The 210,616-nt window shown below is 43.6% G+C and carries 185 protein-coding genes, 1 tRNA gene and 3 other annotated features; of the genes, 44 read left to right on the forward strand and 142 right to left on the reverse strand.

Annotated elements, in window-relative coordinates; genetic code table 11:
- The 5 genes from A5882_RS15125 to A5882_RS15145 form a co-directional block, all read right to left on the reverse strand.
- Positions 1–1,180, reverse strand: a 1,180-nt coding sequence (locus A5882_RS15125) for an Ig-like domain-containing protein (RefSeq protein ID WP_254908522.1), incomplete at its 3' end; no start/stop codon positions are given.
- A gap of 265 nt (positions 1,181–1,445) precedes the next feature.
- On the reverse strand, positions 1,446–3,536 hold the full coding sequence (locus A5882_RS15130) for an ABC transporter permease (RefSeq protein ID WP_086373048.1): 2,091 nt from the start codon (positions 3,534–3,536) through the stop codon (positions 1,446–1,448).
- Positions 3,508–4,284 (reverse strand): ABC transporter ATP-binding protein, encoded by a 777-nt coding sequence (locus A5882_RS15135; protein ID WP_008378452.1) that lies wholly within the window; start codon positions 4,282–4,284, stop codon positions 3,508–3,510. Before A5882_RS15135 ends, A5882_RS15130 begins: the two co-directional genes overlap by 29 nt.
- Positions 4,285–4,373: 89 nt before the next feature.
- Positions 4,374–5,321 carry a HAMP domain-containing sensor histidine kinase gene (locus A5882_RS15140; protein WP_086332453.1) on the reverse strand — a complete coding sequence of 316 codons (948 nt, stop codon included), beginning with the start codon at positions 5,319–5,321 and terminating at the stop codon, positions 4,374–4,376.
- Positions 5,318–6,013: a response regulator transcription factor gene (locus tag A5882_RS15145; RefSeq protein WP_008378457.1), complete on the reverse strand. Its 696-nt coding sequence runs from the start codon at positions 6,011–6,013 to the stop codon at positions 5,318–5,320. Before A5882_RS15145 ends, A5882_RS15140 begins: the two co-directional genes overlap by 4 nt.
- A gap of 162 nt (positions 6,014–6,175) precedes the next feature.
- On the opposite strand from A5882_RS15145, the gene A5882_RS15150 reads away from it, so the two are divergent.
- Positions 6,176–6,793 (forward strand): FMN-dependent NADH-azoreductase, encoded by a 618-nt coding sequence (locus A5882_RS15150; RefSeq protein WP_005225804.1) that lies wholly within the window; start codon positions 6,176–6,178, stop codon positions 6,791–6,793.
- A 140-nt stretch (positions 6,794–6,933) separates the two neighbouring features.
- Here A5882_RS15150 and A5882_RS15155 read toward each other — a convergent pair whose 3' ends face one another.
- The 4 genes from A5882_RS15155 to tyrS all read right to left on the reverse strand — a co-directional run bounded on the left by A5882_RS15155 (position 6,934) and on the right by tyrS (position 10,592).
- Complete coding sequence (locus A5882_RS15155; RefSeq protein ID WP_086332454.1) at positions 6,934–7,320, reverse strand: cytidine deaminase; 387 nt, start codon at positions 7,318–7,320, stop codon at positions 6,934–6,936.
- 45 nt (positions 7,321–7,365) lie between these two features.
- Positions 7,366–8,259, reverse strand: coding sequence for a deoxyribonuclease IV (locus A5882_RS15160; RefSeq protein ID WP_005225802.1), 894 nt, complete (start codon positions 8,257–8,259; stop codon positions 7,366–7,368).
- Positions 8,260–8,347: 88 nt separating this feature from the next.
- Positions 8,348–9,259: an AEC family transporter gene (locus A5882_RS15165; RefSeq protein ID WP_005235411.1), complete on the reverse strand. Its 912-nt coding sequence runs from the start codon at positions 9,257–9,259 to the stop codon at positions 8,348–8,350.
- Between the two features lie 70 nt (positions 9,260–9,329).
- Positions 9,330–10,592: a tyrosine--tRNA ligase gene (gene tyrS / locus A5882_RS15170; RefSeq protein WP_008378466.1), complete on the reverse strand. Its 1,263-nt coding sequence runs from the start codon at positions 10,590–10,592 to the stop codon at positions 9,330–9,332.
- A gap of 262 nt (positions 10,593–10,854) precedes the next feature.
- Here tyrS and A5882_RS15175 point away from each other — a divergent pair, with 262 nt between their 5' ends.
- Positions 10,855–13,293, forward strand: a complete 2,439-nt coding sequence (locus tag A5882_RS15175) for a transglycosylase domain-containing protein (protein ID WP_016612234.1) — start codon at positions 10,855–10,857, stop codon at positions 13,291–13,293.
- Positions 13,294–13,435: 142 nt separating this feature from the next.
- Here A5882_RS15175 and ccpA read toward each other — a convergent pair whose 3' ends face one another.
- Positions 13,436–14,434: a catabolite control protein A gene (gene ccpA, locus A5882_RS15180; RefSeq protein WP_008378470.1), complete on the reverse strand. Its 999-nt coding sequence runs from the start codon at positions 14,432–14,434 to the stop codon at positions 13,436–13,438.
- Between the two features lie 194 nt (positions 14,435–14,628).
- On the opposite strand from ccpA, the gene A5882_RS15185 reads away from it, so the two are divergent.
- A complete protein-coding gene (locus tag A5882_RS15185) occupies positions 14,629–15,729 on the forward strand; it encodes a Xaa-Pro peptidase family protein (RefSeq protein WP_086373049.1) in 1,101 nt (366 codons plus the stop codon).
- Between the two features lie 54 nt (positions 15,730–15,783).
- A complete protein-coding gene (locus A5882_RS15190; RefSeq protein ID WP_008378472.1) occupies positions 15,784–16,662 on the forward strand; it encodes an NAD-dependent epimerase/dehydratase family protein in 879 nt (292 codons plus the stop codon).
- An 82-nt stretch (positions 16,663–16,744) separates the two neighbouring features.
- On the opposite strand, the gene A5882_RS15195 is transcribed toward A5882_RS15190, so the two are convergent.
- The 6 genes from A5882_RS15195 to hprK all read right to left on the reverse strand — a co-directional run bounded on the left by A5882_RS15195 (position 16,745) and on the right by hprK (position 21,845).
- Positions 16,745–17,425: a YtxH domain-containing protein gene (locus A5882_RS15195; protein WP_005235400.1), complete on the reverse strand. Its 681-nt coding sequence runs from the start codon at positions 17,423–17,425 to the stop codon at positions 16,745–16,747.
- A gap of 14 nt (positions 17,426–17,439) precedes the next feature.
- Positions 17,440–17,865, reverse strand: coding sequence for a DUF948 domain-containing protein (locus A5882_RS15200; RefSeq protein WP_005235398.1), 426 nt, complete (start codon positions 17,863–17,865; stop codon positions 17,440–17,442).
- Positions 17,866–18,025: 160 nt separating this feature from the next.
- Positions 18,026–18,943, reverse strand: a complete 918-nt coding sequence (galU, locus tag A5882_RS15205) for a UTP--glucose-1-phosphate uridylyltransferase GalU (protein ID WP_008378473.1) — start codon at positions 18,941–18,943, stop codon at positions 18,026–18,028.
- A 17-nt stretch (positions 18,944–18,960) separates the two neighbouring features.
- On the reverse strand, positions 18,961–19,989 hold the full coding sequence (locus tag A5882_RS15210; protein ID WP_008378474.1) for an NAD(P)H-dependent glycerol-3-phosphate dehydrogenase: 1,029 nt from the start codon (positions 19,987–19,989) through the stop codon (positions 18,961–18,963).
- Positions 19,990–20,064: 75 nt separating this feature from the next.
- Entirely contained in the window at positions 20,065–20,895 is an 831-nt protein-coding gene (lgt, locus tag A5882_RS15215; RefSeq protein WP_005235390.1) for a prolipoprotein diacylglyceryl transferase, read from the reverse strand.
- A gap of 14 nt (positions 20,896–20,909) precedes the next feature.
- The gene (hprK, locus tag A5882_RS15220; protein WP_005235388.1) at positions 20,910–21,845 is read right to left on the reverse strand and encodes an HPr(Ser) kinase/phosphatase; all 936 of its coding nucleotides are present in this window, start codon (positions 21,843–21,845) and stop codon (positions 20,910–20,912) included.
- Between the two features lie 157 nt (positions 21,846–22,002).
- Between hprK and A5882_RS15225 the strand changes: the two genes are divergently transcribed.
- On the forward strand, positions 22,003–23,703 hold the full coding sequence (locus tag A5882_RS15225; protein ID WP_086373050.1) for a M3 family oligoendopeptidase: 1,701 nt from the start codon (positions 22,003–22,005) through the stop codon (positions 23,701–23,703).
- A gap of 63 nt (positions 23,704–23,766) precedes the next feature.
- On the opposite strand, the gene A5882_RS15230 is transcribed toward A5882_RS15225, so the two are convergent.
- The 37 genes from A5882_RS15230 to rplU form a co-directional block, all read right to left on the reverse strand.
- Positions 23,767–24,126 (reverse strand): phage holin family protein, encoded by a 360-nt coding sequence (locus A5882_RS15230; RefSeq protein WP_005225788.1) that lies wholly within the window; start codon positions 24,124–24,126, stop codon positions 23,767–23,769.
- A complete protein-coding gene (locus tag A5882_RS15235) occupies positions 24,126–24,434 on the reverse strand; it encodes a PspC domain-containing protein (protein WP_005235384.1) in 309 nt (102 codons plus the stop codon). The genes A5882_RS15230 and A5882_RS15235 overlap by 1 nt, the downstream gene beginning before the upstream one ends.
- A 49-nt stretch (positions 24,435–24,483) precedes the next feature.
- Positions 24,484–26,046 carry a daptomycin-sensing surface protein LiaX gene (liaX, locus tag A5882_RS15240; RefSeq protein WP_016612240.1) on the reverse strand — a complete coding sequence of 521 codons (1,563 nt, stop codon included), beginning with the start codon at positions 26,044–26,046 and terminating at the stop codon, positions 24,484–24,486.
- 523 nt (positions 26,047–26,569) lie between these two features.
- Positions 26,570–27,247: a phosphate signaling complex protein PhoU gene (phoU, locus tag A5882_RS15245; RefSeq protein ID WP_008378477.1), complete on the reverse strand. Its 678-nt coding sequence runs from the start codon at positions 27,245–27,247 to the stop codon at positions 26,570–26,572.
- A gap of 11 nt (positions 27,248–27,258) precedes the next feature.
- Positions 27,259–28,017, reverse strand: coding sequence for a phosphate ABC transporter ATP-binding protein PstB (gene pstB / locus A5882_RS15250; protein WP_005235379.1), 759 nt, complete (start codon positions 28,015–28,017; stop codon positions 27,259–27,261).
- Between the two features lie 31 nt (positions 28,018–28,048).
- Positions 28,049–28,855: a phosphate ABC transporter ATP-binding protein PstB gene (gene pstB, locus A5882_RS15255; RefSeq protein WP_005225783.1), complete on the reverse strand. Its 807-nt coding sequence runs from the start codon at positions 28,853–28,855 to the stop codon at positions 28,049–28,051.
- Positions 28,856–28,868: 13 nt separating this feature from the next.
- A complete protein-coding gene (gene pstA / locus A5882_RS15260) occupies positions 28,869–29,753 on the reverse strand; it encodes a phosphate ABC transporter permease PstA (protein WP_008378478.1) in 885 nt (294 codons plus the stop codon).
- A complete protein-coding gene (gene pstC / locus A5882_RS15265) occupies positions 29,753–30,673 on the reverse strand; it encodes a phosphate ABC transporter permease subunit PstC (protein ID WP_005235375.1) in 921 nt (306 codons plus the stop codon). Before pstC ends, pstA begins: the two co-directional genes overlap by 1 nt.
- A gap of 97 nt (positions 30,674–30,770) precedes the next feature.
- Positions 30,771–31,625 carry a phosphate ABC transporter substrate-binding protein PstS gene (locus A5882_RS15270; RefSeq protein ID WP_008378479.1) on the reverse strand — a complete coding sequence of 285 codons (855 nt, stop codon included), beginning with the start codon at positions 31,623–31,625 and terminating at the stop codon, positions 30,771–30,773.
- Between the two features lie 399 nt (positions 31,626–32,024).
- Positions 32,025–32,756, reverse strand: a complete 732-nt coding sequence (locus A5882_RS15275) for an alpha/beta hydrolase (RefSeq protein ID WP_172634716.1) — start codon at positions 32,754–32,756, stop codon at positions 32,025–32,027.
- A 96-nt stretch (positions 32,757–32,852) separates the two neighbouring features.
- Entirely contained in the window at positions 32,853–34,526 is a 1,674-nt protein-coding gene (gene recN, locus A5882_RS15280) for a DNA repair protein RecN (RefSeq protein WP_086373051.1), read from the reverse strand.
- 15 nt (positions 34,527–34,541) lie between these two features.
- Positions 34,542–34,991 carry an arginine repressor gene (gene argR, locus A5882_RS15285; RefSeq protein ID WP_005235362.1) on the reverse strand — a complete coding sequence of 150 codons (450 nt, stop codon included), beginning with the start codon at positions 34,989–34,991 and terminating at the stop codon, positions 34,542–34,544.
- Between the two features lie 97 nt (positions 34,992–35,088).
- The gene (locus tag A5882_RS15290; RefSeq protein WP_086373052.1) at positions 35,089–35,910 is read right to left on the reverse strand and encodes a TlyA family RNA methyltransferase; all 822 of its coding nucleotides are present in this window, start codon (positions 35,908–35,910) and stop codon (positions 35,089–35,091) included.
- Positions 35,907–36,803, reverse strand: a complete 897-nt coding sequence (locus A5882_RS15295; protein ID WP_005235358.1) for a polyprenyl synthetase family protein — start codon at positions 36,801–36,803, stop codon at positions 35,907–35,909. Before A5882_RS15295 ends, A5882_RS15290 begins: the two co-directional genes overlap by 4 nt.
- Entirely contained in the window at positions 36,800–37,021 is a 222-nt protein-coding gene (locus A5882_RS15300; protein ID WP_005235356.1) for an exodeoxyribonuclease VII small subunit, read from the reverse strand. Before A5882_RS15300 ends, A5882_RS15295 begins: the two co-directional genes overlap by 4 nt.
- Positions 37,002–38,354 (reverse strand): exodeoxyribonuclease VII large subunit, encoded by a 1,353-nt coding sequence (xseA, locus tag A5882_RS15305; RefSeq protein WP_008378484.1) that lies wholly within the window; start codon positions 38,352–38,354, stop codon positions 37,002–37,004. Before xseA ends, A5882_RS15300 begins: the two co-directional genes overlap by 20 nt.
- Positions 38,355–39,206, reverse strand: coding sequence for a bifunctional methylenetetrahydrofolate dehydrogenase/methenyltetrahydrofolate cyclohydrolase (locus A5882_RS15310; RefSeq protein WP_005235351.1), 852 nt, complete (start codon positions 39,204–39,206; stop codon positions 38,355–38,357).
- Positions 39,207–39,499: 293 nt separating this feature from the next.
- A complete protein-coding gene (gene nusB / locus A5882_RS15315; RefSeq protein ID WP_005235350.1) occupies positions 39,500–39,964 on the reverse strand; it encodes a transcription antitermination factor NusB in 465 nt (154 codons plus the stop codon).
- On the reverse strand, positions 39,957–40,382 hold the full coding sequence (locus tag A5882_RS15320) for an Asp23/Gls24 family envelope stress response protein (protein WP_005225770.1): 426 nt from the start codon (positions 40,380–40,382) through the stop codon (positions 39,957–39,959). The genes nusB and A5882_RS15320 overlap by 8 nt, the downstream gene beginning before the upstream one ends.
- A gap of 209 nt (positions 40,383–40,591) precedes the next feature.
- Positions 40,592–41,656 carry a Xaa-Pro peptidase family protein gene (locus A5882_RS15325; protein ID WP_005235349.1) on the reverse strand — a complete coding sequence of 355 codons (1,065 nt, stop codon included), beginning with the start codon at positions 41,654–41,656 and terminating at the stop codon, positions 40,592–40,594.
- Between the two features lie 214 nt (positions 41,657–41,870).
- Positions 41,871–42,110: a GlsB/YeaQ/YmgE family stress response membrane protein gene (locus A5882_RS15330; protein ID WP_005225767.1), complete on the reverse strand. Its 240-nt coding sequence runs from the start codon at positions 42,108–42,110 to the stop codon at positions 41,871–41,873.
- A 74-nt stretch (positions 42,111–42,184) separates the two neighbouring features.
- A complete protein-coding gene (locus A5882_RS15335; protein WP_005235348.1) occupies positions 42,185–42,550 on the reverse strand; it encodes a DUF956 family protein in 366 nt (121 codons plus the stop codon).
- A gap of 116 nt (positions 42,551–42,666) precedes the next feature.
- Complete coding sequence (locus A5882_RS15340) at positions 42,667–43,578, reverse strand: PTS system mannose/fructose/sorbose family transporter subunit IID (protein ID WP_005235347.1); 912 nt, start codon at positions 43,576–43,578, stop codon at positions 42,667–42,669.
- A gap of 20 nt (positions 43,579–43,598) precedes the next feature.
- Positions 43,599–44,402: a PTS mannose/fructose/sorbose transporter subunit IIC gene (locus A5882_RS15345; protein ID WP_008378492.1), complete on the reverse strand. Its 804-nt coding sequence runs from the start codon at positions 44,400–44,402 to the stop codon at positions 43,599–43,601.
- A gap of 30 nt (positions 44,403–44,432) precedes the next feature.
- Entirely contained in the window at positions 44,433–45,425 is a 993-nt protein-coding gene (locus A5882_RS15350) for a mannose/fructose/sorbose PTS transporter subunit IIA (RefSeq protein WP_008378493.1), read from the reverse strand.
- Positions 45,426–45,493: 68 nt separating this feature from the next.
- Entirely contained in the window at positions 45,494–45,988 is a 495-nt protein-coding gene (locus tag A5882_RS15355) for a mannose/fructose/sorbose PTS transporter subunit IIB (protein ID WP_026008065.1), read from the reverse strand.
- Positions 45,989–46,217: 229 nt separating this feature from the next.
- Positions 46,218–48,992 carry a sigma-54-dependent transcriptional regulator gene (locus A5882_RS15365; RefSeq protein ID WP_016620450.1) on the reverse strand — a complete coding sequence of 925 codons (2,775 nt, stop codon included), beginning with the start codon at positions 48,990–48,992 and terminating at the stop codon, positions 46,218–46,220.
- Positions 48,993–49,222: 230 nt separating this feature from the next.
- Positions 49,223–49,756 carry a GNAT family N-acetyltransferase gene (locus tag A5882_RS15370; RefSeq protein WP_086373053.1) on the reverse strand — a complete coding sequence of 178 codons (534 nt, stop codon included), beginning with the start codon at positions 49,754–49,756 and terminating at the stop codon, positions 49,223–49,225.
- Between the two features lie 96 nt (positions 49,757–49,852).
- Positions 49,853–50,761, reverse strand: a complete 909-nt coding sequence (locus A5882_RS15375; protein ID WP_086373054.1) for a diacylglycerol kinase family protein — start codon at positions 50,759–50,761, stop codon at positions 49,853–49,855.
- Between the two features lie 145 nt (positions 50,762–50,906).
- A complete protein-coding gene (gene phnE / locus A5882_RS15380; protein ID WP_008378503.1) occupies positions 50,907–51,698 on the reverse strand; it encodes a phosphonate ABC transporter, permease protein PhnE in 792 nt (263 codons plus the stop codon).
- Complete coding sequence (phnE, locus tag A5882_RS15385) at positions 51,695–52,477, reverse strand: phosphonate ABC transporter, permease protein PhnE (protein WP_005235330.1); 783 nt, start codon at positions 52,475–52,477, stop codon at positions 51,695–51,697. Before phnE (A5882_RS15385) ends, phnE (A5882_RS15380) begins: the two co-directional genes overlap by 4 nt.
- Positions 52,474–53,262, reverse strand: a complete 789-nt coding sequence (phnC, locus tag A5882_RS15390) for a phosphonate ABC transporter ATP-binding protein (RefSeq protein WP_005235328.1) — start codon at positions 53,260–53,262, stop codon at positions 52,474–52,476. The genes phnE (A5882_RS15385) and phnC overlap by 4 nt, the downstream gene beginning before the upstream one ends.
- A 95-nt stretch (positions 53,263–53,357) precedes the next feature.
- The gene (gene phnD, locus A5882_RS15395; protein ID WP_005235326.1) at positions 53,358–54,293 is read right to left on the reverse strand and encodes a phosphate/phosphite/phosphonate ABC transporter substrate-binding protein; all 936 of its coding nucleotides are present in this window, start codon (positions 54,291–54,293) and stop codon (positions 53,358–53,360) included.
- A gap of 463 nt (positions 54,294–54,756) precedes the next feature.
- On the reverse strand, positions 54,757–55,221 hold the full coding sequence (locus tag A5882_RS15400; protein WP_005235322.1) for a GNAT family N-acetyltransferase: 465 nt from the start codon (positions 55,219–55,221) through the stop codon (positions 54,757–54,759).
- Positions 55,222–55,330: 109 nt separating this feature from the next.
- On the reverse strand, positions 55,331–55,624 hold the full coding sequence (gene rpmA, locus A5882_RS15405; RefSeq protein ID WP_003126181.1) for a 50S ribosomal protein L27: 294 nt from the start codon (positions 55,622–55,624) through the stop codon (positions 55,331–55,333).
- A gap of 12 nt (positions 55,625–55,636) precedes the next feature.
- On the reverse strand, positions 55,637–55,981 hold the full coding sequence (locus A5882_RS15410; protein ID WP_005225752.1) for a ribosomal-processing cysteine protease Prp: 345 nt from the start codon (positions 55,979–55,981) through the stop codon (positions 55,637–55,639).
- 26 nt (positions 55,982–56,007) lie between these two features.
- A complete protein-coding gene (gene rplU, locus A5882_RS15415) occupies positions 56,008–56,316 on the reverse strand; it encodes a 50S ribosomal protein L21 (RefSeq protein ID WP_005225751.1) in 309 nt (102 codons plus the stop codon).
- Positions 56,317–56,335: 19 nt separating this feature from the next.
- Positions 56,336–56,406: a sequence feature (ribosomal protein L21 leader region), on the reverse strand.
- Between the two features lie 169 nt (positions 56,407–56,575).
- Between rplU and A5882_RS15420 the strand changes: the two genes are divergently transcribed.
- The gene (locus A5882_RS15420; protein WP_034872574.1) at positions 56,576–57,229 is read left to right on the forward strand and encodes a uracil-DNA glycosylase; all 654 of its coding nucleotides are present in this window, start codon (positions 56,576–56,578) and stop codon (positions 57,227–57,229) included.
- Positions 57,230–57,246: 17 nt separating this feature from the next.
- Here A5882_RS15420 and leuD read toward each other — a convergent pair whose 3' ends face one another.
- The 4 genes from leuD to A5882_RS15440 are packed head-to-tail and all read right to left on the reverse strand — an operon-like array spanning position 57,247 to position 61,778.
- On the reverse strand, positions 57,247–57,834 hold the full coding sequence (leuD, locus tag A5882_RS15425) for a 3-isopropylmalate dehydratase small subunit (RefSeq protein ID WP_086373055.1): 588 nt from the start codon (positions 57,832–57,834) through the stop codon (positions 57,247–57,249).
- A complete protein-coding gene (leuC, locus tag A5882_RS15430) occupies positions 57,834–59,216 on the reverse strand; it encodes a 3-isopropylmalate dehydratase large subunit (RefSeq protein ID WP_086373056.1) in 1,383 nt (460 codons plus the stop codon). Before leuC ends, leuD begins: the two co-directional genes overlap by 1 nt.
- Entirely contained in the window at positions 59,197–60,261 is a 1,065-nt protein-coding gene (gene leuB, locus A5882_RS15435) for a 3-isopropylmalate dehydrogenase (protein ID WP_086373057.1), read from the reverse strand. Before leuB ends, leuC begins: the two co-directional genes overlap by 20 nt.
- A complete protein-coding gene (locus A5882_RS15440) occupies positions 60,258–61,778 on the reverse strand; it encodes a 2-isopropylmalate synthase (protein WP_016612263.1) in 1,521 nt (506 codons plus the stop codon). The genes leuB and A5882_RS15440 overlap by 4 nt, the downstream gene beginning before the upstream one ends.
- A gap of 576 nt (positions 61,779–62,354) precedes the next feature.
- Here A5882_RS15440 and A5882_RS15445 point away from each other — a divergent pair.
- From A5882_RS15445 to A5882_RS15465, 4 genes are all read left to right on the forward strand, one after another.
- Positions 62,355–63,053, forward strand: a complete 699-nt coding sequence (locus A5882_RS15445; RefSeq protein WP_086332465.1) for an O-methyltransferase — start codon at positions 62,355–62,357, stop codon at positions 63,051–63,053.
- 145 nt (positions 63,054–63,198) lie between these two features.
- Positions 63,199–63,272: transfer RNA gene (locus A5882_RS15450), tRNA-Arg, on the forward strand.
- Positions 63,273–63,743: 471 nt separating this feature from the next.
- Complete coding sequence (locus A5882_RS15455; RefSeq protein WP_010747977.1) at positions 63,744–63,992, forward strand: hypothetical protein; 249 nt, start codon at positions 63,744–63,746, stop codon at positions 63,990–63,992.
- Between the two features lie 363 nt (positions 63,993–64,355).
- Positions 64,356–65,213, forward strand: coding sequence for a PhzF family phenazine biosynthesis protein (locus A5882_RS15465; protein ID WP_086373058.1), 858 nt, complete (start codon positions 64,356–64,358; stop codon positions 65,211–65,213).
- Between the two features lie 153 nt (positions 65,214–65,366).
- Here the strand turns inward: A5882_RS15465 and trpA are convergent, their stop codons facing one another.
- Genes trpA through trpE form a run of 7 tightly spaced genes read right to left on the reverse strand, consistent with a single transcriptional unit; the run spans position 65,367 to position 71,776 of the window.
- On the reverse strand, positions 65,367–66,143 hold the full coding sequence (gene trpA / locus A5882_RS15470; RefSeq protein WP_086373059.1) for a tryptophan synthase subunit alpha: 777 nt from the start codon (positions 66,141–66,143) through the stop codon (positions 65,367–65,369).
- On the reverse strand, positions 66,140–67,333 hold the full coding sequence (trpB, locus tag A5882_RS15475; protein ID WP_086373060.1) for a tryptophan synthase subunit beta: 1,194 nt from the start codon (positions 67,331–67,333) through the stop codon (positions 66,140–66,142). Before trpB ends, trpA begins: the two co-directional genes overlap by 4 nt.
- Entirely contained in the window at positions 67,330–67,977 is a 648-nt protein-coding gene (locus A5882_RS15480; RefSeq protein WP_086373061.1) for a phosphoribosylanthranilate isomerase, read from the reverse strand. The genes trpB and A5882_RS15480 overlap by 4 nt, the downstream gene beginning before the upstream one ends.
- Positions 67,974–68,732, reverse strand: a complete 759-nt coding sequence (gene trpC / locus A5882_RS15485; RefSeq protein ID WP_086373062.1) for an indole-3-glycerol phosphate synthase TrpC — start codon at positions 68,730–68,732, stop codon at positions 67,974–67,976. Before trpC ends, A5882_RS15480 begins: the two co-directional genes overlap by 4 nt.
- 26 nt (positions 68,733–68,758) lie before the next feature.
- The gene (gene trpD, locus A5882_RS15490; protein ID WP_086373063.1) at positions 68,759–69,793 is read right to left on the reverse strand and encodes an anthranilate phosphoribosyltransferase; all 1,035 of its coding nucleotides are present in this window, start codon (positions 69,791–69,793) and stop codon (positions 68,759–68,761) included.
- Positions 69,793–70,389 carry an aminodeoxychorismate/anthranilate synthase component II gene (locus A5882_RS15495; RefSeq protein ID WP_005235288.1) on the reverse strand — a complete coding sequence of 199 codons (597 nt, stop codon included), beginning with the start codon at positions 70,387–70,389 and terminating at the stop codon, positions 69,793–69,795. Before A5882_RS15495 ends, trpD begins: the two co-directional genes overlap by 1 nt.
- Positions 70,370–71,776, reverse strand: coding sequence for an anthranilate synthase component I (gene trpE, locus A5882_RS15500; protein ID WP_034872251.1), 1,407 nt, complete (start codon positions 71,774–71,776; stop codon positions 70,370–70,372). Before trpE ends, A5882_RS15495 begins: the two co-directional genes overlap by 20 nt.
- 58 nt (positions 71,777–71,834) lie before the next feature.
- Positions 71,835–72,080 (reverse strand) — a binding site (T-box leader).
- A 66-nt stretch (positions 72,081–72,146) separates the two neighbouring features.
- Positions 72,147–72,359, reverse strand: a binding site (T-box leader).
- An 812-nt stretch (positions 72,360–73,171) separates the two neighbouring features.
- Here trpE and A5882_RS15510 point away from each other — a divergent pair.
- Entirely contained in the window at positions 73,172–74,623 is a 1,452-nt protein-coding gene (locus tag A5882_RS15510) for a helix-turn-helix domain-containing protein (RefSeq protein ID WP_005235280.1), read from the forward strand.
- 16 nt (positions 74,624–74,639) lie between these two features.
- Here A5882_RS15510 and A5882_RS15515 read toward each other — a convergent pair whose 3' ends face one another.
- Entirely contained in the window at positions 74,640–77,204 is a 2,565-nt protein-coding gene (locus tag A5882_RS15515) for an HAD-IC family P-type ATPase (RefSeq protein WP_008378529.1), read from the reverse strand.
- A gap of 269 nt (positions 77,205–77,473) precedes the next feature.
- Between A5882_RS15515 and A5882_RS15520 the strand changes: the two genes are divergently transcribed.
- Positions 77,474–77,812 (forward strand): RidA family protein, encoded by a 339-nt coding sequence (locus A5882_RS15520; RefSeq protein WP_008378531.1) that lies wholly within the window; start codon positions 77,474–77,476, stop codon positions 77,810–77,812.
- A gap of 69 nt (positions 77,813–77,881) precedes the next feature.
- Here the strand turns inward: A5882_RS15520 and A5882_RS15525 are convergent, their stop codons facing one another.
- Complete coding sequence (locus tag A5882_RS15525; protein ID WP_086373064.1) at positions 77,882–79,048, reverse strand: glycerate kinase; 1,167 nt, start codon at positions 79,046–79,048, stop codon at positions 77,882–77,884.
- A 167-nt stretch (positions 79,049–79,215) separates the two neighbouring features.
- On the opposite strand from A5882_RS15525, the gene A5882_RS15530 reads away from it, so the two are divergent.
- Genes A5882_RS15530 through A5882_RS15545 form a run of 4 tightly spaced genes read left to right on the forward strand, consistent with a single transcriptional unit; the run spans position 79,216 to position 82,295 of the window.
- A complete protein-coding gene (locus A5882_RS15530) occupies positions 79,216–80,406 on the forward strand; it encodes a helix-turn-helix domain-containing protein (protein ID WP_086373065.1) in 1,191 nt (396 codons plus the stop codon).
- Entirely contained in the window at positions 80,399–80,626 is a 228-nt protein-coding gene (locus A5882_RS15535) for a PLD nuclease N-terminal domain-containing protein (RefSeq protein ID WP_005235274.1), read from the forward strand. The genes A5882_RS15530 and A5882_RS15535 overlap by 8 nt, the downstream gene beginning before the upstream one ends.
- On the forward strand, positions 80,623–81,534 hold the full coding sequence (locus A5882_RS15540) for an ABC transporter ATP-binding protein (protein WP_008378547.1): 912 nt from the start codon (positions 80,623–80,625) through the stop codon (positions 81,532–81,534). Before A5882_RS15535 ends, A5882_RS15540 begins: the two co-directional genes overlap by 4 nt.
- Positions 81,531–82,295, forward strand: a complete 765-nt coding sequence (locus A5882_RS15545) for an ABC transporter permease (RefSeq protein ID WP_086332476.1) — start codon at positions 81,531–81,533, stop codon at positions 82,293–82,295. Before A5882_RS15540 ends, A5882_RS15545 begins: the two co-directional genes overlap by 4 nt.
- Positions 82,296–82,347: 52 nt before the next feature.
- Here the strand turns inward: A5882_RS15545 and A5882_RS15550 are convergent, their stop codons facing one another.
- The 4 genes from A5882_RS15550 to A5882_RS15565 form a co-directional block, all read right to left on the reverse strand.
- Positions 82,348–82,965, reverse strand: a complete 618-nt coding sequence (locus A5882_RS15550; protein ID WP_008378566.1) for a YitT family protein — start codon at positions 82,963–82,965, stop codon at positions 82,348–82,350.
- Positions 82,966–83,133: 168 nt separating this feature from the next.
- A complete protein-coding gene (locus A5882_RS15555; protein WP_086373066.1) occupies positions 83,134–83,694 on the reverse strand; it encodes an NAD(P)H-binding protein in 561 nt (186 codons plus the stop codon).
- 66 nt (positions 83,695–83,760) lie between these two features.
- Positions 83,761–84,165 (reverse strand): MerR family transcriptional regulator, encoded by a 405-nt coding sequence (locus A5882_RS15560; RefSeq protein ID WP_008378568.1) that lies wholly within the window; start codon positions 84,163–84,165, stop codon positions 83,761–83,763.
- 75 nt (positions 84,166–84,240) lie between these two features.
- Positions 84,241–85,221 (reverse strand): aldo/keto reductase, encoded by a 981-nt coding sequence (locus A5882_RS15565; protein ID WP_005235260.1) that lies wholly within the window; start codon positions 85,219–85,221, stop codon positions 84,241–84,243.
- A 173-nt stretch (positions 85,222–85,394) separates the two neighbouring features.
- Here A5882_RS15565 and A5882_RS15570 point away from each other — a divergent pair, with 173 nt between their 5' ends.
- On the forward strand, positions 85,395–85,796 hold the full coding sequence (locus A5882_RS15570; RefSeq protein WP_254905026.1) for an HIT family protein: 402 nt from the start codon (positions 85,395–85,397) through the stop codon (positions 85,794–85,796).
- Between the two features lie 67 nt (positions 85,797–85,863).
- Here the strand turns inward: A5882_RS15570 and A5882_RS15575 are convergent, their stop codons facing one another.
- Genes A5882_RS15575 through A5882_RS15585 form a run of 3 tightly spaced genes read right to left on the reverse strand, consistent with a single transcriptional unit; the run spans position 85,864 to position 90,075 of the window.
- On the reverse strand, positions 85,864–86,712 hold the full coding sequence (locus A5882_RS15575; protein ID WP_005235258.1) for a PRD domain-containing protein: 849 nt from the start codon (positions 86,710–86,712) through the stop codon (positions 85,864–85,866).
- A gap of 20 nt (positions 86,713–86,732) precedes the next feature.
- Positions 86,733–88,196 carry a glycoside hydrolase family 1 protein gene (locus A5882_RS15580; RefSeq protein ID WP_005235257.1) on the reverse strand — a complete coding sequence of 488 codons (1,464 nt, stop codon included), beginning with the start codon at positions 88,194–88,196 and terminating at the stop codon, positions 86,733–86,735.
- Positions 88,197–88,242: 46 nt separating this feature from the next.
- Positions 88,243–90,075, reverse strand: a complete 1,833-nt coding sequence (locus A5882_RS15585) for a beta-glucoside-specific PTS transporter subunit IIABC (protein ID WP_086373067.1) — start codon at positions 90,073–90,075, stop codon at positions 88,243–88,245.
- A gap of 336 nt (positions 90,076–90,411) precedes the next feature.
- On the opposite strand from A5882_RS15585, the gene A5882_RS15590 reads away from it, so the two are divergent.
- The 8 genes from A5882_RS15590 (at position 90,412) to A5882_RS15625 (ending at position 97,719) form a co-directional block, all read left to right on the forward strand.
- On the forward strand, positions 90,412–91,302 hold the full coding sequence (locus A5882_RS15590) for a dihydrodipicolinate synthase family protein (protein ID WP_008378574.1): 891 nt from the start codon (positions 90,412–90,414) through the stop codon (positions 91,300–91,302).
- Positions 91,303–91,324: 22 nt separating this feature from the next.
- The gene (locus A5882_RS15595) at positions 91,325–91,972 is read left to right on the forward strand and encodes an HD domain-containing protein (protein WP_086373068.1); all 648 of its coding nucleotides are present in this window, start codon (positions 91,325–91,327) and stop codon (positions 91,970–91,972) included.
- Between the two features lie 316 nt (positions 91,973–92,288).
- Positions 92,289–93,353 carry an ABC transporter permease gene (locus A5882_RS15600; protein WP_016613416.1) on the forward strand — a complete coding sequence of 355 codons (1,065 nt, stop codon included), beginning with the start codon at positions 92,289–92,291 and terminating at the stop codon, positions 93,351–93,353.
- 11 nt (positions 93,354–93,364) lie between these two features.
- The gene (locus A5882_RS15605; protein WP_005235241.1) at positions 93,365–94,081 is read left to right on the forward strand and encodes an ABC transporter ATP-binding protein; all 717 of its coding nucleotides are present in this window, start codon (positions 93,365–93,367) and stop codon (positions 94,079–94,081) included.
- The gene (locus A5882_RS15610) at positions 94,078–95,565 is read left to right on the forward strand and encodes an NAD(P)/FAD-dependent oxidoreductase (RefSeq protein WP_086373069.1); all 1,488 of its coding nucleotides are present in this window, start codon (positions 94,078–94,080) and stop codon (positions 95,563–95,565) included. The genes A5882_RS15605 and A5882_RS15610 overlap by 4 nt, the downstream gene beginning before the upstream one ends.
- Entirely contained in the window at positions 95,555–96,478 is a 924-nt protein-coding gene (locus A5882_RS15615; RefSeq protein WP_086373070.1) for a phytoene/squalene synthase family protein, read from the forward strand. Before A5882_RS15610 ends, A5882_RS15615 begins: the two co-directional genes overlap by 11 nt.
- Before the next feature lie 2 nt (positions 96,479–96,480).
- Entirely contained in the window at positions 96,481–97,041 is a 561-nt protein-coding gene (locus A5882_RS15620; protein ID WP_008378578.1) for a TetR/AcrR family transcriptional regulator, read from the forward strand.
- A gap of 99 nt (positions 97,042–97,140) precedes the next feature.
- A complete protein-coding gene (locus tag A5882_RS15625; RefSeq protein ID WP_042890962.1) occupies positions 97,141–97,719 on the forward strand; it encodes a TMEM175 family protein in 579 nt (192 codons plus the stop codon).
- 106 nt (positions 97,720–97,825) lie between these two features.
- Here the strand turns inward: A5882_RS15625 and A5882_RS15630 are convergent, their stop codons facing one another.
- From A5882_RS15630 to A5882_RS15675, 9 genes are all read right to left on the reverse strand, one after another.
- On the reverse strand, positions 97,826–98,830 hold the full coding sequence (locus A5882_RS15630) for a sugar kinase (RefSeq protein WP_016613417.1): 1,005 nt from the start codon (positions 98,828–98,830) through the stop codon (positions 97,826–97,828).
- A 9-nt stretch (positions 98,831–98,839) separates the two neighbouring features.
- Positions 98,840–99,589, reverse strand: a complete 750-nt coding sequence (locus tag A5882_RS15635; protein ID WP_016613418.1) for a KDGP aldolase family protein — start codon at positions 99,587–99,589, stop codon at positions 98,840–98,842.
- Positions 99,586–100,692 (reverse strand): DgaE family pyridoxal phosphate-dependent ammonia lyase, encoded by a 1,107-nt coding sequence (locus tag A5882_RS15640; RefSeq protein ID WP_086373071.1) that lies wholly within the window; start codon positions 100,690–100,692, stop codon positions 99,586–99,588. Before A5882_RS15640 ends, A5882_RS15635 begins: the two co-directional genes overlap by 4 nt.
- The gene (locus A5882_RS15645) at positions 100,676–101,788 is read right to left on the reverse strand and encodes an amidohydrolase/deacetylase family metallohydrolase (protein WP_086373072.1); all 1,113 of its coding nucleotides are present in this window, start codon (positions 101,786–101,788) and stop codon (positions 100,676–100,678) included. Before A5882_RS15645 ends, A5882_RS15640 begins: the two co-directional genes overlap by 17 nt.
- Positions 101,789–101,792: 4 nt before the next feature.
- Positions 101,793–102,887 carry a DUF871 domain-containing protein gene (locus A5882_RS15650; protein WP_086373073.1) on the reverse strand — a complete coding sequence of 365 codons (1,095 nt, stop codon included), beginning with the start codon at positions 102,885–102,887 and terminating at the stop codon, positions 101,793–101,795.
- Position 102,888: 1 nt separating this feature from the next.
- Positions 102,889–103,140 carry a hypothetical protein gene (locus A5882_RS15655; RefSeq protein ID WP_005235223.1) on the reverse strand — a complete coding sequence of 84 codons (252 nt, stop codon included), beginning with the start codon at positions 103,138–103,140 and terminating at the stop codon, positions 102,889–102,891.
- Positions 103,141–103,167: 27 nt separating this feature from the next.
- On the reverse strand, positions 103,168–104,466 hold the full coding sequence (locus tag A5882_RS15660) for a PTS sugar transporter subunit IIC (protein WP_005225702.1): 1,299 nt from the start codon (positions 104,464–104,466) through the stop codon (positions 103,168–103,170).
- A gap of 387 nt (positions 104,467–104,853) precedes the next feature.
- Positions 104,854–106,158 carry a PTS sugar transporter subunit IIC gene (locus tag A5882_RS15670; RefSeq protein ID WP_008378600.1) on the reverse strand — a complete coding sequence of 435 codons (1,305 nt, stop codon included), beginning with the start codon at positions 106,156–106,158 and terminating at the stop codon, positions 104,854–104,856.
- Between the two features lie 12 nt (positions 106,159–106,170).
- The gene (locus A5882_RS15675) at positions 106,171–107,562 is read right to left on the reverse strand and encodes a glycoside hydrolase family 1 protein (protein ID WP_086373074.1); all 1,392 of its coding nucleotides are present in this window, start codon (positions 107,560–107,562) and stop codon (positions 106,171–106,173) included.
- A gap of 171 nt (positions 107,563–107,733) precedes the next feature.
- Between A5882_RS15675 and A5882_RS15680 the strand changes: the two genes are divergently transcribed.
- Positions 107,734–108,504, forward strand: a complete 771-nt coding sequence (locus A5882_RS15680; RefSeq protein WP_086373075.1) for a MurR/RpiR family transcriptional regulator — start codon at positions 107,734–107,736, stop codon at positions 108,502–108,504.
- Positions 108,505–108,527: 23 nt separating this feature from the next.
- On the opposite strand, the gene A5882_RS15685 is transcribed toward A5882_RS15680, so the two are convergent.
- Together A5882_RS15685 and A5882_RS15690 are read right to left on the reverse strand one after the other, a co-directional pair.
- Entirely contained in the window at positions 108,528–109,265 is a 738-nt protein-coding gene (locus A5882_RS15685; protein WP_086373076.1) for a MurR/RpiR family transcriptional regulator, read from the reverse strand.
- 14 nt (positions 109,266–109,279) lie between these two features.
- Entirely contained in the window at positions 109,280–109,783 is a 504-nt protein-coding gene (locus tag A5882_RS15690; RefSeq protein ID WP_086373077.1) for a GNAT family N-acetyltransferase, read from the reverse strand.
- Positions 109,784–109,954: 171 nt separating this feature from the next.
- On the opposite strand from A5882_RS15690, the gene A5882_RS15700 reads away from it, so the two are divergent.
- A complete protein-coding gene (locus A5882_RS15700; RefSeq protein WP_254908524.1) occupies positions 109,955–110,194 on the forward strand; it encodes a hypothetical protein in 240 nt (79 codons plus the stop codon).
- A gap of 137 nt (positions 110,195–110,331) precedes the next feature.
- Here A5882_RS15700 and A5882_RS19880 read toward each other — a convergent pair whose 3' ends face one another.
- The 4 genes from A5882_RS19880 to A5882_RS15710 form a co-directional block, all read right to left on the reverse strand.
- A complete protein-coding gene (locus A5882_RS19880; RefSeq protein WP_005235207.1) occupies positions 110,332–110,502 on the reverse strand; it encodes a hypothetical protein in 171 nt (56 codons plus the stop codon).
- 131 nt (positions 110,503–110,633) lie between these two features.
- Positions 110,634–111,509: a cation diffusion facilitator family transporter gene (locus A5882_RS15705; protein ID WP_086373079.1), complete on the reverse strand. Its 876-nt coding sequence runs from the start codon at positions 111,507–111,509 to the stop codon at positions 110,634–110,636.
- A gap of 14 nt (positions 111,510–111,523) precedes the next feature.
- Complete coding sequence (locus A5882_RS20015) at positions 111,524–111,697, reverse strand: hypothetical protein (RefSeq protein ID WP_217808280.1); 174 nt, start codon at positions 111,695–111,697, stop codon at positions 111,524–111,526.
- A gap of 12 nt (positions 111,698–111,709) precedes the next feature.
- Positions 111,710–112,735, reverse strand: a complete 1,026-nt coding sequence (locus A5882_RS15710; protein ID WP_086373080.1) for an NAD(P)/FAD-dependent oxidoreductase — start codon at positions 112,733–112,735, stop codon at positions 111,710–111,712.
- Between the two features lie 266 nt (positions 112,736–113,001).
- Between A5882_RS15710 and A5882_RS15715 the strand changes: the two genes are divergently transcribed.
- Complete coding sequence (locus tag A5882_RS15715; protein WP_008378615.1) at positions 113,002–113,727, forward strand: alpha/beta fold hydrolase; 726 nt, start codon at positions 113,002–113,004, stop codon at positions 113,725–113,727.
- 2 nt (positions 113,728–113,729) lie between these two features.
- Entirely contained in the window at positions 113,730–116,276 is a 2,547-nt protein-coding gene (mprF, locus tag A5882_RS15720; protein ID WP_086373081.1) for a bifunctional lysylphosphatidylglycerol flippase/synthetase MprF, read from the forward strand.
- A gap of 65 nt (positions 116,277–116,341) precedes the next feature.
- Here the strand turns inward: mprF and A5882_RS15725 are convergent, their stop codons facing one another.
- Positions 116,342–117,301: an SPFH domain-containing protein gene (locus A5882_RS15725; protein WP_005235198.1), complete on the reverse strand. Its 960-nt coding sequence runs from the start codon at positions 117,299–117,301 to the stop codon at positions 116,342–116,344.
- Positions 117,298–117,573 (reverse strand): hypothetical protein, encoded by a 276-nt coding sequence (locus A5882_RS15730; RefSeq protein WP_016620494.1) that lies wholly within the window; start codon positions 117,571–117,573, stop codon positions 117,298–117,300. The genes A5882_RS15725 and A5882_RS15730 overlap by 4 nt, the downstream gene beginning before the upstream one ends.
- Before the next feature lie 185 nt (positions 117,574–117,758).
- Here A5882_RS15730 and A5882_RS15735 point away from each other — a divergent pair, with 185 nt between their 5' ends.
- Positions 117,759–118,169 carry an Ohr family peroxiredoxin gene (locus A5882_RS15735; protein ID WP_086373212.1) on the forward strand — a complete coding sequence of 137 codons (411 nt, stop codon included), beginning with the start codon at positions 117,759–117,761 and terminating at the stop codon, positions 118,167–118,169.
- A 58-nt stretch (positions 118,170–118,227) separates the two neighbouring features.
- Positions 118,228–118,662 (forward strand): MarR family winged helix-turn-helix transcriptional regulator, encoded by a 435-nt coding sequence (locus A5882_RS15740; protein ID WP_086373082.1) that lies wholly within the window; start codon positions 118,228–118,230, stop codon positions 118,660–118,662.
- A 50-nt stretch (positions 118,663–118,712) separates the two neighbouring features.
- Here A5882_RS15740 and A5882_RS15745 read toward each other — a convergent pair whose 3' ends face one another.
- A complete protein-coding gene (locus tag A5882_RS15745) occupies positions 118,713–119,075 on the reverse strand; it encodes a hypothetical protein (RefSeq protein ID WP_008378626.1) in 363 nt (120 codons plus the stop codon).
- Between the two features lie 278 nt (positions 119,076–119,353).
- Positions 119,354–119,722 carry a hypothetical protein gene (locus A5882_RS15750; RefSeq protein WP_005235188.1) on the reverse strand — a complete coding sequence of 123 codons (369 nt, stop codon included), beginning with the start codon at positions 119,720–119,722 and terminating at the stop codon, positions 119,354–119,356.
- 454 nt (positions 119,723–120,176) lie between these two features.
- Between A5882_RS15750 and A5882_RS15755 the strand changes: the two genes are divergently transcribed.
- Entirely contained in the window at positions 120,177–120,353 is a 177-nt protein-coding gene (locus A5882_RS15755; RefSeq protein ID WP_086373083.1) for an acetyl-CoA carboxylase, read from the forward strand.
- A gap of 55 nt (positions 120,354–120,408) precedes the next feature.
- Here A5882_RS15755 and A5882_RS15760 read toward each other — a convergent pair whose 3' ends face one another.
- Genes A5882_RS15760 through A5882_RS15770 form a run of 3 tightly spaced genes read right to left on the reverse strand, consistent with a single transcriptional unit; the run spans position 120,409 to position 124,231 of the window.
- On the reverse strand, positions 120,409–122,571 hold the full coding sequence (locus tag A5882_RS15760) for a legume lectins beta domain protein (protein ID WP_061054298.1): 2,163 nt from the start codon (positions 122,569–122,571) through the stop codon (positions 120,409–120,411).
- A gap of 18 nt (positions 122,572–122,589) precedes the next feature.
- Complete coding sequence (locus tag A5882_RS15765; protein ID WP_086373084.1) at positions 122,590–123,639, reverse strand: DUF916 and DUF3324 domain-containing protein; 1,050 nt, start codon at positions 123,637–123,639, stop codon at positions 122,590–122,592.
- A gap of 16 nt (positions 123,640–123,655) precedes the next feature.
- Positions 123,656–124,231, reverse strand: a complete 576-nt coding sequence (locus tag A5882_RS15770; RefSeq protein WP_008378634.1) for a WxL domain-containing protein — start codon at positions 124,229–124,231, stop codon at positions 123,656–123,658.
- Positions 124,232–124,396: 165 nt separating this feature from the next.
- Here A5882_RS15770 and A5882_RS15775 point away from each other — a divergent pair, with 165 nt between their 5' ends.
- Complete coding sequence (locus tag A5882_RS15775) at positions 124,397–125,902, forward strand: helix-turn-helix domain-containing protein (protein ID WP_086373085.1); 1,506 nt, start codon at positions 124,397–124,399, stop codon at positions 125,900–125,902.
- An 83-nt stretch (positions 125,903–125,985) separates the two neighbouring features.
- On the opposite strand, the gene A5882_RS15780 is transcribed toward A5882_RS15775, so the two are convergent.
- The 7 genes from A5882_RS15780 to A5882_RS15810 form a co-directional block, all read right to left on the reverse strand.
- Positions 125,986–126,873 carry an SDR family oxidoreductase gene (locus A5882_RS15780; protein WP_005235175.1) on the reverse strand — a complete coding sequence of 296 codons (888 nt, stop codon included), beginning with the start codon at positions 126,871–126,873 and terminating at the stop codon, positions 125,986–125,988.
- Positions 126,874–127,118: 245 nt separating this feature from the next.
- On the reverse strand, positions 127,119–128,819 hold the full coding sequence (locus tag A5882_RS15785) for a DUF4091 domain-containing protein (protein WP_061054301.1): 1,701 nt from the start codon (positions 128,817–128,819) through the stop codon (positions 127,119–127,121).
- A 2-nt stretch (positions 128,820–128,821) separates the two neighbouring features.
- Complete coding sequence (locus tag A5882_RS15790; protein ID WP_061054302.1) at positions 128,822–129,793, reverse strand: alpha/beta hydrolase; 972 nt, start codon at positions 129,791–129,793, stop codon at positions 128,822–128,824.
- A 3-nt stretch (positions 129,794–129,796) separates the two neighbouring features.
- A complete protein-coding gene (locus tag A5882_RS15795) occupies positions 129,797–131,161 on the reverse strand; it encodes a glycoside hydrolase family 1 protein (RefSeq protein WP_086373086.1) in 1,365 nt (454 codons plus the stop codon).
- Positions 131,154–132,059, reverse strand: coding sequence for an ROK family protein (locus A5882_RS15800; protein WP_086373087.1), 906 nt, complete (start codon positions 132,057–132,059; stop codon positions 131,154–131,156). The genes A5882_RS15795 and A5882_RS15800 overlap by 8 nt, the downstream gene beginning before the upstream one ends.
- 9 nt (positions 132,060–132,068) lie before the next feature.
- Complete coding sequence (locus A5882_RS15805; protein ID WP_086373088.1) at positions 132,069–133,421, reverse strand: PTS sugar transporter subunit IIC; 1,353 nt, start codon at positions 133,419–133,421, stop codon at positions 132,069–132,071.
- A 19-nt stretch (positions 133,422–133,440) separates the two neighbouring features.
- Entirely contained in the window at positions 133,441–135,642 is a 2,202-nt protein-coding gene (locus A5882_RS15810; RefSeq protein ID WP_086373089.1) for a glycoside hydrolase family 3 N-terminal domain-containing protein, read from the reverse strand.
- Between the two features lie 160 nt (positions 135,643–135,802).
- On the opposite strand from A5882_RS15810, the gene A5882_RS15815 reads away from it, so the two are divergent.
- The 3 genes from A5882_RS15815 (at position 135,803) to A5882_RS15825 (ending at position 137,874) form a co-directional block, all read left to right on the forward strand.
- Positions 135,803–136,978: an AraC family transcriptional regulator gene (locus A5882_RS15815; RefSeq protein ID WP_254908525.1), complete on the forward strand. Its 1,176-nt coding sequence runs from the start codon at positions 135,803–135,805 to the stop codon at positions 136,976–136,978.
- Positions 136,979–137,084: 106 nt separating this feature from the next.
- Positions 137,085–137,342: a hypothetical protein gene (locus A5882_RS15820; protein WP_086373091.1), complete on the forward strand. Its 258-nt coding sequence runs from the start codon at positions 137,085–137,087 to the stop codon at positions 137,340–137,342.
- 346 nt (positions 137,343–137,688) lie between these two features.
- The gene (locus tag A5882_RS15825) at positions 137,689–137,874 is read left to right on the forward strand and encodes a hypothetical protein (protein WP_008378656.1); all 186 of its coding nucleotides are present in this window, start codon (positions 137,689–137,691) and stop codon (positions 137,872–137,874) included.
- A gap of 50 nt (positions 137,875–137,924) precedes the next feature.
- Here the strand turns inward: A5882_RS15825 and A5882_RS15830 are convergent, their stop codons facing one another.
- From A5882_RS15830 to A5882_RS15840, 3 genes are all read right to left on the reverse strand, one after another.
- A complete protein-coding gene (locus tag A5882_RS15830) occupies positions 137,925–139,394 on the reverse strand; it encodes a glycoside hydrolase family 1 protein (RefSeq protein ID WP_008378658.1) in 1,470 nt (489 codons plus the stop codon).
- A 91-nt stretch (positions 139,395–139,485) separates the two neighbouring features.
- Positions 139,486–141,387 carry a beta-glucoside-specific PTS transporter subunit IIABC gene (locus A5882_RS15835; protein WP_016613444.1) on the reverse strand — a complete coding sequence of 634 codons (1,902 nt, stop codon included), beginning with the start codon at positions 141,385–141,387 and terminating at the stop codon, positions 139,486–139,488.
- Between the two features lie 169 nt (positions 141,388–141,556).
- Positions 141,557–142,399 (reverse strand): PRD domain-containing protein, encoded by an 843-nt coding sequence (locus A5882_RS15840; RefSeq protein WP_008378663.1) that lies wholly within the window; start codon positions 142,397–142,399, stop codon positions 141,557–141,559.
- Positions 142,400–143,446: 1,047 nt separating this feature from the next.
- Between A5882_RS15840 and A5882_RS15855 the strand changes: the two genes are divergently transcribed.
- A complete protein-coding gene (locus A5882_RS15855; RefSeq protein ID WP_086373092.1) occupies positions 143,447–144,310 on the forward strand; it encodes an Rgg/GadR/MutR family transcriptional regulator in 864 nt (287 codons plus the stop codon).
- Between the two features lie 311 nt (positions 144,311–144,621).
- Here A5882_RS15855 and A5882_RS15860 read toward each other — a convergent pair whose 3' ends face one another.
- The gene (locus tag A5882_RS15860) at positions 144,622–146,415 is read right to left on the reverse strand and encodes an oligopeptide ABC transporter substrate-binding protein (RefSeq protein WP_086373093.1); all 1,794 of its coding nucleotides are present in this window, start codon (positions 146,413–146,415) and stop codon (positions 144,622–144,624) included.
- 360 nt (positions 146,416–146,775) lie between these two features.
- Between A5882_RS15860 and A5882_RS15865 the strand changes: the two genes are divergently transcribed.
- The 5 genes from A5882_RS15865 to A5882_RS15885 all read left to right on the forward strand — a co-directional run bounded on the left by A5882_RS15865 (position 146,776) and on the right by A5882_RS15885 (position 151,534).
- The gene (locus tag A5882_RS15865) at positions 146,776–148,077 is read left to right on the forward strand and encodes a DUF1576 domain-containing protein (RefSeq protein ID WP_005235137.1); all 1,302 of its coding nucleotides are present in this window, start codon (positions 146,776–146,778) and stop codon (positions 148,075–148,077) included.
- A complete protein-coding gene (locus tag A5882_RS15870; RefSeq protein ID WP_008378669.1) occupies positions 148,074–148,424 on the forward strand; it encodes a hypothetical protein in 351 nt (116 codons plus the stop codon). The genes A5882_RS15865 and A5882_RS15870 overlap by 4 nt, the downstream gene beginning before the upstream one ends.
- Before the next feature lie 168 nt (positions 148,425–148,592).
- The gene (locus A5882_RS15875) at positions 148,593–148,955 is read left to right on the forward strand and encodes a YxeA family protein (RefSeq protein ID WP_005235132.1); all 363 of its coding nucleotides are present in this window, start codon (positions 148,593–148,595) and stop codon (positions 148,953–148,955) included.
- A 7-nt stretch (positions 148,956–148,962) separates the two neighbouring features.
- The gene (locus tag A5882_RS15880; protein WP_005235131.1) at positions 148,963–149,715 is read left to right on the forward strand and encodes an ABC transporter ATP-binding protein; all 753 of its coding nucleotides are present in this window, start codon (positions 148,963–148,965) and stop codon (positions 149,713–149,715) included.
- 13 nt (positions 149,716–149,728) lie between these two features.
- Complete coding sequence (locus tag A5882_RS15885; RefSeq protein ID WP_086373094.1) at positions 149,729–151,534, forward strand: ABC transporter permease; 1,806 nt, start codon at positions 149,729–149,731, stop codon at positions 151,532–151,534.
- Positions 151,535–151,631: 97 nt separating this feature from the next.
- Here A5882_RS15885 and A5882_RS15890 read toward each other — a convergent pair whose 3' ends face one another.
- The 23 genes from A5882_RS15890 to A5882_RS16000 all read right to left on the reverse strand — a co-directional run bounded on the left by A5882_RS15890 (position 151,632) and on the right by A5882_RS16000 (position 178,696).
- Positions 151,632–152,345, reverse strand: a complete 714-nt coding sequence (locus A5882_RS15890; RefSeq protein ID WP_086373095.1) for a demethylmenaquinone methyltransferase — start codon at positions 152,343–152,345, stop codon at positions 151,632–151,634.
- A 252-nt stretch (positions 152,346–152,597) separates the two neighbouring features.
- Positions 152,598–156,641 (reverse strand): pectate lyase-like adhesive domain-containing protein, encoded by a 4,044-nt coding sequence (locus A5882_RS15895; protein ID WP_086373096.1) that lies wholly within the window; start codon positions 156,639–156,641, stop codon positions 152,598–152,600.
- Between the two features lie 21 nt (positions 156,642–156,662).
- The gene (locus A5882_RS15900) at positions 156,663–157,289 is read right to left on the reverse strand and encodes a hypothetical protein (RefSeq protein WP_086316318.1); all 627 of its coding nucleotides are present in this window, start codon (positions 157,287–157,289) and stop codon (positions 156,663–156,665) included.
- A complete protein-coding gene (locus tag A5882_RS15905; RefSeq protein WP_016620510.1) occupies positions 157,282–157,905 on the reverse strand; it encodes a hypothetical protein in 624 nt (207 codons plus the stop codon). Before A5882_RS15905 ends, A5882_RS15900 begins: the two co-directional genes overlap by 8 nt.
- Positions 157,906–157,907: 2 nt before the next feature.
- Complete coding sequence (pilM, locus tag A5882_RS15910; RefSeq protein WP_086316320.1) at positions 157,908–158,954, reverse strand: type IV pilus biogenesis protein PilM; 1,047 nt, start codon at positions 158,952–158,954, stop codon at positions 157,908–157,910.
- Between the two features lie 108 nt (positions 158,955–159,062).
- Positions 159,063–159,815 carry an A24 family peptidase gene (locus A5882_RS15915; RefSeq protein ID WP_086373097.1) on the reverse strand — a complete coding sequence of 251 codons (753 nt, stop codon included), beginning with the start codon at positions 159,813–159,815 and terminating at the stop codon, positions 159,063–159,065.
- 67 nt (positions 159,816–159,882) lie between these two features.
- Positions 159,883–160,374 carry a Tfp pilus assembly protein FimT/FimU gene (locus tag A5882_RS15920; RefSeq protein ID WP_016613456.1) on the reverse strand — a complete coding sequence of 164 codons (492 nt, stop codon included), beginning with the start codon at positions 160,372–160,374 and terminating at the stop codon, positions 159,883–159,885.
- Positions 160,375–160,452: 78 nt separating this feature from the next.
- Positions 160,453–161,664 (reverse strand): type II secretion system F family protein, encoded by a 1,212-nt coding sequence (locus A5882_RS15925; RefSeq protein ID WP_016613457.1) that lies wholly within the window; start codon positions 161,662–161,664, stop codon positions 160,453–160,455.
- 3 nt (positions 161,665–161,667) lie between these two features.
- Entirely contained in the window at positions 161,668–162,978 is a 1,311-nt protein-coding gene (locus tag A5882_RS15930) for a type IV pilus twitching motility protein PilT (protein WP_086373098.1), read from the reverse strand.
- A 91-nt stretch (positions 162,979–163,069) separates the two neighbouring features.
- Positions 163,070–164,644, reverse strand: a complete 1,575-nt coding sequence (locus A5882_RS15935) for a GspE/PulE family protein (protein WP_254908528.1) — start codon at positions 164,642–164,644, stop codon at positions 163,070–163,072.
- Between the two features lie 14 nt (positions 164,645–164,658).
- Entirely contained in the window at positions 164,659–166,707 is a 2,049-nt protein-coding gene (locus tag A5882_RS15940) for a phage head-tail adapter protein (protein ID WP_086373100.1), read from the reverse strand.
- Entirely contained in the window at positions 166,694–167,380 is a 687-nt protein-coding gene (locus A5882_RS15945) for a type II secretion system protein J (protein WP_086373101.1), read from the reverse strand. Before A5882_RS15945 ends, A5882_RS15940 begins: the two co-directional genes overlap by 14 nt.
- A gap of 43 nt (positions 167,381–167,423) precedes the next feature.
- The gene (locus A5882_RS15950; protein ID WP_254908531.1) at positions 167,424–168,122 is read right to left on the reverse strand and encodes a prepilin-type cleavage/methylation protein; all 699 of its coding nucleotides are present in this window, start codon (positions 168,120–168,122) and stop codon (positions 167,424–167,426) included.
- Positions 168,123–168,144: 22 nt separating this feature from the next.
- The gene (locus A5882_RS15955; protein ID WP_086373214.1) at positions 168,145–168,468 is read right to left on the reverse strand and encodes a hypothetical protein; all 324 of its coding nucleotides are present in this window, start codon (positions 168,466–168,468) and stop codon (positions 168,145–168,147) included.
- Between the two features lie 38 nt (positions 168,469–168,506).
- Complete coding sequence (locus A5882_RS15960) at positions 168,507–169,940, reverse strand: hypothetical protein (protein ID WP_254908532.1); 1,434 nt, start codon at positions 169,938–169,940, stop codon at positions 168,507–168,509.
- A gap of 34 nt (positions 169,941–169,974) precedes the next feature.
- A complete protein-coding gene (locus A5882_RS15965) occupies positions 169,975–171,018 on the reverse strand; it encodes a hypothetical protein (protein ID WP_086373103.1) in 1,044 nt (347 codons plus the stop codon).
- Positions 171,011–172,390, reverse strand: coding sequence for a glucosaminidase domain-containing protein (locus A5882_RS15970; RefSeq protein WP_086373104.1), 1,380 nt, complete (start codon positions 172,388–172,390; stop codon positions 171,011–171,013). Before A5882_RS15970 ends, A5882_RS15965 begins: the two co-directional genes overlap by 8 nt.
- Positions 172,323–172,697: a hypothetical protein gene (locus A5882_RS15975; RefSeq protein ID WP_005235091.1), complete on the reverse strand. Its 375-nt coding sequence runs from the start codon at positions 172,695–172,697 to the stop codon at positions 172,323–172,325. The genes A5882_RS15970 and A5882_RS15975 overlap by 68 nt, the downstream gene beginning before the upstream one ends.
- The gene (locus tag A5882_RS15980; protein ID WP_086373105.1) at positions 172,694–174,001 is read right to left on the reverse strand and encodes a hypothetical protein; all 1,308 of its coding nucleotides are present in this window, start codon (positions 173,999–174,001) and stop codon (positions 172,694–172,696) included. The genes A5882_RS15975 and A5882_RS15980 overlap by 4 nt, the downstream gene beginning before the upstream one ends.
- Before the next feature lie 137 nt (positions 174,002–174,138).
- Entirely contained in the window at positions 174,139–175,224 is a 1,086-nt protein-coding gene (locus A5882_RS15985; protein WP_086373106.1) for a DivIVA domain-containing protein, read from the reverse strand.
- 790 nt (positions 175,225–176,014) lie between these two features.
- Positions 176,015–176,743 (reverse strand): GntR family transcriptional regulator, encoded by a 729-nt coding sequence (locus A5882_RS15990; RefSeq protein WP_008378710.1) that lies wholly within the window; start codon positions 176,741–176,743, stop codon positions 176,015–176,017.
- A gap of 101 nt (positions 176,744–176,844) precedes the next feature.
- Complete coding sequence (gene celB / locus A5882_RS15995; protein WP_086373107.1) at positions 176,845–178,200, reverse strand: PTS cellobiose transporter subunit IIC; 1,356 nt, start codon at positions 178,198–178,200, stop codon at positions 176,845–176,847.
- Positions 178,184–178,696 carry a hypothetical protein gene (locus A5882_RS16000; RefSeq protein WP_086316331.1) on the reverse strand — a complete coding sequence of 171 codons (513 nt, stop codon included), beginning with the start codon at positions 178,694–178,696 and terminating at the stop codon, positions 178,184–178,186. Before A5882_RS16000 ends, celB begins: the two co-directional genes overlap by 17 nt.
- A 418-nt stretch (positions 178,697–179,114) precedes the next feature.
- On the opposite strand from A5882_RS16000, the gene A5882_RS16005 reads away from it, so the two are divergent.
- The gene (locus A5882_RS16005) at positions 179,115–179,483 is read left to right on the forward strand and encodes an iron chaperone (protein WP_086373108.1); all 369 of its coding nucleotides are present in this window, start codon (positions 179,115–179,117) and stop codon (positions 179,481–179,483) included.
- Positions 179,484–179,560: 77 nt separating this feature from the next.
- On the opposite strand, the gene A5882_RS16010 is transcribed toward A5882_RS16005, so the two are convergent.
- Complete coding sequence (locus A5882_RS16010; protein ID WP_086373109.1) at positions 179,561–180,901, reverse strand: peptidoglycan DD-metalloendopeptidase family protein; 1,341 nt, start codon at positions 180,899–180,901, stop codon at positions 179,561–179,563.
- A gap of 282 nt (positions 180,902–181,183) precedes the next feature.
- Here A5882_RS16010 and A5882_RS16015 point away from each other — a divergent pair, with 282 nt between their 5' ends.
- Positions 181,184–181,615: a GNAT family N-acetyltransferase gene (locus A5882_RS16015; protein ID WP_086373110.1), complete on the forward strand. Its 432-nt coding sequence runs from the start codon at positions 181,184–181,186 to the stop codon at positions 181,613–181,615.
- 286 nt (positions 181,616–181,901) lie between these two features.
- Here the strand turns inward: A5882_RS16015 and A5882_RS16020 are convergent, their stop codons facing one another.
- From A5882_RS16020 to A5882_RS16075, 12 genes are all read right to left on the reverse strand, one after another.
- On the reverse strand, positions 181,902–182,603 hold the full coding sequence (locus A5882_RS16020; protein WP_016613477.1) for a response regulator transcription factor: 702 nt from the start codon (positions 182,601–182,603) through the stop codon (positions 181,902–181,904).
- A gap of 11 nt (positions 182,604–182,614) precedes the next feature.
- Positions 182,615–185,215: a sensor histidine kinase KdpD gene (locus tag A5882_RS16025; RefSeq protein WP_008378731.1), complete on the reverse strand. Its 2,601-nt coding sequence runs from the start codon at positions 185,213–185,215 to the stop codon at positions 182,615–182,617.
- Positions 185,216–185,227: 12 nt separating this feature from the next.
- Positions 185,228–185,764, reverse strand: coding sequence for a potassium-transporting ATPase subunit C (locus tag A5882_RS16030; RefSeq protein ID WP_086373111.1), 537 nt, complete (start codon positions 185,762–185,764; stop codon positions 185,228–185,230).
- Between the two features lie 41 nt (positions 185,765–185,805).
- Positions 185,806–187,836, reverse strand: coding sequence for a potassium-transporting ATPase subunit KdpB (gene kdpB / locus A5882_RS16035; RefSeq protein WP_086373112.1), 2,031 nt, complete (start codon positions 187,834–187,836; stop codon positions 185,806–185,808).
- A gap of 12 nt (positions 187,837–187,848) precedes the next feature.
- Positions 187,849–189,525, reverse strand: a complete 1,677-nt coding sequence (kdpA, locus tag A5882_RS16040; protein ID WP_086373113.1) for a potassium-transporting ATPase subunit KdpA — start codon at positions 189,523–189,525, stop codon at positions 187,849–187,851.
- A 257-nt stretch (positions 189,526–189,782) separates the two neighbouring features.
- On the reverse strand, positions 189,783–195,713 hold the full coding sequence (locus A5882_RS16045; RefSeq protein WP_086373114.1) for a bacterial Ig-like domain-containing protein: 5,931 nt from the start codon (positions 195,711–195,713) through the stop codon (positions 189,783–189,785).
- Positions 195,714–195,741: 28 nt separating this feature from the next.
- The gene (locus A5882_RS16050; protein WP_086373115.1) at positions 195,742–196,470 is read right to left on the reverse strand and encodes a LytTR family DNA-binding domain-containing protein; all 729 of its coding nucleotides are present in this window, start codon (positions 196,468–196,470) and stop codon (positions 195,742–195,744) included.
- Positions 196,471–197,128: 658 nt separating this feature from the next.
- On the reverse strand, positions 197,129–198,172 hold the full coding sequence (locus tag A5882_RS16055; protein WP_005235023.1) for a DUF916 and DUF3324 domain-containing protein: 1,044 nt from the start codon (positions 198,170–198,172) through the stop codon (positions 197,129–197,131).
- A gap of 111 nt (positions 198,173–198,283) precedes the next feature.
- Positions 198,284–198,931: a WxL domain-containing protein gene (locus tag A5882_RS16060; protein WP_005235021.1), complete on the reverse strand. Its 648-nt coding sequence runs from the start codon at positions 198,929–198,931 to the stop codon at positions 198,284–198,286.
- Entirely contained in the window at positions 198,928–199,236 is a 309-nt protein-coding gene (locus tag A5882_RS16065; protein WP_016620539.1) for a hypothetical protein, read from the reverse strand. The genes A5882_RS16060 and A5882_RS16065 overlap by 4 nt, the downstream gene beginning before the upstream one ends.
- Positions 199,237–199,250: 14 nt before the next feature.
- On the reverse strand, positions 199,251–200,720 hold the full coding sequence (locus tag A5882_RS16070) for an adhesive domain-containing protein (RefSeq protein WP_086373116.1): 1,470 nt from the start codon (positions 200,718–200,720) through the stop codon (positions 199,251–199,253).
- 102 nt (positions 200,721–200,822) lie between these two features.
- The gene (locus A5882_RS16075; RefSeq protein WP_086373117.1) at positions 200,823–210,197 is read right to left on the reverse strand and encodes an Ig-like domain-containing protein; all 9,375 of its coding nucleotides are present in this window, start codon (positions 210,195–210,197) and stop codon (positions 200,823–200,825) included.
- Positions 210,198–210,616: the final 419 nt, after the last annotated feature.

Consider the following 210,616-nt stretch of genomic DNA (forward strand, 5'->3'; position numbering starts at 1 on the left):
TACTACTTGTACTACTTTCACTACTTGGTTCGGTAGTACTACTAGTGCTGCTTTCACTACTTGGTTCTGTGCTACTGCTGGTGCTGCTTTCACTACTTGGTTCCGTGCTATTACTGGTGCTGCTTTCACTACTTGGTTCTGTGCTACTGCTGGTACTGCTTCCACTACTTGGTTCGGTAGTACTACTGGTGCTGCTTTCACTACTTGGTTCCGTGCTGCTGGACTCCCCTGGTTCACCGGTTCCGCCACCACCGCCACCATAGCGTGGCGTATAGCCAGTAATACTGCTTGTTCTTGGCACATCATTGACCACGGCATCAAGGATGCCCCGATTGGTATATTGTTCCAATGAACCATCCGTTTCTGTTTTGTAGGTAATGTAGATCCGTTCCTCCGTATCCCGCAAAGGAATTTCAAAGGAGCCATCACTATTTAAAACGATCGGTACTTGCTCAACATACGTTGGGTTGGAAACGCTGGGGCCGTAAACCACTCGGGCAGTCGTACTGATGAGTGTCTGATGGGGACCTAAAATATCAATAAACGTTCCATCTTTGATCGTCACTTGATTTGTATCAAACGAGTTGATGTACACACGCCAATCAATAATCCGTTTGGGTTCTTGCGTACCTAAATACAGTCCTTGTTTGGTGAGTAAGGCTCCCTCCCCTGTATCATCCACTGCTTGAATAAAAATAGGCACCGATTGCGTTCCATTTACTGTTTCGAAGTTGATGTTGTTGATTTGGTTCTCTGTCACTTCATCGCTGAACTTTGTCCAAAAATAAAAGTCCCCGTGTACATTGGTATTTTGTTCGACAAATTCCGTGAAAACAAAGGTCAGCTGATTGCCAACTTGGGTAACATTGACCACTAAGTTGTTATTTTCATCGTATAAAGCATACGTATTATTGACGCCTTCAATCTCAACTGGCAAGGTGACAGTCGCTTTGTCACCGGCTTTTAAATCTCCTAAATCCTCCAAACTCCAGGTCATATCTATTTTGAAGGAATCATCCTTTTCAATACTTGTGATGACCTCGTTGCGGCTATTAACGATCGATACATTTGTGATCAGGTTGGCACCCACATCGGTTTCCCCATAAACAATCCGGATACCAGCAAATAAAGGAATCAGCAACAGTAAGACTGCAAATGCTTTTCCAAGTCGTGTGATCATTGGTCTCCTCCCTCAAATAAGTGCTTCCCTAAATCCATCGACCGCAGCCTTCACTGTACTCGAAATGAATTTTGCATCTGACAGTTGTCGTGTTCTAACAGTGTCTCTTCGTTTGTTTGACAAAATGAGCGTTACTTAATTTTATCTGCTTTTCAATGATTTGCACAATTAAAAGGCTTCATGGATAGAAATTTAGACAAACTAGCTAATAAAAAGCCAAATCCCAATCAGTACAAACTGAAAGAGATTTGGCTTGAAGAATAAATTACTCTGTAGGATCGGCGATCCTATCAATTTGCTGGAAGTATCGATATTGACAAATCAAGTAAAAAACGATTTGAAAAATCAAAAAGAGACTAGCGATCACACCGTAGTATTGCCAAACAGGCAATTCTACTAAGATACGCAAAGCGGTCATCGCTACCGCGAAATGGATCATTGCAACGACTGTTGGCAAGAAGTACATTACTTGCAGCTGGCGTCTCAGAACTTTGTGCCGCTCCTTCGGCGACACACCTAAAATATGCAAGGAACGATGGTACGCCCCATCTTTATCTAAATCTGCAAATAAACGGAAATAGATAATCGAAGCGGAGAAAATAAAGAAAACCGAACCCAGTAATACCGTGATCATTAAAATGATGCCATTTCCCTGACGATTTTCTTGGAAAACTTGGTATTTCGAGGTATAAGACGTACGCATCGGAATGTCTTTTGCCGCTTCTGACCACTCTTCATCCGTATAGTCACCTTTGGCTTCAAACTCCTGACTGAGCTCTTCGTATTGCTGATCGATCAAGGCATTTTCTTTATCTAAATCCCCATTGAAATCAGATACCAATTCAGGTGTTTCAGCCCATTCTGGATAGTCTAACCAAATAAAACCAGATTCCATATCGTCGGTGGATTTTTGCAAGAGGGCTTGCCACTCCTCAAAGGTTTTATCTGTCACAACTGACAGTCCAAAGTAATCCAGAGAAAGCATTGAGGGACTGTGGACAATCGTAACATTTTTTTTTATACCGGTCTCTGATCCCAATTCGATTGGATAGATACTTGTACGTTCGTTCTCAGGGACTTCTAGAAGCTGTTTTCGACGTGAATAATTAGCACTAAGTGTCATTATTTGATTATCTGCAACAGAATCAGCTTCCTCACCAATTTGTTTCATCATTTTCTGATAGTCGCTTTCTCGCATAATTGAAAAGCCATTCGTCGTATAGAATGAATCATTCGTAACTGCAGATTCATCAAGATTCGCATATGCCCATAGTAAGGAAACACTATCCGTTACAGGCGCATACCCTTTTTCTTCTATAGCAGTTTTAATTTCGTTTACTTTTCCCTCGGTATGATCGAGGTCTTCTGGCCCAGACCACGGAAATACATAGGCTACACTAATTCCTTGGATCGAAGAAAAAGAAGAACTGCCAATCGCCAGCATCACGGAAATCCCAACGAATGCCACGGAGGTACTAATAGCAATCAGACTATACATCGCCGCATTGTCTCGCATGCGAAAAATCCATTCGCTGATAGTCAGCATCCGAGTCCCTCGTAAGAAGGTCGGGCGTTTCTTTAATCGTTTCAATAGAAATACGCTGAACTGATGGAATGACAAAATCGTGCCCGCAACAGTCAACAAGACTCCTAGCATAAGCGGCAGCATCGAGTACGTTTGGTAGCTAAAATAAAAGACCGATCCATAGCCAATTAGTAACAGCACAATTCCTGAAAAAGCCAATGCCCAATGGCTTTTTGGTTCAGGACGTGGCTTTTCATTTTCCTTGATCAATGAGATGATCTGTTCTCCTTGCAAGGCGCGGGTACTGAAAAAGGAGATCAAGAGAAAAATAAAGACATAGATCCCAAAGGTCAATCCTAAACCTTCCATAGGAACCATAAATTTCAGTCCTTCTGTTAGATACATGACATTTTGCGCAATCAGCAGCAATAATTTCGTCAATAAAATCCCTAACCCAATACCGGTCACTGTGGCACAGGTTCCTAAAAGGGCATTTTCGACAAACAAAATCTTTCGCAGATCTTTTTCTTCGATCCCCAAAATCAAGTAGATTGCCAGATCACGTTTGCGTCGTTTTAAAAAGACCACAAATGTATACCATAAAAACAACAGCGACAGTAAAGCGATCACCACAAGTGCGACGGATAGACCGACCTTCGCCAATTCTGAAAGTGTACCGCTATTGGACAAATTTTCTTCCAATTGCGGATGAAAGAGCAAAAGACTAAAGATATAAAACACCATCGCCGCAAAGGCGCTACTGACGAAGTAGGCCGCATAGGTTCGAAAATTCCCCCGCAGATTACGAATGATCAACTGTCTGAAATTCATGACGGCGACCTCCTAAATGTGCTAGGACTTCAAGAATTTTTTGATAAAATTGCTGTTGATCAGCCCCGCGATAGACTTCGTTATACAGCTTTCCATCTTTGATGAAAACGACCCGATCAGAAAAGCTGGCAGAATAAGGATCATGGGTGACCATCATGGTGGTGACCTTAAGTTGCTTGTTCATCTGACTTAGTATTTCCATGACATCTCGTGCTGCCTTTGAATCAAGATTGCCCGTCGGTTCATCTGCTAAAAGCAATTCCGGTTGATGGATCAAAGCTCTAGCAATCGCAACTCTCTGCTGCTCTCCACCGGAAAGCTGATAGATGCGTTTGTCTTTTTTCTCATAGATCCCAAGCTCACGTAATAGCTGTTCCGAACGTTCTTTCATCTCAAGAACCGGCACCCGATCCAATGTCAGTGGTAAAATCACATTCTCAAGCACGCTCAATGGCGAAAGTAAATTGTAGTTTTGAAAAACAAAACCTAGTTGCCGACGACGAAACTCCGCGAGTTTTTGCTTAGATAATTCTAGGGGCTGCTCGCCCTTGATGATCACCGAACCTGAAGTCGGTTTATCCAATGTTGCCACCAAATTCAGCATGGTGGTCTTGCCACTGCCAGATGGACCCATAATGCTGATAAATTCTCCTTCTGGCACTTTGAGATCGATTTGCTGTAAAACCTCAACAGACACTTCCCCTGTATAGGTTTTCGATACATTTTTCAATTCTAGTAAAGCCATCATCTTCACTCCTTTGCTACCAGTTTAGCAGGCGGCACCGCAATCAGTTATCGATTTCATGATAGAAAGCTTACAAAATTGTAAGAAAGTCTTTACGTCCGAAACGTTAATGTAACCGTCGTGCCTAGATTCTCCTTAGAGACCAAAGCGATATCGATATCCAATTGCTTGCTGATCGTTTCGACTAAGTAAAGTCCGATTCCAGTTGCCTCGCCTGTTTGCCGACCATTCTGACCTGTATAAAAGGGGCGAAAAACCCTTGGCAGATCCGCTTCTGCAATTCCGCACCCTTCATCTGAGATCGTCAATTTTCTAGAAAAAGGATCGATCTCAAAATAGACCTTACTGTCTGGCTTTGAGTACTTGACGGCGTTGCTGATGAGCTGAAAGAGCAAAATACCTAGCCATTTTTTATCTGTTGTCACCGTGATATCTGCTTCACTCATCAGCTTCGGATAGACTTCACTGCGAATGAAATTCCGCTTCTGGTCACCGATACTGTGTTTTAACAATTCCAACAGTGAGGCTGACTCGATAACGAAGTCCTCCGTGAAATCTTCCAAGCGCACAAAATTCAGCGCAGTCGCCAAGCCACTTTTTAAGCGATCTGTTTCAGCCAAAAGATCATAGCTATCGACTTCTTCACTTTCAGCCATTAGCGCCAAAACTGAGACAGGTGTTTTCATTTGATGAACCCAGATATTCATGAAACGAATATGATTTTGATGGTGCTGATCTAATTCTGTCAGCCGCTCTTGCTCATGCTGCTCTTGTCCATCGAACTGCTTGCGCCATTGCCTGGAAAGGTAGCCATTGCTTCGGTGTGTCGCTCTTCCATGCTTGATATAATGATAAAACGTAGTATTGGAAAGGTAATCTGCCAAATAAACAAGAACAATGAACAGCCCGAATAGAAGCAGACCATAACCAATCACGAGGTAATTTCGATAGCCATCCAACCAAATCACTAAAACGAACAATGAAATGGCTAGGAAGGTAACGAGTAGTTTAGGTAAATGAACACTTACATATGCTCTCATTCTTCTGTACCTACTACCGATAAGGCGTAACCCTTTCCGCGAATCGTTTGGATCGGATCATTGATGCCCATTGCCGCCAATTTTTTTCGCAAACGGCCAACATTGACAGAAAGCGTATTGTCATCAACAAAACGCTCATCATCCCATAATAGATTTAAAATCCGTTCCCGTTTGACCATTTCTGGGTGCGCTGACATTAAAAGGGTCAATAATTCTCCTTCTCGAACAGTCAGCCATTCACTGGCTTCACGATAGACCATCTTCAACGCTTCCGGATAATAGGTCAATTCGCCAGCTTTCAAGCTTCTCGCCCGATCAGACTGTGCATAATCCCCATAGACTCTGCGAATATGGCTCTTCACTTTAGCCAGCAGCAAGTCATAAGAAAAAGGTTTGACCAGATAATCATCAGCACCGTATTCTAATGCCATCACTTGGTCCATATTGCCGTCACGTGCGGAGATGAAGAGAATTGGAACCAATGAATGTTCCCTGATTTTTTGGCACCAATAAAACCCATCATAATAAGGCAGATTGACATCTAACAAAACCAAATCAGGTTGGATCAGCAAAAATTCAGCTAAAACCGCAGCGAAATTTTCTGGAACAAAGGTTTGATACGCATAGCGGGATAATTGATTTTCCATCATTTTGACTAACGATTTGTCATCTTCGACCACGAATATTTTCATAGAACCCCTCCTGTTTTCTCTAAAGTTTACCAAAACTACGTGAAAAATACTGCAAAATTCCAGCTTTTTTAAAAAAAGTACACTTATTTATTGTAAGCAAAATTATTTTATAGTATACTACGTTTTGTGATTAAAACTTACTTAAAGTAAAGGTGGAAAAAAATGAAAAATATTTTAGTTGTTAAAGCCAATAACCGTCCTGATGGAGTATCTGCAAAAATGTTTGATACGTTCGTTGAAAATCTTGATACGAACAATGTGGACGTTGTAACCTTTGATGTGTACGCACAACCAATGCCTTATATCGGTCAAACGTTATTTGAAGCATTTGGCAAACTTTCACAAGAACAAGAATTAAACCAAGAAGAACAAGAATTGATGACTGTCCGTCAAGACGTGATGAACAAATTCGCAGCAGCAGATACCATCGTTTTCGCTTTCCCAATGTGGAACCTAACGATCCCAGCAGCTTTGCACACATTCATCGACTATATCTTCCAAGCTGGCTTTACTTTCTCTTATAACGAAGATGGTTCAATGAACCAATTGTTGAAAGACAAAGAAATCGTTCTATTGAATGCCCGTGGTGGTGTTTACTCAGGCGAAATGAGCGCAATGGAAAACGCTGTAACCTTTATGGAAAAAGTTTTCGGTGGTATGTTCGGCATGAACATCACAGAAGAAGTAATCATCGAAGGTCACAATGCAGATCCTTCTAAAACAGCAGAAATCATTGCTGAAGGTTTAGAACGCGTAGCAGCAGCTGCGAAAAAATTCTAATCATTGCTATCGATCAACTCCTCAACAAAGCACTATTGCTGGTTGAGGAGTTTTTTTATCTAAACATGTTGATCGTCCATTGGATCGATAAAACAAAGATGCCCCTTAGAACAGAGCGGTCTAAGGGGCTAAATCTCTTTTTATTTTGATGCTTTCCAATCAAAAGGCAACAGCTCTTCTATCGTCATGATTTTTCCTGCTGCGATCATGACCTGCGTGTTGTGGTTGGCAGGATCCAGCTGGCTGATGAATTCACGGCAACGACCACAAGGTGGGATCGGCTCACCTGCCGAATTGATTGCAACCATCTGTAACACCCGCTGCTGCCCATCGGTGATCATTTGCGCAGCCGCAGCCTGTTCGGCGCAAAAACCCATGGAACAGCTGGTATCGATACAGATCCCTGTATAAATCTGTCCATCTGCAGTAGTCAGAGCTGCCGCAACACTCCCTGCTTCTGCAAATTGAGAGAGCTGTCTGAATCCCAGTTTTTGTTTCGCGGCATCGATCAGCAACTGAAAGTCCATTTTTCTTCCTCCAATAATAAGCTGGCTCATGGTTAAATGAACCGTTTAAGCACCCGCCATGATTTTCGTCAATAGCTCAGGATCAAAGGTCTTTTCCCGCAGCATCGCGATTTCATAGCCATAAGGGGCTTTTTTATTCTTTTTGTCTTCGCCAACATAGGGTGTTTCCAAAATTTTCGGTAACGCTGATAATTGCTCATGATGAACGATCTTATTCAAGGCTTCAAAGCCGATCGTGCCAAAACCAATATTCGCATGTCGGTCTTTGTGGCTGCCCTGTGGATTTTTTGAATCATTGACATGGATGACCTTCAAGCGATCCAATCCGATGATTTTGTCAAACTCGTTTAACACGCCGTCAAAGTCTTCTTTGACATTGTAGCCAGCATCATTCGTGTGACAAGTATCTAGTGTAACGGATAATTTTTCATTTAAGGTAACGCCATCGATAATTGCTGCCAATTCTTCAAAGCTGCGACCAATCTCGGTGCCTTTACCTGCCATTGTTTCTAATGCGATCTGGGCGGTTTGATTTTTTTCAAGGACCTCGTTCAAGCCTTTAATGATCTGCTTGATCCCAGCTTCGGGTCCTGCACCGACATGGGCACCAGGGTGCAACGTGATTTGAGTTGCACCTAAAGCTTGGGCTCGTTGGATTTCTTCTTGTAAGAACGAAACGGCAAAGCCAAAGTTTTCTGGTTTGATGGTATTACCTAAATTAATGATGTAAGGGGCATGGACAACGATATTCGAAATTCCCTTTTCCGTCATAAAATCTTGTCCAGCTGCGATCTGCATCTCTTCGATCGGTTTGCGCCGCGTGTTTTGCGGAGCTCCGGTATAGATCATAAACGTAGTAGCTTGATAGCTAGCCGCCTCTTCTGCTGCTCCTAAAAGCATTTTTTTGCCGCTCATTGAAACGTGTGAACCAATCAACATTTTTCTTTTCCTCCTAAATCTAGTCTTCTCTATTATCGATAAAAGCACCTTGTAAAGCGATTATTTTGCTCATTGCCGTATTTTTTTATCAAGCGAGTCCAAATAACATCAGGACACCCGTCATTAGCGGCATACTTATCAAAAAGCTAATGGAAGAAACAAATCCCACCGCCTCTTCCTCCATCCCAGCAATCACGGAATTAATGACCCCAAATAAAGGGATCGGAGCAAACACTAACAAACAAAGTACTGGTTTTAATAAAACTGGGATCGGTAAAACATAGAAAGCCGCGAACAGCACGAAAGCCAGTCCGTAGCGTAAGCTTAAAATTTTGATTACCGTTGGCGTAGTGTGCTTCGGTAAGCGGAAATCCAAAAATAAGCCAATCATAAACATGGACAGAAACGTATTTGCGATCCCGATTGGCTGAACGAGCGCCAAGGCTGACTCGGGAATCCTCCAATCCGCACTGCGGATAATCAGCATCACTAGATAAATGGTAAATGTTGGCGAGCGCAGGAGATTCAAAAAGATTTTTCCTGGTTCAAACGTCGTCCGCTTTCCAATCAAGAACTCGATGAAAATCGTCGTTCCCCCTGCCAACATGATACTGTTCCCCATATCAAACAGCGAAATCAGTGGAATCCCTAAAGGATAAAAACTTTGGGCAAAAGGAATTGCAAAATTGCCGATATTAAAGCCTGACCCGCAGTACATAGCAAACTGTTGCAGCGTGTTCGATTCTTTTTTGGTCAAGAAAAATGCGAAGAGGATCTGGACGACCGTAATGATCAAAGCGATCACAATCAAACTAAGCGCACTGACTTGTACTTGCATTGAAGCTAAATTCAAAATGATTGCTGCCGGTAACGTCACATTCAAAATAATTTTGGATAAGATCGAGCCATCCGCTTTTGAAAGGACATTTAGCCGTTTAAGAAAATACCCTAAGAAGATCATGGCAAATAAACCGGCGGCATTCAACACTATATTTCCCATTCCAACAAAGACCCTTCCTCTACAAAAATTTGAAAAAAAGCGAACCAACAGGTCGGTTCGCTTTTTGCGATTAAAATGTTAATAAGAAATATTTTTTCTTGCCACGACGAATCACGACGTATTTTCCACCGATCCGATCACTTGCTTGGATCTCGTACGTTAGGTCTTGGACGCGTTCCCCATTGATGTAGATGGCCCCATTTTGTACGTCTTCTCTTGCTTGACGTTTTGATGGTTCGATTTTAGCAGTCGTCAACACTTCAACGATGTTCAAAGAATCATCCGCTGTTACCTGATGACTAGGAACCCCTTTAAAGCCTTGTTCGATCTCTTCAGCGTTCAATTCTTTGATATTGCCGCTGAATAAACTTGCTGAGATGCGTACGGCTTGTTCATAAGCCTCTGCCCCATGAACCAAAGTAGTGACTTCTTTTGCCAAAGCTTTTTGTGCTGCTCGAGATTCTGGTGCAGCGTTAAATTCAGCTTCGATCGCAGCGATTTCTTCTAATGATAAGAAGGTGAAATATTTCAAGAATTTGACTGCATCACGATCATCCGTATTGATCCAGAATTGGTAGAACTCGTAAGGCGTTGTTTTCTTGGCATCTAGCCAAACCGCATTGCCTTCTGTTTTCCCAAATTTCGTTCCATCTGCTTTTGTGATCAATGGCATAGTCAAACCGAACCCTTGGACTTCACGCTCACGACGCAATAATTCGATTCCAGAGGTGATATTCCCCCATTGATCGCTACCACCTAATTGCAACAAGCAACCGTGGTTGTCGTAAAGGTTCAAAAAGTCATAGGCTTGTAAAAGCTGGTATGCAAATTCGGTGTAGGAAATTCCTGTTTCGATCCGACGTTTGACACTTTCTTTGCTCATCATGTAGTTGATGGTAAAGTTTTTCCCCGTGTCCCGTAAGAAATCGATCAGTTTCAATTCCCCTAACCATTCATAGTTATTGGCAATGATGGCAGGATTTTCTTGGTCATCAAAATCAATAAAGCGAGATAATTGGCTTTTGATACTTTGTGACCATTCCAAAACGGTATCCAATGTGTTTAATTGACGTTCTTGATCTTTAAAGGATGGGTCACCGATCATTCCTGTACCGCCACCAACTAATGCGATTGGCACATGTCCGTTTTGTTGGAAACGGCGCAACATCAAAATAGGCAATAAATGACCAATATGCAGGCTATCTGCGGTAGGATCAAAGCCGATATATAGTTTCACAGACTCTTCATTTAATTGTTTGGTCAAGGCTGCTTCGTCTGTGGTCTGATGAACTAATCCGCGTTGCTTTAGTTCTTCAAAAAAGTCTGTACTCATTCTTTCTCCTCCTAATAATTGCTTCATTGTTCATCTTAACTGAAAAAGAGGGCAATGAAAAGTCTTTCTCTCAAAGTCCTTTACCAAAAAAGAAACTTTTAGGCAAATCAGTTCGTTTTCCCTTATTATCGCTGGTTCAATACAAATACCAACTGGCATTTTCTCGCACACTTCTTTCGATAACAGATAGGGTGCTACCCAAGCGCCTTGTTTTTTGCTATAATTACACGGAATCTATTCTAATTTATTGAGGTGACTCTTTTTGTCCCAGAAAACGAAAAATCAAAAGAATACAGAAAACAAAAATAGAGGCTGGTTCTATTTCAATATCAGTCTTAGGGTTTTACATGCCTTGTTCTTAGTGGCTATTTCTTTACTGGTGCTAGGCGGTTCTTTAGCTTTAGGGATCGGTGCCGGCTACTTTGCTTTTCTTGTGGAAGATACCGCAGCTCCTTCTAAAGATGAGTTGCAGAAAGAACTGACCGACATCACAGAGACTTCTCAACTCGCATACGCTGATGGCAGTAAAATCGCAACGATTCGCTCAGATCTGATGCGAACGTCGGTTAATTCCGATCAAATTTCAGACTACTTGAAAAAAGCGATCATCGCAACAGAGGACGAATATTTTAATATTCATAATGGCGTCGTACCAAAAGCAGTCGTGCGGGCATTATTATCCGAAGCGACAGGCTTTGGCGGCAGCGGGGGTTCCACTTTGACCCAGCAGCTGGTGAAACAACAAATCCTTTCCAGTGAAACGACCTTCAAACGCAAAGCCAATGAGATTTTATTAGCCATGGAAGTGGAGAAATTTTTCGATAAAGATGAGATCGTCACCATGTATCTAAACATCTCCCCTTTCGGCCGGAACAATAAAGGGCAAAATATCGCAGGTGTGCAAGAAGCGGCGCAAGGAATTTTTGGCGTTAACGCAGCTGACCTGTCTTTACCGCAAGCAGCCTTTATTGCGGGTCTGCCACAAAGCCCGATCGTCTACAGCCCTTATACAAATACGGGCGAGATCAAGGAAAACTTGACTGCTGGCTTAGAGCGGAAAGACTTCGTGCTCTTCAGTATGTATCGTAACCACGATATTACGAAAGAAGAATACGAAGAGGCGCTTAATTATGACTTGAAGCAAGACTTCAAAAAACAAGAAGCCATTGAACAAACGGATCAAAGCTTCCTTTATTACACAGTGTTAAATGAAGCAAAAGACATTATTGCCAAACAGCTGGCAGATGAAGATGATGTCAGTGACGAAGAATATGCCAAAGACGAAACCTACCAAAAATACTTCGAATTGGCGCAGCAAAAACTAGTTAATGGTGGCTATACCGTCACATCAACGATCGATAAAGATATTTATAATGCGATGCAAGATGCCGTCGATAAATACGGCTATATGTTAGACAACTGGGGCGACTCCACCATCGAAGTCGGCAATGTCATGATGGACAATGCCACCGGGAAAGTATTAGGCTTTATTGGCGGTCGTAACTATGCTGACAATCAATTCAACCATGCCTTTGATGCCAAACGCCAAGCAGGTTCAAGTATCAAACCAATGCTGGTTTACGGACCGGCGATCGAAAGTGGCTTGATGGGCTCTGAATCAATGGTTTCTGATTATGCCGCAAAGTGGCGGACAGGAGAAAACGCCGGTGAGCCGATCGTCAATGCCACAAACCGTGGAACCAATACCTTCATGTCGATTCGTGAATCTTTGGAGGTTTCCAGTAATATCGCAGCGACAAATATTTTCCAAGATCTGTGGGAAAAAGAAGGCGATCATTTTTATGCCTATTCAAATTATTTGAGCAAAATGGGCTATCCTGAAGATAACAGCTGGGCATATGAATCAGCGCCATTAGGGGTTACCGATGTCACAGTGTTGAATCAAACAAATGGCTTCCAAACATTTGCCAATAACGGTGTCTATCAGCAAGGCTACATCATCGAATCAATCAAGGATAATGAAGGCGAAGTGCTTTATCAGCATGAAGCCAAACCGGTCCAAGTCTTTTCTGAAGCGACAGCGTCCATCATGACCGACATGATGCGTAGTGTTATCGATGAGCAAAAAACCAGTTCCTTTAAATCGGTTATCAGCGGATTAGATTGGAACCTCGGGAATGCCGATTGGGTCGGTAAAACTGGGTCTACCAATAATTGGTCTGACTCTTGGCTAGTCGTTTCCACCCCATCGATCACCATCAGCAGCTGGTCAGGGCGGGATGACAATAAAGCTACCGATAGTGCAGCAGGAACTCGGACAGCCAATTACATGGCTTACTTGATCAATCGTATCTATCAAACAAACCAAGAAGTCTTTGGTGTAAATCAGAAGTTTGAACTTTCTAGTGATGTCAAAAAAGCTCAAGTTTCCAAGTTTACTGGTACCCAACCAGGCGGAACCGTGCGAGTCGATAATCGAACCTATACGAATCCAAGTAGTACCGTTACTTCTTATTGGGCAACTGGCGGACCAGATACGGTCGATTTCAAATTTGGACTCGGTGGTTCAGATGCAAACTATGCTGACTATTGGAAAAAAGCATCTTCTAGCCGTTCAACAAATCGTTCGTCGAATACATCATCGAATAACGCATCCAACAATGTTACACCTACTGCAAATGATGACGACGAGGACGAGCAAGAAAATAACCAACCTAATACAAATGATGATGATGACTGATCAGCCTTGTGCTGATCAGTTTTTTTATACAAAAAAAGTGTGGGTAGAAAATCCATAGATTTTCTACCCACACGAACGATCGTTGAAGCAAAAAGTGGAACAGCAAAGCGTTGCTCCACTAGTCTTTTTATTAAATCGCTGCTTATTTCGTAGAGCTTTTTTCTGAAATACCGTAAGGCAAGACGATCGTTTTTTGTTCTACATCTTCTTTGTTCATCATTTTAGTTAATAGACGCATCGCAACGGCACCCATATCATACAATGGTTGCGTCACACTTGATAAGCGTGGACGAGCTGCTTCAGCCAATAATGAGTTGTTGCTGGTGATGATCTCGAAATCCTCAGGAACTTTAACGCCTTTGTCTAACAAACCATCTAAGACGCCGATCGCTAACTCATCGTCTGTAACATAAGCTGCTGTTGCACCACTGTTGATGATGCGATCAACTAATGCTAAGCCTTCTTTAAAGCTGTATGGTGATTCAAAGATCAACCCTTCAGAATAGTCAAGGTTGTTTTCTTTCAAGGCTTCTTTATAGCCTTTCAAGCGGTTTTGGCCATTGATTGGATCGATCAAAGCACCGCTGACAAAAGCGATTTTTTGATTGTTTTTCGCCAATAACGAAACAGCATCTTTGGCAGCTGCTGTGTAATCGATATTGACACTTCCTACTTGTTCATCAGGATCGATCGAACCAGCTAAAACGACTGGAGTTTTTGAGCGAGAGAATTCCCCGCGAATTTCATCCGTGATGCGATGACCCATGAAGATAACGCCGTCTACTTGTTTTGCTAACAAGTTGTTCAATACGTTGACTTCTTTCATCGTATCGCCATCAGAGTTGGCTAAGATGATATTGTATTTATACATGGTCGCTACATCATCGATCCCACGAGCAAGTGATGAGAAGAACATATTGCTGACATCAGGAATGATAACACCAACAGTTGTGGTCTTTTTACTTGCCAACCCTCGAGCAACTGCGTTTGGACGATAATCCAAGCGGTCGATCACTTCCAGCACTTTCTTACGAGTTGCTGGTTTTACATTTGGATTTCCGTTGACTACCCGTGAAACAGTTGCCATCGATACATTCGCTTCCCGTGCAACATCATAAATCGTAATTGTTTGTTTTTCCATGATATATCTCCCTTATTCTATTTTCAGAAAATCTTATTTACATTTCTTTGTTAGGATAGCAAATTTTTTCTGGATTTGCAACCGTTTTAATTTTGTTTTCATGAAAACTTAGCAATTTCCTACTTTCCCCTCCCCTATTCTCTTCGAAAGCATGATAAAATAGAAAAAGAATACTTGAAAGAAGGTTTTATCAAATGAATGATAAAAAAATCAATGAGTTAAATGCCTGGTTGAAAACCAATGGCGCCGATGTTGCCTATATTTCTAATCCAGCAACGATCGCTTATTTTTCCGGTTTTAAAAGTGAACCTCATGAACGGGTCCTTGCTTTGTTCGTCGCACCTGGAAAAGATCCCTTTCTTTTCACACCAGCTCTGGAAGTAGAAGAAGCAAAAAATAGCGGCTGGCCCTTTGACATTATCGGTTATCTCGATAGTGAAGACCCTTGGGCGAAAATCTGCCAAGAATTGACCTCTCGTTACGAGGTTTCTTCCTTGGCATTAGAAAAAAATGACCTTTCCGTCGAGCGCTATGAAGCATTGAAACGGTTCTTGCCAAAAACCGATTTTTCTTTAGATGTGACCCCGGTGATTCAAAAAATGCAATTAACAAAAACCGCGTCTGAGATTGACACCTTACTAGAAGCTGGCAACTGGGCAGATGTTGCTTTTGAGGTTGGGTTTGCTGCCATCAAAGAAGGCGTTAGCGAAATGGAAATCGTGGCAGAAATTGAGTACGAGTTGAAAAAACGTGGGGTTTCCCATATGTCCTTCGATACGACCGTATTAGCTGGTGCCAATGCAGCAAGTCCTCATGGCGTACCTGGGGATCGCAAAGTGACTGCCAATGAACTCGTCTTATTTGATTTAGGAGTCATCTGGAAAGGGTATTGCAGCGATGCAACCAGAACGGTTGCCTATAAAGAACCGACTGCATTACAAAGAAAAATTTATGACATCGTCTTAGAGGCGGAATTGGCCGCTCAAGCAGCAGTTAAACCTGGGATCACTGCAGGAGAATTAGATAAGATCGCTCGTGATGTGATTACGGGTTATGGCTATGGCGACTACTTCAACCATCGTTTAGGTCATGGCATCGGGACCACGGTTCATGAGTTCCCCTCTTTGATCACTGGCAATGATTTAGTGATTGAAGAAGGCATGTGCTTCTCTATCGAACCGGGGATTTATTTGCCAGATCAAGTCGGTGTTCGTATTGAAGATTGCATCTATGTCACTGCAGATGGCTGTGTACCATTTACCAAAACAAAAAAAGAATTGTTGATTTTATCTTGATTCTTTTAATGAAACGGCGCAATATGTTGTAATTACATGAAAAGGAGTGTTCTTATGAGTAAAAAAGTGTTAGTTTTAGGCGGCACGCGTTTTTTCGGTAAATATTTGGTCCAATCTTTAGTGGATCAAGGCTGTGATGTCACGATCGCTACCAGAGGGAAGACGACTGATTCTTTTGGCGATCAAGTCAACCGACTTGTCTTTGATCGCACGGATGAAGAAAGTATCAAAACGACGTTGACACAAGAAACCTATGATGTTATTTACGACAATATTGCTTATACTTCCAACGACATTGAGATTCTACTGCGTCATGTCACACCCAAACGCTACATTGTCACTAGTTCGATGTCTGCCTATCATGAACTGCACTTCGATTTGAAAGAAACGGATTTTGACCCTGCCAAAGAAGCGGTCAAAATTGTCTGCTCTGAGGAAGTCAATTATGCTGAAGGCAAACGAACCGTTGAAGAGATTCTTACCCAAAACTACAGTCAGATTCCGTCCGTTTTTGTCCGCTTTCCTTACGTGATCGGTGCAGATGATTATACAAAACGTTTTGCCTTTTACATCGACCATCTGATAAAGCAAAAGCCAATGGCTGTCGATAATCTAACGCATCAAATGGGCTTTGTCGATGCTGAAGAAGCTGGCCAATTTTTAGCGTTTTTAGGTACCAGCTCTTTCACAGGACCCATCAACGGTGCGTCAAAAGGCACGATTTCTTTAGAAGAAGTGCTGCAATACGTAACGGAAAAAACCGGTCTTTCCCCTCTCTTTTCAGAAACAGGTGATCAAGGCCCTTACAATGGTACACCTGTTTATTCGATCAACGTTGCTCTCGCTGAGGGAATTGGGTTTCCATTCAGTCAACTGCGGGATTGGATCTATCAACTTTGCGATTGGGAAATCACCCAAGCATCAAACGAATAGCTACTGAAGTCACAAAAAACGTTCGCCGATTTAACTGGCGAACGTTTTTATCTTTTAAAGTAATAAAATTTTGTATCCTTGCTTATGCTTCAGGATTGTTTTTTTCTAATGTATCTTTTAATTCTTCTTTTGCATCTTCCAAGTCAGCTTTAGCTTCTTTTGTTTCTGCTTTCGCTGTTTTTTTGGCATCATCCGCTGCTTTTCCAGCTTCTTTTTTCAAATCAGCTGCGGCTGCTTGACCGTCTTTTTTGGCTTCTTCAACTACAGGTTTTGCTTCTTGTGCCCCTTCTTTGACAGTTTGTTTCATATCCGCTGCAGAAGATTTTGCATCAATGATGATATCTTGGACTGTATCATCTGCATCTTCTTTGGCATCTTTCGCTGTTTCTTTCACATCGCTTGCTGATTTTTTGAAGCGTTCTGATAGATCACCTGCTTGTTTCTTTAACTCTTCAACGGTTTCTTCTGATGAACCAGCTGCTGTTTCTTTTAAGTCATCGACTTTCGCTGTTAAAGAACCGGTAAAGTCAGATGCTTGCTCGCTTAATTTTGCTGCTTTATCTTTAGCGATATCGACAAGATCCGTACTTCTTTCTTTGGCTAAATCACCATAATCAGATGCTTTATCTAATAAATCGTCTGCTTGTTTTGCTAATTTATTTCTTAATGTTTTACCAGATTCTGGCGCCAACAAAAGTGCTGCTGCTGCTGCCGCTGTTCCTCCGATGATTGCTCCTAATAAAAATCCGCCTTTTTTACTCATTGAAAGTCCTCCTTTTATTTTTGGTTATTTTTGTCTTTGAAAAATTTCATGGCTGTTTGACCGACTTTTCCAGCTACCGTTGCTTTGGCAGTGGTCCGGCCAAGACTACCCACGCGCGTAATTAAATTTTTTCCAGAAACATTTAGTTCTGAAACACTGGTACTTAGATCTGCAACTGCTGTGAACAAAGGATCGATGGTTGCGACTTTTCCGTTCACATCTTGTAAAAGCTCATTCGTTTTTACCAAAAGACCTTCAACCTCTTTTGAAAGAATATCAACGTCTTTGGTAATGACACGGATGGTTGTGTTTGCTTCTTCGACCGTTTTGTCTACTTTGGTCATTGTCTTGCTGACTTGCATCAACAAACGAACGACGAAAATGACCAATACGACAAATGCGATCGCAGCAATCAATGCAGCTAGTTCTCCTCCTGACATAGAATGGCTCCTTTCCCCATTTACTTATATTAAGAATAGCATTTCACTGCACTTTCTACAAATAAAAGACTGCATTTTTAAGAAAATTATCCGCTTTCAACAGGAAATAATAAAAAAACAAAGCAATTTCATCAGAAATTGCCTTGTTTAGGAGTTTTTGTTATTTTTTTGACTCTTTCGGTGCTTCTTTGACTTCTTTTTGAGCCGGAGCTAGTTCTTTTCCTAACTCGATCAAATACTCTTTCAAGTTGTCCTTGACTTCAGGGTGTACTAAACCATACTCAATACTTGTTTTTAAGAAACCAAATTTGTCTCCTACATCGTAACGCTTGCCGGTAAATTGATGAGCAAACACGCGTTGGGTTTTGTTTAATGTGTCGATGGCATCCGTCAATTGGATCTCGCCGCCAGCACCAGGTTCCTGATTGGCTAAAATATCAAAAATTTCAGGGGTCAGCAAGTAGCGGCCAATAATTGCTAAATCACTTGGCGCATTTTCTGGCGCTGGTTTTTCAACAAAGTTTTTGACATTGAACAAACCTTTTTCAACTTCCATACCAGGATCAATGATTCCGTATTTTGATGTATCTTCATGAGGAACATCCATGACAGCGATCGTTGATGCATGCGTTTTTTCATAATTATCGATCAGCTGTTTCGTCAATGGCACTTGATCTTCCATCAAGTCATCACCTAGCATGACTACAAACGGTTCATTTCCGACAAATGCCCGCGCCTGTAATACGGCATGGCCTAATCCTTTCGGATGAGATTGGCGAATGAAATGCAGATTTACGTCAGTTGTTTCTTCCACTAATTTCAAAAGCTCTGTCTTGCCTTTTTCTTTTAGATTCATCTCTAATTCTAAATTGGCATCGAAATGGTCTTCGATCGGACGCTTTGCTTTTCCTGTTACGATCAAAATATCTTCGATCCCTGATTGTAAAGCTTCTTCCACGATAAATTGGATCGTTGGTTTGTCAACGATCGGCAACATTTCCTTTGCCATTGCTTTTGTAGCTGGTAAAAATCGGGTACCTAGACCGGCTGCTGGGATAACTGCTTTTTTGACATTCATGTGACTCGCTCCTTTAATCATAATGATTGATCTACCGTAAATTCGTTTTCTTCTTTGCCGTCTCGCAGCATAATATCTTTAGCTGCTTGCTTGATGTCTTTGCCTTCATACAAGACCGAATAAATCGTTTCTGTGATTGGCATTTCCACTGACAAAGCTTCTGCTAATTCGCGGGCAGCTTTGGTGGTTGAAACTCCTTCAACGATCATGCCCATATTGTCTAACACTTCGTCTAAGCTATGGCCTTTTCCTAATAGGTTTCCGGCACGCCAATTCCGCGAATGGACACTGGTACACGTGACGATCAAATCGCCAACACCACTCAATCCGATAAAGGTTAATGGATTTGCACCCATTGCCACACCGAGACGACTGATTTCTGCTAACCCACGGGTCATGATCGCAGCCTTCGCATCATCCCCAAAGCCCAGTCCAGCAATCGCTCCGGCACCAATAGCGATGATGTTTTTCAGCGCGGCGCCAGTTTCGACACCGATCACATCGTTATTGGTGTAGATTCTAAAGTAATCATTCATAAATAGCTCTTGTACATATTTAGCAGCCGATTCATTTTCTGAAGCTGCCGTGATCGTGGTAATATCATGGACAGCGACTTCTTCGGCATGTGATGGTCCTGACAGGACAACGATTTCTTGCCGTTTATCGGCTGGGATCTCTTCGGCAAGTACTTCTGAGATTCGTTTATGACTGCCTTGTTCTAATCCTTTTGAGGCATGGATGATAACTGGTTTACCGGTTGTCTTCTTAGTGAATTCTTGTGCCACGGCACGAATCGCTTTGGTTGGTACTACAAACAAGACAGCATCTGCCCCTTGGATCGCCTCTTCTAGATTTTTGCAGCCTAAAATATTTTCAGGTAATTTCAAATCAGGCAAATAATGCCGATTGGTATGATACGTATTGATTTCATCGATTTGGGCGGGATTGTTGCCCCAAATAGTCACTTCATGTCCGTTTTCAGACAAGACTTGTGCCAAAGCAGTCCCCCATGATCCGGGACCTAAAACGGCGATTTTCTGTTTCACTATGGAAACCTCCTCTATCCTTTTCGCAAATTCATGCACTTTATCATTTTACCATAATTTCGATAAAATAACTGTTTAGATAATCGTTTGGTTTTTGCCAAAGCTGCGATTGTAGTCTTTTAAAGTTTGGTTTTTCCGACGCCAGATCAATAGCCCAATCGCTCCAAAGAATAATAAAGCGGAAAGTGCTTGTGACACACGGATATCCCCAAATAAGTATAAACTATCGGTGCGCATTCCTTCAATAAAGAAGCGTCCGAACCCATACCAAATTAAGTAGCTCAAGAAAACTTCGCCTTCTTTTAATAACCCAGTTTTCTTGCGCAAGAAAATCAAAACGATAAATCCGATCACATTCCAAACCGATTCATAAAGAAACGTCGGCTGCCGATACGCTTCGTCGATATACATATTATCGATAATAAATTTCGGTATATACAAACTTTCTAAGAAGGAGCGGCTGACTTCGGCTCCAAATGCTTCATGATTCATGAAGTTGCCCCAACGCCCGATGCCTTGTGCCAATAGGACACTTGGTGCAGCGATATCTAAAAAGGTCCAGGGAGAAATAAAATTTCGTTGGCAGAAAAAGTACAGCCAAATCCCCCCGGCAATCAATGCACCGTAGATAGCGATCCCACCAGACCGAATATTGAAAATTTGACTCGGGTCATCAATGTAGTATTGCAAGTCAAATAGAATATAATAAAGCCGCGCACCAATGATCGATACTGGCAATCCAATCAACATAAAATCAGTCACATCATCTGGCTTGAGCCCGACACGAACCGCCTCTCTCGTACTTAACCACATAGCAATGATCACGCCTGATACGATAATGATCGCATACCAATAAATCGGCAAACCAAATAGTTCAAATGCGACTCGATTTACTAAACCTAACATCTATCTTATCCTCTCTAGTTTCCAGAATTTTCTTCGATCAATTGCGTCAATCGATTTTCAAAGGTCTTCGTTGCATCATAACCCATCGTTTTCGCCCGGAAATTCATGGCAGCAACTTCGATAATAATCGCAACATTTCGACCAGTTTTCACGGGGATTTTGATTTGTGGTACATCAACGCCACCAATTTCAACCGTCGTATCATCGGTTCCTAGTCGATCATACTTTTTGTCTTTCGCCCAAGCTTCTAAATACACCGCTACTTGAACCTGCATATACCCTCGTACGGCACTGGCACCAAAAAGATTCATGACATCGATGATCCCGATTCCCCGGATCTCGATCAAGTGTTGCAAGATTTTCGGCGGTTCCCCCACCAAAGTCAACTCATCTTGCTTATACACATCCACACGGTCATCAGCGATCAACCGATGCCCACGTTTGATCAACTCTAATGCTGTTTCGCTTTTACCAATTCCGCTATCGCCTTGGATCAAAACGCCCAAGCCATAGACATCCACTAATACCCCATGGACACTGGTTCTTGTTGCTAAACGCCCATCGAGAAAACTAGAAAGCTCTCCTTGCAGACGTGACGTTGAGATGGGCGAACGTAGAATCGTAATCTCATGTTCTTTGCAGGCTTGAATCATTTCTGCTGGTACTTCCAAGCCGCGAGAAACAATAAATCCCGGTGTATCATCGGCACACATTTTGCGCATCACCATCAAGCGTTCTTCTGGCATCATTCGTTCCGCAAAGGTGATCTCTTTGCTGCCGAATAATTGCAGACGATCATGGGAATAGTAATTAAAATAACCCGTCAATTCCAAACCAGGTCGGGAAATATCACCGGTAATGATTTCTCTTTCTAAACTGTTTTCAGTTCCTTCAACTATCTCTAAATTTAAAGCCTCCGCCAGCTCGCTGACTTTGACGGTTTCTGCCATAGGATTTCCCTCTTTTCTCAATGATTCTTGCCGCTGCTTCTTGTAAACGACACTCTGGTTCTATTTTATCATTCTATCAGTAAAGTTACTACCTTCGCCAATAGAAGTCCTCATTCTTTTTCGTTTGTGTTATTATTTTACTAAGGAGGGATTTTTAATGAAATTTTCAGCATACAAGTATCAACGCCCTGATTTTCCAGTTTATCAAGAAACATTCAAAAAAGCATTAGCAAACCTTCAGTCAGCCGATACCTTCTCGGAGGCGAAGCAAGCCCTTGATGCTTGGAACGAACTAAGAGGAACGATCGATACCGCAATGAACTTGGCTTCGATCCGCTATTCGATCGATACCAACGATGCCTTTTATGAAGCAGAAGACACCTTTTGGAATGAATACCAGCCTCATTTTGAAGCTCTGGATTTTCAATTCTATCAAGCACTCCTGGCTTCACCTGTCTTAGATGAATTAAAAGCCGAATATCCAGAAACACTTTTTTTATATGCCGAAAGCCGTGTGAAGCTTTTTGATGAGGCCTTGATCGAATTGTTTCAAAAAGAAAACCAATTGGCTTCTGATTACAGCAAATTGGTCGCTTCTGCCCAAATCGACTTCCAAGGAGAAACCTATACCCTCGCACAACTGCGACCATTTACCGAAAATAAAGATCGCAGCGTTCGTAAAGAAGCATTTGAAAAACAAACGGCTTTCTTCACGGAAAATGAAGACCGTTTTGATCAAATTTATGACGAGATGGTCAAGGTTCGTACCGAGATCGCCCACAAGCTCGGCTTTGAAAATTATGTTGCCTTTGCGGATACCCAAATGAATCGTTGGGACTATGATCGTTCAATGATCGAGACCTATCGTCGGGAAATTTTAGAAAAAGTCGTCCCAATTACCCAAAAGCTGTACCAAAGACAGGCGCAGCGTAATCAATTGACTCAGGCAACCTTTACCGACTTGCCACTTGTTTATCCTAGTGGTAACGCAGAGCCTAAAGGAACTCCTGAAGAACTAGTAGAAAAAGCCCGTGTGATGTATCAGGAACTATCCCCTGAAACTGGCGAATTTTTTGATTTTATGGTCGAGCATGACCTACTTGATCTACTAAGCAAAAAAGGCAAACAATCTGGCGGCTACTGTACGTTTATCCAAGACTATCAATCGCCATTTATCTTTGCCAACTTTAACGGTACTTCGGGCGATGTCGATGTTTTGACCCACGAAGCTGGCCACGCCTTTCAAGCCTTTCGCTCTCGTTGGATCAAAGAACCGGAAATTCTCTTTCCCAATTATGAATCTTGCGAGATCCATTCAATGTCGATGGAGTTTATCGCCTGGCCATGGATGGATGCCTTTTTCGAAGAAGAAACAGAAAAATACAAATTTGCGCATCTTGCTAGCAGCCTGCAATTTCTGCCTTATGGCGTTTTAGTGGATCACTTCCAACAAGAGGTTTATGAGCATCCTGAGTGGTCAGCAGCACAGCGCAAAGCCCGTTGGCGGGAATTAGAGCGCCAGTATTGCCCAGAACGGGATTATTCAGAATATCCTGACCTTGATCGTGGCTTGTATTGGTTCAGACAGGGGCATATTTTTGAATCACCTTTCTACTATATCGATTACACATTGGCACAAGTGTGTGCGTTCCAATTTTGGTATCGATTCATCGTGGCAAAAGACGAAACCGCTTGGCAAGATTATTTGGCCATTTGCGAAGTCGGCGGCACGAAAACATTTCTTGAGATCCTGGCTCTGGCTCATCTACGTTCACCTTTTGAAAAAGGAGCGCTTGATGAAACGTTACAGGCAGTAGATACGTATCTGTCAGCCATCAAAGAAGAACAGTTAAACTAAAAAAAGACGTTTCCGTTTCTCCACTAGCTTCGTAGCTAGTAGGAGAAAACGTGAAACGTCTTTTTAACGTGAATATTTTTCGATATGGTGTTCGGTCACGATCATATTGATCACTGACATGATCAGTGCCACTAATAAAGCAGCCCCAAACGAGGAAAAGCCGAAGTTGGCTGACCCAACAAAATACGAAGTCAAATTCAGCATGAGCGCATTGATCACAAAGGTGAAAAACCCAAGCGTCAGTAAAGTCAATGGAAATGAAATGACGATCAGAATTGGTTTAATCAAAGCATTCAGGATCGACAGTACAAAACTGGCGATCACTGCAGTCATAATGCTTTGAACGTGGATCATATTTGGTAATAGAACCGCCAATGTGACAAACGTCAGTGTATTCATGATAAGCCGTTGAAAATAAGACACTAGAAGTCACTCCAGTCCTCATCCTCTACCTTTTCCGCTTCTTTGCGGGGACGATTTGCTTCATTGTATTTGTTTTGTTTGTAATATCGATTGTCATGACCATATCCTGAGGTGCTCTTGCGTCCTGAAGGAATCAAGACCGCCATGATGATATATAAAGTGATTCCAGGGAACCCAGCAGTCACTAAAGATAGAAAGACATAGATCACGCGAACGATAGTTGGATCGATTCGCAAGTATTCTGCCAGACCCCCTAGAGTCCCTGTAATGACGACGTTATTGGCTGATTTTGTTAATTTTTTGTTCATTTATCTACACCTTCCTTCTTTTCTTTAATGAGTGTATACTCAACTATTCTTATTTATCTGTATCTTTGATAAAGACATTTCCTGTTGTTGTGGATAGATCGATTTGTGCGACTTTATCGGCAACCCGACGGAATTGCAATAGTTGGTTTAGGCGTTCTTTTTTCTCCCGTACAACTTCCATCTCACTTAAGCGATTGTTAATGCTACCTAAACTTGTTTTGGCGATCCCTTCAAAACCGATCCCTGCAGGTAATGCTACTTTAACATTGCCATTTACAGAGCTGGCGTTTAATTTTTGGACCGTTTCTTCTTTGTAGGTCACACGGATATTGCCGTTTACTAAAGAAATACCGGTGTTTTGTGGTGTGGCTGTCAACGTCACGTCGCCATTCACTGTTTCGATGATGGCATCTAAAATCTCACCCTCTTGAACAGTGATCGTTCCATTCACGCCTTCAATCTCTAACATCGATGCGTTTACTTTGCGGAAATCGATATTGCCATTTGTTGATTTTGTATAAACATCTTTTGCATCCAATTCATTGAATGTAACATTTCCGTTCAATAGTTTTACTGCCACATGATCATAGGTACGTTTTGGTAAATAGAAAACCAGATCGGCACGAATGCGTTTGTTTGGAATTTGGAAGGAGATGCGTTCATCATCAACATTGATTTGGCTTCTTGCTTCAAAAGCATCGAAAGGCTCCGCCGCATCCATTTTACCATATAGTTTGATTTTGGCATCTACTTTGACACCTGGTTCATCCCATAATTGGAAGGAAACATTGCCGTTGGCTAACTTCACATCGATCAATGTCGCTGCCGTTTCGTCATAGCTGAATGTGTGTTCAAATTTCGTCGCTGCAACACCGGGAACTTTCAAGTTGATATCTTTCCATTCCATGTTGTCGTTAACAGAATCCGTTACTGCTCGAACCGTTTTCTTCAAGAAGTGTCCGAAGTGGGTGCTGGCATCGACCATTTTTTCACTTACTTGATTGATAGTATCGGTCGCTTGCTCTTTCCAATCTTCTGGAATATCTAATTTTTGAGAGATTTTCTCTTTCGTTTGAGACCATTGGTCTTTGCGAATATTTTTTAGTTTTGCTTCCAATTCTGCTTTTTCTTCGGTTAAGCCATCTAACGTTTCTTCTAAGCCAGTAATGGTCGCTTCTGTTTCATGACGTGTTGCCAATTCCTCTTCTGACAATTGATCCAATTCTTCTTTGGTATTCAATTGCATCAGAGTTTCTTGCGCTTCTTTTAATTCTTCTTTGACGCCAAGAATTTCAGCATTGATTTCGTCCAACTCAGCAGATGCTTGGTTGGCTTCCGTTGCTAAGCCATCAAGAATCTTTTCAAGATTTTCTTTGTCTTGCGCTTCGTTTTGACGAAGTTTTTCTTCGCCGTCAAACGTGAACATCTCATCGTCATTTTCAGTATCATCAAATGGGCTTGTCGCATTCTTATCCGCGGTTACCTCAGCAGCAGCTTTGTTAATTTGTTTTTCGTCTTTGGCTTTTGCCATACCTTCTAGTAAATCTAAGGCTTCTTCTGTAGAAAGCACACCTTTTTTTACTAGATCCAATATACGTTCTCTTTCGTTCATGGAAATTGCCTCCTTCAGCAAATGTGTGATTGCAAGTTTAGCTTACGAACCTATTATGCCTTGTTTTTGCAAAAGTGTCATAGGTCTTAAGTACCAAGTTTTTCTCAATCTGCAGATTGGCAAGCAGAACCGGCACTTTTCTTCATTACTTTAGGCACAAAACGATCTTCCTTATCTTAACAGTACCACGAAAAACCATTGGAAACAAAAGTTTCAGCTAATAGCAGCCTTGAGGAATAGGCCTGCTAGAGTAAATGATCTATTGTTCATTTCACTGCGTCGGGGATGAAAAGAGCAGAAGGTTCAACTTGAAAAATTCGGGTACGATAGAATCGATTTCCATTGTCCATCTTTAGGGAAGCCATTTTATAATTTGTCTATCTTGTTCACGTCATCTATTTCAGTGATTCTTCCAAATCAAAAAGACCGCCGAGAGAAGTTACTCCTTAAAGGTCAACTTCTTTCGGCGGTCTGTCCCATCTCTTTTAAAAGAGATAAGTGATCAAGAACCTAAGCTGGTTTCTTAAATCATTTCCGTACGGTTTGTATTCAATTCACTGATTTTCCCAGTAGCAAGATACACGATCCATTCACAAATATTCGTTACGTAGTCACCGATACGTTCTAAGTACTGTGCAACAGATAAATAATCGGTTCCACTAACAACGGTTTCCGGATTTTCTTTCATACTCTCGATCGTTTTGTAATAGATGTCTTTGTAATACTCATTGACCCGATCATCCATTTGGGCAATCATACGGGCATCTTCTTGGTCAGTTTTTACATAGGCAACTAAAACATTATCGACCATTTTCTTCACATAATCCGACATATCAGAAATTTCTTTTTCGATTTCGGCGATCCGTGTTTCACCTTTGACCCGAATCGTTGACTTCGCGATCGATACTGCATGGTCTCCCATTCGTTCCAAGTCAGAGCTGGCTTTCATTACAGTAATGATCATTCGTAGATCGGTGGTTACTGGTTGCTGCAAAGCAATCATTTCAAAGCTCTTTTTCTCCAAACGAACTTCCATATTGTTGATCGCCAAATCATTTTCAATCACTTCTTGAGCAATTGCTTTATCATGTCTGACATATGCTCGTACGGATTTGTGGATCGCGCTGCTGACTAGCATCCCCATCTCATAAAATTGATTGTGTAGATTTAATAATTCTTCTTCAAACTGTGTACGCAACATCCCTTTTCCTCCTAACCAAATCTTCCTGAGATATAATCTTCTGTTTCTTTTTTGCTTGGACTTAGGAACACTTTTTTCGTGTCATTAAACTCGATCAAGTTGCCGTCCAAAAAGAACGCGGTTTTATCTGAGATTCTTGAAGCTTGTGACATGTTGTGAGTCACGATGATCATGGTATAGCGTTCTTTCAGTGCCAAAAGGGTATTCTCGATTTTCCCAGATGAAATTGGGTCTAACGCACTGGTTGGTTCATCCAGCAAAATGATTTCTGGATCGACAGCCAATACCCGAGCGATGCATACCCGCTGCTGTTGTCCACCGGATAAAGATAGCGCACTTTGGTGAAGCTTATCTTTGACATCTTCCCAGACAGACGCTGCTTTCAAGCTTTCCTCTACCGTCTTATCAAGAATCGCCTTGTCCGTGACTCCTTTTAATTTTAACCCATAAATCACATTTTCGTAAATTGAAAAGGGAAATGGATTCGGTTGCTGAAAAACCATTCCGATTTCTTTACGCAAATCAACGATGTCTTGCTTCGGACTATAAATGTCTTTCCCTTTATAGACAACACTTCCTGTAATTGTCACACCAGGGATCAAATCATTCATTCGATTAAGAGAACGCAAGTAGGTCGATTTCCCACAACCTGAAGGACCGATCATCGCAGTGATCTCGCCTTTTTTGATGGAAAGGTCGATTCCTTTTAATGCTTCTTTTTTTCCGTAGTATAAATGCAGATCTTTCGATGTAATAATTTCTTCTGCCATTGTTTTGCCTCCGTTTACTGATCGAATCGGCTCAGCCAAAATGACCGGATACGTAATCTTCTGTTGCTTTAATTTTTGGACGAGTAAATATCTTACGGGTCTCATCGTACTCGATCGCATTTCCTAAGTAGAAAAAGGCGGTATAATCGCTGATCCGAGCAGCTTGCTGCATGTTGTGGGTCACGATGATGATTGAATAGTCGTTTTTCAAGTTGATAAGAGTTTCTTCCACTGTCCCGGTTGAGATGGGGTCAAGGGCACTAGCTGGTTCATCTAGAAGCAAAATATCTGGTTTCATCGCAATTGCTCGAGCGATACACAGACGTTGCTGCTGTCCACCGGACAATGCCAAAGCACTTTTGTCTAAGCTGTCCTTTACTTGATCCCAAAGTGCGGCTTGTTTCAAGCTGGTTTCGACTGCTTCATCCAATTTCTTTTTGTTTCTTTCTCCATGACGTCGCAAAGCAAAGGCGATGTTGTCATAGATCGATTTACTGAAAGGGTTTGGTCGTTGGAAAACCATGCCGATCCGCTTACGCATTTCGAAGACATCGACTTCTTTCGTGTTCACGTCGACCCCTTTGTACATGATGTTTCCTGTGACTCTCGTATTTGCGATTCCGTCATTCATTCGATTCAAGGAACGCAGATACGTTGATTTTCCGCAACCAGAGGGACCGATCAATGCGGTGATTTTATTCTTTTCAAATTGTAGATCAATGCCTTTGATGGCTTCATTTGATCCATACCATACATGCAAGTCAGTGGTATAAAGCGCCACATCTTCTGGTTTATCGAAGGTAATGATATTTCGATCATCCCAATTGTAATCGTTCATACTGTCATTCTCCTTATGCTGACGTCATTTTCTTGTACAACCGTTTGCCAGCTGCACGGGCGCCAAAGTTAAATAGCAAGACGGCAATGATCAATACTGCCGAAGCTCCAGCTGAAACTTGTGCGCCATCAGGCATCGTGCCCTCTGTATTGATTTTCCAAATATGGACTGCCAGCGTCTCCGCTTGTCGGAAAAGACCGATCGGGCTGGAAACACTCAATGGATTCCAGTTTGTAAAATCAAGGGCCGGTGCACTTTGTCCTGCAGTATAGATCAGCGCTGCCGCTTCACCAAAAATCCGACCAGAACTTAGAATGACCCCAGTCAAAATCCCTGGTGTTGCTTCTGGAACAATGATGCGTGTGACCGTTTCCCAACGTGACAACCCAAGAGACAAGCCTGCTTCACGTTGCGTGTAATGAATCGCTTGAAGTGATTCTTCTACATTTCTCGTCAATAGTGGCAAATTGAAGAAGGTCAATGCCAAGGCACCAGAAATAATTGAAAAGCCATAACCAAACTGAATAACAAAGACTAAGAAACCAAAGAGACCGACAACCACTGAAGGCAGTGAGCTCAAAATCTCGATCGATGTCCGAATGATATCCGTTAACCAGTTTTTCTTTGCATACTCTGATAAGTAGATCCCCGCTCCTAAAGAAATCGGGAAGCTAATGATCATTGTTACTAAAAGCAAGTAAAGGGAATTGAACAATTGGATGCCGATCCCGCCGCCTTCTTGATACGCTTTTGAAGAAGAGGTCAGAAATTCCCAGCTAATGTGAGGAACCCCCCGAACCAAAATGTACAGTAATAAGGAAGCCAAAATCAAAACAATGATTCCAGCAACGGCATACAAGACGCCGGTAGCAATTTTATCTGAACGTTTTGCATTCATTATTTCAAGGCTCCTTTCTTCCCAATAAAGCGAATAACAATGTTAAATAGTAAGGACATCAATAACAAGATCAAGGCTAATGACCATAAAACATTATTTTGGACTGTCCCCATGATCGTATTTCCGATACCCATCGTTAGGATAGAAGTCAATGTTGAAGCTGGTGTCACTAAGCTAGTTGGCATCAATGCCGCATTACCAATAACCATTTGAATCGCCAATGCTTCACCAAACGCCCGCGCCATTCCAAAAACAACCGCTGTTAAAATACCAGGAACAGCTGCTCGTAAAACAACTTTGTAAATCGTTTGCCAGCGAGTCGCACCTAAAGCTAACGAAGCTTCACGATAATGCCGTGGAACTGCCCGCAAAGCGTCGACAGTCATCGTAGTCACTGTCGGTAAGATCATGATAAACAGGACAAACGTCCCTGCCAAGATCCCAAAACCAGTACCGCCAAAAACGGAGCGGACTGCTGGTACAACGACAGACAAACCGATGAATCCATAAACAACTGAAGGGATACCGACTAAAAGTTCGATGACCGGCTGCAAGATCTTCTCTCCATTACGAGGTGAGATTTCTACCATAAAGACGGCTGCACCGATGGCAAAAGGTGTTGCCACGATCGCTGATAAGAACGTTACGAAGAACGATCCTAGAATCATCGGCAAGGCACCAACTAACGGTTGTCCATCAGGTCCCACAGCACTCGGATTCCATTGGGTACCAAACAAAAAGTCAAACACATTGACTTTGTCTACAAAGAATGTCGCTAATCCTCGGCTAGCAACGAAATAAAAAATGGAGATCACAACCAAAACAATCAACGCGATACAAAGAAAACTGATTAGTTTTCCTCTTTGTTCCATTCTTGCGCGCTTAGATTTTTTTGTTAACACTTCTTTTACATTTTCCACGAGGGTTCCTCCTCAAAAATCAAACTAAACTCATAACCATTAGTTTATCGGTTCAACATCAATTTCTGTTAAAGCTTGTGTAAATTTTGTGTAAAGATTATTCAACAATGTTGCCTTCCCAGTCTCTTTCCACCTGCATGATGGAAATTGGAATATAGCCTAGATCCCCAACGATATGCTCTTGGACTTCGTCAGAAAGCATATATTCTAAAAACTCAGCAGTTAATCCGGTTGGTTCTCCTTTTGTATACATATGCTCATACGCCCAAACTTTCCAATCATTCGTCGTCACATTTTCAATCGTAGGTTCAACGCCATCAATTGAAAGGACATTGACTTCATCAGTCACATAAGAAAATGCAACGTAGCTAATAGCCCCTGGTGTATCAGAAACGATCGAGCGTACCATCCCACTAGAATCTTGCTCTTGAGAAGGAATAGCGGTTTCGCCATCCATGATCCATTTTTCAAACGTGCTTCTCGTACCACTACCTGTCGCCCGGTTCAATAAAACGATCGGCAGATCATTTCCACCGACTTCGCTCCAATTGGTGATCTTTCCTAAGAAGATATTTTTTAGATCTTCTGTGGAAATGTCTGTGATACCAACTCCTTTGTTAACGATTGGTGTGATTCCCACCGTTGCCACCCGATGATCAACAAGGGCATCAGCATCGATTCCTGGCTTTTCTTCCGCAAACAAATCAGAATTTCCGATATCGACTGCACCGGCTTGGACTTGACTTAGTCCGGTTCCGCTTCCGCCTCCTTGGACATTGATGAACCGTCCTGGATTTGAGTTTTGAAATTCTTCTGCAACTGTTTCTACTAGCGGCTGCAAAGCAGAGGAACCGACTGCGGTGATCGATTCTCCTCTATCTGCCCAGCTTGCACATCCTGAGAGTAAAATAACCAATCCGATAATAGGACTTAGAAGTTTAAATTTTTTCATCATAACGCTCCTTGTACTTTCGTAAGTCATTGATCTTAAAAATCAATTATTTTCATTTTACCATTAGTTGAATTTAATGAAAATTATTATTTGCTTTTTTTTCTGGAACAGCGTCCGTTCGTTTATTTAAAACGCTTTTTTTCTTTTTCAAAATAACTGTTTCGTAAAAAAAATGACAGAATTTCTTAATTAAATTACGTGCATCCAGAAGGTATGCTATGCTATACTGTGAGAGGAAACGTATTTTAAAAGAACATAATTATTAATCTTGCTTCCCCAATCAAGTACAATATGTTGTTATGTTCAGCGTTTTCACGATTTCATCAACATTTCCCCAAAATGTCTGTTGAATCGAAACGGCAGAAAGAAGCATTTCTATGCATCTTCTGCCGTCTTTTTTTACTCTAATTCACTTAGCCACGCAGCCATCTGCACAACGATGGCTTTTTGCTGCGCTTCATTTGATAAATCAGCGGCGGCTTCTCCTTTTTGTAACCCATAGGTACCAAAGCCAGCATGATTGCCGCCTTCGATCGTTTGGAACGTGGTAGATTCTGGAAGGAAGCTGCGGGCAGCTTGCCAATTTTCTTGATTGACCACCTGATCTTGACTCCCTGTCAACGATAGCACAGAAATCGACTGATCAGCCAAAGACCCTTTTTCATCGGGATAGCTTGCGAAGAAAAAGACCCCTTTTAAATCCTTGTCGTTTGCAGCCAATTGATTCGCTGCAAAACGGCTCGCCATTACCCCACCTAATGAATGACCACCAATGACATAGGAGTTATGGGGAATTTCTTTCAAGACCTCTTCTGCACGATTGCCTGATAAAACAGCCATGTTAAAGGGCATTTTAACGATCGCGACAGGATAGCCTTTTTCCGCTAAACCTGCTGCCCATACACTATAGCTTTCCGCATCGACAAGGGCGCCGGGATAGAAAATAACCAATGGCTTTTCTTCATCTCCAACAAAATAAAGGGCATTCCCCTCATCTTCTGCCTCTTTCGCAGCTGTGACTGCAGCATCAACTGCTGGGTAGTGTAGTTGTTGCCAACCGATCCAACCGGCAATAGTTAAAATAACAACGGTGACCAATACACCAATCAAAACTTTTGTTCTTTTTCTCATCATATCCTCCTGCAAAAAAGAAGATCAGGAAAGGATGGCAGACGAAACTTGCTGGTCCATCATCTCCTGAATCTTTCTACGAATGTTTCCCAATTTTTATCGGTGTGCAAGTGCCAATAGTTCTCGTGCATGTTCGATCGTTAAATCGGTGATTTCTGCACCTGAGAGCATACGGGCGATCTCTGCCACCCGTTCTTCTTTAGATAGTTTACGGACGTGGGTTTCTGTCCGTCCTTCTTGGATTGCTTTTTCAATAAAATATTGATTATCCGCTACAGCAGCTACTTGCGGCAAGTGAGTGACACACAAAACTTGCGAATTGGCTGCGATCTTGGCGATTTTTTCAGCAATTGCTTGGGCTACTCGGCCACTAACCCCAGTATCAACTTCGTCAAAAACAATACTGGTGATTCCTTGTTTCCGAGAGAAAATTGATTTGAGGGCCAGTAAGATCCGTGAAAGTTCTCCCCCAGAAGCAACCCGCACCAACGGCTTCATGCCTTCACCAGGATTTGTGGTCAAATAAAATTCTACGGTGTCAAATCCGCTGCTACTCAATTGTTTTGAGCCAGGTGCAAACCGTACTTCAAATTGTGCGTGCTCCATATACAGCTCTTTTAACTCTTGAACGATTTCTTTTTCTAAACGATGAGCCAGTTCACGTCGTTTGACGTGCAAGGCTTCCGCCAGCTGCCAAACTGCTTCAGCTTTTTGGGCAAGCTCTTCTTCTAATTGCTCCAACTGACCTTCTGTATAGGCAGACTCGCTGATTTCTTTACTGATCTCATCATAGTAAGCAAGAATCACAGGAATCGACTCCCCGTATTTGCGCTTCAATTGACGAATCGTTTCCAGCCGCGAAATGACTTCTTCCAGTCGGCCTTCATCTAATTCAAGATTGTCGACTTGCCGCGAAATATCAGTAGCTGCATCTTGCAACAAGTAATACGCACTTTGGATCACTTCACTGATTTTTTCGTAAGCCGGATCAAGATGGGCGATTGACTGGATCTCGGATAAAGCTACACTGACCCCATCTAGGCTATTGACTTCTTCGGCAGATAAGGCACCATAGCTTTGCCCTAGAGCATCCACGATTTTTTGATAATTGGTCAGTTTTTCTCGTTCATCGATCAGCAGTTCTTCTTCATTTTCCATCAATTCTGCTTGGGCGATTTCTTCTTGTTGAAAACGCAACATGTCCATTCGCTGGACATATAGCTGTTCATTTTCTTGAATGGTCCTGACGTGTTTTTCTAAAGAGCGATAGCTTTGATAGGCTTGACGGTAATCCGCAAGCTCCGCTTTAAAGCTATCATCCCCAAACCCATCCATCAAGGTCAAATGTTTTTCTGGCTGCAGCAGCTCTTGATGCTCATTTTGTCCTTGGATATCGACCAAGAATAAACCGATTTGGCGCAAAACCGACAAGGTAACGGTTCGACCATTGACACGACAAATATTTTTCCCCGATTGAGAGATATCTCGTTGTACGATCAAAACTTCTTCTTCATCAATACCTAAATCTGCGGTCAAGTCTTTGAACTCCTGCTGATTCGGCCATTCGAAGATCCCTTCTAAACGGCATTTCTCTGCTCCTTGACGCAAATAGTCGCTGGAACCTCTACCGCCTGCTAGCAAACCCATCGCATCGATAATAATTGATTTCCCGGCACCTGTCTCACCTGTCAGTGCCGTCATTCCCTCATGGAAAGATAAGTGCAAGTTGGAAATAATCGCAAAATTTTGGATCGACAATTCTAAAAGCATCCCTTGCCTCCTCTTCTAAACGTAACGTTGGAAATCCCTGAATAGGTTCTCGGTATCTGCTTCTGTTCTAGTGATCATCAAGACGTTGTCATCATCGTTTAACGTGCCAAATAATTCCTTGGCATAACGTTTATCGATTAAATTCGCCAAAGCCGAGGCATTACCTGGCAGTGTGCGCAGGATCACAAATTTGTCCATTCGATCGACAGAAACAAAAGCCGTTTTTAGGATTTTATCTAGTTTACCACTCACGTCTTCCGTTGTCTCTTGTGGGATACTGTAGCGATAGCCACCTTTTTGGGAAGGAACTTTTACTAACTTCAATTCCTTGATATCTCTTGATATTGTTGCTTGTGTGACTGAGACGCCGCGATCTTTTAACAACTCGACAAAATCTTCTTGTTTCTGAATATCTTGTTCACTTAACAATCGTGTAATCAAGCGATGCCGTTCTTTTTTTCTCATCTCTTGTTCCTCCTGAATGAATTCCTACTAATTTTATCCTATTTTGCGCAAGAAAGAAAGAGAGCCGACAAGTAAAATGTCCACTCTCTTCCATTCTTTATTTTGGTTGATGAAAGGTCTCATGTGCTGATGCAACAACTTTCGGGATATCGATCCCTCCTGCGGTACCTTCTTGCAGGCTTTTCTTTAAATGTACGATAAACTCGATATTCCCTTCGCCACCAGTGATTGGTGAAAAACTTAGGTTTAAGACATCGAAATTTGTTTTCTTAGCAAATGCTAGTACTTCCTCCAAAACTCGTTCATGGGTTCTGGGATCACGAACGATCCCATTTTTCCCGACTGCTTCTTTGCCCGCTTCAAATTGCGGTTTAATCAGCGCCATCACTTCGCCATCCGCTACCAAAATATCATACAGCGGGGGTAAAATCAGTTTAAGTGAAATAAAAGAAACATCGATCGTAGCGGCATCTGGAAGACCGTCTAAAAAATCAGTTGGTTTTGCATAACGGAAGTTGACCCGCTCCATTACGATCACTCGCTCATCTTGCCGCAGCTTCCAGGCTAACTGATTGTAACCGACATCCAATGCATAGCTTTTTTTGGCACCATTTTGCAATGCCGCATCAGTAAAACCACCGGTGGATGCGCCGATGTCTAACATGATTTTATCGGTTACGTCAAAATCAAAGACTTTGAGTGCTTTTTCTAACTTGAGACCACCACGAGAAACATAAGGCAGCTTTTTGCCTTTGATCTGCAGCAGTGTATCTGCGGCAATTTTTTCTCCCGGCTTATCTAGGCGCTCATTATTTTTTTCTTTGTACACCAATCCAGCCATCACTCCCCGTTTGGCTTGCTCTCGGGTCTCAAACAGGCCTTGCTGGACAGCTAAAACATCTACTCGTTCTTTCTTCATGCGTTCCCTCGAATCTCAAATCGTTCCACAAATGCCAATAAAACATCCGGCGTAAATTGACCGTATTGACTTAATTGCGCCAGAATTTCTTTGGCCTTGCCTAATTCTTCTGTCAAGGCTTGCTGCGCGCCTGCTAAGCCAAGTAAAGCAGGATAGGTACTTTTCGCCAATTCGTCATCTCGACGGACAACTTTGCCTAGCTCTTCGGTCGTACTAGTGGCATCCAGCAGATCGTCGCGAATTTGAAAGGCTAACCCAATATGCTGGGCAAAGCGATCCAATTCATGCAGAACTTCTTCCGTCTGGTCGGCTAAGACACCTCCAGCAATCACCGCAAAGCGGATCAATTCTCCAGTTTTCCGTTCATGAATGGACATCAGTTCCTCAAGACTAAGGGCTTGGTTTTCTCCTTGAATATCAGCTGCTTGGCCGGCGACCATGCCTTGTGTTCCCGCCGCTTTACTCAATTGCTGCAGCAGCAAGACTTTTTGATTGGCTTCGATCTCCGCCATAGCGACTAATTGAAATGCAGCCGTCAAAAGACCATCTCCAGCTAAAATCGCTAAAGCTTCACCAAAAACCTTATGGTTGGTAGGTTTGCCTCGACGCAGATCATCGTTGTCCATTGCTGGAAGATCATCATGGATCAGCGAATACGTATGCACCATTTCTAGGGCTGCCGCACACTGGTACACCGCGGTATTGACGGGTTTGTGAAAAGCGGCGACTGTTGCTGCCAATAAAAGCGGGCGAATACGTTTGCCGCCAGCTTGGATCGAATACTGCATGCTTTTAAACAATCGTTGATCAGAGGTGTGTTCTTTGACAAAGCGCTCCATGACTTCTTCAATCAATGGGGCGTGTTCTTTTGTGAATTCTGTTAAAGCACTCATTGGTTTTCCTCTTCAAAAGGCACTTCTTCGTTAGATTCTGTCATCATTTTTGTTAAGGACTTTTCCGCTTTACTCAAAGTGTCCTTGCATTGCTTACTCAAAACCATCCCTTTTTGAAAAGCATCTAGTGCCTCTTCTAAGGGAACATCCCCTTGTTCCAAACGGGTTACAATTTGTTCTAATTCTTGTAATGATTCTTCAAATGTTGGATTTGCCATGATTAACTCCTTCTGTACTAATAACTTCGACAAGTGCTTGGCCATCTTGGTAATGGATCGTCAGCTGGTCTTCTGGCTCGATCGTATCAATCGATTTGATTACCTGCTCATTTTTCGTGGTATAGCTGTAGCCCCGACCCATGATTTTCAGTGGGCTTAGCAAATCAAGAGATTGGACTGCATTTGCAAATTGATTTTCTTTTGCTGCATAAATATCTTTCATGGCTTTCATTAAGCGTTGGGAAAGATAACTGACCTCTTGGTTACTAGCTTGCAATCGCGCTTTTGGTTGTTGTTGTGCTAACCGTGAAATCAATTGCTGTGCCTGGCGATCCTTGTCATAAAGCAAGGTTTGCAGACCTTGCTGCATCCGCTGCTGCAACTGATCGAGTTTGATGGACTGTGCCTCATACAAGCGCTCTGGTTGTCGAAAAACATATGATCCAATCACTCGCTGATAGCGTTCTTGTTTGTACTGGATCTGGTGCATAAAAGCTTGCTCTAATCGGGCTTGTCTTTCTTCGATCCGCAAAATCTCTTCTGATAGGACGGGCACTGCTAATTCGGCAGCTGCGGTCGGAGTTGCCGCCCGCACATCCGCCACTAAATCGGCAATCGTCGTATCGGTTTCATGCCCCACTGAAGAAATAACGGGGGTTTTTGCGTCAAAAATGGCTCTTGCCACTCGTTCTTCATTGAAAGGCCAGAGGTCCTCAATCGACCCACCCCCACGTCCGATGATCATAGTATCAAAGGTACCATCGGCTTCGACTCGTTGGATATTTTTCACCACATCATCCGCGGCTTTGTTGCCTTGTACCACGGTTGGATACAAAACGATCTGAGCAATGGGATAACGCCGCTGGGTCGTCGTGATGATATCTCTGATCACCGCCCCACTAGGACTGGTCAAGACTGCGATGCGTTTCGGGTATTTCGGCAACGACTGCTTCGGTGCAGAAAATAATCCTTCCGCTGCCAATTTCTGCTTTAATTGTTCATAGGCTTGATAAAGGGCACCGACACCGTCTGGTTCCATGTGATCGATCACCATCTGGTAATTTCCGCTTGCCTCATACAAGGTGATACGTCCAACCGCCATGACTTTCATGCCCTCTTCTGGTTGAAAGCGCAGCTTGTCAAAAGCGCCCTTGAACATGACGGTCGAAATTTTTGCACCATCATCCTTTAAACTAAAGTATTGGTGATTGGGGCGACGACGAAAATTAGAGATCTCCCCCGTCAAATAAACCCGCTCTAAATACGGATCGACGTCAAACTTACGCTTGATATATTTTGTTAATGCGGTCACCGTTAAATATTCTTGCGCCATTTAGTTTTTCATTGTCTCCTTTGCTGCCTCGATCGTTTGGGCCATCAACATCGTGATCGTCATTGGTCCTACACCTCTAGGTACCGGGGTGATATAGCTAGCGATCGGTTCGACTTCATCAAATTTCACATCGCCGATCAACTTGCCATTGGCATCCCGATTCATTCCTACATCGATCACCACGGCCCCTTCTTTTACGAAGTCTTTTGTGACAAAATGACCGCGGCCGATCGCCACGACTAAAATGTCCGCTTGCTTCGCTAACTCAGGCAGATTTTTGGTTTTTGAATGAGCAATAGTCACGGTGGCATTTGCCCCTAAGAGCAAGTGCGCCATCGGTTTTCCGACAATGTTGCTGCGGCCGATAACTAAAGCATTTTTCCCTTCCAATTCGATCCCATACGCAGCAAACATTTTCATGATGCCATAAGGGGTACAAGGAATTCGGTCAGGTACACCGGCAAATAATTTTCCTAAATTGATTGGATGAAAACCGTCGACATCTTTTTCCGGTTTGATGGCTAACAGCACTTTTTCTTCATTGATATGTTTTGGCAAAGGAAGTTGAACCAAAATGCCGTGAAAGGCATCATCGTTATTGAACTGTTCGATTTCTGCTAATAATTCTGCCTCAGTAATGGATTCAGGATAGCGGGCAACACGGGAATTGATGCCGATTTTCGCCGCAGCTAGTTCTTTATTTTTCACATAAGTCTGGCTTGCTTTGTCTTCTCCAACAAGTAAAACAACTAATCCCGGTGTCACACCCTGCTCTTTTAGTGTTGCTGTCTCTGAAAGAAACGCCGCTTGCATTTTTTCAGCCAATTCTTTTCCATTGATCAATGTACCCATTCTGACAACTCCTCCAACCTGATTATACTGACTTATTTTGTAAAAAGAAACGCACCAATCGTTTGTCGATCTGCTTCTTCATGTTTTCTATCATAGCATTTTCTGAAAAGAAAAACACCGTCTAAGGCTCCCTTTTTTCGGAAAAAACGAGGTCAAACCGACAAAGTGTATGCAAAAAAACCGAACGATCAAGCAGGACCGTCAAAACAAGGCGGTTGCTCATAAATCGTTCGGTTTCTGCCTCGATCAAATAAAGGCTGTTTTCTTTTGTTCGATAGTGTTAAGGCTGAAAACTACTCACTTACTTGGTTGTTTTTTGTTTCTAGCTCTTGATTGACTGTCGATAAAATACCGTTGACAAACTTTCTTGACTGATCGTCACTAAAGGTTTTCGCTAATTCGATCGCTTCATTCAAAGCCACACGATTCGGCACATTATCCACATAGATCATTTCATACAAAGCGATTCGTAAAATCGTCACGTCCATTTTTGATAAACGCTGGATTTTCCAACCGGCTTTTAGATGACTTTGAATGACTTCATCCAAGGCTTCTTTGTAATGACAGACACCTGCCACTAATTGATCTAAATAAACAGGGACAAAATGCTCTTGTTCTTCATCAATCAATTCATGGTGTTCCAACTCGATGGCATGCATGATGGCATCTTGTTTCGTTAAATCTTTGTTAAAGTCTAGTGGAAATAAAGCTTGTAACGCCATTTTCCGTATTTCATGCCGTGATAATTCTTTACTCATTTTCTTCCTCGTCGTTTCCAAATAATTCTTCGATGTCTGGTAAATCTACTTTTTCTGGCACGACTGCCACAACATGAACATTTACTTCAGCCAGTTGCACATCTGTCATAAATAAGACTTGCTGTTTGACCCGTTCTTGGATCTCCATTGCCACTTTAGGCACTGACATCCCATAAGTGATATAGCAGTAGATATCCACTTTGATCCCTGTTTCATCGATCGTTAAGTAGACTCCTTTGCCATGAGCTGCGCGGCCTAGTAATTCAGTGACACTGTTTGCCAGTGTTCCTCGCATCCCATAGACACCTTCCACTTTAGAAGCAGCGATCCCAATAATGATCTCGATCACTTCTGGCGCGATGACGATTTCGCCTAATTCAGGACTTGCATTTAATACAAGGTTTTTATCTTCATTCATACGTTTTTGCCTCCATTCTAAACAGCTGTACCGTATTGTTTGTAAAAAAATCGCTCGTTTTTTCCGTTTGAAGCAAGCCAGCGCTTGATTCAATCAATAACATCCATGGCACAGTGTTTCTTCTCGCTCTAAGTTTATCATTTTCTGCACTGAGAATCTATAATAACCCACTATTCTCAATGAATTTTCTGAAAAACAAGGTCGATGAATCAGAGAATGATCAATTCTTTCGGTGAATGTGTCAACACTTTATTACCAGTTTCAGTGATCAAAAGATCATCCTCGATACGAACGCCGCCAATTCCTGGAAGATAGATGCCTGGTTCATCTGTAATGACGTTTCCGACAACAAATGCTTTATCAGCACGGAAGGAGACATTTGGTCCTTCGTGGATTTCTAAACCAATCCCATGGCCTGTTGAATGACCAAAAGCATCCCCGTAGCCAAAGGAAGCTATGTGATCCCGGGCGATCGCATCTAGCTCAATTCCGGTCATTCCAGGTTTTGCTGCTGCCAAGACTTTTTCTTGTGCTTCTAGCACGATTTGATAGATTTCTTTCAATTTATCGCCAGGATCCCCCACAGCAAAAGTTCTGGTCATATCAGACACATAGCCTTGATAGTAACAGCCAAAGTCTAACGTGATCAGATCGCCTTGTTCAATCACTTTTTCACTGGCAACCCCATGGGGCATTGCTGAACGAAGACCACTGGCCACAATCGTTTCAAAAGATACGCTTGTGGCACCTAATGAACGCATAAAGAAATCTAACTGATTCGCCACTTCGATTTCGGTCATCCCTGGGCGGATCATTTTCAAAATATGTTCGAACCCTTGATCGGCGATATGGCAGGCTTGTTGGATCAATGCGATCTCTTCCTCATCTTTGACTTCCCGCAATGCCTCGATCATACCAGATACAGGAGCTAATGAGGATTCCTCAATCAAGTCTTCTAAGACGGAGTATTCAGCAAAGCTGACGAAACTTTCTTCAAATGCTAAGACATTGATTTCTTCCTTTTGGCAGATAGTTGCAACTTCTTCAAAAATCGGTCCACTATTTTTTACGATCTCAAATCCTTGGGCTTGGGCAGCTGCTTGCTCTGTATATCGGAAATCAGTTACAAAAAAAGCTTTGTCCAACGTAATGACTGCTAAACCAGTTGTACCAGTAAAGTTTGTCAAGTAACGCAAATTGTATGGGCTGGTGATCAAGAACCCATCAATCGAATCTTTTCTCATTGCTTCACGTAATTTTTCAACTCTTAACATGTATCGTTCCCTACTTTCTTGTTCTATACGATAGTATTATAACAAACTTCCAGAAAAAGCGGAAAGTAAGCGAAAAGTTTTCTAAAAAATCAAACAATACGAACCTAAAGAATGGTGTTTTAAAAAGACTCTAGTTGGCTCTCTCGTTGTTCTTTTCTAGATAACTTTAATCCACAAAAAAAGCAACCCAATCAACGGATTGCTTCTTTGATAATTATCTTTTACGTCCCAAAAAGAATGATACGACAGCCACGAAAATGACTGCCCCAATGATTGCTGGCACGATTGCCATTCCTGCCACTTGCGGTCCCCAAGTGCCGAATAAGCCTTGTCCGATTGATGCGCCCACAAGTCCTGCCACGATATCAAAAATGCAACCGCGTTTTTCTCCTGCGATGGCGCCACCGATTGAACCGATGACCGCTCCCACGATCAATGTCCATAAAAAGTGCATAATAACCCCTCCTAAACTTTCTTATAAAAAGGGTAACATATTGAGAATCAATTGGAAAAACATATGCTCTCTTGTTATTTTCTACGGGTAATTGCCCGTTTCAAGATATCGAAAAATCCAAGAGAATGGACCATATGATCTGGGTCAACGTATTCGCGAATTGCCCGCAGAACTTTTTTTGGTTCTTTTGATGAGAAGGTATATGTCCCATTCTTTTTGGTCCGAATCGCATACCGTGGGATCCAGCGTCCTTTGAACAAGACCGAAGCGATCACATAGTCGACATCTTCCCAAGGAATTTGAATAAACTTGCGTTTGTCACGATCATTATAAAACTCAAAGGCATTATCGCCGATCATTATTTTGCCGTATTCATTGATACCTAAAAAAGACGTAGCATCGATCGTCAAATCAACTTTTGTATTAAGGGATTGTACCATTTGCACTTACTCCATTCTATATCGTCTTATCGTTACCTATTATACGTGTTTGCGGCATGTTTGGCGAATAAATAAAAAGATGCTTGGGTCTCCCCAAGCACCTATCATTGAAAAGATTATAACAATCCGATCAAGTGTCCACCGATACCGACTAAGAATAGACCGATAATAATGACGATTGGAGAAACTTTTTTCTTCAATAACCACATACATAATAAAGTAAGCAATAGTGCAGCTAAACCAGGAATCAATTGATCCAAGTTGTTTTGCAATGTTGTTACTTTTGTATCAGTCAATGCACGGCCTTCAGCTACTTGTTGGAAGGCTTGTTGCAAACCAGCTGAACCAGAAGGCAAGTTCGCCCAGTCGACATAAGCACCTTCATCAAGCGGTACGCTTGAGACAACTGGTGCAAAGGAAATCGATACCCAACGTTGAACAAGTGACCCTAATACGAACATCCCTAAAATAGAAGCACCTTTTGTTACATCTTGTAGCAAACCACCTGAAAGGTCATCTGTGATTTTAGAACCAGCACGGTAGCCGAATTCTTGTGTGTACCACATAAATGCCCAACGGATGATGTTCCAAGCAACGAAGAAGATGATTGGGCCTAAGATGTTTCCGCCTAAAGCAAGAGAAGCACCTAATGCACCTAACATCGGACGTACAGTAAACCAGAACACAGGGTCACCGACACCGGCTAAAGGACCCATCATCCCAACTTTTACCCCTTGGATCGCTACGTCATCGACAGGCGCGCCATTGGCACGTTCTTCTTCTAACGCTAAAGTTACACCTAAGATTGGTGATGCGATATATGGGTGAGTATTAAAGAATTCTAAGTGACGCTTCAAAGCAGCGGCACGGTCTTCTTTTGTTTTGTATAATTTTTTGATTGCTGGAATCATTGAGAATGCCCAACCACCATTTTGCATACGTTCATAGTTCCATGAACCTTGAATGAAGGTAGAGCGCCATGCTACGGCTAAACGATCTTTTTTATTTAATTGAATTTTTTCTGCCATTTTTTTCTCCTCCTTCGATTCTAATAGTCATTCAAGATATCGCCTAGAGGGTCGCCAGTGTTGCTGCCGCCGCCTCCATTTGATGATCCGCCCATTTTAGTTAGGTTCAAGTAGATCAATGCGATTGCTACTGCCAAGGCACCGATAGCGATCAATGTCAATTGAGAGATAGCTGCGATTACGAAACCGATAATAAAGAATGGCCATACTTCGCGAGTTGCCATCATGTTGATAACCATTGCGTAACCAACGGCAACAACCATACCACCACCGATAGCCATACCATCAGTTAACCATGCAGGCATTGATTCTAAGAAGTTTTGAACAGTTGCAGCAGGGATAGCCAACAATGCAGCTGCAGGAATCGCAATACGAACCCCTTGCATACATACAGCGATCACGTGCCACATTTCGATTTTACGAATGTTGCCTTCTTCAGCAGCAGCATCCATAAAGTGAACGATTGGCACAGCCAATGTACGAACGATCATTGTCAAGAACAACCCAGCAACAGCTAGAGGGATCGCAACGGCAATCGCTGTATCAACACCAGCAGTTCCTTGTCCACCTAAAACTAAAATAATTGCAGATGCGACAGACGCCAATGCAGCATCAGGTGCAACAGCGGCACCGATATTTGCCCATCCAAGTGCGATCATTTGTAATGATCCGCCCAAAATGATACATGCTTCCAAATTACCGGTCACTAAACCGATCAAAGTACACGCGATTAGCGGTTGATGGAATTGGAATTCATCCAAGATCCCTTCCATACCAGCTAAAAAGGCAACGAGTACTACTAATACCATAGATATAATAGTCATGATAGACCTCCTATTTAGTTGAATACGTTTCTATTTATTTGCCAATTCATTTTTGGCTTTGCGTAAGATTTCATCCATGTTGTCTCGAGAGTCATTTGGTACTTTACGCACATCGAATTTGATGCCGCGTTCTTTCAAATCTTCAAATGTATTCACATCATCTGTACCCATCGACAATACTTTACTTACAACAACTTTCCCAACAGAGTGAGCCATTGAACCAACGTTCACTTCAGTTATATCAACGCCACCTTCAACAGCACGTAATACATCTTGTGGGTTTTCAAATAATAGTAAAGCTTTCGTATTCCCGAAACGAGGGTCTTTAGAAACTTCAATCATTTTGTCCACTGGAATGACGTTCGCTTTTACTCCTGGAGGAGCTGCTTGTTCGATCAGTTTTTTACGCAAGTCATCTTTTGCCACCGCGTCAGAAACAACGATGATCCGAGATGGATTCACTGATTTTGTCCAAGCTGTAGCAACTTGACCATGCAACAAACGTGAATCGACACGAGCAAGTACGATTTTGATTTTGCCATCGCCTAGAACAGTTCCCGGAGGAAGTGATCCTTTAGGTTGATCGTCTTGCACTGCTTTTGGTGCTGAAGCTTCTTCTGGTTCAAGTTCTTCTGGTTTGACCTTGACCCCTTCTTTAGCTGTTTCAACGATATGCGCAGCAATTTCATGCGCTGTATTCATTGAAAAACGTGAAGCATAGGCTTCGATCACCATTGGTAAATTCATACCAGCAACGATTGCCCATTTGTCTTTGTGATCTTCAAACAAGCTGTTCGCTTGGTTGAAAGGAGTACCACCCCAAAGATCAACTAAGAATAATACTTCTTCTTGATCGTCAAATGTAGCAATTGCTTCTTGCATTTTTGCCTTGATGTCATCTGGACCTTCACTTGGCATCAATGTAACAGCTTTAACATTTTCTTGTTCGCCGAAGATCATTGAACCAGATTGCAAAATGCCGTTAGCAAATTCTCCATGACTTGCTAGGATAATTCCTACCATCTTTTTACCTCCTATATCAAAATTGAAAAATGTGACACGAATACGAAAGAAAAAACAACATCGAAAAACTAAGGGTGACTACCTTCTTTTTCCAAAATATCCTTCAAAAAGATTTTACGATCAGCTGGAACTTTGCGTATCTCCACTTCAATGCCTTGGTTTTGCAAGTAAAGCAATGAAGCAAGATCTTGATCATTGACTGACACGAAATTAGTGATCATTCGTTTTCCCATTGAAAAACTCATACCGCCGATATTGACGGAACGAATGTCAATGCCTCCTTTAACCAGAGTCACGACATCTTGAGGGTTGGTAAATAATAACATGACTTTTTGCGTATTAAATAATGTGTTATGCGCCACCTCAAGCATTTTCGCTACTGTCACCACATTGGATTTGATCCCTGGTGGAGCAGCTTCTTTCAAGAGAAACTTTCGTAATTGGTCATTTGCGACTTCATCACTGACCACGATGATTCGATTGATACCAGTCATTTTCGACCAAGCTGTGGCGACCTGACCATGAATCAACCGATCGTCGATTCGGGCAAGACGTATATCCATTCCCATTGTGCAAGCCTCCTACATCCATCGATCCGCTTTTCATATTGAGGATCTGTTCTTTTTTCAATCACCTCCTGTATCCACTTATATAGAAGCAAGAAGCGTGCCAAGTTTTTCCGATACACTATTCTTGAAAAAACCTTAAGAATCAGCATTCAGACAATACACTAAAAAAGATACACTAAAAAATACTGTATCTTTTTTAGTGTATCTGTATTATTTGTAAGAATTAAAAATACATTTCTTTTTCGTGATGGTTTTTGATCAGCTCTAGCAGATAGTACTCTTCAGTCTTAGGCACTTCGATATTCATCAAGCGTGAAAACGATTGGACATGCACATGCAATTGGCCATAAAGCGGATTCTCCTCCATCGCTGCTAAATCAATTTCAGAAACAGTCAATGGCTGCCGCAGTAAGATCCGCTCCAGCATACCTGCGCCATGCATCACAAAATTGATCTGAAAGCCTTGCTGCGCCCCTACCAAATCCAAATCGTGAATGATCTCTTCGCCAAATTTCCACAACGGCTCTACTACTTTTTTCGCATTGACATAGGTAAAGTTTTCCTCTAAATACCGGACACAGATTTCTTTCGCCTGCCGATCATCTAGCTGTACTTCATCTTCAAAACTCAAATCATTCTCTAATAGGATATCATCCAACAATAGATCAACATCTTGATCAATAAAACGTTCTAATGAAATAAACGGTGCGTCGATATGGGGATCGATGATCCCTGTTGCGGCAATCAGACGGTAGCGCTGTTGAATCTGATCCAAGTCCGTCCTCAGATCCGCCACCGATAACGTCACCACTTCGACATTTTGGTTTTGACGTTTTGACAATGAGCTTTGGATCAATTCTTTAATGCGCTGCGCCGTTCCCTTTCCCGAAGCACAGACCGCTAGAATCGCTTTAGGATGGTGGTTTTGTGTCACTGGTTCTTCCACAGTGACCGCTCCATACCCGCGGAACTTCCGTAATGAATCATAGAGCTGATCGAGGTCCGTGCCGATCACTGACGCTTTACGGACCGTCTCTAGGACGATGGAGGTGGTCACCATATCGACTGTTCGAACAGCCACACCCGTTTCTCGTTGGATTTCATTATTAAAGGTCGCTAAGGACCCCATATCGACTAAGAGGATCACCCCACTGCCATCATTGACTGCCCGTACACTATCCACGATTTTTTTCAACGCCACAGCCGGGGGCATATCTAATGGCATGTCCACCGCTGTCACTTGATCGACTTCCAGCAATTGTTTGACCACTTGTACCATGCTACTGGCTGTGCTGTTGCCGTGGGCTGCAACGACGACGCCGATTTTCCCAGAGGAATGAGAGGTTCTAAGAGAAACCAGAAGAACCGCTAAATAATAAGATTCGCTCTCAGGAATCGCCACTTGGAAACTATCACCAATAAAATCGCGGACTTCTTTGGCGACTTCAAACTCTTGAGGATAATCAGCTACCATCTGACGAATATTGTCATTGGTTTGTCGTTCTTCTCCCAAATGGATTTTTTTCAAAAACGAGCTGATGTGTAAGCTCATGGCATAGATGAAATTTTGCTGAAAATCATAATTTAAGCGTTGTCGAACCAGCTCGTAGATTTGATTTGTTACACTGATCACTTTCTGATCGACAAATTCACTTAGTTTATTGACCGAGTTAAAGGAAAACCCATGATCTTTATAAAAAGACTTTAAGTGAACATTGATATCTGTTGAGATAAAATGATTGATCGCTTCTTGATCTAACCCATCTGCTTTTAGCAGAGCAGCCTTGTCGCCGATAATATCGTAAAGATTATAAGGCAATTCATAGGAATCTGATTGAATATTGTTTAAGTTTTGATTCGGTTGAATGCTGATCTTCGGTTCAAGGATCTTAGAGAGCTCTGCCAGCTCATTGCGGCGATTCCCCAAAACGATCAATCCTGAACGAATCCCTTCTGGCAAATCGATCAAATCGATTTCAATCTCATCTTGTTGCATATGATTCAAAAAGCCCCGTGCACAGACTAGCTGGACATTGGATTTCAATTGACCGATATTCCCAAAACTGACACTGCCGATCAACGCTTTGACCACATCTTCTGTCAAGGAGATCGTCCGCTGAATACGGGTCGCCTCTTGCCCGACTAATACCCGAACGAGATCGACTTTTTCTGATGCGGGTCGTTTCTCAAAAAAGGGCAGTTGAATATTGATGGGAATGCGTCGGGTAAAGGTATCTAATAGCGTTGAGTTGGGGTCTTCGGTAGTAGCACCAACGATTCGGACATTCGCTTGATGATTTTTGCCCGTCTCTCCTAGACGGCTAAAGGTACCATGATCCATAAAGTAAAAAATCATTTCTTGCCCTTCTGGCGGCAATCGATGGATCTCATCGAGAAACAACATACTCTCATCCGCTTGATCAATAATACCAATCTTCTCTTGATCGGCACCCGTAAATGCCCCTCGTACATAACCAAACAAATGGCTCATCAAAAGCTCTGGGTTATTTGCATAGTCCGCACAGTTAAAGACGATCAGTTCTTTGTCATCGGCAATTACTTGATTGCTTTTGGCAAACTGGAACATCGCATGGGCAAAGTACGTTTTCCCAGAACCAGTAGGCCCTGTGATCAAGCAGTTTAGCCCTTTCGGCGGATACAAGATCGCTGCTTTCGCCTGCTCAACAGCGTTTTTCATACTTCCGTTGGCACCGATGATCGTCGCAAAAATATCTCGGTCAGAGGGTTTTCCTTGTACTCGTTGAGGGAAGGCTTTTTCTCTTTGCGGGCGACTTTCTTTGTAGCTTGGGACATACTTTTCCTTACTGCTGGGATCGACCCCTGCCGCCCAATAACGAACAGGCCGCGAGTCGCTTTTTTCGACGCGCCCTTCTTTGACAAGCTTATTTAAATCCTTACTGGCATTACTGCGCTGAATGGCTAAATGATCGGCAACTTCTGAAGTAGACAACCCCTTCTTTTCCCCTAAGCCGCTCATCGTATTTTCGACGATATATTGATAAATCCGTTCGATTCGCTTGCCCAACAGCTTCGCCTCCTTGTTTTTTCCACTTGAATACTTTACTCATTTTTCTATAAAAAAGCAACTTTTTTTCCACACAGAAAAAGCAAAATACTTTGTTCGAAAGAACAATAGAACGTCCTTTCACATGCTACTCTCAGCATAAAGCATTTTGCAAAAAAAAGATATTCAAAAGTCAGGATGTGTTAGGCTTTTTCATTGGGAATGAACGTTGGCACCTGATCAGGAAACCATTGCAGTTCTTTTTGCATCCAAATCACATCGTGCCATTGATTGAACTTATAGCCGACATGCGAAAAATCAGCAACTTTCCGATACCCAAGCTTCTCATGAAAAGCCTCGCTTTGTTGATTGCCTCCTGTAATACACGCAGTCAGATTGACCACGTTTTGCGCTTTTAGTTTTTCTTCAAGCCCTTGATAAAGAGCGGTGCCGAGCCCTTTTGCTTTGGCATCCGGCGCTAAATAAACGGTTACTTCAACGGTCCAATCATACGCCGCCCGTTCTTTATAGGCTGACGCATAGGCATAACCGACAATTTCACCAGCCTCTTCTGCAACGAGATACGGGTAGCGTTTCAAGGTCTTGGCGATGCGTTCCGCGAATTCTTGAACCGATGGCACCTCCGTTTCAAAGGTAATCGGTGTATTTTCTACATAACAAGCATAGATTGCTGTCAAGGCTTGGGCATCTGCAATCGTGGCAGAACGTATCGTCATAGAACCCCTTCTTTCAGTAAATTTTTTCCCAGTATACTCTTTCTGAATAAAAAAAACAATCCGCTTTTGACGGATCGTTTCCTAGTTATGAATGATTTAACGGACTTTTTCAACTCCGCAATACACGGTGAGATGCTGGGGCAGTACTGTTACTGTGATTGGCAATTCCGGCCCTGGATCACCATCGACATTCGTTTCGATCGTTGCCCCATCCGTCAAACGAATCGTTGCTTTATCAAAAGTTTGATAACCAAGAACATCATTTGATTCCGTAACTCCTTTGAGAAGCTCAGGCACGCTTTTGACAGTTTCCCAAAGATTCGTATCCTTTAAGTAGATCAGATGTAATTTGCCGTCATCGGTACTCGCTTTAGGCAAAAGAGATTCGAAACCGCCGATCGTATTGGATGAACCAACGATCATCGTACTGCTTTCCACAACGATCGTCGTTTTTTCGCCATTATTTTCGGCGGTCACTTCAAACGGATGACTTTCATTTTTCCGCACTTCCCGTAGACCAGAAACAAAATAGGCCATTTTTCCCAGCTTGGTTTTTTCTTCAACTTCCACATTGTTGATCGCCGCTGGAATCATACCAATCGCCACTACATTGGTAAAATAGTCTTGATTAACCTGCCCAATATCGATTTTGCGGGTGTGATCCACTGCAAATGATTCGATGGCTTCCTTGGGATCTAGTGGAATCGCTAATGCTCTGGCTAAATCATTTACTGTGCCCAGCGGGAAGAAACCGAAATTTGGTCGTTTGTCATGAGGAGCTAAGCCATTGACTGCTTCATTGACGGTACCATCACCGCCCATTGCGAAGACACTGTCAAATTCTGCTGCTGCCTCAGAGGCAAAACGTGTAGCATCTCCTTCTTTTTCGGTATGTTTGACAACGACCTCTGAAAAAGCTTCCCGCAGCTTTTCTTCTGCCATCTCCTCAAATTCTTTCGCTTGTTCCCCACCAGAACTTGGATTGACGATCAATAATGCTTTCATAAAACAGCCTCCTTGTTTGGGTTCATTTTCTATGAATCCAGTATAACAAGTTTCACGAAACCTGTCTTAAACGACATCCGCCTATCCGCTGCAAAAAAACACAGCCTATGCTGACTGTGTTTTTTCGAGTACGCACCTCATTTTATTAAACCAATCGTTTACGCAAGCGCCCAGAAATAAAATCAATGATCGTGACCGTCACAACGATCCCTAATAAAATGATTCCTACACGGCTCCATGATCGCGCATTGATGGCAAAGATCATCGGCGTACCGATCCCACCTGCTCCTACGATCCCTAAGATCGAAGCTGAACGGACAGCCAGTTCAAAACGATACAAGGTAAAAGAAAGAAATTCTGGAATCAATTGTGGCAATGTCGCAAAGCCTAACACATCCCAACGATTTCCTCCCGCACTAACGACCGATTCTGAAGGACCGTGATCCATGTTCTCGATCGCTTCGCTATAGAGTTTCGCCAACATCCCAATGGAATGGACACTAACTGCCAAAACACCAGCAAAGGATCCGGGACCCACTGTTTTGATGAACATGATCGCTAAGACGATTTCTGGAAACGTTCGAATCGCCGTCAGCACGATTTTACCGAAACCTGATAGCCAGCGAGGGCTGTTTTTGCTGCGCGCCGCCCAAAAGGCAAAAGGAATACTTAATATTGAGGATAAAAACGTACCCACAAAGGCGATCGCAACGGTTTCGATCATCAAACTGATCAAATCTTCGCCATCACCGGTATAAACATAGCCCCAATCAGGATGGATCAAGCCATAAAAGATTGAGCCGACAATTTGACCGACATTTTCTTTAACACCCGCAAAAGGCACGCCAGCAAAAGCCCAAATATAAAGGAGGATAACGACTACTGCGATCAGCCAATTCCGTATTTTTTTCTTTTTCGGTTCTGCTGGCAACATCATAACAATCGCTCCCTTAATCTATTACTGATGGTATCAATCACCAAAACAACTGCAAAAATCACTAAGACGATAATCGACGTCTGGTCATATCGAAATTGGCTTAAAGATCGTTGTAAGAAAACACCGATTCCGCCTGCGCCGATATACCCAAGAATCGTCGATGCCCGCACATTGATCTCAAAGGCATAAAGCAAGTAACTAAGAAAATGGCTCATGACTTGCGGTACGACTGCATAGCGGATGATGTCAAACTTCGATCCTCCAGAAGCCGTGATTGCTTCGATCGGACCTTCATCAATCGTTTCAATCGATTCATAAAACAATTTGGTGATCATCCCAAAAGAAAACACAGAGATGGAGATCACCCCGGCAACGGGACCGATTCCGACAATGGCAACAAATAAAGCCGCCAGCATCAAATCAGGTACTGTCCGAATGATATTTAAAACAAAACGGAAACAACCGCTGATCCAATGATTCGTCATGATATTTCGTGCTGCTAAAAGTGAAAACGGAAAAGCCGCCAGTGCACCAAAGGTCGTGCCGATGATCGCCATTTGGATCGTTTGTAAAATCGGCTCTACAATGATTTTGGCATATGCCCAATCAGGATGAGCCATCTTTTGTAAAATGACATTCATTTGACTGCTATTGCTAAAGAACCGTGCCAAATCAACGCCTGAAATAGAGCCGCTAACGAACAATACCACTAAAAAAATGACGAGCCAAAGAACATTTTTCCATAGTCCGCTGCGTTTCGGCAACGTATTTGTCGTCATTGTCCTGCCCCTTCCTGCTCTTCTATGATCTCGCTGCCATAAATCTGTTTCAATCGCTGATCGGTCGCTTCACTGACAGGGCCATCAAAAACCAAGCCTCCGTCTCGCAACCCGATGATCCGCGTGCCGTACTCTCTTGCCAATTGGACAGAATGCAAATTGACTACGATGGTAATCCCCAGATCTTGATTGATCCGTTTTAAGTCATTCATGACTTTTTCAGTGGTTAAAGGATCTAAGGAAGCAACCGGTTCATCCGCTAAAATAATCTTCGGCTCTTGCGTCAAAGCACGGGCAATCGAAACCCGCTGCTGCTGACCGCCAGACAATTCATCGGCTCGAGTATAGACTTTTTCTGCTAAATTGACCCGCTGCAGCGATTGATAAGCCAGCTCTTTATCCGCTTGCGGGAACAAACCAAGCAACATTTTGATCGTTGGGTGATAAGCTACTCGCCCAGTTAAGACATTTCGCAAGACACTCGAACGTTTCACCAAATTAAAGCTTTGGAAAATCATGCCAATGTCTCGACGAATCAAGCGTAGCTCTCTTCCTTTTGCTTTTGTGATCGACTTGCTATCGATTAAAATCTCGCCACTCGTGATCTCGTGCAGTCGATTGATGGAGCGCAGCATCGTTGATTTTCCTGCTCCTGATAAACCCACTACGATGACAAATTCCCCTTTTTTGATATCGATGTTTAAGTCCTTCAAACCTAATACCCCATTTGGGTATTGCTTGGTCACATTCTGAAATGAAATAATCGTTTCGTTCTCTAGAGCCATGATTCTCCTACTTTCTTTCCATTAGGTAAAAATTGCTTTCCATTCGAAAAGGGTACCTCAACTACCGGTACCCTCCCGATCTATTCATCTATTAGTTATTGTCCGACTTGTTCCGCATACTCTCTTACGATGTCGAAATTGCTGTCTTGTGAAACAACGTATCCTTCATGAGAGTAAATATCAGAGATGATTTGTTTTCCTTCTTCATCTTTACCGATCGCGATAAAGGCATCTTGGATTTTTTTGTCCCACTCTTCACTCATGTCGCTGCGGACACTGATCGTATCGTTCGGGATCGGTTCGGTAAAGTACATTGGTTCTACCTCATCCATGATTTCTGGGTAATCATTTTTGACCGTGTTGCGGGCATCTTCAAAAACGAACGCTGCGTCAACGTCGCCATTCAAGACAGATAAGACCGCTTGGTCATGGCCTTTGACTTGAACAGTCGTCACATCCGTATTGATATCGATGCCTGCTTTTTTCATTTCTGCTACTGGCCAAACATAACCGGCAGAAGAAGTAACATCTTGCGTGGCAATCGTTTTGCCTTTTAAATCTTCCAACTCTTTGATATCGCTGCCGCTTTTTACGACGATCATTGAGCGATAGCTATCAACCAATTCATCCGTTGATTCCCCACCAGGCTGCTTGATGCCATAACGCTGTGCTTGTAATAGCACCTTAACATTGCTTTGTTCATTTGCTAAAACATAGGCATTCGGCGGTAAAAAGCCTACATCTACTTGTTTCGAAGCCATTGCTTCGACGATTGTATTGTAGTCAGTGGAAACACTCACAGTGACTGGAATCCCCAATTCATCACTTAATAATTGCTCAAGTGGTTTTGCTTTTGCTTCTAATGTTTCTGCTGCTTGTGATGGAACAAATTGAACGGTCAACTTTTCTGGTACATATCCTGCTTCTTCAGCCGCCGAGTCAGTACTTGCTCCACCTGAGCCACATGCCGCCAGCGTAACTGCTGCCACCAAACCTAAACCAAACATTGCCGTTTTCTTCCAAACTTTCATCACTTTTTCTCCTTTTCATTAAAAAAATCGAACTCACGGAATTCCGAACTTTCCTTTTTGATTATAAAAAACCAACGAATCAAAAACAATCTTTTTCGAATTACGAACGTTTTCTTTTTTGATAATGTTCGTGTTTCGACCAAAATCATTCGTGAGCACATTCTCAATAATCAACGTTTTTCGAAAGTTTCTTTCCATTTGTTCTACTTCCTCAGAGTATCAAATGAATATAAGGTTTGTGTTGTCAACGTGTAAAGATTTCGTTAATAGCAAAAGGAACTTTGTGAACAACAAAGCATGGATATACTCGTAATTCTTACCCTAAGTGCACAAAATTTCTTGAAAAATCTAGCCAGAAAATGACGGCACACTTTTTTGACCGGAAAAACACCAATAAAAAAAGCAGAGAATCCTCTTAAGAACCTCTGCTTTTGACCTCATTTTTTACTGTAGAAAGAGTCATTTACCCTTGATCCGTTGGCAGCTGCAACAAGAGTACATGCTCGTTATCAATCATTTCACCTGTCAAGACAAAGCCGTTTCGTTCGTAAAGCTTTGTTGCGATCTCGTTGCCATCTACAGCGGAGATCCTTAATTCTTGCGCTTGGATATGGGTTTTGAACCAATCTAACCCAGCAAGAAACGCCTGACTGCCTAACCCTTGATTTTGGAATTTTTCTGCGATCATAAACCGCTCGATCCACCACGAAGCTTTTGGATAATCCTCATCCGCTTCGTAAAAACTAAATAAGAGAAAGCCGACCATATCCTCACCATTGTAGAGGGCAAATGCCTGACGTGGTTCCTCATAGATCGCCTCTAACATTGAGTACCAATTGGGCGCAACAAAATCTTCTTGCTCCTTCGTTGTCTTCAAATTCATGCACGCACGATAGTTTTCCTTCGTGATTTCTTTTAATTGAATCATTGCTTCACTCCTTATCTAAGCTATTATAAATAACTATTTCGTTAAAACGGTTTCATTGGTGTATAAAAAAACACCCAGGTTACTTTTACGTAATCTGGATGTCATTTTCTTATGCTTCTTGCGCTACTGGATAAACAGATACTTGTTTTTTGTCGCGGCCTTTACGTTCGAAACGAACAACGCCGTCAACTTTTGCAAACAATGTATCATCTCCACCGATACCTACGTTTACCCCTGGGTAAATTTTAGTACCGCGTTGGCGATAAAGGATTGATCCGCCTGAAACGGTTTGACCGTCAGCACGTTTCGCACCTAAACGTTTTGATTGAGAGTCACGTCCGTTAGAAGTAGAACCCCCACCTTTTTTGTGAGCGAAGAATTGCAAATTCATTTTCATCAACATGAGATGCACCTCCTAGTTTTCTTTAGTAGTTTTGATTTGGATATAATCGTTGTACTCTTCTTGAACTGATTGCAAGCCGATCAACAAATTTTCTAAAAGAATTTGTGCGATATTCGACTGCTCTTGGGTCAAACGAGAAGGCAGCGTGACTAATAAGTACCCACCATTTTCGTTATCTGCTTCAACTTTTGGCGCAACGCCAGCCAAAGCATCGATCCCATTGACTGCACTGATCGCTAAAGCGGATGCTGCAGCACAGACGATGTCTTTGCCGTATTCTCCTGCTTGTGCGTGTCCAGCTAGTTCAAAAGAAACAATCCGACCAGAGTCATTTCGTTTGAATGTCCCTTTGATCATATTCGTTACCCTGCTTTTCGTAAGAATTAAGCGTTGATCGCGTCAATAACAACTTTTGTGTAAGGTTGACGGTGACCTTGTTTACGGTGTGAATGTTTTTTAGGTTTGTATTTGAAAGTTACGACTTTCTTTTGTTTGCCGTGTTTTTCAACAGTTCCTTCAACAGTTGCTCCTGCAACGATTGGGGCACCCACTTTTGTTGATTCGCCACCTACTAAGATAACTTCATCAAAAGTAACCTTTTGTCCAGCTTCAACGTCTAATTTTTCAACGTAGATTGCTTGACCCACTTCAACTTTTACTTGTTTCCCACCAGTTTTGATAATTGCGTACATGCTCTACAGCACCTCCTTATAATATACTTAGACTCGCCATCCCAAGTGACTTTCGTACTTACTACTTGTTCTGTGCGGTTGTAGCTGTGGAGTCCACAATTACAACAGATTAACTTTATCAAAATGTTTTCCTAAAGTCAATCACTAATTAAGGAAAAGACAGAATTCTTTTGCTACTAGTCATTTCCTTTTGTGCATTTTTTATTTTCTATTACTATAGAAGAAAGAGCACAAGCGAAACAGAATGGGAGGAGTTTTCATGCAATACCCCAAAGAATTAGCCACTGCCGTTCAACAGGCATCCCGCAGTTATCCGTTGGAAGGATTTGTTCCAGGTCAAGGACCGCTGCAGCCCAAATTGATGATCGTTGGTGAAGCCCCTGGTCGAACCGAAATCGAGAATTTTATTCCTTTTAGCGGACAAGCAGGAAAAGAATTGATGAAATCGTTGGCTTTAGCCGGTTTGACCCGTGAGGATGTCTACATCACCAGCGCTGTCCGCAGCCGTCCATATTCCGTCAAAGAACGAATCAACAAGCGCAGCGGTGCCCATGAGATCGTCCATCCCAATCGGACACCTACCAAAAAGGAAGTCTTGCTACACGCACCACTGCTTGACTACGAGTTGTCCATCGTGGATCCGCCCGTCATTGCAACTGTTGGCAATATCGGACTACAGCGATTATTAGGCAACGCCTATTATATCAAAGACCACCATGGCGAAGTGATCCGTTCCAAAATTCAAGAAAGCAATCCGACAAAGGATGGCTATCAATGGTCGGAAAAAGAATATCTGATCGTGCCGATGTATCATCCCGCTGCGATCTTTTATAATCGGACGTTGACTCCGCAAATCGAAGCTGATTGGCGAGGGTTAAGAAACATTCTTTCACAAATACCAGCCGACGAATAACGACCAGTCCCCTAGCCCTACTGCCAATACGCTGGAATCGTCTGCTCATAGGCGGTGATTTTCGCCTCTTCCTGCAAGGTGATACTGATCTCATCGAGACCGTGTATCAATTTGTGTTTCCAGGTAGCATCGATTGCAAAGAAATGCTCCTCCCCGGCAACGATCACACATTGCCTCGGCAAGTCGATGCTGATTTTTTCAGAAGCAGGCAGCGAGGCGATCCTTTGGCGAACAGTCAAAGGCAGCTCGATGGGTAGCAGCCCGTTTTTGGTGGCATTCATATAGAAAATATCACCGAAGCTGCCAGCAATCACGGCTTTAAAGCCGTAATCCAACAGCGCCCATGCCGCATGCTCTCGAGAAGAGCCAGAACCAAAATTATCACCAGTGACGAGGAGTTGAGCGGTCTGATATGCTGGATCATTCAAGATAAATGCTGGATTAGGCTTGCGTTGCGGCAAATAGCGCCAATCGTCAAATAAAAATTCGCCAAACCCCGTTTTTTCAACGCGCTTCAAATAATTTTTCGGTAGGATTTGATCGGTATCGATATTGTCATTCATCAAAGGCAGCGTCGTACCTTCAAATTGCGTAAAAGCTTCCATTAACCAACACCTCCAACCACTTCTCGTACATCGACAAAACGCCCATGGATCGCAGCTGCTGCCGCCATTGCTGGACTACACAGGTGCGTCCGAGCGTTTTTCCCTTGCCGTCCAACAAAATTGCGGTTTGACGTGGAGGCACAGTGGACGCCTTCTGGTACTTTATCAGGATTCATTCCTAGGCACATGGAACAGCCAGGCTCCCGCCATTCAAAACCAGCCTCAATAAAGACTTTGTCTAAACCGATCGCTTCCGCTGCTTTACGAACAGGGCGTGAACCAGGAACGATAATGCCAGTGACCCCTTCTTTGATGGTCTGACCTTTCAAAATCGCCGCTGCTTCTTGCAGATCAGACAAACGACCATTGGTACACGATCCGATAAAGATGTATTCGATGGGGATATCGGCAGCCGTCTGTCCGGGGTGCAGTGCCATATATTCATAGGCTTGCTGATCATTGTGATCTCGCACTTCAGGAAACGTTTCGCTGACCGGTACTCCCATTTCTGGATTGGTGCCCCAAGTGATGTAAGGTTCTAAGGTTGCTGCGTCTAAGGTGATCAGGGCATCATAGTTGGCACCTTCATCGGTATACAGGGTTTCCCAATCCGTCACCGCACTGGCAAACGCTTGTGGCGCAAAGCGTCGATCCTTCACATAAGCAAAGGTCGTTTCATCAGGTGCGATCAAGCCCATTTTCGCCCCACCTTCGATCGACATATTGCAAATGGTCATGCGCTCTTCCATCGTCAGGTTGCGGATCGTTTCGCCAAAGAATTCTACGGCATAGCCACCACCAAAATCTGTGCCATGCGTCGCGATCAATGCCAAAATAATATCTTTGGCGTACACCCCCGGCTGCAGATGACCGGTGATCTCAACTCCCATGCGTTTCGGTTTTGTCTGCCAAATCGTCTGTGTCGCAAAGACATGCTCCACTTCACTCGTACCGATCCCAAATGCGATCGCGCCGAAAGCACCATGGGTGGCAGTATGGGAATCACCGCAAACGATCGTTTTTCCTGGTTGGGTCAAGCCTACTTCTGGGCCAACCATATGGACAATTCCTTGGTTGGCAGAGCCATTGTCACACAATTCGATCCCAAAATCATGACAGTTTTTACGTAACGTATCCATTTGCTTTTTTGCAACCAGATCGGTGATGGTAAAAATATCTTTGGTAGGCACATTATGATCCATTGTTGCGAAGGTTTTTTCGGGACAGCGAACTGTCCGTCCCGCTTGCCGCAAGCCTTCGAAGGCTTGCGGCGTCGTCACTTCATGGATCATATGCAGATCGACATAAAGCAGCTGCGCCTGCCCTTCTTCTCCTGTGATCACATGCCGATCCCATAGTTTATCAAACAGCGTTTTCCCCATAATTGCTCACTCCTAACTGTGCAATAACCGCTTCTGTAAAGGCAGTTGTCGTTGCCGTCCCACCTAAATCACGCGTCAAGATCCCCGCATTCATTACCTCATAACACGCACTTTCGATGGTATCTGCCAGCTGTTCCTCTTGAAAGGACTCTCTTAGCATCATCACGACAGACAAAATCATGGAAACCGGATTGGCACAATTTTGCCTAGCAATATCCGGTGCCGAGCCATGGATCGGTTCATATAAAGAAACCCCTTCTGCGCCATGGCTTGCGCTTGGTAGCACCCCTAATGACCCCGGCAAAACCGAGGCTTCATCACTTAAAATGTCGCCAAAGAGATTTTCGGTCACGATTACATCAAAGTCTTTGGGATTTTGGATGATTTTCATAGCGGCGGAATCAACATATTGATGAGTCAACTGACAATCCGGGAATTCCTGTGCCGTTTCTTCCGCTAATCGGCGCCAAAGCCGGCTAGTCGCCAACACATTTGCTTTATCGACAGAGAGAACCCGCTTCTTCCGCGTACGGGCGATCTCAAAGGCTTTACGCAAAATCCGTCGAATCTCTGCTTGGTGATAATGATTGATGTCGTAGGCTTCTTCAGGTTTTTCTGCTTTTTCGCCAAAATAGATACCGCCAGTCAACTCACGAACGATGACAAAATCTGTCCCTCGAAGGATCGTTTCTTTGATGGGAGACAAAGCAATCACCGCATCAACTACTTTGATGGGTCGAATATTGGCGTATAGACCTAACGCTTGACGCAGATTCAAAAGTCCTTTCTCGGGTGTTGTCGGTGCGTTTTCCCAAGCTGGATCACCAATGGCTCCTAAAAGGACCGCATCCGCCTGCTGGCAAGCTTGTAGTGTTTCTTGCGGCAATGGCTCTCCAGTAAGTGCCAGCGCCGCTCCACCAAATGGCCGCTGGTCAAAATGAAAGTGCTGGAGATGGTCAGGATAAGCCGCTTTCAATACCGCAAGGGCACTGTCCATAATTTCTGGTCCGATGCCATCTCCTGCTAAAACCACGATCTTTTTCAAACAAGGACACCTCGATTCTTTAGAGCTGCGCTAGCCTGTACATATGCTTTGGCTGACGCCTGCAAGACATCAAAGTCTAAGCCGATCCCGCTGATTTTTTCATTGGTTTCCTGGCATTCAATGACCACGTGCACTTCCGCTTGCGCATCTTCCCCACTGGTCAAGGCAGTGATCTCATAATTCAACAACTTCGGCTGCTGCTGGAAAATCTGATCGATCGAGTTGTAGATAGCTTGGATACTGCCGGCACCGATGGCTGATGCCACTTGTTTTTCCTCGTCTTTGATGATAGAAACCACTGCTCCTTGATGGCCATTGGACACGTATTGTAGCTGAACGGCGTCCAACTCGCAGCCGCCTTCTTGGCTGCGGCCTTGATCGGCCACCAAAGCCAGCAAATCTTGTTCGGTCACTTGCTTCTTTTTATCTGCCAATTCTTTGAAGCGTTTAAACAATTCGTTGGTTTCTTCTTGGTCAAACTGGTAGCCCAGTTGCTGCATTTTATCGACAAACGCATGGCGGCCAGAAAGTTTGCCTAAAGGCAACGAGTTGGTTTCTACCCCCACCAACTGTGGGGTAATAATTTCGTAGGTCTCAGGATTTTTCAAGACGCCATCTTGATGAATCCCTGATTCATGGGCATAAGCATTGCCTCCGACGATCGCTTTGTTTTTCGGTACCGTGATTCCTGACAAACGTGCCACCAGATCGCTGGTTCGTTTTGTTTCGTTTAATTTGATGTTGGAGGTAGCCTGATAGAAATCATTGCGAATATGCAACGCCAAGGCCACTTCTTCTAATGCAGTATTGCCAGCTCGTTCGCCGATCCCGTTGATCGTTCCTTCCACCCGATCAGCACCATTTTCAATAGCCGCCAGCGCATTGGCTGTCGCCATTCCCAAGTCATCATGACAATGGGAAGAAAAAGTAATCTGCTGCTCGCTTTTGATATTGGCGATCAAATAGGCAAAAAGCGCTCCATATTCCGTAGGATTGGTAAACCCTACTGTATCGGGCACATTGATGATCGTCGCGCCGGCATCAATCGCTGTTTGAACCGCCTCAAGCAAGAAGGCTTTATCGGTGCGGGTGGCATCTTCTGGCGAGAATTGAACTTTTTCAAAGCGTTCACGCGCATAAGCCACATGTTCTTTGATGGAAGCGAGTACTTCTGCTTTCGTCATATTCAGCTTGTACTGGCGATGCACCTTACTCGTTGCTAGAAAGACATGGATCTGTGGATCGACGGCTTGATAAAGAGCTTCATAGGCACGATCAATGTCTTTTTTCTGACAACGGGCAAGTCCTGCAACGGTCATTTTCGTCACCGCCCCAGCAATCGCTTTGACTGCTTGAAAATCTCCTTCTGATGCAATCGGAAAACCTGCTTCGATCGTATCGATGCCCCATTTTTCTAATTGCAGCGCCAGTTGAACCTTCTCTTTCGTATTAAAGTTGACTCCCGGGGTCTGTTCACCGTCTCGCAATGTCGTATCAAAAAACTGGATTTTTCTCATCACTATTTCCTCCTTAGCAGTGGTAGGAGCACGCTTGGCGCGACCTCATTCAAACACAATTGAAAAAATGGTATAAAAAAAGCACTCCATAAAGGGTTTCCTTCATGCAATGCGAATAGGACTCTTCAAATGATGCCTTAAAAAAGGCGGGTCATAGAAAAAGAGTCCTTACGATAATAATAATAAAAATGCAGCTGTTTGTTTCAATCGTTTATCCATCGTCGTCACCTATCACTTTTTTTATCTTGTTATGAAGATACCAAACAGCAGGTTCCTCTGTCAACACTTTTCCCTGAATTTTCTGAATATTTCGATAAAAAGTTCGTTTTTGTCCTGTTGATGGGTTGCTTTTCTTCCTTGATGAAAATTTAAGCAGAACCTGACGAGATCTTCACAGGATTTTAACCAAACCTCCACATAACACCGTTATGATAGAAATATCCCAAAAATATTTTTCACCCCTTTATCCTGCCAGTCTTATGACTGGTTTTTTTGTTGTTCCAAAGACTCGAAAAGATTGAACTTAAGGTGAGTTATTCGTATAATAGGGGACAGCGATAAATTAGGAGGATGAAGATGCGCAACGAAATGATGCATCGTCCAGTAGTCAAACCAGAACTAGTGGCGTTTATGCGTGAAAAACAAAAACAATTACCCGGCGAACTTGGTGAAATCGAGCAAGCCGCTCATAAAAAAGAAGTGCCAATCATCCCACATGAAACAGTGGTCTTTTTGCAGTTTTTATTAGGACAACTCCAGCCAAAAGAAATCCTTGAGATCGGCACAGCGATCGGTTTTTCTTCAAGCTTGATGGCGCAATGTGTGAAAGATGGTCATGTCACAACGATCGATCGCTTTGACGTCATGATCCGCAAAGCCAAAGAAACTTACGCTCGCTTAGGAAATGAAGAAAAAATCACGCTATTAGAAGGACAAGCGGCAGACGTTCTACCTACATTGAGTGGCCCTTATGATTTTATCTTCATGGACAGCGCCAAATCAAAATACATTGAATTTTTACCAGAATGTCTGCGTCTATTACGCAAAGGCGGTGTGCTGATGGTGGATGACGTATTTCAAGCTGGAACGATTCTACACCCCATCGAAGAAATCCCTCGTAACCAGCGAGCGATCCATCGCAAATTGAATCTTTTCTTGGATACCGTGATGAACCATCCTCAGCTGACCTCCACGCTTGTCCCTTTAGGAGATGGTGTGATTCTCATTACGAAAGAAGCAGATAGCGTAATTCTTGAGGAACCTGAGAAAGGTTGAGGGCAGCTGCGCTTCCTTTTTTCAAAGAAAAAATAAGAAAAGGGCGAAAAGCGATTGACATTGCTGCGCCCTTTTTCTATAATGTTATTTGTTGCTGATTGATTTCAACAGCTTAGGCGAAGTGAGCATTCGCTGAAATTTATTTGTTCCAGTAGCTCAGCCGGATAGAGCATTCGCCTTCTAAGCGAACGGTCGGGGGTTCGAATCCCTCCTGGAACGTTATTTAACCGTCGAGAACCCTTGTTCTTGGCGGTTTTTGTTTGTTCTTGTGCCAAATGTGTGCCAAATTGATCTAATTTTTTTGCCATAGCAATTTGGTGACTAATCAACAGCCTGTTCCCTTCCTCATCACAAAGCAATCAAACGATCGCTTCCCATCCGCTTCAATCTTCAGCAAATTTCTTTCATTGGCATCATCGTTTCCGTATTTATTCTAATTGTCAGCAATTTCTCTCCGTAAAATACTCATTCTCTAGTTAAATGATACCTCGCCGTTTTATTTAGTAGACACTGTTCTAACAAACGAAGACTTGGCTTTGCCTGTATGATCGATGAGATCTATAAATCGTTCCATTTAAACAGCTTAGTTTCTTCAATTTCACAATTCCAAGAAATATCTGATTTACTTAACTCGATGCCGTCATGCTATACTTATTAGCTAATAATCTAATTTATTAAAGGAGACGAACTATGAAAAAAACGAATTTCGTTGTTGTTTTTTGGCTGATTCTTACACTTATTTCTTTCATTGTCTTTCTGTTCAACTTCAATTCCTTCTGGCAATACCTCTCTTCCTTGATTTTTCCCATTGATGGCAGCTACTTAGATAAAAATCGTTATTATCGTCAACTGTTTTCTGTGACCCCTATGTTGATAGTTACAGTCGGATTTTTTTACGCTGGTCTCAAACAAGCATTGAAAGTTTACAATCAAAGTTAAACTATTTCCGCCTCGCAGTAAGGTTATCATTTTTTTATGCAGCAATGATTTTAGCATAACCTCAACGCTTTTTACCAAACGATTTAAGTAAATGAGAAAGCAACAGGGATGCTGCGTTCTCATTTGCTTTTTTGATAGCTAAAATATTTACTGGTACCTATAAGATAATAGTTGACGAGAAAGGTTGGCATGCTCAAAGGAACGTTTTTGCTATAGTATGATTAAATACCGCACTCTTTGAGTACCCATGTTTTTTTCATTTCATCGGCTCTTCATGATTAATCGCTTACCCAATCCGTTTTCATATCCTCCTCCTGCAAAAATTATGCTATGCTTAACAAGAACAAAGAAAGCAGGTGTCCTATGGAGATAACGGTACATATCGCAAGTGGGTTTAGTAAAAATCAAACGGGTGGCAACAAGGCTGGAGTCGTCTTGTTGGAACAGCCTCTTACGCCACAACAAAAGTTAGCCGTCGCAAAAGAGTTAGGCTTTTCAGAAACAGCTTTTTTATCGAAATCCCCGCAGGCCGATTTCCGATTTGACTATTTTACGCCAAAAGAAGAAGTTGACTTATGCGGACATGCAACAATTGCCTCCTTTGCACTATTATCGTATCTAAACAAACTTTCCAAGCAACAGTATCGCATCGACACCAACGCCGGACATTTGTCGATCACCATCAAAGACGGTGTCATTTTCATGGAACAGAACAAACCACTGTTTTCAGATGTACTTTCACTAGAACAATTAACTGACTGTTTTGATACCAATGCTATCAATGATCAAATTCCTATTCAAATCGTTTCTACTGGATTAAAGGATATCCTTATTCCAATCAAAACAACGGCCCAGTTGCAGCAAGTTACACCTAATTTTGAGGAAATAAAAAAAGTAAGTGCGCTTCAACAAGTAGTTGGCATGCACTTATATGCAATGGAAAAAGAACGAATCGTTTGCCGTAACTTTGCCCCATTGTTTGACATCAATGAAGAATCTGCCACAGGCACTTCCAATGCCGCTTTGGCTTGCTTCTTGTATCAAAAGTGTGCCTTCGAAAAAGAAGTGTATCGCTTTGAACAAGGCAGCAATTTAGGTGAACCTTCTGAAATCTTTGTCAAACTCGTTACGACTTCGCGAAAGGAAATCCAACATGTTTACGTTGGGGGCAGAGGGCATTTTTGCGAGACAGTAACCATCGACACCGATACACTGGCATAATCACGACAATTTGGGGCTGATCTTCAATCAGCCTTTTTTCTTTTCCTCTTCACACATCACGTTCTTTTTTCCATAGCAGCCCATCAGTACCTCGAATACTAGTTTTCTCATAAAAAAAGAACCCAATTCGGGTTCTTTCCTTCACATTGTTTTCTATGGCTTACCAACAAGTTCTGCTAACAGCTCACTTACTTTAGGCAGTGGCTCGTTTTGTAGCGCTGCTACGATTTTTGAACCGATCACTACCCCCTCACACACATTGGCAAAGCGCTGCACATCTGCGTGGGTCGAGACCCCGAAACCAGCTAATACTGGAATCGGACTTTTTTCCGAAATGGCTTGCAAATGCTGATCCAGCTGTTCGTTGTATTGGCGATCTTCTCCAGTGACACCGTTCACTGTCACAGCATAAACGAATCCTTCCGCGTCTTCGATCAGCGTCTGAATTCTGTCTGGAGGACTGGTCAAAGAGACCAGTGTGATCAGCGCGAGATCCGCCGCATCAAAAGTAGGGGTTACTAGTGATCGATGTTCAAAAGGTAAATCTGGAATAATCAACCCTTTCACATTTGTCGCTTTTAACTCATTTGCTAACTGTTCAATCCCATAATGAAAGAATGAATTGGCATACCCCATCAATACCAGTGGAACCTCGGAATGGATGGTTTGCAGCAAAGCAATGATCTTTTTTAAAGTGGTCCCATTGGCTAATGCCTGCATTCCAGCTGCTTGGATGACCGCTCCATCTGCGACTGGGTCTGAAAAGGGCACGCCGATTTCAATGGCGGCTGCGCCATGTGTCGTCAACAGTTCGATTTCTGCTGGCAGGCGTTCCAGTCCGTTGGCACCCGCCATAATATAAGGAACAAATAGTGGCTTGCCTTGTTTTTGGCGCTCCTTTAGTTTCATCGTCAATGTTTTGCTGGTCATTTCGCTGCTCCTTTCCGGTCTTTGATTTGTTGAACATCTTTGTCCCCTCGCCCAGACAAGCAGATCACTAAGCGTTCTTCGGGTGTCATGATTGGGGCTAGCTTTAGGGCATAGGCAACGGCATGAGCACTTTCCAAAGCAGGAATAATGCCTTCGATTTGAGACAAGAGATAAAAGGCGTCAACGGCTTCTTCATCAGTGACAGCGAAATACTCCGCTCGCTCAATCTCCTTCAAGTAAGAATGCTCGGGACCGACCCCTGGATAATCCAAACCAGCTGAAATCGAATAAGGTTCGATCACTTGCCCATCATCGTCTTGCAGCAGATGCATTTTGGTACCATGTAAAATACCGATACTGCCTTTCGTCAAGGTCGCCGCATGCTCAGTAGTATCCACACCTTTCCCAGCTGCTTCAACGCCAATCAAACGAACGGTCTGATCATCGATAAAAGGGTAAAACATTCCCATCGCATTGCTGCCGCCGCCAACACAAGCAACGACTGTCGTCGGTAGTCGTCCTTCTTTTTCTAATAGTTGCCGTCGTGTCTCACTGCCAATCACACTTTGAAAATCTCGAACGATCTCTGGAAAAGGATGCGGACCGAGTACGGAACCCATCACGTAATGGGTGTCCTCGACGGTTGCGACCCAGTAACGCAGCGCTTCATTGACAGCATCTTTCAATGTCTGATTGCCTGAAGTGACTGAAACCACTTTTGCTCCCAACAATTCCATTCGAAAGACGTTTAGTGCTTGCCGCTGAACATCTACCGCACCCATAAAAATCGTGCATTCCATACCGAACAACGCGGCCGCAGTCGCTGTGGCGACGCCATGCTGTCCAGCACCGGTCTCCGCTACCACTTTCTTTTTCCCCATCCGCTTTGCTAATAACACTTGCCCTAGCGCATTATTGATTTTATGGGCGCCCGTATGATTCAAATCTTCTCGCTTCAGATAAATTTTGGCACCGCCTAAGTGTTGTGACAAGCGCTGTGCATGATAAAGGGGGGTCTCTCTTCCTACATACTCTTGCAAATATTCCTGTAATTCTGCTTGAAAAATTGCGTCCGCTTGTGCTTCACGATAGACAGTTTCCAATTGCTTGACTGCATACATCAATGTCTCTGGCACAAACTGCCCGCCAAAAGAACCATAAAAACCTGCTTCTGTGGGGTATTGGGTCATTTTATCTTCTCCTTTACTAAGTAAATAAATTGTTCGATTTTCCGACTGTCTTTCTTTCCCTGGGTTTCAACGCCTGAAGAAACATCGACAGCATAAGGCCTAAAAAGTTGGATCGCCTCTTCTACATTTTCCGCGTGCAAACCGCCAGCAATAAAAAATCGCTCAGACAACGGTAACGGTTTTCTCGCCGCTTTTTGCCAATCAAAGGATTGGCCGTTGCCGCCAGCATAAGGGTGATCTCTTACTGGAGCGTCCAATAACCCAAAATCTGCATCGCAGCTTAGGAAATCTTGTTCTAAAGTCTCTGCTTCTCCATCAAAGGCTTGGATCACTGCGATCTTTTGATGCACAAAAATGCCTGTCTGGATGGCTGTTTGCAAAGATGGCAGAACCTTTCCATGGAGCTGAATCGCTGTCAGCTGGGCGGCTTGAATTGCCGCTTGCACTTCTTCAAAACTTGGAGAAACGAAAACCCCGACTTTCCCTACATTTTGGGGTACTTGCTCCGTTATCTTGCGGACTTGTGTCGGATCGATTCTCCGACGGCTTTCGGCAAAAACAAAGCCAAGGTAATCTGCTCCTGCACTGATGGCAGTTTCGACATGCAGCCGTTCGGTGAGTCCACAAATTTTCACTTTGGTCATCGGCGGCTCACCTGCAAATCTGCAGCTGTTTCAGCAATTCGATTGCTTCTCATCAACGTTTCTCCAACGAGGACTCCATGATAAAACGGTGCAAGCTGCAGCACATCGGCGGCAGTTCGAATACCAGATTCACTGATGTAAACCGCCTCTGACGGCTGAGGTGCTAAAGCAACACTGACATCCAAGGAAACGTCAAAGGTTTTTAGGTCACGATTGTTGACGCCGATGATTTTGGCCCCTAAGGCTTGGGCTTGTTGAAATTCAGCCGCATTATGAGTCTCAACGAGTACTTCCAACCCTAGTGCTATTGCCTCTTGATGAAGTATGGCTAAGCGTTCTGGTTTTAAAGCGGCCACGATCAATAAAACAATACTGGCACCCGCATTCTTGGCGCGAATCAATTGTTTTCTGTCGATAATAAAGTCTTTGCATAGTATAGGCACCGAAACGGCATTACTGACTGCTTCAAGATCTGCCAGCGAGCCTTTAAAAAACTGCTGGTCGGTCAAAACGGAAATCCCGCTGACACCCGCGGCTTCATAAGTTTCCGCTTGTGTGACTGGGTCGATTCCTTGGTTGATGTCTCCTTTTGAGGGTGAAGCACGCTTGATTTCAGCAATGAGGTGCATCTTTTGTGGTTGGTCCTTGACTTGCTGATAAAATGATGGACGTTTCGCTACGACCTTTTCGATTTCTTGTGGCATCGCGGCAACTTCTTCAACTTTTTTCTGGATGATCGTTTCTAAAAAATCCATGATTCTCCTCCTTACAGCTCTCGTAGTTAATGGCTATTTGACTGACGAATCAGCATCTGCAGTTTGTCGTAGGCCGCGCCCGAAGCGATACACGCTCGTGCCATCGCAAAGCCTTCCGCTAGGGTGGCGGCTTTGCCGTTGGTATAAAAGCCTAACCCTGCATTTAAGACCACTGTCTCTAGATAAACGGAAGGGTGATTTTTCAAAACTGCTGTTAAAATCGCGGCGTTTTGAGCCGCATCTCCGCCGACGATCGCCTCGATCGGTGCTGGCGTAAAGCCATACGCTTGCGGATCCAAAGAAAAATTCGTCACCTTTCCTTCGTGATAAAAACTGATCGCCGTTTCACCAGCCAAATTGGCTTCATCCATCCCATTACATCCATGGATCACCATTGCTCGTTGCCGACCAAGACTGCCTAACGCCTGAGCGGTGTCTACCAAGCTCTCGCCAGCGTAAGTACCGATCAGTTGCGTAGTCAATGGCACAGGATTGATCAAAGGGCCTAATAGATTAAAAATCGTTGGTGTCGCTAATTCTTGCCGTATTTTCATCACTGCTTTCATGCCCGGATGCAACGACGGGGCGAAGAGAAAAGCGATGCCGACTGTCGCTAATAGATCGGCGATTTTTTCTGGTGATGCTTGAATTGCCACCCCCAAGCATGCTAAGACATCAGCACTGCCTGAACGACTAGAGATACTGCGATTGCCGTGTTTTGCCATCGTGATTCCCCCAGCTGCTAAAACGAAGGCAGCCGTAGTGGAGACATTAAAACTATTGGCGTGGTCGCCACCAGTGCCGCAATTGTCCATGGTGTCTCCTCCTTCATAAGGAATGGTCACGGCATGCTCTAACATAATTTCTGCTAAAGCAGTCAATTCGGCAGCTGTGATGCCGTTGATCTTCATCGCAACTAATGCTGCGCCCAATTGACTTTCTGAAAACACCCCGCTTAAAATTCCTTGAGCAAAGTGACGCATCTCCTGATAACTTAAATGACGGCCATTAAATAATTGCTGAGTGATTTGTTGCGGCGGCTGCTTTTTTAGTGCTTGCATTAAAGATTCCTCCTTTTTTCATCTTGTGTTTTTTCTGTATTATCCGAGACGAGTTTAAGAAACTGTTCTATGAAAAATGCCCCCTCGTTTGTTCCCATTGATTCTGGATGGAATTGGAGTCCTACGATTGGTTTTTCGCGATGCTGAATCGCCATGATGATCCCTTCTGTTTCAGCCAACACCTCAAATTCCGCTGAAAGTGTCGCTGGCTCAATGACAAGCGAGTGATAGCGCATGACAGTCATATCTCCTAGGTAGGTTTCGAATACGCCTTTTTTCTGATACGTAAGGGTCGATTGCTTGCCATGCATAATAGCTGGTGCTTGGACCACTTTGGCACCAAACGCTTCACCAATGGCTTGATGACCTAAGCAGATGCCTAAAAGCGGCTTGCTATCATGGTATGTTTTGATCAAAGAAATCATGAATCCTGCCTCTTCGGGACGGCCTGGTCCCGGGGAAAAAATGATGCCATCTGCTTCTTTTGCAACAATAAAAAGCTCTGGATCGTCATTTCGCAAGACGATCGTATCCGCTGGACATTGCTGGACTAAGTTATACGTAAAGGAATCATAATTATCGACGAGTAAAATCATTGGCTGACACCTCCAATAGTGCTTTGGCTTTGTGTAATGTTTCTTGGTATTCAGATGAAGGATCAGAATCATAAACGATCCCCGCCCCTGCTTGGACATAAGCGATCTCGTCTTTCAATACCAATGTCCGAATCCCGATGGCAAAATCCGCTTGATCATTTCGTGAAAAATAACCAACTGCACCAGCATAGACCCCTCTTCGAACAGCTTCCCACTGATAGATGCGAGTCATGGCACGAATCTTTGGTGCCCCGCTGACCGTGCCTGCTGGCAGGGTTGCTTTCAAGGCATCCATTGCCGTCACACCTGCTCTGCGCTTGGCAGCCACTACCGAAACGATATGCATGACATAGCGGTATTTCTCGATCACCATGTATAAAGGAACATGAACCGTCCCATGTTCAGCGATCCGCCCTAAATCATTGCGCCCAAGATCGATCAGCATCTGATGCTCTGCACGTTCTTTTTCATCTGCCAATAGTTCATTTGCCAAAGCTTCGTCTTCTGCTTTGGTTGCACCTCGTTTGCGGGTACCAGCGATCGGATTCGTGGTGATTTCGTCGCCTTGAACGCGAATCAGGCTTTCAGGTGAGCTACCAATCACTTTAAATCCGTGATCGAAATCAAGATAATAGAGATACGCGGAAGGATTTGTCACTCGTAGTTTGCGGTAATAGTCAAAGGGCTCTTGTTTAAATGACGCTTTCAGACGTTGCGAAGGAACGACTTGGAACATGTCTCCCGCCGTAATTCGGGCTTTCGCCTCTTGAACGATCGCTTCAAAGGCTTGCTGTGTGACATTGCTAGTAAAATGCAGTTTTTCGTTTGACAATACACGGGTCTCAGCGGCGACTGGTGTCCTTAACTGCTGCTTCACTGCTTGCATTACCTGCTCCATCTCGACGGTTCCTCTTTGGCTATAGCAATTTTCAAGAATGATCGTTAAAGTTTCCGTCTGATGGTCAAAAACGAGAAAAGTTTCGAAAAGCCAAAAGGCCATATCAGGCACTTGCAATTCATCTGCGGGCAGTTGTCCGATGTCTTCATAGCAAGCGGCGATATCATAGCCCGCATACCCGATAGCCCCACTTTGCAGCGGTAGATTCGGTAAAGCGCTAATTTCCTTTTTGACTACATACCCTTCCATTTCTTTTAAAGGGTCCTGACACGGGTACTTGTTGACCGTTTTTTTCAAAAGATCCTCCACTTGAAAAACACCATCCTTAAAGGTCATTTTCTGAACGGGATCAAAGGTAAGGATCGAATAGCGTCCGGTATCTTCTTCTCTGGGAATACTTTCCAATAAACATTTATGCGCCCCTTGAATCCGTAAAAAAACTGAGACAGGTGTCAAACAATCGCTGTTGATTCGTTCCATTCGATACATAAGCTGCTCCTTTCTTTGTAAACAAAAAGCCCTCAAGCAAACGCCATAAAAACGTCTGCTTGAGGGCGAATGATCGCGGTACCACCTCAATTGAAGTTGCCCAAATAAACAACTTCTTCTCTATCAACCGTCTAACAACGGTCTTCCTCTATAACGGGAGTTCCCGCATTTTCCTACTGCCAAAAAAGGGTTCAAAAAATGATCGGCTAAGGCCATTTCCTTGATTTCTTGGTGCCGGACTCTCATCACCGCCGACTTTCTGTAACCAAAAAAGACTCAAGTACTTATCTTAGTTTGATTTTACGTTTATTTTTTTATTGGTTGAAGGGCAAGAAAAACAAAAAAGCCCTCAGGCAAACAAACTTGTCTGCCTGAGGGCGATTACTCACGGTGCCACCTCAATTGGTTCTCTAGATCGTCTATCAACGATCGTTCTCTGTAACGGGAGTTCCCGGAAAAAGCCTACTGATTTCAGCCTTTCGACACAAAAGTCCATTTCTGAAGCGTCAATCTGCTGATTTGCACCACCATCAGCTCTCTGCAAGACGAACGTCCTCATACTTCTCTTTTGTTTAGTCTTAATGAGTTATTGGTAGCTATATTACGCGGCTTTTGTTGATCTGTCAACAGGAAAAAGCGAATTTTATTTTTTTGACTCCTTTTGACAAAACAAGAAAACATCCTGCAACGGTTTGTCTTAACCAAAATGACGACACATTCTTTAGGCCAAAAATGCCCTTCACTTCTTTCAGATTACTTAATTATAGTTGCTGATCCATTTAAATAATATTTGTTTTTTTATAACCCTTTCGTGAAGATCAAGCTACGATATATTCGCTATCTTTTACCAAAAAATCGACATTTACCCAAAATTTTCATGACATCATGAAAAAACAGAATTGTTATTCAAAATATTATTCTATATGATTGAACCGGATATAAGAAAGGGTGATTAAATGCACATAGACAAATTATATTTCTCCACCTTTATTTATAAAATGAGCTGCTTAGAATTTACTTACTCTCTCATTCAATCCAATGAGAAAAATGCCGATTTATCAGAGGAAGAACAAGCAGAAATTGAATGGATCATCGACTCTGCTCTCCATCGAAAACTCTACGCCTCTCGCAAAAAGAGTCTTTTTTCCTCAAAAATAAAATTATCGAAAGAAAGTTATTCTTTGTATTTGCGAATGAAGAAATACGAACATATGATAGACCTCTAACCGTTAAAACACATAAAAAACCTCATTCCTTTAGACAGTTACTCAGAAGGATACCCATTCCATCTTTTTTAATAGAAAAACATCATTCGGTGAATTGGAAATAGCAAAACTTGCCTTTTTCGTATAAAATCAAAAAGAACACGAAAGACTCAGAAAGGAAGTTTTTGTCATGGATGGGATGATGAAAAAAATCATTACCGAGAAGGATTTATTACGTCAGATCCTTCTCTTGGAACAACTGGCGAATCACAAAATGATCACTGCCAAGCAACTAGCAAAATTGATCGATACGACGGAACGAACGGTTTTTTCTGATATAACCTATATTCGTCAACAATTACCCGAAGGTTGGCAGATTGAAGCCGCCAGTAATGGCTTTGCTTTGACCCATGATGGGCCATTGTTGATGAGTCAGCTATGGGAAACGTTTTTCCCTCAATCGATCGGTGTTTCTTTAATGAAAGCATTGCTTTTTTCCAGCGAACTTAGCACGCAAGAAATTCTTGGCCAAGCAGGAACTTCCTATGAAACTTTGCGGCGGCATATTACAAAATTAAATAAAAGTTTGACGGATTTTTCCTTACGGATTCGCATCACAAATCGCGTGATCCGCTTTGAAGGAAGTGAGATCAATATTCGGGTCTTTTTCCATCGACTTTTACTGCCTTATACCCATAACAATTACTTTTTTGAGGAATATACAATTCATGAGTCCCACTATCAACATTTTTTACAGCGTCTGGGCAAAGATAAACTCCAAATCGACGTAGAACAAATCTTCGGTACTTGCTGGTTTTTTATCAATACAATCCGTATCAAGGCCAATTGCCGCATGGATTCCTTCGAATTTAATGGGGATGATCCCCTCTACGGTCTTTTCCAACAGCCATTAAGTTATCTCTACCAAAAAGAAGGCGTATATTTAGAATGCAGCGAACACTTCTTTAGCTTCTACTGTTTTTTAGAAAGCTGGAACTACAATAACGATTGGTCCCAAACGATTCAAGCGACTCTTGAAACGTATCAAACCATTCACGATAAAACGACCCATTTTGTCGAACAATTAGCCCGCTCGTTGCAGCTACCTCTCGCTAGCGGGACGCAGCTGATTGAGAATCTGTTGCTGCTCTTGATCAAAACGCAAGAGTCTGCCAAACTCTCAGAATGGTTTGGGTTAGAATTTCACGAGATCCAGCGCTTGAATCAGCCCTATTCGCTACCGATAGAAGCAACGATCCATGACTTTTTAGAAGAACAGACAAACAGTCAAAGGGAAACGAGTTTTCCTTTATGGTCAACCACCACCTTGTTGATCCAACAGGCTATTTTACAAATCAACCCTATCCGGGCAAAGGGATACTTTATCTTTCAAGGGGAGCCAGCATGGAAAGCTTACCTTATGCAAGAATTGAATGACTTTCTCGGAGCACGTATTCTACTATCGGCGATCGAACCAGGTCAACTAGAAGGGCTATCGGCAACCGACGTTGATTTTGTTTTGTCAAACTTCCCATTAGATGATGCCCCTGTCCCAGTCTTTTATTTATCGATGGTACCGACCAAAAATGAGCTCAATCAAGTGACTGAGCTCATTCAAACCTATTATTTAAGTTATCACTAGAATCATCAAGCTGCCTTTATTGTTTCACTGGGGCAGCTTTTTGACGTCCTTGCAGCTTGTTTGTAATAAATTTCTCACCTTCGACGACTGTGAAAAGAAGTGCCCCGTTGGCTGCAATGCTCAACTGCTGCATCAGCGTCAAAGAACCAATCCCTAAAAGCTGGTGTCCGATAGGTGTTAGGAAAATCGCTGCCTGCAATACAATCAGTAGTGCCAGGGAGACTAAGAGTGCTTTATTGGCAAAGAGTTGGCGATTCAACGCCGGCTTTACCAGCTCACGACAGTTCAGTAAGTAGACTGCTTGAGCAAAGACGATACTTTGCAGTAGCATGCTTTGTTGAAGGACCGTTCCTTCAAACTGAATCGCTAAGACGTAGGAAGGAATCATGATTAACAGCGAGACATAGAAGATGCGGAACAGACTGTACCAAGATAAGATACCTTCTTTGATTGGCCGTGGTGGTCGATTCATGACATCCGCACTTGCCTTCTCAAAACCGAGTGCGTAAGAAAGCGTGATGGTTGTCACCATATTTACCCATAAAATTTGTACAGGTGTCAGTGGCAGTGGTCGGTTCAACAAGAGTGCCGCAATAACGATCAATCCTTGTGCAACAGCCGTTGGTAAGAAGAAGTTGATGGTTTTCTTCAAATTATCGTAGATCCGTCGACCCACTCGGACGGCATTGGCGATCGTATGAAAATTATCGTCTGCCAAAACCATATCGGCTGCTTGCTTGGTTACTTCACTGCCTTTGATCCCCATAGCGATCCCAATGTCGGCTTTTTTCAGCGCTGGTGCATCGTTTACACCATCGCCGGTCATTCCGACAATCTCTTCATTCGCCTGCAAAGCACTAACGATCCGTAATTTATGCTCTGGGGTCGTTCGAGCAAAGATATCTGTCTTTTGGACTGCTTGCTGCAACTCCTCCTCAGACAGCAGATCGATTTCCAGCCCTTCCAACACGTGATTCGTGTGCTTCAATCCAATTTGCTTGCCGATAGCTTGAGCGGTCTTGCCATGATCTCCTGTGATCATTTTGACTTGGATGCCCGCTTGCAAGCACTCTTTTACCGCTTTGATGGCACTGTCTTTCGGAGGATCAATGATGCCAGCGATCCCAACAAAGGTTAAATTGATGAGTGCTTCGTGGGACAAGGACTCCTGTGCCGACAGCGTCAGATGCGCAAAGCCGATCAGTCGCTGCCCTTTCGCTGCTAATTTTGCACTTTCATCTAACCACCATTGCTTTTGATCTGAAGTCAGTTGGCTTTTCTCAAGCAACACTTCGGGCGCACCCTTGACAAACACTACCGAGTCATTCGGCTCTTCTTGATTTTGATGGCGTGTTGCCATGTACTTGTAAGAGGAACTAAAAGGAATTTTATCGACTGTTTTACGCAATGGTTGCTGCGCTAATTCTGCGTATTGTAACAAGGCTTTTTCGGTTGGGTTTCCAACGAGTTCAGCCGCCTTTTGTCCTTCGTCTTGCTTCAAATCTTGACAATTTGCCATGATATCAAGCGCCGTTGCTTTATCCACGTTTGACTCAACTAAGACATCGACGACCGTCATTTCATTTTTGGTCAAGGTTCCTGTTTTGTCTGAACAAATCACCGTCATGGCACCTAGTGTCTCCACTGATGGCATCGTTTTGATGATTGCTTGCTCCTCAGACATTTCCTTGACACCCATCGATAAAATCATGGTCAGCACGGCTGGCAAGCCCTCAGGAATCATTGCTACAACTAATGCGATACCTGATGAGAACAAGAGATCAAGATCAAAGCCGTAGCGGAAGGTAGTAAAGAAGATCAAGAAAATCACTAATCCGATAATGCCTTTAAAGATTTGGTGATTCAATTGCTTCATTTTTTTGATCAACGGGGTTTCTTGCGCTTTCACAGACTGAATTGCTTGATTGATCTGGCCGATTTGTGTATCGTCTCCTGTTTCAACGACGATCCCGCTGGCAGTTCCGCTTTCTACATGGGTACCAGAAAACGCCATGTTCCGCTGGTCACCAATCGTACTTTCTTGAGTAATGGGTTCGGTCATTTTTTGAACTGGCTCAGATTCGCCGGTTAAGATAGACTCTTCAATCACAAGATCATGGGTTTCGATCAAGCGCATATCTGCTGGTACGACATCTCCTGGTCCTAAAACGACTAAATCTCCGTTTACTAAGGAAGAAACAGCAATTTTCTTCTTGCGGCCATGAACATAAATTGTTGCTTCTTGCCCCATGAATTGCTTCAACCCATCCAGTGACTCTTGGGCTTTACGCTCTTGCCAGTAGCCGACTAATCCATTGATGACGACGACCGCCATAATAATGCCGCTTTCGATATAATCACCCGAAACCCCTTTTAAAACGGCTGCGACGATTAAGACCAACATCAGTAAGTCTGTAAAATGCTTGCCGACTTTCTTCCATGTAGGGATCTGCGCAGCCTCAGTAATTTTATTTTCACCTTGCTTTGCTAAACGCTGGTTGCGTTCTTCGGAGGAAAGGCCCTGCCGTGTTGTTTGCAACGTATGTAATAGTTCTTCTGTTGTGTTTTTGTACCAATTCATATTTTTTTCCTCCTTGTTTATTTATTTGATCTGAACATAGTATAAGACATTAAAACCATAAAATTCTGGCGATAATTTCAGTGGAGCCTGAAAAAAATGAGTGTTTTTATTAAAGGGGAAGGGCGGCTTCGTCCCGTGGTTTCACAAAACCAACAGAAAACGTTTGTTGATTGTTTTTGCAGGTGTAATCAAGTAAACTAAGACACACCCAATCAATTGCTATCTGTCCCTATCATCCAAAGGTAAGATAGAAGAAAGGAGCCAAATTAATGGCAATCTATACCGATACAAAAATCACGCAGGGACCTTTTCTTTTCATTTCTGGTCAAACGCCGTCACAAGACGGAGCCACACCTGAGGACCCGCAAGAGCAAACAGCCATCGTTTTGAAGAAAATCGAAGAGCATTTATCAGCCAATCAACTGTCTTGGTCATCAGTGGTCAAAATGACCGTCTTTTTAACGGATGCTGCTTACTTAGCTGCTGTCCGTACGGCATTCACAACCATTTTGGCAGAAAACAAACCGGCCATGAGTCTCGTCATCGTTGCCGGCTTGGTTGCCCCTGAATTTAAAGTGGAGATTGAAGCACAAGCCACCTTGGCTTAAAAAGGCGCAACACCAAAAAACTTCGTACTGGCGATTGCCTTCCCTACGAAGTTTTTTGGTGTTTGCTTCTTATTTGGTTGGAAAATCAGTGACTTCTGAAGGAGCTGATCCGGTCTTTTTTTGCCACTGCTCCACAAAGCCGGCGATGGCTTGAGCAATCTGTTGAGCATTAATCAAGGTTCGCTTTTTTTCCATCGCTTCTGCCAAGGAAACTGGTCCTTGTTGGATACTGAAGACTGTTGGAAGCAATTGCGACAGTTCACCGAGACGTTCGGTTCGGGAGCCACAGATTGCAACAATTGGGAGTTGGCGTTTTTGAGCGATCAAAGCGACACCATAGGGTACTTTCCCCCTAGCTGTTTGGCCATCGATACGACCTTCACCGGTGATCAATAAGTCTGCTCCTTTGATTTTTTCCTCAAATCCAATCAAGGAAGCAATCGTCGAAAATCCCGGAACCAACTGACCACCTGCCAAATAAACCGCACCACCAAGGCCCCCAGCTGCACCAGCACCAGGGACTTCCAAATCGATCCCCGTGGTCCGCTTGATGTGTTCAGCCAAACGCTTTGCTTGTTGATCCAACTGCTGGATCGTTTCTTTGGTTGCCCCTTTCTGTGAACCAAAAACTGACGCAAATCCTTGTTCACCTGAATAAGGATTTGTTACATCGGCTAAAGCAAACAGGTCAATTTGTGCAAGCAGAGGGTTCAACTGGCTGAGCTCCAGAGATTCTGCCTGTAGCAAAGGATTGTTTTCCATTCGCACGTTTCTTTGAATGGTTGCTCCTAACGCAAGTAAAAAGCCTACGCCCCCATCAGAAGTGCCGCTACCGCCAAGGGTCAGGTAAATTTTTTTCACTCCTTGTCTGCAAGCTGCTAAGACCATTTGGCCTAAACCAAAAGAAGAGCTATTGCGGGTGGTCTCGTCACTAGGTTCCACGAGTTGCAATCCGATCACTTCCGCAGATTCAATCAAAGCGATTTTTTCTTCATTGATTTTTGTGACCAACATACGGGCTTGCAACTTACCACCTAATGGGTCGGTCACTGGAACCGTTTCGTAATTGCCTCCAAACGCAGCAAAAACTGCTGCCATCGAGCCTTCTCCCCCATCAGCGATGGGAATACTACATTTTTCCCACTGGTCTGAAAACCCGCTTAAGACCGCTTGATTTAATTCTGCGGAAGTGGCGCTTCCTTTGAAGGAATCAATCGCTGCTATAATTTTCATCATTCTGCCTCTCCTTCTAGATCATCTCTTTGTCAGAGATGGGGGCACCTACGTTAATAATCAACCTATGGTTAATCAAATCAACCAAAAGTTAACTAGTAATCCATTGTAAGTTATCCCTTCTCCTCTTATGATAGAAGTATATCAAACAAACCTATCGGAGGTGTACTATGGACTTACCAATTGGCGAGGAAATCGCCCGGAGAAGAAAACACAGAGGCGTTACGCAGCAAGAATTAGCAGCATTTATGAACGTGTCAAAAGCATCCGTTTCAAAATGGGAAACGGGACAGACGTATCCAGATATCACTTCACTGCCCTTATTAGCGGCGTATTTTGATTGCAGCGTCGATGAATTGTTGATTTTAGATTCGCAGCTATCGCCTAAAGAGATCCAGCGAATCTACCAATTATTAAAAGACGCCTTCCAAACAAAAACACCAACGGAAGTTCTCGCTCTTGCTCAAAGTTTTACCAAACGTTATTACTCTTGTTATCCATTCTTATTACAAATGGGGTCCTTTTACTTGAATCATTGGGATCTGTTGCCGGATGTCCCCGTAGAAGGCGTCCCGAAAGGGCAAACTTACGAAGACGCTTTGATGGAAGCAAAGAAAAATACCTATTTGAAGGAAGCAGAAACCCTGTACCAACGGATCATGGACCAAGGAGACAGTGAGCTGGCACAACAAGCGAAACAGATCGATGCTTATTGTCTTCTGATGAGAAACAAGCCAGAAGAAGTCTTGGCGATCCTTGGCACGAAAACTCTCTCTTTTTTACCTAGCGAACCGTTGATTGCCGCAGCATTTCAGCAAAAAAATCAGTTGCAACAAGCTGAGATCGTTACGCAAAGTGCGATTTACCAGTACTTAATTATTTTTATGAGTTTGCTAACGAATTATTTAGCAATGCTCACACAAGACGAGGAGCAACTGGAAAAAAACTATGCACGTGGACTGGCACTCAGCGAGAGCTTCCAACTGGCCGAATTGCATCCCCTCTCTTTACTGAATTTTCTAGCCGCTGGGATGGTTTCGTTTGCTGCTTTAGGAAAAGAAAGCTTATTGTTACAAGCATTAACGCTGTATGTCAAAACATTAGAAGCTACTCCAGAGGAAATCGTTTTGAAAGGAGATGATTATTTCAACAGCATCGATGAGTGGATCAGTGAATTAGAATTAGGGAGTCAGATCCCGCGTAACTCAGGTAGTGTCAAAAAACAATTTCTTGCAATAGCACAGCTGACACCCTTGTTTGAACCGTATCAAGAAAAACCCCCATTTAAAGAGTTGTTTCAGCGCTTGAGCAATCTGGCTGAACAAGTATCTAATTCGCAAAGGAGTGACTCACATGAATAGTTTTTCACTAAACGTACCAGAAAATATATCTGATTATTTGCCCATACTGATCCCTCTGATTCTTTTGCAATTGATCTTGATCGTTTTGGCAGTTCGAGATATTTTAAAACAAGAACAATTTAAGTTTGGCTCTCGTATTCTTTGGCTCTTCATCGCCTGTTTTGTTAGCCTGATCGGTCCTATCCTTTATTTTGCTTTTGGAAAAGGGGATCAACAATGAAGATGATCGAGATCAATCACTTATCCAAACGTTTTGGGCACAAACAAGTGCTACAAGACCTATCCTTTTCGGTCCCCAAAGGGAGTGTCGTGGGATTTGTAGGGGAAAACGGCGCCGGCAAAACAACCACCATGAAAGCGATTTTAGGGTTACTCCCTATTGATGAAGGCGAAATCACTGTCTGTGGCGAACCAGTACAATTTGGCTCAACCAAGACCAATCGCTGGATCGGCTATTTGCCAGATGTGCCGCAGTTTTACTCTTTTATGACAGCTGTAGAATATTTGACTTTCTGCGGAAAAATTCAGCCAAATAAAGAATCTTTTCAGCCTCAGCGAGTGATGGAAGTCTTAGAGTTGGTAGGCCTGGAAGCTTCGAAACAAAAAATCGCTGGCTTTTCTCGCGGCATGAAGCAACGTCTAGGGTTAGCCCAAGCTCTGATCAACCGCCCCGCCATCTTGATTTGTGATGAACCAACATCCGCACTAGACCCTCTAGGACGCAAAGCATTTCTTGATGTATTGGAAAAAATCAAAGAAGAAACGACAGTGCTTTTTTCCTCTCATATTCTCGCAGATGTCGAACAGCTGTCAGATTATATTGCGATTTTGCACAAAGGTCAGATCCGTGCGTTCGAAACGATGGATTCCTTGAAAAACCGTTATCGAAAAACCGTCTTTGGGATTGTCTTTACCGACGAAGGTGACCATTTAAAATTTGCCAAAGTGTTAGCAATCCACGGTATTTCGGCGAAAAGAAAGAACAATCAATTACTGATCGATGAACAAACTGGAACCAATATCGGTTCACAGCTGCTACAATTGCTGAACGAACAACACATTGTCCCAGAATCCTTTCAAAGAATCGAACCATCGTTAGAGTCGATTTATTTGGAGGTGATCAAATGAATGCGTTTCTTGTTTTCTTAAAGAAAGAGTTTCTCGGCGGTCTTCGCAGCAAAAAACTACTGATTTGCTTGATCCTGTTTGCCCTGATTGGTATGCTTTCTCCCTTTACTGCCAAAATCATGCCAGATCTGATGGCCAGTATGATGCCGGAATCGATTGAAATCACAATTGCTGATCCGACATCGATCGATGCGTGGCTTCAGTTTTACAGCAACATCGGCACGATTGGCCTGCTAGTATTCGTGATTCTTTTTACCGATACGCTCTCAGCCGAAATAAATCAGGGTACCTTTATTCAGCTGATCACCAGAGGCTTACCAAAAACCACGATCGTCATAGCAAAAGCTTGCTATTTAATGATTCTTTGGTCTTTGAGTTACCTCCTAAGTGCCAGTGTCAGTGCTTTTTATACGATGATTTATTTCGATGATTCCAGCGCTGCTCAAGTCCCTAGCGCTTTGGTCAGCTATTGGCTTTTCGGTTTACTAGCAATCAGCATCCTGCTGCTAGGTTCCAGCTTTGCTAAAAGTATCTATCAAGGTTTGTTGTTTATTGGCGTCTGTTATCTGATGGGCATGTTAGGCAACCTATGGAGTCAAGTAACAAACTGGAATCCATATTCCCTTTCCAGCCAATTTCCTAACTACTTAACCGACCAAATCAAACTAGGGGAACTGCTGCCAGCACTGTTGTTAACTTGCTTTTTGATCATCGCTTGTTTGACTGGTTCCATAGCTGTTCTAAGAAAAAGAAAATATTAAAAAACATCGGTGCAGATTTTTTGCACCGATGTTTTGCTTCTGAAATGTTACTCTATTTTGCTGTTCCTTGGACTTTCACAGATTTCTTGGCCTGCATTTTTTGTTCGATTCTCATGAAGAGCCGCATGAAGAAGGCAATCAAGTAGATTGAAAAGGCAGAAATAAGTGCTTCTTGCCAAGAAAAGATCAGAAGGTTCAATAAGATGATGATCAAATTGGTCAAGAAAACCCCACTAGATCTGCGAATGCCATAGTATTTTTCCAAAATTAGTGGCGGAATCGTCACACCGCCATTAGACGCACCAATTTTGTAGAGCGAAAAGATGCCGAAGCTAAAGAAGAAACTACCTAAAATCAATGAGATGGAATAAAAGCGCAGCAGCATAATTTCTGGTAAAAGTGCTAGAAGAACGGGAAATGCCAAACTACCGATAACCGTATTGACAAAGACCTCTCGTTTCAAAAGTAAAAACGCAAGGGCCAGCATCAATAAATTTATACCCCAGACAACGATATGGCGATTGATCGACCAGCCAGTTTCGATGAGGTAGCCAATCGACCCGACGCCGGCAGAAGCAATGCTGTGAGGTAAAAGGAAGAAGTTTAATGCGATGCAGATCCATAGCACCCCAAGCAATAAAGCAAGATTTTTTTTGATAAGTGTTTCCATCAACGTTCTCCTTTCGATCTGGCAACTATTTTTATGTATAAAAGCTTCTGTCTATTCTATCAAAAAAATCGTAAAAGAAAGAACCAATTTTTTCATGAAAACATGAAAAAATTGATTCTGACCTTCAAGAAAGTATTCTGCTATTTTTTCATTCCTTTAAGATTGCTGTTAAGCTGCACAGCAATCACAAGCGGAAAGGATTTCTTCTACAACAGATTCCCGCCATGCTCTTCTATTCGCCATACGTTTCTTCTCTGACGGCAAATGAACAAAGTAAACCGACAATTCTGATCCTTTAATCAATTGATAGGACATCAAGCGATTTTTTTGCTGCAATAACAGCTGATGCTTTTTCGGGGAAAGGGAAAGATCAGTTGCGGACACCAATTGCTTTAATGCCTCTGGATGACAAAGGTTTCTTTCTGGTGCGACACTGATCAATTGGCTGACCTCTGCTAATTTCATCGCCTCGATCACCCGCAGCGTTGCCCGCGAGTCATGGATATCCGTCAAAAAAACCGACTGGCAACCTTGCAATGCCCGAACGAGTCGTCCTAAATCGAGAAAGTCACCATCAATGATCGTCTCACGCGCAGCATCAATCTGTTGCAAACGCTCCGTTACCTGGCAGGCATAGAGTACTAGGGAGAAATTGGTTCTTTCTAAAAGTGTTTGGCGTGTCAGCTGCCCAATCGTTCCAGCAGCACCTAAAATCGCAAGTCGTTTCATAAGCTTCCTTTCTATTGGATTCCATTGAGCAGAACGTTTCAATTTCCATAGTAGCGAATTCAGTCATTAAGACTTAGTGACCAAATTGGCTTTTCGTTGACGCAATCGTTCTTCTGTCGGCAGAACATGCTCGTCGTAATGTTCTAGTTTGTATTCTAAACGTTCAACAGCTTCCGTCATATCTGAGATTTTCTCCCTGAGTACCGCAATTTGTTTTGCTAAGAGCTGCTTGCGCTCAGGAACCGTCCCTCGCCCTTCTTCAAATAAAGCCAGGTAATGACTCAACCCATCAATCGATAGTCCAGCATTACGCATTTGCCTAGTAAAGGTGATCCATTTTAAGTCGTCATCATCAAATTCACGAACACCGTTTTTATTGCGTTTGACCGGCGGAATCAGCCCAATTTTTTCATAGTAACGGATGGTATCAGCTGAGACACCGCTCAGTTCACTGACTTTTTTGATATTCATGGCTTCACTTCCTTGTTTTGCATTTTTTCCTAGATCGTTTTACATGCTACGAGCCAGAAGCCCTTTTGTTACTCGTTATTCCGCTCCTACCACTGCATGAGGCAAGTAAGGCTCTTCCAAATAAGCAATCTCTTCGGCAGTCAGCTTTAGATCAAGGGCAGGTAAAGCATCCAATAAGTGGCTTTCTTTTGTTGCGCCAATAATTGGTGCGACCACTTGTTCTTTTTGCAATAACCAAGCCAAGGCGATTTGCGACCGTTTGCTTTGGTGATTGTCAGCGATCTTTGCGACTCGTGCCACGATCTCCCGGTCTTGTTCCATCGTTTTGTCGTACTTTTGATTGGCGGTTTTATCCGTTAAGTACCGTTTGGTCTCTGCACCCCAATCTCTTGTTAAACGTCCAGCAGCCAAAGGACTATATGGCGTCACGGCAATTTTTTGATCGGCACACAAGGGCATCATTTCTCGCTCTTCTTCTCGATAAAGCAAGTTTAAGTGATTTTGCATCGAGACAAATTTGGTCCAGCCATTTTTCTCTGCAACTGCTTGTGCTTTGGCAAATTGCCAAGCGTACATCGCGGATGCACCAATATAGCGCACTTTTCCAGAAACCACCAAATCATGTAAGGCCTTCATGGTTTCTTCAATTGGCGTGTGGTAATCCCAACGATGGATGATATACAAATCAATGTAGTCCATTTGTAGGCGTTTTAAGCTTTGTTCGACTTGATAAAAGATCGCTTTTCGAGACAGCCCCCCACTGTTTGGCCGTTGCTTCATTTTTGAATACAGTTTTGTGGCAACCACGATCTCATCCCGCGGAGCAAAATCATTCAATGCTCGACCGACGATTTCTTCGCTCGCTCCATAAGAATAGACATTTGCCGTATCAAAAAAGTTGATGCCTAGATCTAAGGCTTTTTTGATGACTTCGCGACTATCTGCTTCTTCTAACACCCACTCATGAAAGCCACTATTGGGATCGCCAAATCCCATTGTCCCTAAACATAATGGTGACACATCAAGTCCCGTATTGCCAAATTTTACATAGTTCATTTGCTCGTCCTCCTGTTTTTTAAGTTACACTAAGCATACAGGTTGAAGTGCACTCTAAGTCAAGCGAATCAGCAAACTTTTTTTCATTTTACTCGCAAATGACTCATAATGACATGCTTTTTGTCGTGCGTTTCATTTCGAATCAGCTTTTGGTACACTAAAGATAAGTATCGATACGCTATCTAGCTGAGAAAAAGGAGCGGAAGATTTTGACTTGTATTTTTTGTACTGCCTCAAAACATGCGATCATTGAAAACGAACGCTTTTATGCGATCTTTGATAAGTTTCCCGTCACCCCTGGACACCTGCTATTGATCCCCAAAGAACATCGAAGGGATTATTTTGCCCTCACCCAAGAGGAATTACAAGACTTGCAGGCTTTGTTGCAGGAAGGCAAAGCCTATTTGTTGGAAACCTATCGACCAGACGGCTTCAACATCGGCTTCAATTGCGGGGAGGCTGCCGGACAGACGGTCTTTCATTGCCATTGTCATTTGATCCCACGCTACCAAGGCGATGTGGAGGAACCAAAAGGCGGCGTTCGAGGCGTGATTCCTGACAAGCAAGCCTACTAAATACAAACAAGCCGTTTCTTCCAGCAAAGGGAAACGGCTTGTTTGTGTTTGTTAAAAATGAGGACGCTTAGGAATTGATCGCTGAATGGTTCATCAACCGATTGATATGAACGCCTAGATAGACGATTTCATTGACAGGGATCTTCGTTTGATATTCTTTATCGATATAGGCTTTGACTTTTGTCGCGATCTCCATAGCATTTGGATAAAGAGCCCACATTTGACGGTATAGTCCTTCGTCTTCTTCTTGCAGCAGACCATCCAAAAAGAACCGGTCAACGAAGAAACGCACGTGGGTGATAAAGCGATTATAATGGATCGAATTGGTGTTGACGTCTTGCTGGATCGAGTAGCGTACCATATTGACGATCAACCCGATCAATTTGGCTTTTTTCAACCCATCTTGATTTTCCTCGGTGTTCGACTGGGCATTGATCAAATGAAACGCGATATTGGAGGCTTCTTCTTCCGGCAGATCAATTTGATACTTCTCTTTCAACAAGCGTAGTGCCTGTTCGGCGGCTCGAAATTCCTCCGTATAGTAATTCTTGATTTCCCAATAGAGTCGATTCGTCACACTCAAGCCTTTTTGCTGACGTTCCACAGCAAAGTGCAAGTGATCCGATAAGGTAAGGTAAATCGTTGAATTTAGCGGATACGGCAGCATTTTTTGCGCCAGCTGAACGATTTCTTTGGTCATTTCAAAATAGTACAACGGAATCTCATCCACCAAATCGGCAAACTGACCCGATTTTTTTTCATCGATTGGCAGAAAAACTTGATCGATCTGGGTATCGGCTATGCTGTCGCCGACTTTCTTTCCATAGCCGATCCCCTTCCCAAGTGCAATCATTTCCTGACCTTCCTTATCAACAAGTACGACACTTGAATTTAAGACTTTCTTGATGTAAATCATGCACTCTCGCTCCTCACTGTTTATTCTGCCAAACTTGCGCCATTGGTAGCGATCACTTCTTTGTACCAATCGAAGGAATCTTTTTTCAAACGGTCATAACTGCCGTTTCCTTCATCATCGGCATCCACATAAATGAAGCCGTAGCGTTTCGTCACTTGTGACGTCCCCGCACTGACCAGATCGATCGGTGCCCATGAAGTATAACCAATCAAATCGACTCCTTCATCGATGGCTTCCTTCATTTGTTTGAAGTGTGCCTTGAAATAATCGACCCGATACGGATCATGCACTTGACCGTCTTCAAGGACATCCACGGCACCCATACCATTTTCAACGATCATCAATGGCACTTGATACCGATCATACAATGAAAGCAAGGAGATTTTCAAGCCTTTAGGATCGATCTGCCAGCCCCATTCAGTTGACGGCAGCTTGGGATTTTTTACCCCTAAAACCGTATTGCCCGGTGTCCGTTCCGCATGTGGGTCGCCTGATTCAGCCATAGACATATAATAACTGAAAGAAAGAAAATCAACGGTGTGATCTTTTAAGATTTGGCGGTCTTCTGGTGCCATTTCAATCTTGATGCCCCGTTTTTCGAGATCTTTTTCAATCATTCGCGGATAAGCACCTTTGACTTGAACGTCCGCATAAAAATCATTTTCCAAGTTTTTCTTTAAAGTTAATTCAACATCCAATGGGTCACAAGTCAATGGATACGTCATCAACTTCGTGATCATACAGCCGACTTTGTTGTCGGGATTTATTTCATGGGCGATTTTTGTCACTAATGAGCTGGCCACAAATTGGTGATGGAGGGCTTGATATACGTCTTGCTCTTCCTTACCAGCTTCTGATTGCTCAGGAATGAGACCTGCTGTTGTAAAGGGATGACGATGGATACTGTCGATTTCGTTAAAGGTCAGCCAATACTCCACATACTCCCCAAATTCTTCAAAGCAGACGGTCGCAAAACGGACAAAGTCATCGATCACTTTACGTTCCACCCAGCCATTGTACTTCAAGCTCAGCGCTAACGGCATCTCATAGTGAGACAACGTTACGATCGGTTTGATTCCCAAACGCTGCATTTCTTGGAAGACATTGCGGTAAAAAGCGATCCCTTCTGGATTGGGTGTCGTTTCTTCCCCAGTTGGGAACAAGCGGGTCCATGCAATCGATAAACGCAATACTTTAAAACCTATCTCCGCAAATAAAGCCAAATCTTCTGGATAGCGATGATAGAAGTCGATCCCTCGGCGTTTTGGATAGATGGTATCCGTTGAATCCGCCATTGCTTCTTTGACGGCTTCAACAGTCACGCTCATATGTGCTGCAAAGTTTTTCACGTCGACATGAGGTTTGTAAGTAGCCACATCCGCTACCGACAAGCCTTTGCCGCCAAGATTCCATCCCCCTTCTACTTGATTTGCGGCGATAGCGCCACCCCATAAGAAGTCCTTTGGAAAAGTTGTTTCAGTCATTTTTTCAATCCCCTTTTACATTGTTTTTGTTGCATTGCTCATTGGTTTAGACGATCGGTGCAATCGATAAAACACCTTGTTCGTTGCGCTCATCGGTTGATTCGATCGGTTTGACCGTAAAGTTCTCTTGATTGGTGACCACACAGATCACGATTGGATCCAACCCAGCTGCTTTGATGGCATCTAGATCAAATTGAATCAGTGGTTGCCCTTGTTTCACTTGATACCCCGCTTTCACGTAAGGGGTAAAGTGTTTGCCTTCTAATTGAACGGTATCCAAGCCGATATGAAAGAGCAATTCTGCGCCATTACGAGTTTTTAACCCGATCGCATGGTTGGTTTCAAACAACATCGTGATTTCGCCATCTTCCGGTGCGATCAATTCGCCAGACGTCGGGATGATCCCGAAACCTTCTCCGATCATACCGCTTGAAAAGACTTCATCGTTGACTTCAGATAGGGCTACCACTTGGCCTTCTACTGGTTTACTCAATACTTCGGCTTTCGGATCGGCAACTGTCGTCTTATTTTCCACTGTTTTGTCTTTGAATAAGAAAAGGACAAGGACGAAGGAAACAGCAAAGGATACCCCTAACGTGACTAATGCCCACACAAGATTCATCGGGTTGGCTTCATCGACGAACATAGTGATACTTGCTAGACCGGGACCAACTAATGCGAAGGCCTTGATGGCAAATAACCCAGCCACTGCACCACCAACTAGGCTGGAAGCCATCACGCCGTAAAGCACTCGTTTGTGCAGGATCGTCACCCCATACAAAGCAGGCTCGGTTATGCCAAAAAGGGCGGAGATGCCTGCAGAAACAGCGGTTGAACGAAGTTTTTGGTCTTTGGTCCGAACACTCACCGCAAAACAAGCACCGGCTTCTGCGATGTTATGTGCCAATGAGGCAGGTAAGTATAACAGCTCTGCCCCCATCTCACTCATAGACGAAACAGCATAAGGAATCATAGCTTTGTGCATGCCGGTAACCACCATCAATGGTAAAACAGCGGCTAAGATCCCCGTTGCCACCCAACCTAAATGGGCATACAGCCAAATAATCGCTGCTGAGAAAATCGTTCCGACTTCAAAGCCTAATGGGCCTAAAATCAATAAAGCAACTGGAACCGTAATAACTAAGCTCATCATTGGAACAAAGAAGATACGGATCGGTTTTGGTGAGATTCGGGTAAACAGTTTTTCAATTTGAGCGTAAAATAAAACCGTTAAAATGGCTGGAAATACTTGTGACGCATAAGCGATATTTTGTAAACCGAAGCCCATGAACGCTGCGCCATCTGTCAATAGTGTTGTTAGTTCAGGCAAAATCAAGGCACCGACAGCGGAAACCGCCACCAATTGGTTGACCTTTAATTTATTTGCCGTGGTGATCGCCACTAAAATCGGTAAGAAATACAATGGTGCGCCACCGATCAGATTCAAAATTTGATACGTTTGGCTCGTATTGTCCATCAATCCAGTGACAGAAGCAAGTAACAGTAAGGATTTCAAGACGCCCCCACCAGCGACTGCTGGAATCAACGGTTGAAAAATCGAGATAATAAAATCAAGCAGGACCGCACCCCACGATTGTTTTTGTTTGCCTTCACTTCCTCCATCCGCTGTTAGCTCATGACCTAACACGTTCATAACCTCATCATACACTTCGACGACATCATTGCCGATGATGACTTGGCATTGGACATTTTGTCGCACCCCAATCACGCCATCGACTTTTTCCAAGGCATCTTTTTGTACGAGGCTATTGTCTTTTAAGGTAAAGCGCAAGCGTGTGGAGCAATGTTCCAAATGTGCGATATTTTCTTTTCCGCCAATCAACTCAACGATGGCAGTTGCCGTTTCTTTTACATTCATAATTTTCTTCTCCTTTAATTAGTTTTCCTTTGTTGGCCAAACAAAGAAAAAAGCAGGCAGCACCTACAAAAACATTGAACGGAATCCAACGATCCCTTCCATGTTTTTTATAGGTCCTGCCTGCATTACCAGTCACATGCCTGTTTTATTACTTGCATAATACCATGCTTTATTTGAAAACGCAACCACCGTTTTAAAAATATTTTGCTAAGCCTTTTGCTGAAACGAGAAGTTTGCTACACTTAGTGGATAATCAGTTATTTCGTCTTCCTTGGCTTGCACCAGAAGCAAGAAGAACATCGCTGGCTAAACGTATCACAAGAAAGGATGAATCGGATGACTTCATTGAATCACTCACTGCATGTTGCCGTCCCAACAGCATTTGATCATGCAGAAAGACTTGACACGAAAAGGACGATCGCTCATATCTTGCAACTGCAAAAGCAAGGGATCAAATCGGTTTTGGTGTGCGGCTCCACCGGTGAACAGCACTCATTGACCTTAACAGAAAAAAAACAGCTTCTACATGCCTTAGCGCAAGAAACCAGCTGGGCAGCCGATTTCGAAGTCCTCTTCGGTTTAGCTGGCATCGTATTTCATGAAACGCTCGCGTTGGCAGAAGCAATCAGCAAAAATCCCCGAATCGATGGTGTGGTTTTAGGCTTTCCCCCTTATCTTTGCCTGACCCAAAAGGAAGCCGTCCTCTATGCTCAGGGATTGATCCATACTTGCGAAAAACCAGTTATTTTATACAACAATCCCCGCCGCACGGGCTTTGATTTATCTGCAGAAAGTCTCTTGACCTTGATCGCTGACCCTCGGGTGATCGGCTCAAAAGAAGCTGGCAGTAAGGAGCGAGTGCCTCAACTAAAAACAAAGACGGCTGCCGATTTTCGTTTTTATGCTGGTGGTGAAGCGGACTTGGCGGAAAAGGTCGCACTAGGGTTTAACGGGCTGTCATCAATGGCAGGAAACCTTTGTCCCGAGGAGATCCAGGTGATTTGGCAAGGGTTACTCAAAGGTGCTGCAACGATTTCTACGTCGGATGAATGGCAGAAAATGGAACAAGCAGCTGCCGGCGATCCAACAGATACCATCAGTTACCTTCCGTGGCTCAAGCAGCAAATCACCATTGATGGACAGCCCTTTGGCTTTTGTCGTCAGCCGCTAGGTCTAGAAACGAGTGATCGGTTTGGCACTGGCTCAATTCCCCCTCATCTAGCATAAGAAAGGCAGGTGAACCAGACAAATGAAGATTGATCCACAACTAAAGCACTATATTGAAAGCTCCATCATCCCACAATACAACCAATTGGATAGCAGTCACTCCCCAGCGCACGTCCACCAAGTGATCCAAAATAGTTTTGAGATTGCTGAAACATTGCCTGTTGACCTGAATATCGTCTATACGGTAGCTGCCTACCATGATATCGGCTTGCTCTATGGCCGCAAAAACCACGAAAGCAATTCCCGCAAGATCGTTGAACAAGATGCTGTGTTGCCACGCTTTTTCTCTCCTCCAGTCATTTCAATGATCGGCGAAGCAGTAGAAGACCATCGTGCTTCGCTGCCCTATGAGCCTCGCTCGCTTTATGGCAAAATTATTTCCGAAGCCGATCGTGACTTAGATTTTGAGCGAATCCTCAAGCGAACCTTGCTTTTTGCTTATGAGAAAAAGCAGCTCACAGATCTAGAACAATTGCACAAAGAAGCGTATCAGTACATTTCAAAGAAATATGGTCCTCAAAGTGAGCTGAAGGTTTGGTTGGATTATCGCAAAAACCAAGACGGTTTGGCGATCATCTATCAAAAATTAGCACAACCTGAAAGCTTCCGCCACTCCTTTGAAAAAATCGTGCCATTAGTTATCCCTACAAGCAAAGAAATTGACGATTGACACTTTGATCCAACACCAGACTTTAAATAGAAACCCTCTGATTTCAAAATACGCCAAGTGTTTGCGTGCGCTGAATCAGAGGGCTTTTACTGTTATCCTAGTTCTTTTTTCACGGAAGTCGCCCCTCTCCTTCATTGCTCAAACGATTCTATCAAAATAAAAGAGCAGTAATTGGTTTTCTTCAATCGACAGACGCCCTTCTAAATAACCTTCCTTTTTTCACCGAATTTACTCTTTGTAAGCAAGATAGTTTGCTGAAAATAAAAAAAATGGTATTTTTATTTTATCAATTGATAAAATAATAGGAGGAATCGTTATGTTTTTGGCAATCAATGAAATACGCCATTCCAAATTGCGTTACGCCCTAGTCACAGGGGTCATGTTTTTAATCGCCTATCTGGTCTTTTTTTTAACTGGCTTAGCGTATGGGTTGGCTCAAGATAATCGGATGGCGGTCGACAAATGGGAGGCAGATCAAATTTTGTTGACTGAAGAAGCAAATGATAATTTAAACATGTCGATGCTTCCTCGCAGTCTTTATGACGAAGTCGATGCACCAGAAAAAGCTGTTTTGGCGCAAACCGCTGGGGTAGTGACCAAAGAAGACAACGGTGAAAAAGTCGATGTCACCTTTTTCGGCATTGATCCAGATCAATTTCTAGCACCAAATATTATCGATGGCGAGATGTTTGCGTCAGATGATGAAGCGGTCGCAGACAGCAGCATTGAGGAAGAATACGGGATTTCCATTGGTGACACCATCAAATTAGCCGGCAGTGACAAAAAATTGAAAATCGTCGGTTTTACAGATAACGCCCGCTTCAGTGTTGCTCCGGTCCTCTACACCTCGATCGGTGCCTATCAAGAAATTCGTTTTGAAAAAGAAGATGATTCAGAAAATGCCCGTATCAACGCGATCGTAACTCGTGGCAAAATCAAAGAAGTGCCAGATGATCTAGTCGCTACGGATATCAGCAAATTTATTAATGAATTGCCTGGTTACAACGCACAAGTGCTGACCTTTGGCTTTATGATCGGGTTCTTGATCGTGATAGCTGCCATCGTTATCGGTATTTTTATCTATGTGCTAACGATGCAAAAATCAGAAATTTTCGGTGTCATGAAAGCCCAAGGGATCTCTAGCCGCTACATTGCTTTTTCGGTGATCGCCCAAACGTTCTTGTTGGCCACCTCGGGTGTTTTGATCGGTGGGTTGGCAACGATCGGTACCGCCCTCGTGTTACCTGCGGCAGTGCCATTCCAAATCAATCTATTATTCTTTGCTAGTATCAGTGTAATGATGATTCTGATCGCGATGCTAGGTGCTTTCTTCTCGGTGCGAACGATTGTAAAAATCGACCCATTGAAAGCAATCGGATAGGAGGAAAAAACATGAGTGCCATTGAATTCAAACAAGTCAAAAAATCATTTAAAGATGGGGACGCGACGATTGAAGCCTTGAAAGAAACCAACTTTTCGGTAGAAAAAGGCGAATTTGTCGCCATCATCGGTCCTTCCGGCTCTGGGAAAAGTACCTTTCTGACGATTGCCGGTGGTCTACAAGCTCCCTCTGAAGGCGAAGTATTTATCAATGACGAACCTTTTAGTAAACAAAAAGAAAAGCAACGGGCAAAAACTCGTTTCAAAAAGATCGGCTTTATTTTACAAGCTTCCAACCTTGTCCCTTTTTTGACGGTCAAAAAGCAACTTCAATTGGTGGATAAGGTCAGCAAAGAACCCCAAGAGCAATCAGCTACTGAATTGTTTGAACAACTAGGGATTGAAAAGCTGCAGAACAAATACCCCGATGAACTATCTGGTGGTGAAAGGCAGCGTGTGGCTATTGCCCGAGCGCTCTATCATGATCCCACCATCATTTTGGCAGATGAACCAACGGCGAGTCTTGATTCAAAAAAAGCCGTCGAAGTCGTCAAAATCTTAGCGAAAGAAACCAAAGAAAAACAAAAAGCCACCATTATGGTGACCCATGATACCCGTTTGACAGATTATTGCGACCGGGTCCTCGTCATGAAGGATGGCGTTTTAGAGGAAAAAGAACACACGAAAAAAGAAGCCGAATCAAGTGATTCGCAGAAGGAGCAAGCATGAAAAAAATTATTGTTGTCGGTGCGGGAGTGTCAGGATTAGCTGCTGCTGTCCGTTTGCAAAAACTTGGCTATGACGTCACCCTCTACGAAAAAGAAGGTCAACCTGGGGGCAAAATGAATCAGATCAAGGAAAACGGCTTTACCTTTGATGTGGGACCCACCATCGTGATGATGCCTGAAATTTATCGTGAAGTGTTTGAATTTGCTGGCGTTGATCCGAATGACTATATTCCTATGGAGAAAGTCGATCCGATGCTGCAGCTGTATTTTGCTCAAGACGAACCGCTGACCTTCTCAAACGACTTAGTAGAATTGACCAAAACGCTAGAAGCGATCTCGGAAGAAGATGCACAAGGCTATTTTGCCTTTTTAGCAGATATTTACAAACGCTATGTGATCGCCAAAGAGTCCTTCATCACCAAGTCGTTTCGGACATGGCGAGACTTTTACAATCCCAAATCATTATGGGCAGGGTTAAAGCTGCGAACGTTTAGTGACGCCTACTCTTCCATTTCTAAATTTGTCAAAGATGATCGCCTGCGAAAATCATTGGCGTTTCAAACCTTGTATATCGGTGTCTCCCCTTACCAAGGGCCGTCCCTTTATACCATCATCCCTATGATCGAGTTGATGTATGGGGTCTATTTCATCAAAGGCGGCATGTATACATTAGCCACTGGTATGGCACGTTTGTTCCAAGAATTAGGCGGAACGATCCATTACAATACCCCAATCGATGAATTATTGATCGAAAACAAGCAAACCAAAGGCGTTCGTGTCAATGGAGAAACGATCACCGCAGATGCCGTGATTTGTGCGGCTGATTTTCCTTATGCTATGGAAAGCTTGATTCCTGATGAATCAAAACGCGGCAAATACACCAATCAAAAAATCGCTTCGATGGATTACTCTTGTTCTTGTTTCTTGCTTTATTTAGGACTGGACAAAAAATATGAAGATAGCGCACTCCATAGCATTTATTTTGCCAATGATTTCAAACGCAATGTAGACGATCTTTTCGAGGCTGGCAAGCTGCCAGAAGATCCTTCCTTCTACTTGTATCGTCCAACCCTGAAAGATGCTTCCTTAGCACCTGATGGTCAAGAAGGTCTTTATGTATTAGTCCCAGTACCTGAATTATCTAAATTTGATCAATGGACGGATGAAACGATCCAAAGCTACCGCCAGCAGATCATTGGATTATTAAAAGAAAAAACGATCTTTACGGATATCGATGAACACATCGTGTATGAAAAAATGTATACGCCAGATACGTTCAATGATCGGTTCAATGCCTACAACGGTGCGACATTTGGCTTGAAACCAACCTTGTCGCAAAGCAATTACTATCGTCCCCATAATAAATTTGATTATGCAGAAGGCCTATACTTCTGCGGCAGCAGTACGCATCCGGGAGCGGGTGTGCCAATCGTGATGCAAAGTGCCAAGTTAGCTGTGGAGGAGTTGTTAAAAGATGACCGTTAAATCATTAAGCGTCTTTGATGAATACGACAACGATTTTTTATACTGTGAGGCCATCATAAAAAAGCATTCGAAAAACTTTCATACCGCCTTTTCTCAATTGCCAAAAGACAAAGCACGCGCCGTCTATGCCGTCTACGCCTTTTGTCGACGTGCCGATGATGCCGTCGATGAAAAGCAAGACCCATTGTTGATCGAAGCCATGAAAAAACGCTTGGAAAAAATACAAGAACTATTAACCGGCGATGCGATCGACTTGCCGCAAGCCATCAAGGAAGAAGATCCTGATGAAGCCATTTGGCGGGCATTGACCCTTTCTTTCCAACAGTTTGACCTACAGTTTCAGCCCTTTTTCGATCTATTGGTGGGACAAAAACAAGACCTTGACTTCCAGCAGCCCACCTCTGAAAAAGAGCTTTCCGACTATAGTTACTACGTTGCCGGCAGTGTGGGTCTGATGCTCTTGCCGATTCTCTCACAAACAGCCGCTGCGATTCAAGAGCCCGCCATAAAATTGGGTGAAGCGATGCAACGCACCAATATTTTACGTGATATTGGCGAGGATCTGCGGATGAGCCGCATCTATTTGCCACAAACGGTCTTGGCGCAATTCAACCTTTCGCGAGAGGCATTAGCAGCTGGCAATCAAAACCAGCAGTTTATCGAGATGTGGGAACACGAAGCGCAACTTGCTGAGACGCTTTATCAGGAATCTTTTGTAATGATGCCGCAAATCGATGAAGATTGCCGTGAAGCTCTATTAGCAGCTGCTTTGATCTATCGGGAAATCTTGACTGTGATCCGCAAAAACAACTATCAAGTATTTGCTGAAAAAACAGCGGTACCGAAACAACGGAAAATCCAACTTTTGTTTACCGCGAAAAAAATGCTTCGTCAGGAACGTTGGGAGGGCTGACTTTGAACTTGCGAGAAAAAATATTACGAGTCGCAGAAAACCTGTTTATGCAGCAGGGGTATCAAGCAACTTCTACTAGACAGATCGCAGAAGCCGTCGGCATCACCCAACCCAATCTTTATTATCACTTCAAAGGCAAAGAAGCCATCTATTATGAAGTGATGGTCTCTTTGGCACAAGAGGTTTCTGGAAAACTAAATCAGACTGTTGAAGATACTTCCTTGACGATCTCTGAAAAAATCTTAAACATGTTTCTTTTTTTAAGAAGTCGGCATCGCATCAATTTTTATATGATGATGCACGACATTCAGCATACCGTTTCTGAGGACACTTCAAAAAAACTGTACTTGCTTTGGCGGAAAAATTACAAAGAACCGTTTCTTGACTTGTTCCGTCGCAGTGATTCCAATCTTCGTTCGGATGTCGATCCAGAATTTGTTACCAGCCAGTTGTTAGTGCTGATGGCGGCTCACTTGGACTCACCGGGAAAAGAAGACAAAATGCCAGAAGCGATCGATTTGTTTTTATTCGGTGCACTAGGCAGTGGGCCAATTGCGAAATAGCGAGTCCAATTGGGTAATGCGCGAGAAAAATTATTAGACGAATTTCTGACAATCGCGTACACTGATCCTGTAAACTGGAACATAAAAGGATGGATGTACATGTCAAAAAATCGAATCGAAGCCTTTACGGATGCGGTCATTGCGATCGTAATGACCTTATTAGTACTGGAATTGCACCAGCCCGAAGGCGATACATTTGCTTCTTTTTTAGGAGTGGAACAGCAATTTATTATTTATTTGATCAGCTTTGTGATGTTAGCGATCTACTGGAACAATCACCATCATCTATTTCAAGTAGTATCTAAAATTGACGGTTGGACCTTGTGGGCGAATCATTTATTGATCCTGGCACTAACCCTCTTTCCTTTTGTAACGTCATGGGTCAGTCGTTATCCAGTCGCTCTTGCCCCTCAGCTGCTATACGGGTCTGTCATTTTATTGACGGATTTCAGCTATTTCCTTGTAGGAAAGTCCTTGGTGCGTGCCAACCCTGACAATCAAGCCATCGTAGAACTGTTTCGCGGATACAAGAAACTCTACTTTACGTTGTTTATCAACGTGCTGGCATTGCTCCTCGGCTGGCTGGTCCATCCACTACTTATCATCACGCTGGATAGTCTCGTGCTATTGTTGTGGGTGATCCCTGAGAAAAAAGTAGAAACCTTTTTAAAACAATAAAAACACTTGCGTCCTTCTCCTAAAAGCGATGGATGAATGCGCAAAAGCAGCCGATTGGTCTACTTTTGCACAGTCATCCATCAAGAGAAGGACGCAAGTGTTTTTTCTAGCGAATCAAGTCTTTCCCAGGTGCCCGTAAGACTTGTTCAACTTGTTCTTTGGTGGTTAAGGGGACATCTCCCAGCATCGTATGAGCCAATACAGCATTCGTGATTGCAAAATCAGCGGTGCGTTGGAGCGACCATTTTTCGGCATAGCCTAATAATACACCAGCGGCATAGGCATCCCCTGCCCCGATCCGATCCAATACTTGCAGCAGCTGCGGTGCCGTTTCATAGGCATCCTGCGCCGTAATGATTCTTCCACTGATAAACTGCTTGTCTTCCACGGCTAGACGGCGTGTCCCGCAGAACCATTCTAGTTGATACTGGTCAATAAAGGATTGGATCAACGCAAGCTCGGCACCTTCTGTTTCCTCTAAGGGATACGCCAGCAGCTCCTCCAAGTCACGGACAGAGCCGAAAACTAGGTCACAATAAGGCAGGATCGTTTCATACCGTTGTTTTAGTACCTCACGATTTAATTCTTCATTCAAGCTTGGGCGGAAGTTAAAATCAAAGCAGACGCGAATCTGCTTTACATGGGCCTGTTTCGCCAAAGCCAATGCAGTTTTCCAGGTTTTCTCAGTCAAACTAAGAGAGATCCCGCAAATATGAATGAGATCGACTGTTTCTAGAAATCCATCGATGGCATATTCTTCTGGACCTGAAACGCCAAAGGAACTATGATGGCGATTTTGATAAGTCACGTAAGTCGGACGAGCGCCGTAGCCGATCTCGGCGAAATAACTGCCGATATGGCTGTATTTTTTTCCAACAAATGCTGTTTGAATCCCATAGGAACGCAAGCTGGCTTTCGCCGTATCCCCTAAACGGTTGGCTGGCACTTGTGTCAGCATCGAGGTGGTCAAGCCGAAATGCGCCAAATTGCCTAACAGATTGACCCCTGTTCCTGTAAAATCCATCCGCAAAGAGTGGGTCTGTTCCAGTGTTCGATATTCTGGTGGTGTCAACCGCATCATTACCTCACCGTAAGCGCCGATCCGCATCATTGATCCCCCCTATTTGGCTGCTGCCAGTACCTTTTTCGTCATTTCTGCTAATGTCTGTACATCTTCAGGGCGTGTGTCCCCTGTTTCGCCATCGATGATCGAGCTGTAAATATGTGGAATGACTTTTTTCACTCCTGCATCAACAGCGATCTGCAAGATTTCTTCAAAGTTTTCTAAATCGATGCCGCCGGTCGGTTCCAAATAAAAATCATTCGCAGCACAAGCCTCTGCTACTGCTTGATACTCTGCTTTATGAGCCAACCCTTTCATTGGAAAATACTTGATAGAACTAGCCCCCATATCTTTTAATAAAGCGATCGCTGTTTCGACGGGGACTTCTGCAGCTGGAGTTTGTGAACTCAATGGTCCAGTAGCAATATTGACATAGCCGACTTTTCCCGTTGGTGAAACAAGGGCATTGACGATCGTTTCAGATTGTCCTAGCAAAGCTCGTGAGGTCCCCGCTCCCGTGAACACTTGGTTAACATGCTGTGGCTGTAGAACAGCGGAAATTCGGGAGACCATTTCACTTTGGTTGGGGTCGCCAGCACCAAGCCCTACAGAAAGGGCATTATTTGTTGCCGCTTGATAGGTTTTCATGTCAACGATGGCTGCCTCATCGCTAGCATAATTTTTTGATAAAACACCTAGGACGATGTTGCCCTCTGCTGCTTCATAACAAGCTTTCGCATTTTCAATAGAGTTTGCTAACACATTCAGACAGACACGGTCAGCGAAATAATTGGGTGAAGTTTTCATTTTTGGGTTGCTCCTAACATAATTTCTTGTAAGCGATCGGTGATCACTGCCATTTCTTGTTCATTGACTGCTCGGATATCAAATTCAATAATGCCGTTATTGGCTTGGTATTCACGGGTATAAATCGCTGGTTCTCCCGCTTTTAGCGCGTCGATCACTGCTTTGGCACTTGGTTCTTTCACTTTGACACTCGCTCGATAAATGTCTCTGCCAGCGCTATCTTGAACGATTTTTGCTTCGAAACCAGTGATTTCATTGATTGCCGCAATAAATGGTTGTAGGCGCTCTTGCATCGAAGCGCCAGATTCTGTTCCCTCCGCTAGATAATCCGTCACGGCTTGGGTAAATCCGAGAATATTGTCTTTACCGATTTTCATTGCTCGACCAATACCTTTGGATTGCAGGCGCACCCAAGAGACATAGGGCTGCTTGCCGATCACTAAGCCAGCACTTGGTCCTGACAGTGCTTTCGCACCTGAATAGATCACTAAATCAGCACCTGCTTGGGCATAGGCAAACAAATCTTCCTCAGCAGCCGCATCAACGATCAATGGAAGATCGTGTGCCTTGGCAACTTGGGCCGTTTCTGCTACCGTCAGCATACTTTTTTGAACGGTGTGATGACTCTTTATGTAGAGGATTGCCGCTGTTTCGGGCGTAATCATCTGTTCAATGTGCTCGGGTGTGCACATATTGGCATAGCCTGCTTCCACGACTTTTCCGCCCCCTTGCGCCACCATCACTTCCACCGGTGTGCCATAATCTACGTTGTGGCCTTTGGGCAAAATGATCTCCCGCTTGCTGATTTTCTCACTGTATGGGTGGTACAAATGATAGCTGTCGCCTTGACCGATGAGTGCCGCCACTGATTGGGCGATTCCCGCCGAAGCGGAAGAAACGATTTGCGCATCTTCCGTTTTCAACAATTTTGCTAAATAGGCACCGGTTTTTTCTGCTAGATCTGCCATTTCAAAGAAATGCTCCCCGCCATAGCGCTGGGCTGCAAGCACGCTTTCGCTGACTTTCGAGACACCTAGAATCGTCATTTTGCCGGAAGCATTGATGACTTCTTTCAAGCCTAGTTCTTCAATATTCAGTGTCAAAAAGTTCCCCTCCTATCACCGCTTTTTGCGGCACGATCTGTTGTGTCGTGATTCGGCGATTGCCGTTAGAATCCGTCAATTCCTTTTCGCCCTCTTCAAAGCGGAAAATCGTAAAATCAGCATCATATCCCAATGCGATCTCGCCTTTGTTCTGTAAATGAAATTGCTTCGCAGGGGCACTGGTCACCTTCTCGATGATCTCACGCCAATCATACCCTACGACCGCTAATTTTTCCATAGTCGTCGCTAAATCAAAAACAGGTCCATTGGTACGATTGCGGATGTAGATATCCGTACTAATGGAAGAAGCCTTTAGCTGATTGGCAAAGGCCGTCTCCGCCACGTCAAAATTGAAACTGTCTGTCCCATGACCAATATCGAAGACCAAGCCTTTTTCATAGGCAGCAAAGACGAAAGGCTTGATGGTTTGGTTCGTCTGATCCAAAATCCCATTGGCTTTGCCGTTAAAGCAATGGGTCACCACATCACCTGCTTCCAATTCAGCGAGAATCTCTGCTAAATTCGGTGGTGCTGAACCAATATGGACCATCAGAGGCAACGGTTGATTTTCAGCTTGGATCGCTTTGGCTAATTTCAACGGCGTGATGCCATTTTCGCCGATCACCGTTTTACTCATTCGGGCTTTGATCCCGACGATAAAGTCAGGAAACTTCTGCAACGCTTCTTTGACCAATTCTTTTTTGACTTTTGACAGATCCGCAAGTTCATCCTGCTCTACGATCCCCCATTTGGAAATATTGACTAAAGCAAAGACATTGGTTTTGGCTTCTTTGGCTAAATCATAAAACCGATGGATATTTTCGGCGCCAGTCGTCCCCGCATCGATAACGGTCGTGACGCCTTGTTTAACACCGATCTCGTCTGGATAATCATAATAGAGCGTCATTTCCTCGAAACAATGGACATGGTCATCGATCCAACCAGCTGACAAGAACTCCCCTTCTTCTAAGGTCAGCTCTTGTTTCGCCTGCTCCTTCAACATGGGTGCCAGAGCAGTGATTTTGCCGTCTTGAATCCCAATATCAAATACTTTTTCATCGATCGTGCGGGCTTGACGAATAATCAAATCAAACATTTCGTTACACCTTCCTCTCTGTGAAAGTGAATTTCGACCAAGGATGGATAAAGGGCAGCAGAACTAACTCTTGTTCGACGATCGAACCGATTTTATTTTTTCGTGGGTCTGAGTGAGGCTCTAGCACGACTTGCAGCTCGTTTTTGTACTTGCCAAAACGATCATTGCCGATCACAACATCCCCTCGTTGAAAGACTCCTTCGTGGTCATGGGCAGGATTGTCATGGTTCTTATACTTTTTACGAACTTCTGTGGAACGGATCATCCGGTCAGTGATGTCGCCTCGGCGGTAATGCTGCTCGTCAAGGGCGATTCGGCGTTCAACTTCATTGATTTCAGGCACAAATTCAATCGCAAATGCCGTCTGGTAGCGATCAATCGCTCCTAGTGCCGCCAATTCTGCTTCCGAAGCATAAGCATTGCCGATAATGACATCATCAATCAAGCCTGTGGCAAAAAAATGCTTTGCGGCAGTTTCTACAGGCATTCTTCGGTGCATTTCTAAGGTCGGTAAGCCATCATTGATATCCCAAGGTCCGATCCTTCCCGTTTGAGAAGAGATAAATGTGGCGGTTCGAATGCCTTTTTCCTTGAAACGACGACTGCATTTTTCAAAGAAATCATAGGGTAAGGCAGTCCCTTCTTGTGGATAGAAATTGTGGCAGCCGTATAAGTAAGGAATGTTGGCTTGATAGGTCAAAATATTGTCTAAATACGCCACATCATTGCTCATATTCAATTCAACAGCTAAACCAAAGGGATTGTAGGTCAACATCGCTTCTTTGTTGCCGTCAAAACCTAAATCTAAACGAATCCCATCGGCACCTAGTTCATGGAAAAAGGTCAAGTCATCATAGGAGATGCCTAGTTCAGAAAAGATGGCTGGTGCCACGTCTAAAATCGTTTCATAGCCTAATCCTTTGGCAAAATCAATCAACGCTTTAAATTTTTTCTGCACGTTTTCTTTGCCGTCGCTCACTTCCAACATACTCATAAAAATGCGGCTAAAGCCATAATCATGGGCTAATTGCAGATAGGCTTTATCTGTTTCAAAATCACTGTGATCGGGATACACCGATACTCCTAGTTTTCTTTTCAACTTATCTCATCCTCATTTCTTCATAAAAAGCAGTAAAACGTGTCAGTAAAAGCGAACTGCAAACAATCGTCGCCGTCATCGTCAAAAATGGTCCCCACGGAAACTGACGGCTCAGTAGGATCGCTGCAGCAACGCCAAGAATCCCGAACAAAAGCATCCGCCAAAACGGCACTTCTTGAATTTTTTTCCCTTGTGCTGATTTTGTTAACCAAATTTGACAACCAAAAAATAAACAAATGGCATAAATCCCCATGTTTGCACCTCACTCTTTTTGTTTTGCTTAAGCGGCTGTTTCTTCTTCTTGCTCTCGGGCAATCTGTTGTTTCTCAAAGACTTTAAAGAATGGGTAATAGATTGCGAGTGTGATAAAGAAGTTGACGATTACTAAAATCGCTGCTGCGATACTCCAGTCTGTACTCATCCAGGCGGCGATTGGTGCTGGAATGGCAAACCCAAGTCTGGCAGCCATCATCGGTACGACGCCCGTAATGGTCGCGAAGTAAGAAATCGTTGTCGTAATCAACGGTGCCACCAAGAAAGGAATGCCTAAGATCGGGTTCATTACGATCGGTGCACCGAAAATCACAGGTTCATTGATATTGAATAGGCCTGGCAAGATGGACAAACGGCCCAATTGTTTCAAGTATTTTGATTTGGAGAAGAAGAACAAAACGACCAACGCTAAGGTCGTACCGGCTCCACCGATCCATACGAACCATTGTAAAAATTGTTCTGTAAAAATATTAGGCAATTCATGCGCATTGCCAGATGCTTGGAAGGCTTCCATATTTTCAGCAATGGAAATATCCCAAAATGGACGAATGACAGGACCCATGATGGCTGGTCCATGAATCCCCAGTACCCAGAAGAAACAGATCAAGAAGACAGTCAATAAACCACCAAACAAGCTGTTACCCGCTAGCACGTCTTTTAACGGCATCAACAAATTACTTAAAAAGCCATTGATATCAAAACCAAGCATATGACGGATCACCCAGAATAAAATCAGGATCGCTCCACCGGGAATCAACGCCATGAATGAATTCGTCACTTCTGGCGGCACACCATCTGGCATTTTGATGGTGATGTTTTTTACGATAAAGAAACGATAGATTTCAACGGACAAGATTGCCGTAACGATCGCGCCAAACAAAGAGCCGGAGCCTAGGTTGGCCACATTGATATAACGTCCGGCATCAATGATACCTTCCACAGAATCAAAGACTCGCAACGGTGGTGCAGCGGTTACAAGAAAGGACATTGTTGCTAAAATACCCGCAGTCAATGAATCCAGCTTGTAGCTTTTGGCTAGCGATGAAGCAATCCCATACGTTGCATATAATGCCAATAATCCGACTGTATAACGAAAGGGAATATCCAAAACTTCCCGATACGGTTCGATCACCGCAGCGACTGATTCAATGGGGAAATTCAGCAAAATCGTAAAGAACGACCCAACGATCGTTAATGGTAAAGTAGCGATGATCCCCTTTCGAATCGCTACCATGTGCCGTTGCATCCCCACTTTATTTGCAATCGGCATCAATTTCTGTTCAATAAATTCTACAAACCCTTTCATAATTGCCTCCTTAGTTTATAACATTATAATGTTTATACAAGGATAATAGCACAGAGGATCAAGGTTCGTAAATAGTTTTTTAAACAGTAGATAGAATAATCTTTTCGCAATAACATTTCTTACAGTAACCATCAAGCGTCCTATCGTTGTCCTTTCGGTCGATACTGATACATAAATCGATTTTGGATGACGGTACAATTGATGATAAGTAACAAAATGAAAACTGGCGCCAAAGGAGTGCGGATCAACAGGAAAAACAAACTGAGTAAGAAAAGTAAGGAAACAAGTAATAGTTTCCAAAAAGACAGCGTGATTCTAGCATTATTTTTTTCTAAAAGAAGATGGGTCAGAAAAATCAAGAGCAAACAACTCACTACTAGAACCATTCTACTCACCTTCTTTAACTGTTTCTAGCTCTTGCGCCACTTGAAGTTTCTCAAATGCTTTGAAGAATGGATAATAAATCGCTAACGAAACGAAGAAACAGACGAAGACCATCAAACAAGCAACCCAATTCCAATTTGAGGTAATCAATGCGCCAAGAGGTGCGGGAATTGAAAATGGTGGTTTGACCATCATCTTAGGCATCCAATTTAAAGCGGTAACGATATAAACTATAATGGTATTAGCAATTGGCACTAGAATAAAGGGAATCGCCAATAGCGGATTCATTACAATCGGTGTCCCAAAGATCATTGGTTCATTAATATTAAAAATTCCCGGTAAAATGGAAAGACGCCCCAATTGTTTTAAATAGTTTGAACGGGAGAACATAAACAAAACAACCAATGCAAGCGTTGATCCTGTTCCACCCATTTGGGCATACCATTGATAAAATTGCTCGGTAAAAAGATTTGGTAGATCAAAGGCAGACATCCCATTTTGGAACAATTCTGCATTTTCTAAAATTGCCTGATCCCAAAACGGGCGAATGATGGGACCTAAAACGGCATGGCCATGAATACCCAATACCCAGAATACACAGATTACAAATTGTGTGATGATCCCACCAATCAAATTATTTCCCGTTAAGAACCCTTTTAAAGGAGAGATGGCGATCGTCAACAATCCATTTAAATCAAAACCAAAAAAGTGTCGCGGAATCCAAAAGACTAAGATAACTAGCAAGGTTGGTAGGAGTGCCGCAAAGGATTCTCCTACCACAGGAGGTACGCCTTCTGGCATCTTGATTTCCAAGTTTTTTGCTTTCGTAAAATGATAAATCTCTACTGAAACTAGCGCCGCAATGATCGCACCGAATAGTCCTTGTGATCCAAGTGAAGCGATGGGTAAATACCTTCCTGCAAGTACGGCATCTCCTGTCGTGCTGATGCCTTCCGCCAAATTGATTGGAACGACCATTAAAATCGTCGCTAACATGGATAAAAACCCACTTGTTATCCGATCGAGTTTGTAACTTGCACCTAAGTTGGAGCCGATCGTAAATGAGGCATAGAGAGACATTAGCCCCACCGTAAATCGAAAAGGAATGTCAAGTGCCGGTAAATAAGGAGCGACCCATTCGGTATAACCAGGAATCGGCAAATTTAAAATAATGGTGAAAAAAGAGCCAACGATCGTGAGCGGCAAAATAGAAATCAACCCATTTCGAATTGCCTGCAAGTGCCGCTGCTGTCCAATAGCATTGGCAATCGGTAATAACTTCATTGCAACCGAGTCTAAAACTTTCATTATAAAAACCTCCTAAAATTCGTTTGAAAAACCATTTCTTTGAATCACTTCTTTAAACCATAGACCAGACTTTTTCACCGTTTTTTCTCCTGTTTCTAAATCTAAGCGATAAAAGCCATAGCGATTTTTGAACGCATTTTGCCAACTCCAACAGTCCACAAATGTCCACATGTGATACCCCAGACAGTTACTACCCTCCGTCATTGCTTGGTGAAGCTCAATTAAATGCTCTTTTAAAAAAGCAATCCGATAGTTGTCTTGTACTTGCCCCCCTTCGATAAATGTTTCTTCTCCCTGAATCCCGATGCCATTTTCTGAAACAAACCAATCAATATTCCCGTATTCTAACTGGATTTTTTTGGCGATATCATACAAGCCATGAGGATAAATTTCAATCCCCCTTGAAGTATTCATCCTTCTGCCGGGCATCTCGTAATCATCGTAAAACCATTCTGGCGAAAAAACTCCCTCGGGATTAGGCAATGATTCTTTGGCTCTCACTCGCCGTGGACGGTAATAATTGATCCCTAACAGATCAATCGTTGTTTCAGCAATCAAGGCAAGATCCTGTTCTTCCACTCGTGGCATTTGGTCGTAGCACGTTAAAATAGCCTTTAACTCTTGAGGGTAACGACCTTTTAATATCGCTTCATTAAGGGAGCGAGTATAGAAGAGGTCTGCCATTTCCGCTGCCTTTAAGTCGGCAGGATGCTGGCTTCTTGGGTAAACTGGGATCACATCCATGATGATACCGATTTTTCCTTGATAAGTTCCTTGTCGAAAGACCTTAACTGCCTCACAGTGAGCAAGGATGATATGGTGAAGTACTTGTGCCGCTCGTTTAAAATCAACTACATAAGGATAGTGCCGGTCATGCAAATAGCCGGCTTCTGCTGGAATCATCGGCTCATTAAAGGTAAACCAGTACGCAACTTTCTCATGAAATAAATCAAAACAAATTTTCGCATACGCCCGATACGCTTCGACGACCTCACGATTTTCAAATCCGCCGATTTCTTGTAATTTCATTGGCATGTCAAAGTGATAAAGATTGATAAACGGTTTGATGCCTCTTTGATTTAACCCATCAAGCATTCTGGTATAAAAGTCAACTGCTTCTGGATTGACTTCCCCTGTACCTTCGGGAATAAGACGTGACCAAGAGATCGAAGTCCGAAAAGAATTAAAAGAAAGTGCCGCCATTCGATCCAGATCCGCTTCCATTTCCTGATAAAACCTTGATGTATGTTCTGTTGTAACTCCTTCAAAAAACCGATGGTTATAGTTTTTTGATGCATAATCCCAAATGTTTTCTCCTTTCTTGTCTCCAGCTATCGTTCCTTCTGATTGTGTCGCACTCGTTGCTGCACCCCAGAAAAAATTCTTTGAAAAATTATACTCCATGTCGCCCTCCTACAATTCCTTTTTTACTAAGCGAAGCATCCGCTTACATCGTTGAACAACGAAAGTATAGCATGAAGTAAAATCAATATAATGTTATAATCCAAAATAGAGAACGTTTTCATCCCTTGTCATTTGTTCCACAAAAAAAACACTTTGTTACGGAGGTGCATCATGCTTTTTCTTGACTACAATCCTGAACTTACTGCACTAGAATACGAGGTTTACCTATTTGTATCAAAAAACTTGGCTTCAGTATCTAAAATGAAGATGAAAGTACTTGCCAAAGAGACCCATACCAGTACTGCTAGTATTAGCCGCTTTTGCAAAAAATTTGAATGTGATACGTTTACCGAATTTAAGATCAATTTGCGCTTTTACTTAGATTCTCTCGTAAAATCCAAAATATCCGATAGTGATGAGTCCCAAACAATTGATTTCTTAAAGCGAGTAAACCAACCCTTTTTATCTGAAAGAATCGATCGAGCAACAGAGATTCTTAAGAACAAAAGCTTTGTGCTATTTATTGGATCAGGCTTATCTGAAACGATTGCGGAATATGGTGCACTCTATTTTACTGACTTAGGAAAAACGGCATTAAAAGTTGATGATCCCTCAAATTATCCTATCGACTGGTTTCCAGAAGACATATTGTGCAAAACCGGTATCATTGTTTTGTCGATTTCCGGGGAAACACAAGAAATGATTCGATACTTACAAAAGTTAAATCAAAAAGAGTGTCAGATAATTGCCATCACGAATACGGAAGATTCAACCATCAGCCAGTTATCCGACTTAACGGTGCCCTATTACATCGAAAGAGAGACCATTTTTAAAGCTAGTCAAAAAAAAGAGAAAACCATTGAACTGACTTCTCAGCTACCAGCAATCTATTTAATTGAAAAAATTGCCAAAAGAATACGCCTATCAGAAGAACTTCTCTGATAGGCGTAGGTAGTTTTAATTATTCAGCGGCCTTCACAATCAGTAACTAAATCAAATAAAAGTTCCACCAAATAAATGGCTGGAATTTGTGAGGACAATGAATCAGCTTCTTGATTATCGGAATAATAATAAGCAAAATTTCGCTCAGATAGTTTAGCAATTGACGTTGTTGAACGATTTGTCAGTGAAATGGTTGAAATTCCAGCGAGGCTACATTCAGTGATCAAAGATTCAAGGAATGGATCGGCGCCTTTATTAGAAAAGACTAGCAACGTGGTTTCGCTACTTAAGGTTCGCCAAACGGATTTAATCGATGTTGCTTCTTCCTCTACGCTCACGATCTTATCTAAACGTGCAAACTTTTGTTGGGCATAGCTCAAAGCAAGTGTCGATTCCCTATCACTGGCTAAGATCAAAAGTTTTGCTTTACTTATTCGTTTGGCGATCGTTAATAATGTTTCTCGATAGAAGGATTCATCCATACGTTCAAAAAAATAGTGCAGGGCTTTTTTATCTTGTTTGAATAATCGATCAGTCTTTCCTTGTTTCTGTAACGTCTTTTTCAATTTGATTTTAAATTCTGAAAAACCTTCGCAATCAAATTTTCGACAAAACCGCAGAACAGTCGTTGAGCTAGTTTTTGTTGTATCAGCCAGTTCACGAATAGACATCGAACAGACTTCTGCTTGCTGATTTAAAACGTATTGAAATAGTTGCCATTCTTTCTTACTGAACGACTTATTCTTGGCAGTGAGTTCCATTCGTTTTCTCCTTGTTACGCCCCTTCGTCTCCAGCAATCTTCTTCTCATAAATAAAATCATCCATAACAAATCCCGAACCAATCGTAACGGTGCGTTCAGAAACGCGTTCAAAGCCGCGATGTTCATAAACAGCGATCGCCTGCTGATTTTGTTTGTTGACGTTTAAATGCAACGTTTTGCCTGAGGCGATTTCCTCATACCAATCAAAGACTTGGCTGGCATAGCCTTTGCCTCTTGTGGATAGGTGGAGATACAATTTACTTAAATAAATCTGCTGCGGCGTTTCTTCATACGCTGTATACCCCACTGCTTGGTCACCTTCCATTAGTAAAAGATAGACGGCTCCTTGCTGGACTTCGTTTTGAATCGCTGCTGGTGATTGATAATGAGCCAGCATATACGCGACTTGATCCGAACCAATGATTGGTGTAAACACTTCTGGCCAGATTTCATTGATCAAACGATCCAACGTTTGGAAGTCTTCTGGTGATTGAATGATTTTTTGTGTAATTGCCATAAGATTCCCTTCTCTCTGTTGCTGTGCGAAACAGAAACTCGCTTATAAATATCTCTATTATAAGGGAAGAACCAAAAAAAGAAAGGGCACGTTGAATAAAGATCCCTAAAAGTTTCAAAAGATGGTAAACTAGAAGTGAAAAAATGGCTACTAAAAGGAGGTAGTAATACGATGCAACTCTTACAACTACTTTTACTGGCAATCATTTTTGTTTCTTTCTTCATGGTGTTGATTACACGGGTTTTATCGATGACCAATGGCTTGATCTTTTCTCGTTCTCCTCAGCAATTTAAAGCACACGCTCATGATTCTAACTATGAAAAAGAACGACAAGCAGGCAAGCGCTTGAAAGAGATTATATTTCGACGCATTATTCCTTTAGGAATAGCCTCTTTGCTCATTATGGATTAACCGCACTATTAAACGTCCTTTAAAAGTTTTTAAAAAGACTTGAACAAATCGAAAAATAACCGGCATCTTTTCCTGTTGATCAATGCTCCTTTCGCTTTCGCTGTGGGGAACATCAATGCATAAGATGCCGGTTTTTTTTATTTGCTTACTGCTGCTTTAGAGGCTTGAACTTTTTTCAGTAAAGCGAAGAGGACTTGGCTATCATCGATAGCCGCAATATATTGTTGGCAAATTGCCATCATTTCTGTTTCATCCATTTTATCTAAAGAAATAACTAATTCATTTTCTACTACCTGCTTATTATTCATAGGGCTCCCTACTTTCTTCCTTTGTTACCTCTAGTTTGCCATGAATGAGCAGGTTCCGTAAGAACTTTTCAGTTTACAAACAGGAAACGGGTGGTTTACATCCTTGTCCTACCAAGGTTTTGCCAGAAAATTTATTCGGTAGCTGGCTCAATGTGGATGTCAGTATCAAACACCTGAAAACGATCAGCTAAGAGATCTTCAATAGCATCTGCCACGTTATGACTCTTTTCAACCGTCAAAGATTTGTCCATCGTCACGACGACATCGAGAAAAACATTGGCACCATACATTCTTCCTCGAATCGATTTAACAGATTTCACTTCAGAAAAACCAGCGATTGCCGCTTCATACTCCACGACTAACGATTCATCAAACCCATCAGAAAGTGAAAAGGCACTCTCGCGAAAAATATCAACGGCGGTTTTGATAATCAAAAGAGCTACCACGATCGCAGTCAAACTGTCTAACCAACCGATACCAAATGAGGCGGCAAAAATAGCGATCGCCGTTCCAATACTTGTCCACGCATCGCTGCGGTTGTCTTTAGCAGCTGCTAGCAAGGCGGAGCTTTTTACGCGAGCGGATAATCGCTTATTGTAGTAATACATGCCATACATCAAAATAGCTGAAATGATACCGACGAGTGCCGCAATCATATCGGGACTTTGCGTTTCACCGAGTAGAATCGTTTGAATGGAGGACCATAAAACCTGCAGACCGACCGCCAGCATAATCAAGGATGTTACGAGACTCGCCACATTTTCTGCTTTCCAATGACCATATTTATGGTCTTCATCTGCTGGCTTTTGAGCCAAACGCAAACCGATCAAAACAGCGATAGACGCTACGATATCCGTCGCATTGTTTAATCCATCCGCCCATAATCCTTCAGAGTTTGCCAAACGACCAATAACTAGTTTGGCGATGGAAACAAAAATGTAGGCAACGATACTTAAGATAGCGCCTCTTTCTGCTTGTTTTAATTCTGCATATCTTGTTTGATTCATGTCATCCCCTCCAATTAGTCAACTTGAAAATAATAGCTGAAATTTTCATCAATTGCATCATTTATTTGAGAGATTTTATTTTTTAGGAGTGGCAAACATTCACTTCTAGTGAAACGAATTTCTGTTCTGAGGCTACCAAAAAAACAGGACTCCCAAGGGAATCCTGTTTTTTGCTTTTTTTCTTTCACAAAGAATCGCTGCTACTCGTTCACCAGCAGCTGTCGATTTCTTTCACTAAATTTCTCGTTATGGGAAGAAACCATCGCTTGTGGGACACTAGCGGGCTCTAAATACTGTTTGATCTGGATAACTGCTTGCGCAGCATCTTGAAAGGCGCCTGCCAAAAGATTCACTTTGCCTTTGAAGTAATGGATGTCACCAGCTGCAAACACACCGGGATGGCTGGTTTTTGTTGGAATCTCACAGTTCAAATAAAAATCTTCATGACGTGCGAGATCAAAGGAAACTTTATCTAACAAGGCACTGTCCCGGTCATAGCCATGTTGGATCAACAAATGATCGCATAAAAAATCGATCGTTTCTTGGTTAGCACTGTTTTTTAATCTTAGAACCATATTGAAGGTTTCGGCTTGATTCACCCCGTCAATCGTGTGATTCATCAGCACTTGAATCCCTTCTGCTTTCATCTTCTTTACTTGTGCTTCATGGGCCTTCAATTTCTCGCCCCGATAACAAAGCGAAACTTTTGCCCCATAAGACGCCGCTTCAATCGCATAATCAACTGCTGCATCCCCGCCGCCAGAGATCACAAGATGTTTGCCTTGGATCGCTTGCTGGTCAGGAAACTGATAGTGGATATAGTTGTCGACATTATTATGGATGAAACAAGGCAATTTTTGCGGAGAAACGACACCGCCGCCAATACAAACTAAAACGGTGCGTCCAACATGGGTCCTCCCTTGGTCATCCACTGCATAAAAAAGATCGTCTTCCTTGGTCAATTCGATGATTTTCGTTTTCAGATAGATCGTTGGATCAAACAACTTAGCCTGTTCAATCAAGTGTTCTTTGACTTTCTTCCCCTTGGTTGGCGGCAATGCACCCACATCCCAGACCATTTTTTCAGGATAAAAATTGATCTTCCCGCCTAATTCGGCTTGTGCTTCAAACAATACGACCGATAGATCACGTAATCCAGCATAAAAACTCGCATAGAGCCCCGTGGGCCCTCCTCCGATAATCAGAACATCTGCTATAGTGGTCATTGGCTAGCCTCCCTCTCATAAATGAAAATCATTCTCAATTAGTTAGTTCGATTATAGTCAACGAATACGTGTTTGTAAAGAATTTTCTGAAAACAAATTAATTAACTTAGCCGATTATTTTTATTTACATTGTAAAGAAAAAAGCCTTTTCCTAAATATCTGCTAAAGAAAAAATGAGTAGAATGTTATTTTTTCTCATTTTATCTAGTGATATGTTTGTGATAGCTACTGACTTCAAGGTATACTCTTAGAAAGTAGGTGAAAAAATGGAAGTTGAAAAATGTTACGCACCCTTACCGGATGGGTCTGTCCTCTATTATGAAAAAACCGGTTCAGGATGCCCTCTTTTTTTATTGCACGGAAACGGCGGTAGCAGTGCCTATTTCTCAAAGCAGGTCGACGCATTGCGACAAAAACATCAATTGTACTTAATCGATAGCCGTGGGCATGGCAAGTCCACTAACACACAGAAAAAGATCGATTTTTTTAAAATGGCCACGGATCTTTTAGCAATCATTCAGCAAGAAAATTTGTCTAAAATCGCCCTATTAGGATTTAGTGATGGGGCTAATCTAGCAATGGTCTTTTGTCATCTTTACCCTGAGTATGTTAGTTGTATGATTTTAAACTCGGGCAATACTGAGCCACGGGGAGTTAGACTCTTTTCTCGAATGGGGAGTGTCTTGCAATATCTGATCGTTTGGCTTTGTTCCCCATTCTCAAAAGGAATGCGGGGCTTTCTCCCTATTTTGGGATTGTTGTTTCGTCCAATCGGTTTATCTACAGCCGATTTGAATCACCTCAGTGTGCCGACATTGATTTTGGTCGGCAAACGTGATTCGATCAAACTTTCCCATTCTTTTTATATTGCAAACAGTATCCCTCAGTCCAATTTTATCGTCGTCAAAGGACAAGGACATAGTTTTGCACGAAAGAATCCAGAGGTATTTAACACGAAAGTATTATCTTTTTTAGAAAAGGTCGGTGAATAACTATGAGAATCTTTACTTGGCTCCGCGACCACCGCTCACTGTTTAAAACACTCTTCTTGATTGCAGTAGCCGTGATCGTGTTGGGCGAACTGCTTTCATTAAGCAAGACGATCTCCATTGATCAATTAAAAGAGTTGTTTGCGCAACTGGCACTTTGGCGAGTGGCATTAATGGCTGTCATTGGGTTATTATGTGTCTTGCCAATGGTCTTATATGACATTGTCTTGAACCGCCTATTAGGGGACAAACCTGATCGCCGTTATTTGCTGGAAACCAGCTGGATCATCAACACTATGAACAACTTAATCGGCTTCGGCGGCTTCATCAGCATCGGATTACGCTCGGAATTTTACGGCAAAGGAAAAAAAGGCAAAGAAGTTGCCCAAGCAATTTCGAAGATTTTTATTTACCTGATGTCTGGTCTTTCGATTTTATCCCTTGCTGCACTAGCCTTCGTCTTATTTGGTCCAACGACAGATTATCTGCAACAGTATTGGATCTGGCTTTTAGGCGGTAGTCTTTATTTTCCAGTTGTCTATGCCCTTAGTTTTTCCAAAAAAAATGCTTACTTAGGTGGACTGCAACGGCGTGATCGTCTGCAGTTGATCGCCGCTTCCTTATTAGAATGGCTAGGTGTTTTTGCAGCCTTCTTTACGACTGGTCTCTTGATGGGCATCTCGGTGGATGTGTTTCAATTGTTGCCACTTTTCATCGCTGCCTCCGTGATTGGGATCGTTTCGATGATTCCCGGAGAACTTGGAACCTTTGATGTAATGATGATCATGGGAATGGGCTCACTGCAGATTCCCCGTGAAAGTGTCATTGCTTGGCTGTTGCTTTTCCGCCTGTTTTATTACATCATTCCCTTTTTGATCGGTTTGCTTTTTTTCTCAAAAAATGTCGGCGTCTCCCTCAACCAGCGCTTTTCTGGTATCCCCAAAAGCTTATTGTTGGAGGTATTCCATAAGATCGAAGTGTTGCTGCTTTATTTGACGGGAACGATGTTGGTGCTCTCCGCCACGATTCCAGAAGCCTTTGATCAAATCAAATGGTTAGCCCACCTCAATCCGATTCGCTTGAATTTTGTGATGCAGTACCCGAGTATTTTTCTCGGTTACCTCTTTTTAATTGCCGGTCGAGGGATATCTGCCCGTGTCAGTCGCGCGTACGTGCCGACGCTTTTGTTGATTGTAGCAACAATCAGTTATGCTATTTTTGCTGGCTTCCGTTTTTCGACCATGCTGTTTCTTCTATTATTATTAGCAATCATGATTTTTTCAAAAAGCGAGTTGTTCCGTAAACAACTCGTCTTCTCGTGGGAATGGCTGACGATCGATGGTTTGTTAATTGGTTCGTTGACGATCCTCTATGTCATTATCGGGGTCTACAATATGCCTCATATCAATCGGCATCCAACGCATCACCATTCGATGGATTTTTTGCTTTTCCCTTCTGAAAAATTATGGCTGCAAGGGTTCGTTGCGATTTTATTCGTCGCCATTGCGATGTTGCTGTTTGCCCGGTACTTGATGGGACCAAAACACCAATTAGGCGTCAGTGCTGCCACTGACAAAGTGAAACATGTTTTAAATACTTACGGTGGCAACAGCGACAGCCATCTGGTGTATCTAAAAGACAAGAAAGTATACGTGTATCCAGAAATTGGCGAGCCGACGGTCTTTTTTCAATTTACGACCTTTAATAACAAATGTTTAGTCATGGGGGATCCTTCTGGGAAGCAAGCAGACTTTCCACAGGCACTGGAAACTTTCTTAACAGAAATGGATCAATGGAATTATCTGCCGGTCTTTTATGAAAGTAGTGAAGAAATGGTGATGCTGCTGCATGAATTTGGGTATGACTTTATCAAATTCGGTGAGAAAGCTTATGTGGATCTACCTAGCTTCACCCTCTCAGGAAAGAAAATGAAGGGACAGCGGGCATTGAACAATAAGATCACTAAAGAAGGCTTTACTTTTGATGTGCTCACCCCTCCCTTTTCAGCCGAAACATTTGCAACGCTTAAGGAAATTTCTGACAACTGGCTAGATGGACGGAAAGAAAAAGGGTTCTCCCTTGGGTTCTTTTCAGAATCCTATCTAAGCACCGCACCAATTGCTGTCGTCCGTAATCAGCAACAGGAGATCGTCGCATTCGCTTCCTTTATGCCCACCTATCAAACAGGCCTAGCATCCATTGATTTGATGCGCCACGATCCTGAAAAAGCGCCGAATGGAACGATGGATTTCTTGTTTATTCAGCTATTCGACTATTTTAAAGAACAAGGCTACCAACAATTTGATTTAGGCATGGCACCATTAGCCAACGTTGGTACTTTCCGCAGCAGTTTCTTGCAAGAGCGGATCGCCTATCTCGTTTACACCTTTGGTTCTCGTTTCTATTCTTTTGAAGGGTTACGCGAATACAAACAGAAATATGCCGCTTCTTGGTCCCCTCGCTACATTTTATACTCTCGGGATAGTTGGATCGGGTATGTCATGATGGCCCTCTTGATCGTCGATAATCAATCGGCGGAAAAAACGAAGTAAAAAAGGTTCCCATACTCCTCTTTCTTCTCGGAGTATGGGAACCTTTTTCAATTGTTGTGCTTAACTTATTCAGCCGATTTAGATGGTGCATTTTCCCAAAGTTGTTTGACGACTGGAATATTTCCCAGTTCCGTCATATTTGATGGCAGAATGACCGTATTGGTATTGCTATTCACCACATCTCTGAAGGCTTCGATCCCTAGATATGATAGTGAGCGCTCGTCGAGCTGGCTTTCTTTGATTGCTTCATTGATGGCTAAAATCCGTTTGCGTTCAGCTTCAGTGATTTTCGCGATTCGTTCTGCTTCCGCCTCGGCATCAATCCGTACACGCTTTGCCCGCGCCTCGGCATCGATTTGAGTTTGTTCCGCTCGGGCTTCGGCGTCGATCGTCATTTGAGAAGCTTTGGCTTCTGCACTCAAGACTGAAGAAGATTTCTCACCTTGGGCTCTTGTGATCATCGATTCTTTGTCTCTAGAGGCAGTGATCAATTTGTTCATTGATTCAATGATTTCTTGCGAAACTTTGATTTCCCCAATGTTGATTCGGTCGATCGCTAACCCATAGCCTGCCGTGATATCTTTGATTGAAGTAAACAATGCTACGTTGATTTCTTCAGTCCCATTTAAAACTTCATTTAAATCCATTTTCCCGATGATTCCCCGCAAGTTCGATTGGGCATCTTGGATCATTGAAACAACGGAGTTTTCATTTTCGTAGACAAAGGCACGCACATCTGTGACATGGTATTTGATTGCTTCATCAATTTGAACGATTACATTATCTTTTGTGATTGCACTTTGGGGTTCGATCTCCAAAGGAATCTGTTTCAAGGACACTCTTTCTCTAACTGTATACAAAATCGGAACAAGAAAATGAAGCCCTGGTTCCAACGTTCGAACGTACTTCCCAAAACTTTCGACAACTTTGACTTCCCCTTGACGAACGATCACAGCAGTGCTTGCAATCAGCCAAATCAGAATCACTAATACTAAAATAACTAAAATAATTTGGATAATGATCATTGTAAAAACCCTCTTCCATTTTCAAATAATGTATTGTTTACACGGGTCAATAAGACACCGTTTTCAACCCCGATAATCTCTAACATGACATTTTCAGCAGGAATCCCTGCAATCACCCGATATTCTGTATAGGTGCCATAAAGCCGTATATAGCCTGAATAATGATCCGTCAACGATCGAAAATAGCGCCCTACCGCTCGTTTTTCCATATAATCTACGATGATTTTCACCCTCTTTGCCTTCATGCAGTAAATTTGAAGCTTCAAACTCATTTGTTAATCTATTACAAGTGTTACTAACTATGATAGCACGTTTCACCCAAGAGAACAGTAAACTTATGCTGATTCCGGTTTTTTTTAGAAAAAAAACATAGAACGAAAACCAATTCCTTGCATTTTTCAATTAAATTGCATACAATTTAATTGTACAAAATATAAAAATCAGGAGTGAAGAAATGATGAAAAAAATGTATTCGACTAAAATTATCAACACTGGTGGCCGTTCAGGAGAAGTACACAGTCCCGATCATTCATTTGAGCTAAACATCACTGCACCTGGCAAACGTGTCGAAAATGCTACCAATCCAGAACAACTTTTTGCGGCTGGTTTTAGTGCTTGCTTCAACAGTGCCCTTGAATTGGTGAAAAGCAGCAAAGGAATCGATGGTGCTTCTACGGTGAGCGCACAAGTGACCTTATACGCAGAAAGCGAATCCAGTTTTGTCTTGGGTGTTGAGATCGAAGGTCAAATCGAAGGATTGTCAACAGAAGAAACACAAGAATTGCTTGAGATCGCTCATACCGTATGTCCTTATTCAAAAGCCACAGCTGGCAACATTGAAGTGACTGTCAAAGCCGTTAGCGAGTAGACTTTCGTTGAAAAAACAGCTATGATAAGAGGCGGATATTAGAAAAAGGGGTGAAAACATGAATGTCTTAGCGTTAGAAAACCAATTGTGTTTTCCTCTATACGCCGCTTCAAAAGAAATTATCAAACAGTACAAAGACTTACTGGACCCGTTGAATTTGACCTATACCCAATATTTAGTGATGTTAGTGTTATGGGAAGATGAAGCGATCAGTGTCAAAGCATTGGGGAAGCAATTATGTCTCGATTCTGGCACACTGACACCGGTTTTAAAAAAGCTTGAAGCAAAAGGCTACCTAGTAAGAAATCGAAATCAAGACGATGAACGTTCTTTGAGGGTCACATTGACTGACTCAGGCAAAGCGCTTCATGAACAAGCGTTAGAGATCCCCTACAAAGTGACCGAATTCTTGCCTCTTGAACCGGAAGAACTGTCCGTGCTCCATCAATTGACGACAAAAATGGTACAAAGATTTCAAGAACAAGAAAAATGATCCGCTGTTTTCACAGCGGATCATTTTTTTATCATGCAAACGAGTATTCTTTAAGAAGCTTTAGTTTTCAATTCACCAATCACATTTAGCAACTGGGTTAATTGTTCAGGATCTTCGATTTTTCTGATGGCGATTTTCACTAATTCAAAAATCTGGTCATCGGTTAGGCCTGTCTGTAATATCTCCAATTCACTTACAGCTGGCTGAAAGCGACGAGCCAAGACTGATCCGCTCATTTTGATACTTGCAATCTCCAGAACTCCTTTGTTTACTAACTTGCGAATCACGGACAGTGATGTGTTACGGTTTAAGCCGAAACGTTCACTAAATTCTGTACAGCACAGAGGTTCATCCACAGCCCAAAAACAAACTAAGACTTCCCACTCTTTTTTTGAAAAACTCAAGTAATCCATAATTGCTCCTTTCCATGCCGATGAGGCTGGTTCTTATTTTCTAAATTAAAACAATCGCAGCTATTTCAGTCAGCTGGCTTTCCTCTTCCTTTTTTCGATTGTTTTTTCTTTCACTAAAAGGATTATATACCAATAATAATCTATTTTATTCATAATTTCAAAATAATTTTTATTTTAATGATAAATAACATGTTTAATTATTCTTTTTCTTGATAAAAAAAAACGACTAGATCAGCTAGTCGTTTTCTTACTCTACTTGATATTCCTACGAGAAGTGTTTATTGAACACTGAAGATCAAACTCTCATGCTCTTGTTCTTTTAAGGAATAGCCACAAAATTCTTTATTCAAATTCGGAAAATCACGTTCGATCATCTGAATAATCTCGATTTCCGTCAACAGTTTGTCTTCTGACAATTGCAGCGAGTTCAACAAAACAAAACGAGAATCATAGCCTAAAATTTCCGGCATCAACCGCCAAAAATTTGTGCTGTCAATTTGTTGGATCGTTTGTTCCATAGCAACAATCAAGTTTTGCACGTGTTCATATACTTTAGGATAATCAGATTTTAGTAGATCCAACAGTGCTTGGTCTAGCACTTTATCTAAATAAGCCTTTGTATCGGTATAAATTATTGAAGAAATCACTTATTTCATCAATCCTTTCATTCAAATGCCATATTCGACATTGTCAAGGATGGCTCCTTGTTCTTATATATAGCATACTATCGGTGATTTTCGTTCTCAGATTAAGGATAGAATATAGAAAAAAAAGAGAAGCGTCTTTTCTTGTCCCCTAATCTTACTCCACAATAGCAAAATTTTGCTAAACTGATAAGCAAAGCGATTCAGCACCTATCGAAAATGAGAAAATTGTCAGATTTCCTTCCTTTTTTATCTATAGCGATTCCTACCCATCGGGCTCTGTAACTGCCAATATCCTCGCAATTACACACTTCTACGCCTCCCCCAATAAACGTAGGTTTTTTCTCATTTTAACAAACGTCTTACACAGCATAATTTCAGACAGAACCTTATACAACATGTATAATTAAATTATAGAAAGTCATCAAAATAAAACGAAACGAGGAGTGGATCACAGATGAAGAGTCATTGTAAATGTGGAAAAAAAATGAATGCCCATGAAAAAAACTGTCCAGACTGCAAACACAAAAAACAGCAAACCTTAGAATCCTTGGAAAAATTCGTTAAATACGGCAGTTTTGCTTTAGCAGGCCTATCATTAGTTTTAAAAATTGCGAAAAGTCGCCAAAGTTAAAGGGACCGACTTAAACTTTTAGACGAAAAAAACGCCTTCTAGGCGTTTTTTTTTGCTATTCATTAATGATTGTACTCTCCAACAGCCAGTCGACTGTGCCTGTATAGGTACCTGGTAAAATCAAATCTAACTTGGGGACAAAGCGAAAGTAGCAATCATATTCCTGAAGATCCAAGGTTAAGTCCGTTGCTCCTGTTGGCTCCTGCTGGAAAATCACTTGCTCTTCAGAAGTGACAGAAGCCACCAGCTGATTGGTCACCGGATCATAGAGTACCAACTGAATTTCCTCTGCCAATAGTTGCTGCTCTTGCATAAAATCCTTTATCTGTCCACTTAACTGCCAGGTCCCTTCGCTGGTATTGCTGACAGACAAAAGAGCTTCTTGATCAAAAGAAATCGTTAAATAAGCAAAGCCATCGTCTCTGATGGATCGTGCGAGTTCATTCAAGGTCACTGCCGCTGCGTTGATTGAAGCAGGCGCACGCTCAAATACCACGATCCCTCGAAAGTCAATGCCATAATAACGTGTCGCCGATCGATTGCCTTCTGTATCGATCACATAGGAAGCCAGATAATAGGTTGTGCCTGGTTCTAGTTCTTCGGTGTCTAACACCAATGTATCCGTTAGCGGCTCCGACAATGTTCCCCGTTCAACCAACGCTGCTTCAGAGAAATCGGTTTCGGTGATTGTCACATCCTCCGTAAAGAACTCCGTGACATATATTTTGGCTTGGGTCGAGTTTTGGTCATCAATCGTGATCGGTATATAGGAATTGCGCTTTTGCCGCACGATCTGCAGGTCTGCTTTTGCTTCTGCCAATGACGCCGAACCTGTTGTAAGCGTTGGTGGAAAGATTCCAGTCATTTGATAATAATGAATTTCTGGATCACCTGACGTCATACTGGAAACAAAAGCATTTCCATTAAAAACAGTTTGGACAGGGATGGCTATATCTAAATTCTGATTGAGCGGCGCTTCTGTGTAATTGACGGAAAAGTGAACGATGTATTCATTCCCTTTGACCATGTCAGGCAGTGTCGCAACCAATTGCCCATTTTCAATGACAAAAGGTAAGGCAGTTCCGCCTTCCGGCATGCCATTAACCATGATTTCACTGGCTTTTCCAAAATAAACCGCCTCGGGAACTAATGATAGTCCTTCTGGAAAAAGCGATGAGAGCAAGATTCCCGATTCCAAGTCAGCTAGATCACTGGTGCTTTTATAGGAGAGATAGGTCGCATAAGTAATGGTTTTGCTATTGTCGACAGTGGCTGGCTGGGAAAGTGTCGTACCAGTATCCAACAATAGTTTGACTGGGTCTTTTTCAAAAACACCGGTTCGCATCTCAAGTTCTACTAATCCTTCAACATCGACAAACGCCACTGCTTTTTCTTGAACATAGCCCCCGTTTGCACCAGTAAAACCAAAATAGACCGGTGCACTATTAGTCAGGTTCAAATTTGATTTGAAGGTGTCATCAACAGGTACCGTCACATCAACACCGAAATCTGGTACGGTGTAACGCAACGTTTGCGTTGGCTGATCAAAAACTACTGTAAAACTATGCCACACGCCATCGGAAATATCACTCACTGATACCGTATCACGATGATTTAAGACTTTATCGATAATCAGCCAGCCATCGGTGGTATATGCGTCATTTGAGCCGGGAAAATTCCATGCGATATGATGGCCGGAAGGAACATCGCGATCCATCATACCGTCCCCAGTCAAACCGGCATTATTATAGAACGTATCGAATTCAATCGCAAAACTTTGCGGGATTGCCCCCGTATTTAAAGGAGTCGTTCCTCCTGTATTTGACCAGACGCCAATCGTCGGTCCTGCTTGTTCTGCCAGCGCATTTAAGCCATTGCTTTGCATCACAAAAGCGAGCCCATCGCTGTCCGTTGCTGTATTATCGATACAAAATGCCATTTCTAACCGAAAAGAGCGAGTAAAAGAAACCGGCTTATTGAACCAGACACCACCACTGGAGTTGGTAGTAGCTCCATCATTAATCTGAACATAATTAACGCCCGGTTCCCCTTGTGGCGACCCCGCTTGTCCCACAGGAGTGATCAGAGAATGGTCAATCGCTAACGTAGGAAAATCTGGCGCAGATACCGCAGCATGGACGATTTCTTGTTTCCCACATAGCAGCAAAATGCTAAAAAAGAACACATAGCCCCATCGGATAATGCCAAACTTTTTCATCACTGTCCTCCGCTTTCTTCATTCTGATTCTTCTTGCACTGACAGCCTAACATCTGCTTCTGCTTTTTTACGTCTCCTATATAAAATGAACAAGAGAAGTAGGACAAACAGGAAGAGAAGTAGCCCTCCTGCATAGAGCCAGTACTGTTTTTGAAGATACGCTGCACCTAACGTTGTCTGACGGTTGATAAGGTTGGCTTGCTTGCGATCAACCACCACCGAATCCTCAAACACCCATGTTCCTTTAGGCGCATTCAACTCAATCCGTAATAGATAGGTCCCCGGTTCGAGAATGTTCTGATCAAAGGCACTAAACAGCTCCAAAACCGAATTCGGAGCTATTTGAAAATTCTCTGCAGAAAACCCACCGACCTTGTTGCCGCTATCTTGCTCACGTATCACTGTTTTGACAGTGATGTTGCCAAAGGCTGTGGGCTGATCATTGCGGATCCTACTTTTGAGAGCTGTAGAACCATATCTTTCCACCGCCTCAGAATTGACCAAAGACAACTGGGGGTCAGGCATGGTTGCTACATTCTGACGCAAGCGGACCCCTTGTTGAATTTTATAGTTGGCTTGCAGATTTGTTTGCTGACTTTCAGTTGTTTCCGCCGGTTCTTCTTCAAAGTCAAACACACCAAGTATTTCTCCTGCAAATTCTTTTGCCTTCATTGAAAGGGTAAAATGGACCTGACGACTTTCTCCAGGGTCAAGCTGGATCGTCTGTCTCGGATTTTCAATCAATTGACTAAACGAGATTCCTTGGTTCTCTTCGGCGGTCTGTTCTGCTTGGTACGCGATGATCCCAGTAGAGGCCGTATAACTATTTAGTGCTGCTGCTTTAATGGTCAACGGCTCTGAACTTGTATTATGAAGGGCAACGGTCAAATTCTGTTCGGTCTCATGATTTACCAGTAAGTCGAAATAACTGACGTCACTGACTTGATTTTGGGGAAGTTCTGGGGTTACAGTGAACCGTGTGGTCTGTGCATGACCGGTGACTTTCGTAAAGCAACACAAACTGATAAAGAAACTAATGAGTACGAAGCACTTGATTTGTTTTTTCATTGTCGCCCTTTCCTTGCTATTCTGCTTGATAGGTGTTTGATAATGTCCAAGTGATCGTTCCACTATAAGTGCCGCTGTTCACATTTTGTTTTGGTACGGTTAATGAAGCATTGGAAAAGTTAAAGTCATTGGTTGCTAAGCCGGTCGTCCCATTAGCAGAAGCGATCAATGTAGGTTCTGTTGCCCCTACCATCAATTCGGTGCCCGATACTAGCGTTGCATCGCCCGAAGCCGTTGAACCATTTAAAGTGACTTTGGCATTTGCTAGCTCGTTATCGCTGGCATTCGTCATTTTCGATAATTGCGCAGTCAACTGCCAGCCAGCTTGATTTGGTCCACGGTAATCCGTGATCGATGTCACTTCATCCGACGTTGTTTGAATTACTTGTTCATCGGTAGCGATATCTTGGATACTGCTTGTACCGAAGTTAAAATTGGTCACCTGATCCAGTGACAAGATTCCTTGTTCGATCGTTAGTGTTGCTTGACTCGTCATTGAAGCCGTTGGATTCGCTTCTGCTGCAGCTGCCGCAGTGGGCGCCATTCCTAAACCCATTCCGACCAAACCTAACATTCGTACCTTTTTGTTCATTTTCATCTCTTCCTTCACTTTTTTTTATGAGAAACCGAGGGTCATCAAAAAAACAGCCTTAAAAAATAATAATTCTATTCTCATCTATCATAAGTATAATCCATCATGGTTATCATACGGTTCACAGATTTAGCGTAAAAAAAACGCCAAAAAGGAGAATCCCTTATGTATCGAGAATTCATTTCTCCCGCAGAAGAAAAGAAATTAGAGATTTTCAAAGTTGTCTGCAATTCCAACGGAGTGACATTGGTCCAACTGTCAGAAGTTTTGAATATCCCGCAAAAAAGCCTGCAAAAATATATCTATTTTTTAAATGAAGATTTGCAGCTGCTCTCACCTCACCTGCTTCTATCAAAAAATCATTACAATCAGTATTTTCTTGATCGAACAGAGGATGATGAACCTTTCTATGCACAATTGATGTATCATTACTTGCTCAACTCCACACAATACAACCTGATTCATTACTTGATTGGGCGCCCGCAAATGACCTTGACTCAATTATGTTTGGATTTGCATGTCAGCCAATCGCATATGTATCGGTTGATCAAGAAAATCAACCAACTATTGGAAAAATTTCAAATCCGAATTCGAACAGACCTGAATAATCGCATCGTTCTTGCTGGAAAAGAGCTTGATATCCGTATTTTCACCTACAGTTTCTTGACCCAAAGTGCGCCTGCTGATTTGTGGCTTTTGCCGAGTGTTTCCCATAAAAATGTCGAAGAATTTACGGCATTCTTTGCTGTTTCTCACTTTGATCCGTTGACGAAAAATAAACTCGCTGCATTTTGGCAAGCAGTGGTCAGCCGAACGATCCAGAAAAAATATTTACCGCCGATTCCTGAAAAATACATGGGATTGATGAATTTCTATTGTTTTTTACCAGAAGAAATTCTCGAATCACTTTTTTTGAGTGCCGATTATGCCTCAGAAAAGATGCTTCAGTCAGAGTATCTTTACTTGAATTTCTTTTTGCATGTCTTTTTGCCAGGGGTTGTTCCCCAAGAAAAGAATCAAACGATCATCCAAGAGATCAAACATTCTGATACTGATCTTGTGCGCTTTTTCACTGCAATGATCAAAGATTGGCACGATACCTTTGCTCCAAGTCAGGAAGCCGCCGAATTCGAAAAATTATTAAGTAGCTGTATGCTGGTCTTCAATCTATCGATCATTATCGGCATCGATCTTCTGGAAGTGTGGCAGCTAGAACACCAACTGTTGACTGAAAATGCTCCTTCCAAAGACAGAACCTATGAAGCAATCTGCACACTTTTACTGACCCATGTTGAAAAGTATCCATTTGCTGACTTGGATAAAGAGTATTTTGAACAGACACAGTTGCCTTATCTGGCTCATCTCTTGTATTTGGAAACACAGATGAATACGCCCCCGACCGTGTCGATCTATATTCAAACGACGATTCAATACCGCACAAAGCAAATGATTGAGACGAGGATTCGTTCGATTTATTCTAAAGCTTCTGTGACTTTCGTCAAACAAATGGAAGCCGCAGATTTATTGATCACGGATAATTATGAAGAAGTGATGTTTTCCGAAAAATTAGTCTTACTGTCTAACCTGCAAGCCGAGCAAGAGTGGGCAGCCGTTTTTGCAAAGATCAATCAACTGATGATGACCAAGATGTTTGCCGAACAAGGAAAATAAGTTGCCGATTCCATTTTCATCCGCAAAAAAAGCCCGAGCCTCTTTGCTCGAGCTTTTTTTCTACTATTTTAGTCCTAGGAATTTTAAGCGAAGAAGCTACCGCCAGTTACACTGTAAACTTGACCAGTTACATAACTTGCTTCATCAGAGGCTAAGAAAACATAGACTGGTGCTAATTCGACTGGTTGTCCAGCACGTTTCATCAGTTCTTTTTGACCAAATTCTGGGATCGCAGATTGTGGCTGTCCACCCGAAATTTGAAGTGGTGTCCAGATTGGACCCGGAGCCACCGTATTGACCCGAATGCCTTTTTCACTTAATTGAGCAGCTAGCCCTTTACTAAAGGAAGTAATAGCACCTTTCGTGGCTGCATAGTCTAAAAGATGGGCACTAGGCTCCGCACTTTGGATCGAAGTGGTCGTGATGATGCTCCCACCAGCTGGCAGATAATCCAACGCTTCTTGGACTGTCCAATACATCGAGATGATATTCGTTGTAAAGGTATCTTGAATTTGTTGTGTAGTCAACTCTTTGATGTCCTTCACCGCTTGTTGCATCCCAGCATTTAGAACCAACGTATCTAACCCGCCTAATTCTTTGGCTGCTTCATGAACCAATTGACGAGCGAAAGTTTCATCTTTCAAGTCTCCTGGGATCAAAACTGCTTTGCGTCCGGCTTTTTCAATGACTGCCTTGACTTCTTGCGCGTCTTCTTCTTCAAAAGGAAGATAGTTGATTGCAACATCGGCGCCTTCTTTGGCAAAAGCAATCGCTGCTGCTCGACCAATACCAGAATCACCACCGGTCACTAATGCTTTGCGTCCAGCTAATTTGCCTGAACCTGCGTAGCTTTCTTCCCCGCAATCAGGTACTGGCTGCATCTTTCCTTGAATTGCCGGTGCTTCTTGCACCTGTTTTTCAAATTTGCCATCATAATACTTCGTTAACGGATTGTTGATTTTTTCTGACATGCTCGTTTCCTCCTTGATTATTTCTACTTCTATTTGTCATAGTTTGTTATGACCTTACTTAAAAGTGTAAAGGAAGATGGAGGGAATGAAAAACGAAACGCTCACCAGAAAAAAAGCATCTGTAAGAAAACAGATGCCTAGTAAAACGAAAAAGCTGCGTGAATCAGTAGTGAAAACGCCCACAGGTATCTCACTATTCTTCTGGAAAATCGTAGTGAAATTTCTGGGTGCAGTGTTTGATTTTGCTACTTTTCTAGCAGTTCGAGGAGGGCCCGATGAAAGGCCTCAATCTCCTCCGCGGTCTGTAGAAAAACATCGGGATGACTGTGATGGCTGTCGATCATCCAGTGTTTCGTGTCTGTAACTTTAAGAAAATCTGCTACTACGGCGTCGGTTTGATGCGGTTGTGCAGCTTGAGCGGTCTTCAAGAGATAGAAATCTTCAATCCCCCGCTGTAGTTGTTTATACCTTAGGGACAACAATAAATGTCCGTGATTGCCAGGATAGACGAAACAAAGATCACCGATCGGTAGTGAGCTCGTATTGTACCGAATATCGGACCGAGCATGTTCTGGCCAGCAATTGTAGGCCCAACGCAGAAAGCCGTCTGTTTTGAACTGATACGATAAGATTCCTTGCATTCGCGTCTCTAACAGGGGACTATGCAAAAAGGTATTTGGTTTGTCCGGATAATTGCAGACATAGTACTGCATCTTGCCCGGATGGCTTTGTGCTAGTGTTTCGTAATGGTTGCAAGTACAGTAATAGGAAGTCACAGGATGATCGATCACTGGCAGCAGCTCAAATAACACGTCTTCTTTATCAAAAGCAGCTTTGATCTGGATCGACGGATCAATTTCTTTTAAAACAGCTAACGAGGCTCGGAAACTGTCGATTTGATGTTTCTTCGGTTCGTCAGAAACGATGCGAACCTTCTCCCACAGATTCTTTCCTTTAAAATAATCAAATACTTGGCGTAGATACTCCTGCAACTCAGCTTTTTGATTAATAAAGCCAAAGGCGCCTTTCCCTTCATCATAAAAGCGAATCACCAATTTTTCTGGATGGTCCAAGTTGACTAACGGAAAAAATGGCGGTTCCCAGACCCCTAATAAACCAAACACGTCAATTTCTTCTTTGATACCCGCAGCAAAAAAACAATCAAGGTAACGTGTCAGCACAGAAAAATCGCAGGAAAGTTCTCCGTCTGGCGTCTTTTTGACCTTTACCATCGAATACTCATATAAATTGGCGGGATAATCTTTGACGATGTAATTGAACCAGCCCTTCCAAGGAATCTCTCCGGCGATCACTGTGATCGCTTTTTGTCCGATCACAGCGAGACTCTCAGCCATTTCCTTGATCAAGTCAAAGTGGGCATCGCTCCATAACGGAACGTCAAAGGTGCGAGCCAAATTGCTGGGCTGCTGCCACATATTTAAGTGGAACGTCTCTAAATAATCTTTTGGAAAAGTAAAAGCGTCCACTTCAATCGTTAGGTTCTTTTCTAACAAGCACTCCTCTTGGCTAGTCAGATGTGCCCGATAGACCTTGATTTTCACAGGATAAGCTTGCGGTTTGATCGTCTCATCGATCTGCCACTCCAAATAAAGAGGCGCAAAGCGATCGCCAGGATAGGTTTTGGCAGTTCGTTCAAGTAATTTATCGGCGTACGCCAATTCCTGCTGACCGACATAATAGTCGACGAATTGCGCTTTGACCGGCAATTCGCTAAAAATCTCAACGCGTATCATGGGAATCTCGATTTCATCGGGGATCGAAAACTCGTCGCCAATAATATAATGATTGCGGTTGCCATCGTGCAGCAGCAACTGACAAGCAGCAGTACTGTTACGAACAGCTGATAACTGTTCAATCGCTTGTGGCTCTTGGGTGATCAATTCTGTTGAAGCCTTATAGCTTTCATGGACCAGGATTGCTTTCATTTTTACTCTTCCTTTCTAGGATCAATCAGCTGCAAAACAAGCGCTTGATAAGAAACATTCTCAAAAGCTTCTGGCATGATCGTTAGTAGTTGCTGCAAGCTGATGTTTTTTACGATTTTTAAGCGGCTTTTGTCTGCCCATGATGGAAAAGCCTGCAAAAGCAAGCGTTTGTTTTCACCTGACTCGAGTAATGCCCGAATTGGCCACTGCCCTAAATCAGGAAACAAAGCTGGCTGGGCAACTTTATCTGCCCAGTTCAACTCTAGCCATTCGACGCATTCATCAAACCAACGGGCAAAACGTGGATCAACCATTTCTTTACGATTACCGAAGCGTTCGGTCGCCAAAGAAAGACCGTGACGTCCTTTTTGGAAAATATGACTTTCAAAGGGAACCTCGTGATCTTCTAGGGCCTGCAGATACGCCAATGAATTTTCGATAGGAACGACATTGTCTTCAAAGGTTGAAAACAAAAAGGTGGGCGGCGTATCTTTTGTGACACATTCCTCTAATGAAGGGGCATCGATCTTCATCACAGTAGCAAATGAAGACAATATCGCTGGGTAGCCTAAAATACATAAGCTCGGTTTCATTGAGGAGAGTGTTGATAACGCCGCTGCCAAATGGCCGCCGGCAGAAAAGCCGATCACAGCGATTTTTTCGGCATCGATTCCCCATTCACTTGCAAGTTCTCGGATTTTAGTAATCGCTTTTTCTGCATCTGCTAAGGAATGGCTGAAACTGCGATGTGTCCCTACATGATAGCGTAAGACCCCGGCGTGAAAGCCTTGGGCAGCAAAATTTAAGGCAATTGGCTCAGCTTCCCGCTCACTGCAAAAGGAGTAGCCGCCACCGGGAATCACCAAGACAAACGGACGATCGCCCACCCGTTCATACTCGGCTTTTTCCTCATGCAGGTACACTGTCAAACCGGCTTGCGCTTCTGGATCAAATAGATATTCCTGAAAAAACATCGCTTACTCTCCTAACCCGTTTTTATCGATAACGTTTTGATACCAATAAAAACTATCTTTCTTGTATCGCGCCAAGTCCAACAGCTGATCGTCCGTACGATTGACATAGATAAACCCGTACCGTTTAGCGATGCCTTCGTGAGTACTGACGAGATCAATGGTACTCCACGGGCAATAGCCGATCACATCGACACCGTCTTCGATCGCCAATGCCATCTGTTTTATGTGCTGCTGCAAGTAGTCGATGCGATAATCATCGTGGATTTTACCATCAGTTGTCAAAACATCCTTGGCACCGATTCCGTTTTCCGTGATCAAAAGAGGCAGACGATAACGGGAATAGATTTCGTTCAACGTAAAGCGAAAGCCTTCTGGATCAATAGGCCAACCGAATTCAGTCATGGGCAAATGGGTGTTTTCTACTACTTGGAAAAAGCCAGGAATCCCGAAACCAGACTGTTGATCGAGTTTTGTCTCTTTTTGAAAATAGCTGCTGACGGTCATCGTATTATAATAATTCAATGCGATGTAATCACATGTTCCAGCTGCCAAAATCTTTCGATCTGCTTCAGTGACTGTCGGTGCTGCACCAATCGTCTCTAACAAATGCCATGCGTTATGGTTGTATGTGCCGAAAACAGCCGCATCTAGGAATAACCAATTTCTCAGCGCACTCATAGAAAGAGCTGCCAGCTGATCGGCTGGTTTTTCAGAAGCTGGATAGACACTGGCGATATTCGGTGCTGGGCCAATCTTGCCGCTAAAATTACCGGCATGAAACTGTTGGGTCACCAATGCTTGGGCCACTAGCATATGGTGATTTTCTTGAAATTTTTCTTTCATGGATTTTTGACTCGTACCAATGACCGAACCAGCAAGTGCCATCACATTTTGCTCGTTGATGGTTTGCCATAGCGGGACTTGATGACCAAAGTTTTCGAACAGTACTTGGCAGTAATCAGCAAATGCTTGGATCGTCTCTCGGTTTTCCCACCCACCTTGCTTCGCGATCGCAACGGGCAGGTCAAAATGGAAAACGGTGACGATCGGTTGAATCTCGTTTTCTAGTAGCAGATCGATCAGTTTTTGATAAAACGCCAATCCTGCTGGGTTGACCTGACCATCGGGCATGACTCGACTCCATGATATGGAAAAACGATAGGCTTTTAACCCTAATTCTTTAAACAATTTCACATCTTCTTCATATCGGTGATAGTGATCTGATGCTACTTTAAAATTAGTGGTCCCTTGCGGAATCTCTTTGATATCTTGCACTGAGGGACCTTTGCCGTCTTCTGCCCATGCGCCCTCTACTTGATAAGCACTAGTGGATGCTCCCCACAAAAATGCTTCCGGAAATTTACTCATCCCACGGTTCCTCCTTGGCTGCGCCGATCAAATTGGCGTCCGCTTGAAAATAAGCGGCTTGGATCGCAACTGGCTGCAGCGTTTTCTCAATGATTGGTGCGGTTTTAAAAATAGTTTGATAGCTGCTAGCTATGGCTTCGATCAAGCGTGGCTGACGGCTGATCCCGCCACCGATAACGATTTTATCCAGAGCTAAAAGACACTGAAGATCGAAACACAAGACAGCGACTTCTTTGGTATAAGTTAAAAATAAGGCCTCTGCCTCAGGATCAGCAGTTTTCGTAAGGGTATCAAAGACCAAAGGACCATCAGGCGCGATAGCCATACTAGCAGCCAAACGCTCAATTAATCCGACAGCCGAAAGACCGATCCCCACAAAAGAGTCCGCGCCTCTCATTTGTCGGTCACGAATCATAAAACTGACTTCACCAGCTTGTCCATGATGCCCACGATAGAGTTTTCCATTGAGACAAAGACCAACTCCCACGCCGGTTCCTAAAATGATCGCCGCACCATTTTGGATCCCTTGCAGATTGCCGGCTTTCATTTCCCCTAGCGCGGCGGCTTTTGCGTCGTTTTCGACAGTAACCTCTGTCACCATGCCATCGCTTAACTGGCAGATCAATTCTGGCAAATTTACCCCATCAAGGTATGGCAAGGCACCACCAAAGAAGACCGTCCCTGTTTCATTAACTGAACCAGGGACTGCGATAGCCACTTTCGTGAAAGAAACTTGACGGGCATAGCTTTGGAGGATCGTTTTGATAGTTTCACTAAATGCCGCCAGCGTTGCCGGGGTGGGAAAACTTCGTCCGTCGGTGACTTCATTGTTTTCAACCCATCCCGTTTTGATGTGCGTCCCACCGATATCAATTCCTAAATAAACCAAATGTGCCACTTCCTTTGTTTACGCTTGAATTTCTTCCACGACTTTTTCTGTCATTTTTGCTGCTTCACTTGCTTGCTTTTTTTCAGCAGCCATTTCTAATTCGTACTCTTTTTTATCCGCAATTTTTAGAAACGGATACCACATAACAATACCGATCAGCATACAGATGATCATTAAGATCGTGTAGTTAAGCCCTCCTGAAAAGGGCATTTTGATAAAAGTCGGTGTGGTCCATGGCAATAGACTCATGGTTGGATTCAAGCTGATTGGGAGGATCGTTGTTGCCAATCCCCAGGTCACAAAGCCAGCGATCAATTGTTTAAAGACTTGCGGAATAAAGAACAACGGATTCAAAATAATCGGCATCCCGAACATGATTGGCTCTGTGATGTTAAAGATCGACGGGATAAACGACAATTTTCCTAATTGTTTCATTTTTGCCGATTTGCTGCGGATCATAAAGAAGGTCACAAAGCCCATGAAGCCAGCAGCATACATGCCCATATAAATCACTGAAGGAATCAGATAAGGCAGCGCTTGTCCTTGTTGGTAAGCGGCAATATTTGAAACGACCATGGTCATACTAATCGCCCCGAGCGGTCCTTGTAAAACTGCATTATGAATTCCGAAAAACCATAAAACAGCTAATAATTCCATAATGATGATGATCGATAGCGGGCTAGCAACTAAGGAGTTCAACGGCGCATTGATCACATCGATAAAGAATTGGAAAATCGAGCCGGATGAAGTAAACCCAAACAAGACGCGTATGACAAAGACGACGACAAAAATAATCGTGACCACAAACACTGGTGCTAAGGATTGGGTTACCATTGGGGGAACACTATCCGGTAGCTTGATCATAATATTTTTTCTTGATAAGAAAGCATAGAAACGTGTCACCAATAAAGCGGTCAGCATGCCGATAAACAGTCCTTGTCCGCCTAAGAAATCAAGCTTCAAAGCTCCAATCGTTTGTTCCACTGCTTGACCATCTTGCATGACAGTCGTTGCAACGGTTTGAGGCATCAACATAATGAAACTAGCTAAAGAAATAATCGCTGAATTGCGTTCATTGCTTCCTAATTGTTTTGCGTAAGAATACGCCAAACTGTATACAACATACAAGGCAAAAACGCCAGTTGCTCCGTTGGTGATCGCTTCAACATGCTGGAAGATGCCAATTTTCGTCAAATAGTCCGTCCAACCAGGAATCGGAAAATTTCCAATGATCGTGATAAACGCAATTCCTAAAGTGATGGGACTTGTTCGAATAAACCCCTCCATCAAAGCGGCCAATACTTTGTTTTGTTGTAATTTTTGTGACATTGGTAATAGTTTGCTACTTAAAAATGCTTCTAATTTTTCCATTCTTTCTCACTCCTTTAGTTTAGATCGTTACACTAAGCATCGTTTCTTTTTGATCGATCCGCATTAGGAATCGATAAGTACCTTTGGTTATGTGTTTCTTCCCTTGATTGTCATAGAAAACAAGTTCTGACAACGGCAGTGACAATCTGCGCTCTTTTTCTTCTTGGGGCGCGAATGAGATGAGGTCACTCGCAATTAATTGGCGACTTGGACGAACCATTGCCGCTGGACGCTGCATGAGATAAAGTTGGATGACGGTTTCTGCAGCTATTGCCGATTGGTTTTTCACTCGATAAGCCAAATGGATTGTCTCGCTAGATACTTCACTACCAAGCCATTCACCAGTAAACGAACTGTAACTAAGACCTGTTCCGAATGCGAATAAGGGTTCATTTGATTCATCTCGGTATTTTGACAAAAAGCGATCAGAATGCTCACTATCTGTCAAAGGTCTGCCCGTTGGCAGTTGGGCACTGTATAGTGGGATCTGTCCTTCACTCCGAGGAAAGGTCATCGCCAGTTTTGCTGTCGGAGAAGCCTGCCCACTCAGCAGATTGCCGATTCCGATCCCGCCCATCGTTCCCGGATACCAAACCAGCAACAGACTATCAAATAATGCTTCCACTTGCGTTAAGACTAACGGTCTGCCAGTGTAAAGCACGCCAATCAAAGGCTTGCCAGTCTTTTTCAACGCTTGGATCAAACGAATTTGTTTCAATGGCAGCTGCAAATGAGCTTTTGATGCCCCTTCGCCGCTCTCCAAAAACTGCTCTCCAAAAGTCAAGACGATAACTTCGGCGGCTTCGGCGGCTTCCATGGCTTCCAAAAGCAACTGATCTTCTGGTTCGATCGGTCCATTCAGCTGTTCGATCCCGGCTTTTAAAGGACCAAATTGCTCATACGAGTCGAATAGATTGTATCCACGAGCAAAGATCAAGTTTTCGGGTGCGAAATGCTGCAGCAAACCGGTTTTTAAAGGAATCGTGTCTTGTGGCTTGCCGCTGACTGACGCCCAAAAACCTAAGGTCAACCGGCTTTCTCCATAAGGACCGATCACAGCGACGGTTTGGTCCTTTTTCAAAGGTAAGCTGCCCTCATTTTTTAACAGCACACAGCTTTTTTCTACTAGCTTAACGGCTAGCTCTTTGGCTTCATCCGACAAAACTTCTCCCGTCTGTTGCGTTTTCAACCCTCGATAAGGGTCTTCAAACAGTCCTAGTTGATTTTTTAATACCAGAATACGCCAAACTGCTTCGTCTAATAAAGCCGCGAGTTCAGGTTGCTTGATCAGTTCTGGTAAGTAAGTTGCATAGACCGATGTCATCATATCAAAATCAACGCCCGCTTCCAAACCTTTCTGAGCGGCCTCCCGTTCATCTTTGACAAAACCGTGGGGGACCAATTCTTTGATGGCGGCATGATCGGAGACCAGTACCCCATCAAAACCGAAACGTTCGCGCAAAATCTCTCGGTTCAACCAGCGGCTACCCGTTGCAGGTTCACCATTCAATATGTTGAAGGCCGTCATCACTAGCAGTGCTTGGGCTTCGATCGCCGCTTGATAGGGTTGCAAATATTCATTGAATAAGCGCTGATTGGACATATCGACCGTATTGTATTCTCTGCCCGCTTCGGGTGCACCATAACCAGCAAAATGTTTGATGCAAGCAGCAACGTGATTTTCTGCCACTCCTTGATCAAGATTGCCTTGGTAGCCGGTCACGACGCTTTTAGCAAAACGTTTTGCCGTATACACATCCTCTCCTGGCGACTCCATCACTCTGCCCCAGCGAGGATCGCGAACAAGATCCAGCATGGGTGAAAAGATCACATGAAGGCAATTTTGGTAACATTCTTTGGCGGTCATCTCAGCGGCTTGCCCGATCAAATTAAAATCGTAGGAACCTGCTTGGGCAAGGGGAATCGGAAAAATCGTTCGAAACCCGTAGATGACGTCCGACATAAACAGCATAGGAATCTTTAGTCGGCTGTGTGCTAACGTTTCCCTCTGTAACTGAATCAATTTTTGGTAATCGTTCACATTATAAATCGAACCAATCTCGTGAATCTTCAAATTTGGTGGAAGCCCTAAATCTTGCATCGGGCCAGTAGTCATCACCTCATTTTCAATGACTAAACTGCCATTCAATTGAATCGTCTGAGCGATTTTTTCTTCTGGCGTCAATTGCTGAAACAATTCTTTCAATTTTTTACTATCCATGTTTACTCCTTCCTGTAACCGTTTTATTTATCTGAATTATAGAAAGAATCCTTCCTTAGATATACTAAAAAACTAGTGTTTATAATAAATTGTTTATTGAATGCTAAAAAATTTACGTTATACTAAAAGAAAAAACAATGTTTGGACTTTGAGGTGTCTCATGAACAAAACAACACTTACGACCGCCATGGATCTGCTTTATCGCAAATATTTGATCCCGATGATTCTCTTGGATCAAGAAGGGACTCCGCTGTATCCCCCACTCACCTTAACAGCCAAGAATCCTCTGAAACACTATTTGGAAGAAACGAACGGCCCAGTTGCAAATCTCTATCATTTCGGCAAATATATGCTTGGTTGTTTTGCGTTTCAGTTAGCTGGAAAAACCTGTTATATGGTCATCGGACCCTGTGGAGTGATTGGTACACCAGATACGTCTTACCTATTTCTTGAACATGAATACCACTACAATGTGCACTATTCCAAAGAAGACAAATACTCCTTTGAAGAATACATCCAGCTGCTTTATACGCTGTTTGCGGAGCAGCCGTTGGCAAAAGAACAAATCCATTGGCATTACCAAACTGAATCCCACGACCGATCCATGCAAACAGATCTTAGCTTGGAAACCAATCTTTATGAACGCCGTGTGCATGAAGCTACCTTTGATTCCTATCATTTTGAATTGCGCTATCTTGACTACATCAAACGAAACGAGCCGGAAAAAGTAGTCTGGGTATTTAACAAAATGAAAGAGACCTACAGTGTTTCCCTTTCCCCTCATGAACTGGAAGGCTTAAAACTAAAGTTTTCGGCCTTTGTCGCTGTCGTGACCCGCATGAGCATTGATGAAGGAGTACCAGTCAACCAAGCATTCGGCTTATCTGATTCATTGATCCAAGGTCTGGTTTATATTCATTCTGCCGAGGAGTGCCTCCGCTATATCAAAGAAGCCACCTACCGCTTTATGGAGCTTCTGCATAGCTATCCGCTGGCGCAAAAATCACTGTTGGTCAAGACGATTGTGAATTATGTCGACAGCCATCTCTATGAAAAAGTGACCATTGATGATCTCGCAGCCATCACTCAAAAACATAAGACCCATCTATGTAATCAGTTCAAAAAAGAAATGAACAAAACGATCCACAGCTACATTCAGGGACGAAAGATCAGCGAAGCCAAGCATCTATTGCTGTTCACAGATTTTTCCTACGAAAAAATCAGCACCCAGTTGGCATTCGCCAATCAAAGCCATTTTATCCGCAATTTCAAAGCCGTTACCGGGCAAACACCAAAAGAATTTAAAGAGAAACATTACGCTCATGCTTTAAGTTAAAGACACAATTTCCGAAAAAATGCTCAGAAACAATGGTTATTATTTTTAATAACAAACGTTGTAAGCTATCCTTTTACTCAAATCAATTTGAATGAGGAGAGACAAAATGATCCATCTTGCTCGCTTGATCTTTTGGGTACCAGTCATCTTTTTTTCGTTAGGATTGATCATCGTAACGAAACGATTGCCGCGTTTCACATGGGTTTCCTTATCCATCACGGTTTCTTTAGTGATCTTTGTTTGTAAGATTTTAGAGTATTCCTATACGATGCCTGACATGCAGCTAACTTTCTATTTTATGGGTTTCTTGATTTCGGCTAGTCTTCTTTGTTTTATTTTCTACTTGAGGATCAGAAATCGGTGAATGACAGTGGCGGGTTTTCCACGTAAATTAGTCAGGTCCCCAGCAACTAGGGACCAATAGCTCCATCAAATACACGGGTTTCTTCCTATCTTTTTAAAGAGCTCCCCTCCCCTGAAAAGGGGCTTTTTTATTGCTAGTTCTGATTCTAACCTCAAGCTTACTGTGTTACTCTAGAAAGATTCGAATCAAAATACAAGGATGTGCCACTCGTTTTTCTCCCCCCTTCCTGCACACGATCGTTATTCCATGAGCTCCTTGCCTTTTTAACGAACTAAATATATAATGAATTTGCAAAATAATAACACAAAAGAACAAATCATCTATCCTCATAAAAGGAGCTTACCCTATGAACTGGCTGACCTTTGTCGTCCAACCACTGACCCTGCTGTTTTTTCTTACAGTATTCTCTCTCGTCTATTTGATGCCCGAATCCCTTGTGCCTAAGCCCAAAATGAAAAAATGGGCGTTGACTGTTTCATTGATCTTTCTAGCATGGCAGCTGCTAACCCCCTTTCTCTTCTTTTTTTACTGAGCACAACAAAAAAGCGGCTCTCTTTTTTTGAGAGCCGCTTTGGTTTATTTTTAATCCTGTAACAAACTACCGCCATTGGTGGCAATGACTTCTTTGTACCAGTAGAAACTATCTTTGCGAGAACGATCAAAGCTGCCATTTCCTTCATCATCCGCGTCTACATAGACAAAGCCATAACGTTTCGACATTTCTGACGTTGAAGCCGAAACTAAGTCGGTACAACCCCAAGGCGTATAGCCCATCAATTCCACACCATCTTCGATCGCTTCATACATTTGTTCGATATGCGCCTTCAAATAATCGATTCGATAGCTGTCATGGATCGAACCATCCTCTTCCACCGTATCCAAGGCACCTAAGCCGTTTTCAACGATAAACAATGGTACTTGGTAGCGGTCGTACAAGTTATTCAAAGTCACACGCAAGCCGATTGGATCGATTTGCCACCCCCAGTCAGAGGCTTCCAAGTAAGGGTTTGATTCGCCTAAAGAAAAGTTGCCGGCCGTTGCTTCGCCGCCTTCTTCAGGATTGTGGCGGGCAATAGAACTCATGTAGTAAGAAAAGGACATGAAGTCGACAGGGTATTGCGCAAGAATGTCTAAATCGCCATCTTCGAAGGTCACTTCGATGCCGTTTTCTTTAAAGAAGCGCTTCGTATACGCTGGATACTTCCCACGAACTTGGACATCAGAGAAGAAGAGATTCTCGTGGTCACGCTTGATTTCTTCCATCACATCTGCTGGATTTGGTGTAGCTGGGTAGGCTTGCATCCGTGCCAACATCATCCCTACTTTGATATCAGGATTGATTTCGTGGGCAAATTTTGTTGCTAAACTAGAAGCCACAAATTGATGATGCACAGCTTGATACATGTCAGAAAGGTTTTGCGTGCCATCTTCGGATAACAAGGCACCGCCAACATAGCCAGAGATCCCCATGATATTGATTTCATTGAAGGTCAACCAATATTTGACTTTGTCTTTGTAGCGGGTCAACACAGTTTCTGCGTATTTGACGAACAAATCGATCACTTGGCGATTTTTCCAGCCGCCATAGTTTAACGCGATCCCGATAGGTGTTTCGTAGTGAGAGAGGGTCACTAAGGGTTCGATCCCGTATTTTGCACACTCATCAAACACGTTGTCATAAAATTGCAAGCCTTCTTCATTTGGCTGAACATCGTCACCATTTGGAAAAATTCTTGACCAAGCGATGGACAGACGGAACGTTTTAAAGCCCATCTCTGCGTACAAGGCGATATCTTCTTTGTAACGATGGTAGAAATCTGATCCCCAACGTTTTGGATACAAGCCTTCTTTGTCATTTAAGGCAAACAAGACTTTTTCCCGAGTCATTGGTGCAGCAAATTCTGCCATGTTTTTACGGTCTTCTGGTTTGACAGCGATCGCCGTATCGGATGTCGCTGGGCCACGTCCGCCTTCGTTCCATGCTCCTTCAAATTGGTTGGCTGCAGTGGCGCCGCCCCATAAAAAGCCTTTTGGAAATTGTTTTTCTGTCATGATTAGCCTACTTTCTTTTTCTTTATTGATCGACACAGCGGATCAGTAAGAAAGCATTCTTACTGATCCTACGACGTGCCGATAAACGCATTTATTTTACGACTTCGATCAAATTGTCGTTCGCTGTTACTTCTTTTGACTGTGTCGTTTGGATGTCACTGTAGTCGTTAGAGTTTGTGACGATGACTGGTGTCAGTAAGGAATAGCCTTCCGCACGAATCGCTTCAGTATCAAAAGAGATCAATTTTTGACCGGCTTTGACTTTGTCTCCTTGGTTGATGTAGGCAGTAAAGTGATTGCCTTCAAGTTCCACCGTATTCATGCCGATGTGGATCAATAATTCTGTCCCATCCTCAGTGACTAAGCCGATGGCATGTTTTGTTGGAAACAAGATTTTGACTTCTGCATCTGCTGGAGCAGTGATTTCACCGATCGCTGGTTCAACGGCGATCCCTTTTCCCATAGCACCTGAAGAAAAGACTTTGTCTTCCACATCTGCTAAAGCAACCACTTGACCGGTTACTGGACTTTTGACTGTTTCATCTTTGACGCTGGCAGAAACGGTTTTTACTTCTGGTGCTGGTGCTGCTGGTGTTGCTTGACCGTCGACTGGTGAATCAACAGTTGTATACAAAGTTGGTACTTTCAATAACATCATGATGATAAATGACGCTACGATTGCAATAACTGTACCGATGGCTAAGTGGATCACGCTATGGAAGCTGCCTGTTGCTGGATCGATATATGCAGGATACAAGAAGATGCCCATACCGCCCATTGCGTAACCAGTAACGTTAAAGATTGACAAGTAGATACCAACGAAACCTGAAACTAAACAAGAAACGATAAATGGTGTTTTCATTGGCAAAGTGTAACCGTAGATCGCAGGTTCAGTCACACCGAAGATCGATGAGATCAATGCTGGCATTGCGCCTTGTTTGACTTTTGGTTCTTTCGTTTTCAACCAAATCGCTGCTAGCACACCCGTTTGCGTGAAACATGGTAGCACAGCGGCGGTCAAAATAATCGAAGAGCCGTTTTGCGCCATATCCATGATCGCCAATGGCACAAGACCCCAGTGAAGACCAAACATTACCAATACTTGCCATAATGCCCCTAAAGCAAATCCATAAATGATTGGGCTGAAATCATAAACCGCTTGGAAAGCAATACCGATCCAGCTAGATGCTGTATTTGCGACTGGACCTACCACAAAGAAGGTCAACGGCACAGTGATCAAAATCGTTACAAAAGGAACCACAAACATTTTGACTACATCAGGTGTAACTTTGCGCATAAACTGTTCAATTTTCGAAGCGACAAAAATCGCTAAAATAATCGGCAGTACGCTATTAAAGTAGCCACCTGCTGGTAAGGTCAAGGTTAGACCAAAGACTTTGCTCGCTTCAGCAACGCTTTCTGCTAAACCAGGATAGACCATCGCACCTGCAATCGCTAATGCTGTATAGGTATTCATCTTGAATTTCTTTGCAGCAGTTACGGCTAAGATCATAGGTAAGTATTGGAACAAACCATCGCCTAGGGTATTCATTACTACATAGATTCCATTGGTCGCTTCCATCCCAGTTGCTGCAAGTAGCGCCGTGATCCCTTTTAAAATACCGGCTGCCGCTAATGGACCTAAGAACGGTTGAAACAAGCTTGAGATGACATCGATAAAGCGGTCAAACAAACTGCCTTTCTTTTCGTCGCCTTCGTCGATATCAAGACTGCCGCCATCGGCTAATCCGCCGACTTTCAGCACTTCATCGTAAACATCTGGCACATGATTACCGATAACCACTTGGTATTGTCCGCCTGCTTTGACAACGGTCACGACACCGTCACGTTTTTGCAAATAATCTGTGTCTGCTTTGCTTTCGTCTTTTAAGTGGAAACGTAAGCGAGTCACACAGTGTTTTACGGAAGAGACATTTTCTTTGCCGCCAACGTGGGCCAAAATGTCTTGTGCTAATTCAGTATATTTTGCCATTTTGATTTCTCCTTTTTAATAGATCATTTAATAAAAATAAAAAGACCGGCCATTTCTACAATAAACAAGCAGGAGTATCACCCATAAAAAACGAGACGGGTCTCCTCAACGAGTATTGTAAGAAAGTGCAGGTCTTGCCAGCCGAACTGTAACGAATCCATTTCCATTCTTAGGTTAATTTTGAGTGAGCGGCTAAGTTACCGATATGCAGAATCAAATACATCAATTCCATATCGTTGACATGCCAGCCCTTTTGTTCAAATAAGTATTCTTTGATCGAATCTGCGGTTTCTTTTTCTTTCGGATAGCTGCTGAAAGCCAAGGCAATCATCGGATTAGCCAATACTGGCTCTTCTTTTTCTTGACTTTGTCGAATTAAATAATAGCGAATGTGGGTCACAAACCGTTGGAAGTAGGAAGAATTCTCATCGTACTCGATGTTCATACTATACTTAACGATCCGTAAAATATTGTTGGTCAACTCGGTGTGCTCATAGGCACTTTGATTGGCGCTTTTTTCAATTTGCGCATTGACGAAATGCAAAGTGATAAACGCAGCTTCTTCTTGCGAAAAATCGGGATACAGCTCTTTGCGGATCAACTCGACCGCTTGGACACTGACCGCATATTCCTTGGCATAGATTTTCTTGATTTCCCAATGCATGGGATTGGTCAAAACAATTTCTTGCTTTTGACGACTGATGGCAAACAAGATATGATCCATCAGTGTGAAATAAACGTTTGGATTGAAATCGGTTCCAACACTTTCCCGAAAAAGACGCACGATTTCATAAATGACGGCCATTTGTTTCTCGTCAGCCTTCGTCATGACTTTCGACATATGTTCCACTGTCAAGTCATCTTCTGGGTAGTATTTTTTTTCGATTCGCTCAGCCGGAATCAGGTCACCCGGTTTCGTTTGAAAGCCGATCCCTTTTCCCATTAGGATCACTTCAACTTCATCTTCTTTTGAAAGTACAACATTGTTGTTGATCCTCTTGATAATCTTCACGAACGATCCTCCTTGATCAGCATAGCGCATACACAGCTTTGCATCGTTTGACGTCTATGCAGAAGGTCTTGTATTTTTTTCTTTCTCTGACTTGCCATTAAGTGACGAGGTGAATGTCTGCTCCAGGCAGTACTGCAGGATATCGTCAAACCTAGCTGGCACTTCATTGCGTTTTACTTCTCCCCTCCTTTGATGATCAATGACTGGACCTTACCTTGGAACCGGTTCTTTTTTAGCGAATAGAAATAATGGAGCAAAAAAAGAAGACCAAAGCAAAAAAGTGTACAACCCAAGAAACTTTGGGTAATCAATGCACTTTTTTCCTCTGGTCTTGCCTGCCGAACAGTAACGAATCCAGTAATGAGAACACTCTCGTGTTCCGTTGAGATAATAGTACTCATTCTGAGAAAAAATGTCAACACTTTTTTTGCAAACGTTTTTCTTTTTTTGTTTTTGACTTTTTTTCACTATCGTTCTCACTGAATTTCTTTTCTAGCTTTGGTCTTTTAGTTCACTTGAAATACAAGGTTTACTGTGTAGCACAATAAGACCACAAAAAACCGTAATCTTCGTGCATTACGGTCATAGCTGGAAGTATGATGCTTGAAAGACGATCAATCACAAAGAATCAGAAAATTGGGGAAGGTCTGGTGCATGACAGACATTCAACGGGACTGACCACCTTGCGCGATTCATGCGTTTCATGACTTCCACAAACGAAAAGGTCTCTTTGAGTGGGGGAATCAACCAAATAACCTTTCGATTCTTCAAGATCTTCTCTTTCCTGCTTAGAATGTTCGCAGTTCGCCGCGAAAAAAGCAGGACGTAAACTAAATTTCATTTATCAATCTGTCACTGATCCTTCAATGACAAGTATCTAAATGAAAGCCTGTACTAGTTTTTAAATGGGTTGATTTCCCAAGGACCAAATGGTTCAAATTCCATGAAAAACGACCTCCTTTATTATTTGCTATACCCTATTATATTTGATAACATGTTATTAAAATCACATTGTTCAGAAATGCGTCACAATTAAGGAGGTCCCCCATGAAACAGCAAGGCTCTTTAATCAAGAAACTGCGCACAGATCGCAAAATCTCGCAAGCCAAGCTTGCCGAAGGTATTTCCTCTCGCACCACCCTTTCTTCTTTCGAAAATCGCAAAACAAATCTCTCTTCACAAACCTTGTTTGACTACTTAGACAAAATGAATATCACGGTTCATGAGTTCAGTCTGTTGATCGACAGCGAAGCCACTGGTCAGAAACGTCAGCTGGTGCAAGATTTCTATACCCGATATTATGATCGAACACTGACTATCGACTACTTGACTAGCCTTGAGGAACGCTACTTTGAGACACAAAATTTTTTTTATTATTCTTTGTATGTCCAAGGCCTGCTGCTGCACAACCGTGAATCATTTCTGATGAATCGAGGAGCTTACACCCAAGAAGTTGAACTGGTAAAGCAATACTTGTTTGATATCGAAACCTGGGGGCGCTTTGAGTTGAACTTATTCTCAAATTTGTTATTTATTTTCGACCAAGAAACCATCAGTTACTATTTAGATCATGGGATCAAAAAAATTCTTCGCTATGCCAATGATCCCTTTTATGCAAATTTGTTAAGTGTTGTGATCTTAAATGGCTGCGCCTTTGCCAGTGAAAGTAAGGATTCCTATCTGCTTAACAAGTTTCTGCTTTTGTCTCATCCCTTGCCTAATACACCTCTGTATTTTTATTTGAAAATCCATCACGTCTTGTATCAAGAAATTTACTCCTATTTGCAATCTTCTCAATTAAACAAAGAAGTGTTAAGAAACAGCTTAATCGTTATCGAACAAGCCGGTTACCAGAACCATAAAAATGACCTGCAAAACTTGATTCATACCGTGACGAATATCTCCATTTAACATTCTTCCCTTTGAATCATCCTATATCCTTACAAACATGATTTATCTTTTTCGTAAACGCCTGTCTGCTTATTGAAGGACAGGCGTTTTTCAGCCAAATGCTAGCCTAACTTGTGCGCAAAAAACCAGTTAGGTGCGTAGACCTAACTGGTTTTCGGGCTAAAATCTTAAAACGTATCTGGTTTATCCTGACCCAGATTTGATTTTACACAACTCATCCCTCCGGTTAACTATAGAAGTAAACTGAGCTGGCTTTTCAGAAAACGACAAAAGCGTTGTTCTCTTTTGATTTCAGTGATTCAACAAATCGATTAGCGAGATTCTGAAGTTACACCAATTCGTGCCCATGGATTATGATCGGCATCATATGCCCATGTAAAGTTTGCGACACGATCAGAGACCGGCAATACTTGGTTACGGTACAATGTTGGAATTCCAAACGCTTCTTCTAACACATATTCTTGCCATGCATCAAATGCTTCTTTGCGTTTTTCTTCATCGAAGGAATCATTTGAATCGATGGCTGCTAACAATTCTGTATTGCGCTCAGACTCATAACGAGTGTAGTTGAAGGCAGAATTTGGTCCCCATAGACCGGTCGGTGAAGGATCAGACCCTGTTCCCCAAGCAGCTAAATAAACATCGATATCTGGATCATCATTTTTCAGCTTGTCGTAGAATGCTTGGAAGTCGATCAACCGTCCTGTTGAGTATTGAACATCTAAACCGATTTCTTGCCATTGCTGCACGTAGTAATCCGCCAACGGTTGTGCAGTTTCTCCACCTGCCATTGAAGCAAAATTGATGGTTAATTTGTTGCCATCTGGATCTTCACGGAAGCCATCGCCATCAACGTCGATAAAGCCTGCATCATCTAATAATTGATTGGCTCTATCTAAATCTAAATGGTATCCTTCAAGTTCTGAGTTGTGCAATGAGCCATAAACAGGTGGGATCAGAGTGCTAGCATTTGAGCGCAAACCATAATAGAAACGCTCGCCAATTGCATCATTGTCTACAGCATAGCCCATCGCTTGGCGCAAGGCTTTATTTGCCATTTTTGCATCTGGATTGTATTCCACACTATTTGTTTCTTCATTCCAAGTACCCAATTTGAAGCCAAGGTACGTATACGATTGTTCTGGACGGCCTAAAATTTGGTATCCGTCAGTATCCGCATAGGAATCATAAGTATCAGTAGGCATTTTTAGTGCAAGATCGTATTGTTTCGCATTCAACGCTTCGTTGATCGATGCGGAAGGAACGCCACGCATAACGATTTTGTCTAACGGCGGAGTATCACCATAATAATGCTCATTTGGAATATATTCCACTGTCTCACCTGGAACGATATTACTCATTTGATAAGGACCAAAGCCAATTGGGTTGCTTCGAACGGGATCACTAGATTCCATATCTGCCACTTCAATACCTTCAAAAGTATGTTTTGGTAATGCAGAATACCACACACCGCCACCTAGTTGCATCATTCCTGGATGCATTTCTTTAAATTCAATTTCAACTACTTTATCGCTGACAGCGGTGATTCCAGAAATCGTATCTGAATCTCCGTTGTGATATTCTTCCATACCGACTACATTGGTAAAGGTGTTGTCATAACGAATACCGGTATAATCTTGATGTCCAATAACTTCGTAAGAGAAAATAACGTCTTCAGCTGTGACCTCTTCCCCGTCTGACCATTTCAAGTCATCTCGTAAAGTGATCGTTGCGATATTATTCTCGATATCTAAATCAAGATCAGCCGCTCCACCATCAATGATTTTGAAATCTGCATCTCTTAAAAAGAGCTGCTCATGACTCGGTAGCATAAAGTCATTGTCATAAGTATCTTGATAGAACTCCCACTGGAACAATCCTTGGAATTGGGTATCCATGACAACTGCTACATCTAATGTACCGCCATCCATTACTTCACCATCGTTCACTACTGCCAATGGCATGGTGCTGATATCTGATGCTGCCGCATCTGTTGATGACTCTCCAGTATCTGTGGAATCTGTTCCACCCTCGTTACTTTGTCCGCAAGCCCCTAAAACAAGCGCTGCCAATAAAGTAATCATGCCAAACTTCGTTTTCTTCATACTCTTCCTCCTTATTAAATCCCCTCATTTATGATTCACTGATAAAAAAACCAAGCAAACAGTTTTTTTATCTTAAAATGGCTTTTTTATTAGAAAATCTGAACGAGATTAACTAAATTATAACAATTTTCTCAAAACTCTTTCCGTCAATAATTTCATCAATCTATGAAATTATTGAAAATAAGACGAAAATCATTGATAAATCGCTATTGCTTTTTTTCAAATATTCTTAAGTTTTTCTTTTATGACGTTCCTTTTCTCTCATATTTTTCGAAAAACGCCTTGTAGAAACTGTCAAAAAAACCTTCTTAGACGAGAAAAGATGTGATACTATGAAAAAAAGGAGCGTTCAGTGAAACTATGTCAGACAAACGAATTTTCTTACAAACGAAATCGAAACCTTTTGCACCGATCTCACAGCTCTTAACTCAGCGGTTGCTTCTGGCTTACAGCTGTGTGTTGATTCTACTCGGCTTGTTCACCTCGCCGCCTCAGGCATTGTGGCAAGGATCGTTGGCTATTTTGAATGCCCCTAGCAATTTGATTTCTGATTATTTTGCAATCGGCAATCTCGGAAGCGCCTTTTTGAATAGCGGCTTATTGACTTTGATTAGTATCCTGCTTGCTAAAAAGCAAGGAACCATTATTAGTGGTCCGATGATCGCCGCTTTCTTTACCATATCCGGCTTTTCTTTTTTTGGAAAAAACATCTTTAACTCAATCCCCATTCCCTTGGGTGTCTATCTATACTCTTACATACAGCAACGGCCCTCAACCCAGTACTCACTTGTCGCTTTATTTGGTAGTGCTGCCTCACCCGTCATTAGTTACTTAGCATTTGGCTTAGGCTTACCTTTGCCCCTAGGAATCGCGTTAGGTTATGGAATCGGCATTTTGATTGGCTTAACACTCCCCCCACTGGCAGCACAATTTTTACAATTCCATCAAGGATTTTCTTTGTACAATATTGGCTTTGCCACCGGTATTATCACTATGTTTTTCACTAGCTTTTTACGATTATTCGACATGGAAGTCTATTCGAACAAGCAATTGACGACTGACTATCACTATTATCTGACGGCTTTCTTGCTCATCCTTTGTTTTTTCTTGTTTTTTATTGGTTATTTTTTAAATAAACGATCAATAAAAGGTTTAACGGATCTTTTTAAAACTTCTGGGAAACTGATGACCGATTATGTCACAATTTTTTCACTAGGAATCACCATGATGAACATGGCAATGATGGGGCTCTTGATGTTAGTCTTTATTTTCCTGCTGCAAGGCGAGCTTTCAGGTCCACTTTTAGGGGCTGTATTGACCGTGATTGGTTTCAGTGCCTTTGGAAACCATTGGAAAAATAGTTTGCCCGTGATGATTGGGGTGGTCTTAGCCACCAAAGTCGGTTTGACTTCTGATGTATCCACCTTCAGCTTATTACTCACAGCGATCTTTGGAACAAGTTTAGCTCCGATCAGTGGGTATTATGGTCCTGTAGCTGGTATCTTAGCAGGCATCGTCCATGCAGCACTGGTCACAAATATCACTTATTTACATGGAGGATTGAACTTATACAATAACGGTTTTTCCAGTGGATTTGTCGCGGCGGCAATGGTACCATTGTTAGATGAATACCAACAAATCAGAAGGCGGCGAAAAAAATGATTGAAAAAGAACGGGCACGACGAATCGTCGATGAAGTAGTCACCTACTTTTTGTCCCATGACTGTCAAAAGATAACGAGCGAGATGGCCTTTGAAGCAGAAGGTTTCAAAGCAGTCGTGCAGGGCCCTTTCCCTGAACAGCCCTCTGATCTAGAACATTTTATCAACATGCTCAATACACCAAGAGACAGTACCTTGGAAAACTATTACGTTGAACTGTTGGGCGGTCATCAAACGATCCATGAAGAAAAAGATTACTATTTATTGGGATTAATGATCGATGAAGCCGCCATTATGTATGATGAGGGACAACTAGTCGTTGAACTGTTTCGCAAAAAATATGACTGAAGAGTAACAAGCAAACGACGTTTCTGATTTGTGGATCACACAATTCAGAAACGTTTTTTTGTTCGTTCCTCGTGACAAAATTGAAAGTTTATTGATAGATTTTTCACACTACTTTTCAGAAAACTAGCGTTATACTTTCATCATAATAAAAAACGAGGTGACCTATTTATGAAAAAATTTTTGATTGGACTAGCAGTTGTCGTGCTTGTGGGATTTGGTGCATTGCAAATTGCTGAATCAGTCATCATGGGGGGCGACAGCTATTATGTCCAAATCACGACAGATGGCGAAAAGACGACTTCTAAAGATGACAGTGGCAATGTCTATACTCAATACCACTATGAACTACCGGCTTATGACGAAAATGGCAAAAGCAAAACCCTTGATTTCAATGGTTTCCAAGAGCGGCCTTTGCGTAAAGAAGCCTATTTGAAACTTACTTGGAATGAGAAAAAAGGCGTGACCAGCTATGAAGAGGTCAAAGAAAAAGACATTCCCGCAAAAGCACTAACTCAATTAAAAGGAGCGTAACTTAATCATGGAAAAAATTATTCAAGCAAGTGAACTTACTAAAGTTTACGGAAAAGCCAACGAAAAACAAACCGAAGCCTTGAAAGGCATCAGCTTTGATATTGAAAAAGGTGAATTTATCGGAATCATGGGAGCTTCAGGCTCCGGTAAGTCTACCTTGTTGAACATTCTTTCAACCTTGGATCATCCAACCAAAGGTACGATCCGCATCAACAACAGCGACATCACCAAACTAAAAGGCGATGCCTTGGCAGATTTTCGCAGCCGTGAAATTGGCTTCATCTTCCAAGATTTCAATCTCCTAGAAAACTTAACAGCTTCTGAAAACATTGCGGTGCCCCTTTCTTTACAAGGGGTCAAACCAAAGATCATCCAACAACGGATCAAACGAGTCGCAGAACGTTTGTCTATCACGCATATCCTCGACAACTATCCGGCAGCAATCTCAGGTGGACAAAAACAACGGGTGGCAGCCGCTCGAGCCTTGATCACGGAACCAACGATTCTTTTTGCAGATGAACCGACAGGTGCCTTGGATTCAAAAAGTGCCAAAGACTTATTAAATATGATGGACGACTTGAATACCAATGACCAAGTATCGATTTTATTGGTCACTCATGATCCCCTTTCTGCCAGCTATTGCCAACGTATTTTATTTATCAAGGACGGGAAGATCCATCAAGAAGTGAAACGTGAGGATCAAAGCCGGGAAGAATTTTACCGCAAGATCCTTGTCATTCTAGGAAACTTGGAACAATAAGGAGGAAGAACACATGCTTTGGAAATTATCACTTACCGGAATCATAGGCCGGTTGAAGGATTATATCGTCCTCTTTTCTGGTTTAGTCATGGCCTCAGCCATCTTCTATATGTTCGAATCAATGGCCAGCAATGAAGCCTTTTTAAAAAGCAACTCGATCATCAGTATGGTGGTCTTTATCTTTCGCTTTGGTTCTGTCTTATTGGGGATCATCACCTTTGCCTACATTTTATACGCCAATTCTTTCTTAATGGCGATGCGGCAAAAAGACTATGCCATGTTTATGATGCTAGGAGCCAAAGGACGTAAGATCGCCCAAATGATTTTCATTGAAACATTCTTGGTCGGGATCGCCGCCACTGCTGTTGGTTCTTTACTAGGTATTGGATTAGCCAGTGGTGTCAATACCTTACTAGTGAACCAATTAAATTTACAGATCAGCCATTATGCGGCCTTTAATCTACAAGCATTAGTCGTGACACTTGCATTCTTCTCGATTCTCTTTTTGATCGCTGCTATCTTTAATGCACGGGCAATTGCCAAGAAATCAATTTTAGCCTTGTTACGAGAAACCAGCACTCCGGCGCAAGTCAAGCAACGTCCTTTCATGCTCTTTTTGCAAACTGTCTTAGGGATTTGTTCTTTAGCAGTCGGTTATTATATGATGAGCGACTTGATGAAATTCCAATTAGTGGGGATCGGTGTTGCCCTAGTTACTATTATTTTAGGGACCTACCTTGTCTTTCGTTCCGTGATCATCACGATTTTATCTTTGCTGAAGAGGACCGATGCCATTGCTTTGAAAAGGTTAAACAATTTCACCTTGTCTCAGCTAAGCTTTCGGATTCGTGATTATACGCAGATGCTATCGATGGTAGCCATGCTCTTTGCTCTTGCATTAGGTGCCTTGACTGTTGGTCTGGGCTTCAAAAACGAGATCCCAATTATGGCAAAATCCGTTGCCCCTTATGACTTGTATTTGAATAATGCCCAAAATGCTTCTGACGAAAAAGTTGCAGCCTTAAAGCCGACTCTTGATGTCACTTATAGTCTGAAGGAAACAGACGACACCCTTTATTACAATAAAGATCAATTCAACAAGAACAACTTGCTCAGCACCAGTACGAATCAGTTGAGTATCGACGTTACCTACAACAAGCTGTCGGGAGACCAATTAGCCAAAGATATCACCGCGCAGGACCAATTGCGTAGCTACCTCTTGCCAGAACAACGAGGCAAAGAGATCCAAGTTGTCGATCAAACCGCTTTTGACACAATCAATGCCCCTGAATCCAGCTTGCGAATGGTGCAAGTCAAAGACTTTCAAACAAGTTACGATGCATTACATGAATTGGCGCAAACAAACCAAGAAACCAATACTACTGAAACTGCCGATACGAATTTTTCGCAACGGGTCTTCGTCTATGACACGTATAATGGTCTCTTCTCCGGTTTTGAATTTATGGGCTTTTTCTTGGGGATCGCCTTCTTGACGATGTTAGCAAGCTGCTTGATGTTTAAAATTCTTTCTGGGGCCAACAGCGACATTCAACGCTATACGATGTTGAAAAAAATCGGAACCCGGACTAGCTTATTGAAAGGATCGATCCGCAAAGAGATTGGTGTGCTCTTCCTAGTTCCTGGTATCTTAGGGATGATCCATGTCTTGTTCGGATTACAAATGTTCACAACATTGATGATCGATCCGTACCACGATCTATGGCTGCCCTTTGGCATCTTTATTGCTCTCTATGCCATTTATTACGTGGTGACCATCTGGTTATACACCAACATCGTTTTACGACCAAACAAAAAATAACTCGTACAGACTTTCTGAATTGCTCAACGCAAAGAGACCATCAATCCGCTTGATGGTCTCTTTCATTTCGTCGCTCTTCTATCGAAAAAAAACGCCGTTAGCTTTGAGGTTTAACGCCCATATGCATCGCCGCCGCACCTCCTGCATAGCTTTTGACTTGCAACACATCAAAGCCAGCTGCCTGAAACTCCCGTTTCAATGCCTCCTTGTCAGGAAAATCCCGCGCAGACTCCTGGAGCCAGGAATATTCTTGATAGCTTTTGGCGAACAATTTGCCAAATAACGGCATGACATGGTGAAAATAAAAAGTAAACAGTTGCCGCCAGCCGATCAGTGTGGGCTGTGATGTTTCGAGACAAACGATTTTCCCGTCTGGGCGCAGCACCCGATGGATTTCCGCCAAGACATGTTGGCGATCCGCGACATTTCTCAACCCGAACCCGATCGTCACATAATCAAAGTGCGCGTCTGGAAAACTTAATGCCATCGCATTGCCGGTCTGCCACTGGATCTGCGTTTGTTGCTTTTTCTGTGCCTTTGCTTTGGCAACCGTTAACATTTCTTCGCTAAAATCAACGCCGGTCACTTGCCCCGTCGGACCGACCGCTTCATTTAAAGCAAACGCCCAATCCCCGGTCCCGCAGCATAAATCTAATATCTCCGCACCCATTGGTACTGCCATCCGTTTCATGGTGTCCTTGCGCCACCGTTTGTGGAGCTGAAAGGAGATAATACCGTTCATTCGATCATAACGGGAAGCGATCGATTCAAATACATCATGTACTTTGGTTTCTTTGGCTGTTGTTGCCATTGCGGCACGTCCTTTCTTTGTTCCCTTCGTTTTGCTGTTGCTTCACGTGCTTCTGCTTTTTAGTCTAGCACGAAAAAACCTGCGGAACAAAAACCCTGCTTTCGGCTTTTCCTCCAGTCATTTCCCCACAAAAAAACAGTCTTTCCTACATAGCTCCCCGCTTGTTGACCAAGGCAATTCGGTCAGCAACAAGCGGATCCAGCAGTGAAAGACTGTTCTTCTTCTGTTTGTTTTAAAAAAGGTTGTTCACGTTTAATCGATGAAGTCCCAGATATTGTTCCAATAAGAAACACGGTCTGCGCCATTTTCATCTTTGTAGCGCACAGAAATCAAATTACGGATGTCATGAACAGGAATATCAAGGGTGACAGAATCCGTTACGGGTCTTTGCTGCACGTTGTATGTTCGATAAAAGGTGCCATCCATATAGACGTCAAAGGTACTAAGATTGGAATAAAAAATCTGCAGCTGATTGTTATGAACAGCAAGGTTGATCAACTCACCAGTGACAGCGCGTGTACCGGTCTGAAGCGTGAGACTGTCTTCCCCTATCAAAATGTTTTCCGTCTCTGGTTGATTCCCCGAAACTCTACCGTTGATCGTTACCGGGGTCAGAACATTACCAGCAGCTGCCTGTTCATCCACCCGAGCAGTCAAGTTCCATTCTATGCGATCTCCAGGTGCGATTGGGCGTTCTAAGTGGATCGTGATACGATCGCCAGAAAGAGTTGCCGAGGCGATATTGTCTTGATACACGAGCGCATCGACATTTAAGAACGTCAATAAATTCGGCGAGATATCTAGCGTCACGACAGCATTTTCAATATCGTCTTTCCCAGAATTTCGCGCATCGTTGCTTTCTACGATCGTCCGCAAGATCAATTGATTGCCGACGGTGATAATCGGATTGCCTTCTTCATCACGATCAAAGCTTTGCGGTACTCGCAACGTAATCGATGGGTCAGAAGGTCGAATACTGGTGACTTCAAAGGAGAGCGCTGGTGGGAAACGATCATCGCCAATGGCATCACGATACCCTAAATAGTCCTCGTAATCGCTGGCGGACGGATTCGTGCTCCCCAACTGACCATTGGGTTCCGTCGTGGTCGTATCTGGTAAGGTTCCTACGAAATCGTCGTAACGATCATTTGCGAAATCTTTTGCGTAAAATTCGATATACACATCCTCTTCAGGATCAAGGCGACGAGGTAATTGATACTGCCATGGCACGGAGTTGCCTTGTTCGGCATCAAGCGTAATGACATATGGGTCACCTGAAGCATCACGGATCAATCCTTGCGCGGTACTCGCATAAATGGCGACTCGCTCTTTTGGCTGGTCGTCTTGCGGAGAATGAAAATCCATGATCCCCGAAACTGTTGTCGTCCGTTCATTAAAGACCTGATCCTCTGCCACTTGCAGACCAGTCGGTGGTCGTACATCCACGACGACCGCATCAGGCAAAGCGGCAATACTCTCTTCTGTTGCATGAATGAAAATCGAATCATCAACATCCTCCATCGTTGGGTCTAATCCTCGGTGGGCACGCAGCACTTCAAAACGTTGACCTGTCTTGAAAAAGTCGTCCCGCGTCCATGCGATCACACCATTATGCACCTCACCAAAAACATCGACAGTTGATTTGGAGGAAAGCCATTGCGTTTCAAGCTGGTTGCCCGCTTCGTCCTTCAAAGCAACTTCCACCCAGACCTCATCATCCCAAGCATCGCGAATCGCCCCCGTGTATTCATACGGAACGACCGCTTTGGCATAAAAGGTTTTGTCGGCATTGGTCGGGGTCACTAAGTGCTGGATCATTGGCGGATAATTATTGGCAGAAAATCGCGTGTAGGCATTCCCGCCCCTAAAAGTCGTACTGTTGAATTCATTTGAAAAAGGCTCTCCCGGCTGCGGACTAACGATTTGTGCAAAATTGACATTGCCTAGTTGATAGCTCAGTGGATTCCAGAAATTGTCCGGATCACCATCTAGATTCACGTCGTTGCGCTTTTCCCAAACCGCTAGTCCAACACGATTAGACATAAAGGTACTGTTACGGTTCGAATTAGAAAAAGCTTGTCCGCCATTCGGACGATTATTTCGGAAGTCATAAAACAGTGGTTCATCAATCACAAAATTGCTTCTGGCAACCGAACTGATTATTCCATTATTTGCACCTAGGGTCCGACCTTCCATTCGAAAAGTCGCGTCTTTTCCAGCTAAGAACTCGGCTTCTCCGCCTTGCATCCAAACAGCAGGTCCACGATGTGCATAGATATGGATTCGACTGTTTTCACCTTGTGCATGAAAAACCGAAGTTCCACTGCCATCAAGAGGAAATTGAATGCCTTGTCGACCAGCCGTATCTGAGCCATTACTGGCAGTAATGGTGGAATCAGCAGATGGGTCAAATTCTCGTTCTTCATCATTGTACTGATCAAATACGGCAAAACCTGTTTCATCAATATAGATGCCATCATCTGCCGCAGTTCTGGTGCCTGCATGGTTAAAGATATTCAACTGACCGGCTGACTCCACATAGAACTCGTTGTTCCGCCCGTACATCCGCACTGCAGCCGCATTTCCGTGGTATTTGACGATATTCATTTTCCCTTGGTCGGCAAGCACAAAGGTCTGTTCCCCGACTAAGCGAAACCGCATAACTGAACCATACTCATGATGTTGCCCATCACCAAACATATTAAACTGCGACCCTTCCCCAGTTACCGTCACATTGCCGCCGAGTTTGGTGGTCGATCCCGCTTTTGAAATTTGATTGACAAAAGCAGTGGTTCCTCTCGGTACACCACTCGTGGGAGCAGGCGCTCTAGAATAGGAGTTTACGACCGCACCACCAGAAATAATCGTACGAGAAAACTTATTTTGCGTTTCATCCCGTTGTCCAATCAAGGAAATGATTGCGCCGTTCGCTCCCGCTAAATTCATTTGTGATGAGGCATTTAAGACCGTGCCTTCTCCATCGACTTCAAAAATCACCTCGTTAGTACGTCCTTCGAGATTTGCCCAAATTGCTTGCCACTGGACACTATAGAGATCTACTTTGGAACCCTTATTGACCCGAAACGAGGTTGAGATATTATTGTTGTCTGGTCGGAGCCGAAAAATCGGCTGCGTATTTGAGATCTTGACATCCGCCTCATCTGTGATCAAGACACTTTTGACATTAAAGCTGCCAGTATCTGAACTGTTGCCCGCGGCTGGGTTCCTGTGAGCCACCCAATGGAATGTTCCGCGAATCTCGAGATTTCCTTGTTGCAAATAAAGGAAATTATTGCCTGTACTTCCCTCTAGCACACCACTTTTTGCCTCGATATTTTCTATTTTGACCGTCCAAAAAGCTGAGGCTGCCAACGATTGTTGATAGATCAACGCGTTTAATCCTAGATTGTTTCCCTGAAAATCGATCGTCATATTTTTCAACTCAAAGACAGCTGGCTGATGATCATGGGTAGTCGTCAGTTCAAAGAAACGTCCAGTAGGATTCGTGCTATAGTTTGGTGTCCCGTTCGTGTTGAAACGCTTCGGTGTGGTTAAGGTAAAGCCATTCCCATCGATGGACACCGACCGATCCAACGCTGTTAAACGATTGTTGGCCTCATCCGTATAATCAGCGGTAATGTCAGCGAGAAACACGATTTCAGAGATCGATGAATCACTAAAAGCAGCCCGCAGCGCTTGATAGTCCGAAACTTCGGCACGCTCTCCTTGCGTCGCCCGTTCTGAAAGCAGTTCGACTGCCGCTGACTCATTGGTTTCCTGCTGCTGAATGTCAAGCAAGGCTACTTCTTCTACAGCCTTGTCAGCTTCCAATCGCAAGGCTTGTCGTTCCTCGAGAGAAGGCGGAGCGATTTTTTGCAGCGTCCGATTTCCCCGCTTAAGGACAAATTCGATGGCTTCTTCTTCTCCTAAAGAAACTGGTAATGCCAAGGACAACGTTTCTTCCGTAGGCGCCACTTCGATCGCCACACCATAAACACCCTCTTGTTCAGCAGGATGCAAGGTCGCTTCCTCAAGCTCAAGCATTTCAAACATTTCTAATGACACCAGCGCTTCATGATTTGCCATCAAGAAAAGCGTCTCGCCAGCGGCTTGTTCCGATTCGATCGTCAATACATATTGTCCTGTTTCTGGGTCAAAGTGACCGGACACTTCATAAGAATTGCCACCATGGATAGCAAAGACCGCATACAAGACAGAAATAACGATAAAGACCCCTAATGCAGCGGCAGCCAGTTTGATTTTCGAGACAGTCGCTAGAACAGTAAATGATTTCATCTAGGCACCCCTTTCCTTTGATTACTCCAACAGTTCTTGTCCCGTTTCAAAGCTTGATAGATAATACAGCTTGATAACGACACTTGCCGAAAACGCATCTGCTCCTGACGTATTGCTTCCTTGCCGATATTCGACTGATTCAACTTTTAAAAAGCGATTCAGGTTTTCCATCCGATCAATAAAACGCACGATTCCTTCATTCGTCTCACTCAGGAGGTCAAAGCCGATCCTTGTGACCCGAAATTGCGTAGCCAAAGGATTGTCACCAGTCTGATCTGCCATTTGTTCTGGTGTAGGGTAAAGCATCTCCTCATTAAAGGTCGATTGCAAAATCGTGATCGGCAATTCCGTTTCAAGGGCAGCGAGATCGGTAAAATAAGACTCGATCGCCATGCCATTGGGAATGATCGGCACCTCATTGACCGTCTCTGAGGAAAGAAGGTCTGGTTCCCCTTGTAGGTAAACCAGCTGTTCCTGAATGTCGCGGATCTCTGCTTCGATCCCAGCTAATTCCTGAGCCAATTCGATCCCTTCGGCACGTTTGGGATTCAGTAAAAATAGCCAGAAAATAAGTACGGAGGTAGCGAGAACTAGCGCAATTACCGCGGAGATGATGATGTGTTTTTTGGAGAAAAAGACTTTAGTCATCCGCTTCCACCTCGCTTTCCTCTTCGCTCTCTTCACTGATCACTTGTGGTGCAGCGATTCGTGAGAGGTAGACAGTGATGCGCCCATCTTGCGGCGTTGAACTATGAGAAAAAGATTGATAAGTCACATGATGTACCCAATCGATTGCTTCAAAAGCCGATTTAAGGCGAATCAGACTTTCATAAACATCCCCTTGGACTGCCATGCTCACCAAAGGAAACAATGGTGTACCGTCTTGGGCTGTTTCGGACATTGTCCCCTCGCCATTTAGCAGCAAATTATACGAATTGATGGTCACATCGATTCCTGATGCCACTTCCTCAAAGGTTTCCATAATAGGCGCTGTGAAATATTTCTCTTGCTTTTGCAAGGCAATGAATTCTTGCAGGTCTTGAGATTTTGACGCTAGCATCTCTTCTAACTGGCGCTGGAAAACGATGCGCTCTGCTTGACTAGACATGATATTGCTTTGATTATTGGTCACCAGCCTTTGATAATACCAAAAGCCTAACCCACAAACCCCAACGACTACTAACGAAAGGAGAAGCGAAACCGAAAGAATGACTTCAAACGCCCGATTACGGATAAATTTATTAGGCAATAGATTGATGTTCATGGTTACACCTCTTTCGTCGCTAATCCCGCAGCCAAGATATAGCGGTCGGGAATTTTTTTCTTGCTGGTTTCACTTACTTTTGCGGAAATCGTTTTGACCGGCAAAGAAGACAACTCATGAAATATTTCTTGGACTTCTTTCCGCAGCATTGGATGACCGCCGACTAAGTAGATTTTTTTCAATTCACAATCAGGCGAGATTTCCTGATAATAGTAAGCAATCACCGAATTCAAGGTTTCTGCTAACCCTTCCAGTGCTTGGATCTCCGCACTTTCCCTAAAGTTCACTTGCACAGATTGGGCTTTTTCAATATATTTCCAGTTGGCTTGATTATAATCTTCATACTGCACGTAAGTCGGCACCAATTCTTCAAAAAAGGTGATATTAGCGATGCCAGCATCTAACTCGACCAGCACAAAATTTTCACTCCAGTTGATCTGTCGCTGAAACATACGACTATACGCCAGAAAACTGCAATCGACGCCCATCAGCTGATGGCCGCCTTTTTTCAATGTGTCGCCGAGTTGAATCAAAATCGGCTCTGATGTGACCACGACTGGCACATTGCCATTGATGGTAAACCGATTCCGCTGGATGACCACAGCTTGCGGTTCTGCTTTCTCTTCCTTCTTGCTGGCTTTTTTCTTTTGTGCTTTTGGTGCTTTTTCCTTGTTACCTTTACCAAGGATCAGTAGATCAAAAATCGGGTTTTCAAAAGGCAAAGAGATGGACTCCCCCAATTCAAAATACAAGTACTCGCGAATCTCTTTTTCCGAGTTCATCTTACCGATTGGGATCTGTTTGATCAGCAGACGAGAATTTAGTGCCGTGATCACCACACTCATCGTGCGTAATCCCAAGCGTTTGGCAATCTCATTGAAGGCGGCTTCAAGACTATCAGGATTGCGCAGCTTATCATCTTTAAAAATCGTACCATTCACAACCAGCTCGCCGTATTTGAGACGGTCACCTTTTTTGGTACAGTAACGGATGCAGTTTTTTTGGATGTCGATCCCTACTAAGCGGGGAATTGTTTTTTTGCCAAACATACGAGGACCTGCTTTCTTCTTGTTGGTTTTATATGAAGGAACCAACGTTATTTCTATGTACAACGCTTGCTTAGCAAATCAAGCAAACGCCAAGGTCAGCAACCCAATTCAAAGGAACCAGCCGCTGCCAAGATAAACCATGCCGGTAGCAATGGCGATAAAGGGACCAAAAGCAATGTAGCGGCTTTTGACTTTGCCCCGTAGCATTTGGATCACGTAAAAGATCACTGCCAAGCAAGAAGCGACAAATAAAACCGTCAAGACTTGCACTGGGCCGATATACACGCCTAAGACGGCAAATAATTTGATATCGCCGCCACCCATGCCTTTTTTACTGAGCTCCGCTAATAGATACAATGGCAAGAAGCCAGCAAAGAAGCCGACGAGCCAATACCACCAAAATTCATTTTGCGGTTGGATCAACCGTAAACCGATCCCTCCGGCGAAAAAAGGGGCTAACACTTTATTGGGGATCAGCTGATAGAAGATGTCGCTGGCAGAAATAATGGCTAATAAGGCTAATAAACACCAAGCGGCAATCACTTCAGCAGTGCCCCAAAACAGCAAGGTCGTACCCGTAAATAGCATGCCGATCAACACTTCATAAAGAAAAGCAATCAGCGGGATCTTTTTTTGACACTTACGGCACTTGCCTTTTAAAATAAGGTATGATAAAACTGGAATGAGGTCCCTTGCACCTAATGTCTGTTGGCAGTCATCACAGTGCGAGCGAGTCAGCAGGGATTCCTTTTTGGGAACCCGCCAACCAACCACTAGGAAAAAAGAACTTAGACACATTCCTATGATGAAAAGATAACCAATGATTAGGCCCATTGGGATCTGTTGCAAAATTTCGTTCATAAAAAACTCCTTTTTTCCTGGGGGTGGTAGTGCTTAAGTAATTTGGTTCATGTTTATGTTAAATGTTTTATGGTGTTCCGGAACCGAATAACTGAGCACGTGTTAAACTGCTTACTGCATCTTGATCCATACCTGTTATAGCAACAGATGGTTTTGTTCCCGCAGATAGGGCAGCAGCTGGGAGATCCATTGTTAATGTCCCTTCTGATGTAATAGTGAATTGCACAGTTGATAATGAAGCGAAGCCCCCTCCATTATAAAGACCAGCAGTATTTACATCAGCAAGTGTGAAGGTATTATTATTTCCTCCACTAGCAAGACCTTCAGATGTTGACTGGTGCAATACCGCTGCCGAATAAGCAGTCTGAACATCTGAAATCGCTGCATCTTCACGGGCGTTCTGAATAATATTTCCGATTGCAATCACACCAATCCCTGATAGAATCGCAATGATCACAACAACAGCAAGTAACTCAACCAGCGACAAACCTGTCTCATCTTTCATTAATTTGTTAAAACGATTTTCTGTTTTTTCTTCTACTAAAATTGCACTAAGCATACTTTATTTACTCCTCCTACTTTTCCTAAAAATATATATCAAACAGAATGTCTAGGAACTCTGTTAATATCCAAATTGTTATCCTTGAATAGCACCAAAAAGATCAAACATCGGTACCATGATCGCAGCGACGATCAATCCAACAATGACACAAATAACTAATATCACTGTCGGTTCAAGAACTGTTTTGATTCGTTTACTGGACTCGTCCACTTCTTTTTGAAAGATAATACTTAGTCTTTTCAGCATATCTTCAAGGGAACCAGTACTTTCCCCGATTTCTACCATCTGAGTGACTAATAAAGGAACGTTAATGTTTCCACGAAAAATATCACTCATTTTGCCCCCTTCTTCTATTTGAAAGGCACAATTATCAATGATTCGCTTGATTGATTTATTGGACACGACATCCCGACTCATATTCAACGCTGTGACCATACCAACCGAACTACCCAGTAAAGTCGACAAAGTTGTCATAAACAGTGAATAATTATTTTTAATCGCTAATTCACCGAATAATGGTATTTTTAAAATGAAACGATGAACGGCAAAATCGATTTTTTCATTTCGACGGATGAGCCAAAAGCCGATCATAATGCCTACAATAAAGATTGCTAAAACCCATCCTCTAGTTTGAAGAAAGTCACTGATAGCCATGGTAATCACAGTAATTCTTGGTAAGTCTGTATCAAAACTTTCAAATACTTCGACAAACATCGGGACGATCATAACTAGTAAAATGATACCTACAACAAACGTCATCAAGATCAAAATGATTGGGTAAACCATCGCTGTTACGAGACCACTCCGATTTTCAGCACTTTTCTCATAGTAATCCGCCATATCCGTTAAGTTTTTTTCCAAAGATCCTGACATTTCCGAAACGGCGATAACGCTTGTCAACAAAACTGGAAAAGCATTTGGGTGGGCTTTATAGGCTTCTGAAAGTGGTCGTCCGCCATCAATCTCATCCCGAACTTCGCCAAGAATTTTCTTGAAATTCGGATTTTTTTGCTGTTCTTCCAGCATTCGTGAAGCATCAACAATCGTAATCCCCGAAGCGATCAATGTCGAAAACTGGCGTAAGTATGCAACTAATAATTTTAGAGATACTTTGTTGAACAATTGAATCTCTTTATTCGCCAAGGTTTCTGGCTGTTCGATCAAACTGTTGACTTTGATATGCTTTTGGCGCAGCTTTTGGCGGGCTTCAACGGAGGAATTGGCACGTAAGCTGCCAGAAAACGTTTCGCCTCGGACATTGGTGCCTTGATAGGCAAAGAGTGCCATCGGCTATTCGCCCCCTTCCTCCATCAAGTTATCTGCCACATCGGCATCGACCCGTTCCGCAGCAACGAGTTCTTCTAAAGAAGCGCTCATGGTATGCATGCCTTCGTTTTTTCCCATCTGCAGCATATTATGGATCTGGTGGGTTTTCCCTTGACGGATCAAGCTGGCGATCCCTCGGGTATTGAGCATCATTTCGGTTGCTGCTACCCGTCCGTTGCCATCGATCGTTGGCAGCAAGCGCTGGGACAAGATCCCTAGTAATGCGCCAGCAAGCTGTGTACGAATCTGAGTCTGCTGATCGGCAGGAAAGACATCGACGATCCGTTCAATAGTCGCTGGGGCACTTGACGTATGCAAGGTTCCTAATACCAAGTGTCCCGTTTCCGCTGCCGTCAAAGCAATCGAGATTGTTTCAAAATCCCGCAGCTCCCCTACTAAGATGACGTCTGGATCTTGACGCAGGGCAGCTCGTAAGCCATTGCCAAAGGACAGGGTGTCGCTGCCGACTTCGCGCTGGGCAACGATGCTTTTTTTGTGGTTATGGATGTACTCGATCGGGTCTTCCAACGTCAAAATATGCGTCTTTTTGGTGTCATTCAAATAGTCCAGCATCGCAGCCAGTGTCGTTGATTTCCCTGAGCCGGTCGGCCCTGTAACTAAGAACAAGCCTTGGCTTTTATGGATCAGAGTCCGCAAGACGGTCGGCATACCGAGTTTGCTTAATTTCGGGATCTCGATGGGGATCTGCCGCAAGGCGATCGAAACGGTATCTTTTTGACGGAAAATATTGACCCGAAAGCGGCAGATGTCGCCTAATTCGTAGGCCAAATCGGTTTCGCCTTTTCCCTTGAATTCCTCCCATTGCCGTTGGTTGCAAAGGATTTCGGCAATGGCTTCGATGTCCTTGGTGTCGATGGTCGGCACCCCTTCGATCGGTAGCAAGTCGCCGTGGCGACGAAAAATCGGTGGGACGCCTTCGACTAAATGGATATCCGATGCTTTTTGTTCGACGGCGATCATCAACCAATGATCGATCCGCTCTTTAGGTGACATGGCAGCAAATTGCGCCGCTTCGTTGCGATTGACGCCCTGTGTACTGTTGGCAGTCGTCGTTTTTGTCACTGCTTGCCGTTCTGCTTTTTGAATGATCTCCCGCGTCGAGACAGATCGGTCTTGATCGCTCTGGCGACTGTGGGCACGTTTTTTTTCTCTCAGTTCACGATTTTCCCGAATGCGGGTACGGGTCGGAGCGGTTTTTTCTCTCGTCGCCCTTTTGGTTGCTCGCTCTTGTGTTGCCACTCTCGTTTGATCCATTAAACCAGCCCCTTTCTATGTGCATTTCCTTCTAAAACAATGTATGTAGTTCTCCGGTGATCCCTGGATCACCGATAAATCAATCAGCGCCTCACTCTTCTGCAGCGACCACCTTCAAGACTTCTTCGATGGTGGAAAAGCCTTGTTGCACTTTGTCTAACCCATCATCCAACAAAAAGCGCATCTTTCGTTCCTGAACATAATCCATCAGCTGGTCGTTGGTCGCTTTGTTCGTGATCATACGGCGCAGCTTGGCATCGATCGTCAACAGCTCTTGGACGGCCATTCGCCCTTTGAATCCCGTATTGCCACACTTTGGACAGCCCATGGGTTGTGCCAGTTCCGTAACCGTGATGCCATAGGATTCAAATAACTGCTTGTCCTTGTCGCTGGCTGGTCCTACTGTCTTACAAGAAGAACAAAGGGTTCGGACGAGTCGTTGAGCTAAGATGCCTTCTAACGCATTGGCAACCAGAAACGGTTCCACCCCCATGTCGACTAAGCGATTGATGGTACTGACGGAATCATTGGTATGCAGGGTGGATACTACCAAGTGCCCGGTCATGGAAGCCCGAATCGCAATCTCCGCCGTTTCGCCATCTCGAATCTCTCCCACCATCACGACATTGGGGTCTTGTCGCAAGATCGACCGTAACCCAGCGGAAAAGGTCAAACCGACATTGCTGTTGACTGCCACTTGGTTGATACCTTGCAGCTGAAACTCTACTGGGTCTTCGACGGTGATAATATTGATCTCCGGCGTGTTCAACTCTTGCAGCGCCGCATACAAGGAAGATGATTTCCCTGATCCTGTCGGTCCTGTGACAAGAATGATTCCATGGGGTTTATGCAAAATCGCTTTAAAGGTCGCCAATACCTTCGGTTCAAAGCGAAACTCATCTAGGCGCCGAATGCCACTGGAGCGATCCAACACCCGAATCACGACTTTCTCCCCATGAATGACAGGCAAAACCGAGACCCGCAAATCAACCACGTTGCCCCCGTTACGAATCATTGCCCGACCATCTTGTGGCACACGTGTTTCGGTGATATCCAAGGAGGAAATGATTTTCAGTCGTGAAGTAACACCAGTCTGAATACTCTTAGGCAAGTTTTCATGGGTACGAAGCTCCCCATCGACCCGTAAGCGGACAACTAATCCTTTTTCTTGGGGATCGAAATGGATATCACTGGCGCCCCGATCCACTGCATCTTGCAGCAGGGTATTGACCAATTTGACAATCGGCGAATCATCTAATTTTGAGTCGCCTTCTGGGTCGATGGTTTCAACGAGAGAGTCGCTCAAGCCATCCAAACTGATCTCAGAAGGGTAATCGCGAACGATCAGTTGTTGGATATCGGCATTGTGGGCTTTTTGCGGACGAATCAATAACCCAGTGATCAAACGCATTTCATTGATCGCCGCATAATCCCCAGGGTTTGCCATCGCAACGGTCAAGCGGTTGCCTTTTTTTTCTAATGGAAAGACGCTGTGCTGTTTGGCAAACGAGCGGGGGATCAAGGACAAAACCTCTGAGCTGATCTCTAAGTCAAACAGGTTGCCTGTTTGTGTTTTCTCAGCAGTGGTTGAACTTGTGGTGTTCTCTGACTTTTTGAGAGGCCTTCTAGGTTTTCTACGTGGCGTTCTTTCACTTGATTGCGGCAACTGGCGCCCTCCTTTCAATAATCGAGTTTGTTGATATAGTCAAACATTCGTGTAACGGTTAAATATGCTTCATCATCAGACCACATGTTTCGATCCAAAAAACTTCTGAGGATCGTTACCTCCCCCGATTGCGCCTGACTTTCAAAGTCGCGGACGCGATAATTGACGCCTAATTGTTGCAGTTGATTTTCTAGTTCCACCTGGTCATCCATATAGTAAGGTACGAGAACGACCGTTCCTTCAAGACGACGGTTATGAGCCCCTGTTGCTAAAAAAGTCGGGTCAAATAATGCCAAATCTGGCAGTATTTCCATGACAAAGGTCGACTCTCTATCCACAGCTAAATGAAAGGGTTCAACGCCTGTATGACCCAAGATCAGCTGGGCACCATTTTTTAAGGTGATTTGATTCCAATACGCTGGATCTTCATAATAAGAATCAAAAACCGCGGAACTGCCGGCTTCTGCTAATGCCAGTCTTCGAGCAGTTTTCGGCGCATCGATAAATGAAAGCCCGTGAACCTCCATTATGGTATTGCTGCCATCCAATGTGATTCTTGACGGATCATGGGGCACTGTGAATTGATTTTGATTCTGAAAATACGAGAAATCATCGATCGTTCCACCACTAGGCATCATCGTATTCGTCAGCATAAAATCACCATAAACAGTAATCCTTCGTTCCGTATCTTCGGTACTATGCACGATCGAGCCTTCCGTGACTGGTCCCGCATAAAAATTGCTGCTCGTCAGAACCATCGACGGCTTCATAAACGTCAAACTACCATCTGCCGCAGGGTTCTGTTTCGTGGCTTCTCGATGATAAAAATTAAAATAATTGGTATTTAATTCGCCTAACCCAGTGCCCGCATCCGGTGAATTTACGGAAACATTTAGATGGCCTTCAGCAAAGAGAACCCCTTCTTGCTCAACTCTCGAAGCCGAACTATTGGTGTTGTTGATCCATACGTTTCCAGCAAGGATATCCGTATATGCTTGTGATAGGACCAAGCGACTGCCAGCTCGACTGCCCAAATCGATATACATTCCTAAACCGGCTTGCAAGAAGATGTCTTTGATCACGTTCAACCCGTTACTAGGCTGTCCGCCATCATTCTGGATCGCAAGCAGACTTTTTGCCGAAAATTGCCCGCTTCCCTGTCCTTCCATCTGGACCCCATGATTAAAGAAAAAGGAACCATCGAAATGCAGCCAATTAAGAATCGGCTTTGTTCGAAAATCTAAAAATCTGCCGTCTTGAAAATCTTGCAGGACATTGTTGGCAAACCCGAATTGCAAGAAGTCATCCGATTCAAAAGCGAGATAATCAAACGATGGACGTACACGTTGAAAATCGGCGACTTCAAACAATTTTCGAACCCAAGTATCGGCGGATACAGCTTGCCCTGCTGTAGAGGGTAAGTAATAGGGATAAAAAATGTTTCGCCAAATATCCAGCTGTGTTTGTCTTTGTTCGAGGTCTTCTTCTTCAAGCTGCATTTCATAGATATATTCGGCAGAAGCTGTATGTACTCGCGGTTGCCCTTCAGCCAATTGCGTCTGATCCGTGACTTGCGATTGAATTTGAATAATGATTTGAAGATTGGTTTTATCTGGCAGCATCGAAGCGGATTGGATCCATCCTTGCTCCCCACCAGATTTGGTCATTACATAAGGGGCGATCTCATTATATTCATAGTCAACGACAGAGGAGGTAAAAGAAAATTTATCATCGATGGTCTCATTCACATCGACTTCGTCCAGCACAAATCTCAATTCGTTATCTAGATGGTCTTGCCAGTCATTATTATTAGAATAGAAGCCGCCATTCTGCATGGTTCGAGTGATGAAATCATCTATTCTCAGTTTTAGCTCCTGAGAAGCGAGTTGAAAGGAATATTCGTGTACATCTTCCACTCGACGGAAGCTATCTATCGTTCGAATTTGTGAATTGACATTTCGAGCAACAAGGAAGACCAAGCCAATCATCAAAGAGGAAAGAATGATCGCCGCAAGGGCATAAATCAGCGCAAAACCAGCTTCATTTTGTCTACCATCTTCCATTCCCGGGTACCCCCCCTCTTGCTTTCTCATTGTCACGATAATTGATCGTAAATTCTCGTTTATAGATAATCTGCTTGTGGTAATCAGTGACCAGATCCTCCATCTGCCACCAGCCAGTCAAATCATCATAATAATCCGCAAAGTTGATCGTTTCCGTGTAAAATAAAACGAAAAACTTGGTCTGGATACTGAACGTATCGCGATAATTTGGCGTATAGTGATGGGTCAACGTCGCTTCATTCTCATTTTTTTGTTGAATGATCTTTAACTTAATCGTAGGATCTTTCGTATCATAGACTCTGGCACGAATATTGTTGGTATCTGTGATATCCGTCACAACCATTCGAGGACTGCCCTCTTCCGTAATCGTTGCCCCTAAGGTTCCTTCGGGCATTGTTGTGACAATATGTTCCTCGTGGAAAAGAAGACTATCATATTTTCCTAAATACCCCGCATGTTCATAGATACCATCAATTTTGGCGATTTGGTCTGCTTGCGCCAAGATTTCATTCGCTATCCCTTGAAAGGCAGCAATTCGACCTTGACGAACAGAGGCTTGGACGATCAAAAAGAGTGTCCCAGAAAAGAGTGCAATGATGATGCCGAATATGACCATCGCCCCTAACAATTCGACAAGCGTGATTCCTTGCTCATCCTGTAATCGATGCTTCATCTGCGCCCCTCCTTTGTAACTTCCGCAAGAACAGCCAGCCCTTTCAATAGTCTACTACCCAATGCAGATACGTTTCTGTCAAAAATGCGCCCGTTTGTTTATCGAAGACCTGAATAATAAGTCCGAGCCCGAGCTGACGACGGTCGTAACTGTCTTCTCGCAGTCCATGACTGGGGTCTTCGCGAATGGAGACCTTGACCAAATAGTTGGTGGTTTCTTCATTCTCCGACAAGTACGTTCCCATATAGAGGCGATTTTCTTCCGAATTTACCAAGGGCTGCGGCAAATGAGCGCCAGAATGATCGTATACCACCTTGCGAATAAATCGGCCCCGATTGAGATCATCTACAGCAATCGGGATTTCTTCATACATCGGTTGCCCTTGCGCATTGTATTGAATCCCTGAATTATCGAGGACCAAATGGTGTCGGCGAACTTCTGAGGGATCATCTGGATCGACCATCATCCAAGAAGGTCTAGCCGTAAAGATCCCGATATTCAAATCCGCCAAGTCTTGAGTCTGTGCCCGGTATATTAGCCATTCCTTGACATCATCTCGTGCTGCGATGGCTTCTTCCATTCGGGTATTGTAGCTAAGGATCAGGTTGTTTTGGATGATCAGCATGGCGATCATGACCATTGCGATCCCGAGAATGACGATCGCTCCAAGGATCTCAACCAGGCTGAACCCCGATTCATCAAGTACACTATGTGCATGTCTGCCGTTTTTCAGTTTTATCACCTGCTTTTTGCCTAGCCTCCGATCAAGGAGAATCCTTTTCTTCTAGCTGGTTGATACTTGTATCTGGGTCAAGAAAAGATAATTTGCTAAGGGTAAACCCCCAGTGAATCAGTTTATTGAAATCAGGGTAGTCAGCTAATGGGATACTTTTTTTGGCTTTGCGTGTAATGCGGATTCGTTCCCTGATATGATGATACCTTTCTTCTTCAACCAGTCGCTGAATCTCGGCGATCCCTTTTTCAACATCAGGATCTTCGACATTCGCTTGCATGTATTGTTGGTAGAAATAATCCAAATACTTCCCGTATTGAAGAAAATAACGGTATTCAATTTCTTCAATGACCATTTTCACGTGAATCTCTCCTTGACTTATTTTCTAGCAACTTATTGAAGTGAGTGCAAATGCCGATAGATGATCGCAGTGGCACTCTCTGGCCGATCATTGTCTAACTGAAAGACCTCCTTTAATGATTGTCGATCAGAAGCCTGAATGACTTCGACTTTCGGTAAAAGCTCGTAGGCAAGATGGCTATCGTCTGCGACACTTGTATCGATCATCACTTGTTCGATCAGTGAACGGGTGACGCCATAACCGTCTTCACTTTGATAGGATCGGTCCAAAGGGAAACTATAATAAAACCAGCCATCATCGGGATTATAGATCCAAGTGTTGCGATCGATCTGACGGTAATCGCTCAAAGAGCCGAATTCAATCATGATGGCTTCTGAATCGATCTGGGCAGGACTTTCAGAGACAAAGCTGCTTAGCGTTTTCACCGTTTGGGTCGGATACAACCCAGCAGCATCGGGAAACGCACTGATCATCTCTGGCAATTGAAAGGCACTGCCTAACCCAGATTCTGTCATCGTGTAATCAAATGACGACTGGTCAATCGTTCCCTGTTCTCCGAGATACGTGAATCCCGTAGGTTCCTCACCGGTGGAAAAGGGGCTGGCTAGCTGTGACTCCGCCCAGTTTCGAACAAAATAACGATACCCTTCAAGATAATAACTATAGGTCAAGTTGGCTGCTTCAAAGGTCCACTCAGCAACCGGATCAGCAGGATTGAGCAGCAGCAGTTCCCCACTCATTTTCTGCATGACCGGTTGTTGGTTTCGTCGAAAGGAATAGCTGAAGTGAGCTTCGACAAGGACCGGTTCTTGCCAGAGATCTGGTGGACCATCGATCAAGTCTGATGACGGTGGCTCCTCCATTTCTTCATTGCCTTCGGTGCGATCGTAGAAGTTCTCAGGATTTTCCTGTTCTTCAGCGTCTAATTCCCCCAATAACTCCTGCATCTCTTCACTATCGAAGGCATCCAAGGGAGGCGTGGGTGCCAACTCTTCGATCGTCTCATCGCTGATCCAAACCATCACTTGACCATCAAGAGCATTTCCAATGAGTTCTGGGATCTGCTGGGTCACGTTCTGATACCCTCTTGCTAAAATCTCGTTTTCATCAAAGCGAGACAGTACTGGTAATAAGTCTGGCGCATCACTCGCATCAGCCGCCTGCTCAAAGGCTGCTTCCTCACTGTCTGGCGCGATATAGCGCAGCACTTCTTCAAAGCTTGCTCGGACAAAGACTGGCACTTCACTAGCGTTCATTACCCGAACGGATCGTTGGATCGTCGTCCCTGTAAGGGTCATTCGTTCCTGCCATTCTTCCAAAATCTCGATTTTTTCGAACACTTCATTTTCATCCGCTAATCGACGAATATGAATAGACTGATTATTCTGCCAAATCAAGATGCTAAGCAACAAAAGAAAGAAAAGCAGACCCGCGATACTATTTCTTAACACTATTTTTTTTTGCATCCTTGTTTCCTCTTTTCTCAAGTAATGACGGCTCTCAAGTAAAGAGATAAATGCCTAATAGAATGAATAAGGCGATCAATGATACACAGAAGATGATGGATAATATCAAGTTTTGATCAATAAAACGAAACACATCTGCTACATGGTTGATACTCATTGAGACTTCTCCAACGAAACGGTCTGCTTCGATGGCTTCTTCCCCAAATGCCTGTCCATCACCAATGACGGATAAATGATAGCCCTGCTCTTCGTCAGCCTCGATCGATAGTACTCGGCGAGCAATATAGCCGGTTCCTGAGCCATTTGTAAAGACCGCGAGCCCGTTTGGCTGTACTTGAGTGAAGGCTTGTTCTCTTAAAATGATCAAATCTTGTGTGCGTAATGCGGAGCTGTCAAGATTCGCCATCCCATTATCTGATAAACGCACCACTCGATGATTAAAAACTGTCATTTCGTTTTGATCAGTCACATATAAGCCGATAAACGTAAATAGGACAGTCATGCTACAAACCAAGAAAATCAGATAGATGATTTTCAGTACGAGATTGCCAGATTTCTTTTTGGCTGTTGGTTTCTTCGTCGCGGCTTTGCCTTTTTGCGGGGGACGTCGTTTCTGGGAAACTTCCGCTGGTTTTTTGCCGTGCTTGTGGGTCCCTTTTGATTTGGCATTAGGATGACTTGATTTTTTGATTTTCCCCTGCTCGTTGTGCTGACTTGGACGTGCTTGCTGCGGTGGACGCTTTTTCTTTTTGCGTGGTGCTTCACTGGTCGTACTGGCAGCTGCTCTTTCTTTTTGCTTGCTAGGATGCTGCTTTTCGGTCGGTAATTTGGGGCGATTCGCTGTACCAGCCGCTTTTTTTCGTTTCTTTTTCACAGGCGCCTGTCCTGTCGGTTCTTTTTGGGTCGGCTTTTTTGGTCGTTTCTTGCCACTAGAAGGGCTGGCTGGCTTGCCTTGCGCCTGAAACTTTTCGATTCGGGGATTTCTCGGTGTATCCTCTGATTGGTCTCGTTTTTTTTCACGTTTGGCAGGCTGTGGCGGACGTTTTTTTCTTCTAGGTGCTTGCGACTGATTACTCATTGGCATCTACCTCGCTGCCCGCTCGTTCCATCCCTCTTAATTGGTTTGCATAAGTATTGGCATTGGCATTTTCCTGCAAGCGATCCTTGACGGTCCGAATGGACGCTGGCAAATTCCCTGAGCCTCGACGATTTGCCGCGCTTCTTTGCAAGTCTTCAAACAACGAACGGGTCGTCTCCGCTTCTTCCTCGCGGGCTGCTTCGATTGCTTGTGCACGTGTGCGTTCAATCTCTTCCAAGACCTCTTCGGTCGGCTCATTGTCATAGATGGTTAGATCATACGCTTCGATCAACGCATTCAGCTTTTGGTCATAATGGATGTCCGTAGCATAGCGACCGGTCAACCACGCAGTTGCTTCCCGATAAGTTGGGGCATTTTCTTTCCAAACGGGGGCATAAAAGCGCGGGTTGCCTGTGATGCCTCCTCTTAGTAAGCGAGCGTAATCTTCGATGGATTCACGGTAACTTGGGTATTTACGGAAATTGGAAGAGATCGTATACCACGCACCACTTCCATCATCTTCTTGCGTATTGAAGGTCACTTTTTGCCCACGAAAGCTGCCCTTGATGCCAAAGAGATTGTGGTTCGGCGGACTGGATAAGGCACTATTTCCTGAGCCAGTCTCCAAGATGGCTTGTGCGATCATCACTGAGGCATAAAGATCATTGTTATAGGCAACATCCTGCGCGTCAGAACCAATCTCATTGATGAATTGTTGTGTCGTTAGATTACGTGAAACCGAAAACTGAAAGTTGCTTTCCCGCTCTTCTTCATCAATCGGCGATTCTGGTTCTTCAGTGATTGGATCGGGCTCTTTTTCTTTGTCCTGATTGGTTTGATTCCCATTTGATTGGTTGTTTCCGCTATTGTTGCTGCTGTTGGTATCGTTGGTTTCTTGCTCATTCGTTTCAGGTCCAGCAGGCTGATTCGGCTGTTGATCGCCTTCTGAAGGATCTGGCGTCGACGGAACGTCTTCGGCCTCTTGATTTTCTGTTTCATCCGTGCCGCTCTCCATTTCTTCCTCGTCTGTCTGTCCCTCGTCTGCCGGTCGTTCCACATCATTTACGACTTGGACTTCCGTTCCTTTTTCGCCCTGCTCCGCTTCTTCTGGAAGGGTTTCTTTTGTTTGTTCTGGAGGAGTATCAAGTTGCTCCGTTATCCTGTCAGCTCCTTCGTAAGAGACCGGTCGGAGGGCATCCGTTATCGATTGCCCACGACTTTCTCGTTGTGCATCGATGGTTTCCATATAAGTAGATGGTTCTACACCTAAGATCGATCGAACCATGGCTTCAGAAATCGTTTGATTATTGATGATTCCGATAAATGCTCCGATCGCTAACAGACTTTTTACGTTTCTTCTGGGCTTTTTCATCTTCTTGATCCTCCTCCTTGGGGCTGTTCTTGCTGGTGCCTTTTTTTGGTCGTTCATGGTCTTTGCTTTCATTTTTCTCGAGCTGCACAAGCAGCAATTGATAATGAAAGGCATTGTTCCGCAAATACATCGTAAAACCTAGCAAAAGAGCGAGTAAAAACAAGTGACTGATAGTGACATATTCTCGAAAGGCAGAGAGATAAAAATAGGCGGTCAGCTGCAAAAATACCGCTAATGGGATCAAAGAAGCAATAAAGTAGATGCGGTATAAGAATAAGAATCGTTGTTTTTGCTTTTGGGTTCTCATAGACTGCTCCTAACGTCTGTATTGCCTTCGATCAATGCTTTTTTTTCTAATAGATAGCTTTCGCTTTGGAGAAGATCAAAGTAAGCGGCTTTTCGTAAAAGATTGTCATAGTCCATCTTCATAATGCGTGCGTAAGGTTTTCTAAACCAAGGTCGCTCATACAATTTGACTCGTGATTCAATCACGCTGCATTCATAAAAAACTAAACTGATATCTTTAGCAGATAGGTTGTTGTCGACCACTTGCTGCACTTGCCCTCTCTCATAGGTCAATTCTTTTTCGTTCAACGTCATTTTTTCGATCTTTTGTACGAGATTGTCATTGATGCGCCAAACCTGTTCGAGGTATTTGGCTTTTTGAAAAAGATAGGTATATTCTCGTAAGCTGATTTTCAATTGCGTATGCCAGTTCTCGTCTTCTTCATCGGTCAAGCTGTTTAAATAGTGGATACTATTTTTGATCAAAGAGGCTTCTAAGTTTTCGATGTAGATCTCAAGCTTTTGATTGGCCAAGCGCAAGCGCTCTTTGCTTGCTCGTTCTCGTTTCGCCTCTTCCTCCAACGCTAATTCATTGGCGTTGACTTTGGACAATTGCTTGGCTTTTTTTGACTGTTTTTTTTTGTTGCTTTTTTTTCGAACTTTCTTTTTGAACTTTGGTGGCTCATCCGCACTGACCTTTTGGAACTCGAGCGTGTCTTCCAGTTCTTTTTTCATTGCATTGGTTTTGCCCTGACGTTTTTCTTCATGGACTTGCGCTTTCGGGCGACTCACAAACGTGACATTTTGTTCGTCGATCACGCTTTGTACGATTTTTACCAGTTGCTCTTTAAAGTCGTTCGCATCACTTACACCAGCGGGGGCTTGCTGCTGCAAGCTAGCATGCAACTGCATCGTAAAGGGAAACTCTTCTTCTGTGTATGCGATTGGTACAAACTCCAAAAACAAATTGCTTTTCTCATCGGACACATGATTGATGCCAATTTGCGTCCACACAAACTGAGGAAATTGCTGTTCCAAGGGAATGCGTAATTTTGAGTAATCGATTTTTTTCCGTAAGATCTCCATCTCGATATGATGGGTGAAGGCTTCGATGGAATAAAATTGCTCAAAGTAATGCGTCACTTGTTTGCGAATCGACGATTTGAGCGGCCACTTTTTTTGATAGAGGTTGTCACAGGCAGTGATTACTGATGGAAGTGCCTCTTGTTTGTAAAATAATTCCTCAAGATTTGGACTCAAGGTTGGATAGATGGCAATTTTTAAAATATCATTCGTCACATTCGTCCCAATGACCAACATGCTCATAAGAAATCAAGTCGTAGTTGTTGCCTGTGATTTCTTATACAGCATATATGGTCCTAGTGGGTTTCCCTCCTTTGTCGTGTCGCTCTCGGAAATTATTTAGCAGACCTTTTCGTCTATTCCGACTCATAACCTTCTTTTTAGTCTGGCAGATTCAACACTTTGCTATGCTGGATCAACTGCTCAAACAACCCTTTCGATTCATGATGAAACGCCGTAAGTCGTTCTTGGTATTGCTTGATCTCTTGACGGATCTTCATCACTTCCATCGATGCTTCTGAAATGATCTTGTGGGCTTCATTTTCCGCCATTTGACGTCTTCTGTCGGCTTCCAGTTCTGCTTCAGCAGCGGTTTCCCGTGCTTTTTCTTTTGCTTCGATCAAAATCGTCGCCAGCTCGTCCTTCATTTGTTCGACCTTTGCCAGCTCACGTTCCAAGTCACGCTGTAAGACATTCTTATCCGCCAATTGTTCGACTCTTGAACGCTCGAGATCACGATATTTCGCTTCGGCTTCTTGCAAGCGCATGTTCAACTGTTGATTTTCATTTTCAAGCGAAGTGATCCGGCGCATGCTTTCGACTTCTTTTAATTTGTAGTTTTCGATTATCGCCGCTTTTTCTTCTAAATGAATCGCTTTTTCTTCAAAAGCCTGGACTTGCTTGCTTTTTTCTTCTAATTCTTTTAGCAGTTCATCTTCTCTTTGACGCAATTGTTCGAGCTCTTCTTCTACTTCGATCAATTCGTCTTCTTGACTCGTCAACTGCTCAATTTCCTGCTCATAATTGGTTTTGAGGGCTTCTTGTTGACGTTCTGCTTCTTTTAACTGCTGCTGTAACTCGTTGTAACGCATTTGCAGCTGCTTGTTTTCATAAATGATACTTTCTTGTTGCGTCGCTTGCGAAGCCATCCGATTGATGGATTCTTGTTTGTTTTCCAATTGCTTGGTCAAATGTTCGACGGTCTTGGTCAGTTGTGAAACGGTATTTTCTAATGCCAGCAGCTCTTCTTGGGCATCATCGTCATACTCGTCTTCCTCGTATTCTTCATCCTCGTACTCATCGTCCTCGTACTCGTCGTCCTCATATTCTTCATCGTCATACTCATCGTCATCATATTCTTCATCATCGTACTCGTCTTCGTCGTACTCTTCTTCATCATATTCCTCGTCGTAGACATGAACGCCTTCGTAAGTTTCTTCATCTTTCTTTTTGCGAAATAATGCCATGTTACCCCTCCTGATTCCTCACTCATCGATGATTTGATTCGTTAACAATTTAGTGTGTCTACAAATTGGTCTGCTTGTTCGTCTGCTTTCGTGAAAAGTTGCACTTTTGCTGTTCTACCCTCGGGCTTTTTTTCAAGCGAGCTGACGTTTCTGCTGTGACCTTTTGAGCAGTGATGTCCGTTTCCTTCTTGCCATCATTCGTTCAAAAAAAGAAAGCAAAAACCACCACACCCCATGATTTCCACGGCCTCCATTTATTTTGGAGGATAGGAATCAAGTCAGTGAATCGGCCTGTTTCTCAATAAAATAGCCATTAAACGAAAAGACGGCTTCCGTTCGCAGAACATCTGTTGTCTATTTGATAGTATCAAAGCAAAAACAGATTGAAAAATCAGATATTTCTTCACTTGATGAAATATTTGTCAGAGCAAGTCGTTTATCCACATGATATTGTTAAAAATTGAGCAAAATATCTTCGTATTAAGGAAACGAATGGTCTTCTTTAAACGATCTTTATCTTAAATCAACAATCACGCCTTCCTAACCGCCGATCAATCCCCTCAAAAAAAATCAGCGACCTTATAAGCCAAGGTCGCTGATCGATTCTTTACCTATTATATAGTTTTACTGCTCAGTCATCTTTCATCTATTGGAAGCGATCCCTTTTCTCTCAGTTTGAAAGCCGGTTCCTGTCTACCGATCCGCAACTGTAAGTTTTTTTCTCCCTAATGGGCTGCTCTTCTCTTGCCTTCAAAAAAAGAAAGAACCGTTTCTTGAAAATCAGTTTTCTTTAAACGAACAACTTTTTATGCATGTATAATGTCGCCATCCGATAATCATAATGGATCATCGAAAAGGCTAATAGCTCCCCATTTCTCAGATAGCTGTCGTCTCGTACGATCAATGCGGGCATGCCTTCTTCTAGATGAAAAAACGCAGCTTGTTCCTGTGATAGCGGTTTGCTTTGAATGAACTTGTCGATGAAGGCGACTGTCAGTTGTTTTTCTTCTGCCAAAGCTTGGAACATTGACCCCTCCATCATTGTTTCGGAGATCTCCCCTACGATTTCAGGTATATAATAGGAACGCTCAATCAAATACGGTTTGTCATCTAGCGTGCGAAACCGTTGGACTTCGATAAAGTGCTGATCTTTCGCAAATTGTTTTTGGCTTGGGAGAAACAACGCCTCTGATACTTTGACCAGTCGCTTTGAGGCTTTGACCGTTCGAATGTTTTTCTCGCCCCGGGTCAAGTCTTCATTGAAGCCAAGATCTCCTTGTTCAATGGTCGGTTTTTGGTTGTTATGAAAACGAATATACGAGCCGCGGCCTTGCATCTGGTAGATCCAGCCCATCTTGCTCAACTTATTGAGGGCTTGGCGTAACGTATAACGAGAAACTGGATAAATTGCCAAAAGCTCTCGTTCACTAGGCATCTTCCCCTGCTCATTTCCAATGTCACCAGCTTCGATCTTTCTGATCAATTCTGCTGCTAAGTCTTCAATACTGAGTTTCGTCATCTGCCTACTCCTTTCCTTGCGATTCTCTACTACTATTATCGTCTTTGGCGTAAAAAAAGCCAGCTATTTTTCATAGCCGGCTTATCAAAAAAACGGAAAGATTATGCCTTCGTTGCGTTTGCTTGTTCGTCCTTGTATAATTTGCCATCATACATTTTGATGAATGGGAACCAAATCAAGAAAGCAACGACTGCACAGATGATTGCTAAGACAAAGGCACGCCAGTCACCACCTGAACCAATAAAGCCGGATAAGCCAATTGGGGTCGGCCACGCTACTTGGGCAATCGGTGGGTTAACAAAGCCTAAGTTGATGCCAAAATAAGCAACGGACATTGAAACCATCGGTGCTAAGAAGAATGGGATCGCTGTGTACGGGTTGTATACCACTGGCATCCCGAACAAAATCGGTTCATTGATATTGAAGAAGGATGGCACGATCGCTGCTTTTCCTAAAGCACTTAACTGCGCTGATTTTGCAAAGAAGGCGATGAAAATCACCATTCCTAACGTCGCTCCTGAACCACCGATCGTTACGAAACTATTGTTAAACTCACCCGCAAAGGCAATGTTGGCACCATTTTGGTTTTCCACCATATTCGACAATACGATTGGCGTCAAGAATGAGGTCACGATCGTTGCCCCATGAATACCCACGATCCAGAGCGCATGCATGAAGAAGTAGATAACAAGTAGTCCGACCCAGGTACTGGTCAATTGCGTCACGAAACTAAAAGGAATCGCAATGACTTTGAAAATATCTGTGCCCATTGCGACTAATGCACCATTGATGACGATTACAGCTAATGAAGTCAGTGCCGTTGGGATCAATGCTGTAAAAGAGGAAGATACTCCTGTTGGCACTGTGTCAGGCATTTTGATGACAATATTGCGTTTCACACAGAATGCGTAGATTTTTACGGCAATAATCGCCATGATGATCGCTGTAAAGATCCCAGTTGTTCCTAAACGAGTCACCCCGCCAGCCATTTCCCAACCATCGATGATTTTTTGGTCATCAGAAATGACATTGACTAATGTTGCCATACCGCCTTCAAAAACTAATTGTGGCAAGCACATAAAGAACGCCATCATTGAAAGCAACGCGCCATTGACTGGGCTAAGAACGATTTTTTCTTCTTGTGCTTGGATTTTGGTGTACTCGTAACCAAACACGACACAGAAGTAAAGTGCTAAAATCCCCATCGTTGCGGTATTACCTAACATGTAAAGATTTTGGATCTTATCGAATGACGCACTCCAAATGCTCTCTAATGCAGGGAAGCTTTGTGGTAAAACGCTGACGATCAAGAACATTGATCCTACAATAGTGAAAGGAATCGACGCCATCCCGGCTGCCATGACCCCACGAACGATCCGTAATTGTGAGATTTTCCCCATTGGACCCATTAAGTAGCGGTCCAAGAAGGCAAACATTTTGTTATTTTCTGAATCCATTGACTGTTCCTCCTTGAGTTTCAAATGTAGTCAAATACGTGAAATATTTGTCGCGGTCATGCTCGATCAACCACGCTTTACGCTGGATGAACAGGCACGCGATCATGCCGACAGTAAACAAGGCAAGTAAGATGCCTCTACCCGATTGATTCATAAAAGGAATCAATGTTGCTTGCTGTCCGATCAAAATAAATAGAATTGCAATCAGATTGACACCGAATTGGAGCCAATATCCGATTTTTGTCACCAGTAAACGATTCGATTGCTGCCAATATTTTTGAGTTTGTTCAATAAGTATAAGTCCATCAACGATCAATAAGGCAATGGGAATCAAACCAGCCCATGTCCATTGAGACAGACTCAATATGGTCCAATAAAGATTGACAAAGAAAAAGATCGCAGTCATATAACGAAAAAGTAAAAAACGATTAAACCGCATACTTTTGTTTGCATATTCTTTCTTGGCTGCTTGGGTTACCGGTTTCCTTTTGGTCACAAGTCCTCCTCCTTTCTTTTTGCTTTCGCTCAACAACTTGTTCGAACAAGTTATATTCTAGCAGAATTCTTGTTGAATGCAACCGATTTCTTTTTGAAAGTATTCTCTGAAAATAACCTGCTTTTTCATTTGTTATTTCTGAAAAGTTAATCTGATCTCAAGGAACCTTGCAGGATAATACTGGAATGTTCCTGATGTTTGGCTATTGTTCGAGCAGAAAAAAAGTTGTTTTTAGCGTTACTTTTTGCAAAAAATGTTTGTTTCTGAAGGCTTTATCCCCCATGCAAGGCAACAGGTTTGTCAACTTACTAACTTTACAGTACACTCTAAGTAACAAAATAGTTGATTTCAAACATGCGTTATTTTTATTAATCGACATTGCCTGTACTCGTTCCTTAAAACGAAAGGAGATCTCCCAATGGATGTATTAGAAACTTACTTAACCAGCATTGAAGATCCAGTAAAACAAGAAAAACTCCGTGCCTTATTTGCCGCTATTACCAAGAAATTTCCTGACCTCGTTCCAGTCATTAAATGGAATCAGCCGATGTTCACCGCCCATGAAACCTTTATTATCGGTTTCAGCGTTTCAAAACCGCACTTTTCTGTCTCTCCAGAAACCAAGTGTCTTGAACAGTTTACCGATGCCATTGAAAAAGCTGGCTACAGCCATACGGATAACATTTTTCGCATCAAGTGGACTGAGCCGATCGATCAAGCATTGATTGAAGACATGATCGCTTTCAACCTGAAAGACAAAGCGGAGATGACCCGCTTTTGGCGCTGAGCCAATTGAGACTTCGTAAAAGAATAGCAACCAAAAAATCCGCAGAAGCCTGTTCGCTTCTGCGGATTTTCTGACTATTATAAGCCCAATTCTGGTGCCGGATCAAAGAATCCTGACCATAAGCTTGTTGACATCCCTAAATGTAGATGGACGCCAGTTGAATTTCCAGTCGTTCCCATACCGCCTACATATTGTCTAGCTGAGACGCTTTGTCCGACCGAGACAGCTGGCAATGTACTAAAGTGCATGTAGTAGCTGTAAATGCCATTGGCATGTTTGATGATCACATAGTTACCAGTTGACGGACCATAGCCCGCTTCGACAACTTCGCCTGCTTGAATCGCATAGATCGGTGTTCCTGTCCCCCCGGTAAAGTCGATGCCATTATGTTGATTTCCTGATGCCCCTGTTGGATCTGTTCGATACCCAAAACGACTCGAAATATGAACCGAATCGACTGGCATTTGCCATCCACCTGTGCTTGCTTGTTCTTTTGGCTCAGTTGCTTGCTGCACAGGTGCAGGAGTAGCTACAGTTTTTTCTGGCGCCACCGATGTTTCTGGCGCCACTGCTGCTTCCGTCTTCGGCTGTGCTGCTGCCACTGCTGCTTGTTGAACGGCAGGATTTTCAGCAGTTTTAGCTGACTCGGCTTCTGCTGCTTGCTGGCGTTTTGCTGCTTCTTCTGCTTCTTTGCGCGCTTTTGCTTCTTGCGCTTCTTGCTCAGCCAGTTGCTTCAACGCTGCTTCTCGTTGCCGTTTTGCTTCTGCTTGGTCCGCTTCCAATTGGTCTTTTTTCTCTTCTTCGGTGTTCAATGCCAAGGCAAGGTCCGCTAGTTCAACTTCTTGATTCAATTTGACATCAGCTAATTCCGCTTGTTTTCCTTGCAATGCGCTTGACTGCTCTTCGATCGCAACCAATTGTTCCTGCAACTCTTTTTCCAATTTCTGGCTCATTGCGATATCTTCTTGCTGTTGTTCGACGATGCTATTGCTGGCATTCATGATCGTTACTGAAGCAATCGCCCGTTGAATGGCTTCTCCGATGGATTCAGCATCAACGATTTTTTGGAACAACCGATTGGAAGGTTCCGACGTTTGAATGTCACGCGCTTGATTCGCCAGTACCTCTGTGCGCTTGATGATTTTTTCTTCAAGGACTTGGATCTCTTGTGCCAAGGCATTGACTTCTTCTTCCGTCGTCGTTTTCTTTTGTAGGATTGCTTGGATTTCTCCTTCAATCGATTGAATCTCTGCCTCTGTGGATCGTTTCAGTGATTCTAATGAGGTAGATTCATTTTTTATGTCACTGATTTTTTCATTTTGCTGCTGGATCTTCTGATCAAAGCTGTCTGCGGATACCGTCACGACAGGCAGCGTCAGCAAAACAAGTGAACTTGCAACCAAAAGTGTCTTTTTCATTTTTTCTCCTTAACTAGATGTGTCTTATCGCTTTCTCTAGCATACCGAAAGATTTCATTCTTGGGGCTGTTTTCACACAAATAACATCTGGCTGCAAGAAATTGACATCTAGCTGAAACAAAATTGTTAGAATATTTCAACGAAAAAGATTGCTTTTCTTCGTCATTTAACCTTCGTTACTTATCAAGCGGTTCGTCTCCTGACCGATTGTCTACGAAAGTGCCGCGATTCGCAGCAATCAGTACTGGACCTATGCTATACTGAATAAAAACGGAGGTTCTCATGATACAACAAGTGACCCAATTTACTGATTCTGAATTAGAAACCATCGCCCAGATTTGGCTGCAAAGTAATTTGGATGCCCATGACTTTATTTCGGCTGCCCATTGGCAAGATAACTATGATTTTGTGAAAAAAGCCTTTTCTGATGCCCTTATTTACACCTATTCGGTGGATGATCAGCCCGTCGGCTTCATCGGGATGTTGGGTGATTATATCGCTGGTATTTTCGTTTTGAAAGACTATCGTGCCCACGGCATTGGCAAGCAGCTTTTACAAAAAGCACAAGCAGAACACGAGAAGCTGACTCTGAATGTCTACAAAAAAAATACAGCTGCTATTGCATTTTATCTCAAAAACGGCTTTACCATCGTTTCTGAACAACTGGATTCTGATACCAATGAAATCGAAAACACCATGGAGTGGCATCGTTGATGCTGCTCTTTTTCCTATTTTTTTCTACCTGTTAGTTAACGAACCCTTTGGAAACTGTTTAATAAAAAAAAATTGACTGATCAAACATCATATTTCCCAGCAATACATATAGGACAAATATACAAAATTTGAATGAGCGACATTTTCCCCTTCGTGCAGTCCCATCTTCCCTTGGATTGGCACTGTCAAATGGTATAAAGCAGTGGATACTATGGTCATTGATGCAATGAAAGTAAACAGCCTCCTCCTAAATTTTAGGAGGAGGCTGTTTAGGATTGAATCGAACTTATACAGAAGATTCTGCTGGATACTCCCGCAAGCGATACCCGACGCCGATTTCAGTGATCAAATATTCTGGCTGCAGCGTATTGGTTTCGATTTTTTTGCGAATGTTTGAGATATTGACTCGTAAGGTTTGTGCATCCGCTGCAAAAGGTCCCCAGACTTCACTGGTCAGCGTATCGTAAGTGACGACTTTGCCTAAATTCTTGAACATTACTGCCATGATACGGTATTCGTTTTTGGTCAAATGGATCTCATTTTGATTCTTGTACAGGATTTTCTTCTCAAAATCGATCGTTAACTCCTTGTTTACGAGAATCGGGCTGCTGCTAAAGGCAGCTGACTCCTTGTGCCGCAATGCCGTGCGGATACGGGCAAATAATTCATTGGTACTGAAGGGCTTTGTTACATAATCATCGGCACCGAGGTCTAACGCTTGCACTTTGTCTTGTTCATCTTTGCGGGCAGAGATCACGATGATCGGTGTATTCATGCGCTTACGAATGATTTTTAACAGCTCCATGCCGTCAATGTCCGGTAAGCCCAGATCCAGCAAGATGAAGTCGATAGTTTCTTCCTGCAAGAGCATCAATGCCTCCATGCCCGTGCCAACTGACGTAAAGTTGTAGTGTTCTCTTTGCAAGACGACCTCCATAAAATCAACGATATTCGAATCATCTTCAATCAATAAAAAATGTCGCTGCATGTTCTTCCTCCTTACTGCTTTAAATAAATACGAAAGATGGTACTGCCGGCTTTCGTTTCGATCGCCAATTTGCCTTCATGGGCATGGATGATGGTTTTAACGATACTCAGTCCGATGCCTAGTCCATTTTTGGAATCCACCGGCACTTCGGTGTCATTAGTCAAATTCGCTTGGATTTTTTGGTATTGCCCTAGGGGGATCTCCCCTTGGTTCTCGATTTCAATGACCACTTCTTGCTCCTGAAAAACTCGCAAGAAAATCGGTGTATCGGCGGTTCCATGGCGTACGCCATTTTCAATCAAATTAAACAAGGCTTGTTCGATCAAGATTGGATCGACTTTGACAAAAATCAGCTGATCGGGCATCTTCACGATGATTTTTTGTTGCGGATAGACTTTTTTTAGGTGCGTTAAAACCGCTTCGATAATTTCTTCGATTGGTTCTTCACTGCGCTTGACCGCCATGTTAGTCAAATTGATGCGGGTCACCGACAGTAAGTTTTCGACCATGCGGATCAACCACTGGGATTCACTTTGGATATCTCCTAGCAGCTTTTGTTTCGTTTCCTTTTTGATCGCGCCTTCGGTTTCGCTCAATGTTTCGGCAATGCCAGAAATCGTCGTCAGTGGCGTCCGCAAGTCATGAGAAACCGCACGCAGTAGATTGCTGCGGACTTTTTCCCGTTCGTTTTCTAATTGGATCTGTTCTTTCTCACTCGCCAGAGAGACTTGCTCCAACACGGTAGCAATTTGGGTGATCACAAGGCGCAAGTAATTCAATTGACTATTGGCCAACTGATGCTCCTCGTTGCGTTCTACCCCAAGGGCGCCTAGTGGTTTGCCGTTTAAAACGATCGGCAAGTAAAATCCATTGGCACCAATCAGAGTATCTGTGCCGCGACCGGCTTCTTTTTGATTTTTCACGACCCAAAAAGCGACGGCTTTCTCATCCTTGCCAGTCAGTTGAGACAATGTTTCTCTTGAAGAATGCAGACTTCTCAAGTGACCTTCCCTGTCATATAACGCCACTTCTCGCTGGAGTAAGCGTGCCAAATAGGTGGTCGTACTTTCATAAATGTCTTGCTCATTCCGCGTTTCCATGTATTGTTTGTTCAACTCATACAATATCTCCATTTGATGCTCTTTTTCCTTGGCATTTTCTGCCTGGGTCTTCAATCGAACCATCAAATTACTGATCATTAAGGCAACGATCAGCATGATCACTAATGTGATTGGATAGCCTGCTTTATAGACCGTCAAGGAATACAAGGGTTCGACAAAGAACCAATTGTAAGAAAGGACACTAATGATCGATGCCATGGCACTCCAAAGATAGCCACTCGTGTAACGTGCCACTAAGAGAACAAAAAAGATATAAACCAGCATCAAATTCTGATCGCCGAAATGTAAGTACTGCATGCCTTCTGTCACTATGGTAGCGAGCATGATCAGCCCAAAGGTCAAGGTGAAATCTCGACCACCGCCTTCAAATAATTGCGAAAACGTCAGCCGTGGTCGCTGCATTTTTTCTTTAAAAGGAATCAAATGGATCTCAATATCATCAAGGCGCCGAATCAAGCGGTCTTCCAAATCCTCGACAAACAATTTTTGGAACCACTTCTGAGAAACCTGTTTCCCCATGATAATGTCACTGGCACCCGTCATTTTGGCATACTCTACGATGGTCTCAAAACTGTCATCCGCTTCGATGTTGATGACTTCTGCTCCCAAACGCTCTGCCAATGGCACCTCGGTAGGTGTATCATCTAACGATCGAACTTGAATCACCGTCCATTCCGCCCCCACTCCTTGGGCTAAGCGGGCGGTCCAACGAATGCATTTCTCTGCCATTTTCGGCAAGCGATCATCAATAATCGTCAAAAGCTTGCTTTGGACTCGTTTTCGACCGCCGTTCATTTGATTGATATGATTGGAAGCTTTTTGGATCGCTAATCCACGTAAATGATCAAGTTTTTCTGGCGTAAAAAAGTTTTTTAGTGCCCGCTTGGCATTTTCATCGGCATAGATTTTGCCTTGTTCCAACCGATCAATCAGTTCGTCTGGTTCAACGTCCACCACTCGTAAGCTGGCGTGCTGGAAAAAGGTGTCGGGTACAGTTTCTCTGACTTCCACTTCCGTGACCTTTTCCACGATGTCATTCAGACTTTCGATATGCTGGACATTGATGGTCGTGTAGACGGTGATTCCTGCATGCAAAAGTTCATCAACATCTTGGTAACGTTTTTTGTTTCGCGCACCAATGGGATTGGTATGTGCTAACTCATCGATCAAGACGATATCTGGTTTTAGTTGGATCAGTCGATCGATATCCGGCTCATATAGGGTCAATTGCTTGTGCTGGTATTGCTTTAATGGTACTTGTGGTAACCCTTCAAGCAATCGATTGGTATCAGGACGTTTGTGGGGTTCGATATAGCCGATCACCACATTTTTGCCCATGAGCAAACACTCATGGGCTTCGGTTAACATCGTATAGGTTTTTCCGACACCGGCAGCAAAACCGAAAAATACCCGCAGCTTGCCACGTTTGGGGCCAAATCCGGCTTGCAGCAGCATCTCTTCTGGGATCGTCTGCTGGTTATTTTCACTCATAGATGCTTCCCCCTATTCTTCGGGTAATTGATCGAGCTGCTGATTCAAGGTCATGATATTGACGTATTCTCTCGTGGAGAACAGATCAGCTACTTTATTTCTGTTTATTATATCATGAATTGTTTGTTCATCGATGCCTCTTGTGTCAGCGATCCGCGGCAGTTGAAAAAGTGCCGCTTCGACACTGATGTCAGGATCAACGCCACTACCCGAAGCGGTCACGAGATCGATCGGCACACTGGTTTGGGTTGGGTTTTCTGCCAGTAACGCCGCTGTCCACTCAGCTACAGTCTTTTTTTGGGTCGGATCATAGGGCGACAATTGTGAAACAGTTTGATCACGGCCTTGGAAGTAACCTACTTGGTCAAAGGGTTGCGCAAGCAGCTCAGACCCTTTGACCTCTCCACCTTCCACGATTTGACTGCCATTGGCTTGATGGGCAAAAAAGACTTGTCCGACACCGGTGACCAATAATGTATAGAGACCGCCAAATAGCACGGTACTAAATAGTAAAAATTTGATACTGGCAAAGAGGGTGTTCTTCATCATGTTTTCCTCCTAAATGACTCTTTGACTCTGAGGGACTTCTCTTATAGTAGAACAGCTGACAAAAGCAAATCTACTAGCTTGATACAAATGAATGGTGCGATGATGCCGCCTAGGCCGTAGACGACAAGATTGTGCCGCAGCATTTGGCTGGCTGGTTTTTCTTGGTATTTGACCCCTTTTAACGCCAGAGGGATCAAGGCGATGATCACGACTGCATTGTAAATGACTGCGGACAAAATCGCCGTCAAGGGACTACCAAGATTCATGATATTCAGCGCTGCAAGTTCTGGATAAATCGCATAAAACAGGACAGGGATCACTGCGAAATATTTGGCGATATCATTCGCGATACTAAAGGTCGTCAATGCCCCACGGGTCATCAGCAGCTGTTTACCAATTTGGACTACTTGCAGTAATTTGGTTGGGCTGGAATCAAGGTCGATCATATTGCCCGCTTCTTTGGCTGCTTGTGTACCAGTGTTCATCGCCATTGCCACATCGGCTTGGGCGAGTGCGGGTGCATCGTTGGTTCCATCCCCCGTCATCGCCACCAAATGCCCTTTTTCCTGATATTCGCGAATCAGGTTCATTTTGTTTTCTGGTGTTGCTTCGGCTAAGAAATCATCGACGCCCGCTTCCGCAGCAATAGCAGCTGCCGTCAAAGGGTTGTCTCCAGTGATCATGATCGTCTTGATGCCCATCTTTCGCATGTCGGCAAATTTTTCTTTGACGCCGTTTTTCACGATGTCTTTTAAATAAACGACCCCGAGTACCTGGCCATTTTTCACTACGACCAATGGGGTTCCACCAGCTTTAGCGACTTTTTCCACGATCTCGTCACATGCAGTGGGATAGGTCTGCCCTTTTGCCGTCACGTATTGCTTGATCGTATCAGCAGCTCCTTTACGGATCTCATCACCACGATAGTCGATCCCAGACATCCGTGTTTTGGCACTAAAATCGATCCAATGGACATCAGCTTGCTGAAATACCCGTTCACGAATATTGAAGGCTTCTTTGGCTAAAATTACGATACTGCGTCCTTCTGCCGTTTCATCGGCAAAAGATGCCAACTGCGCTGCATCTGCTAACTCTTTGGCGGTGACCCCCGGTACCGGTAAGAACTCGCTGGCACGGCGATTTCCCAAAGTAATGGTTCCTGTTTTATCCAGCAGCAAAACATCCACATCTCCTGCAGCTTCAATCGCGCGTCCACTCATGGCGATGACGTTTTCTTTGGTCAAACGGCTCATTCCAGCGATCCCAATCGAGGAAATCAAGGCGCCAATCGTGGTTGGTGCGAGACAAATCAGTAAAGCGATCACGATCACACTGGAAATCGCCGTTCCCCGACCAGATAACTGACTGCTAAAATCAGTAAAGGGAATCAATGTGATGGAAACAGCCAAGAAGATGATGGTCAGTGTCACTAAGAACAGCTGCAAGCCAATCTCATTGGGTGTTTTTTTCCGCTGTGTCCCTTCCACCATCGCAATCATCTTATCCAAAAAAGAATGACCATTTTCAGCGGTCACTTTAATGACCAAGTAATCGGAAACGACTAAGGTTCCTCCCGTGACTGCACTACGGTCGCCACCAGATTCACGAATGACAGGTGCTGATTCTCCTGTGATGGCACTTTCGTCCACCGAAGCAGCACCTTCCACGACATCCCCATCGGCAGGAATTTGTTCGCCAGAAGGAACATAAACCAAGTCGCCTTTTTTCAAATCGGAGGAACGGACTTCGATAAAAGCCTCTTTGGCGACATCTTCCAAGGACATGATTTTGTAGGTCATGATGTCTTTTTTGGCTTGCTTCAAACTATCCGCTTGTGCTTTGCCGCGCCCTTCTGCCACTGCTTCGGCAAAATTGGCAAACAATATAGTCAACCATAAGAAGACGGTCACACTGATGCTAAACCACAACGGGACCGTTTGTTCTTGAAAACATAAAATCGTTGTCAAGATCGCCCCTAGGTAAACCACAAACATCACGGGGTTTTTGATTTGTTGGCGAGGGTCCAATTTCTTAAAGGATTCGCCGATCGCCCATTGATAGATTTTTTTCATTTTTTCTCTCTCCTATTTCGTTGTAAAAAAGTCTGCGATTGGTCCTAAAGCCATCGCTGGTAAAAAGCTCAGTGCACCGATCACGATGACCACAATGATTAGCATCGTGACAAAGACTGGACTCGTGGTTGACAAGGTTCCTTCATTACGAACGGTTTTCTTTTTGGCACCCATGTTTTCTGCCAGATACAAGATGGCTGCGATGGGAACGAAACGTGAAACGAACATCAAGATACTACCCAAACCATTCAGGAAAACAGTATCTGCGGTCAAGCCGCCAAAGGCACTCCCGTTGTTGTTGCTGAAAGAAGTTGCTGCATACAACAGTTCGCTAAAGCCATGGGCGCCTTGGTTGGTTAGCCAGCTCATGATATCAGGATGCAAGGTCATCAACATAGCCCCGAAAAGCGTCAGTAGCAATGGCGTCAAAATAACGATACTCGTCATTTTAATGTCAAAAGCTTCGATTTTTTTGCCGATATATTCGGGTGTTCGTCCCACGAGTAAACCAGCGATAAAGACCGTCAACAATAGAAAAGCGATCATGCCATAAAGTCCGCTACCGACACCGCCAAAGATGATTTCCCCCAGCTGCATCAAGAACATCGGGATCGCACCCCCGAGTGGTGTGAAACTATCCAGCATGGCATTGACTGATCCACTGGAAGCAGCGGTGGTACTCACTGCCCAGAGACTCGACCAACCGATACCGAAACGTACTTCTTTGCCTTCTAGGTTGGCATTCCCAAGCACTTGACTGAATTGCGGTCCATAAGCTTCACTGATCACTACGCCAATAAAAGCCAGGATCAAAAAGACGGTTGCGGTGATCAAGATCGTACGTCCTTGCTTCCACTCTTTGATCCAAAAGCCAAAGGCAAAAATCAAAGCAGCTGGCAGCAACAAGATCGCTAAGTTTTCTAAAAAATTACTGAACATCGTTGGGTTTTCAAATGGATGGGCAGAGTTGGCGCCAAAGAAACCGCCGCCGTTGGTCCCTAATTGCTTGATGGCGATTTGACTCGCTACTGGTCCGAGCGCCATCCAAAAAGATCCCCCCTCAAATCCATTGACTTCCACGCCGCTGCTCAACGTTTGGACAACGCCTTGAGACAGGAGCAAGATCGCTAAAATCAATGAAAGTGGCAAAAGGATATAGAGCAAGGAACGGGTGATGTCTTGCCAAAAATTCCCTACCGTACGTTTTTGTTTTTGCTGCAGCCCACGAATCAAGGCACACAGTACGGCTAATCCTACTGCCGCAGATAAGAAATTTTGCACTGTTAATCCTAATGCTTGGGAAAGATTGGTCAGTGCTTCTTCCCCAGCGTAAGCTTGCCAGTTCGTGTTCGTCACAAAACTGACGGCTGTGTTCAATGCTAAGTCAAAGGACATATTCTCAACGGCTGCCCCTTGCGGTAACCAGTGCTGAACCATCAATAATCCGGTCAAGCCAATGATGGAAAAGACACTGACGGCCAAGACGGAAAATAGATAGGTTTTGGCGGTCATTTCTTTTTTACTGACCGAACCAATCACTCGATAGGTCAACCGTTCAATGGGTTGAATAAAGCGGACAAACCGCGGTGTTTTTCCTTGCATGATTTCTTTGATATACCAGCCCAAAGGAACCGCTGCTGCTAGTAAGATCAGTAAAAATAAAAAGCCTTGCACAAAATAGCTACTCATCGTTCTCCCCCCTCAAACAAGTACCAAAAGAGATAGATCATTACGATCACTCCGATTATTCCTAAAACAAGATTCATATTCTTCACTCCTTCATGACGTAAGCATACGCAAAAAGAAATAAAAATAGTGTAAATCTTCTGCTAGCATCTTTATATCTTCTTTATACGGCTGCTTATCGGATAAGAAAACCGCAATACAGCAGGTATAAAAAAACAGCGGATATCCTTCACGATATCCGCTGCTAGAGTCATTGCGACTTATTTCGTTTTTCTGCTTTTGTTCGTGTGTTTCTTACGAAAGAAGACGATCCCCGCTAGTGCAACAAGGCTCACTCCTGCAATCGAATAGCCTTGAGTGATGGCTGTACCGGTCTTTGGTAACACCCGTTTGTCCTTTGCGGTCGCTTTGCTTTGTTTACCAGGCTGTCCTGCATCCGTTGGTTTTTCTTGCCCTTTATTAGAATCATCTTTCTCTGGCTGCTGATCGTTCTCCTCTGGTTCTTCTGCTTTTTCAACGACTTTGATCGTCGCTGTGGCGGTGACTGCTTCTTGTGAGCGAGTACCAAATAAACGTGCGAAAAAGTTAGGAGTTGCTGCTTCATCAGTGACGATTGAATAAGTGACTTGATAGGTGCCCGTTTCCTTCGTATCCACCGAACCGTCCACCAGCAGTTGCTCCAATGCGAGTGACTTACCGACACGATCTGTAGCGGAGACAAAATTGTCGGCTGCTGTCCAGTTGTCACCGACATAAATCACGCTATCTTTCACAGTCACAGACGTTTGATCTGCCAACACGGTGATCGTGGCAGTTGCTTCGGCTTTGCCATTTCGATAGATGACTTGGTATTTTCCAGGCACATCAGTATTGACTGTACCGCTAATCAATACTTGATCATAATCAACTGCTTGTCCGCTTTTATCTGTTGCCGATACAAAATTATCGACGGCTTGCCATTTCTCTCCTTCATAGATTGTACTATCTTTTGCTACGACCGTTTCTTCGTGAGCAACCACAGTGATTGTCGCTGTGGCGCTGACTTTTCCATTCGTATAAGTGACATCGTATGTGCCTTCTTGATTGGTATCGACGGTACCAGTAACGATCACTCCTGATAATTCAACCGTTGCTCCCGTTTTGTCTGTGGCTGAGACAAAGTTGTCGGCAGCTTCCCAATCGTCGCCAACATACAGAGTACTGTCTTTGGCTTTGACACTCGTTTGATCAGCTAACACGGTGATCGTGGCAGTCGCTTCGGCTTTGCCATTGCGATAAACCACTTCATATTTCCCCGGTGTGGCGCTATCGACTGTACCTACTGTTGTGATATCAGTCAGTTTTACTGCGTTGCCGTCTTTATCTGTTGCCGATACAAAATTGTCGGCGGCTTGCCAGTCATCGCCTTCATAAATCGTACTATCTTGAGCAACTACCGTTTCTTGGTTGGCAACGACCGTAATCGTCGCCGTTGCTTTGACATGACCATTTTGGTAAACCACTGGGTACTCGCCTGCTTTGGAGGTATCGACTGAGCCACTAACGGTTACTCCTGAAAATGGTAGGTTTGCTCCTGTTTTGTCTGTGGCTGAGACAAAGTTGTCGATTGCTTGCCAGTCATCCCCGACATATAAGGTGCTATCTTTGGCTTTAACTGATGTTTGATCAGCTAACACGGTGATCGTCGCTTTCGCCTCAGCTTTGCCATTGCGATAAATTACTTCATATTTACCTGGTGTGGCGCTGTCGACTGTACCTACTGTTGTGATATCAGCCAGTTTTACTTTGTTGCCGTCTTTGTCTGTTGCGGAAAGAAAATTATCCGCGGCTTCCCATGAGTCACCTACATACAACGTACTATCTTTAGCTGCCACCGTTTCTTGGTTCGCAACAACCGTGATCGTAGCAATAGCTTCTGTTTTACCATTGCTATAAGTAACTTTGTACTGACCTTCTTTGCTCGTATCAACTAATCCACTAACGGTCACTGCTGAAAATGGTAGGTTTGCTCCTGCTTTATCCGTTGCCGAAACAAAGTTGTCGATTGCTTGCCAGTCGTCACCAACATATAAGGTGCTATCTTTAGCTTTAATTGATGTTTGATCAGCTATCACGGTGATCGTCGCTTTCGCCTCAGCTTTGCCGTTACGATAGATTACTTGGTATTCTCCTGGTACTTTCGTATCCACTTCACCACTGGTGGTGACTTCTGCCAAGCTTAACGGTTGCCCCTTCTTATCCATTGCTGAAACAAAGTTGTCCGCAAGCTCCCATGCATCTCCAACATAAAGTGTACTATCCTTGGCAACGACTGTTTCTTGATTGGCAACCACGGTGATCGTGGCGACTGCTTTTTGATTGCCATTTTGATAAACCACTAAATATTGGCCTTCTTTGGAAGTATCCACGGCTCCACTAACTGTCACATTTGAAAATGGAACGTTCGCTCCTGTTTTGTCCGTTGCCGAAACAAAGTTATCAACCGCATGCCAGTCGTCCCCGATGTATAAGGTGCTGTCTTTGGCTTTAACCGAAGTTTGGTCTGCTAAGACCGTGATCGTAGCTGTTGCTTCGGCTTTGCCGTTACGATAGATTACTTGGTATTCTCCAGGTGTATCCGTGTCAACTTCACCGGTGATGGTCACTTCTGTGATTGCCACTGTGTTACCGTCTTTATCCGTTGCCGCTAGAAAATTATCAGCTGCTGTCCATGCATCGCCCACATATAACGTGCTGTCTTTGGCTGCCACCGTTTCTTGGTTGGCCACCACAGTGATCGTCGCTGTCTCGCTCACGTTGCCATTCATGTATTTGACTTCATAAGTGCCGACTTTAGATGTGTCGACCTCACCGTTGACGGTAATTTCCGAGAAGGTCAACGCATTGCCATGCTTGTCTGTTGCTGAGACAAAGTTATCTACAGCATGCCATTCATCTCCCACGTAGATCGTGCTATCTTTGGCGTCGATCGTCGACAAGTCTTCTTCTGGTGTGATGCCGACAGAAAGATGATTGCCCGTCCGGTTCACTTGCACCTCTTTACCAAGCTGAAGTTCCTGTGGTATGACGTAACCTTCTGGGACGTAGGAAACATAAAGCATATAGGTCCCTGTATAAATATCAGCTAATTGATACTCTCCCTTCTCATCCGTTACAACAGAAATAACATCTCCAGTCAACTGATTCCAAAGCATCAATGTAACGCCTGCAATTTTCTGAGTTGGTTCTTCGGTATTATAAACATCAAGTGACGCACTAGTTTTGTAAATGATCCCGTTTGAATCACCTGCCGAAAATTGCAGGTTAGTCACCGTCGAAGTAGCTGTCCGTTTGGCTTCCGACAAGGTATCAATCGTATCAGAAACGATCGTTGCTGAAGCTGAGATTTGGCCGGCGTTTTGTGAAAGTACGTTGTAACTGATTTCGATATTTTTCGTTAAAACATAGTTTGAAAAGACAAGCTGTACGTCTCCGTCAACTTCTTTGATTTCGTAGCTATCGTCTGGCACATTTGAAACATTGATTGACCTAAGATCGATTTCACCATTGGTATTTCCCAATGATTTTAGAAGGATCGTTGGATTTGCTACTTTTTTCGAGCCATCATCGATATTTTTTGTTGTGACCTTGACCTGAGTCATGTTTTTTGTATTATTCACGGTATTTTGAGTAATCCCAATAATATCCGTCGCTGTATTGGAAACCGAAACGGTAGTTGAGCCTTGCTGATTATTTGATAGCGGCTCTTTTGCAAAACCAGGTACATAAATCGTACTCATTTCCTGCCAACCATTGGCGTACTGATAGGAAATGATGTAGCGATGGTTAGTCGTCCCAAAATCAAAGGTATAATAGTTGGTTGCCTCATCATGGGTGATCGTTGGATAATTCGGATCGCTTTCTTTCATGGCTTGATTATCATAATAACCACGATCCCAGTACTGTGGATAAATGCCACTGACTTGTTCATTGGAAACATCGATGATCGAAAACACAACATCCGTATTTTTCGGAACATGGGTCTCAACAGTCAAATCACTGATGGTATCTTGACGAGCGTTGACTAAAAACTGATTCTTACTGCTTTGGAGCGTGCGTTCAGAATACAGTTTTCTTCCGGTATAGACGGAGGTATGAACCGTGTCAAGTCCTGTCGCGGAAATCGTGATTGGAATTGTATCGTTAGGAATTGATTTTGTCGGTGCTAAACTATCTGGCACATAATTGAAGCCAATATCAAATTGAACAGAATAGGTAATGGGCGACGTAAAGGTGACCATCGTTCCGCCTGCTACTTCTTCAATCGTATAATCAGTTCCTAAAGTATAATAGAAGCCGACTTTTGGTACCTTTCTTAAAGAAAGATACTCGGGATGTTCAATAAACAGTTGTAAATTTTCGATCGGTTGTGAGGTGCTACCTTCGATATTGACTGAAGTGTCACTGGCATAGGCACCATTTTGATCATAATTTCCCCAAGCAGTTTCAGCGTTATTGGGATTAAGAACACTGATTGGTTCGACGTAGTTGTCTTCAACGATTTTGAATTCTTTATTAGCAATTAACGGTGTCGAGACATTGAGGATGATATCTTTCTGATCAAAGGGTACGGTTATGTTCGTGGAACCAAGAGTGAGATTGCTGTCTTTTGTGGCCGTCACAATCAGTTTGTCCCCATTATTTTCGACAGAAAAATAATCCGTAAAAGTCACATTTTGATAGAAGGCGTCTCTTGCTGTTAACTGTTTCGCCGTGATCGGCTGTCCGTTTTGACTCGAAAGAATGATTTGTTGACCTGCTTTCATCTCCGTCGGCATTTGATGAATTGATACATAGTAGTTTCCTTTAGAAAGGCCATTCATAAAACTGGCAGAAGCAACCCCCATATAATACCTAGAATCGACTTCTTTTTCATCTTTACTGGTTGCTGCGGTAAAGGAAAATCCTCTGTTTTGGGCAGCTGTTTGTTTTAGCTGTACCGAACCAAATCCGGTCGTCGGATACCCTTTTGAAAAAGAAGAAGTATAATCCGTCAACGCGGTCAAACTCATCGTGAATTGATAAGAAACACCATAGGCCTTTTGCTTGTCCATTTGTTTGACTTCAACAGCAGTATTGTAGAGACTATTTGAGGTGATTGTGTAGTCCGTCCCTTCAGTCAATGCTGTTTGTGTTTCTGGCTTGATCTTTCCTTTGATATCCACTTCATAGCTGAAGACTTTTAACGGTTGGGTCTCAATCTTTTTGAAGGAAGCCCCCGGCGTATCAACCAAATGCAGTGAAAGAGTTTCCGTTCCAGATAATGTCCGATCGGTGTTGTAGTAAACCATTCCTTGCATCCCAAAGACATTTTTTTCTGACACATATTGAATCGGGTCAACTTCTTCATACAAATCAATGGCGTAGCTTGTCTGGTTTTGATCGCCCATCTCAATGGTTAGCTGAGGCTTGTCTTCTGAATAAAGATAACTGGTCAACTCGATCGAAAACGATGCATCATGAATGGATTGGTTAAAGGTGATCGTTAATTGATGGGCGCCACTATCTACTGCCCACGAAGCATTGATTGCTTCATTTGTTCCTTGCATATCACTAAAACCAAGGCCTTCCGGCAGGTCAAAAACAGCAGTGGTGCCGGCTAAGTAGTCTTCGTCATTGATTTCAAAGTCTAATTTCAGTTTCACCGGACTATTGTTTAAAATCCGCGTTTCTTCCGTTTGACTGAACTCCTCACCAGCAATCGTCAGTAATGTGCCTTTTTCTAAAAGCTCTTGTCCATTGATGCGGGTGCTGACACGGGAACTCTTTTCGGCTCCTTTTGCCTCTTTCGATTCAGTTTCTGAAGAACTTGTTTGCGTCGAATCTGTAGTATCTGCTGTATGCGTTGATGAAGTTGTAGCAGGCGTTTCACTTTGACTCGTTGTTGCTGCATCCGTCTTGGAGGTTGCTTCGCCGCTTTCTTCTGAAGAACGATCCGTTTGAGTAGTCTCAGTTGTTTGCGCGTCGCTTGTGTTTGTTTCATTGGCAACGCCGCTGGTTGATTCCAGCAGATGATTTGAGTTATCTAAAGTACGAATGGTCTGTTCCTGTTCCGTGGTTTCCGCAAGCGCCATGACCGGAGTGATCACTTGGGACAGACCTAAAGCGGTAACAACAATGCCATGACGAATTCGTTTATTTCTCTTTTTCATTTTTTTCCTCCATTAAATATATGTAGTTTTAACTGATTGCTTTACGGATTTTTTTTCCAACTTCTAATTCTTCCCCATTAAAAAAGCAAAGAACATTGTTTGTTCGATCAATCATTTTGATTTGTCGCGCATTAATAATGTACGATTTGAATACTTTATAATACTCAGGCAAATCTAGCTGTTTGATGACCTTTAACGAAGTTTCAATGCACTCAACTGATTTCTTTTGATGGAATACGATTCGGTTTCGCTCACCTTTGATCGTTGTTATGTAGTTGATTGCTTCTGCATCAACGATCATCAACTCTCGTTTACTAACAATTTTTAATAAGTGTTTTTTTCCCAGCAATGATCGTTTCACTTCAATTGCTTCTGTTAACAAATTTCTTAACTGCAATGCCACATCCTTTTCTTCTGTATCGATGATTCCTAAAGGACAGATAAGATTCAGTTTCTTGATTTCGATTTTGGACGCATAGGCACCATAAAAAGCAATTTGACACTTTTTGCACTGCTCCCTCAATCGCCCTGCTAATTGAAAACTTCGATCAAATCCCATCATTTCAATGGAAAATAAAAATAAATCGTTCACATCTGTTAAGTACCCTTCAAGAAAAGAATCTAGTTCTTCCGGTGAAATGATCTCCACCATAGAATAAGGAACATGACTTTCAGTGATCATTTTTTTCATCAAATTTCCATTAAAAAAGTTGTCATCTACTATATAAACAGCGAAATTGCTCAAATTTGCAGACATCTTAATTCTCCTTTTCACATCATTTCTAATTGTATTCTTAATTAAAAATGCCTGCTTGCACTTTCAAACGAATTAGCGAAACGTTTATGCAAAAAAGGTAGTTTAAATTAAAAACAAAGTAAGAAAAGACTTTATAATTGGTCTAAACCTATTATAGTAAAGGAGTTCCCGTCGTACTGCTTTCTTAACACATTTATAAGACAGAAAGCGCAAACAACAATAAAAACTTATGTTTTTTTAAGTAGTTTAACTAGTTAAATATTCCAAAACTTACCGACTACTGCCCAACCTTTCTAATGATTTTCAAAAAAATAACCTTCGTTCAAATAAAATATTAATCGTTATTTATTCTTCGTTTTTTCGCAAAAAAAAGCTACCCTTCTCTTTGGGCAGTCCGGTTAAGGGTAATCAACTGTTTCCTCTGAAGATTTTCCATCAAAATAAAAGTGATCGTTCGCTGCTGCAAGATGCAATCAAAAAAAATTTTCTACTTAATTTACCATATCGAATCTTCATGGACACGACAAAAAACCATTTATTTCGAACAATAAATGGCCTGTTTGCTGCTTTTATTATGCTTCTGATTTACATGCATCCCGTGAATTTTAATTGTTTTCTTTTTTTCCTTCTATATTAATACGGAATTTCTTACAAGTGCTCATGGGGTTTTATCATCTGTTTTTTTTAATGCTCGTTTTAGTTTTCGATTATGCCAAATTAAATAGGCGATGATCAAACATAAAACACCACCAATCGATAGATAGAGAAGGATCGGCGAAGCGGTTTCTTCAATACTGACATCTTGCTCGTTTCTTTCTTGCGCTTCTTGCCTTGCAACTTGGAAGGTCGGCTCTCCCTGCCATTCTTGATCGGCTGCTTTGAGGGTCGCTTTTATTTCATACTCTCCTGATAGCAGTTCCTTTCCATCCAGCGGAAGTGCGTAATTCATTAATGCATTGGGCGCTAATTGGATCTCTTTTTCTCCTTTGATGGCTGTTGCTTTTCCTTCATGAAACACTTCATAAGCAAGCGTGGCTTTACTGAGATAATCGGCTGCTGCATTTTCCACCGCTACGATGATGACATTGCGGCGGTTGATCTCTTCCAAATGGGCTTCTTCAATTCGGACCGCTGGCGGGATGTCTGACTCTTTATTTCGGAGCAATACCGCCACTTCTCTTGCTAATAGGTTTTGAACATTCCCTTGAAATTCTTCACTGCCGGTTTGCTGTACGTATAGTCCCCCTGCCAAAATCCCATCAAAGGATTTAGATGGCATCCGGACTGTCAAGGTGATTTCTTTTTGTTCATTAGGGGCTAATGAAAGTGTTTCATCACTTAAAGTAACGAGTTCTTCGATCGCGTACGGAGCAGAAGGCGTTGCTTCCTCATTTGCCCCAGAGTACTCAACGACGCCAGTCATGTTCGTGACCGCTCGATTAAACGATAGCTGTAGATTGATTGGTTGCTCGCTTTTATTGGAAACCATGACTGCTAGTTTTTCTTCTGCCTTGGGCTCCAGCAACAAATCATAGTACATCAACTCTTTGTCCCGCTGTGACTCCGGCAATTTGATTTGAACATCGAAGGTATCAAGTGAATCTGCTGCCCCCGTACTACTAGTACCAATGAAAAATAAGACCGTTAGAATACTTACTACCCAATACTGAAATCCTTTGCCTCGAAGTTTGTTCTGATGCATCCTGTCAGATCCTTTCTACACAAAATAGGAAAGAAAAATCAGCTAGCATAAAAAGCAGCCGCTTAGGCAAGCTGCTTTTTTTCTGCTAACTGTTAAGCAATGACTACTAACCTATGGGGTCGTCGGAGCACTGCTGATCGTCCAAACGAGGGTCGTTTGATAGGTTGCCGATTGTTTTTCCGTATTGGCTGGGATCGAAAGGGTAAATTGTTCTAGAGGCATCGACGTTTCACCGATCCCTTCACCAGCATTGGCGGTCAAGAAAGCATATTCATTGTTGATCGCCGCAAAATCAAGCTCGCCATTGGCAATATCACTGGTTCCGGTTGGCGGCGAACTTAAGTTGTTGGTCAATGTACCCGTATCTACCGTTAATACCGCACCATCCAACGTACTGTCTCCTGCCGTAAATTGGGTTGCTTGCCGTACTTTAATTGCCCAAGAAGAGTTCGCCTGTCCTCGGTTATCACTGACTGCAACTGCCCCTCTTTGCAGCGTGGACCCATCGCCAGGTAGTCCAGTCCCATCCGTAGTAGCCACCCACGTTTCGGCATTTTCTGTTTGGATCTCATGGGCACCAAAATCTAAATTCGTTGGTAGCTGCGTATTGGGATCACTCCCGCCTTTATCCGGGTCAAACACGATGCCACCAGAGGTATATTCTACGACACCGGTCGTATCGTCCGCTTGCACCGTGGTCACAATACTAAGGGCGGTCAATACCCCCAATGCGCCTATTACCGATTTCTTTGAAATCATTTTGCCATCCTCCTTTTTTTGATGCAAATGATCAATGTCAGACTAATGAAGAATCCACCTATTAAGGGCAGCCAAAAGTGATTGGTTTCAGCAAGCTGCGGCAGTGGTTCTTCTACGTTAGTGACCGTTTCTTGACTGGGCGGTGGTTCAATTTCTTCATCAATTGAATCACTGCTAGCTGTTTCCGTTGGTCCTTCATAAAACTCAATGTTGCCGGTCGTCGTATTGGCTACTGCTGATGGAACGAAACTGCAGAAACTGCCGATCATCAAAATCAGAAGCAGCACAAGGGAATTCTTTTTCATTCTGCTCTTCCTTTTCAAGGTGTATCGGAAACGGTCCACACGACTGTGGCGCGATACTGACCTTGAAATTTAGGTGTTTTCTCAGGTACAAATAAATTGAACTGTGAGAAGTTAACGGTCAGTCCACCAGTCGATGCCGCATTTTCCAACGTCACCACATTTTTTTCGACATTTTGCTGCAGGGCAATCGTTGCATTATCAGGTAAAACCACTCGACCATCCGTAAAGGTCGAATTGACAGTGCCAAGCTGAACCCTTAATTCGGCGGCTGGCAATGTGCGTGTACCATTGACCCAATTGGTGGATTGTCTGACCTTGACTTGCCATTTTTTCTGCCGATTGCGGGTATCATTGATCCGTAAAATCCCAGTTGTAGCAGCTGCGCTTTGATCGCCGTTGGCGGTTGCCCGCCACGTCTCACTCTTTTTCGTTTGAATGGCATGTCGGCCAAAATTCAGCTGAGTCGGCAAATTCGTCCGATCCATCGTCAGTGCTTCGACCATGAAATAAACCATAGTTTGGCGACTGCTGATATTTAGCGCACTAAAGTTTAAGAGATTGATGTCCGTCGGCTTTGCTTTCAAAACAGAAGCGGAAAAATTAGCGGTCCAATTTGCAGTCAACTGACCCGGACCTGAAAGTAACGTCGGAATTTGAACATCCGTTGCTCCTAAAACAGCTGCATCCGCTAGCTGTTCTTGGACAGTTGCCAAATCATTCAACGCTGAATTCACGGTGCTCAGCAGGGTATTGAGCAACCCTTGCAGCAATGTGCGAACGACGCCGCCAATATCGATACCGATCACTCGGATCTGGGTATTTTGAATCGCGGTACTTAAATTCCGTAGAATTTGCGGGACATTGGTTCCTAAGACGACACCAAGGTTCGAACTCATATTGGCATATAAAGCTTCTTTCTGGGTCGTAAACTGCAACGGACTGGTAAATTCAACATTCCCAATATTTCCGACAGTCTTTAGCAAAGAAATCTGCTGATTGATCGCTGTCAAATCGATCTGAACAATCCCAAGGTTGAGATTTAGTGAACTGGTCAAGGAATCAAGCGCTGTTAAGATCGCATTCAAAAGTGGGACATTGGCAATATTGACTGTGGTCGACGTCTTGATGGCTGCTGATCCATTGGCACTAATGCTAGTTCTCAATTCTGCTGGGATCGCTAATAAAGCAAATTTATCTTCCCCACTGACATTGACAGAAGCGTTCAAGCCACCGTTGCCTTTAATCGAAAAAGTCACTGGTCGGTTTGTCACGCTGCCTGGCCATGGAACGCTCACTGAGGTGCCACTTGTATTGGCACTCGTTAAATTGCTTAAAATCTCCACATCTAAAACATTCACTGCTGCTTCGGCTTTTATTGTCGTTGTTAAAAGATACAAATTGACGAAACTGATGCTGGTCAAAAAGAGAATTAATTGGCCGATCGTCCATTTGTAAAGACGTTTTTCCCTCCTTCTGCTTTTCATACCATTTCTAACCCTTTCTTTACGAAACGATGATCATTGCTTCAAAACTATTGTTCACTAGAGATACCAGCGGAGGATGTCCACTCCGCTGGTAAAGTCATGCTATTTTTGTTGGTCTTTTTTCTTTCTTGCTTTGAAGAACAAACCAATTCCTCCTACAACGAAGACTGCTGCCCCAATCAGTGAAGCATACCAAGTTCCTTCAGATCCCGTTTTCGGTAGGTACTTACTTCCCCACCAGCTTTGGTTGTTATTGCTACCGTTGCCGTTGTTGTTCCCCCAACTGCCCCAGTTACCCCAAGCGCCGTTGCTTCCGTCGGTACCATTCGTTCCATTGGTACCGTCCGTGCCATTGCTACCGTCCGTGCCGTCGGTACCATCCGTACCATTGTCACCCGTTGGTACCACGATTGGTGTTGCTGCACTGCGGTATTCTCTGCCACCTGCTGTAACGATAGCCACAACGTTAAGGGTTTCTTCTGGTGAAACATCCTCTGGGTCTAATGTGATGCTGAAGGCACCATTCCCATTGGTCGTTCCAGTTCCGACAACGTCACCCGCTTCATTCAAGATTTCGATCGTCGCATTGGCTGGCCCATTCCCGAAGACTGGATAGCCATCGGTAGGATTGCCAGTGATCGTGGCAACCGGTGCGTCAACCGTCAAGGCACCGACTACGGTCGTCGTCGGATCACTTAAGGTTTCGCCTTCGGCTAAAGCAAGAACCGTAACGGTTTCGCCTTCCGTCGCTTCCGCGGATAACTCAACATCCCAGTCACCATTTTGATCGGCGATCGTTGTGATTGGTCCTTCAGCCGCGAAGATGGTCAGGAATCTACTTGTTAACGGATCGCTGATGGTAACGGTGATCGTAGCACCTGGCTCACTCGTTCCGCTGATCGTTGTATCACCAGCCGTAACTGGGTCAATGGTTGGTGTATCTGTCTTGATGCTTTCATCATCGACAGGTACGACGATTGGTGTCGGATTACTGCGGTAGTCATCCCCACCAGCAGTGACGATCGCCACAACCGATAAGTTTTCTTCTGGTGCGACATCCTCACTAGTCAATGTGATCGTATAGTCACCATTTTCATCGGTCGTGCCTGTTCCTACGACATCACCCTCTTCATTAAGGATTTCAATTGCTGCATTGGCAGGCCCGTTCCCGGTTACTGGGTAGCCTTCTTGGGAATTACCCGTAATGGACGCTGAAGGTGCGTTGACCGTGATGCCATTAACAACGGTCGTTGCTGGTTCACTGGTGGTTTCTCCTTCACTTTGCGCCACTGCTGTTACGATTTCATCTCGAGAAACTTCTGCAACTTCCACTGACCAATTTCCTGCTTCATCTGCTTCGGTTTCAACCGCTTCTTCTCCCGTTACCGTCACGGTGACCATCGATCCCGGTACAGCAGTACCAGTGATGGTCGTGTCACCAGCTGTGACTGGTTCGATGATTGGTGTGGCCGTTTGATCGATCGTATTCTCAACGGGCACTACAATTGGTGTCGCATTACTCCGATAGTCTTTGCCGCCGGCTGTAATGATCGCAACGACGTTCAATGATTCTTCAGGAGAAACATCTTCACCAGAGAGCGTGATCGTGTAGTTGCCATTTTCATCAGTATTGCCTGATCCAACGACATCCCCCGCTTCATTCACGATTTCAATCGCCGCATTTGGTGCTGCCATCCCCGTCACTGGATAACCATCCTCTGGATTGCCAGTGATGGAAGCGGTCGGTGCTGAAACCGTGGTGCCATCCACACTCACTGTGATTGGTGCACTAGGGTCTTTTTCAGGGGATTGTGCCACAACAGTGACGGTATCACCCTCCGCAACTTCAGGTACCTCGACTGTCCAATTGCCCTCTTCGTCCGTTTCAGTTGTGATCGGTTCATTTTCACCAATCGTTACCGTCACCGTCGAACCTGGTTCGGCAGTCCCGCTGATCGTCGTATCGCCAGCTTTGACTGGATCGATCGTTGGTGTTGCAGTCTGTTGCTCTTCTTGATCCAAAGGTACCACGATTGGTGTCGCATTACTGCGGTATTCTTTGCCGCCAGCTGTCAGAACTGCGACGACTGTTAGGCTTTCCGCTGGTGCAACAACTGTTGGTTCAAGAGTGATACTGTAGTTTCCTTCCGCGTCTGCGGTTCCTGAACCGACGATTTGTCCATCGCTATTCAAGATTTGTATGGTGGCATTGGCTGGTGCCGTTCCAGTTACTGGATAGCCATCCGTGCTATTGCCTGTGATGGTTGCACTAGGAGCAGTGACCGTCAACGCCCCCACACCAACTGTTACTGGAGCGCTTGGCTCTTTGTCAGGTGATTGAGCCACAACAGTGACTGCATCGCCTTCAGAAACTTCTGGTACTTCTGCTGTCCAATTGCCTTCGTCATCCGTTTCAGCCGTGATTGGTTCCGCATCTGGTACGGTGATCGTCACGGTTGAACCTGGTTCTGCGGTCCCACTGATGCTGGTATCTCCTGCCGTGATTGGATCGATCGTTGGTGCAGCTGTCTGATCCACTACCGTATCTGCTGGTACGATGACCGCTGTTGGATTACTGCGATACTCTTTCCCACCAGCTGTTACGATGGCAACGACATTTAAGGTTTCTTCTGGATCGACAGTTTCAGCAGTTAAGTCCACTGTATAGTTGCCGTCTCCATCGGCAGTGCCTGTTCCAACGACTTCATTGTCTGCGTTCAAGATCTCGATCGCTGCATTGGCTGGTGCTGCACCAGTCACTGGGTAGCCTTCCGTGCTGTTGCCGCTGATGGAAGCTGTTGGTGCTGCGACAGTCACTCCTTCAACGATGACAGTGATTGGATCACTTGGGTCTTTGCCGTCACTGTCTGCGACGACTGTGATGGTATCCCCTTCAGACAATTCAGGCACATCGACACTCCAGTTGCCCTCATCATCTGTTTCGGCGGTTTCTTCTGTGCCGTCAGGTAGTGTCACAGTCACAGTTGAGCCTGGTTCTGCCGTTCCGCTAACTGTTTCGTCGCCTGCTTTGATTGGATCAACCGTTGGTGCCGTTGTTTGATTTTCACCCGGTTCAGCTGGCACCATGATTGGTGTCGCTGGACTACGATAATCTGTACCACCAGCTGTGACCACCGCAACTACCGTCAAGTTTTCTTCAGGAGAGACACCTTCACTGGTCAAATCGATCGTGTAAAGCCCTGCATCATTGGTCGTACCCGTTCCAACTGTCTCGCCAGCTTCGTTCAAGATTTCGATGGTCGCATTCGCTGGTCCTGTTCCGGTCACTGGATAACCATCGGCTGCATTGCCACTGATGGACGCACTAGGAGCCGCCACCGTTAATGCACCGACTGTGATCGTTGCTGGTGTACTTGGTGTCTCATTTTCTACTTCTGCTACTGCCGTAACAATCGTCCCTTCGGAAAGCTCTGGCACATCAACTTGCCAATTGCCCTCTTCGTCAACTTCGGCTGAGATTGGGTCTTGCTCACCGACCGTCACGTTGACTATTGCTCCTGGTTCGGCTGTCCCGCTGATTTCTGTTGCGCCGGCAACTGCTGGATTGATCGTTGGTGTCGCCGTTTGATCCGCAGGTACCACGACAGCCGTTGGTTGACTACGGAAGTCATCCCCACCTGCTGAAACGATGGCAATGACACGGACCGTTTCTCCTGCTGATGCCTCTTCACTGGTCAAGGTAACGGTGTAAACACCATTCTCATTGGCCGTCCCTGTGCCAATCACTTGATCATCAGCATTTAAGATTTCGATTGACGCATTAGCTGGTGCTGTACCAGTTACTGGATAGCCATCTGCACTATTGCCAGAAATCGTTGCCGATGGTGCTGCCACGATCAGCCCTTGCACCGTCACTGTTACTGGTAAACTTTCTGTTTTGCCGTCTGCCAAGGCAGTAACTGTCAAGACATCATCTAGAGAAACCGTCGGCACAGTTGCCGTCCACTCACCTTCGTCATTCGCTACCACTGTAACAGTATCGCCGTTTGGTAGTTCAACCGATACATCGGCCCCAGGTTCAGCCGTTCCGCTAACGGTTGTAGCCCCAGCAATCACTGGTGCGACAGTCGGTGCCGCTGTTTGGTCTTCTGCGTTATCTTCTGGCACCACGATAGTAGTTGCCGGACTGCGATAGTCTTGACCGCCGGCTGATACGATAGCCACCACTCGCAAGGTTTCTGCTGGTGAAACACCTTCTGTCAAGGTGATCGTATACTCACCGTCTCCATTGGCAGTACCACTGCCTACCACTTCATTGGCAGCATTTAAGATTTCAATGGTTGCGTTGGCTGGTGCTGTTCCTGTGACTGGATAGCCGTCAGTACTGTTGCCCGTGATCGTTGCGGTTGGTGCAGCCACGTTCAAGGCACCGACACCAACACTGATTGGTGCACTTGGGTCTTTGCCTTCAGCTTCAGCAACCACTGTGACCGTGTCGCCTTCTGAAAGTTCTGGTACAGTGACTGTCCAATTGCCTTCCTCATCCGTTTCGGCAGTCACTGGATCTTCTCCAGGAATCGTTACCGTCACCGTTGAACCAGGTTCGGCAGTTCCTCCGACGGATGTATCACCTGCTTGCACTGGATCGATCGTTGGGGTGGTCGTTTGGTCTGCTGGTACCACGATGGAGAGCGGCGCACTGCGGTACTCATCGCCGCCAGCTGTTACCACTGCCACCACCTGAAGTGCTTCTGAAGGATCAACATCGTCGCTGCTCAATGTGATGCTGTAAGCACCTTCCTCATTTGCTTCACCGCTACCAACAACCTCACCGGCTGCATTTAAGATCTCAATCGCTGCATTTGGCGTGGCCGTTCCGGTTACTGGATACCCCTCCGAACTATTGCCGCTGATCGCTGCTGTCGGTGTCGCCACAGTGAGTGGATTTACGACGACCGTAGCTGCATCACTTGGTGTTTCCCCATCAAGGGTCGCTACCACAGAAACAATTTCTCCTTGAGAAACCTCGGGCACAGTTGCCGTCCAATTGCCTTCGTCATCCGCTTCGGCAGTGACTGGCTCTGCGTCACCAATCGTGACTGAGACTGTCGCGCCAGGTTCAGCCGTACCACTGATGGTCGTGTCGCCGGCTGTCACCGATTCAATCGTTGGGACTGCAGTTTGATCCAAAGGTACTGTGATTGGTGCAGCCGCACTGCGGTACTCTTGACCACCGGCTGTGACTACCGCCACCACCCGTAAGGCTTCAGCTGGAGACGCGTCATTACTCGTTAACGTGATCGTATATTGGCCTTCGTCATTGGCGGTGCCAATACCTATGACCTCGTCATCGGCATTCAAGATTTCGATGGCTGCATTGGCTGGTGCCGTTCCCGTTACTGGGTAACCTACGGTACTATTGCCGCTGATCGTCGCGGTTGGTGTAGCGATCGTCAACCCATTGACTCCAACACTGATCGGTGCACTTGGGTCTTTGTCTGGTGCTTGTGCGACCACTGTGACGGTTTCTCCTTCAGAAACTTCAGGAACTTCAACTGTCCAGTTCCCCTCGTCATCGGCTTCACCAGTAACAGGTTCTTCACCTGGGATCGTTACCGTCACCGTAGCGCCTGGTTCTGCGGTCCCACTGATCGTCGTATCCCCGGCATTGATTGGGTCGATGGTTGGTGATGCTGTTTGTTCAAGCTCATCTGCTGGGACCGTCACCGGTGTGGCAGGACTGCGGTACTGATCTCCGCCTGCTGTAACGATCGCAACGACAGACAAGGTTTCTTCTGGTGCTGCATCGGATGGTGCGATGGTTACCGTATAGTTTCCATCCCCATCGGCTGTCCCAGTACCGATCACATCGCCTGACTCATTCAACACTTCGATCGCTGCGTTCGCTGGAGCAGTCCCCGTGATTGGATAGCCATCGGTACTATTGCCGCTGATGATCGCTGTTGGTGCTGCAACGGTGACTCCATTGACTCCAACGCTGACTGGCGCGCTTGGCTCTTTGCCTTCGGCTTCCGCAACGACTGTGACTGTATCACCACCAGAGACTGCTGGCACTTCCGCAAGCCAGTTTCCTTCGTCATCCGTTTCAGCCGTTACTGGTTCTTGACCGGTGATCGTAACAGTAACCGTCGAACCTGGTTCTGCCGTTCCGCTAATCGTGGTATCACCTGCTGTGACCGGATCGATCGTTGGTGTCCCTGTTTGTTCAATGTCTGCTGGTACCGTGATTGGCGTGGCATTACTGCGGTAGTCTTGACCGCCCGCTGTCACAACTGCCACCACCTGCAAGGCTTCTTCTGGCGCCACATCAGCTGGATCTAAGATGACGGTATAAGCACCCGCGTCATCCGCCGTCGTGCTACCAACGACATCGCCTGCTTCATTCAAAATCTCAATGGCCGCATTCGGCGTGGTTGTTCCACTGACCGGATAGCCATCCGTACTATTGCCTGTGATGGAAGCGCTCGGTGCACTGACAGTCACACCATCAACGGTCACGGTAATCGGTGCACTTGGCTCTTTGCCATCTACTTCGGCAACGACTGTTACCGTATCACCTTCCGTTAATTCTGGTACCGTTGCTTCCCAATTGCCTTCGTCATCGGCTTCTGCCGTGATCGGATCGCCTTCAGGCAGCGTGATCGTCACCGTTGCCCCTGGTTCAGCCGTTCCGCTGACGGTCGTATCCCCCGCTGTTACTGGGTCGATCGTTGGTGTTTCCGTTAAATTTTCGACATCATCTGCAGGAACTACAAGCGGTGTGCCTGTACTGCGATAATCTTCACCACCAGCCGTCACGATCGCTTCCACTCGTAAGTTGTCGCCAGCTGTCACCTCTTGAGGATCAAGGGTGATCGTGAAGTTGCCATCCTCATCAGCTGTTCCGCTACCAACGACATCTCCTGCTTCATTCAAAATTTCAATTGCTGCATTGGCAGTCGCTGTTCCCGTTACTGGATACCCATCTGTGCTATTTCCGGTGATCGTAGCCGTTGGCGCCGCCACGGTTAAACCGTTTACACTCACGGTGATTGGTGCACTCGGATCTTTGCCTTCAGACTCAGCTACGACGGTCACGGAATCGCCTTCTGATAATTCAGGAACCGTTGCTTCCCAGTTGCCTTCATCATCGGCTTCAGCCGTGATTGGATCGCCTTCAGGAAGCGTGATCGTTACCGTTGCCCCCGGTTCCGCTGTCCCACTAACGGTCGTATCTCCAGCACTGACTGGATCGATCGTTGGTGTTTCTGTCTGCAGGATATCTGCAGGCACCACAACAGGTGTTGGGTTGCTTCGATAGGTTTCGCCGCCAGCGGTCACAACCGCTGTCACATTCAGGGTTTCTTCCGCGTCAACATCCGCTGGATCTAACGTGACTGTATAAATACCATTCTCATTGGCGGTACCTGTTCCGACAATTTCGCCATCCGCATTGGTGATCTCAATGGCCGCATTTGGTGCTGCGGTTCCAGTCACTGGATAGCCCTCTTGACTATTTCCTGTGATCGAAGCCGTTGGTGCGTTGACTGTTAAGGCGGACACGGTGGTGCTAGCCGGTTGGCTTGGCGTTTGTCCTGCTAGTTCGGCGATAGCTGAAACCGTATCGCCCTCTGACACTTCGTCCACATCAACACGCCAATTGCCCTCTTCATCGGCTTCCGTCACGATCGGATCTGCACCGTTGACGGTCACAGTAATCGAGGCACCAGGCTCAGCAGTTCCGCTGACGCTTGTATCCCCGGCAGTCACCGGTTGAATCGTTGGTGTTCCCGTTTGTTGCTCCGCATCGTCTGCTGGAACGACGATTGGCGTATTACCACTACGGTAAGTTTGCCCACCGGCAGTGACGATTGCGGCAACATTCAAGTTTTCATTTTCTGCTACATCTGCTGGGTTCAACGTGATACTGTAGTTGCCGTTCTCATTTGCCGTACCAGAGCCAACGACTTCACCTTCGGCATTGGTGATTTCAATGGCTGCATTTGCTGCGGCTGTCCCCGTCACAGGGTACCCATCGGTACTATTTCCTGTAATCGAAGCCGTTGGTGCATTAACCACTGGTGCTGCTACCGTTGCCGTTGCAGGCTCACTCGCCGATTCCCCATCAGCTTCCGCTACTGCTGTGACTGTATCGCCTTCCACCAATTCAGGGACATCTGCCGTCCAATTGCCGTCACCATCTGCGGTTGTTGTAATAGGTGCACCGCCGTTGATCGCCAATGTGATGGCTGCGCCTGGCTCAGCTGTTCCGCTGATCGTCGTTTCCCCTGCTGTCAATGGATTGATTGTTGGTGTATCGGTTTGATCTTCTGGTGTATCTGGCGCAAACCAAATCGAGTTATTGCCGTCAGCATCCGTAAATAAATCAATGGTGATCAAATCAAGTTGAGACATCGTTCCTTCGAAGCGGGCTTCGTAAGGATTAGATGGATTCGCCACGCCGTTTTCAACCAATTGTGCATAGGTCGGACTGGTGACATTCGTTGGAATGACCACATTGGTTTGACCTAAAACAGATGCAGAAGCGATTTGATCTGCTAAATCTGTCGTTGCATTGAAGACTGTTTGTGCTGTTTCAACCGTTGCGTTTAAAGTGGCTTTAGCTGTATTAACGGTACTTTGTACCAACGTATTGATTTGACCGATCAAGGTACCGATGCCTGGAATCCCACTTGCACCATCCAAAATACTGACTTGAATCTGGGCTGCTTGTAAATTATCGAGAATTTGATTGATGCGTTGATTGATAACGATAAATAAACCATCATCCACATTGGCAATCAGGGCACGTTCGTTATCGGTTAGTCCAGCTGGAACTTCAAAATTCGCTTGGCCAAATTGTCCAAGTTGATTTAATAAGTCTAACTGGGTAGTGATTTCATCTAAGTTGACGGATATCACTTGGCTAACATCCACGATTGAAGCCGCCGTATACAACGGATTTGGCAAGCCGCCAACGATTGTTGGCGGAATATCAAGTGCATCAGCTAAATTTTGATTGACGATTCCATCCACCGTGCTGATCAAGGTATTGACTGCTGGTGTGACTGTACCGATCAGTGTTTGCAAGGCTGGGAAATTCCCCAGTTGGAGTATCACATTGGTGAAAATCGATGCATTCCCTGCCGATTGAACCAAACCAGTAAGGCCTTGAGGAACCCCAACAACCGCGACTTTATCCCCATTCAAGACATCAACCGTTACTGCATTCGATCCAGAAATCGAGAAATTGACTTGGTTCGTTGCACCAGGAGTTGCATAAGGTGCAGACGCACTCGTGCCTGAGTTATTAGACGCTGTGATATCTGAGAAAAGTTCAGCTGAAACCAAAGCAGCTTCAACCGTCGTTGGTGCCCATAACAAACTTGCTGGCACGACCACCGTACTTGTCAACAACATTCCACTGACAGTTAAATTCGCAATAATATTTTTCTTTGTTCGAACGCGTGTGTTTTTCTTTGAATCCATGAGCTTTTTATAATTAATGCCTTTCATTCATTCTCCTCCTGTTCGAAAAAAATTTAACCGACAAAAGATAAAACTGATGATCTCTGGAATCCTTCTTTCCCCCTTTAAAACCAGATGAAAATCTATTTCAACCCAACACCTAAAGGCATAGAGAGAAAACAAAAAGTAACCGATCGCAAAGCGAAGATTTTTTCGCATGCTTTCTGAAAAACCCAGTGATTTTTGTTCAAATAGTTTAGAAGCACATTAGCTCACTCTTGTGAAACTAAAAAATAAAATAACTAAACGAACACACTGTGTACCAAAATTCTAGCAAATTTATTTCTTTCCAACAAATTATAAACACGATAAATAATTAAAAAAACACTGAATTTCACCTTTCAAAACACAAAAGGTTTATTTTATAAACAAGCAGAAATTATTTATATTTATCTTATAAACAAATG

This window comes from Enterococcus sp. 4E1_DIV0656 (assembly GCF_002140695.1).
GTDB classification, from domain to species: domain Bacteria; phylum Bacillota; class Bacilli; order Lactobacillales; family Enterococcaceae; genus Enterococcus_D; species Enterococcus_D entomosocium.

Bases quoted from the DNA above. Each gene is read 5' to 3' on its own strand.
- pstB (WP_005225783.1), bottom strand. From the start codon at position 28,855: ATGAACGATTACAATTGGGATGATCGAAATATCATTACCTTCGATAAA.
- liaX (WP_016612240.1), bottom strand. From the start codon at position 26,046: ATGAACGAAAGAGAACGTATATTGGATCTAGTAAAAAAAGGTGTGCTT.
- A5882_RS15370 (WP_086373053.1), bottom strand. From the start codon at position 49,756: ATGACGATACGTTCTGCCACGATTGCAGATGCCCAAGCCTTGACAGCA.
- rpmA (WP_003126181.1), bottom strand. From the start codon at position 55,624: ATGTTGATGAAAATGAATTTGCAATTCTTCGCTCACAAAAAAGGTGGG.
- A5882_RS15525 (WP_086373064.1), bottom strand. From the start codon at position 79,048: ATGATGAAAATTATAGCAGCGATTGATTCCTTCAAAGGAAGCGCCACT.
- A5882_RS15715 (WP_008378615.1), top strand. From the start codon at position 113,002: ATGGAAGTTGAAAAATGTTACGCACCCTTACCGGATGGGTCTGTCCTC.
- A5882_RS15625 (WP_042890962.1), top strand. From the start codon at position 97,141: ATGTCAAAAAATCGAATCGAAGCCTTTACGGATGCGGTCATTGCGATC.
- A5882_RS15805 (WP_086373088.1), bottom strand. From the start codon at position 133,421: ATGGAAAAATTAGAAGCATTTTTAAGTAGCAAACTATTACCAATGTCA.
- A5882_RS15945 (WP_086373101.1), bottom strand. From the start codon at position 167,380: ATGAAGCATCGATTACAGGATGAGCAAGGAATCACGCTTGTCGAATTG.
- A5882_RS15355 (WP_026008065.1), bottom strand. From the start codon at position 45,988: ATGGATATACGTCTTGCCCGAATCGACGATCGGTTGATTCATGGTCAG.
- A5882_RS15365 (WP_016620450.1), bottom strand. From the start codon at position 48,992: ATGAGCGGCTTAGGGGAAAAGAAGGGGTTGTCTACTTCAGAAGTTGCC.
- A5882_RS15820 (WP_086373091.1), top strand. From the start codon at position 137,085: ATGATCCATCTTGCTCGCTTGATCTTTTGGGTACCAGTCATCTTTTTT.
- leuD (WP_086373055.1), bottom strand. From the start codon at position 57,834: ATGGAAGCTTTTACGCAATTTGAAGGTACGACGCTGCCTTTGATGAAT.
- A5882_RS15860 (WP_086373093.1), bottom strand. From the start codon at position 146,415: ATGAAGAAAACGAAGTTTGGCATGATTACTTTATTGGCAGCGCTTGTT.
- A5882_RS15615 (WP_086373070.1), top strand. From the start codon at position 95,555: ATGACCGTTAAATCATTAAGCGTCTTTGATGAATACGACAACGATTTT.
- A5882_RS15495 (WP_005235288.1), bottom strand. From the start codon at position 70,389: ATGATTTTACTCGTCGATAATTATGATTCCTTTACGTATAACTTAGTC.
- A5882_RS15925 (WP_016613457.1), bottom strand. From the start codon at position 161,664: ATGGCACTCTTTGCCTATCAAGGCACCAATGTCCGAGGCGAAACGTTT.
- A5882_RS15345 (WP_008378492.1), bottom strand. From the start codon at position 44,402: ATGACTATTATATCTATGGTATTAGTAGTACTCGTTGCCTTTTTAGCT.
- A5882_RS15965 (WP_086373103.1), bottom strand. From the start codon at position 171,018: ATGAGTAATCAGTCGCAAGCACCTAGAAGAAAAAAACGTCCGCCACAG.
- A5882_RS19880 (WP_005235207.1), bottom strand. From the start codon at position 110,502: ATGAATAATAAGCAGGTAGTAGAAAATGAATTAGTTATTTCTTTAGAT.
- A5882_RS15270 (WP_008378479.1), bottom strand. From the start codon at position 31,625: ATGAAAAAATTTAAACTTCTAAGTCCTATTATCGGATTGGTTATTTTA.
- A5882_RS15200 (WP_005235398.1), bottom strand. From the start codon at position 17,865: ATGTCAGGAGGAGAACTAGCTGCATTGATTGCTGCGATCGCATTTGTC.
- A5882_RS15775 (WP_086373085.1), top strand. From the start codon at position 124,397: ATGTATCGAGAATTCATTTCTCCCGCAGAAGAAAAGAAATTAGAGATT.
- mprF (WP_086373081.1), top strand. From the start codon at position 113,730: ATGAGAATCTTTACTTGGCTCCGCGACCACCGCTCACTGTTTAAAACA.
- pilM (WP_086316320.1), bottom strand. From the start codon at position 158,954: ATGTTTGGCAAAAAAACAATTCCCCGCTTAGTAGGGATCGACATCCAA.
- argR (WP_005235362.1), bottom strand. From the start codon at position 34,991: ATGAGAAAAAAAGAACGGCATCGCTTGATTACACGATTGTTAAGTGAA.
- phnE (WP_008378503.1), bottom strand. From the start codon at position 51,698: ATGATGTTGCCAGCAGAACCGAAAAAGAAAAAAATACGGAATTGGCTG.
- kdpB (WP_086373112.1), bottom strand. From the start codon at position 187,836: ATGAAAAAAATCTATCAATGGGCGATCGGCGAATCCTTTAAGAAATTG.
- A5882_RS15955 (WP_086373214.1), bottom strand. From the start codon at position 168,468: ATGGTCATTGAAGAAATTGAATACCGTTATTTTCTTCAATACGGGAAG.
- A5882_RS15890 (WP_086373095.1), bottom strand. From the start codon at position 152,345: ATGGCAACAACAGCCAAAGAAACCAAAGTACATGATGTATTTGAATCG.
- A5882_RS15340 (WP_005235347.1), bottom strand. From the start codon at position 43,578: ATGGCAGAAAAAATTCAATTAAATAAAAAAGATCGTTTAGCCGTAGCA.
- A5882_RS15580 (WP_005235257.1), bottom strand. From the start codon at position 88,196: ATGACTGAAACAACTTTTCCAAAGGACTTCTTATGGGGTGGCGCTATC.
- A5882_RS16065 (WP_016620539.1), bottom strand. From the start codon at position 199,236: ATGAAAAAGAATTCCCTTGTGCTGCTTCTGATTTTGATGATCGGCAGT.
- A5882_RS15150 (WP_005225804.1), top strand. From the start codon at position 6,176: ATGAAAAATATTTTAGTTGTTAAAGCCAATAACCGTCCTGATGGAGTA.
- A5882_RS15535 (WP_005235274.1), top strand. From the start codon at position 80,399: ATGAATAGTTTTTCACTAAACGTACCAGAAAATATATCTGATTATTTG.
- A5882_RS15795 (WP_086373086.1), bottom strand. From the start codon at position 131,161: ATGAGTAAATTTCCGGAAGCATTTTTGTGGGGAGCATCCACTAGTGCT.
- A5882_RS15325 (WP_005235349.1), bottom strand. From the start codon at position 41,656: ATGTTAAGAGTTGAAAAATTACGTGAAGCAATGAGAAAAGATTCGATT.
- A5882_RS15295 (WP_005235358.1), bottom strand. From the start codon at position 36,803: ATGAGTGCTTTAACAGAATTCACAAAAGAACACGCCCCATTGATTGAA.
- A5882_RS15300 (WP_005235356.1), bottom strand. From the start codon at position 37,021: ATGGCAAATCCAACATTTGAAGAATCATTACAAGAATTAGAACAAATT.
- A5882_RS15790 (WP_061054302.1), bottom strand. From the start codon at position 129,793: ATGTTTTTTCAGGAATATCTATTTGATCCAGAAGCGCAAGCCGGTTTG.
- phnE (WP_005235330.1), bottom strand. From the start codon at position 52,477: ATGACGACAAATACGTTGCCGAAACGCAGCGGACTATGGAAAAATGTT.
- A5882_RS16075 (WP_086373117.1), bottom strand. From the start codon at position 210,197: ATGAAAGGCATTAATTATAAAAAGCTCATGGATTCAAAGAAAAACACA.
- A5882_RS16050 (WP_086373115.1), bottom strand. From the start codon at position 196,470: ATGTCTGCAAATTTGAGCAATTTCGCTGTTTATATAGTAGATGACAAC.
- A5882_RS16025 (WP_008378731.1), bottom strand. From the start codon at position 185,215: ATGAGTGAAAATAACCAGCAGACGATCCCAGAAGAGATGCTGCTGCAA.
- trpD (WP_086373063.1), bottom strand. From the start codon at position 69,793: ATGCAAGCACTAAAAAAGCAGCCGCCGCAACAAATCACTCAGCAATTA.
- A5882_RS15725 (WP_005235198.1), bottom strand. From the start codon at position 117,301: ATGATCATTATCCAAATTATTTTAGTTATTTTAGTATTAGTGATTCTG.
- A5882_RS15905 (WP_016620510.1), bottom strand. From the start codon at position 157,905: ATGAACATCAATCTATTGCCTAATAAATTTATCCGTAATCGGGCGTTT.
- recN (WP_086373051.1), bottom strand. From the start codon at position 34,526: ATGCTTTTAGAATTGTCGATCCAAAATTTTGCGATTATTTCCAACTTG.
- A5882_RS15930 (WP_086373098.1), bottom strand. From the start codon at position 162,978: ATGGATCAAACGAGAGTGGCAACACAAGAGCGAGCAACCAAAAGGGCG.
- A5882_RS15515 (WP_008378529.1), bottom strand. From the start codon at position 77,204: ATGAATTGGTACAAAAACACAACAGAAGAACTATTACATACGTTGCAA.
- A5882_RS15875 (WP_005235132.1), top strand. From the start codon at position 148,593: ATGAAAAAATTTTTGATTGGACTAGCAGTTGTCGTGCTTGTGGGATTT.
- trpB (WP_086373060.1), bottom strand. From the start codon at position 67,333: ATGACCCAATACCCCACAGAAGCAGGTTTTTATGGTTCTTTTGGCGGG.
- A5882_RS15785 (WP_061054301.1), bottom strand. From the start codon at position 128,819: ATGAAAGCAATCCTGGTCCATGAAAGCTATAAGGCTTCAACAGAATTG.
- A5882_RS15455 (WP_010747977.1), top strand. From the start codon at position 63,744: ATGAAAAAAACGAATTTCGTTGTTGTTTTTTGGCTGATTCTTACACTT.
- A5882_RS15960 (WP_254908532.1), bottom strand. From the start codon at position 169,940: ATGCAAAAAAAAATAGTGTTAAGAAATAGTATCGCGGGTCTGCTTTTC.
- A5882_RS15410 (WP_005225752.1), bottom strand. From the start codon at position 55,981: ATGATCAAAGGGACATTCAAACGAAATGACTCTGGTCGGATTGTTTCT.
- A5882_RS15920 (WP_016613456.1), bottom strand. From the start codon at position 160,374: ATGCTTAGTGCAATTTTAGTAGAAGAAAAAACAGAAAATCGTTTTAAC.
- A5882_RS15885 (WP_086373094.1), top strand. From the start codon at position 149,729: ATGCTTTGGAAATTATCACTTACCGGAATCATAGGCCGGTTGAAGGAT.
- A5882_RS15165 (WP_005235411.1), bottom strand. From the start codon at position 9,259: ATGGGAAATATAGTGTTGAATGCCGCCGGTTTATTTGCCATGATCTTC.
- A5882_RS15730 (WP_016620494.1), bottom strand. From the start codon at position 117,573: ATGAGTTTGAAGCTTCAAATTTACTGCATGAAGGCAAAGAGGGTGAAA.
- A5882_RS15290 (WP_086373052.1), bottom strand. From the start codon at position 35,910: ATGAAGAAAGAACGAGTAGATGTTTTAGCTGTCCAGCAAGGCCTGTTT.
- A5882_RS15545 (WP_086332476.1), top strand. From the start codon at position 81,531: ATGAATGCGTTTCTTGTTTTCTTAAAGAAAGAGTTTCTCGGCGGTCTT.
- A5882_RS15970 (WP_086373104.1), bottom strand. From the start codon at position 172,390: ATGAAAAAGCCCAGAAGAAACGTAAAAAGTCTGTTAGCGATCGGAGCA.
- A5882_RS15660 (WP_005225702.1), bottom strand. From the start codon at position 104,466: ATGAAAGGGTTTGTAGAATTTATTGAACAGAAATTGATGCCGATTGCA.
- phnC (WP_005235328.1), bottom strand. From the start codon at position 53,262: ATGGCTCTAGAGAACGAAACGATTATTTCATTTCAGAATGTGACCAAG.
- A5882_RS15185 (WP_086373049.1), top strand. From the start codon at position 14,629: ATGAATGATAAAAAAATCAATGAGTTAAATGCCTGGTTGAAAACCAAT.
- phoU (WP_008378477.1), bottom strand. From the start codon at position 27,247: ATGTTGCGTACACAGTTTGAAGAAGAATTATTAAATCTACACAATCAA.
- A5882_RS16070 (WP_086373116.1), bottom strand. From the start codon at position 200,720: ATGAAAAGCAGAAGGAGGGAAAAACGTCTTTACAAATGGACGATCGGC.
- A5882_RS15605 (WP_005235241.1), top strand. From the start codon at position 93,365: ATGAGTGCCATTGAATTCAAACAAGTCAAAAAATCATTTAAAGATGGG.
- A5882_RS15870 (WP_008378669.1), top strand. From the start codon at position 148,074: ATGATTGAAAAAGAACGGGCACGACGAATCGTCGATGAAGTAGTCACC.
- A5882_RS15480 (WP_086373061.1), bottom strand. From the start codon at position 67,977: ATGACCAAAGTGAAAATTTGTGGACTCACCGAACGGCTGCATGTCGAA.
- A5882_RS15510 (WP_005235280.1), top strand. From the start codon at position 73,172: ATGGATGGGATGATGAAAAAAATCATTACCGAGAAGGATTTATTACGT.
- A5882_RS15445 (WP_086332465.1), top strand. From the start codon at position 62,355: ATGCGCAACGAAATGATGCATCGTCCAGTAGTCAAACCAGAACTAGTG.
- A5882_RS15335 (WP_005235348.1), bottom strand. From the start codon at position 42,550: ATGGTACAATCCCTTAATACAAAAGTTGATTTGACGATCGATGCTACG.
- A5882_RS15975 (WP_005235091.1), bottom strand. From the start codon at position 172,697: ATGAGAACCCAAAAGCAAAAACAACGATTCTTATTCTTATACCGCATC.
- A5882_RS15550 (WP_008378566.1), bottom strand. From the start codon at position 82,965: ATGGAAACACTTATCAAAAAAAATCTTGCTTTATTGCTTGGGGTGCTA.
- A5882_RS15140 (WP_086332453.1), bottom strand. From the start codon at position 5,321: ATGAGAGCATATGTAAGTGTTCATTTACCTAAACTACTCGTTACCTTC.
- A5882_RS16045 (WP_086373114.1), bottom strand. From the start codon at position 195,713: ATGAAAAAGAGAAATAAACGAATTCGTCATGGCATTGTTGTTACCGCT.
- A5882_RS16010 (WP_086373109.1), bottom strand. From the start codon at position 180,901: ATGAAAAAGACACTTTTGGTTGCAAGTTCACTTGTTTTGCTGACGCTG.
- A5882_RS15780 (WP_005235175.1), bottom strand. From the start codon at position 126,873: ATGTCAGAAAAAATCAACAATCCGTTAACGAAGTATTATGATGGCAAA.
- A5882_RS15145 (WP_008378457.1), bottom strand. From the start codon at position 6,013: ATGAAAATATTCGTGGTCGAAGATGACAAATCGTTAGTCAAAATGATG.
- A5882_RS15645 (WP_086373072.1), bottom strand. From the start codon at position 101,788: ATGTTTGATTTGATTATTCGTCAAGCCCGCACGATCGATGAAAAAGTA.
- A5882_RS15940 (WP_086373100.1), bottom strand. From the start codon at position 166,707: ATGGAAGATGGTAGACAAAATGAAGCTGGTTTTGCGCTGATTTATGCC.
- A5882_RS15350 (WP_008378493.1), bottom strand. From the start codon at position 45,425: ATGGTAGGAATTATCCTAGCAAGTCATGGAGAATTTGCTAACGGCATT.
- A5882_RS15990 (WP_008378710.1), bottom strand. From the start codon at position 176,743: ATGACGAAACTCAGTATTGAAGACTTAGCAGCAGAATTGATCAGAAAG.
- A5882_RS15195 (WP_005235400.1), bottom strand. From the start codon at position 17,425: ATGAGTAAAAAAGGCGGATTTTTATTAGGAGCAATCATCGGAGGAACA.
- A5882_RS15680 (WP_086373075.1), top strand. From the start codon at position 107,734: ATGCTTTTTCTTGACTACAATCCTGAACTTACTGCACTAGAATACGAG.
- A5882_RS15600 (WP_016613416.1), top strand. From the start codon at position 92,289: ATGTTTTTGGCAATCAATGAAATACGCCATTCCAAATTGCGTTACGCC.
- A5882_RS15555 (WP_086373066.1), bottom strand. From the start codon at position 83,694: ATGAAACGACTTGCGATTTTAGGTGCTGCTGGAACGATTGGGCAGCTG.
- nusB (WP_005235350.1), bottom strand. From the start codon at position 39,964: ATGAGTAAAGAATTATCACGGCATGAAATACGGAAAATGGCGTTACAA.
- A5882_RS15560 (WP_008378568.1), bottom strand. From the start codon at position 84,165: ATGAATATCAAAAAAGTCAGTGAACTGAGCGGTGTCTCAGCTGATACC.
- A5882_RS15440 (WP_016612263.1), bottom strand. From the start codon at position 61,778: ATGAGAAAAATCCAGTTTTTTGATACGACATTGCGAGACGGTGAACAG.
- pstB (WP_005235379.1), bottom strand. From the start codon at position 28,017: ATGGCAGAAGAAATTATTACATCGAAAGATCTGCATTTATACTACGGA.
- A5882_RS15155 (WP_086332454.1), bottom strand. From the start codon at position 7,320: ATGGACTTTCAGTTGCTGATCGATGCCGCGAAACAAAAACTGGGATTC.
- tyrS (WP_008378466.1), bottom strand. From the start codon at position 10,592: ATGAGTACAGACTTTTTTGAAGAACTAAAGCAACGCGGATTAGTTCAT.
- A5882_RS16005 (WP_086373108.1), top strand. From the start codon at position 179,115: ATGGATGTATTAGAAACTTACTTAACCAGCATTGAAGATCCAGTAAAA.
- A5882_RS15520 (WP_008378531.1), top strand. From the start codon at position 77,474: ATGGCAATCTATACCGATACAAAAATCACGCAGGGACCTTTTCTTTTC.
- A5882_RS15595 (WP_086373068.1), top strand. From the start codon at position 91,325: ATGAAGATTGATCCACAACTAAAGCACTATATTGAAAGCTCCATCATC.
- A5882_RS15915 (WP_086373097.1), bottom strand. From the start codon at position 159,815: ATGAACGAAATTTTGCAACAGATCCCAATGGGCCTAATCATTGGTTAT.
- A5882_RS15830 (WP_008378658.1), bottom strand. From the start codon at position 139,394: ATGACAGAAAAACAATTTCCAAAAGGCTTTTTATGGGGCGGCGCCACT.
- A5882_RS15825 (WP_008378656.1), top strand. From the start codon at position 137,689: ATGAACTGGCTGACCTTTGTCGTCCAACCACTGACCCTGCTGTTTTTT.
- lgt (WP_005235390.1), bottom strand. From the start codon at position 20,895: ATGTTAGGTTTAGTAAATCGAGTCGCATTTGAACTATTTGGTTTGCCG.
- A5882_RS15420 (WP_034872574.1), top strand. From the start codon at position 56,576: ATGCAATACCCCAAAGAATTAGCCACTGCCGTTCAACAGGCATCCCGC.
- A5882_RS15575 (WP_005235258.1), bottom strand. From the start codon at position 86,712: ATGATTTACATCAAGAAAGTCTTAAATTCAAGTGTCGTACTTGTTGAT.
- A5882_RS15855 (WP_086373092.1), top strand. From the start codon at position 143,447: ATGAAACAGCAAGGCTCTTTAATCAAGAAACTGCGCACAGATCGCAAA.
- A5882_RS15630 (WP_016613417.1), bottom strand. From the start codon at position 98,830: ATGATGCGGATCGGCGCTTACGGTGAGGTAATGATGCGGTTGACACCA.
- A5882_RS15565 (WP_005235260.1), bottom strand. From the start codon at position 85,221: ATGAACTATGTAAAATTTGGCAATACGGGACTTGATGTGTCACCATTA.
- A5882_RS15735 (WP_086373212.1), top strand. From the start codon at position 117,759: ATGAAAAAAATGTATTCGACTAAAATTATCAACACTGGTGGCCGTTCA.
- A5882_RS16030 (WP_086373111.1), bottom strand. From the start codon at position 185,764: ATGATGAAGAACACCCTCTTTGCCAGTATCAAATTTTTACTATTTAGT.
- pstA (WP_008378478.1), bottom strand. From the start codon at position 29,753: ATGAATGCAAAACGTTCAGATAAAATTGCTACCGGCGTCTTGTATGCC.
- A5882_RS15670 (WP_008378600.1), bottom strand. From the start codon at position 106,158: ATGAAAGTTTTAGACTCGGTTGCAATGAAGTTATTACCGATTGCCAAT.
- A5882_RS15900 (WP_086316318.1), bottom strand. From the start codon at position 157,289: ATGACTAAAGTCTTTTTCTCCAAAAAACACATCATCATCTCCGCGGTA.
- A5882_RS15590 (WP_008378574.1), top strand. From the start codon at position 90,412: ATGACTTCATTGAATCACTCACTGCATGTTGCCGTCCCAACAGCATTT.
- A5882_RS15375 (WP_086373054.1), bottom strand. From the start codon at position 50,761: ATGAAAGCATTATTGATCGTCAATCCAAGTTCTGGTGGGGAACAAGCG.
- A5882_RS15690 (WP_086373077.1), bottom strand. From the start codon at position 109,783: ATGGCAATTACACAAAAAATCATTCAATCACCAGAAGACTTCCAAACG.
- A5882_RS15160 (WP_005225802.1), bottom strand. From the start codon at position 8,259: ATGTTGATTGGTTCACACGTTTCAATGAGCGGCAAAAAAATGCTTTTA.
- A5882_RS15765 (WP_086373084.1), bottom strand. From the start codon at position 123,639: ATGAAAAAACAAATCAAGTGCTTCGTACTCATTAGTTTCTTTATCAGT.
- A5882_RS15895 (WP_086373096.1), bottom strand. From the start codon at position 156,641: ATGAAATCATTTACTGTTCTAGCGACTGTCTCGAAAATCAAACTGGCT.
- A5882_RS15685 (WP_086373076.1), bottom strand. From the start codon at position 109,265: ATGGAACTCACTGCCAAGAATAAGTCGTTCAGTAAGAAAGAATGGCAA.
- trpE (WP_034872251.1), bottom strand. From the start codon at position 71,776: ATGTATCGAATGGAACGAATCAACAGCGATTGTTTGACACCTGTCTCA.
- A5882_RS15465 (WP_086373058.1), top strand. From the start codon at position 64,356: ATGGAGATAACGGTACATATCGCAAGTGGGTTTAGTAAAAATCAAACG.
- A5882_RS15530 (WP_086373065.1), top strand. From the start codon at position 79,216: ATGGACTTACCAATTGGCGAGGAAATCGCCCGGAGAAGAAAACACAGA.
- galU (WP_008378473.1), bottom strand. From the start codon at position 18,943: ATGAATGTCAAAAAAGCAGTTATCCCAGCAGCCGGTCTAGGTACCCGA.
- A5882_RS15700 (WP_254908524.1), top strand. From the start codon at position 109,955: ATGCAACTCTTACAACTACTTTTACTGGCAATCATTTTTGTTTCTTTC.
- A5882_RS15320 (WP_005225770.1), bottom strand. From the start codon at position 40,382: ATGAATGAAGATAAAAACCTTGTATTAAATGCAAGTCCTGAATTAGGC.
- A5882_RS15755 (WP_086373083.1), top strand. From the start codon at position 120,177: ATGAAGAGTCATTGTAAATGTGGAAAAAAAATGAATGCCCATGAAAAA.
- A5882_RS15740 (WP_086373082.1), top strand. From the start codon at position 118,228: ATGAATGTCTTAGCGTTAGAAAACCAATTGTGTTTTCCTCTATACGCC.
- A5882_RS15135 (WP_008378452.1), bottom strand. From the start codon at position 4,284: ATGATGGCTTTACTAGAATTGAAAAATGTATCGAAAACCTATACAGGG.
- A5882_RS15400 (WP_005235322.1), bottom strand. From the start codon at position 55,221: ATGATTCAATTAAAAGAAATCACGAAGGAAAACTATCGTGCGTGCATG.
- A5882_RS15310 (WP_005235351.1), bottom strand. From the start codon at position 39,206: ATGGGTACATTGATCAATGGAAAAGAATTGGCTGAAAAAATGCAAGCG.
- phnD (WP_005235326.1), bottom strand. From the start codon at position 54,293: ATGAAAGTTTGGAAGAAAACGGCAATGTTTGGTTTAGGTTTGGTGGCA.
- A5882_RS15745 (WP_008378626.1), bottom strand. From the start codon at position 119,075: ATGGATTACTTGAGTTTTTCAAAAAAAGAGTGGGAAGTCTTAGTTTGT.
- xseA (WP_008378484.1), bottom strand. From the start codon at position 38,354: ATGGCGCAAGAATATTTAACGGTGACCGCATTAACAAAATATATCAAG.
- A5882_RS16060 (WP_005235021.1), bottom strand. From the start codon at position 198,931: ATGATTTCAAAGAAATCGGTAATAGGCGCATTGGGGGTATTGACCGCC.
- hprK (WP_005235388.1), bottom strand. From the start codon at position 21,845: ATGGCAGAAACCGTCAAAGTCAGCGAGCTGGCGGAGGCTTTAAATTTA.
- A5882_RS15275 (WP_172634716.1), bottom strand. From the start codon at position 32,756: ATGAGAAAAAGAACAAAAGTTTTGATTGGTGTATTGGTCACCGTTGTT.
- A5882_RS15585 (WP_086373067.1), bottom strand. From the start codon at position 90,075: ATGAATGTAAAAGAAACGGCAACTGCCATCGTTGAGTTGATTGGCGGA.
- A5882_RS16055 (WP_005235023.1), bottom strand. From the start codon at position 198,172: ATGCATCAGAACAAACTTCGAGGCAAAGGATTTCAGTATTGGGTAGTA.
- A5882_RS15330 (WP_005225767.1), bottom strand. From the start codon at position 42,110: ATGCACTTTTTATGGACATTGATCGTGGGAGCGGTCATCGGTTCAATC.
- A5882_RS15985 (WP_086373106.1), bottom strand. From the start codon at position 175,224: ATGGCATTATTTCGCAAAAAGAAAGATGAAGAAACTTACGAAGGCGTT.
- A5882_RS15655 (WP_005235223.1), bottom strand. From the start codon at position 103,140: ATGGGGATTTATGCCATTTGTTTATTTTTTGGTTGTCAAATTTGGTTA.
- A5882_RS15190 (WP_008378472.1), top strand. From the start codon at position 15,784: ATGAGTAAAAAAGTGTTAGTTTTAGGCGGCACGCGTTTTTTCGGTAAA.
- A5882_RS15225 (WP_086373050.1), top strand. From the start codon at position 22,003: ATGAAATTTTCAGCATACAAGTATCAACGCCCTGATTTTCCAGTTTAT.
- ccpA (WP_008378470.1), bottom strand. From the start codon at position 14,434: ATGGAAAAACAAACAATTACGATTTATGATGTTGCACGGGAAGCGAAT.
- A5882_RS15235 (WP_005235384.1), bottom strand. From the start codon at position 24,434: ATGAACAAAAAATTAACAAAATCAGCCAATAACGTCGTCATTACAGGG.
- rplU (WP_005225751.1), bottom strand. From the start codon at position 56,316: ATGTACGCAATTATCAAAACTGGTGGGAAACAAGTAAAAGTTGAAGTG.
- A5882_RS15815 (WP_254908525.1), top strand. From the start codon at position 135,803: ATGAACAAAACAACACTTACGACCGCCATGGATCTGCTTTATCGCAAA.
- A5882_RS15880 (WP_005235131.1), top strand. From the start codon at position 148,963: ATGGAAAAAATTATTCAAGCAAGTGAACTTACTAAAGTTTACGGAAAA.
- celB (WP_086373107.1), bottom strand. From the start codon at position 178,200: ATGGATTCAGAAAATAACAAAATGTTTGCCTTCTTGGACCGCTACTTA.
- A5882_RS15865 (WP_005235137.1), top strand. From the start codon at position 146,776: ATGTCAGACAAACGAATTTTCTTACAAACGAAATCGAAACCTTTTGCA.
- A5882_RS16015 (WP_086373110.1), top strand. From the start codon at position 181,184: ATGATACAACAAGTGACCCAATTTACTGATTCTGAATTAGAAACCATC.
- A5882_RS15770 (WP_008378634.1), bottom strand. From the start codon at position 124,231: ATGAACAAAAAGGTACGAATGTTAGGTTTGGTCGGAATGGGTTTAGGA.
- A5882_RS15710 (WP_086373080.1), bottom strand. From the start codon at position 112,735: ATGACCACTATAGCAGATGTTCTGATTATCGGAGGAGGGCCCACGGGG.
- A5882_RS15705 (WP_086373079.1), bottom strand. From the start codon at position 111,509: ATGAATCAAACAAGATATGCAGAATTAAAACAAGCAGAAAGAGGCGCT.
- A5882_RS15540 (WP_008378547.1), top strand. From the start codon at position 80,623: ATGAAGATGATCGAGATCAATCACTTATCCAAACGTTTTGGGCACAAA.
- A5882_RS15835 (WP_016613444.1), bottom strand. From the start codon at position 141,387: ATGGCAAAATATACTGAATTAGCACAAGACATTTTGGCCCACGTTGGC.
- A5882_RS15810 (WP_086373089.1), bottom strand. From the start codon at position 135,642: ATGGATAGTAAAAAATTGAAAGAATTGTTTCAGCAATTGACGCCAGAA.
- A5882_RS15980 (WP_086373105.1), bottom strand. From the start codon at position 174,001: ATGAGCATGTTGGTCATTGGGACGAATGTGACGAATGATATTTTAAAA.
- A5882_RS15635 (WP_016613418.1), bottom strand. From the start codon at position 99,589: ATGAAAACTTCACCCAATTATTTCGCTGACCGTGTCTGTCTGAATGTG.
- A5882_RS15760 (WP_061054298.1), bottom strand. From the start codon at position 122,571: ATGAAAAAGTTTGGCATTATCCGATGGGGCTATGTGTTCTTTTTTAGC.
- A5882_RS15130 (WP_086373048.1), bottom strand. From the start codon at position 3,536: ATGAATTTCAGACAGTTGATCATTCGTAATCTGCGGGGGAATTTTCGA.
- trpC (WP_086373062.1), bottom strand. From the start codon at position 68,732: ATGGATTTTTTAGAAACGATCATCCAGAAAAAAGTTGAAGAAGTTGCC.
- A5882_RS15675 (WP_086373074.1), bottom strand. From the start codon at position 107,562: ATGGAGTATAATTTTTCAAAGAATTTTTTCTGGGGTGCAGCAACGAGT.
- kdpA (WP_086373113.1), bottom strand. From the start codon at position 189,525: ATGAGTAGCTATTTTGTGCAAGGCTTTTTATTTTTACTGATCTTACTA.
- A5882_RS16020 (WP_016613477.1), bottom strand. From the start codon at position 182,603: ATGCAGCGACATTTTTTATTGATTGAAGATGATTCGAATATCGTTGAT.
- trpA (WP_086373059.1), bottom strand. From the start codon at position 66,143: ATGACCAGCAAAACATTGACGATGAAACTAAAGGAGCGCCAAAAACAA.
- leuC (WP_086373056.1), bottom strand. From the start codon at position 59,216: ATGGGGAAAACGCTGTTTGATAAACTATGGGATCGGCATGTGATCACA.
- A5882_RS15610 (WP_086373069.1), top strand. From the start codon at position 94,078: ATGAAAAAAATTATTGTTGTCGGTGCGGGAGTGTCAGGATTAGCTGCT.